Consider the following 193,699-nt stretch of genomic DNA (forward strand, 5'->3'; position numbering starts at 1 on the left):
GAAAATTGACAAAATATAGTTGTTTAGGTATATACTGAAAATTTTTAACTTTGTCAACCGATGTACTTTATATAGAATTATCAACTTTTTTGCCGCACACGCTCTGCGGGCTTCGCCAAAGTTGCTGCCTACGGCAAACGCAATTGCTAGAACTTTATATTTTAAAAATACTTATTAAATATAGGATATATCCTAAATTTATACTAAAATGCAGTTCTTTTGGTTCTTTTATACCAATAAAAGAACTAGGGTGCGGGGCAAAGCCCTGCAAATATTTAAAATTAAAAAAATTATTTCTGACAAAGTATATTTGTTTAGGTATATACTGAAAATTTTTAAGTTTGTCAATGTTTTTATTGTTCTTTTTCCCGCCGCAAAAAGAACCAAAAAGTGCAAGGATAGGAATTAGTATTAAATCAAACTAATTTTGTTTTACATGTAATATAAACTATTAATTTAAGCTAAAATATAGCCATTCGCGAAGTGTATCTGAGCCTGTCGAGGATATAGGTTCTTTTATATCAATACCGAAAGGTACCTACTCGGTAAAAGAACTGGGGTATTGCGAAGCACACAGCGTTGTTGGCAAATCCCCAGATATAAAAACAAAAATATAAATTTATTTTTGACAAAATATAATTGTTTAGGTATATATCGATTACTTTTCTATATAGTAAAAATCATCTGAAGGTATTTTATTTCCTATTAGTTTTTTATCAAAATTAAATAAGAAGTTATAATAATTATTTAAAGCGAATTTCATTTTACCGCCATCATAAAAAGTTAATCCCATTCTGTTTAATCCATAATTTACTGATTGAGCATTAATTATCATAGATGAATTTGCTAATAGATTTTCTATTTCATTTTTATTGTTTAAGATATATTCAGTAGAGTTTTTATATTCATTTAAAATATCTTGTAATAATGCTTTATTATGATTTATAAAAGTTCCTTTAGCTATAAGTATGGCAACAGGATAATTATCAACATATTTAGACATTTCCACAACTATATTAACATCTTTATTTTCAAGCATTGCTGATGACAAGAAAGGTTCAGGCAATATAGCTATATCAGCATTTCTTGATGCAACTGCTTTTGCTAAATCTGGATTACTGAAAGAATAATTAATATTAACATTTGGTATTTGTTCTTTTGATATTAAATATTGAAGCATTAAATCAGGAGCAGCTAATTTTGTACCGCAATATATAGTTTTATTTTTTATATCATTTATAGTTTGTATTTTATTGTTTGCAGATACTATAAAAAGTTTAGTTTCAGATATAACAGCTATTGCCTTATAATCTAATTGTTTATTAAAAATTATAGCAGCCATATTTGCAGGAATAGCAGCAATATCAGCTTGTCCTTTTACTATTAATGAAAGCATATTATTTGGGGCATTTACTGTTTTTATATCTATACCTTTATAATCTTTCATCATTTTTAATCCGCCTATACCAGTAGGGCCGCTTAATAAATACATTTCGTACGAATATAGACTATTTATTAACACAAAGAATATTGTTAATATTATTTTTGTGCATCTCATTTTATTTTCCTTTTTTATTAAATATGATTATATTTGATTAAGAATGATAAATTAATTTAAATATAATTTTTTTTCTTTTATGTATTCATATACCTTATTTGTTACAAAGTATCTGAATCCTTTATTTTCTTTTATTCTGTTTCTTATAAGACTTGATGATATATCTATACGAGGAGCCATTATTACTTTAATATTATATTTATCAATATGTTTTTTGTATAGGTTTTTGTCATCTTCTCTGTTAACAACAGTTATATCAGATATTTCAGCTATTTTGTCAGGTTCTCTCCATTTATCAAAATCTCTTACTAAATCAGCACCTATTATAAGACCAATTTTTCCTTCAATATTGTAATTGTTATATAGATAGTTTAATGTATTGATAGTATATGAAACTCCATCGTTATTAAGTTCATATTCATCTAATAAAAATCTTTCATCATCTTCTATTGAAAGTTTAAGCATATTTAGTCTGTCTTCATTTGAAACTTTTCCGCTTATATTTTTATGAGGAGGAATTTTAGCAGGTATAAAAATTACTTTATCATAATTACAATTAGTTATAACAGTATCTGCTAATATTAAATGTCCTAAATGAGGAGGATCAAAAGTACCGCCTAGAATCGCTATTTTCATAATATATCAACCTATATATAGTTTTTGATTTATTTTAATATTTTAATTATAATTTGCAATATTTTTAAATTTATTAAATTAAATAATATTAATAAATTGACATAAAATTAAAAATGATATATTATAGGGATTGCTTGGAGGTAGATGAGTCCCGGTGGGCTCCGCGCTCTTCAAAAGCGTTGGACGCTATAGCAGCGTTGGCAGGTTCAACTCCTGCCTCTTCCGATAAATAAGCGATTATAAAAGTTATAGTATGATTGAATTACTAATAATTAATAGTCTCTTATCTTGAATTGTATTTTATATATTTTTAATTTTAGAAAAAGGGGCTTAAATGGATAACAAATTTAATTTAGTACAAACCAATACTGTATTAGAACATGATTCTATCAAACCATATCATAAAATTCTTTCCCGTCCTATAGTTGCTGATATTATACGTGATACTTTAGACAAATTAAGATTAGAATTAAAAAATAAACCTAATGCTTCATACACTAAAGAAGATATTATTAAATTATGTGAAAAGAAAATAAAACAGAAATCTAATCTGCCAATAAAAAAGGTAATAAATGCAACTGGCACTATTATGCATACCAATTTGGGACGTTCTCCTATAGATGCAGAAATTTGGGACGAAGTTAAACAATTAAATATATCAAGCAATAATCTTGAATATAATATCAATAATGAAGGCAGAGGAGTAAGAGGAGAATTTTTATATTCTCTTTTAGCTAAATTAACAGGTGCAGAAGATGCATTAGTTGTTAATAATAATGCTGCTGCTGTATTTTTAATATTAAAAACTTTAGCTAAAGATAAAGAAGTAATAGTTTCAAGAGGCGAGCAGGTACAAATAGGCGGAGGTTTTAGAATTCCGGATATACTTAGGGAAGCTGGAGCTAAACTTGTAGAGATAGGTACTACTAATATAGTAACTTTAAAAGATTATGAAGAAGCTGTAACAGAAAATACTGCATTGATACTTAAAGTGCATGCATCAAATTTCAAAATTAGAGGATTTGTAAAGCATCCATCATTTAAAAAGATAAGAGACGCTATACCAAATAATATACCATTAGTTTATGATGAAGGTGCTGGAATATTTGATGAAAGTATGTCGGAAGAAGAACATATAAAAGCAGCATTGAAAAGCGGTGTTGATTTAGTATGTTTTTCAGGTGATAAAATGTTTTCAAGTGTACAGGCTGGCATCATAGTTGGTAAAAAAGAATATATAGACAGAATATATAAACATCCTTTGATGAGGGCTTTCAGATGCGGTAAAACAGTTCTTTCTATATTAGAAAAAAGTGTTATAAAAAGATTAAATGCAGAAGGTCAATTTAAAGGATATTGTGAAACTTTATTAGCAATTAAACCAGAAATTATAAAACAAAAAGCTTTAAAAATTATAGATAATATTGAAGGTTTTGAAGTTGCTGAGGAAATGGTAGAAACTGGAGGCGGTGCTATGGCAGATACTTTTTATCCTTCTTATGCAATTAGCTTTAAGCCTAAGGATATAAAAGCCGTTATTAAGTTTATGCATAATTTAGATGTGCCTATTATACCAAAAGTAAAGAAAGATTCAGTGCTAATATATGTTATAACAATAAATGATGCTGATATAGATTATGTAAGAGAAGTTTTAATAAAAATAAAAGATAATGATTTTTTAATATAAAATTTTGATTGTCTGACAAGTTTGATTATTGGGGTTTTTGTCGGGATACAGAGAGCAATCAATTATTATTAGTAATAATATAAAGAGTATATGTTTTTAAAGTGATAAAGTAGCAGCTTATAACTAATGAGGAAAGTTTTCAGTTATTTATAGGCTATTTTATCACTAGCAATAATAAATAATTTTTTATATTAGAATGCTAAATATAAAAATTGTGAGCGTCTAGTAAATTTATTTACTAGACAATAATTAGCGAACAATTTTTATTAGCAACAATAAAAGGCGAACATAGCAACAATAGGAGTTTCATAGTATGAACAGAATCATAGGAACAGCAGGTCATGTTGATCATGGTAAATCAGAATTAATTAAAGCACTTACAGGTATAGCCATGATGCGTTTACCAGAGGAAAAGAAAAGAGAGATGACTATAGATTTAGGTTTCGGATTTTTTAAGCCTAATGATGATATTACTATAGGTGTAATAGATGTTCCTGGACACGAGAGATTCATCAGAAATATGGTTGCTGGTATGTGGAGCTTGGATTTAGTTATGCTTGTTGTTTGTGCTAGTGAAGGCTGGATGAACATGACAGAGGAGCATGCTAAGGTTGCTTTATCTCTTGGCATAAGAAATATTATATGCGTAATGAATAAAATTGACTTGGTTGATGAAAATATATTGAAAGAGAGCGAAGAAGATATTAAAAAGAATTTATATAGAATATTTAACAGAGATATAGAAATAGTAAAAGTATCAGCAATGAATGGTACTAATATAGATTTATTGAAAGAAAGAGTAACAGATATATTATTAAAAGAAAAATATGAAGATGATATAAAAACTCATATTTATGTTGATAGGGTTTTTTCTATAAAAGGTGCAGGTTTAACAATAACAGGAAGTATTAAAGGCGGAAGTATTAAAAGAGATGATACTTTGATACATTATCCTACAAAAAGAGAAGTTTCTATAAGAAATATTCAATCATATCATGAAGATAGAGAAATAGTATATGCCACTTCTCGTATAGCTATAAATTTAAAAAATATAAAGAAAGAAGAAATAAGAAGAGGGCATTTATTATGCGATAAGGAAGAAACAGTATTTTTAACTGATGAAATAATATTGGAACTTGTTAATAATAGCGATGTTGAATATTTGAAAAAAATTAAGAATGCAGAATTTGCTATTGGTACTGAATGTGTTGTAGCTCAGATTATACCTATGTACAAAAGAGCTGCTTATAATGAATCAGACAAGAAAATAAAAACAGATGTTGATATAAGAGAAATAGATAATAGATTTATAAGATTAAAATTTGATGAGCCTATTGCAGTATTTTGGAAGGAAAGAGGAATATTAATAAGCCATGGCGGAAGCACTATAATAGGTACAGGCGATGTATTTTGGGGAAGCAAAACAACTCCTCAAATAAGAAAAAATATAATGGATAATGCTCAAGAATTTTTGGGTAAGGTAAAAAGAGACAGATATACAGATTTAGTTATGTCTGTTAATGGTTATTCTGTTGGAAATGGCAAATTACCGGATTATGCTGTTAGTTTGGCAAATTATTTTGTAAAAAAAGATTATTTGAATAAATTATTAGAAGAATCAAAAAAATTAATAGAAACTAAAAAAGATGGATTTTCTTTTGAAGATATAAGAAATCATCTTAATATAGATAATGCATTTACAAAACCTTTTATAGATCATTTAGTTCAAAATAAAATTATAATGCCTTTTAATAATATATATAAGAAATTTACTCAAAGTGTAGATTTAACAAATTCTCAAAAGGCTTTACTTGATAAATTGAAAAAAGCAGATTTAAACGGTTTAGATGAAAAAGCCATAAAAGTATTTCCAAATGGAATGAAAGATATAAAAGCATTATCAGCTTTGAAACAGGCGATGTATCTTGAAGAAGGTATATATTATCATATAGAAGTTTATAACAGAGTTAAAAATTTAATTATGAAAAATACTAAACCTAAAGATATAATAACAATAGCATTTGTTAAAGAGAAAACAGGTCTTTCAAGAAAGTATGTTATACCTCTTTTAAATGCATTAGAAAGAGAAAAATTATTAAAACGTCAAGGCAATGATAGAATAGTTATTTAAAATTTAATGAGCTTTGATATTTTTTTGTTTTATTTGTATAAAATGCAATAGGATAAGATGCTTGATATTATATTTTTTTATAGTAAAATATCTTAAGTTTTTTTAGAGATGTCGATATTTTATAGGATAGTATAAAAATATTTGGAGATAACAATGAAAAAAATTATTTCTGTTGCATTTATATTGCTATTATCTTTACCTTTATTTTCTCAAAATGGTGTAACATTTCCAGAATATATAGAAGATTTGCAAAATAAATCTCCTAAAAAATCTATAGAATGGTTTAAGAAAAATTCTTATTCTGATGAATATGGAGTTAATAGATATGTTTTTGATTTTTATAGAGGAGTAAGCAGATATTTATCTTTTGTAAAATTTAAATCTGCTAGAACAGATGTTAATAGAGCAGCTAGTGATTTCAGACAGGCTTTAGAATTACCTAATGATCCTGTTTATTCTTATAATGACAGAGCATTTTTATATATAGGCGGTATACTTACTATTTTACCTGGTGATAAAGAACTTCCAGCAAGAATATTTAAGTATTATGCTGATAATTGTAAAACATCAAATCCTAATTATCCTACTGCCATATATTGGACTATGTACTTGAGTTATATAACTCCTATGGTTTATGAAAGTTATTATGAAACATTAAAAATATTGGCAAGAAGTCCTGAAAATACAATATATGATTATTTTTCCGGCGAAAATAAAAGCATTAGTGAAATGATGAAAAATTTGAAAACTCCTGAAAATATGACTCAAAAAGTTTATGAATGGACTACTTCAAATATGGACGTATATACACTTATAAAGAATTCTATTCCTATACTTCCTGAAGAAGAAGGGCTTTCTACATTTACAGGTGAGAAATTTGCTACTTTTGAAAGATATTCTCCAGCAAAAGAAATAGAAGATATAGAAAAAGAGATAGAAGAAAAAAAAGAAGTTGAAGAAGATTTAGTATCTGCTGATATAGAACCGGAAGAAAAAGAAGAATTAGATCAGCTTCAGGATATAGCTAAAAAAGAAAAAACTCCAGAAAATGCTTCAAACAGAAGAATACCAGCCCTTGAAAAAGAAGTGCTTGATGAGGTAGTTATAGAAGATCCAGAAGTAGTTGAATATAAAACTAATGATATTAATATAGAAACAAATGCAGTTTTATATCCATTAACTATTTTGATAGATAAAAATCCAAATAATGGCCCTATAGGAATAGATATAGAAGATTATTCATTTGATACAGAAGTTTCTACTAATTTTATTATAGAAGTTTCTGAAGGTATGTATGATGCTTATATATCTTTTGGTGATAAATTATATACTAATCATGTAAAAGTAGAAAAAGATAAATACAACTTATTTTCTATAATAATACAGGATCAGACAATTCCTTCAAATGAAACAAATAATATTAATAACCCTAATGATACAATTGAAGATATTAGAGAAGACATAAAAGAAGAGTTATTAAACAATGAAGAAATTGAAGAGAATGAAGAAAAAAAAGAAGATGTATCTTTAACAGTTGGTAAGGAAACTACACCAGTTAATAAATATGACGGTAATGCAGAAAATACTAGAGAAATAATAAGGAAAGTATTATCAAGACCAGCAAAAGTAGCAACAGAATGGTTTGTTACTAATCCTTATAATGAATATATGGGAATATCTATAGAAGAATATAGTTATTATAGAGGTGTTGCTTATTATTCAAGATTTTTGAATGAAGGAAGAAGATCTGCAGAATTTGCAGCTCAGGCAAAATCAGATTTGACATTTGCTTATAATAAAAAAGATAATTCTAATCTTTTAATGAGAACTAGACTTTATTTAGGAGCAGTTAATTTATTTGCTTATAATGATTTATATGAAGCAGATAAAATGTTTGCTGAAGTAGGTTCTACTCTTTCAGAGGATCATAGATATTATCCTACAGTGATTTATTGGAGAAGCAAAATGGGTATTGTTGATGAATCACAGAGAAATGAGTTTATAAAGGTGTTATCATCAAAACCAGCAGATACTCAAATATTGGATTATTCTTCTACTATGTTTAAAAATTTATCAGATATGCCTTCTTATGAAGAAAGGATAAGAGGCATAAGAGCTGTTGATAAAGTGAAACCAATTTATGAGCCTCCAAAAAATACTTCAAAAGCTGGAAGTACTAAAACAGAAGAAGTTTTAAATTAAAATAAAAAAATTAAATTAGGATATAGTGAAATGTTAGAAATAAAAAAACCACGCGGTACAAATGATTTTTTCTATGATTCTTCAGCAAGATTGGAATTTATAGAAAGTAAAATAAAAAATATAGTTAAACTTTATGGATATGGAAGAATAAGAACTCCTTTATTTGAATATACAGACCTTTTCACAAGAGGAATAGGAGAGGGAACTGATATTGTAGGAAAAGAAATGTTTACCTTTGAAGATAGAGGAGGACGTTCTCTAACTTTAAGACCAGAAGGTACTGCTTCAGTTGCTCGTGCTTATGTAGAAAATTCTATGCAAAATGAATATGCTATAAATAAATTATTCTATTTAGGTACAATGTATAGAGCAGAGCGTCCGCAAAAAGGAAGATACAGAGAGTTTAATCAATTTGGTATAGAATGTATCGGAGGTTCTTCTCCTTTAATAGATGCTGAAATAATTCTCCTTAATATAAATGTATTAAAAGAATTTGGTATTGATAATGTTAATTTATTAATTAATACTGTAGGCTGTTCAAAATGTAAAGGTGCATATAATGAAGCTTTGAAAGAGGCTATAGGAAGCAGGAAAGAAGAACTTTGCGAAACTTGTCAAAAAAGATATGAAGGCAATATTTTAAGAATATTAGACTGTAAAAATGAAAAATGCAAAGAAACAATAAAAGATATACCAAAATTTTATGATTATGTATGCGATGAATGTAAAGAGCATTTTGATAAATTATGCGAAGAACTTACAAGAATAGGACAGAATTTTACAGTTGATCCAATGCTTGTTAGAGGATTAGATTATTATACAAAAACTGCTTTTGAGGTTCAGACAAATGCTTTAGGTTCTCAAAGTGCTATACTTGGAGGTGGAAGATATGATAATTTAATTGGTATTTTCAATAATGGAAAAGATGTACCTGCAGTTGGAAGTGCTATGGGTATTGAAAGACTTTTACTCGTATTAGAAAGTCAGAATAATATATCTACAGAAAGACTTGATGCTTTTGTTGTGGCATTTAAAGAAACTGAGAATGAAGTATTAAAAATAATGCAGACATTAAGAACTAATAATATAAGCTGCGATTATGATTTTGCATGTAAATCTGTTAAAAGCCAATTCAAATCAGCAAATAAAAGAAATGCTAAATATGCTGTTGTAATTGGTGAAGATGAACTTAAAAGAGGAATGTGCAAATTAAAAAATATGGACAGCGGAGAAGAAAAAGAAGTATCTATTAATGATATACATTCAAATATAGAAAAATAATAAAAATTATTGATATACAAAATTATTACATATATATTAATTATCTGTTATATTTACAATGTTTTATTAATTTTGAATTATATATTTTTATAAAAGAGAGAATAGAATGAAAAAGTTATTTATCATATTACTTATACTTGTTGCTATAGTGTCGGTTTCAACTGTGCTATTTGTGCAGTATATGATTAGTCCGGTAGGAGGAGATTCAGAAAAAGTATATTTTGAAATCAAACAGGGAGAAGGTGCTTCTACAATAGCAAAAAAATTAGAATTACAAGGTCTTATTAGAAATTCTAAATTATTTGTTGCAGCTGCTAAATACCTAAAATATGATAGAAAACTTTTAAGCGGATATTATGAAATTAATAGAGAGATGAGCATGATTGATATCATGAAGCATCTTAATAGCGGTAAACAAGCTATGGTAAGATTAACTATTCCGGAAGGTAAGAATATATATGAAATAGGACATGCTTTAGAACAGCAGGGTTTTACTACAAAAGAAGAATTTTTGGAAGTTTGTCATAGTAAGGAAATATTAGAAAAATACAATATACCTTCTGATAGTGTAGAGGGTTATATATTTCCATCTACTTATTATATAGTTAAAGGTAATCCTACAAAAGTATTAGTAACTTATATGATAGATTCTTTATTCAAACAGTTCCCAGATTTAGAAGAAAGAGCTAAAAAGATGGGATACACTGTTCATGAAGTATTGACTATGGCTTCTATAGTTGAAAAAGAAATGGGACCATTAGATGATCCTAAACTTATATCTTCAGTATATTATAACAGATTAAAAATAGATAAAAGACTTGAGGCGGATCCTACTACAATATATGCTATGACTTTGGTAAAAGGCGATTATATAGAAAAGCCTAATCTTAAATATGCAGACTTACGTATGGAACACCCTTATAATACTTATAAAAATACAGGACTTCCTCCAGGCCCTATATGTTCATCAGGGGCAAAAGCTATAGAGGCAGCTTTAAATCCTGCTGATACAGATTATATTTTCTTTGTTGCTGACGGTACAGGAAAACATGCTTTCTCAGTTACTTATGAAGAACATGAGGAAAATATTAGAAGATATATTTTTAAGAGATAATTTATATTAATGATATTATAGAAAAATTAGGTATAATAACTAAATTATACCTAATTTTTCTATAATAACAAATTTTATTTTCAATAATAATGACTAATAAAAATAAATAATAATTATTTGCCTTTACAAACTCTGTTAGAAACTTCATCAAAACCATCTTCAATAGTAAGTCCCCAATCAGTTTTTATTTTAAACCATTCTCTTACATATTCGCATTGATATTCTTCATTTGGTGGAAGCCATTCAACTGGTGATTTATCTCCTTTGGAACGATTGGCACCTTTTGATACAGCTACTAAATGATTTTCATTTTTTAGATAATTATAATATTTATTTTTCTTTTCTTCGCTCCAATTGCTTGCTCCGCTGATATAAGCATTTTTTAATGGTACTAAATGGTCTATATCTAAATCTTTTGCATTAGTAAAATATTTTCCAGTGAATTTATCATACCATTTTCCAGATATTACTCTGTTATTTGATATTACAGGTTTTACTAAAGATTCTCTCGCTAATACCTCATGTCTTGTATTGAGTCCGTCATTGTCTTCATCAATCCAATTTCCCCAATCATCTCTATTGTATCTTGTAACAGTTTCTTTTGAAGTTTTTTTTATCTCTTTTTTATCGTATATATTATTATAATAATAGTATCCTGCAGCTATTATTAAGATTAATAATATAAATAAAGGTGATGATTTTTTCTTTCTTCTAGCCATAGTATTTTCCGCTATTAAATAAATATTTTTATTTTTACACAACAATATTTATTTAATTTTAATTAAAATGTATTATATAAATAATAATACTATATGGAAAAGAATATGTCAATATTATTATAATACAATTAAATCTGTAGGTGTATTATTAATAGATATTCCAGCCTCTCTAGTTACTATAACCATATTTTCTATTCTAACACCGCCTAAATTTGGAACATATATTCCAGGTTCAACAGTAACAATACAGCCGCCGTCAAGTATATGATCAACAAGAGGGGAAAGTCTAGGAGATTCATGTATTTCAAGTCCTACACTATGACCTAATCCATGTCCGAAATACTGTCCGTATCCATTATTTTTGATGATTTCTCTTGCAACATTATCAACTTCTTTTCCAAAAACTCCTGAATGTATTGCTTCTATGCCTTTGTTATGAGCTTCTCTTACTATATTATATATTTTACTCATTTCATCAAAGTGTTCGCCTTTTCCAAAGAAGAATGTTCTAGTTATGTCGCTTTTATATCCATCTCTTGATAAGCCGAAATCCATAAGTATATTATCACCAAATTTTAACTTTCTATCTGAAGGAACACCATGAGGAAGTGAAGTTCTATCTCCAAAAAGTAAAATTGTATCGAATGCAGTTTTATCTCCGCCTTCTTTACGCATTTGATATTCCAATTCTGCAGCTAATTCACATTCTGTTATGCCTTCTTTTACAAAAGCTAACATTTTAGTCATAGCTTTTTCTGCTCTATTTAAATTTTCTTTTATTATTTTTATTTCTTCTTTTTCTTTTATATTACGTATAATATCCACATCAGCTTTGCTTATTCCTACTTTAATAGAATTATTAACCATAGAAGAAACTATATTCTCATAATCAGCAAGATAGAGTCCGCTTTTAGCTACTTGTATTTCTTTTATGTTATTTTCTTTACAGAATTCAGCCAAAGCATCTGAATAAGTTGTTGCTACAAGTATAACAGTAGTTTTATGTGTAACTTTAGTAGCATGCTCACAGTATCTTGAATCTACAAATAAATATTTTTTGCCTTCGCTTATTAATAACCAGCCAGCACTTCCTTTGAAGCCTGTAAGATAAAATATATTTTCATTTTTAGTTATGAGTAAATTTTCTTTAGTTAATTTTAATAATCTTTCTAATCTAGCATCATAATCAAATTTTTTGTTCTCACCGCTTTTATTTAATGTTAATTTACACATTATCAAACTCCGTAATATATTTTTAATTATTTCTTTTTTGTATTGATAGTAGATGAGCTAAAGCCAATATATAACTATTGTCTCCAAAACCTGTAATTACTCCTAACGCTATATCGGATAAATAACTTTTATTTCTATATTCCTCTCTAGCATGAATATTGCTTATATGAACTTCAATGAAAGGTATATTAGTTGCTAGGAATGCATCTCTTATTGCTATTGATGTATGAGCATAGGCTCCAGCATTTATTATAATATAGTCAATACTTTCGTCATAAGCTCTATGTATTCTGTCTATTATAGCACCTTCATGATTTGATTGAAAAAAAGATACTTTAGCAGCATTTCCAGCAGCTTCTTTTATCTTATTTTCAATATCTCCAAGAGTTGTATTTCCTAAAATTTTTGTTTGTGATACTCCAAACATATTTGTATTTGGACCATTAATAACTAATATATTCATATAAGCCTTTATTTTATTAGAAGAATTTTTTATTTGTAATTTGCTAATATAATATACCTATTATAAAAAAAATCAAATGTCAAAATTGTATTATGTTAATTTGATAAATATTTTATTTAAATAAATTTTATTTAAAATGATTATGTTGACATTAATATGATAATATTTTATAAAATTATATTATTATAACTTTAATAAATAAGGGGTATAAAATTATGGATAATGATTTTTACAAATTAGCAGAAGAAGCATTCGATGCAGGAAATTATGAAAAGGCAATAGAATATTATGATAAACTAATATTTTATAATGGAGATAATGCGGAAGTTTATAATTGCAGAGGACTTGCAAAAAACAAGTTAGGTAAATATAAAGCTGCATTAAAAGATTTTAATACTGCTTTGAAATTAGATAATAATAATGCAGATATATATTATAATAAGGGTTTAACTGAATATGATATGGGTGATTATGAGAAAGCCATTAAAGATTACACTAAAAGTATAAAACTTGATAATACCATTGGCGATGTTTATAATAATAGAGGTTTATGTTATTCTGTATTAGGAGAATTTGAAAAGGCTATTGAAGATTTTACTTATGCTATAAGATTAAATAAAAATGATGCAGAACTTTACTATAATAGAGGGCTTGCAAAAGATAATTTAGAAGATTATAAAAGTGCATTAGATGATTATGATAAAGCTATTGAAATAAATCCTAAGTATAGCAATGCCTATAACAATAGAGGAAATGTAAAGGCTGAACTAAATTATGATGAAGAAGATATTATAAAAGATTATGATAAAGCTATAGAAGTTGATAATAATAATATAAGTGCTTATTTTAATAAGGCATTATATTATGATATTAATGAAAATTATGAGAAGGCTTTGAATCTTTATAATCAATTATTAGAAATAGATGAGTATTATGTAGAGGCTTATGGAAATAGGGCTTTAATTTTATATAAGTTAAATAAAGACGAGGAAGCTATTAAAGATTGTGATAAAGCTATTGAGTTAGATAGTGAGTATTGGCTTTTATATTTTAATAGGGCAGAGATTAAACTTGAAGTTGCTCAAAAAAATATTGATAATTTTAAAAAGTTAAATGATGAAGCATTTGAAGATATAAATAAATCTTATGAGTTAGCTTTAGAAGATGAAGACAGTTTAAATGAATTTAAAGATTATGTATTAGAATTAGCGAATAAAAATTTTGAAGCAGCAATTAAATTTTGTAAGGAGCATAAATTATTATGAATATGGAATCTCTTCCAAAATGGGATAATTATTATATAAATAATGATGAAAATTCTAAATTTCAATCAGATAAAATAGAACGTCCTCCATTAACTGGAAAAAATAGATATGTTCCTAATGGGCTTTATGATGAGAAATGGGGAAATGTTTATGATGCTTACGGCAAAGCAGATTTGACTCCTTATTATATAGAAGCTTTAACTAGCGATGATGATAATGATGTTAATTTCGGAGTGTATGGACTTTATGCAGCAACTACCCATCAAGGAAGTGTTTATAAATCTTCAAAAATGGCTGTTCCTTATTTGGCAGATTTATTAAAGTTTAATAATAATGCTTCAGAATTGGCATGTATATTTCTAGCAAGAATAGCATTGGGTGAAAAGCATTTTATTAATACACCATTCTTTTATAAAACTAAATATTATGGCACTGTCAAAAAATATAAAAATGAAATACTTGATTATTATAATAAAAGCAATTCTCTTGAAGCTATGAGATTATTATGTTTTATTCCAAACTCTTTAGATGAAATATTGAATTTTTCTTATGATGAATGTTTAAAATTAGAAAATGGAAATAAAAATGATGCATGCATTCGTCAGGCTTCAACTTTATTAGTACAAGGTTTTATAGCAGCACAGCATAATTATAAAATTTCTAATAAAGATTATTATAAAGAATATCCAAATATTAGTGATATTAATGATATAAAAAAATTAAAAGTTAATAAGCATATTGAAGAAGTTTATAATATTATGAACAAAAGTGAATCTCTTTTGGTAAGAGGTTCAGCAGCAATTTGTTTAGCTTATACTGGTATTTTTAATAAAGATATTTCTAATTTGCTTTTATATATAACAGAAAATAATTGTGCAGGTGTAGATTGGGTATGGGACGATAATTTTTCTAATATAGCAAAATATGCATGGCTTTATTCTAGTGATATTGAAACATTATTAAACACTGAAGGCATTAAAACAAAAAGTGATGTATTTATTGCTGGTGTTGTTAATAATGAAAAAAATTATAATGATATATTGATAGAAGCCGTTACAAGAGTTTTTCCACATAAAGAAAAAAAAGAAGAATTAATAAATCCAGAGTTGAATGATATACAAAAAAGAGTATTAAGAAAAATTGTTGATAATGCTCCTAATTTATTTGGAAGTTATGAATTAGAAGCTATTAATATGCCTTTAAATATTGAATCTGCAAAAAGACTTATAGATGATGATTATATAAAAAATAAAATTCTATGCAAAATAATCGATTCAAAACCTTTATGGTATATTATAGAAGAATTATTGATTAAAAAAGATGAAGAAGCTATTACAGATATTGTTATTAATAATAATATAGATTCCATGAAATTATTATTTGAAATATATGCTCCTATAAAAAATATTATTAATAGGGAAATAATAATAAATACTTTGAATATATACAGCAATTTAGACGATAAAAAAATATTGAATGAAAATAATAGTATTCTTTTATCTTCGATAGCGAATTGCCTAGCTAAAAGTATAGAAAACTATAAAGATGAAATATTTAATTATTTAGATGATACTATAATAAAAGTAAATGATTTCAAAGATGATTATGATTATAAAGAAAAATTAGTTGGAGAATATGTAGGAGTATTTTTATTAACATTAGGACGTTCAAAACTATTAGATGAAAAATATTATAAATTGGTTCGTCCTTATCATAAATATATTGAATATTCTATTTTTCCAAGTAAATTATTTTTTGAGCTTCTAAGTTATACATCTTTAGAATATCAGGAATTAATAAAAAAGCAGTTCAATATAAAAAATATTTAAAAATTATCTATTAAAAAAATTGTTTTTAATAGATACCTAAACAAGTATATTTTGTCAAAAATTATTTTTTTAAATTTTAAATATCCGCAGGGCTTTGCCCACCACGCTGTGTGCTTACGCAGCACCCCACTTCTTTTGTTGCCACAAAGAAGCAAAAAGGCTATATTTGACGAAGTCCACCTTTAGGTGTGCTTAAATTAATAGTTTATATTACATGTAAAACAAAATTAGTATTATTTAGTACTAATTCTATCCTTGCACTTTCGCGAAGCGTATCCGAGCTTGTCGAGGATATAGGTTCTTTTTGTGGCGGGAAAAAGAACAACAAGAAAAAATTGACAAACTTAAAAAATTTTAGTATATAATACTACTTAAATTTTTAATTATTATTTATGGAGTCTTATTTCATTATGAAGAAATTTATACCTATTCTTCCTATATTATCTGGTATATTTTGGGGCGGCGGCGGAATATTCATTAGAAGACTTATGGAATTGAATATAAATAGTTTTACTGTTGTTTCTTCAAGAGTTATCGTAGCAAGCATAATATTTTTTATATGTGTATTTTTATATGATAAATCTTTAATCAAAATAAAATTAAAAGATTTATGGATATTTGTTTCAGCTGGAATACTTGGAATATTAGGGCTTAATATTTGTTATAATGAGGCTGTAAAACAATTATCATTATCTTTATCTGCTGTACTTTTGAGTTTATCCCCTATATTTGTTTTGATATTTGCTAATATATTTTTCAAAGAGAAAATCACAGTAAAAAAAATTGTTTGTATGATATTAGCATTGCTTGGATGTTTCTTTGCAAGCGGTGTACTTGAAACTAATGAAACTATGCATTGGACATATTTTGGTATATTTATAGGTTTTATGGGGGCTTTCTTCTACGGTCTTTACAGTATATTTTCTAAGCTTGCCATAAAAAGAAATTATAATACATTGACAGTTACTTTATATGCCTTGATAAGTATAGCAATAATAACATTACCTTTTACAGACTGGAAGACTCTTTCAAATGTTGTAGTAGAAAATGGTTCTGGTATGTTGGTTTTTATGCTTTTTCATTCACTTTGTACATCAGTATTTCCTTATGCATTTTTTACTATAGCTTTAGGTTATATGGATGCTGGAAAGGCTTCTATATTAGCATCAGGTGAACCTATAGCAGCTATGATTTTTGGTGTATTCTTTTATCATGAAATACCTACTGTGCTTTCTGTTATAGGTGTATTATTAACATTAACTGCTTTAACTTTACTCAGTATTCCAGAAAAAATAAATACTAATTAATTTTAAAATTATTATACAAAAAATATATTTTTAATATATAATCTAGTCACATATTGTTATTAATTATATTAAAGGAATGATATTTATGAATATTAACAGATTAAACAGAGTTATTAATGCTATGAAAGAAAAGAATATCTATCAGTTTATAATAACAGATAGAATGTCAATATATTATCTTACTAATATTAATATATATTCAGGAGAAAGGTTTTTAGGACTTTATGTGAATCAAGATAATGAAGTGCATTTGATTAATAATCAATTATTTCCTTTGCATAATAATGATATAGATATTTTATACTATTCAGATACAGAAAGTGCTGTAAAAAAGTTATCTAAATTTGTTCATAAAGATAAAAATATAGGTATAGATAAATTGATGACATCAAATTTCTTATTAGAGATGATGGAATTAGGTGTAGCTAAAGATTATATAAATGCTTCTCCTTGTATTGATTATGTAAGAATGCAAAAGGACGAAGAAGAAATAAAAAAGATGATAAAAGCTTCAGAAATTAATGATAAAAGTATGAAAGAATTAATAGATTTTGTACAAATAGGAATGAAAGAAAATGAAGTTTTAGAAGAGCTTAAAAATATATATAAAAGAAACGGTGCTGATAATGTAGCATTCTCATTCGAGCCTATTATAGCATTTGGAGCTAATGCTGCTAATCCTCATTATGCTACAGCTGATACAGTAATAGGTAATAATGGCTGTTTAGTTATAGATATGGGATGCATGTATCAAGGATATTGTTCTGATATGACTAGAACTATATTTTTTGGCGAACCAGATGAAGAATCTAAAAAAATATATAATATAGTAAAAACTGCAAATGAAAAAGCTATTGAAAAAGTAAAAGAAGGTATAAAATTTTCAGATATAGATAATGAGGCACGTTCATATATAACAGAAAATGGATATGGTGAATATTTTACTCATAGAACAGGACATTGTATAGGAATGGATGTTCATGAATATGGAGATGTAAGTGCTACTCATAATGCTTTACTTAAAGAAGGTATGATATTTTCTATAGAGCCTGGTATTTATTATAATAATAAAGTAGGTGTAAGAATAGAAGATTTAATACTTGTTACTAAAGAAGGGCATAAGAATTTAAATAGCTTTACAAAAGAAATGATAATAAAATAATTATTTATTTTTTTATATGAAATTATCATAATAAACGGTAAATATTTGACTTTAATTAAAATTTACATTATTATTAACAACTATATTATAGGAAATAATATTATTTATAGTTAATTTTCAATTATAAAGGGATACTAAAATGGACAATAAACAATATACTGTAGAAGAATCTATCGAATTAATTACTCGCGGAATAAGCGAAGTTATAGGATTAGAAGAAATAAAAGAAAAATTAAAAAGCGGAAAGCAATTAACAGTAAAAGCTGGATTTGACCCTACTGCACCTGATATACATTTAGGTCATACAGTACTTTTGAGAAAAATGAGACATTTTCAGTTATTAGGACATAAAGTTGTATTTTTAATTGGAGATTTTACTGGAAGAATAGGAGATCCATCTGGTAAAACTAAGACTAGACCTAGATTAACTTTAGAAGATGTATTGAAAAATGCTGAAACTTATAAACAGCAGGTTTTTAAAATTTTGGATCCTGAAAAAACTATTGTAGAGTTTAACTCAAAATGGCTTGAAAAAATGAGTTTTGCTGATGTACTTGGACTTACTTCAAGATATACAGTAGCTCAAATGATAGAAAGAGATGATTTTGCTAAAAGATATAAAAATGGTCAGCCTATAAGTATGATGGAATTCTTATATCCATTAGCACAAGGTTATGATTCTGTAGCTTTAGAATGTGACGTTGAGCTTGGCGGTAATGACCAGAAATTTAATTTGCTTGTTGGAAGAACTTTGATGAAAGAGTATGGTTTATCTCCTCAGGCAGTTGTTACAGTTCCATTATTAGAAGGTTTAGACGGTGTTGAGAAGATGAGTAAATCTTTAGGTAATTATATTGGTATATATGATAGTCCTAAAGATATGTATGGTAAAGCTATGAGCATACCTGATAATTTAATAGCTAAATATATGGAACTTCTCACAGACATATCTATAGAAGATATAAAGAATTATGTTAAAGCTATGGAAAATGGTGAAAATCCTAGAAATATAAAAGGTATATTAGCAAAAGAGATAGTAAAAATATATCATGGTGAAGAAGAAGCTTTGAATGCTGAAGAAGAGTTTAAAAGAATATTCAGTTCTAAAGGACTTCCAGATGAGCTTGAAGAAGTAAAAGTAAATAAAGATGATAATATATTGAATATTTTATCTATTTGTATGTCATCAGAAAGTAAATCAAATTTGAAAAGACTTGTTGCTCAAGGAAGTGTTACTTTAGATAATGAAAAGATTAATGATATAAATACTGTTGTTTCTAAAGAGGGTATATTAAAAGTAGGAAAACGCAATTTCTTTAAAATTAAATTTTCTTGATAAAAAGTTATAATTGAGTTTTAGAGGATATAATGCGAATCTTAATTTTGCTATTATTTACATTCATATTTAATGTTTGTTTATACGCACAAGAAACTAATACCAATAATGTAAATAATACTATTGCAACAAACAATATAGGCGAAAGTGCAATAATGCAAATAAATAGATTCGATGCTAAAAAGAATCCTATTTCTTTTATTAATTTGGTTAATTTTACACCATTTTATGTTCTTAGAGAGTATGCTAGGGTTAATAATATAGAAATTTATCCTTATGATACAGAAGCATCTTTAAGAGCTAGGATTATAGAAAGACAAGTTAATATAAAACCTGAAGTTACAGATAATAAGGATCAAATAAGGGAAGTAGCAAGGGTTACTATAAATAGAGGAAATGCTCAGGTAGAACTTATAGGAGCGGACTTTGTTGAACGTTATGAGATAAAAGAAGCTGAAGAAGAACTCATAGCATTATATGGTAATGTTACTATGAGGATGTATAATAATACCTTGGTAGCTGATAGAGTAGTTTATAGTTTAAAAACAGGTGAAGTGTTTGCTTCTGGAAATTTAACTGTAAAATCTGGAGAAAGTACTCTTAATGGCCAATGGTTCATGCTGAACAGAGAGGATAAAAAAGGTATTTTATATGGCGGCGGTACAAAATTTATGGGATTTACTGTTGAAGGTGAAGTAATAAAATTTAATGACCAAGATTTTTTCGCTGAAAACAGCCGTGTTAGTTTCTCTCGTCTTACACCTGTAGCACATGACTTTTTGACTAGCCGTGTTTATCTTTGGAATGATAAAAATATCATGGTATTCAATAGTATTTATAGGGTGGGAAGACAGCCTGTATTCTATTTCCCTCTGTTTATTCAAAATAATATAGGTACTGGTATAATAACTTCATTTGGTGAATCATTACGTGAAGGTGTTTATATACAAAATTATAAGATATTTAATTTATATGGTGTTCAGCATAAAGTAAGATTCGATGCATATCAAAAATTAGGTTTTTTGCTAGGTGATGAGATAAGATATACAAGTCAATATCAAGATTTAGCATTAGATGCTATGTTTGCTTTGGGAAGACAGTATTATTTACTTAATTCTTATATTACATCAAGTATAGGATTTGGTACGAGGTATGTTAACTATTTTGGTACTGGAGAATCTGGAAAATTTGTACCTAGATATAAATTCCAATATGATCATACAATTCAATTATACAATAGTCAGAATATTAATAGCTATATTACAGGTAAGTTAAATTTAAATAGCGATTTATATTTCAGATCTGATTATTATAATCAAAGAGGTCAGTTTGATATATTAACGTTTTTTACATCTATTACAGGTAACTTACAAGATATCGGTGATTCTTATCCAGAAAGATATATTGAAAATTCAGTTTATCTTAATAATAATATTTATGGTGTAAATTTAAGAGTTGGTGCTGAATGGGATTTGGAGGCCGTTAGAAATATATCTGTAGATAATAATACAAATTTTGATTATTATATGTCAAAACCAAATAAGCTCATTTTACCATCAGTAGAAGCTAGTTACAGTTCTGTATTTGGAGATGAAACTTCTTATTATTTTCCTGGACTTAATATAAATTATGATTTGAGGGCTAGTTATAATCATACTATAAATTATAAAACTTCTGAAGGTATTGCTTTTTATAATAATCCTATGTTAGATGATCAGCTTAATGATAAATTGGCTGAAAGAAATAATTTAAATTTATATGGATCAGTATCCAGAACTTTTACTAATGATTTTATAAGATTTATTCCTAGTTTTAATATAGAATATTCTTATCAAAATAGTATAGATCCTACAGCTGAGGATTTAATTTATGATAAAGATAATACTTATTTGGGTTTAGGTACTGGAATGAATTTTTCTATGTTCTTGCCTTATAGTATTTTACCTTATAATTTCACTCAGTTTTTTGAACCTACTGTTAGATGGGATACTACATATACTTTAGGTTATAGATTTAAAGAAAAATATATTGATACAGATTCCTTAGGTTCTCAAATAGGAGAGTTTAATAATCATAATTTTACTACTAAATTGACAGTTGGCGGAACTGGTTATAGTTTATTCTTTTTACCAGATTTAAATTTAAATTTGGAATCATTCATAAGAACAGGTTATGATTTCATACCTACATACAATTCTGAAACTAGAACTTATCAAGTAGAGTTTTCTACAAATAAAATGCTTACTACAGAGGTTGGGGCTTCAGCAAGACTTTTATATAATCAGTCTTATATATCTTATGATGTATCAAGAAACTTATTGGGTACAAATTTAACGGTTAATCGTATTAATTCATATTTCCATTTCCCTATACCGCTTGGAAAAATCACAGATTGGATTTTAATTAAAAATAATAAAAAACCATTTTTTGATGGTATTATTAATGATTTTAATTTATATTTTGGTTTTTCTTTCACTCATGATTTTATTAACTATAGATATAATACAGCAGCATTTACATTCGGTATAGAACTTCAAGTTTTGAATCAGTGGAAATTTAGAATAGGTACTACAAGTGCCAATAAAAAGGCATATAGATATATAAAATCTTATGCCGAAAGAGAAAATGAAACTTGGGTTAATCCTTTCTGGGATATTATTAATTCCTTTAATTTCTCAAGTCCACAAAAAAGGACTGAAAGTTTATTTAAATTAGATTCTATAGAGGCTAGTGTATGGCATGAATTAGATGGCTGGCAGATTCAAGCTACTTTTGCGGTAAGACCTTCTAGTTTACCTTCTGATATATCATCAGGTTCTGTAAAAGGTGTTTATTGGAATAAAGAGTTTTGGATTGAATTTACTCTTACTGACTTTCCTAGCGTTGGTTTACCTAAGAGAGAATATGATCTTAACAGTACTATTACTGATTTACAAGATAGTGCTGCATCTACTCAGTAATATTTTATATAACGAAATTGAGAGTTATTTTTTATGAGAAATATTTTTATAATAATGTTTGTATTTTGTATTTCTATTTATGCTCAAGATACTATAGAAGAAGTTATAAAAGAAATCGAAAGAATAGAAGAAATTGATTTATTAGAAACAAATAATAATATTAATAAAAATTATAATTCTATATATGAAGCAATAGATAATGATGATGTAGAATATATGAAAGAATTTATAAGTACTAATGATAATTTTAATATAGATTCTAAATTACCAGATGATTATGAAAATAATTTGGGAGGTGCTAGTCTTTTATTATATTCTATATATAAAAATTCAAGATATGTAACAGAGTATTTAATAGAAAATGGTGCTAATCTAAAAATGAAAGATTTTAAAAATTGGAATAGTATCATGTATGCAGCAGCATATTCAGATTTATATATAATATCATTGCTTATAGATAAAGATAGTTCTTTACTTGACAGCAAAACAGAATTTAATGTAACACCTTTACATATAGCTAGCGGAAGTAATAATCTAAATGCTATAATGTACTTATCAACAAATTCTAATATAGATATTAATGGTCAAGATATTGATGGCTGGACACCTCTTTATCATGCAGCACATTCTAAAAGTATTGAGGCATATAATTTGCTTATAGAATTAGGTGCTGATACAAATATCACAGATAATAATAATGTTTTACCTGAAACTGTTTTAACTTCAACAATAGAAGAAGAAACTAATGAATTAAGAGATATTGATATAGAATTATTTAAAGCTATAGAAATAGATGATTATAAAAGTATTAGAGCTCTTGTAAATAGGGGTGCTAACATAAATGCCAAAGATGGTTATGGTTTAAGTGCTTTACATTTAGCTATAAAAAATAAAAGCATTAATTCTCTTAATGTACTTCTTGCTAATAAAAACATTGATTTGGAAGCAAAACTTCCGAAAGGCTATTTTACTCATTTAGGAGACGACTCTACAGATGCAGTATACATAGGGGAGTCAACTCCGCTTCTTTATGCTATATTTAAAAGCAAAGGGGATAGTAAAATATGCAACTTGCTTATAAATAAAGGTGCTAATGTTAATGCTACAGATGAAGAAGGGTGGTCTACATTTTTGTATGCTTCTGCATTTGGAAATAGTGCTATATTAAGAAACATTGTATCAAAAAATAGAAAATTGATTAATACAAAAACTAAGAATAATGTAACGCCTTTACATATGGCTGTGGTTTATGATAATATAGAAAATATTAGATATTTGGTTAGAAATTTAAAAGTAGATATTGATGCACAAGATGATGATGGTTGGACAGCACTTTATTATGCTGCTGCTAATAATAAAAAAGAAGCTTATAAATTATTATTAAGATTAGGTGCTGATAAAAATATCACTAATAATGAAGGGTTAAAGCCTTCTGATGTAATGCGTTAATAATATAATTAAATAACATAAGATTATTTCTAATACTTTAATTTGAAAACATTTATTTTTAATACCATTTTAATAAATAAAAAACCTGCCTAAAATATTTTAGACAGGTTATATTTTTATGTGAAAAATTATTACTTGAATCTTTCTCCAGTGCTGTAGTAATAAACCCATTTTGCTATATTTTCAGCATGATCTCCCATCTTTTCAAAGTATTTGGCTATCATCATCAAATATATTGCTTGATCAGCATTTTCAGCACCGCTTTTTATTAAGTCAACCATAGAGTCTCTCATCTTATAGAATAATTTATCTACATTATCATCGCTTTCTATTACATTGCGGGATAATTCAGCATTCTTTTCTTTAAATGCTTTTAGACAATTAGTTACCATATAATCAATTATGTTTGACATTTCTATTATAGTATCTATATTATTTTTATATATATTTCCTTCTAATAAAAATCTAAGCAGATCACATATATCTTTTGATTGATCTCCTATTCTCTCTAAGTCTGTAGCTATTTTTAATGTTGCAGAAACTATTCTTAAATCTGTTGCTACTGGGTTTTCCAATAATAACATTTTTAAAGATGAACTTTCTATTTTATAAGATATTCTGTTTATGTTTCTGTCATTTTCTATAACTTGATTAGCTAATTCTATATCTCCGTTTGTTAAAGCTTTTGTAGAATTTCTTAAAGCTTTCAATATCATGTCTCCAGCTTCAACAACATAATCTATTAACTTATTTAATTCTTCTTCAAATTTTTTCATTTTTTTCTCCGTTTAATTAATATAAAAAATAAAAATTATAAATCAACCAAATCTTCCAGTAATGTATCTTTCTGTTCTTTCATCTTTAGGTTTTGAGAATATTTCTTCTGTGTTGCTGTATTCTACAATTTCACCAAACAAGAAGAAAGCAGTTTTATCAGATACTCTCATAGCTTGCTGCATATTATGAGTAACTATTACTATAGTGTATTCATTTTTTAATTCATCTATTAATTCTTCTATTTTTCCTGTACTTATTGGATCTAATGCACTTGTAGGTTCGTCCATAAGAAGTATTTTAGGATTAACAGATAATGCTCTTGCTATGCATAATCTTTGCTGCTGACCTCCAGACAAACCTAAAGCATTTTTATTAAGTCTGTCTTTTATATCGTCCCAAAGAGCCGCTTTAGTTAAACTATATTCAACTATCTCATCTAATTTAGATTTCTTTTTTATTCCAAAAGTTCTAGGGCCATAAGCTATATTATCATAAACACTCATAGCAAAAAGGTTAGACTTTTGAAATACCATTCCCACATTCTTTCTTAAATATGATACATTTACATTTTTATTATATATATTAACCCCAGCTATTTCAATGTCGCCTTCTATTCTGCAGTTTGGAACTAAATCATTCATTCTGTTAAATGTTTTTAATAGGGTAGACTTTCCGCATCCTGAAGGCCCTATAAAAGCTGTTACACTATTTTTAGTTATATCAATATTAATTTTTTTTAAAGCTTGAAAACTTTCATAATATAAATCTAAATCTTTTACTTTTATAGCTGTATCAGTATTAAAGTCAAAATTTACATTATTGTTTGTTGTATTATTTATATCATTACCCATTTTTTATCCTTTCAATAATATTATTAATAATCTTTCTTTAACTTCGTATTAACAATAAATAGTGAAGCATTAAGAAGTATAACCATAATAAGCAAAATACTGGCAGTTGCAAAAGTCTGATTAATATATAAGCCTTCACTTGAGAACATCCACATCATAACTGAAAATGAACTTCCCGAACTTAAATAACCTTTAGGCATATATCTTACTGCTCCGGCTGTATATATCAAAGCAGCACTTTCACCTACTATTCTTCCTATGCTTAAAATGACAGAGGTCATAATACCAGAAAAACCACAAGGCAATACAATTTTAAATATTGTTCTTACTTTTGAAGCTCCCAAAGCCAAACTTCCTTCACGCAAACTTGTAGGTATTGATAATAATGTTTCTTCTGTTTGTCTTATTATAGATGGCAGTATTATTAAAACTAAAGTTAATGAACCTGCTAATATACTTCTTCCTATACCAAATAGATTAGCGAATACTAACATACCAAAAAGACCAAATACTATTGATGGAATGCCTGATAAACTGTCAGTAAATATTCTAATTACAGATATTAATTTACTTTTAGCTTTTGAATATTCAGTTAAGTAAATAGCTGCAAACACTCCTAAAGGTATTGCTATTATAAGCGACATAAAAAGCATCATACCTGTTGAAACTATTGCAGGCAATAATGTCATTTGAGAGTTATTACTTTTTCCAAATAATAAATTGAAATTGATATGAGGTATTCCCCTTATTAAGATAAATAATACTATAAATACTAGAAGCAATGTTGATACTGCAGCAGCAAATACTGAAATATATTTTAATGCATCAGCTTTTATAGTTGATACTTTCATTTTTATATTTTTGAAAGAAAAGTCATTTACATTGGCTTTTAATTCTTTATTCTTGCCGAAAAGACTAGAGAAAGAAAATGAAAAATATAAATTATTTCTTTTTAATAGTGAAAGTACTATATTAATAATGAGTATGAATAATAATAATACAAAAGCTGTAGCTATTAATGCAGATCTATGAATTCCTGTTGCATATCCCATTTCTAAGGCTATATTAATAGTCATAGTTCTAAAATATGAGAATAAATCTTTAGGTACAAAAGGTGCATTTCCAGCAACCATCATAACCGCCATAGTTTCACCAATAGCCCTTCCCATACCAAGTACTATAGCAGAAAATATGCCTGATTTTGCAGCTTTAACAATAACTCCAAAAATAGCCTGTGAATGAGTATTTCCTAAAGCTATTGCCCCATCATAATAATATTTATACACAGCTTCTAAATTATATTTTGTGATTGATGTTATAGTAGGAAGTATCATTATTGCAAGTATAATAGAGCTTGCTAATACTCCTTCACCAACATCATTTGGAGAAATGTTTTTTAAAAAAGGTACTAATACTACCATACCAAAAAAACCGTAAACTATTGAAGGTATTCCAGCAAGTAAGTCTATAACTTGTGATAATACTATCTTTAATTTTTTTGGGCAGAACATTGATATATAAACTGCAGTGAAAAAACCAAATCCTCCGCCTAATAATGTGGCAAGAATTGTTACATATATAGAACCAACTATCATTGGTAATATTCCAAAATCTTTTGATGATGGAGACCAATTCATACCAAAAACGAATTTGAAAAATCCAACTTCTTTAAATACTGGAATACTATAGATAAATATAAAAATACATATTGAAAATACAACTATAACAGAAAATATAGAACATATAAAAAATACATATCTCATAACATTATCTAGTATTTCATTACGTATATGTTTATTAATATTGTTATCCAAAATACATATCCTAAATTAAATTATTTTTATGACATTGAAATAAAAAAGTCGATATACAAAAACTAATTTGTATACCGACCTTCATTATTTTATCAATTAGCTACATACCCGTTTTCATTTATAACCGCTTTCCCAGCTTCACTATTAATAAAATCTAAGAAAGCCTTAGTACCTTCATCTAATTCAGCACCTTTTTTTGTGAATATGTAGAAAGGACGATAAAGTTTATATGTATCGCTCTTTATATTTTCTACTGATGCAGGAACATATTCATTTTGTCCTTTTGCTTTGTAAGCTAAAGGTTTGATAGTATCATCAATAGAACCCAAAGAGATATATCCTATTTTTGAAGCATCACTGCTTACAGAAGTTTTTACTTTTCCAGTACCATCTAATATTTCAACTGTTGCAGGTAATGGAGATTCTTTTCCTATAGCAGTTAAATCTGTAAAAGCACTTCTAGTACCAGAACCATCTTCTCTTGAGATTGATTTACTGATATTTCCTATTGCTTTATTATTGATATAAAGATCATATAATTCTTCTTCGCTAATTTGATTAATTTCAGAATCTTTATTAGCTATAATTACTATACCGTCTTGGCATAATAAATAAGTGTCTAAATTAGGTAATTCATCTTCTTTCAAATTTCTTGAAGCCATGCCTATATTGTTGTTGCCGTTTATAGTGTCTTGAACTCCAATAGTTGAATCAGAAGTTTCTACTGTTACAGTGTAATTAGAATTTACTTCTTCAAATTTTTCAGCTAATTTGAACATTAAAGGTGAAACAGAAGAAGAGCCTGTTATCACAATGTCAGTAGGGCTTGAAGCACCGCCGCCGCAAGAGATAAGTCCGAATAGACTTACAAGAGTTAAGAAAATCAAAATCTTTTTCATAATATTGATTCGCTCCCATATAATTTTTTTGTGTTTGTTAAATCTAACGCGAACCTTATATACTATAAAAATAAATATGTCAATACGAAATTTGAAATTTAATTTTAAATTTTGAACTTTTTAAAGAAACTATACCTAGCTATATATATGAAAGAAATCATAATAATTTAGTAAAAGTTAACATAATATTAAAATATGTTAACTGAATTATGTTAATAACATATTAATTAAATCCTTAATTAGGTCTAAAATTACATATAAAAAAATTTACTTTTATGAGAATTTTTTTCAGCAGAATAAAATATTATATTTATTGCTAATAAAAATTGTTTGCTCTAAAGCTCTGTTAAATAAATTTACTAGAGGCTCACAATTTTTATGAATAGCTTTATAATATTTAAAAAAATTATTTTTTAACAAAAACAACAAGAAAGCAAATCAATATTTTTTATATAAACAAGGATTCTATATTATATTATAAAAAATAGCAATAGGTTATGAAAAATTTTTAAAAAATAAATAGGCACTATAACAAAAGTTATAATGCCTAATAGGGTATATTTATATTGATTTTTATTATGTACAAGATTCACAAACTTCATCTAACTCAAAATTAGACTTAGGAGTTTTCATATAATAAAGAGTTTTTAAACCTAAATCCATAGCATATTGTATATCGTCCCAAAGCTCTTTTGCAGAATCAGGCTTTACATAATATAAATTTAATGATTGTGCTTGGTCTATATATCTTTGTCTTACAGCAGCAAGTTCTATTATAGTTCTTGCAGGTATATTCCAGCATCTTTCATAATATTGTCTATTCTTTTTTATATTAGGTGCTAAGCTAGGTAATGTTTGTATACCTTCTTCTATAAAGAATAAATCTACTATAGGTTCTATACTTTCAGTTGCAGATACACTTTTACCAGATGTAGCAGTAGGGGCAATAGCACCATGGAATGAAAAACGAACACCATTAGCTTTTATTTTTTCAGCAAGTTTATCCCATTTTTCTTTATCTACTGTAACATCAAGATTATTTTTCTTATTGTTATTTAATAATGATATATGGAATGGAGTTAATCCTTCTTTCCATTTAGATTCATTGAATGTTTTATAAGGGCCTCTTTCTTTAGCTAATAAATTTGATGCTTCGTATATATGATAATATAAATCATCAAAAACTTTATTAGTAAATTCTAAAGCTTCTTTGTCTGTATATTTTAATTTATTTGAAGCAAGTAAATTAGCATAGTTAATAACACCTATACCAATAGGTCTATTTTTCTTATTTGCTATTTCACCTTCTTTTACAGGATAGAATTGTGTGTCTATTATGTTGTCGCATCCTCTTAAAAGAGTATAACAGAATGACTGTTTTTTCTCCTCATTGAATGTAACCCAAGACATAAGATTTACAGAAACTAGATTACATATACCTATTTCACCGCTTTTTTTTCTTTGAATGATTTCATATTCTCCATCTTCATTGATAACATATTTTTCATCAATAAGTTTTGACGGATAAGAAGGTATAACTATTTCCTGACATAGATTAGAAGCACCTACAAATTTATTAACCATATTTTGTTCATTGATATTGTCCACAAAAGTAAGATATAAATTTCCTGTTTCCTGTCTTACTTTCAAAATTTGGAATAATAAATCTTTTGCTTTTATTTTCTTTTTTCTTATAGAAGATTTACTTTCATAATACATATAAGCTACATCAAATTTTTCGCCGTATTCTTCATTTAAGAGGGGAGTTTCTTTTGGGTCGAAAAGAGTTACATATTCATCTTTATTGACACGTTCTCTAAATATATTGCTTATCCTAATAGAATAAACTAATTTTCTAGCTCTTGTATCTTCTGTACCGCCTGCATCTTTAAGCATAATTAAATCTAATACATCTAAATGCCACCAAGGGAATGTTACAACACAAGCACCTTTACGTACTCCGCCTTGATTGAAAGATGATATAGTTTGTTCCACTCTTTTTATAAATGGTACAGGTCCGTCAGAACGTCCTCTATTAGTTTGTATACTTGAACCAGCAGCTCTTATATATGAAGCATCATAAGCTATACCGCCTGAAAATTTTGAATATAGAGCCATATTTCCATCAGTTTGATTTAGACTCCAAGTATCATCATCAGGCGTATTTAATATACAGCTAGCTAACTGTGCTTTTATTGTCATACTGTTTGCTATTCTAGGTGTAGCAAATGTAATTTCATGCCTTGAAAGCATATCATAAGTTCTTTTTATATATTTTAATCTTTCTGCCTTACTTATTTCTAATTTATCTTTATTTTCGCCTTTATAATAGTCATTATAAAATGAAAACATAGCAGCTACCATATAAGTTACTTGAGGCAATTCAAGTTTTTTATTTCCTATATTCTTACAGTATTTTTTATAGAAAATAGCTAATCCCTTATATGTAAAAAGTAAATCTCTATTAGGATCTATCATTGCATTGATTTTATCCAATTCTTTATCAGAGAATAAGTTTATTATATCTTTATCATAAATTTTATATTTAATTCCTTTTTTCAAGAAATTTTTTATATGAGGATAAGAACCTATTTTTTTAAGTCCGCAAGTTTCCTTATATATTTTCATTAGATAAAGCTTTTCTGCTATTGTATCATATACAGGATATAATGGGCTTATCATATTAACAGCAGTATTTATGAGTTCATCATATAATACTTCTATTTTCATTTTATCATTTATTTTTATATTCAGACTTTCCAAAAGATTATTAGCAAAAACTTCTTTTCCCTCAGTAGCCCAATTTACAACTTTCCTTAGTTTTTCTTCATTAAATGGTTCTTCCCTTCCATCTCTTTTTATGATTATGTGTTTTTTATCTTTTGTAAGTTCTATCATATTTTTTACCCATCGATTCTATTTTGTTTAATAAATAATAACTATAAATAATTATAAATCGTTTTTTAATGCACCTTTTTGGTATGATGTATTAGTAGTTTCCTGTAAAGCTGCATTTTGTTTATTTATATCTCTATAGCTGTTAAACCAATCTATTATATCGGATTTTTTTTCGGATAGATATTCAGTTTCTACTCCTAAATCTCTTAGTCTTACGCCAGCCCAATATTTAATGAAATGTTCGCTTACTGAAGAATTGATTCCAGAAACTTCATAACCATCAAAAAGATATTTAGCCCATTTAATTTCTTCATTAACAGTAAATTCTGTCATTGCTTTAGCCATATCATTAAACCAGCCGCTTTTAAATAAATGAGTAAATCCCTGATCTGTTTCTTTTCTAAGTATATTCATTACATTTTTACCAGTAGGAACATGAGTATTTAATTCATCATGTGCAATTAATTTAATAGTTTTTGTGAAACCAGCTATTGCATTATCATAACTATTATTGATTGTGAAAGTAACAAGAAAAGAAAATGGGAACTTTACACTTTCAAGTAAATATATACCTACTAATAATCTTAGTACAGCTTGTTTTTTTTCATCTAATGAAGCATTTGAATTTTCAAGATTACATAAATCATCAACATTTCCAAATAATTCAACCTCTTTTTCCATTCTATGCTTTACAAATTCATCATTATAAACTAAATCCAATGTATCAGTTGCTTCATGTCCGAAAACCTCAGAAAGCCCATAGGAATAGCTTTCAGCATGTATATTTTCTTCTATTGCTATTCTTGCATATAGTATAGACCATATTGAACTTGTTACTATTCTGTTTAATATTGAAGAAAAACCGCTAGTAACTCCGCTGTCCATTAATGTTTGATATGCTATATTAAGTTTGAAAGCTCTTTGTGCATCTTCTGGAAGTGTAGAAAATCTAGTTTTATCAGATTTATAATCAACCTCTTTTGAAAACCAAGTGTTTCCCTCACTAGCTTCTTTTAGTTTTCTTGCAACTTCATGAGAAACATTATCTATTCTAAGGTAATGACCAAAATCTCCGAAGAATATTTTCTCATTTTCAGGTTTTTTCTCTATATCTATTACTTTCATTTATCCTCCAAAAAATATCTTTTATTGTTATTCGAATTTAATTAGTTATTCTAATTTTCTTTTTTATATTTGTCAAGGGATTTTTATTGTACATTTATTCGATTGTTTTAAATTTGTTATACATTTTCTACTTTTTGTAAAATAAGTAAAATATATACAAAACTATTATTGACTATAGATATATATTGTGATAGAATAGAACAATTAATATTGTTGGGGAATTATTTATGATGAAATCTATAAAAATATTATTTTGTATATTTGTTTATATTTTTGTTATCTCATGTGGAGGATCAGCAAAATATGAAGAAGGTGTTTTAAGACTTAATGTAGGCCCAGAACCTCAAACCATAGACCCTACATTAAATTCGGCAATAGACGGAAGTATGTATATTATACATGCATTTGAAGGACTTGCCACAAAAGATAAAGAGGGAAAAATAGTTGGCGGTGTTGCTGAAAGTTGGGATATAAGTGAGAATGGAAGCAAATATGTGTTTCATATTAGAAGCAATGCTAAATGGTCAGACGGTAAGCCAGTAACAGCTAATGATTTTGTTTATAGCTGGAGAAGGGCAGTTGATCCAAAAACAGCAGCTAATTATAGTTATCAAATGGAACCTTTAAAAAATGCTAAGAAAATAACAGCTGGTGAGATGCCAGTTGATTCTTTAGGTGTAAAGGCGATAGATGATAATACATTAGAAGTAACTTTAGAGGCACCTATTCCATATTTTGATCAGCTTATGGCATATCCTGTATATTTTCCTTTAAGAGAAGATATTATATCAGCTAATCCTGATACTTGGACTATGAATCCTGAAACTTATATAGGTAATGGCCCTTTCAAAATGACAGAGAGATCTATTGATGATAGAATAGTTATGGAAGTTAATACTAATTATTGGAATGTATCTGCTATAGTTCCTAAAAAATTAATATTTGTATTAATGGATAATCCTACAGCAGTAGTAGCTGGTATTAAAGAAGGTTCTATATATTTTTCAGACAGAGTTCCTACTCAAGATATGGATGCATTAAAAGAAGAAGGATTTTTACAAATAAAGCCTTATTTATCAGTTTATTATTATAGTTTGAACAATACTAATGAAATATTAAAAGATGTAAGAGTTCGTAAAGCATTAGCCTTAGCTATAGATAGAAATTATATAGTAGAGCAGGTTACAAGAGGAGGACAAATTCCAGCTGCAGCTTTAGTTCCTGGTTTAATATCAGATGTTACTGGAAGTTTTAGAACAAATGGCGGTGATTATTATAGTGTAAAACCAGAAGACTATACAAAAAATATAGAAGAAGCTAAAAAATTATTGGCAGAAGCAGGTTATCCAGAAGGACAAGGTTTTCCTGTATTAGATTTTAAAACAAATCCGGGTGAACATACTTCTATATTTGAGGCAGTTCAGCAGATGTGGAAAAATAATTTAGGAATAGACAGTACTATATCTAGTGAAGAATGGGCAGTATTTCAGCAAACACGTTTAGATAAATCTTATGTTGTTGCTAGAAATGCATGGGTAGGCGATTACAATGATCCTATGACATTTTTAGGTATGTTCTTAAGTCATAGTGCTCAAAATGTAGAAGGTTATAATAATCCTAAATATGATGCATTACTTGCAGAGGCTTCTTCTACAGGCGATAATAATATTAGAATGCCTATACTTCATAAGGCAGAAGATTTATTTATGTCAGAAATGCCTATTATACCTATTTACTTTTATACTTTGCCAGTACTTGTTAACCCTAATTTGAAAGATGTACAATTTGATACTTTGGGTAAGCATAAATTTTTCTATGCTTATTTAGAGAATAATGAAAAATAATTTATATATGTATTAAAACTAAAATGATGAATAATGTTCATTGTTTTAGTTTTTTATATAATGTATTATTTTATAAATATTTTTAAGGAGTTTTTGTATGGATTTAAGTAATTTTGATAATCTTGATTCTAAAGAAGTTTTTAGATGGTTTAGTGAAATGAGCAAAATACCTAGAGAATCTGGACATGAAAAAGAAATTAGTGATTTTTTAGTTAAATTTGCTAAAGGCAGAAATTTAGAAGTTTATCAAGACAAAGAAAACAATGTAATTATCAAAAAGAAAGCTACAAGCGGATATGAAAATGTTAAGCCTGTTATAATACAGGGACACATGGATATGGTTTGTGAAAAAACAAAAGAATCAAAACATGATTTCAGAAAAGATCCTATAGAATTAATAGTTGAAGGTGATATTTTAAGAGCCAATGATACTACTTTAGGCGGTGATGATGGAATTGCTGTTGCTATGGGACTTGCATTACTTGATTCTAAAGATATACCTCATCCAGCATTAGAAATATTAGTTACAACTGCTGAAGAAACAGGTATGGACGGTGCTTCTGCTATTACTGGCGAACATTTAGACGGTAAAACTCTTATTAATATAGATGGAGAAGTTGAAGGAGTATTTTTAGTAAGCTGTGCAGGCGGACTTAATACTTTAGTTGATTTTGATATCAAAAAAGAAGCTAACAGTAATGAAGCATTAAAAATTGAAGTTTCAGGACTTAAAGGCGGACACTCTGGTATAGAAATTAATAATCAAAGAGCTAATGCTATTAAAGTATTGGGAAGAGTTTTATATGCAGTAAAAAATGATATCAATATTGCTTGTATAGAAGGCGGTGCTAAACATAATGCTATTGCTAAAAATTCTGATGCTGTAATAGTTGCTAAAGATATTGATAAAGTAAAAACTGCTATAGAAACAATTGCTAACAATATCAAAGCTGAATACAGAGTTGAAGATCCTGATATGAAAATAGCTGTTTCAAAAGCTGATGCTGTTAAAGAATGCTATACTAAAGAAGTAAGTAATAATGTTATAGACTTTATTATGCTTTCTCCTGACGGAGTACTTTATATGAGCAGAGATATAGAAGGATTAGTTCAAACAAGTGCTAATAATGGAATTTTGAAAGAAGAAAATAATAAATTAACTTTCACTATATCTATACGTAGTTCTGTTTCAAGTTCTTCAAATGAAATAGCTTCAAGAGTAGAAATTGCTGCAGCAAGAACAAATGCTAATTGCAAAAGATCAAGCGAATATCCAGCTTGGGAATATGATGCTAATTCAAAAGTAAAAGATATAGCTCTTAATGCTTACAAAAAAATAACTGGAAAAGATGCTAAAATAGAAGCTATACATGCTGGTTTGGAATGCGGAATATTAAAGAAACCTTTACCAGATGTTGATATGATTAGTATGGGACCAGATATTTGGGACGTTCATACTCCAAAAGAACATTTAAGCATAGCTTCAGTAGATAGAATGTGGAAAGTTTTGAAAGAGCTAGTTATCAATATAAAATAATTAATTATGTGAAAAATTAGTGTTTGACAATATATTAAAAACACTTTGGTTATTTATGAAAAATACTATAAAATAATTTTAAGGAAATATTATGTCAGATTTAAACAAAGAGGCTAGAAAGTTATCTAAAGATGCTTATGGCGGGATAAAAGGAGAGGATTATGTTCCTTTTATTCCATCAACTGTTGTTATGCCGGAAATGACAGGTTATTCAATAATATTAGGTATTTTATTTGCTATACTTTTTGCTGCTGCTAATACATATTTAGGATTAAAAGTAGGATTAACAATATCAGCTGGTATACCAGGAGCTATACTTGCTACAGGTTTATTCAAAGCTTTCTTTAAAAGAAATAATATTCTTGAAGCGAATTTCACTGCTGCTTTAGCTGCTGTTGGTGAATCTATTGCCGGCGGTATTATATTTATACTTCCTGCTTTGCTTTTATTTGGAATGGGGCTTTCTATGTTAACCGTTATTATTGTTACAATAGTTGGCGGTTTTATGGGTTGTTATTTTATTACACCTGTTAGAAAATATTTAATAGTAGAAGAACATGGTTCTTTGATTTATCCTGAAGCTATGGCTCAATCAGAAGTATTGGTTATAGGTAGTGAAGGCGGTAAAGGTTTTAAATATATGATAACTGGTATAGCAACAGGAATGTTATACAAATTATTTTCAGGCGGATTCGGTTTCTGGAAAGAAAGTGCTACTTATATAATTAAGCCTTATGAAAAAACTATGCTTGGTATAGATACATTAGCTTCTTTATTGGGTGTAGGTTTTATTATCGGTCTTGAAACTTCATCTCTTATGTTTGCAGGCGGTATAGTTGCTTGGCTTGGACTTATTCCATTAATTAAATACTTTGGTAATTTTATACCAGTAGCAGTTTTCCCTTCATCAGTTCCTATTGCTGAAATGTCTGCTCAAGAGGTTTGGGGAAGCTACATAAGATATATTGGTGCTGGTGCTGTTGCTATGGGTGGATTTATTTCTTTAGCTAAATCTATGCCTACAATTATCAGTTCTTTCCAAAAATCTTTATCAGGTATGGCTGGCGGAGATCATAATGCTGCTAAAAATACAGATAGAATAAATCAAGATGCACCTATTATATGGCTTATTGCTGCTGCTATATTTGGCTTCTTAGCTACTTGGCTTATACCAAGCATTGGCGGCGGAATAATAGGCGGTATATTAGCTGTAATATTCTGTTTCTTCTTTGCTGTTGTATCAGCTAGAATGGTTGGTGTAATTGGTGCAAGTAACAACCCTGTTTCTGGTATGACTATAGCTACACTTTTAATTGTTGCTACAGTATTTAAATTGACTGGAAATGTTGGTGATGAAGGAATAAGAATGTCGCTTTTAGTTTGCGGTATAGTTTGTGTATCTACTGCAGTTGCTGGTGGTGTTGCTCAATCATTAAAAGCTACATACATAATAGGCGGAACTCCTAAGAAAATACAATTAGGTATGTTTATAGCATTAGGCATCGCTTCTGTAGGTGCAGGTGCTACAGTTATACTTATGCAAAAAGCTTATGGTATAGGTTCTGATGCTGTTCCAGCTCCGCAAGCTACTTTAATGAAACTTATAGTTGAAGGTATAATGACTGCTCAGCTTCCTTGGACTTTAGTTATAATAGGTGCTGCTGTTGCTGTATTCTGTGCTATAGCTAAACTTCCTATACTTGCTGTTGCTTTAGGTCTATATTTGCCTATTACTCTAAGTACTGCAATATTTATAGGCGGTATTGTTAGAAAACTTGTTGAAATGAAATTCAAAGACAATGAGGAAGAAAAAAGCGAAGCTACAGAAAAAGGTATATTACTTGCTTCTGGTTTAGTTGCTGGTGATGCTATAGTTGGTATATTTATAGGTATAATGGCTGCTTTAAATATAGCTATTAACTTTGGTTCTAAAATTGTACCTCAAAGCAATTTAATAACTTTCATTATATTTGCTTTATTCTGTGCTTGGGTATACAAATATACAACTACTAAAGACAAAAAATAATTTATAGTATTTATAAATTTTATAAAAGATCATAATGCTTTACTTTCGCTAGTATTGCATTATGATTTTTTTATATATACCTAAACAACTATACTTTGTCAAAAAATTATTTTATTATTTTTATTATTTGTGGGGACTAGCCCCCACACCCCCACTTCTTTTGGTGACCCAAAGAAGCAAAAGGACTATATTTTAGCTTAAATTAATAGCCTATCTTACATGTAAAACAATTTTAGTATGATTTACTACTAATTTTATACTTGCACTTTCGCGAAGCGTATCCGAGCCTGTCGAGGATATAGCAACTTTGACGAAGTCCGCAGAGCGTATGCGGCGGGAAAAAGTTGACTAAAAAATGACAAACTTAAAAAGTTTCAGTATATTCTAAAAAATTAAGTTTTCAAAATTAACTATCTTTTATATAAATCAGTATCAATTTTCATATAATAAATATTTATAGCTTAAAAAAATTAATATATAATATATATTTGTAATATTGTTAATAGTAATTTTTTTATTTTTTGGTATAATATATCTATATTATTTTAGAGAGAAAATTATATGGGTAAAAAAAATGATAACATACTGGATAACTTTTTAAAAGAAAAAGATGAACATAATTTTGTACTTTATGTTCCGGAAATAATTCACACTAATTGGAAAATAAATGAAAAAGGCAGAGTATTGCTTATACTTGAAACTAATAACCCTATAACAAAAATTTCAGCTTGGCTTTTGAAAAAGAAAATTAATAAAGATATAGAATTTGATGAACTTTCAACTTCTGCTTGGCTTAGTATAGATGGAGATAGATGCATATTTGAAATAGCAAGACTTCAAAAGGCAAAAACAGACGATAGTTTTAAAGATGCTCTTATCAGACTTATACAATTTATGCATTATATAGCAAATAGAAGATGGATAAAATATAAAAAGGTAAAAAGCAAAGAAGAAGTTGATATAAGTAAACTTTAACTTTTATATATTGTTTTTATTAAAATATTAATATATATTGATGCAATATTTTTTTAGGAGATTTATATATGTTATGTAATAGTATATTAGATTTGATAGGAAATACTCCAATTGTTAGATTAAAAAATATGGAATCTAAATTTGGTTTAAATAGTAATATAGAATTATATGGAAAACTTGAAAGAAATAATCCTGCAGGTTCTATAAAAGATAGGGCTGTAAAACAGATTATATTAGATTTATTTAAAGACGGAAAATTAAAAGAAGGTTATACTATAATAGAGCCTACATCTGGTAATACAGGTATTGCTATGGCCGCTATTGGAAGATATTTAAAACTTAATGTTATAATAGTTATGCCTTCTTCTATGTCTGAAGAAAGAAGAAAATTAATAAAAGATTATGGAGCAAAATTGGAATTAGTAGACGGCGGAATGGATGTGGCAGTTGAAAGAGCGAATCAATTAAATAAAAAAATACCTAATTCTGTAATACCGGGTCAATTTGTTAATGAATCAAATGTTATGGCACATTATTTAACTACTGCTCCAGAGATATTTAGAGATATTCCAGATCTTGCTTATATATTTGCAGGTATTGGTACTGGCGGAACAATAACAGGTATTGGACAGTATGTTATGGATAATAAGAGGAATACTAAAGTTATTGGTGTAGAACCAGAAGCTTCACCTCTTTTGACTAAAGGAAGATCAGGACCTCATAAAATACAAGGTTTAGGTGCTAATTTTGTACCAGAAATTTTAGATTTAAAAGTTGTAGAAAAAATTGTAGATGTATCCAATGATAATGCTATAAATACCGCTAGAGAATTATGTTTCAATGAAGGTTTATATGTAGGTATATCTTCAGGAGCTAGTGTTTATGCTGCAATAGATTATTCAAAACAATTGGATAATGATTCAAAAAATAAGATAAAAATGCTTTGTGTTTTACCAGATACAGGTGAGAGATACTCTTGGAGTTAAGGACTTAATTTATGAAATTGAAAACTTTTAGTGAATTACCAAATCAAAAAGATATTAGGGAAATTGTAAAACTTATTAGAGATTATGCATTTCCAAATTTTTTTAGAGAGACTCAAAATAGGGATATTGTAAAAAAAAGCATAGCTAAACTTTATATGAAAATAGTTAGCGATGATTCTGCTTTATTGGATTTTGTTGAACAGCTTGATGATATTACATTAAGTCTTGAAAAGGATTTAGAGTTCTTTTATCAATCAGATCCTGCTTCTAAGTCTTATGATGAAATAGTGTTAACATATCCGGGATTTAGAGCTATTTTTCATTATAGAATAGCACATATATTTTATAATCAAAAAGAATATTTAATAGCAAGAACTATATCAGAGTTTGCACATTCAAAAACAGGTATAGATATTCACCCAGGGGCAACTATAGGAGATTATTTCTTTATAGATCATGGTACAGGAATAGTTATAGGTGAAACTACTATTATTGGTCATCATGTAAAAATATATCAAGGTGTTACTTTAGGGGCTTTATCTTTAACTAATGGAAGAAGCCTAGAGGGGCAGAAAAGACATCCTACAGTTTGCGATTATGTTACAATATATGCTAATGCTTCAATATTTGGAGGCAATACCACAATAGGTGAAAATGCTATTATTGGGGCAAATTGTATAGTTTTAGAATCAGTTGAAGAAAATAAGAAAATATCATTATCATAAATTTTTATTATTAATTTTTTTAGAGGAAGTATATAGCTTCCTCTTTTTTTGTTCTTATTCTTATACTAAAAAATACTTTATAAATACTGTTTTTTATTTTTAATTTTTATTTAATTGTGCTAAATATAATTGCAATAATTATTAACATAATATATTATTATGTTAATAAAGTTATGTTAATAATATTCTTTTAAAGAAAGATAAAGGATTTTTTATGGCTTCAGTTATTACATTCGGTGAAATAATGTTAAGGCTTTCACCTCCTTCAAATTTAAGATTTGTACAAACAGATTCTTTTGATGCAAGATTCGGCGGCGGAGAAGCTAATGTTTCTTTTGCATTATCAAATTTTGGTGTTGATACTTCTTTTGTTACTAAACTTCCTAAAAATGATATAGGTCAAGCCTGCATTAATGAATTAAGACGTTATGGTGTAGATGTATCTAATATAGTTTTAGGCGGGGATAGAATAGGTATATATTTCCTTGAAAAAGGTGCAAGTCAAAGAGGTTCTAAAGTAATATACGACAGAGCCAATTCTTCAATATCTCAATGCAGTAAAGAAGATTTTGATTGGGATAAAATTTTTGATGGTGCTAAATGGTTTCATCTTACAGGAATAACTCCGGCACTTGGAAAAAATGTTGCTGAAGTTTGTATAGAAGCTTGTAAGAAGGCTAAAGAAAAAAATTTAACTATTAGTTTTGATTTAAATTTTAGAAAGAAATTATGGACTTCAAAAGAGGCTAATGAAACTATGAGTAAGTTAATGCCTTATGTTGATATATGTGTTGCTAATGAAGAAGATGCTGAAAAAGTATTTGGTATTAAAGCAAAAGACACTAATATTATAGAAGGAAAATTATCTCATGAAGGTTATAAAGATGTTGCTAAAGAAATAGTTGATAGATTTAAAGTAAAAAAAGTAGGCATTACTTTAAGAGGTTCAATTTCTGCAAGCGAAAATTTATGGTCTTGTATGCTTTATAATGGAAGTGAATATTATTTCTCAAAAGAATATTTGATAAAAATAGTTGATAGAGTAGGCGGAGGAGATAGTTTTGCTGCTGGACTAATTTATTCTTTTTTGAATGGCAAAGATGACAGAGAAGCACTAGAATTTGCAACTGCTTCAAGCTGTTTAAAACATTCTATAGAAGGTGATTTTAATGTTGTAACTGTTGATGAAGTTATGACTGTGTATAATGGTGATGCTTCAGGACGTATTCAAAGATAATTATTATTATTAATTAATTTATTCTTGACAATTTGTATTATTGTACTAAAATAGTATAATAAATATAATTAGGAGTATAAAAATGAAAGATGTAGTTATAGCTATAGATATAGGCGGCACTTCTATGAAAGGTGCTGTTATAGAAGAAAATGGTAATATTTTATATAAGGATAATTTTGATGTTGATCCTAAACATACTACAGATGAACATAAAAAAGTTATTGCTGATTTTGTGGAAAAATTAAAAAGTAATATTCCTAATGATTATAAAGCTATAGGTTTAGGTATAGATTGTCCTGGAGTTATGAATAGAGAAACTCTTCATATGGGAGGAGCTGAAAATATACCAGGTCTTAAGGGATTAAAATTTTCTGATATAGGCGATCAATTTAATTTGCCAACAAAAACTGCTAATGATGCTAGTATGGCTGCTTTAGGCGAAGCAAAATATGGAAGCGGTAAAGAAAAAGCATATCAATCTGTAATGTTTGTTACACTTGGAACAGGTGTTGGAGGCGGATTTGTACTTAACGGACAATTATTTACTGGTTCTTTAGGCGGTGCCGGAGAAATCGGACATGTATTTGTAGTTCCTGATGGTGATAAATGTAACTGCGGTTCTAGCGGTTGTATAGAACGTTATGCTTCTGCTACTGGTTTTATTGCTATGGCTAAGCAGAAAATTCATAAAGGTGTAATTCCTACTACTTTAACTTATGAAGAATTAGATAAAGGTAAGGCTAAAGCTTTATTCGATGCAGCTAAAAAAGGCGATGCTCTTGCAAAAGAAACTATTGCAGAATGTTCTTATTATTTAGGTATGTCTATAGCACAGGCTTTAAATATGCTTGATTTGGATTTGGTTCTTATAGGCGGAGGTCTTTGTAAGGACTTTGATATGATGATAGAGCATATTAATAGAGGTGTAAGAAATTACGGACTTAGAATGATGGTTAATAATGTTGAAATAAAACCTGCTTCTTTAGGTAATGATGCCGGTGTTTTAGGTTGTGCTGCTTTATTCTTTAGAAATAATTAATAATTATTTAAAATAATTAAGGCTTACTAATATATATTTATTAGTAAGCCTTTTATTATATAAAATACATTTAAATAATTTTATTTCATCAATATCTATATTTTTATTAATGTATTGTCAATACTTTTTGCAGTGTAAAAAGTTATAATTTAGATATGTTGTTAAAAATGTCAACACTACAATCTTATATATTTACACAGCGTATTAAAATGTAAGGTAATATTTTAGTTAGTCATAAATGTACTTTTGGTTCACTTTGACTTAACCAATATATAAAACTATTTTATCTGTGATTGTATATATTTTGGTAAAATAATTTTTGGTTTAATTTATTGTAAATATTTTATAAACTAAAATCATTTATCATATTTTGATTTGATTTATTATTAGTTCAAATATAAAATATATTCTGTATTTAATAATATAAATTGTTTTATGCTTTTAAAGGTTGTGTATGTATAAAGATAGAAAAATTTATTTATGTTCATTTGGAAATTTGGATTTATATCCATCAGCTTTACGATTTAAAAAACAAGCAGAAAGTTTTAATATATTTGATGAAATTTTTATTTATAATGAATATAATTTACCTTATGATGAAAAATTTGAGAGATTATTACGTTCTAAATTAGTTCCTAGTAGAGGATTTGGATATTGGTGTTGGAAGCCTTTTATTGTACTTAAAACTTTAGAGTCAATGAATGATGATGATATTTTATTTTATATAGATATGGGATGTCATTTAAATAAAGAAGGTATTGATAGATTTTATGAGTATTTGGATATTGTTATAGAAAATTTAAATTTATGTTTTGAGTTAGGTAATGTTGAAAAAGTATGGACTAAATCAGATTTATTTAATTATTTTAATGTATTAAATAATTCTGATATTACAGATAGTCATCAAATAGCAGCAACATCATTTTTTTTACTAAGAAATGATGTTAATATTGAATTTGTGAAAAAATGGCTTCAAGTTTATTATGACGATTTTTCTTTAGTTGATAATACTCCATCTAAAATTCAAAATTTTGAAATGTTTTCTGAACATAGGCATGATCAAAGTATTTTTTCTATACTTTCAAAACTATACCATTTTTATACAATACCTGAATATGAATTAGAAATTAAAGATAAAAAGTATCCAATTAATGCTATTAGAGATAAAAAAACGATCTATAGTTTTATTTCTTCAAAGGCATGTGATAAATTTTTTGATAAATTAGTTTGGTATATTCCAATAAGAAAAAATAGAGATAGTATTAGATCTAATTTGAGATCATATTCTACTTATTCAGTAAAAAAATATTTGGGTATTAAAGAACTTAATGATATTGCTATAACTAATATTAATATAGTAGATATTTTTTTGAAACATATAATTGATAAGAAAGTAATAAAATATATAAAAAGTAATAAAGATGAAATAAATTCTATGATAGATTATATAAATCAATATAGGAAATGTATTGATAGATTATAATTATATTTAAGGCTTACTAATAAATGTATATTAGTAAGCCTTTTATTTTATGAAATTAAATTAAAATATTATTTTTCAAAAACCAAACCATTTTCTGATTTAACAACTCTTATAGTATCTCCTTCTAAATATTTGCCTGATAGCATTTCTTTAGCTAAAGGATTTTCTATATAAGTTTGTATAGCTCTTTTTAATGGTCTTGCTCCGAACTGAGGATCATAACCAATATCAGCAATATAGTCTATTACTTCATTGCTTACATCTAAAGTTATTCTTCTGTCTTTAAGTCTGTTAGCAACTCTTGCTATTTGATTTCTTACTATCTCAGCAATGTATTTTTTGTCAAGTCTAGTAAATGTTATTATCTCATCTATTCTGTTTAAGAACTCTGGTCTAAATGACATCTTTAATAGTTCTTGAATCTTTTCTTTGATATCATTAGTATCATTAGCTTCAAGAATAAGATCAGAACCTAAATTACTTGTCATTATGATAATAGCATTTTTGAAATCTACTATTCTTCCTTGTCCGTCAGTAAGTCTTCCGTCATCTAATACCTGAAGTAAAACATTAAATACATCAGGGTGAGCTTTTTCTATCTCATCAAATAATATAACAGAATAAGGTCTTCTTCTAACTGCTTCTGTTAATTGTCCTCCTTCATCATAACCTACATATCCTGGAGGAGCTCCTATAAGTCTAGTAACAGAGAATTTCTCCATATACTCACTCATATCAATTCTTGTTAAAGCATGCTCATCACTAAATAAGAAATCAGCAAGTGTTTTAGCAAGTTCTGTTTTACCAACTCCAGTAGGCCCTATAAATAAGAAACTTCCAAGAGGTTTATTTTCATCAGAAAGTCCTGCTCTGTTTCTTCTAATAGCATCAGCAACTGAAGTTATAGCTTCATCTTGTCCTACAACTCTCTTGTGTAATACTTCTTCAAGCTGTAAGTATTTTTGTTTTTCACTAGCAAGCATTTTACTTACAGGTATTCCAGTCCATACAGATATTACTCTAGCTATGTCATCTTCAGAAATTTCTTCTCTTAAAAGTCTTTTCTTATCAGAGTTTTTAGCCTCTTCCATAGATTTAGTAGCTTCTTCTAATTTTTTCTGTAATTCTGGTATCTTACCATATTTTATTTCAGCAGCTTTTGCTAAATTACCTTCTCTTGTATATTGAGTTTCTTTTATATTTAAAGCTTCAAGTTCTTCTTTTAATTTTCTAGTTTCTTCAATTCTTCCTTTTTCATTATCCCATTGAAGTTTCATAGCATTGCGTTCTTCAGAAAGTTCAGATAATTCTTTTTCAAGTTTTTCTAATCTTTCTTTAGAAGCAGCATCATTTTCTTTTGAAAGAGCTTGTTTTTCTATATTAAGCTGTAAAATTTTTCTTTCAATTTTATCAAGTTCAGTAGGCTGGCTGTCTATCTCTATTTTTAATTGGCTTGCAGCTTCATCTACTAAGTCAATAGCTTTATCAGGTAAAAATCTATTAGTTATATACCTATTAGATAAAACAGCAGCAGCAACTAATGCATCGTCTTTTATTCTAACACCATGATGAACTTCGTATTTATCTTTCAAACCTCTTAATATTGAAATAGTATCTTCAACAGTAGGTTCTTTACAATACACTTGTTGGAATCTTCTTTCAAGTGCTTTATCTTTTTCAATATATTTTCTGTATTCATCTAAAGTAGTTGCCCCTATTGCTCTCAATTCACCTCTAGCTAATGCAGGTTTTAATAGGTTAGAAGCGTCCATTGCACCTTCAGTAGCACCAGCACCTACAAGAGTATGAAGCTCATCTATAAATAATATTATGTTACCTTCAGATTTTTCTATCTCTGTAATAACAGCTTTTAATCTTTCTTCAAACTCTCCTCTAAATTTAGCACCGGCAACCAAAGCACCTAAATCTAAAGCTAATAATCTTTTGTTTTTAAGTCCGTCCGGTACGTCTTGAGAAACTATTCTTCTAGCAAGTCCTTCAACAATTGCAGTCTTACCAACACCAGGCTCACCTATAAGTACAGGGTTGTTTTTTGTTCTTCTTGATAATACCTGCATAACACGTCTTATCTCTTCATCACGTCCTATAACAGGATCAATTTTTTCTGCCTCTGCTAATGAAGTCAAATCACGGCAATATTTATCAAGTGCCTGCATTTTAGCTTCTGGGTCTTGGCTGTTAACACTTTGTCCTTTTCTTAAATCTTTTAATGCACTTAAAACTTCTTTTTTACTTATTCCGCTTTTTCTAAGCATGTCGCCTGCTTTGTTATCAGCTTCAACAAGTGCTAAGAATATATGCTCTGTAGATACATATTGGTCTTTCAAAGCATTAGCTTCTTTTTCTGCTTTTGCTAAAACTTTACCGGCATTAGTAGATAGATGTAACTGTACATTTTCACCTGTAACCTTTACGTTTTCATCAACTAATCTTTGAGTTTTATCTATTAATGTATTTATAGGAACACCTATTCTTTCTACTAAAGGCTGAATAAGTCCGTCCTCTTGTTTTAATAATGCTAAAAGTAAATGTTCGCTTTTTATTTCGTTATGGTCTTCACCATTAGCTATATTAGCAGCTTCATTTACTGCCTCTTGGGCTTTTATTGTATATTTATTATAATCCATATTCTAATTAATTAACGGTTTAAAACCGCCTAACTCCTTTATAAATTAATTATTTAATTTTTAATTAAATAATTTTTGTTTCAGCATTTAATTGCTGTATACTATTATATATGCAAGAAATGTGCCAAATAATTAGTTTGAAATGTTTTGTTTTTATACATTTATTTTATGTATAGTTATTTTTGGTAATATTGTAAATATAATTATTGTATAAATTTTATATATGAAAAATTATATTATGTATAAAAATAATACTATAAATTTGTATTGTGTATTAATATGTATATTAAAGGGCTATATTTCAAGCCCCTTAATTTATTTTTTAATACAATTCAAAAGTGTAATGAGTAACAGCCTCATCAGGTCGGAAATAATCGCTGCCCTTGTCTTTAATGATCTTTAACATATCCGCCATAGCTTTATAATATAAGAAATAATAATCATACTTTTTGAACTCTGACATAGGAGAGTTTAAAAGCAAATTATAATATTTCTCGGAAAGATTCAATGCTGTTTCATATTGAGTGTTTAATTTAAATTGTCTGTCATAATCAACTAAACGCACTATTTTATTATTAAAAGTAAATAAATCAGCCCCGCCGCTTTCCCAACCTATAGAGGAAGTCGTTTGATTATTAGGCACAACATTAACCCAGTCGGATTCCTGTGCTTTGTCTGGAGAAACTGAAGATACTTGTAATTGATAATAACCAGACTTTTTAATGTGCTCCTCTGTAACGGTGAAATTTGTTTCAAATCTGTCAACAGTTTCCATAATCTCTTTTATAGGAGGAATAGGATAAGTGCTGTTAAAGGTTCTGTAATACTTGCCGTTTAACTCAGTGTAGGAAGGCTCGAAAGGCGTACCGTCCTGCATTTCAAAACCGAGCATTTCATTAGTTTGAAGAAATGATCCTGCCTCTGATATACCAACTGATATTCCCATTAATATTGGATTATATTTATCAATAATATCATCAAAATCATAAAAAGGTTCTTTTTTCCAATTTATACCGTCTTCTGTTATGTATACGTATTGCACAGTTCTATAAGAAGAACCTGAAGTATTAGTCCATAATTGCAATTCTTCACTATATATATATTTTCTATATTCACGAGGGAATACATACAATTTATTTTCATCATAGTACATTGTAGAAAAATCATAATATAATTCATTGTTTATACGATTTGTAACCCAATTTTTAGCATCAGACATATCCTTTCCAAATTCTATTGTATAATATTCTCTTTTACCCAAAATAAAATCTTCCTCACTAGGATCTATATAATATCCAAGATGTTCATCATAAATACTAAAATTATTTCTAAATACAAATATTTTACCCTTAAAATAAATTATATGATTTCTAATAGCATTTCCAAATCTTCCTTGAAAGTTAGGATTATTAAAATTAGGTTTTGGAAAATCAAATACATTTGATGAAGAAGTTTTATTCCAATTTAATAAATCTGATGAACTTCTGTTACTGTAATGAATTATAAGTTTTTCTACATAACCAAATCTATCATAACTCATTCTTTCCCAATTTCCCATATAACTATAATCACAAATATTATTAGGTACATCATTAGGAATTATATATATCCAATTTGTTGCCCAGCCTTGAGACTCTGCTTTTATAGGTATGTTTACTTCTGTATCAGTAATAACGAGTTTCTTTGAATTTAAATTCTTCCAATACTCTGCTTTTTCTAAATCTCCTGAATTAATACTATATATTTTTGTTATTGTTCTTCCGTCGTTTTCTATTTTTAATATAGCTCCTTTTCCTCTTGGGTTAAGAGTTTTTGTTTCATAATTATATTCATATTCATTTGTAGCTAAAACATACCAGTCATTTTTGAATTTAAATCTTCTTCCGTATCCGCCGAATACTGTACCGTTTGCCACTGCTTCGGGTTTCACTTCTATAGGCTTTTCTTCGGTTTTTTCAGGAGGTGTTGGAACTGGGGTTGGGTTTGGGTAGTCTGGTATTTCTGGTTTATTATCGTCTATTATTGGAAATTTTGTTGGAGGAGGTATATTGTTCGGCCCTAAGAGATTTACTTTTTTACAGGACATTATCAATATTATTATCAAAATTAATAGAAGAAGTATAAAGTAAACTTTCTTTTTCATAATATAACCTCTAAATATTTAGTATATATTATAATAAATAGAATTTACAACATTATATTATAATATAAAATAATAAATCAAACATACTATTATTCTATAGTATAATATGATTTTGTCAACTTCGATTTTCTATAAATTTTATTTAATAGTTTTAAATAATATAATCGTCTGCTATCTTTCTTAGTCTTTTGTTGCCTAATACATGGAAATGTCTTAACTTCCTTAGAGTTTCGCTTGAAAATGTTGTGAGAGGTACATAAACTATTTCAACAGAATGCTGTTTAGCAAATTCTTTTAATATGCTTGATGGCGGAGTAGGAGCAACATAACCTAAATATTTATCAACTGAATATATTATTGCTGTATAAAGAAGTAAATCAGCATAATTTCTTACTATGCCTTCTTTTTTTAGTTTAGGATATATTCTCCATACATCATGTGGAGCTTGAGGAGGCATTAAAGAAGCATAACCTCCAAAATAACATTTAGATATTCCGGGACCTACAAGAATATTTCCCGGTTCTGTAGAGTATAATATTAAATCGCTGTCATCATGAGCTTCACTATACCATACTATATTCCAATCATAATCTTCATCATGCTCATCATCGAATATTACAACCATATGTCCTATATTTCCTTTTATTTTTGGAATCTCTTTGACATATATTTCATTTTTATAGTAATTTCTTATAGTTTCACGCATGTCAATTCCGTCTTTTATACTAACGGTAAAAGGTTCTATTTTCGCTTTGTCTTCTGTAAGCATATTTCTTATTTTATCTCTTAATATATTCATATGCTTTTCCATTAGTATATCTTCAGGTATATGGGATAGTAAATTAGTTCTTTTATTCCAAACATCTTCCCATTCTCCCTCATACTTTTCACTAGGACGTGTTGTAACATGAACTTTTTTGAAAGATGTTCTCCATACATTATCATATTTATGGAGTTTGATTTTTTTATCTTTTAATAATCCTTCCATACCATTTGTGCTAGGATCTCTGTTTAATTTTATAGTAGGGTAGTTTTCATCTTCTTCAGTATAATGAGGATAGTATTCTAAACCTTCCATTACTTCTAATGCATAATCATTATTTATCATGCATTTTGCTGCTGTGAGCATATCTATATAATCAGGTATTATATAATTATCTATTAAACATAAATTCCTTAAATACTTCATCATGTTTTTCTGCTGAAGTAATGATATTGGAAGTTTATATCTCATCTTTGCTTCTTTGAAAATTGTTTCTATTATATGTATCTTGTCAAAATTTTCTAATTCTCCATTTCTGTATAATTCATACATATAAGTAGTAAATGGAAATTCTCCAAGCATTTTATTTAAAGATTCTTTATGTACATTATATATTTTAGGTTCTCCGTATTCATCTTCTTCATCGGAGTTGAAATCTTTTATTTCTTTTTTTAATTTTTCATCATCTAATTTTTTTAGAATAGAAACCATATTTTCCCAATGCGACATTCCTATAACTAAAAGTATTTTATTATATTTTTTAGATAATTCATGAAGATACTTAGACATAAATATTTCTCTTTCTTCATCAGTATCATCTTTATAAAAAACATAATTTTCTTTTATTTCATTATAGAATTTTTCAAGTCCGATACTTTTCATTACATGATCATCAGGCATAAGATAATGAGAATTTGAATTGATTGAAGTAATATCTTTATCAATAGGGAAAAAAGGTATTTCTTCATCAATAGCAAGTCTTACAGCCTCTATTATAGAATCGCATGGATCTATAGGAATATAAACAGCTTCATCATTTATTTCTCTTATTATTAAACTTACAAAAGGAAGTCTGCTTACAGCTTCACGCAATGAATCAGCAAAATTTGCGGGGTGTTCTATTGCTACAATATCTGGTTTAAACTTTTCAAAAGCTTCTCTAACGGCAAGAGAAAAATATACTCTTGAATGTATAGACGGAATGGCTAATATATTTTTATATCTTAGCACATTAGAGTTTATATCAACAATACCTTTTTTATCCATCTATAATTTCCTAATTAATAATTAAGGAATGAGTCTATTATACTATCAAGCTCATTTGAATCTTCCAAATAATGAGAACATACATTACAAGTTTCTGTAGGTATCTTATCTTTAATAAATAAATCAGTTTGGAATGAATAACAAGATGGGCCCGGAAGTTTACCGCTTATAGCACAAACCTGCATACTTACTACATTTTCTGGTCTGTCATACCAAGTAGGTTTAACATCTTTCAAAGCAGCAACCATATATTTACCCCAAATAGGAGCAGCAACTCTACCTCCAACCTGGTTGTTTCCAAGAGAATATTTAAATGAGTCGAATCCTATCCATATACCAGTTGCAAGTTCAGGAGTATATCCAACAAACCAAGCATCTTTCCAGTCATTTGAAGTACCAGTTTTTCCGGCACCTTTTCTAGTAAATCCTGCTTCGTACATAGCACTTGTAGCAGTACCGCCTCTTAATACTCCTAATAATATATCACTTATTAAATAAGCAGCTTCTTTACTTATAACTTGTTTAGGACCGCCTCTTAATGTTACTTTTTTCTTTAAGTTTTGTTCAAAGTTATCCATTACTATTCCGTATCTGTCTGTAACATATCTTATAAGTATAGGATTAACTTCTTTTCCTTCATTAGCAAATTCTGCAAAACCAGTTGTAAGTTCTAATGGAGTGAATAATCCTGTTCCAAGACCTAATGTTAAATCAGGGTTGAACATTCTTTTTGATTTGTCAGAATCCGGTTCAGCTTTGAATATAGGTTCTACATATCTTATGGCATTTGTAATACCAACATAATTAAGAACATTTACAGTAGCTATATTTAATGAAGCAGCTAATGCATATCTTAAACTTACATCGCCTTTGAAATTTCCAGAATAGTTTTTAGGTATCCAAACTTCACCGTCTTCACCTTCTTCCGGTACAAAACCAATAGGAGCATCGCTTACAATAGTTGATGGGCTATAATTACTTACATCCATAGAAGCAGCATATACAAATGGTTTGAATGCACTTCCTGCTTGTCTTCTTGCCTGAGTTGCTCTGTTAAATTGGTTTCTTGCAGTAAATCCAGAACCGCCAACCATAGAAACAATATATCCATTTCTAGGATCTATTGATACTAATGCACCTTCTATTTGTCTTGAAAGTTCTGCCTCATCAGCTTTCATTACTTCCATTGTTATATCATTTACTTCTTCCATTCCGAATATATCTGACATTAATGCTAATGGTAAAGTTGTGTATTTATTTAAAGTATCTCTTACAGCAATATTGAATTTATTGTAAGCACTGTTTTCTGGTAAATTAAATAAAATAGAAAGCATTTTTACTTTATCTATAGTTTCTCTATTGTATATATTGACTATATCCATAGAGCCGCCTTCGTATTTATTATTGTATTCTGTAAGTGCTTCTGTTAATAATTTTTGAGCGGCTTCTTGTTTTTCTATATCTATTGTAGTATATATTTTTAATCCGTCTTCTTTTAATGCTTTTTCACCATATCTATTAACTAATTGTCTTCTTACGTATTCTGTAACATAAGGTGCTCTGTCTATAGAAGCACTATAAGCAGTAGAACCTCTTCTTCCTATTTTTCCAGTATATGTTTCCCAGAATTCTTTATGTGCTTTATCAGCTTCATCTCTTGTGATGAATTTTAAATCAGCCATTCTGCTTAATACAACTTTATGTCTTGCTATTGATATATTAGGATTATTGATAGGGGAGTAAGCATTTGGTGCAGGAGGTAATGTAGCTAGCATTGCACATTCTGCTAAATCCAAATTTTGAACATCTTTATTAAAATAAAATCTGCTTGCCGCTTGTACGCCATAAACTGAGTGTCCGAAATATATTTGGTTGAAATATAAAGTTACTATTTCTTCTTTTGTAAGTCTTTTTTCTATTTGGAAAGTAACCCATATCTCTTTTAATTTTCTCATTATAGTTCTTTCAGTTGATTTCAATACTATATTTCTGGCTACCTGCTGAGTTAGTGTACTAGCTCCTCTTGCTCTCCTTCCTGTTAATATATTACCTATAGTACCTCTGAATATACCAAAAATATCTATTCCAAAGTGTTTCATAAAATTATTATCTTCCATAGATATTATGGCTTGTATTAATTGAGGAGGCAAATCTTTATATTCAACTAATGCTCTTTGTTCAGTGAAAAATTCTGATATTACTTCACCTTTGATATCATAAATTTTTGTAGGTATAGTAGGTTTGTATAATTCAACAGCCTGAACATCCGGCTGAATTACTATATCCGAAACTAAAATTGAAAGTACTACCGTTGTTGCTAAAAACATTATTGATATTAGTACTATATAAAATTTTTGAAATTGCTCTATATTTATTTTATTATAATTAGCCCAGATTTTTTTTAAAAGTTTCAATTTACTAATCCTAAATATATATTTTTTATCTTCTATTATACAAATAATTATTCAATTAATCAACATGTTTTTTCTATAATATATATAAAAACACTCTATGAAATCGAGACTTCATAGAGTGAAAAAGTAATGGGTTTGTATATATATCTTAAGAGTGCAACAAATGACGTTTGTAGCTATACTATATATAACATAATTAAATAAAAACTGTAAAATTAATTTATCATATTAAATAATAATATTTTATCATCAGATGTTTTTATGCATAAAGTATTATCGTTATATGATATATAAGCTGCTTTATTGAGAAGATCTAAATATTCATCTTCAGCCTGCATATCTGCTTCAGGACCAGCCATTAATGTAGATATTCCAGTTTTACTCATTGTTATTTTACCATCTTTTATTTCAAATGGTATGTTATAGTTATTAACTCCGGATTTTCCCACAAATGAATTATTATTTATAGATAAAGTTATTTCTGTACCTTCAAACATATTTGATAATTTGAATTGTTTTCCAGCCAAAGTTTTTGCATCAAAATAATCTTCTATGAATTTTAATATTGTAGAATCTTTAGTTATTATATATAATTCTTTACCTTTTAAGTACATATATTGAGCATTTTCTATATATGATGAGAATGCTGCTTCAGCTTTCATATTTTCTTCAGGGCCAGCCATTTTTGTAGTAGCAAGCATATTAAACTTAATTTCATTTCCATTGATATTGCTGTAAGAAGTTCTGTAATTATTAACACCAGCAAAACCATTTACTTGATTATTTTCACCATAGAAAGACATAGTGATTTTTATATTAGGATATTGATATAAATTATGTAATATGAATGTTTTTCCTAATAATTTATTTTCAGAGATAGAATTATCTTTGAATATTAATTTTTCTCCGGATTTTGTTGTTATTTCTAAATTAGTAGCAGATAAAGATACATTAGAAGCTTCAGAAATTAATTTTGAGAATTCTTGTTCAGCTTTCATATTTTCTTCAGGTCCAGCCATCATAGTAGAACCTAAAGCACCTATTACTATATTATTTTCATTTGTTAAAGTATATCCAGCAAAATATCTATTAACTCCGGAATATCCGTATATTTTATTTGTATCGAAAGCAATAGTAATATTCATTTCAGGGTATTTATTTTCAAGTACAAATTCTCTTTGATATAGATCTTCAATTGTTAATGCTCTTTGTTTGAATACTAATTCTTTATTTTCTGATGTTTTTAAAGTTAATTGATCATTATTCACTGATACAGAATTAACTTTTCCTAAATCGCTTAAAAAATCCTGTTCATTTTTCATATCTTCTTCATTTCCAGCCATTAAAGTAGCTCCTATATTTGTTCCTATAATTATTTGATTATTGCTTACAGAAAATGATGTAAAGTATCTGTTGACACTAGCACTTCCATAAACATTGCTGTTTTCAAATCCAATTGTTATTTTTGGATTGCTTGTTAAATAATATTCTTTGCCATTTATGCTTTCAAAAATATTGCTTTGCTTTGATTCTTTTTGAGAGCATGACAGTAAAAATATTGTAGTTGATAATAATAGTAATAATAATAGTGTTTTTTTCATGTTTTTTTCCTTTTAATAAAAAATTAAAATATATATTTTTCTTTTTGTAGAAATCTTACATAATATAACAATGGGCTTATGATTAAGGAAAATCACAAGCCCATCAATAATAGTGTTAGGAGTCTGATAATAATGAATAATTGCTATATCAAATAAAAATAAACATTAAAACTTCATCTTATAAATTAATTTTTCTTTATCTTTTGTTATTAAAATAAGTTTGTCATTTTCTAATGAAATTTTATGTATATTAGAAAATAATTCTATATACTTCTCATTAGTTTCTTTCTCAGTACTCTCCACATATTTAATATCTTTTATAAATATTTTATCATCTGTTATTGTATAAGATGAAAAATATTTGTCTATATCATTATAACCATATATATAATTTTTGGTAAAACCAATAGTTATATTTAAATCATTAAATGCATTTTTTAATATAAACTCCTTACCTTTTAAATAATTTGGTGATAATTCAGCTTGTTCTTTAAATATTAATTCTTTATTATCTTTAGTTTTTATTGTTAATATATCACCTTTTATATTTATATCTTCGGCATTAGCAAGAAGCTCAAAATATTCATTTTCATCTTTCATTAAATTATTTGGACCTTTCATCTTTGTAGCTTCTATATCTGAAATTTTTATTTTAGTATCTTCTATATCGAAAATAGCTTCATAAGTATTAATAGTAGATTTTCCGGTTATTTTATTCCTATTAAACATTATGTTGATTGTATTTTTGCCAAAATTATTTAATGTATATATTTTTCCGTCCAAAATTCTTTCAGTAATATCTATCTTATTAATTAAATTCTGCTTAGAAAATAGGGTAGCAGAACATACTATAAATATAATAAATATTACTTTTTTCATTATTATATTAATATCCTTTTCAGCATTTATTAACTATATATAACTAATATAACAATTATAGTGTAAAATGTATAATAAAAAAATATAAAAACTATGAAAAATAAATTGCAAAAAAGGAAAAATAAGTTATCATATTACAGTTTACATAATAAAATCCGATAATATATTTTGTAGGTGTTATCTATGAGTAATAATATAAGAGAAGCACATATAGAAGATGCTAAAAACGTTATAGATTACATTAAAAAAATGTCAGATGAAACAGATTTTTTAATGTCTGGTTCTGATGAAAGGCTTTTAGATGTAAAGAAAGAGGAGGAATTTTTACAAAATATACAGCATTTAAGGCTAGAAAAGATGTTTTTGTATGAAATTGACAAAAAAATCGTCGGTATATGCAGTATAAAAGGCTTAAATAAGAAGAGAGTAAAACATAGGGTTGATTTAGGTATAACAGTTTTAAAAGATTATTGGTCTAATGGCATAGGTACAAAATTACTTGAACATGCTATTAACTATTGCAGAGCAAATTCTATAGAAAAAATAGAATTAACTGTAAGGACTGATAATGAAAGAGCTTTAAAATTGTATAAAAAAGAAGGTTTTGAAGTAGAAGGAGAAATAAAGAAGTTCTTCTATATAAATGGAGTTTATTATAATTGTTATATTATGGGGCTTTTTGTTTGAAAAATATACTATAAATAAAATTTTTATATAGTGTATTGTTGCTGTAAATGTGATTTGGGTTTTATTATAAAATTTAAATTTTATTAATTGAGTGTAAATTAGTTAACATAATACTTGACTATTTTAGAATAATATGTTAACTTTAAGCAAGTTGTAAAACATTATCGTTTTTTGGAAGAAAAAAGATTAGGAAAAAAATTTATAAAGTTGGAGTTCTCAAATGCGAAAGTTTCTTATGGTGTTTTTGGTATTATGTTTACTTATGCCAGTTGTAGCTTACGCTCAAGATAATACCCAAATACCAATACCTACAATAGGGTTAAATGTTACTCAAGCTCAAACTCCTCAGCAAGTAAGTTTAGGACTTCAGATATTATTTCTTTTAACAATATTGTCGTTGTCTCCTTCTATTATAATAATGACAACAAGTTTTATAAGAGTTTCTATAGTATTAAGTTTTGTTCAAAGGGCATTATCTTTACAGGAAACCCCTCCAAGGGCATTAATAATGGGGTTGTCTTTGTTCTTGACCTTCTTCATAATGATGCCGACTCTCTCGCAAGTTAATAATGAGGCACTTCAGCCATATTTGAATGGCAGCATAGGTGTCAATGAATTATATAGTAGAGGTATACAGCCTATAAGAATGTTTATGTTCAACTCTTTAAGAGGTGAAAATGGTATGAAAAGTTTGGATTTGTTTTTAAGTATAAGTAATACTGATATAAGACTTAGAGAAATTCAAACAGTAGAGGATTTGAATAGAATTCCTACTATAGTGGTTATACCGGCATTCATTATAAATGAACTTACTATAGCATTTAAAATGGGAATATATCTGTTTATACCATTTATTGTTATAGACTTGGTGGTTGCTTCAATACTTATGGCAATGGGTATGATAATGCTGCCGCCTATTATGATATCATTGCCGCTTAAAATAATTTTATTTGTTGCGGTTGATGGTTGGAAACTTTTGATACTTCAAATAGTACAAAGTTTTCAATAATGTAATGATAATATAATAATGGATTTTTAGAGCTGCTTTATATAGTTAATATAGTTTAAGGGAAATGTTATGAGCGATACTTCGATTATTGTTTTGGTGCAGGAAACTTTATGGGTTTTTATGTTGCTTTCGGCACCAGTTTTAGGGGTTTCTATAGTTGTTGGTTTGATTATTTCTATACTTCAAGCTACTACAAGTATTCAGGAACAAACATTAACTTTTGTACCTAAAATGATAGCAATGTTGGCAGTTATATATATGTTAGCTTCTTGGATGTTAAATTATACAAGTGCTTTTACAGTTAGATTGTTTAGTATACTTCCAAGCATAGCAAGATAAGGGTGTATTGATTTAGGAATAATAAATGGATAATTTTGTAAATTTTTTCCAGATTTACCTACTCATTATGGTAAGATTTATAGCTATACTTATGGTAGCACCATTGTTTTCATCTAATGTTATTCCTAATAGTATAAAAATGGGACTTGCTTTTGTAGCTACAGCAACTATATTTCCATTAGTTGCTAATATAAATGTTCAGGCAGCACCTACTTTTGTAGAGTACTTTTTAACGCTTGTTAATGAGGCTCTTATTGGTATTTTGATAGGATTTTTAATGTCTATTATATTTGCTGCTTATCAAGTTATGGCTAACTTTTTTGAAATACAAATGGGATTTGGTATATCTGAAACTGTAGACCCTATATCTCAAGTTACAGTTCCAGTATTGGGACAGCTTCAGTCTTTAATAGTTATACTCATATTTATAGCTATTGATGGGCCTAGCTGGGTAGTTAGAACTTTGTTTTATAGTTTTAAAGCTATGCCAGTATTGAGTGATGCTTCAAAAGCAGTATTCACTTCATCGTTTAATGGAGTTATAGACAGAATGATATATTATATGAGTTCTTTATTTTCTATATCTCTTTCATTAGCTTTGCCTATAATACTTACTTTATTCTTATTATCATTAAGTTTAGGTTTGTTGTCAAAAGCAGCGCCTCAAATGAATATTTTGATGTTAGGTTTCCCAATGCAAATTGGAGTTGGTATAGTAGCTTATTATATATTGATACCAGCACTTGTTTCTAATTTTATGAAGATATTAGAATACACTATATCAGATGTAAATAATATAATAACTTTCTTATCAGGAGGCACTGTATGAAAAATATTATAGCTTCCTTATTAGAAATGTTAATTATATTTAAAGCTAGACTTTATAGAAAATATTTACGCCTTACAGGAAAAGGCTTTGTATTAACATTGTTTGCTTCTCCAGAAGATGAAGGAAGAACAGAACTTCCAACTGAGAGAAAGAAAAGAAAGGCAAGAGAAGAAGAAGGACGTGTTGTAAACTCTACAGAGATAAACCAAACTCTTGTTTTGGCTGTTACAATAGCTGTAATAGCTTTACTTACAACATATTTGATTAATACAGTATCTCAATTTTTTGTTGGAATATTGAATAAAATTTCCAATGCTGATGCTAGTATGAATATTTTATCTTTGCCTGATATGTTTTTAGAAATAGTTGTTTTAATAGCTAAAACTGCCGGAATAGTTTTGTTGGTTGCTTTAGTTGTTGGCGTAGGTATCAATTTAGCACAGACTAAATTCTTATTTACAACTAAAAAGTTAAAACCAAATTTTAAAAGAATAGCTCCTACTTGGTCTAACTTCAAAGAAAGGGTGTTTATTTCTTCCCAAAACTTGATGAACTTAGCCAAAATCTTATTCAAGATGGTAGTTATATCTTTTCTTACTTTTTCAGCTATATACGGCAAACATGATCAATTATTTAATATGGTTAATATGGAATTACCTCAAGCTATGCATTTATTTTTCTTTATCGTTTTAGAGATGTTGGCTAAGGTAATAGTATTTATGATAATAGTATCTGCTTTTGACTATTTCTTTCAAAAAAAGCAGTACATTAATAGTTTGAAAATGACAAAACATGAAATGAAAGAAGAATTCAAAGAGATGGAAGGAGATCCATTGGTAAAAAGCCAGTTACAAGATATGGCTAGAAAAATTGTCAATAGAACAATGCTTAAGGCGGTTCCAGAGGCAGATGTGGTAATTACAAACCCTACTCACTTTGCAGTTGCTTTGAAATATGAAAATGGAGATTATGCTCCAATAGTAACAGCAAAAGGGGCAGACCATATTGCTTTAAGAATAAAAGAGATAGCTAAAGAGAATGATGTTCAAATAGTAGAAAATAAACCTTTAGCCCGTGAATTATATTTTAATGTTGAAATAGGACAATATATACCAGAAAAACTATTTCATGTTGTTTCAAGAATACTTGGCGAAGTATATAGAATACGTAATGAAAAAATGGCAAGGGCTATATAGGAGGAATAAAAAGTGGCAACAATGAATGGTGCTAAATCAATTTTAGATTCAATAAAATTACCTAGCAATCTTAGCAGGCATACTGATATAATGTTTGCTGTTGGTGCAGTTATGGTAATAATGATGCTTATTATACCATTACCATCAATAATTTTAGACTTTTTGCTTATAGTAAATATAATTGTATCATTATTGATATTACTTATGGTACTTAGTATAAAGAGTGCCAATGATTTTAGTGTATTCCCTTCTGTATTGCTTGTAATGACTGCATTCAGATTAGCTTTGAACGTATCTACAACTAGAGCAATTCTTACTGAAGGAGCTAACTTTAATGGTAAGGTTATTACTTCATTTGCTGATTTTGTAGTAGGCAGTAATATAGTTGTAGGTGTTGTAATATTTATCATTCTTATAATAGTACAATTTGTTGTAATCACTAAAGGTGCTACAAGAGTATCAGAAGTAGCAGCAAGATTCGCATTAGATAGTATGCCTTCAAAAATGATGGCAGTTGAAAGCGAACTTCAAGCTGGTGCTATCACAGATAAAGAAGCAGAAGAAAAAAGAAAGAAAATAAGAGGCGAAAGTGATTTTTACGGTACTATGGACGGTGCTTCAAAATTCGTACAAGGTGATGTTATAGCAGGTATTATTATTACTGTTATAAACATAGTAGGCGGACTCATTATTGGTATGACAATGAGAGGCGAACCATTTGCTCAGGCTGTTAATGCTTATACTCGTTTTACTGTAGGTGATGGTTTGGTAAGCCAGATTCCTTCATTCTTTATGAGTTTTGCTACTGGTTTATTAGTAACTAGAAGCAGCAGCGAAGATAATTTGTCTACTCAAATTGCTGTACAGATTTTTGCTAAACCTAAAAACTTATTTATTGGTGCTGGTTTCGCATTCTTCTTAATGCTTTTACCAGGTTTCCCAAAATTGGCTTTATTTGTTATATCATTAGCATTATTTTTAGCTGGATATACTTTGAGAAAAGAGCAGCAGGAACTTGGACTTAATGAAGATGGTACAAAGGCAGATGCTGGAGAACAGGTTCATCAAGGCCCTTTAGATGTTACTCCTTTCTTGAAAGTTGAAAAGATAGAACTTTCTGTTGGTGCCTCTCTTATACCTTTGGCATTAGAATCCGAAGGAGGGGACTTAATCAATAGAATAAGTCAGATACGTAGAGAACTTGCTTTGGAGGTTGGTTTAGTTGTTCCTCCAGTACGTATTGTGGATAATAGTGTAATAGAACCAGATGAATATACTGTTAGTATAAATGGTACTGAAATGGCTAAAGGATTCGTTCGTCCTAATATGCTTTTAGCTTTGAATGCTAATTCTCCAGATGGTCCTACTCCAGATTGTGAGAGAGTAAGAGAACCAGCATTCGGACTTCCTGCTTATTGGATTAAAGTTGATGAAAAGGATATGGCTGAGAAAAAAGGCTTTATGTTATTCCAGCCTACATCGGTTATAGCTACTCACTTTAGTGAAACTATTAAAAGAAATGCTAATCTTCTTATCGGACGTGAAGAAGTACAGAATATGCTTGATCTTATTAAAGATGATCATAAAGCACTTGTATCAGAAGTACTTGCGGCTAAGCCTCATAATGAAAGTCCTCTTGGATACATACAAAAAGTATTGCAGAATCTTCTTCAAGAGGAAGTACCTATTAGAAACAGTGTGGCAATATTAGAAGGTGTTGCTGATGCTATATCTATTATGGGAAGTGAGCAGGCTACAGAATTGGTAAGAAGCAGATTAGCTTCACAAATATCTCAAATGGTTGCAGATCAGGATAGAAATATTAGAGTTATTACTTTAAGTCAGCAATTACAAAATAATATAGCACAGAATCTTGCTAATACAGGCAATTTACAAGGTTCTCAAATGATAGCTATGAGTTTTGAAAGTATGCAGAACTTAATTAAGAATATAAAAGATGCTGTTAAACTTGTTAGTGATTCAGGAGTTGATGATATAGTATTTTTAACTTCTCCTATTATAAGAAGACCTCTATATCAGTTTATAGCTAAGAATGTTGGTAAGTATAAAGTTATTGCTACAACAGAGATAGCACAAGGATATAATGTACAAGGAATTGCTAGTATTAAATAATTAAATTGGAAATTATAATGCCCGTAAATGGAGCAATTTTTTAAGATGTAAATAAATTATGGAGTTAAACTATGAAGACAATTAAAATCTTTGGAAAAAACAGAGAAGAAATTGAGAAACAAGCTAGAGACAAATATGGTGAAAGCTATTTTATCATTAGCGTTAGAGAAAGCAAAAGGAAGAATATTTTTGGTATGACAAAAAAAGAGTTCGAAGTTTCTATCGGTATTTTAGAGCAATATTAATTAGGTGATTATTTAGGGAGTTTTAAGATGATTAGAGGAGAAATAAAATGGTAGATATACGTACTATTAGAGGGAAGGATAAGACTGATGCTTTTGCTAAAGCTAGGGTCGAGTATGGCGGAAATTTTGTTATCTTGACCAGTAAAGATGTTAAAGTAGGCGGTTTTTTAGGTTTAGGTATGAAAACAGAACATGAACTTAGAATAATGCTTAATAACTCTATATACGATAGAAAAAATAATGCATCAGAAGAAAAAACTTCATATTCTAGTGAAGAAGAAGATGATGATGAAATGCATAGAAATAAACTTCTAAGCGATAGAATAGAGATGAAAAAACATGCTACTGAAACAATTGATGCTAGTGAAATGGCTGATAGAATAGTTGCGGTTACTAAAGCTTTAAAAGAAGCTTCAAGAGAAAGAAATGCTAATAAAGTAACTAATAATTCTTCTAGTGCAGCGACAGTGGTTCCTACATCAGATAAATTTGAAGATGATAACAGAGATAACTTCAGAGATAGTTTAAGAGATAGCTTCAGAGAGAATAATAATATTAGAGATAATAATATCAGAGAAAACATTAGTGAAGATATTATGAATGAAACATTAGAACCTACAGTTAATAATTCTAATTCTTATACTGAAGAAAAAAGAGAAATTGTTAGAGAAAGAAATACTAATACAGATGGTTTTAGTCCTTTACCTCATTTTAATAATTATCCATATTCTAATTCAAATTTTGCCGGCTCCTCATTTAATAATATGAGAGGCTCGATGTTGTCTGACTATTCATCAAATAATGGTTTTTCTCCAATAAATAATTATAGCAATTTTTCTGCTAATAATAACAGTTTTATGAACACTATGAACAACAATAATAATATGAATGGTTTTAATAGTAATGTTATACCTAATCATATAAATAGTTCTAGTAATAAAAACAATAATGCAATTAATAATGCTATTGATGACAATGTTAAGAAAATGGTTCAAGAGCAGATAAGAGATATGGTTAAAGAATATTTGGAAGGAAGTTTACCAAATATTAATAAAAATCATAATACTGCTTCAAATTCAACTCAAAATAATAATAGCAGAAATACAAATACATTAGTAAATCATGAATATGAAGATGAGGAAATAAATAATGCTCTTGAAGAAATAAAAGAGTATAGAGAAGAAAATAATCTTACAAGAGAAAAGAAAACTAATATTAGAGATTATTTTGAAAATCCTGATAATGAAGAACGTGATGAAGAAAATAATGAAGAAAGCTCTGATATGAACATTTCTGATGGTATGGAGGAGAGCTTCAATTATTTAAGAGATAGAGAATTCCCAGAAGAAGTTTTATTGGATTTAAGAGAATATTTACTTACATCTAGTAATGCAAGATTCTTCCAATCTAAAGATGTAATTAGAGAAGAAGTTGAGAAATATTTCTCAGATAAATTAATGCTTGCTAATGGTATAGAAATAGGTGCTAAGAAAAAAATAATAGTATTTGTTGGGCCTACTGGTGTTGGTAAAACTACAACTATACCAAAAATAGCAGCTCAATATATGAAGTCTGGTAAAAAAGTTTCATTTGTTACAATAGATAATTATAGAATAGCAGCGGTTGATCAGCTTCAAAGATATGCTAGTATAATGAAAGTACCATTTACAAGTGCTAGTACTCCAGAAGCTTTAAGAGCTGAAATAAGAAAACTTGATAATTCTTCGCTTTTATTTATTGATACTATGGGACGTTCTCCAAAAAGTGCAGAAGAAATAGTAGCTATGTCAAAATATTTCACAACAGTTGGAAGATTTGATATGGATATTCAGCTTGTTATGAGTGCTACAGCTAAATATAAAGATGCAGTAAAAATATTGAATGGTTTCAAACCAACAAATTATAAAGGTGTAATACTTACAAAAGTTGATGAAACAGATTATTTGGCTTCTTCAATTTGTGCTATAACTAGAAAGAAATTGCCTATTACTTATATAACTTATGGTCAAGGTGTACCTAAAGATATATCTACAGCCAAGAAATATGGTTATAAAATAATGGAAGGCTTATTTGGTTCTTCAAAATAAATAATTAATTATAGGAAATGAAAGATATATTATGAAAGATCAAGCAGATGAATTAAGAAAGATGATGGGACTTAAAGACAGACGTCCCCAACGTATAATTAGTATTGCCAGCGGTAAAGGTGGAGTAGGTAAAACTAACATAGCTATTAACTTGTCTATAGCATTGCAGCAATTAGGTCAGAATGTACTTTTGATAGATGCAGATCTTGGACTTGGTAATGTTAATGTAATACTTGGAAATATGCCTGAGTATAACCTTTATCATGTTATAAAAGGTGTTAAGAAATTACATGAAGTTGTACTTGAAACAGATTATGGTATTAGATATATTGCAGGGGCTTCTGGTTTTTCTTCTTTAGCAAATCTTTCTGGTAGGGCTTTGACTAAATTAGTAAACAGTATGGATTCTTTGAATGATGCTGATATTATTATAGTAGATACTGGTGCAGGAATTTCAGATACAGTTTTGTATTTTCTTCTTTCTTCAGATGAAAGTATAGTTGTTACAACTCCTGAACTTACTGCCATACTTGATGCCTATGGTGTAATTAAATCTATTGCTCCTGAAGATGCTAATGCTGATATAAAAATATTAGTTAATAGAGTTACAAAGGCTTCTGAAGGAAAAGAAGTTGGCGATAAAATTATTATGACAAGTAAAAAATATTTAGATATGGATGTTAAATATCTAGGACATGTTTTTGAAGATAAAACAATTCCTTACGCTGTTTCTCAGCAGCTTCCTTTTTATCAATATGATAATAAGTGTCATGCATCTATGTCTATATATAATATAGCTAAAAAAATTATTGATATGGAATATGATGATGACAGAGAAGTGAAAGGATTAGGCGGATTTATGGAATCACTTCTATCTTTTGTTAGTAAAAAGTAATTTAATACTTTGATATTTATTAGAGGTAATTTATGAATAATATACTCGAAAAAGTGAAACAACATTTTTCTTCTAACTTTGGAAAATTAGCAGTTATTATAACTGGCTTATCATTTATTATAACTCTTTTGTTATCAATATCTTTCAAAAATAGGGTTGATGTTTCCATTTTGAAAGCAATAATTTCAGCTATTTTAACACTTGTAATATTGTTTGTGATTGGAATTATATTGAAAAAATATTTAGGTGATGTAATAGATGAATCAACAATGAGTTCAAATTCGGATATAGATTATAATGCTATAGATGATAATAGCGGTTTTAGTGTAGATAGTAATAATAACACTAATGCTGCTGCAACAAGTGATGATACTCCTATATTTACTCCAGATTTGAGTAATATCGAAAATATAGGAAAAGGAGCACCAAAGCCTGTTAATGTTGATAAAAATAATAAAGTAGATTATCATAGTTCAGGAGATGATATAGGTGATATAGTATTTGGAAGTTCTAATACATCATCAGCATCAAATTACACTACAAAAAGTACTATGTTCCCAGATAAGAAGATTGATAATGAAGAAATGGTAAAAGAAGCACAGGAAGATCCTGAAAAAGTTGCTAAGGCTGTTAGAACAATGATAGCTAAAGATGAAAAAAGTGATAATAAATAAATGATGCAATTAAGATGCAATAAATAAAATATATAGCAAAAATTAATAACTAGAGTGAATTATTATGAAGATGAATAAAAAAGATAAAATACCAAATATTACTAATGATAATGAACAGGAATATTGGCAAGAGTTTAAAAATACTCAATCTCCTTATATAAGAGAGGCTTTAATTATTAAATATTCTCCATTGGTAAAGTATGTGGCAAGTAAAATATCTGTTAATATGGGTTCTCATAAGCATATTGAATTTCAGGATTTAGTAGGTTTTGGTTCTTTTGGTCTTATGGACGCTATTGATAAATATAACCCTAATAGAGATATTAAATTTAAAACTTATGCTGTTACTAGGATAAGAGGTGCTATATATGATGAACTTAGGAAATTAGACTATCTTCCCAGATCTATACGTAAAGATGTAAAAGAGATAGAAAAAGCTAGAGAAATATTAGAGGCTAGATTGAGCAGAAATATTAAACCGCAGGAAATAGCTGATATGCTTGGAATACCTATTAGTAAATATAATGAAACTATGAAAAGATATATAGAGGCTTCTCCTACATCTTTAAGTGATGTTTGGTATGTAGGTGATGATTCTGATGAAATATCTGTAATAGATACATTGAAATCTAATGATAAAACTAATCCTGAATATTTAGCAGAGAGAGAAGATGTAAAAAATAAAATAGTAGCTGCTTTAAAAGAACTTCCAGAAAAGGAAAAGCAAGTACTTATATTATATTATTACGATGATCTTACATTAAAAGAAATCGGAAAGGTTTTAGAGGTTTCTGAAAGCAGAATATCCCAGCTTCATACAAAAGCAATACAGCAGTTAAGATATAGTCTTTCTGAGATAAAAAAACAATTATTATAAGAATAGGTGATTTTTATGAATGAATTAAAGAGAAAAATATTGCAAAGCGATTTTTATAAAGAAGTTTATAATAATAAGAACACTCGTTCAGTTGAATTATCAGTAGAATCTTTGGAACGCGGTATGCAGGAAGCTTCTGCTATATTCCAATGTCCAATTTATGAATTAACTTATAAAGTTTTAGAAGAAGGAAGTAAAGGATTTTTTAATATAGGTGCTAAACCTTTTTTAATTAGATATACACATATCACTTATGATAAATCTAATATAGGTATGGGACAAGGTGCAGATTATACTATTGGAACATCTGGGGATAGTTCACAGAATAAAATTGTATTTAATAAAGATACAGATGTTGTTGTTAGAGTAAAACGCGATGGTGTATTCTTGAAAGTTGTTCCTCCTACTGCTGATGGTAAGAGGATTGAAGATATGACTCTTGTAGAGAGTAAACTTATAGATGCAGGTATTAAAGAATATGATTCTCATTTAGCTAAAAAGGTGCTTCATGAACAGACAGGAAAATATGAAAAAATTGCTGAATGGGATATAAGCAGAGCTGGAAATAATGCTAAGATAAGTTACAGCATTAGTGATGATAAAATGCGTGCTTATGTTACTGTGACAAAGCCTAATAAAGGCGGAAGAGAAATGGATTTGCAGGATGTAAAAGAAATAATGGAAAACTGCGGTATCACATTTGGATTCCAAGAAGAAAATGTTACTAAATGTTTAGAAGAAGGTACTTTTAATATTCCTATATTAGCTGCTGAAGGACGTCCTCCTGTAAATGGACAAAATGCTAAAATAGAATATTTAGTTAATGTAAATAAAAAAGTTATACCTAAATATATTGGCGAAGATCAAAGTATTGACTATAAAGATTTAAGTATAGTTGAGAATGTTGTAGAAGGTCAAAAATTAGCTAGAAAGGTTCCTGCTACAGATGGTGAAATAGGAAGAACTGTACTTGGTGTCAAAATAGAAACTAAGGCTGGTAAAGATATTGATATTAAAGAAGTATTGGGTGACAATGTTGAAATGTCTGATGATGGTGAATATATATTATCTACTATAAACGGACAAGTAGTTCTTAGAGGAAAATCACTTAATGTTGAACCAGTATTTGAAGTTTCTGGTGATGTTGGCCCTGAAACAGGAAATATTAACTTTATTGGAAGTGTATTAGTTAAAGGAAGTGTTAATGATAACTATTCAATAAAAGCTGAAGGTAATATTGATGTTCATGGAACAGTTGGTAAATGTGATCTTGAAGCTAAGGGTGATATTATGGTTAAACTTGGTATTCAAGGAAATGAAAACAGTGTTGTAAAAGCTGGCGGAGATGTTATAGCTAAATTTATACAGTTCTCCAATGTTCAAGCTGGAAATAACGTTGTTGTTACTGAAGCAATACTTAACTCTAATATTGATTCTGATAATAGAATTATACTTATAGGTAAGAGAGCTTCTGCAAGCGGAGGAAGACTTAGAGCTTTAAGAGAAGTTAATGGTAAAGTTTTAGGTTCTCAAGCTGGTACTAGAACATTAATAGAAACAGGAATTAGCCCAGCTAAAAGACGCACTATTGATGATTTAGATAAAGAAAAAGAAGAATTAGATAATTCAATAGAAGAAACAGAAAGAAATATTAAATCTTTGGAACAAGCTGCTAAACTTAAAAAGCTTGATGATGAGAAAAAAGAACAATTACAAAGTTATAAAGAACAATTGGAACAAGCAAGCAGTAGGAGAGAAGAAGTTGTTTTAGAAAGAGAAGCTTTAACTCAAACTATTGAAGTAGAAAAAGTAGAATCTACAATAAGTGCTGGTAAAGAAATGCTTCCAGGTGTTCAATTAACTATTGGAAGTGCTGAATTTACTATAAGACAAAGTTATAAATCTATCACATTTTTTGAAGAAAATGGTATGATACAGACTGAGAAATATAGAGGAGAACCTAAAAACGATAAGAAACAAGGTGATGAAGAATAAGAGGTTTTTATATGGCTTTGAAAATAATTGATTTTTATAAAGCAGCTATAGAATGCGGTATTAATGCAGATCCAAGAGGAGCAATAGTTGTAGAAAAAGAATTAGAAAATATAAAAAAATCTTATGATAAATTAGATGAAAAAAAGAAAGAGTATTTTGATAAAGATACTCTATTTAATCCTTATGCAGATACGAGAATTTTGAATATTGCAGAAGATAAAAATATAAATAAAATTTTCTGCGGTATAGATATGCAAACTCCAGAACTTTTATTAGCTGACAGACTTAATGAAAAAAATGAAAATATAGATTTAGTTATAAGTCATCACCCAAATGGTTATGGTTTTGTTAATTTTTATGATGTTATAAATATGCAGGCTGATAAGAATGCATTGCATAATGTACCTATAAATGTAACTGAAGCTTTAACTAATAAAAGACTTAACGAAGTAAGCAGATCTGTTTATGGTGCAAATCATTTTAGAGATGTAAATGCTGCTAAACTTCTTAAATTAAATTATATGTGTATGCATACTGTAGCTGATAATTTTGTTGAAACTTTTTTAACAAGAGAGATGGATGAAAAAAAACCTTCAATATTATCCGATATAATTGATATTTTATTCACAATAGAAGAATATAAAATATCAGCTATGCGTTATAATCCTCCAAAAATATTTAATGGTTCTAATAATTCTAAAGTTGGAAGAATTGTTGTTGATATGACAGGAGGAGCTTATTTTGATACTGCTATGGTTGATGCTTTATCAAAGGCTGGTATTGGAACATTAATTGTAATGAATATATCTGATAAACTTTTAGATGAGTGTAAAAAGAATTATATTAATGTTGTATGTGCCGGTCATATGGCTAGTGATAGTTTAGGGCTTAATTTATTATTCAAAGCTATAAAAGAAAAAACTAAGGAAGATTTTGAAATACTTGCTGCTTCAGGATATATTTTTGTAAATAAATAAAGTGAGTGATAAAATGCCTAAATATTATAATATATTATTTGATCTTGATGGAACTATTACTGATTCTGCCCCAGGTATTATAAATGGAGTTATATATGGAATTAAAAAAATTAATGAAGTATATAATTTAAATATTGATATGCCAAATGATAAAATATTGAGAAAATTTATTGGGCCTCCATTAGATGTAAGTTTTAGAAAGTATTGCCATGACGATGAAAAATTATCTCTTGAATTTGTGAAATTTTATAGAGAAGATTATAATGGTAATGAAGGTTTATTTAATTGTACTCTTTATGATGGCATATATGATTTGATTAAGAATCTTTCCGAAAACGATTACAGAGTTTTTTTAGTTACTGCTAAACCTAAAGAATCTGCAGTAAGAATAATAGAACATTTTAATTTAACCGAATTTTTCAACGGGTTCTATGCTCCTATACTCGGCGGAAAAATAAAAAGTAAATTAGATGTTTTAAATGAAGCTATAGAAAAAGAAAACTTTGAAAAGTCTAAAACTATAATGATAGGTGATAGAATTGATGATATAGATGCTGCTAAAAATTTAGGAATTGATTCTATTGCTGTTAGATATGGTTTTGGTAATGATGAAGAGTTTAAAAATGCAGTATATATAGCTAATAACACTAAAGAAATATTTGATATATTAAGTGAATAAAATTTCTTCTAATACTTGCAGACTTTTTATATTTCTGTTTATATGATTAAATAAAGATTTATTTAAAATATTTTTTACATTGTTTATTGAGTTATTATATAATAATTTTAATTCTTTGTTGTTTGCTATACTAATCAATGAAGTATGTTTTATAATTCTCATTAAATTTTTATCATCTTCTGTTATTTCAAATGCATCTTTAATAAGAGGTTTGCATTTAGAGCATATTAAACCTCCTTCAAGAATTGAATAAAAATTGGTATCATTATTTTCACACATAATGCATTTATCTAAATGAGGAGATATTCCTGCTATATGAAGTGTTTTTATTTCAAATGCTCTCATTAAAATATTTATATATATTTTTTTATTTTTATCATCATTATCTTGTTCTTCTAAATTTTCCAAAGCATCTAAAATTTTTTCCATTAATATAAAGTATCTGTCATCAAAATCTTTAGCACAATATAATAATACTTCCCTTATATAGAATACAGCCAAAGAAGAATATATTGATTTTTCTAGTATAGAATAATTTTTTATTATGTTTGATTCTTTTAATATTGATAGCTGAGATGTGCTTTTTTCGTATAGATTTATATTTAATTTAGATATGCTTTCTAAATCAGATCCGAATGCTTTAGAATCTTTTTTAGCTTTATAACATATTGCCTGCAGTATAGAATTGCTTGTTAGAAAAGATGCTATTATTGAAGAACTTTTATACTGACTATATGATAATATAAAAGCTTGAGTATTTTTTATCAATATTATTCCTTAAATATTTTATAAAAAAATAGGGTAGGCATCTTATAAAGAAAACCTACCCATAACTACGCCATCAAAAGCAATTAAGCTTGATGTATAGCACTGCTTGGGCAAACTGCTTCACAAGCACCGCAATCAGTACATTTGTCAGGATCTATTACGTAAATATCTCCTTCGCTAATAGCATCAAATGCACATTCTGGTTTACAAGAACCGCAAGCTACACAATCGTTATTTATAACACGTGGCATAATTTACCTCCATATAATTAAACTATATATAATTATAACATAAATTAATAACGAAATCAATATCTATTTATATAATGTTAATATATTCTTACTAAATTTAAATATATATTGAAATTGTTTGTTTATATTAACTTTTCTAAATAAAGCATTTATTAAAAATCATTAAAATACCTTGTAAAATTATTTAAAAATGTTAAAATATAACTTAATACAGTAATATCTTTTTTAGAAATATTGAAATTATATTACTAATTTTTTGTAATAATTTTAAGGTTAATTTTATTTAATACAAATTTATATTTTAAGGAGTTAAAAATGGACAAGAAAAAAGAATTTAAAGTTGCAGTGGCAGGATACGGACATGTTGGTAAGGACACAGTAAAAACTATTATTGAGAATAATTCTATAATGGAAAGTAGAACTGGGATAAAATTAACCGTAAAAACCATTTTTAGCAGAAATATAGATAAAGTTCAAAATGATAAATTTTTAGATAAAGTAGAAATCAAAACTAAAGATTTAAATGATATATTGAATGATGATGATATTGACATTGTAATAGAAGTTTTAGGAGGAATGGATACAGCAAAAGAACTTCTTATGAAAACAAAAAAGCCAGTTGTTACAGCTAATAAAGCATTGTTGGCTAATTGTTTTGGAGAACTTATAAAAGATAGAAAATCTGATATTGCATTCGAGGCTTCTGTTGCTGGTGCTATACCTATAATAAAAGCTATGAAAGAGAGTTTAGTTTCTGATAGAATTGAAGGAGTTTACGGTATAGTAAATGGTACTTGTAATTATATATTAACTAATATGACAAAAAATAATTTGGACTTTAATGTTGTTCTTAAAGATGCTCAAGAAAAAGGTTATGCCGAAGCTGATCCGACATTTGATATTGATGGTATAGATACTGCTCATAAATTATGCATACTTTCTTCTATTGCTTTTTGTAATGTTATAAGTTTTGATAAAATATTTATTAGAGGTATAAGAAATATTATATTAGATGATATTGTATTTGCTTCTGAACTTGGACTTACTATTAAGTTAATAGCTGAGGCTTCAATAGATGAAAATGATAATGCCTATATATATGTTATACCTACAATGCTTAAGGCTGATAATATGCTTTCTAAAGTTGATTATGCTTTCAATGCTATTACAGTTGTAGGCGACCGTTCAGGGGATACAGTATTTTACGGTTCTGGAGCAGGCGGAAGACCTACTAGCAGTGCTATAGTTTCTGATGCTGTTACTTTGGCTAGAAATACTTTAATAACTGATGAATTAAGAGTTCCTATACTTGGATTTGTTAATGAAAATAAGAATCTTAAAGTAAATGATTTTAAAGATAAAAATGAAACTTTCTATGTAAGATTTAAATCAAATAATAATAATTTACTTGCATTTAATGAAGCTTTCTATGATATAAATATTGATAAAAGTTTTGAAAGAAACGGATATTTTATGTTTGTATTAAAAGATGTAAGTATCAATGAAATTATTGAAGCGGTAGAAAAAGTTGAAAAGATTGAAGATATATTTATTGCCAAAATAAAATAATTTATTTTTAATTTTTTATAAATAAAACATATACAGATTAGTTGTTTTTTATACTGATTCTGTATATGTTTTTTATTGTTTGTTATATTTACTTAATTAATTATTTTACTAAAAATGTTAAATTAAATAATATTGTTTACTTATATTATTTTGTATGATATAATATTAAGCATATTTTATTTAGGAGTTTATTATGGCAATAGATCCAGATCAAGTCTTATCTTTGATTAAGACAACTTCAAATTTACCATTAGTAAAAGTTAGCAGAGAAGATTATTTAATAAAAGAATTTTCTTCTGATTATTCAGACTTAATGAATGATATTTTAAATAAAGGTCCTTACGAAGCAGGGGTACCTGTAGAAGTTATAGAAAAGAAAGCAAAAGCTGCAATTAATTTTGAAACTAATAAAGCAACTGCTGTATCATTTGCCGCAGGTTTGCCAGGAGGATTAGCTATGATTGGTACTATACCTGCTGATTTAACTCAATTTATGGGACATAGTTTAAGAATAGCTCAAAAGTTAGCATATTTGTCTGGTATGCCGGGATTTTCAAATTCTGAAGATATGACAGATGATGAAGCTAATATGGTTTTAGTTTATCTTGGCGTTATGTTTGGAGAGGCTCAAGCCGTATTAGCATTAAAAACAGTTAGTCAGCATTTAGCTGGAGTAGCTTTAAAGCAGCTTCCTAAAATGGCATTAACAAAAATGATTGGATGGCCAACTATTAAAGCATTATTAAAAATGGTTGGAATAAAATTGACTAAAGATGTTGCTGCTAAAAGCGTAGCTAAAGTTATACCTATATTAGGCGGAGTTGCTTCCGGAGGTTTAACATTTGCTAGTTTACAAGTAATGTCTAAAAGACTTTATGATAAATTATCAGAATCAAGATTTACTAATAAATAGTTGTTAATATTTTTAATTTAAAATTAAAAAAGACAATAGAATCATCAAAAATCTATTGTCTTTTTTTGATGCATTATATTTTTATTATTTTAATTTTATAAGTCTTAAATCTATAGCTATCATAAACACGCATGGTAAAAATACTAATGTTATCATAGTAGAGAATATTAAACCATAAGCCAAACTCATTACTATAGGTACTATTAAATCAGCTCGTCCTCCTATACCATATACAGTAGGAAGTAATCCTCCAACAGTTGTTACAGTTGTTAAGAATATTGGTAAAAGTCTTTGAGTTGCACCTTCAACTATTGAATCAAATGCAAATCTCTTAGGACTTTCCATAGCATCGGGATTTGTTTTTCCAGATTCTATTATTTTATTTATTAAGTCTATCATTATAATACCGTCATTAACAAGTACTCCGCATAATCCTACAATACCTATGAAACCTATAAATGACATTGGCATTCCATGTAAATAGAATGCTATGAATACTCCTGTTAATGTAAATGGTATTAGGAACATTATCATAAGAGGCTGTATAAATTTTTTGAACTGTAAAAGAAGTATCAAATATATTAATACTATTGCTATGAATAATGTAACAGTAAGTCCGTCTAAGGCACCAACTGTTTGATCTGCCTCACCTCCAAAACCTATTATTACTCCAGGGTATCTTTGGCTAATATCTTTGAATTTATCTTTTATTGCAAACATTACTTGTATAGATGTATTTTGTCCTTGAACTAAATCGGCAGTTATAGTTATACATCTTTGTCCATTATAGTGCCTTATAGATGATACTCCATTTGTTTCAATTATCTTAGCAACATTTTTCAAATATAAAAGTCTGTTGTAGGTATTAGGTATTACAAGATTATTTAATACATTTGTGTCATATATATAATCTCTGTCTAATTGTACTCTGAAGTCTAATTTATAATCAAGTTCTTGTATTGATGTTGCAACAGTTCCGCTATATGCAGTTCTTAATTCATTAGCAACATTGGCGACATTCATACCTAATTGAGCTATTTCATCATAATCAAATAATACTCTTAATTCATCTTTACCAATTTTATCATCATCATAATAGTTTATTACACCGTTTAAACTTAATAAATACGCTTTTACTTCATCTCTTGCCTTTCTTGTTTGATTTATGTCGTTACCAACAATTTTTATATCAACTGCTTTACCTGGATCCATTGGAAGTTTAACGGATACCATTAAAGCATCTAATTCTTTTCTTAAAGTAGTTTTTTCTAATTCAGCATTGATATCGTCCATTATATCATAAGCTGTTTTTTTTCTTTCTGTTGATGGTATAAGATAAACTGTTATACCTGCTAAGTTTGCAGATTCTTCTGAAATATCTACTATGTTTTGATTTACTTGCTTTCCTATTACACTATTAACAGCTACTAAATTTTTAGGATCAACTGATTTATATATTACTTCTTCTATTTGTTCTACATACTTCATAGTGTTTTTAATAGAGTTACCTATTCCAGAGTCAATATTTATCATTATACTATCTGAACTTGTATCATAAATAAGTATGAATTTTTTTAAACTATCTTTAGCTAAGAAGAATGAGAATATTAAAAGTATTATGAAAAATAAAACAACAAGATATCTAAATTTTAACAATATTTTTAATGCTCTGTTAAAAGGATTTTTCATAGCATTAAATAATTTTTCTTTATTAAAATCTAATGGGTTTTTTATGTTTTTTAAGAATTTAAATTTAGAATTTTTCTTTGTTTTATCCTGTAAATTATTAGGAAGAATAAATATAGCTTGGAATAAACTTGCAAGCAAAGCAACAACAACAACTTTAGGGAAAGGTGCTATTAATTTTCCTACAACATCTTTTGTTAAAAGCATAGGCATAAAAGCAACAACAGTAGTCATTGTAGCAACCATTATAGGACTTACAACATCACGAACAGCTTCAACAGTTCCATCTAAACCAGTTCTTCCAACCTTTTGGAAATCGTATATATTTTCACATACTACAATACTATTATCAACAACCATACCAATTACAGTTATTATACCAGCAAGAGATATTATATTGAATGTTAAATCTGAAAAATGAATATATGAGAAAGTTATAAATATTACAACTATCATTCCTATGCTTGTAAATAATGCACTTTTGAAATCCAAAAATATTATTAATACTATTAATATGATTATAAAACCAAATATTAAATTACTATTTGCTACATTTGTAAGAGCTAATACCATTCTTGAAGTTTCACCCATAGTAGTAACTTCAACATTTTCTGGGACTAATTTTTGATTGTTTTTTAGAAATTCATTTATATTTTCAGTAGTTTTTACTATATCAGCATTTTCTTTTTTTAGTATACTTAATGAATATCCTGGCTGACTATTGATTCTTATATAAACAGATTTTTCAACGAAATCTCTGTCTACTTTAGCCAAATCCTGTATTCTTACTCTTTGTCCATTAAAGGTAGAACGTACTACTACATTGCTTGCTTCTGTAGGTGTTTCAAATTGCCCCATTGTAACAATGGTTTTTTCTTCTTCATTTTCTTCTAAATCCATATAAAGAGGCTTTTTAAAATCACCGCTTGTTGCTCTTATATTTCTTGCTGAAAGTGAATTAATTATATCTGTTAATGAAATATAATATTCCTGTAATTTTTTTGGATCAGCTAATATTTTTACTTCAGGGTCTGTTCTTCCCTGCACTCTTATATCAGCAACACCATCGACGTATTTTAATTGTCTTTCTAATTCTTTACTGAAATCATATAGTACTTTTTCATCTCCTTCTACACCTTTTTTGAAATGCACTCCTATATTATATATTGGAGTTAGTTTTGGGTTGATATCTGTTATTTCTATAGTTTCAACTTCTTCTGCCATATCTGGAACACTTTGCATTTTTCTAAAAATATCATCTTTAGCTTTGCTTGTATCTATTTCCATATCTAACTGTACAAATATAATTGCTGCATTTTCTGTGATTATAGAAGTAAATTCATCTATTCCGGATATTGTTCTCAATTGGTCTTCTATTTGTATAACGGCATTTTGCTCAACATCTAATGGTGAAGCTCCAGGATATACAACTTGTAAAATCATTAATTCCAAATCTGTAGATGGGAATGATTCTTTATCAATATTATAGTACGAATATAGACCTATCATAATAGATACAAATATGATAATATTGACAAGCATTTGATTGTTTGCAAAGAAATATATTAAATTCTTCATTATTTTTTATCTCCAATATGTTAATCATTTACTAATTTTATATAATTAAGTATAATACATTTTAGTATGAATTTGTACATTTTGTATAAAAATATAAATTATTAAATTTGACATAATTAAGAAAGTGTCTATTAATTGCGGTATATTTTGATTATTTTATAGACATAAATATTGTTATGTTCATTTAACCTTTTATTTATTATATTTTTTTTTCTATTATCATTTATTATTGTTATATTAATAGTTTACATTTTATGATATTATAATATAATAATGTTTGTTTGTTGATTAGATATATTATTTATATTTTGCTTAGGAACATTTATATGAAAAATAGTTCAAATAAAAATAATGCTAGAGTAAAAAAGACTAAAAAAATACTTGAAGATTCATTAGGACTTTTATTAGAAGAAAAGCCTTTTGAAGATATAAGAGTAATTGATATTTGTGCGAAAGCGAATATGCATAGAAGTACTTTTTATACTTATTATAATGATAAATATGAACTATTAAAATCTAAGCTAGATGAATATGAGGCTAAATTTTTAGAAGATTTAAATAGATATAAGATAGAAAATAAATTAAAAGATTCACATATAGATATAATGGAAAAAATATTACAATATTTCTATCTTAACAGAAAATATTTAAAAATAATATTTAAAAATAATAAAGATGGAAGTATTACGAAGATTCTAAGAGAATATCTTGCTTCTTATGTAATAGAAGGTATTAAAGATTTCAAAACTATAAGACCAGAAAAAGAAACTGTTGTTAGAGTTATGGGAAGTTTTTATTCAGGGGCTTTTATATCTGTTCTTACTGATTGGATTTTAAATGACTGCTTTATATCTGTAGAAGATTTAGCCACTTATATATCAGATATCATAATGCAAAGAGTTTTTTCAGAGTAATTGTTTTCTTTTTAACTTAATCTTTTAATTGTTAAAATATTCTATTGATAATAAAAGTCTATTTGTCGATAATAAAAAGCAAATAAAAATTTTACTTTTATATATATGTTTTGATTATAATATATATATTAAAATCTGGAGAAAATATGAAGAAAATAACTTTATTTGCATTTATTTTTGTACTGTCAGTTAATTTATTAAATGCACAAAATATTACAAAAGACAGTGATTATTCAAAAAATTGGGCTAATTTTATATTTAGAAAAACTATAGATATGAGAGGGGCTTTATACGAAGGAAGACCTGGTGGAGATTTGGAATTAGTTTCAGGAAATAATCCTCTTCATTTAGTTAAAGTTTATAAGTTTATGGGAGCAAGATCTGATACTCATTCTTATTATTCTCATCAAGTGCCTATATCTATGTTCTATGACAATGCTCCTGCTTTAGGTCTTAATTTAGTAGAAGGCTATTCTATAGAAGGCGGAAAAATTATGAGATATTCTAAATATATAAAGAGTTATCAAGGTAAGTTGGATTCTTGGAAAAAAGCAAATTCAACATTTACTAATGATAGATGGGTAGCTAATGCTGATGCTGATTGGGGTTCTTATCCTGTTCCTCAGCCTGAAGATGTTAACTGGGCAGAAGGTGAATACGCTGGTGAATTATATTAATAAATGCCGTATATTTTTATTGTATTAGTTATATTATTAGTTCTTACTGTTTTATTTTTTATAAACAATAAAAAGGTTGTATCTTATGATAATGCTTGGATAAAATTAGTAAGAAATAGAACAGTTAAAGAATCTGATAGAAATTATTTATTTAAAGAAAATGCTGAACTTATTATAGACAGTAAGAAGAAATTGAATTTTGTTAAAGCAAAATATGATAATATGGCTGTATATAGTAATACAGATTATTTAAATAAGTTTATGTTAGTTTTTTCTGGATATCCTTCTGTAAAAGTAACTTTTATGGAAGGATATATTGTTGAAAACAACAAGTTATACTATACTTATGCTTACAAACCTTCCTATTATGATAAACTCAATAAATGGATGAAACTTAATGGAGTTTTTGAATCCAAAGAAGTTTGGGTTGCCAAAAAAAATATAAAATGGTCTACATTTCCTTATCCTAATTCCATAGATATAAATTGGGAAAAAAAAGCTATGATAGGGATATTATCTTAAAATATTTTCTATTAAATGATTAAAATTATCAAATGAATATTACTAATATAAATGATTTTTGGTTATATTAGTTGACTAAAGTATGATATTTGTTATACTTTTTAAAAATATTTTACAAAATAAGGAGCAAAATATGAGTCTAAATATAGAAGATAAAGGTACAGTTAAAGTTGTTAGTTTGGTAGGTAAATTAGATGTTAATTTATCAGTATCAATAGAAGCTGAATTAGAACAATTAGTAGAATCAGGTTCTCATTATCTTATATTAGAATTATCTGGAATTGAATATTTAAGTTCTAGCGGAATAAGAGTATTTATTTCTATTATGAGAAAAATTAAAGATAAAAATGGAAGATTAGTATTAGCTTGTGTACCAGATATTATTAAAAAAATATTAAAAACAGTTGAATTAGAAGATTTATTTGAAGTTTATGATTCTGTAGATGATGCAGTAGCTTCATTCTAATTTTTTTTACATTGCTTTTTATTTGTATTTTTTGTATAATACTTATAATATGTATGTGATTCATTTTTTATTATAAAATTATTTAAAGAGTAAGCGTATATTTTATGAGATTGAAGTATTATATAAAATTAAAACTATTAATATTATTTTCTTTTATTCTATTTGCTTGTGCATCAAGTCAAAAGAATGCTGATTCTGTGTTCAGCAGCAGACCTTTTTTAAGGGAATATAAAAGATATTCTCTTACATCAGGTGAGGTAAATCCTGCTTTGGATGCAGTAATAGATAGAGAAGGTAATTGGGTATATTATACTAGAGAAAATGCAGGAAATACAGATATTTTTGCAATAGATTCATATACTTTAGAGACATTTAGATTAACAAGAAGTCCTGGTATAGATACATCAGTTTCTATTGATGATAAATCTAAATATGTAGTTTTTTCTTCAACTAGAGATGATGCTTTTGGTGATATATATTTATATAAATTAGTTAATCTTGTAGGTTTAAGGACTTCAAAAAAGAATTTAGAAAATTTAGAACAAAGTATTATAAGACTTACTGATTATAAAGGCTATGATGTTGATCCTGTAATATCTCATAGGGGCAATGTTGTAGCTTTTGTTTCAGATAGAGAAGATGGTATTAAAAAACTCTTTGGTATGAGAGTTAATGGAAAAAATGTTACAAAATTAGCTGATATAGAAGCTAGTTCTCCAGCATTTTCATTTGATGATACAAAAATAGCATTTATTACTTCAAAAATAGGTGAACCTTATTCTCAATTAGCAATATTAAATTTAATACCTGATACAAATGAACAGACAAATTTAACTATACTTACAGATACAGAAACATTCAAATTCAACCCTACTTTTTATAATGATGATACAATTATATATTTTGAAATAGAAAAAGATTCGGATAGAGATGGAAATTTAACTTATTATGATAAAAGACGTTTGATGTCATATTCTTTAGCAACACATCAATATTATGTTTTGTCAGAAGATACTCAATTAACAACTTTCAATGTTGCTTATCCTTCAGCTTTGGTTGGTGCTTATGTTGTTAGTGAAAGCGGAACAAGTATAGTAACTATGGGTTCTACAAAAGAGTATTTTATCAAAGATGATAATTCTCAAAGTATGTATAATAGTTTTGTTGAACTTCCATATAATAGAAAAGTTGATGTAATAGATAGATTTGCTGAGTATTTTCCTTTTTCTGAAGATCAAAATAATGTGGCAAAAGCATATTTTAATATAATGGTTTCCTCTTATACTAATAAGGATTTAGATGAATATAATAATGCTAAAAATACATTAATTAGAGAATACCCAGAAACTTTTGCTGGATTTATAACTTCAAAAATAGATGATGAATTCGATACTAATAATAATTGGTTTGATACAAAGATTTATACTAATGAATATTTTGTAACAAATGCTAATTTGGATATAACTAACATATTAGCTTGGTCTGGTTACATATCAGCAAATAATAAATATAAAGCCAATAAAAATAATGAAGATACGCTTACTATTCTTGATAATATTATAAATTTGAATATAGATAAAGGTTTATATATATTGATAGCTAAATTGTATGCACATTCTGTTGAAGATAATGGCTATAAATATCCTCAAGACGATGACCTTTACAATAATCCTTATAGAAGAAAAGATTTACTATTTTCTGATAGATTAGAAATAGCTAAAGATTTTATGAAGGATTCTAAACTTTCTTATGATTCTATATTAACTAATTCGCATCCTTATGCCCCATTAGCTGTGGCTACAAGACTTATATATTTAGATGGTTTAATTCTTTCAAGGAATTATGAAGATGCTACTAATTTGTTCCAGCCATACATGGAGTCTAAGAATGATATAATGCTTGCTTTAGGTTATTATGCAAATGCAAAAGTTCTTTTGGCTGAAAAAGATGATGGTGCTTATGCATTATTTAAAAATGCTTTAACTTCAGGCGGAAAGAATTTTGAATCTACTTATGAGGCAGTAGACTCTAAAGATAAATTAGCAAAATACTATAAATCATTAGCTGATGAGGCATATAATGGAGGAAGATATGCAGTTGCTTATGATAATTATAACGAGGTATTGAAATATAATCCTAATGATTCTACTTCTTCTTCAAGAGTTATAGAAAGCGGACTTAGAGCATATAGTACAATAGATTCTCTTGAAAAAACTCTATTAGATAGAGAGAAAAATATTTTAAGTACAAGATATTCAGACCATGAGGCACATGCCGAACTTGCAAATGCTTATTATTATTTGGCAAATAGATATTATGGTATGGCTATATCAAAACAGTATAGTAAAGAGCGTTATGTTATAAGTGATAAAAAAAGAGAAGATGGTTTCTATTTGTATTTAAATAAATCTTTTAATGCCATAGTTGAAAAGGCTGTATCTTATATTGATTTTGCAATATTCTTGTATCCAGATAATGAGGATTATTATATAAAAAAAGCTGAGATGTTAACATTTGCTCAAGCTTTAAAAATGCAGGTTCTTCAAAATGAAAAAACTTATAAAAGTGTAATAGAATTAGTACCTGCTTATAAAGATAATACGATTACAAATGACAGATATCTTGGTTATAATATGTTAGCTTTCCAAAATGCTAATTTAGATTCAGATATTATAGATTCTTTAATAATGGCAAAAAGTAAAGTAAAAACTAAGCCTAATGTAGTTTCTATAATGCTTGCTAATTCTTATTTGATTAATGGAAGATATTCAGATGCAGTTATGGAATATAAAGAAGCTGAAAGTTTATTAAATCAAGTAGGAAGTGATAAAAGTAAAGCCTGGTATCATTTCTTTTATGGATATTCTCTTTGGATGAATAATGATGTTAATGGTGCTTATAAAGAATATGAAACAGCAAGAAAATTATTTGAGAAATTAGGTGATAAAGAATCTATATATAAAATAGTTGGTTATACTTCAGTTGCCGCTATAGAACAGGAAGATTATGAGAAGGCTATAGAATCACTTCTTGAAAGAGATAAGCTTACAAAAGATGATGTTAATAAAAATGAACTTAATCAGCTTTTACTTGCAGCATGTTATTTAAAATTAGAAGATTATAATAATGCTTTGGCTTATTGTGACAGTGTAAAAGCTAAAATTGATAGTTTGGATTCTTCTGTTTATACTCCTAATTATGTTAGTATAACTTTATATGGTGCTAATATTAATATAGTAAATTTGGGTCTTGCATCTTTTGGAGGATATATACCTGGTGAGCCTTTGAATGTTGATAAACAGCAAATGTTATATTCAATATATCAGGAATTATATGAAAAAATGGGAAGATATTCTGAAGCTAGAGAAGCATTATCTTCTTATAGAAATTATATTGTTCAAGATAAACCTAAAAAATCAATTCAGCCTTTGATGTTGGCTACTTATTATAACAATGAGGGATATTTGTATTATAGACAAGGTGATCAATCTAATTCTATTATGTCATTTAAAACTTCTATAAATGAATATAAGAAAACTTTAGATGAAAAAACACTTGCTAATAATCCTAGTCTTCAGTACCAAAATGCTGAAAATGATGCTAAAAACTATTTAAGTTTATCATCTCTTTATTTAAGATATTTATCAGAAAATGATTTAACTTCATTAAAAAGAGAATTTTTTATAGAGTTATTTAATACAACAAAAACATTAGAAATATTATCTACAAATAATTCTGTAAGTACTAAAGATAGATTATTATTATATTCACATATAGCAGCATTCCAATATATAATGGCATTTAAACTTACAGCAGATAATAGTATAAGCTATAGAAAGAAAAATAATGATGATCCTACTGATATGACAGAGTATGATATAAATGTTCAAAGACTTTCAATGCTTAAAGATGCCATTGATAGATATAAATATATTCTTTCATCAAATTCTAATTTCCCAGTTGATTTAAAAACTGAAATTATTATAAGATACAATTTAGCTAAGGCTTATGAACTTGCAGGTTATATAGAGGAAGCAGCAAGAGAATATATGTCAGCATTCTCAAAGGCACAGGTATCTGCTTTTGCTGTTGAAGAAATAGCTATACTTACTACTTTGATTGATTTTAGTACTAAATATAGAGAAAGATATCCAGATAGTTTGGATTATCCTATTCAATATGTATTTAGGATACTTCAAAGAATCAGAGAAAGTGTATTTATGATAACTTTTGTTGAAGATAATAATTTTATTTTAAGACAAGCCAAATATAAAGTTATAGAATTCCTACAAGATAAATATCCAGATGCCAGTCTTAATATACTTGCTATGTTTGATGCTATTGATATGAGAAGAAAGTTTTTGGATAGAAGACTTTATACATTAGGCGAAAATAATTATTATCTTAGAGAATATTATAAGCTTTATGAAAATGCTATGTATGCTTATCAAAGATATTTAACAGCGGTTGCTACTCCTTATGACAGTAAAACAGAAGCAGCTATGCTTAAAGAAATTGCTAATTATGAAAAAGAAGCTATAAAAAAATTCTCTAATACTCCAATAGAGCCTATAGTTATATGTGATGTTAAACCTCAAGATATTGATAAATCTATGCGTTCCGATGAAACTTTGATTTGGGATACATATTTAGGATATAGATTTGTAAGACAAAATGGTAAGACTTCATTCCATATTCAAAGTAATGCTATGCCTAAAACTAAAAACTATGTTACACATATAGGATTTAGACCTCTTGTTTTAAGTAATAAAAATGTATTTGTAAGAGAACTATACGATTCTACTGAATATATGCTACCAGCAAAAACTGCATATATAGATACAAAATTGATTTCTTTCTTTAGAACAAGCAGAAATGCTGAAAAAGAAATTAATAGTATGAGCATGGCTAGCAATACTAATTCTACTAATACAGTTTATAGTTATAATATAAATAATAATGATAATAATTTTGAAGATTATTCAATTTATAATAGAAATAATTTATATATGAATGTAGCTTATAATCCTGAGGAAACTAATTCTATGTCTACAAATACATCTTCAACCAACAGAAGAAGGAGAGGTAATTTTAGATTTATAGAATTAAAAGATATTTCTACAAATTCTTATGTACCTTTAGTAGTGGATATAACAGGTGCTGAGGCTTCTGATATATCTAATATGATGAAAAAGAATCTTTATATAGTTTATGCTGATAAAGAAACATTTGATAAAAATAGAAGAGTATTAAGAAATATTAATAATATAGCATTAGTTGTAGGAAACAGTAACAGAGAATCAAGAATTATGTTCTACACTAATTATTTCAGAAAGTTATCTACTAATTCATTGGAAGAAACAATGGAGGGATATGATAATAATTTATTTACTATATATGGAAAACCAGATTATAGTATGTCTTCATTATCTAATGCTGCGTATCAATTTAAAACTAGACTTTATAATTCTTATTCAAGCAGTGAAAATCCTACTATAACAATGATGTCTAATGTTATAGCTTATTCTCAAAGTGATAATGAAAAGATGTTAAATTATGCAAGGATTGTAGAAGATAGATATGCGGTAAGAGATACAAATACTGCCTATTTATTCTCTGAAGAAGGTTATAAATTCTTTGCAAACTCTTATAGCAATATAAGCGATTCTAATGCGTATAAATTTATAAAATCAATGCTTCCAGTTTATAGAAGAATGGGAGAAGAAGGTGCTGTAAAAGGTGCTAATAGAGCATTGCATTTTATGTATTTGTATACTAATAATAATTATGATTTGATAGATGAATATTTTACTCCTAGAACTTTATCAAGATTCTTAAAAGCTAAAAATGACCCTAAAGAGTCTGTAAGATATTTAAATTATATAGCTAATAGGGTTGATGGCGAAAATAAAGATAAAATTTTGGAAGTAGCTGTTATTTATGATTTGGTATATGCTAAAACTCCTATTGATACAGTTACTAATTTCTTGAATAGAATGCCAAATACAAATGAAGTATTAACAGTTGCTAATACTATATTGGATAAATCTGTAACTAATGAAAATGATATATTCTTGACAATGAATTATATTTATGGAAATCAATATATCTTTGAGGCAGATACAGTATCTTCATTTGCTGATAGATTCTATTTACTATATAAAACAAATTCAGCATATATATATGGATTATTAAATAAAATCAGAGTTCCAGAAAGTAATTTTGATAATAATATAAAAGATGCTTATGAGATATTCTCTAATGAAAACACAAATACAATGTTTATATTCTATGCTTATGAGAATGAAAAATATGTTGCTTATAGTTATGTTGTAGGGGATTCTGAAGTAAAAAAATCAAGTTTGATTGATATGCAGAAATTAAGCGGATATTTAGAAAGCTTTACAAATGTTTCTAAAGCAAGAGATAGAAGAAATGCTTTAAAATCTATTGAGAGCGGAATGCTTTCTTCTGATATTATTAAAGATGCACAAAGAGTGGAAAGAATATATATAACAGGTTCTTATGCTAACTTATTTACAGTTCCTTTTGCTTATTTACCAGCATTCCAAAATAATGATGTTGTAAAAATTAGAGAACTTGAATATTCACCTAGTAAAATATTGAATGTTGGTAAGCCTAGCATAAAAGTAATAGGAGATACTAATTTCTATACTTCATTAGAAAGTTTGGCTATTAAGTCTTTAGATAGTTATAAAACTGATATACCTTTAACACATTATATTGGAATTGATACAAACAGAAATAAACCTTTTGAAGATGTAGATATTTTCTTATCTCCTGCAAGAAATGCTGATATATTTAGATACTTGAGAGCTAGATCAGATACTAAACTAATGTTTACATATACAACTAATAGTTCAGGCGACTATTATACAGTTATGAAATATTTATATGAGAATTTTGATGATGGTATTATAAATGCTTATAGATATATAAAGAGTAATAGGGTTCCTATAAACACTATTAACCCTAATGATAGAAATACCCTTTATATGGCTAACTATGCTTTATTTGACTATATATTGCCTGGTATACCTAAATATAATGATGAGATTAATAAATAATATTTACTTTAACTTACAAATTTTAGTTTTTTAGTAAAAAATATTTACTTTTTCTTGACATTTATTTACAATATACTATAATATAAGTATAGCTAATTAATAAGGGGGCATTTATGAAAAAAATATTCGTTGCTATTATTACTATTTTTATATTGCAGATACAAACAGTGTTTGCAGACTTTAATGCTGGAATAGGTTTATACATACCTTTAGGAGCATCTATTTCCCAAAGCTATCAGGATTATAAATTAGGTGTAAATAATAATGATGGTAAATTAACTACAGGTGCAGCTTTTGAATGGGGTATAGGTATTACACCTGGTATATATAATGGTTTTGATAATTATATGGGATTTTCTTTATCATTAGACATAGCCTATCATAGAGATGTTTATGCATATAATGAAAGCAAACTTGCTGGAAGTACTGGTCAATATCAAAATGTTAAAACAACATACTATTTTGATACTTTAAATATAGGTATATTACCAAAATTTAATATAAGAAGCTTTTTTATAGGAATTGGTGCTGGAGTAAAAATACCATTAGCTGGCGGAGAATCAACAAAGAATTATAATGAAACTTATGCTCAGTTTGAAAATGCAAATTATTACTATACTTTACAAGATATTAAAAATAAATATAAAATGTTGGCAATTCCTTATCTTAAACTTACATTAGATTATTTATTCTATTTCAGTGATGAAACAGCTTTAGGTATAGGTGCTTATGTAGGTTATGATTTCGGACCTGGTGTTGTTAATGATGCTAGATTCATAAAAAATGATTTTGGTGCTGTTGATGTAGGCGGACAAATCAGTTTATACTTTGTAGATAATTAATTCGTATAATTTTTTATATATCACTCATAAAATAGGCTTTCTTTAATAAAGGAGCCTATTTTTTTATATTTACATAATATTTAATCATTTCTCCTACTTATCATAATTCAGTTTACATAATTTTTTACTATTGTTTTTTTTTGGCTATCCGAAAATAATTTTAGTATTATGTAAACAAACGGGGTAGTTTAATGATTAAAGCTGTAATATTAGGTTTTGTACAGGCAATAACCGAATTCCTTCCAGTATCTAGTTCTGGGCATTTAAGAATAGTTGAATATTTTCTTAATTTTCATGCTGAAAATATATTATCATTTGAAGTAGCTTTGCATTTCGGTACTTTCCTAGCTACTTGTTTGATATTTCATAAAGATATTATTAAAGCAATAACAGGCTTTTTTACAGGTTTAAAAGATTTCAAAAATTCAAGTCAGAATAATGAAGGTTTCAGAATTTCATTAATGGTGATAATTGCTTCTATACCAGTAGCAATAGTAGGACTTTTTTTAGAAAAATATTTAAGTAATTTAGAAATACAAAGAATAGGACTTAATTTAGTTATAACAGGTTCTATACTTTTATTGACTAGGAAGTTTGATAAAAATACTTATAGCAATGATTCTAAAAATATTTTTACAATGACATATTATAATGCTTTTGTTATAGGATTAGCTCAAGCAGTAGCAGTTTTTCCTGGAATTTCAAGATCTGGTATGACTATAAGTATAGCTTTATTTTTGGGATTGAATAGAGATTTAGCAGGAAGATTTTCATTCTTAATATCATTGCCTGCTATATTTGGAGCATTACTTTTATCAATAAAAGATCTTGCTGATTTTAATTTAACCTATGCTTTAGTTGGATTTATAACAGCATTTGTATTTGGTATTATAGCACTTAAGTTTTTAATGGCATTTTTGAAGAAAGGTAAACTATTTTACTTTGGTTTCTATTGTATGATAGTAGGAATTGCAGTAGTAGTATATTTTATGACATTATGAGTATTGGAGTTTTGTTATGTTTGGATTATTTAAAAGAAAATTAGCAATACAAAAAAGAGCTCAAGAGAGAAAAGTTCAAAAGAAAGAAGATAAACAAAATAAACAAGATAATGAATATTTTGATGACTACTATGAAGAAACTTATGAGAATAGAAATATATTCTTTGATGTAGTTGGATTTTTATGTATTTTGTTTTCTGGAATTTTGCTTCTTTCATATTTAAGTATGAATATGGAAGATTTAAACTCCGGCAGAGAAATAACAAATCTTCTTGGGATATTTGGGGCATACATTTCTACTTACTCATTTTTAGCATTTGGTTTTGCTTCTTATATTATACCAGCATTTTTTATGTATGCAGGTGTTAATATTATATTAAAAAATTCTGCTGATAAAATATTAATATCTTCTGTATCATCATCTATTTTAATGATATTGTTTAGTATATTATTAAATATATTTTTAGGCAGTTTAGAATTTTATAATAAAGGCGGAATGGTAGGAGAGTTTATAGGAGGCTCTTTAGTATCATTATTTGGTAAAACAGGTGCTATTATGATAGTAATATCAGCACTTTTAATTACAACTATCATATTTACAAAAGTTTCTATAATGGATTTAGTTCATTATTTTAGAGATATGGTAAAAAGTGTTGATTTAGAAAAAATAAAAAATATAGAGAAAAAAGTTGTTAATGGAATAAAAGATTTAGAAATGAAAAATATGAAAAATACTTCACATACTTCTGAAAGTACTGCAAGTGAAAAAACATATACAAAAGATTGTTTACCTTTATTTACTACAAAAGAAGTTTCAGAATTAGAATTGAAAACTATACCTTTTATAGAAAAAGTTGGTGATAATAAATATGGTTTTGATGAAAAAAGTTACAGAGAAAGTTTAAATAAAAAGAATAATGCTATGGATAGTTTCTTCAAGAAAAATGAATCAGAAAATAAAAATTTAGATACTATTATAGAAAATTTAAAAAGTAGCAGTTTTAACGGAATAAATATAAATACAATGGAAAATAAAGAAGAAGATTTAGGATTGACTTTAGCTGAAGTTGTATTTGGAAAGGATAAAGCTAATAGAACTTCTCATATTTACCAAAGCAGTATGGAAATGGAAGATCAATATTACAGAGATTATTATAATGATTTTATAAATAATAAAAAAAAAAATGAAGATGTAGAGTCAAATGTTTTTGAGGCTCTTGATTATGGTATTAATTATTTAAGAAAATCAGATTTTAAAAGAGCTGCTTATGATGATTCTGTAAATAATTATGCTAAGTATAATGTTGGAGAACAGTACGTTAAAGCAAAAAATAGTGAAAATGATAATGAAGATTTAATGTTGAATTATGATAATTATAGACATTATAATGGTTATGAAAATCATGAAGAAGATGAATATATAGAAAATGAAAATAATTTAATGCCAGATGAATATATTCAAAAAGAAGAAGATAGTTTTGAGAAGCTTCAAAGATTAGTAGAAGAAAACAAAGAGATTAAAAGAAATCAAGAAATTGAGCAGGAAGAATATAACAACAATATAGATAATATAATAGAAACTATTAACAAAGCTAGTAATGATGATTCTATAAATAATAATTATCATATAGAAGAAAAAGAATATGTTTCTACTGCATCTATAAATAAACCTGCTTATTCTTCTAATAATAAAAATAAAAAAGAAGTTTTTGAATTTGGTATGGGATATGCATCAAAAAGAGCATATAACAGAGAAGATCATATACCAACTTATAATCATAACAATGATAATGAAATTGACAGAAGAATAGATGAATTTGATTTAGACGAAGAAGAACTTTATAACACTAATAATAATGATATAGAAGATGTTAGATTAAAGACAAGAACATCAATAAAAGAAATTGACTATATAGACGATTACAATAATAATGATGATAATATGTATGATGAATATTTATCAACTTCTAATAATAATTTAATAGAACATAACAGATTGGCAAATAATGTTAATAATAATATTCAAGAAGAACAGCATCATAATGATAATAAAGAAGCTGAAAAAATAGAAAAAGAAGATAATATTACATCAGAACCTATTCATAATGAGGAAACATCAGGTTTTATAAATATGGAATCACAAAAAAGTGTTGATACATTAGATAAACCTAAAAAAGTTATAATAGGAACTAAAAGCATTAAGAATACAGATAGCGAACGCATACAATCAAATTTTGATACAAAGTATGTTGATAAACATTATAAGCATCCGCCTTTTGATTTATTAAATAGATCTATACCAGTAAATGATAGTGCTATGATGGAATCAATAAAGCAAACAGCTATGCAGCTTGAAAATACTTTATTAGATTTTAATATTGAAGCAAAAGTTACAGGAGTATCAAGAGGCCCAGTTATTACAAGATATGAACTTGAAATAGCATCTGGAATAAGAGTTTCTAAAATATCAAACCTTACAGATAATATTGCTTTGGCTTTAGCTTCTGAAAGTGTAAGGATAATTGCTCCTATACCGGGACGTTCTGTTATAGGAATAGAGATACCTAATAAAGTGAGAAATGCGGTTTATTTAAGAGATGTCTTAGAAAGTACAGATTTCAGACAATCAAAACTTGATATACCATTTGTACTTGGAAAAGGTATTTACGGAAATAATGTTGTATCTGATATGTCAGAAGCTCCTCACTTATTGGTTGCTGGTACTACTGGTTCCGGTAAAAGTGTTTGTTTATCTACAATAATACTTTCACTTTTATATAAGTTTAGACCAGATGAACTTAAATTTATATTCGTTGATAAAAAGAGAGTAGAGCTTTCTATTTATAATGGAATACCTCATTTGATGTCTCCTGTAGTTTCAGATGAAAAGAAAGCCACAATAGTATTGAGATATATTGTAGATATAATGGAAAAAAGATATGAGAGAATGGAAAGATTCTTCGTTAGAAATGTAAAAACTTATAATGAGAAAGTAAGACAATTACTTAAAGAGGGTGAAACAGAATTCAATGGAGAACCTTTAGAATTATTCCCTTATATAGTGCTTGTAATAGACGAGCTTCATAACTTAATGGTTGTTGCTTCAAAAGAAGTAGAAGATTTAATATCACGTTTGGCTGGTATGAGTAGGGCAGTTGGCATACATTTAATAATAGCTACTCAAAGACCTTCTGCTGATGTTGTTACAGGAGTTATAAAAGCTAATCTTCCAACAAGAATAGCATTCCAAGTACCTAACAAAACTAACTCAAGAATTATAATTGATATGTCAGGTGCTGAACAATTATTAGGTAAAGGAGATGCTTTATTCTGTGCTTCCGGTAGTCAAATGCCGGATAGAGTTCAGGGAGCTTTTGTTTCTGATAATGAAGTTAAAAAGGTTGTTGATTATTTATCTGGTCAAATGTCTCCTATGTTTGATGAGAGCTTGATTGCTGCTTTAGAAGGAAGCGATGCAGATGATAAAAATACTGATGAAGAAGATATACTTGATGAAGAACTTTGGGAGGATGCAGTTCAATTGGTTGCTAGAACAGGTAAAGCAAGTGCATCATTCTTACAAAGACGTTTAAAAATAGGATATAACAGAGCTGCTAGAATAGTAGAGATAATGGAGCGTCAAGGAATAGTTGGCCCAGAAAACGGCAGTAAGCCTAGAGAGGTTTTAATAACTTTAGATGAATAAATAAATTAGAAGCTATCAAATATTTATATACATGTTTATACCTATCTACAAAAAAGACAGGAGAGTTAATCAAATTAATTCTTCTGTCTTTTGTTTTATACTGTTTTATATAGAAAATAATTTATATTAATGATATAAATAAACTATATAGATTTGATTATAAAATTAATTTTCTGATTATAATAAATTATTGAGTATATTATTTATAGTGCTGGAGAATGATATCCTTTATAATTACCATCAGGGTGACGCATACATTTTGAAGAAGTTAATTGTTTTAGAGTTTTGTATTTGTTACCGCAGTATTTGCATGTATATTCATCTTTTTCGCTTCCTTCATAAAGTTTATGCTTTCCTTTGTAATTACCATCAGGGTGACGCATGCAGTTTTGAGATGTTAATGTTTTTACAGAATTGAATTTATTTCCGCAATATTCACAGTAAAAATTCTCATTTGTTTTTGGTGTTAAACTTACAGTGAAGCATAAAAATATTAAAGTTATTATATATAATTTTCTCATTTTTTATCATCCGAAATTAAATCTTTATATTTAGAATCTTTAAACTCTATATATGGTTTGGAGCTTAACATATGAATTGCAGTTATAAGAGAGTAGCTTATCCATGCCTTTTTTTCTGTAGGTTTTGATGATGAAGATTCATTTTTTTTAAGAAGTTCATTTAAAGATTCTGATATATCATCAATATGTTCTTCAAAAAAATCTTCGCATTCATCACAAGTGTCCATAGTTGCTTGACCTTGTACTTCTTCTATTTCCTTACCGCACCAAACACATTTTACAGACATTTATTTACCTCTATTGTTATTTTATTTATTGTTATTAAACAGTAATATTATACAAAAATATTTAACTTTGTAAAGATATAAAATGATAATATTTTTGATATTATGTTTACTATAATATTAATTATTGATGAATAATGTATTTATATAGTTAAGAAAAATTGTATTTATTATTAAATGAATTCCAATCTATAATATCATAATTTTTATATACTCTCTTTATTTCATCTCTTACTTCCATTAAAGCAAAACCTAATAAGTTTTCACCCTGCCAGAAGAAAGGATTTTCTATATTTTCATTATCATATTTCATTTTTATTCCCCATACTTTATCGTAAGGACTTGCTTCAACCAGTACTTTATTTTTTGTATTTAATAAGAAATTTCTTAAATCATTATTTTGAGAAAATTTATGATAGTTGCCTTTAAGTATTATAGTGTATTTTACTTTACCCCATGTTTCATCTTTAAAATTGCTTACTTTTCTTCCTAATTCTTTTATAGTTTTAGGCTGATTATTATTTAGAATTTCTTCAGCTATTTTTTTATCATCAAATAACAAAGCCTTGTTGTACATCATATACTTTTCCATACAATTAAATGTTAAATTATTTGCTTTAAAATCTTTAATATACCATTGGCTTAATGAAGATTTTGTTATTTCATTTTTATCATTAGTATGTCCGTAGAAAAATAAAAAATCTATTTTCTTTCCTTTGTTGAAATCTGTTTTTAATTTGTTTAAAGAATATTTTTGTTTTCCTTCTTCATTCCAATATTCAATTTTATAATCATTGTTTGAAAATACATTCTCATTAATAAAATTATTATTATAAAATCCTTTGTATATAATTGGTTCTTCAAAAAGATTTTTATATTCTTCTTTATCATCATTTGATAATTGATTAAAGTAGTTATTGAAAATTTTATTATAAGAATTTTTGTTAATAAACCAAATAGGTGGGATAATATTTTGCATAATGAAATCCATATTAAGATTTTTATTCATTATACTAAAATAAATATCTTTTGTCAAAATAATTGAATATTTATTGTACTTGTAATATAATGAGTTTATGTTTTTTATTATTTTTATAATTATATTATTTCTATTGTCTGGAATATTGCATGTTGTACAAAACAGTATTAAGGATAATAGTACAAATAAAAAAATAATTTGTTATATTAAACGTATATTGTTTATATTAGCTTTAGTAAACACATTTATACTACTAATTAGTTTTGTATTGTTAATTGTATTAGCAGGTGAATGATATACAATTTTTTATAGTAAGTTATCATAATAAATTTTTAATATAATTACATATAATAAAAATAATTGACTTTTTTTCATAGTATGTTATTATACTAAAGACCGATTATATTGGTAAACTTTTCCATAATAGCAAAATGATCTTAGTTATTCTTTTTAGAATACATAAAAGACATTGTTACTTAAATTAAGTAATCAAAGCATTATGATTTTTATAATACTAATGTTTTTAATATATGAAATTTATGGATAGGGTGCCGTAGTCGGTACTCTATTTTTATTTTAAAGGATATGATTATGTCATTACCAGTTATGAAAGACCTTTTAGAGGCAGGCGTACATTTTGGACACCCAACTAGAAAATGGGACCCAAGAATGAAACCTTTTATTTTCCAAGAGAGAAATGATATCTATATCATTGACCTTATGAAAACTTTAACTTATGTTAAAAAAGCTTATGATGCTGTTAAAGAAATGGCTAGAAACGGCGGAAATGTTCTTTTCGTTGGAACTAAAAAACAAGCTTCACAAAGCATCAAAGAAGCAGCTGAAAAATGTGATATGTACTACGTTAATAACCGTTGGTTAGGTGGTATGCTTACAAATTTCGCTACTATCAAAAAAAGTATTGCTAGACTTAAAAGAATAGAAAAAGAAGAAGTTGATGGTACTTTTGATAAATTACCTAAAAAAGAAGTTATTCTTCTTTTGAAAGAAAAAGAAAGATTAGAAAAAAACTTTGCTGGTATTAAAGATATGGAAAATTTACCAGATATGTTATTTGTAATAGACCCAATGCAAGAAGCTATAGCAGTAAGCGAAGCTAGAAAATTAGGAATACCAGTTGTAGCAGTTGTAGATACAAACTGTAACCCAGAAGTTATTGATCACCCAATACCTGGTAACGATGATGCTATAAGAGCTATAAGCTTATTTGCTGGTGTTGTTGCTTCTGCTGTTATAGAAGGACAAAATGAAGCAGGTAAAGAAACATTATCTAAACATGATTCTTCTAGTGATGTTCCAGAAGAAGAAGTTTATGACAACAGTGCTACAGAAGCTGCTGAAGCTGTTGCTGAAAAATATGGTGTTTCTCAAGAAGATGACGAATAATTTGATTAGCTAATAAATAAAATAATATATAAGGATAATTTTAATGGCAAATATTAATATGGATGTAATTAAAGAGCTTAGAGAACGTACAGGCGTAGGTATTATGGACTGTAAAAAAGCTCTTCAAGAAACAGATGGTGATATGGATAAGGCTATCCGCCTTCTTAAAGAAAAAGGTGCAGCTGTTGCAGCTAAAAAGAATGAACGTACAGTTAAAGAAGGTTCTATAGGTTTTTGTGTTAATGATGAAAAAAATAAACTTGCTTGTGTAGAACTTCAATGTGAAACTGACTTTGTTGCTAAAAATGAATTATTTGTAAATTTAGCAAAAGTTATTTCTTCTGTAGCTATGAGCTTTGATGAAGTTTCAGTTGATGAGCTTTTAAATGCTAAAGGCCCTAATGGTGATACTATTCAAGGTATGATAAATGAAGGTATACAAAAATGGGGTGAAAAAACAGTTCTTGCTGAAGCTAAAATCATGAAAACAGATGGTTTCTTCGGTACTTATGCTCACTTCAATAACAAACTTGTTGCTATTGTTGAATTTGATGTTAAACCACAAGGTAAATGTCAAGAAATAGCAGATCAAATAGCTATGCATGTTGCTAGTGAAAAACCTTTAGCTTTAAACAGAGAAGGTATTGATCCTGAAGCTGTTAAAGAACAAAGAGAAATATTTGAAAAACAAGTTAGAGAAGCTGGCAAACCAGAAAATATGATAGAAAAAATTGTTGAAGGTAAAATGGGTGCTTGGTACTCTGAGTCTGTTCTTATAGACCAAAAATTATTTACTGATAACAAAATCTCTATTAAAAGTTTAGTAGATGAGATTTCTAAAGAAGCTGGTTCTACTGCAACTATCAAAAACTTGGTAATTGTTTCTTTAGGTTTATAATTAAATAATTACTAAAAATAAAAATTAAGCGGGTTGTCATTTTGGCAGTCCGCTTTTTTATTGTTAAAAAATTATTTTTCTATAAAAAATCTAATTGCTAGAACTTTATATTAAATATAGGATATATACCTAAACAACTATATTTTGTCAATTTTGATATTTTTGCATAGTATTATCAACTTTTTTGCCGCGACTTCGTCATAAGGCACGCAGAGCTAAAAACGCAAGTACTACAACCTTATATTATTACAATATGCATTAAATGCATGGCAATACCTAAAAATTAGGTTACATCTAAAGGGGACTTCATCAAATGCAGTCTTTCGCGAAAGCGTGTCCGAGCCTGACGAGGATATAGGTTATTTTATAGCAATACTTACAGTACTTCCTCCTGTCGTAAAAGAACTGGGGGGCTGCACTCTGTGTACTTCGTAAGGGTAAAGCCCCAGATATAAAAACAAAAATATAAATTGATTTTTGACAAAATATACTTACTTAGGTATATACTAAAAGTAGGGTAGTTAAAATAAAAAGGCTATGATAAATAAATATCATAACCTTTTTTATATAATAGAGTATAAATATAAATGAGTAAAACCTCAAAACATTAGTCGCTAAATGAAATAACACCTTCAATGATAGCTTCAAATCTTTCTGGTTCAATTATCATTACTGTATCATCAACTTTCAAGTTTGGAGCAAAGTCACCTATACTTATTAAGAATGAGTGAGCACTCCTATATTGTCTAGCATATTCCATAAATTGATCTACAGTTTCTTGTCTCATAGGATATCCAGAAGTATCTAATGCAAATGTACTCTTATATGATTGACCTTCTGAACCGAATTTCTTAATAGTAACAAAGAATACTAATGTATCAGATTTCTTAGTATGCTCAGTAACTACATATCCATTCAAAGTTAATATTCTATAGAAATATTTTTCCAAATATTCTATAATATCCATTTCTAATGCAGTTCTAAATGCATTATTAGCGATAATAGAACTATAAGTTTTCAATTTTTGGTCAACATCTAAGTATATATTTCTGATAGATTTTATTATCTCCCATTGTTTAACTGCTGCCTCAAACTGTTTATTCTTAACTAAAGTTTCAGCATATCTGTATCTCTCATCAACAACTTTTTCATTTGGTATATTTTCTTTAGTTAATACCTGTCCATAATATTCTCTTGCTTTACTATAATTTCCGAGTTCATAATATGAGTTAGCAAGATTCAATGAAATAGCATCTTTATCTGATATTTCATTACTTTCATAAGCTATTTCTAATTCTTTAATAGCATTTTGGAAATCTCTGCTTGAAGATAATATTTCACCAAGTAATAAGTGGTATTCAGCATTTGTGCTGTCCAATGTAAGAGCTTTTTCTATTTGCTGCTGAGCTGCATGATAAGAACGAAGCTTATAAAAACAGTAAGCTAACATGTATAATAATTCAGGATTACTATCATTTTGTGCAGCTGCTAGTGAAAGATATTTTTGTGCCAATACCCATTCACCATATTTATAACAAATTGAACCTGCTTTGTATAAAGAATCATAATCTTGATCCCTTATTTTTGTTATCATATCATATTCATCTATAGCTTTTTTAGTGTTTCCAGTTTGTTCATATATTTTAGCTAAAAATTCTCTAACATTTAATTCGCTTAATTCTTTAGTAAAATATGCACCATCTATCATATTTTGAAGTGAAGCCATAGCAAGTATATACTGCTGTTGTTTATAGTACATATTTGCACACATCCACAATATATTAGCATCTTTTTTATATTTAGGGTCTAAGGTATTAATCTCTCTCATAGCTACATCATAATTTTGTTCATTGTAGGCCTGAACGATTTTTTTTAGTTTAATAGGGTATGATCCGCTCTTTATAACATACTGAGTGGCAAAACCTAATAAAACAATTAAAACTAATATTACAATTAATGACGCTTCCACAGTTCTTATCCCTTTTATTATTATTCATAATATATAACTGGACTTCCAGTTTCTTCTGATTCAACTAAAGCATCTTTTATTTTTCTCATCATGCTGTCTTTTACAGCAAAGACAGACATTTTATTTGATCTATTATTAGAAAAATCAAAGCCGCTTATTGCCATAGATACATTAATATCTACGCTTTCATTATTATATTCAAAATTATAGTTTTTTAATGCTTTAAAATATCTCTTAGTAGCTTTCCAAGCCTCTTCTTCATTTGCAAAAATTACAGAATATATAATGTTTTCATAAAGTAAACATTGATTTTCTCCTATTCTAGCATTTTTCTTTATTGCTTTTATAAGTTCTTCTTGTAATTTTTTATAAGCATTATTTCCATATTCATTTATAATAGACTCTTTATTAGATATTTTAAAAGCTATTATACCTATAGCATGTTTATATCTTTGTGAAAATGCTATTATATTTTTTATAGTGCTTGAAAATATTTCATACTCTGATTTATCTATTCTTATAACTTCATAATCATCTGTTTTATTTGCTTCTTCATTATCATCATATTCATCTATTACTTCAGCTTCTACATTATAACCTAAATTGAATAATATAGTTTTATACATAAAAATTGTAAGTTTTTTTACATTGTATGATAATTGTATTGATATTAAAAATAATCCAACAGCTAATATTGTACTATAAAATGTGTTATAATCTTTTCTGTATAATAATTTTTGTATTTCTGGAACATAACTAAGAGATAATATTATGATCACAGAAGTAACTACAAAGAAAAGCAAATTTTCTATAGTTTTAGATAGGGTAGTATAGTTTCTAGTAGGCTGCATTATTACTATAATGAAAGCATACAATATAGATATACCAATCCATATCCATACCCAAACATCAAGAGTATATAATAAATAAACAAAGAAATTCTGCGGATTTGATGATATTAATAGTATATAAATAGGAATTATAACAGCACTGTATATTAAAGTGCATATCATAGCGGCAAAAAATCCGTATATATATGATTTAGATAAGTTTATTTGTTTATCTTCCATAATAGTTACCTAATTTTTTACTAATTAATATTTAATATAATTAACATCACCTGTTTGTCCAAAGAGCTTTATCATCTTTTCTAGTTTATCTCTGTTTGAATATAATAAATATTCAAGACCTTTTCTGCCTTTTCCTATAATAGAGATAAAACTTTCTTCTGTAACACAAACAGCATTTGCTCCCAATACTAAATATTTAAATACATCAACTCCATATTTAGGAGATTCTGCAAGTATATTAAAGTAGTGATTTGAATTAAAATCTACTTTATTTACAGTATCGGCAACTTTTTCCATACCTTTTAATGCATACTTATTATTATTTGAAAAATAAACATTATTTATATGAGATAATTTTATATTGTCTAAATCTTTATTGCTTGATATGCCTTTTATAATTAAAGGTATATCTAATTGTTTTGCTATTTTAGCTAAATCCTTTTCAGATTTGAAATGTATTTTATTTAATTCATTTATATTATAGCAGTAAGAAAAATCTATACCAACAGCACAAGCCCCATTTTTTTCTGCAGATTGTAATTTCTGTGTTACTATTTCTTGGGTATTATTACCATCTATCATAATAACACCTCTTTTTCTTCCTTTTATAGTTTTTAATGATAATTCAAATATTTCATCATCATTAAAATCATTAAGTATGGCAAGAACTTCACAATTAGAAGCTACATCTATAATTGTCTCATAATATTCCTTTATATCCATAATTCCGTCTATTGCTTCTCTTAAATTATGAATTGTATCTATTATAGTAGGCTGAGACAGATGCATATTAAATAGATTAGTTCCTATATTTGCTTCTGGTTCTTTGTGAATTATACTAGGACTGAAATTATATTCAGAGAGTCCTGTTTTATCTTCATTATCTTCAATAAACAGATATGAAGTATTTGAATTAGATGATAATTTTTCTTTAGCAATTTTTTTAATTTCGTCTATAGTTATACTTTTTTCATCTGTTAATTTGAAATGTACATAGCTCATAGCTTTATTTGCTATAGCTATAGCTTCATCTCTTGTATCCCCTACAGCTATTATATTACCGGCTTTTTCCAAGTTGTTTGTAGGTGTAACTAATATATCTCCAGGTTTTGTTTTGATAAATATTTCTTTAACACCTTCTACTTTCTTGGCATTTTCAACACCATCAATGGATTCTATTATACCAGTACCTGGGATAAATGCTTTTTCAACTGATACTTTATCCCATTTTGGTTCTAAATCACTAGGAGGATTTCCTAAAGCTATTTCTATTGCATTTTTTATTAAATTTACACCTGTAGCAAGAGGGTAGGTATAAGCACTCATAAATCCGCCTGAAAGTCTAGCCGCAATTTCTCCAACCATAGCACCATTTTTTGTTACTTTTATATCACCTTTGGCAGCACCAATTTTTAGATTTAATGCTTTTATGCCTGCTTTCATTACATTAATAGCATCATCTAGCTTTTCTTTTTCTAAAGCAGATGGCATAATGTGACCTGTTTCTATAAAAAATGGAGGAGATTCTATTATTCTGTCAGCAACTCCAGTTACATAAATTTCATCATTATATATAAGCATATCAATAGAAAGTTCCGGACCATCCATAAATTCTTCTACTATAACTTCACCGGAAGGAGAGGCACTTTTTGCTCTATTAAATGCTGCTAAGATATCATTTTCTTTTGATACCTTCATTACACCTCTAGCCCCCATATTATCTGCTGGTTTTACTACAACAGGCTTATTTAAATTTTTAAATGCCTCCATTGCTTCCTCATAATTCCATACAGGGAAAAAATTTGGCTGAGGAACATTGTTCTTTTTGAATCTTTCACGCATTCTTATTTTATTAGAAGCAGCATAAGCATCTTCAAATCTATTACCAGGTAATCCTAAAGCATTTGCTACTGCAGCAACTGTTGTAGAAGCATCAGTACCTACTGTAATAACACCATGTATTTCCATTTTTTGACTTAAATCTCTAGCAGCTCTTACGCTTCCATCAACGTCTCTAGTTGATACTATCATAGGATAATCTGCTACCTGCATACCCGGAGCATCTTTATTATAATCAAAAACTATTGTATAAAGTCCCATTTCTTTAGCTATTTGTATAGCAGGTACTTGTAACAGACCAGCACCTATTATTATTATGCGTTTACCTTTCATATTAATATTGCCTTTTTTTAAAATATTCCCTTATAGTGTTGTTAATATCGAAATTTTAATACTAAACTAAAGAATTTTATTTATATATGTAATTATTATAAAACTATTTATAGTTATGCCTATAAAAATTTAATTGACAATTATCACATTATAAATAGAATATAATAAAAAAATACGGAGATTTGTAATAATGGGTACTAATATAAAAACAGAAGCTAGTTTTGATGATTTTTTAGCATTGGATATTAGAACAGGCACTATAATAGAAGCTGAAGATTTTCCTAAAGCTAAAAGACCAGCATACAAATTAAAAATAGATTTTGGGCATTTGGGAACAAAAGTTTCATCAGCACAGATAACAAAATTATATAAAAAAGAAGATTTGATAGGAAAACGTATTATTGCTGTGGTAAATTTTCCTAAAAAACAAATAGCAAACTTCTTTTCAGAATGCCTTGTTTTGGGTGCTGTTAAGGATAATGGAGAGGTAGTTTTATTGACAACGAATGAAGAATGTGAGAATGGTGTTGCAATAGGGTAGTGTGTATAAATTTTTTTAATACTTAAATTTATAGATGTATATGTTTTTTATTATACATCTATAAAAGAATAACCGTTGCCTTTTTCAATAATAGCAAGTAAATTTTCATCATTATCTATTAAAGCTAAATATTTATTTTTTATTTCTATATTATCTATCATTTTTGTATTGCCGCATAGTATTTGTTTTATCATTTCTTTATCTTCTATGACTTTCTTATCAAAATTATTAAACATATCAAAGAATGATAATATACTATTTGAATTTAAATCTTCTATATTAGAAGCCATATTTATATTATAATTTCCAATGGATATTCTGCTTAATTCTTTAGTATATGCCAGATTCTCTGTAATTTCTCCAATATCTCTAATTATAGACCTTATATAAGTGCCTTTGCTTACAGAAGTTTTTATTTTGAAATATGGATAATTATATTCTAATAATTCTATATTATTTATGCATACATTTACACTTTTTAATTCAAAACTTTTATTTTCTCTTGCTAAATCATAAGCTCTTTTGCCGTTAATTTTTTTAGCACTATATATAGGAGGTTTTTGTACTATATTTCCTTTAAAATTTGTTTCTATTATATTTTTTAATTCATCAAATGTTAATTCATTATTTTTATTTGATTTCTTTATTATATTTCCTTCTATATCGTCAGTATCTCTGCTTTCTCCAAAAACACCAACTGCAATATATTCTTTTGGTAAATCATCGAATAAAAAGAATAATTTTGTATATCTTCCAAAAGCAAGTATTAAAACACCATTAGCAAATGGATCAAGTGTTCCAACATGTCCTATTCTTTTTTCTATAATATTTTCTTTTTCTCTTAATACTTGTTTTGTTTTTTTTATAGCATCAAAAGAAGTTATTCCTATAGGTTTATTTAAAATACAAAAACCTTTCATTTTTATCCCCTTATTATTTGTAAAGAGTTAAAATATATATTTAATATGTTTTCTGATATATTTGAAAGATTATTATACTTCTTTGAAAATAAATCATTTCCTATAGATTTTACTAAATCATCTATTGTTTCTATATTATGCTTCAAAGTTCCTAATTGCTGCTGAGAAAGATGAAGTAAATGTATATTACTTTTATCAAATTCTGCTATTGTTGTTTTTGTAGCTTCATCTAATAAATAATAAACAGCTACTAATTTTTCTTCTTCTTCAGGTGTTAGTACTGTATTAGAACCAGTATATATTTTTGAAAGTTCTCCAACTCTGTATGCTATTTTATATATTGAGTTTAAATTATCAAAAAACCAATTTACATTATTTCTTTTTCTTAAATCAGATAATACATATTTTATATCATGCAGTATTGAATATCCGGCACTTTCATCTTCTCCGCTTGATATATAATAATGCGAACGTATTAATATATCCTGTAAAGTATCAAAATCAGTTTTCCATTGAGGGTCTTCTGTGTTAATACTATAATATTTTTTCTTAAAATCATTCCATACAACAATAAATTTTTCTATAGCTTCTTTTCTGTTTGGATTATTATTATCTCTTATTATTAATAGGGTATCCATATATGATTTATCTAATGAAGCCATATCTTCAAGAAAATTATCAGGCTTTTTCTGACATGATGCTAATATAATTAATGTTATAAATAAAGTAAATATTTTAATATTCAATGTAAAATCTCCAAATCTTTATTTTACAATTATATATATAATAAAGTTAAAATAGTTAATATTATTAGGGGATAATTTATTATAAATTATGGAAAAAAACAAGCTATATATTTTTATTATTTTCTTATTATTAGTTATCATTTCATGTTCAAATAATAACATACAAAAAGGTAGATTGTATTCTAAAGTATACACTGATGTTAGCTTTGAAGCAAGTAAAATGAAGGCAATAGATGATATTTACTATAATATAGCAAAAGAAACTGCCGGATTAATTAATAGAAATGATTTTAATATAGTTGCTGTTTCCTTAAAAGATAATAACTTAATAGATTTTGATAATAAAGATATAGTAACATTAAAAGAATATAAAAAAGATGATAATTTTTACACAGAAATAAAAGTTAAAGATGATACAATATATGATAGAACAATAGAGGTGTTAAATACAATAAAGAAAGAGGGTAGTGTAGGGGAGAAATTTTTCAGAGCTAATGCCTCAATAGAAATATCAGAAAATGCTAAATTAAATGCATATACAAGACAGATGCTTACAAGAAATGCATTAAAAAGAGCTTATGAATCATTATTTAGAGTATTAAGAAATAATAATATAGAAGTTAATGAAGCTGTTCGTTTAACTAATGAAGCTTATATATTAGAAGAAAGTTATAGTTCAAATGAATATAATGTTGTTGTAGAAACTGTTTTGGAATAATATTTTTTAATAGTTGTAAAAATATATGTAAATGTTTTTATTGTATATTTTTATAGTGAAATATTATTTTGTTTGTCAATTTCTTATATTTTTATATATGTATTATCAGTTTTTTAAATTGCAAAGAAGTTGATAAAAGATATTTTGTAGTTTTTATATTAAAATATGCTCAATATAGATAATTTAATATACTGAATAATAAACTTAAAAATATTATATATGAATATTTTTAAGCTTACAATTAAGTATATTATTATTGGAAACGTCTTGGTCTTTCTATTGTTATTAAATAGTTCCAAACATAGTAGAATATTGTTTCTTCTGTTGTGAAGTTCTCTACAGCCTCATCTTTTTTTAATTTAACCATAGAATTAGAAAAAGCTTCATCTTTCTGTAATTCTTCAATTTTTAATGATAATGTATCTGTATGAGCTTTTACCTTAGTCATAAGTTCTACAGGTAGATTTCTCTCATAGTCTTTGCTTGTTAAAGTTTCAAGAGCATACTCAATTTTATCAGGTGTTATTCTAGCTGATATTTCTTGTTCTCTTTGTGCTTCAGTTTTAAGTATTTCATCAGTCCAAGTATTGAACTCGTTAATCCATTCTTTATACATATTACCATACTTATCAGAATTTAATGTATAATCGTTCTTAACATCATTTGGTAATATATTTAGGAAGTTTTTATATCTTTGTTCCATAGCGTATATAGAACCGCCGTCATTTTTGCATGATATGATTATTATAGTTAAACTTAATATTAAAAGTATTATTTTTTTCATTAGTTATTTCCGTACAAATTGAATTTTTATTTATAGTGAGCCATTATACTATATAATACAAAAAACTTCAATTTATTGTTAATAAAAATTGTTCGCATAATGAGTCTGTCAAGTAAACTTGCCAGACGCTCACAATTTTTATAATTTAACTTTATAGTATTTCAAAGCTGTATTTTTTATTATTGTTAATAAAAATTGTTCGTATAATATTTTTTTCCGAACACTCACAATATTAGCTTTATAATATTTTAGAACCATATTTTATATCTTTAGTAATATCTATATTAGCTAAACTTACCATTATACTAGTGATATCCATATTATATAAAAAAATAACATGCATAAGTTAACATAATATACATTATCGGAATATAAATTTATTGTTTTTCTGGGTCTTTGTTATATTGCCTATTTATTAATAACTATTAAATATATGATTTTTAGCCCTTTAAGTATTCTGTTTATAATAACATATTTATTAATTTTTTATAGTATATTTTTAAGCTTTAGAATTTCTATTAATGAATCTAAGTTCTTAGATAAAAAATCTTCTATTCCGCAGAAATTATCATTATCTACATATATGTTACTGTACATTCTCTTGCAGCCCCCATGACATATATTATAAAATTGGCATTGTTGACATTTGTCCTTTGTTTCTTTTAAATCGTTTGTGAAATTTATTTTATTTTGATCTTTGATTATGTCAACTATGCTGTCATTATTAATATTTCCGCACAGGTATTTATCTATACAGTAAAAGTCGCAAGGATATACATTTCCATTGCTTTCTATAACTATATGATTATGGCATATACCATTTATCCCGCATGTCGTTGGAATGTATCCTGCTAGTAACTCTGATATATTATCAAAAAAAGATATGCTAATATAATCTCCTTTTATGATATCATCTTTCCATCTAGGAAATATATTATTATAAAAATAAGCAAATCCTTTAGGACTTATACTAAGCTCTTTATTTTCATTATTTTCTAATCCAGCCAAACATGGTATAAACTGTATATATTTTATATTGTTTCTTTTTATCTCATTATATATTTCATTTGGGTAATTTGATAATTCATTTGTTAATACAGTAAGTATATTATATTGAACATTATATTTATCAAATAAGTTTTTTGTATTAAGTACTATATTATAAGTTCCATTATCTTTTTGTACCCTGTACTTATTGTGTATAGACTCTAATATGTCAAATGAAAGCCCTACTAAAAAATTGTTATTAAGGAATAATTGTACCCATTCTTCATTTATAAAAAATCCATTAGTCTGTATTGAATAAGATATATTTATATACTGATTTTTATTTTTATTTACGTATTCTATAAAGGAATAAAAGTACTCTATCCCTATCAATGTTGGTTCACCGCCTTGAAATGCAAAATGTATGCTTCCTTGTTTTATTATACTGAAGGCATTGTCTATTATATTTTTCATAGTGCTTTCAGACATAAAACCATAATTTTTAGTTTCTCTTATATTGGCTATGTCCTCATAAAAACAATATTTACAATGTATATTACATAATGAAGATGCTGGCTTTATTAATATAAATAATTGATTCATATATTTTTTTACTGTATATTTTTATTTAGTTTATTTTATCATATTTGGCATACATTTCAAATGATATTTTAATTTAATATTTGTATGTTTATTTATACTATGATATTAATATATTATTTGTATAAATATATAATGTAATTATATTTAATATGCTTTCTAATGATTGATACATTATAGTTGTTTATGTGTTGTTTGTATTATTATGTGAAAATAAATATATGTTAATTTGTATAGTATTTAATAATGAGTAAATGTTATGATGATCTTTATTTTTGCTGTTAAAATTCTAAGTTTATAGAATTATTTATTTTTAAATTGCCTTTTAATTATAGTAAAAAAATTTGTATTTGTATATATTTAGCTATGAAAATAGTGAAATAATTTATAAAAAAGCTTTATTTTTGACTGAATTTTACTATGCATAGAAATTAAAACATGCAAATACTATTGACATATACATTAACATAATATAGAATTATGTTAATATACTATATTTGCGGAGTTTTTTCTATGAACCCTGTTCTTCAATTAATACTAACTTTTGTTGTACCTCTATTATTTATCGGTATTTATAGTGTAATCAATAGGAAAAAAAACTATAATGATAATAATTTTAATCAAATGTTTGCTGAAGAAAAAGCAGCTTTGGAAGGTATTGTAGAGGAAAAGATATCTGAAGTTAGAGACAATGCCATAGATTTGGAAATAGCTGTTAAAAAGGCTGGATTTATAAGTAAGTCTATGGAGGAGGATTTAGCCAAACTTAATAAAAGGATAGAGTCATACAAAGACTATAAGGCTGCTGTATCTCAATATCAAGAACAGGTCGATTCTCTTGAAGAAGCTTATTTGGAAATATTGAATAAGGTTGATACTGTATTAAAAGAGCGTAATACTATAGAAAAGACCTATAAAAGAATATCTGATGTTAAATCCAAAATGACAGAATTAGAAAAGAATGTTGGTTCTATACAGGATAAATTGATAGAATCCTATAATTCTAAGTTAAATGAGTTTGAAAGTGAACTTTATAAGAGATTTGATGCTCTTACCACTAACCTACTCGCCCGCGATGCTCATTATAGTACTATGGCAGAACAAGAAAAAGAGAAAATATCTGCTCTTACTGAAGAATTTAAACTTCATGTTGCTAAAAAAGAAGAATTATTTACAAATCAGCTTACTCAGCTTGCTGAAAGAACAGCCCGTCACAATATAGAACAATTGGCTGAATTATTTGAGAAAGGAAGAGATGAACTTATCAGTAAATATTCATCATTTGCCGATGAAATTGATGTTAAATCTAAAGATATAGAAAACCGCTATGAAACTTTAAGTCAGTCTAAAGAAGGCTTAGAAACTGAGTTGAACAGTTTAAGAGATACTATACATGATAGATTAAATTCTATAACAGAATCTAGTGTATTAGAGTTTAAAGACGAAATGGAAAAAACTAAAGAGATGCTCTACTCTACCCTAAAAGAAGGACTTGAAAAAATAAGTCAGGACAGAGAGGAATTCTTAGATTCTATAGAACAAAAAGCTCATTCTTTAGAGAAATCTATAGATGATATAAAAGATAAAGCTGATTATATAACTAAAGATTATGCTGATAAAGCTCATCAGTTAGAAACAGAATTCTCATCATTAAAAGAAGATATCAATAATAGATTTATAGCTGAAGTAGAGAATTTCTCTAATCATATCAAGAATGTACTTGAAAATGAAGATGACGGCGTAATAACTCTTTATAGAAATAAAACTAAAGAACTTAATGATTTAATCATATCTATAGATGGTATGAGTGAAGAAACTATGCTTAAAGCTGAAAGCAGATTTGAGGATATAGTTAACGATATAGATAAATTGAAAAATGATATATTAACTAGAGCTCAAGATGATATGGAATACTCTATAGATAATGCTAGAAGTTCTTTAATAGCTGAAATCAATGAGCTTAGAAACGATGTTGAAACTGAAACTAATCTTTTGAAAGATAAAATAGATGAAACTCATTATCAGACTTCTGAAATAATATCTATACTTAACAATAAACAGGAAGAAATACTTGATTCTTTAAGTTTACAGAAAGAATATTTGTATAAAGATTTAGAAGCTCAGGCTAATGAAAGAATAAATGAAATAGAAACATTACTTGCTAGTGTTAAGAATGAATTAGAAGCAAATATTAATGAATATATCAAAAATACTTCATCTGATTTAAGTGCTATTGATGAAAAATTATCTGGATTAAAAGAACAGTATGACAGAGCTGCAACAGATATAGATACTTTAAGCAAAGAAACTGAAGCTAATATAAGAGAAAATATAGAAAAACGTATAGAATTATTAGAGAAGTCTTCTGTTGAAGTTAATGGCTTAATAAGCAGAGCTAATGAAAAATTAGATACTGGTATAAAAGATGCTGAAGATAAAATGGAAGGCATTAAAAAGGAAATATCTGATTACAGTGATGCTTATATAGAAAGTTTGAAATCTCATTTGAAAAACGTTTTAGATGATTATGAACAAACTAAAATGAAAGCTATTACAGACAGTATCGATTCTGTTATGAACCAAGTTGATGAAAGTGAAAAAAGACATGATGCTTTAATCAGTGATATAGAAAATTCTTTAGGCGAGTTTAAAAATAAAATAGATGAAGCTATAGATGAAAACGTAAGATTCAATGAAGAAAACAAAAAAGAAGTTGTTGATATGCTTCATGATGAGCTTCGTCAGGCTACAGACTCATTTGATATACTTCTAAATGAAAAAAGAGATAGCATGAATAAGATAAAAGATGAAATAGAAGATATCATGCATAGAGTTGAAAATGGAAGAGATGCATTTGAACGTACTATAAATAAAGTTTATGAAAATGCAGAAGATAAAGAAAAAGAATTAATGTCTGATATAGAGGATAAATATAATTCTTTGGACAAAAAAATAGACGGTGTATTAGATGAAAGAAGAGCTGATTTGAATGCTATAAGTGCTGAATATCATGCAATGCTTGAGAAATATTCTAATAACTTAAAGGAAGATTATGAAGAATTAAAACATCATGCTTCTTTAATGACAGATGAATATAAAATGCGTATAGAGAATTTAGGCGAAAGAATCAACGAAATAATTGATAACGCTAATAATATGCAGTCTATTGTTGATTCTAAAGCAAATGAAATTGATTCTTATATAGCAGATAAAAAAGATGAAATTGCTAAGAAAACAGAAGGTATATTCTCTAATGTAGAAGAAAGTGCTTTAGGAAAATTAGAAGAATTAAAAGCATTAATTGATGGTGCTATAGAGAAATATAAAGGCGAAATAGAAGAAATAGAAACTTATAGATTAGAAGAACATGATAATATAATAAAAGATGTTGAAAATATAGGTGCTGGAATAAGAAAAGATTATGAACAGTACACTAATATGCTTGAAGAACTTTATCAAAATGAAAAGAATTCTTTAAGCGAGCATGTTAATGCATTAAAAGATGAAATAGAAAAAGCTAGAGAAGAATCAGAAGCTAAACACCTTACTAATGAGGCAAACTATATAGATGATTATTTGAATAAAACATCTTCAAAAATAGATGAAGAAGTTACTCGTTTGAATGAAAATTTAAATGATTCATTTAATACTTTATATAACGGATTCTCTAAAATATTAGCTAAAATAAGAAAAGCTAATACTAAAAAGGCTTTGCGTTCTATTGCTAAAATCAAAAAATATGCTGAAAAAGTTATATCTAATACAGCAGCAGAAGTTAGAGATAGTCTTGGCTTAACATTAGAAGATTTGAGAAATGAATTTGTTTCTTTAAAAGATAATGTTGATGAAAGATTACAAGATCAGGCAGATAAATTAATATCTAATAATGAAAACATTCTTGCTATATTAGATGATCATGATAGTAGATTAGATAAAGTTAATGAGCTTGCTAATATGATAGAGGAAGTTAAATCAGCTTTATCTGAAAAAATAGATGAATTAAGTTCTAATATATCAGATAGTAATGAAGACTTTAATAATAGAATAGAACAAATAAAATCTTCTATAATAGACAGAGAAGAATTAATTAATCTTCAAAATAGTGAAAAAGAATTACTTAAAAATCAAATAGATGATATAAAAGAAGAATTTGAATTATTTAAAGATCAAATTACAAGAACTAATGAATTAGAAATACCTGCATTATTTGATGAAGAAAAAGCAAGAGTAGAAAATATGTTTGATGAGTTTAGTAAGAATTTACTTATGAGACTCACAGACAATGAAAGCGATATACATTATATCAAAGACGTTTTATCAGAAGAAAGAAGTCATTTAATATATCAAATAGAGCTTTTAAGAAAAGATGTTGATGATATGAAAGATGATAATACAGTTGAAGTTTTATCAGAAGAAAAAGCTGTATTAGAAAATTCATTAACTGCTTTAAGAGATGATTTTGACAAAATAATGAATTTAGAAAAAGATTTTGTTGAACTCAGAGATAGAATGGAAGGAATCGACAGCGGATTAAAAGATGATGTTAGCGATTTAACTAAAAAATTAAAAGATTTTAAAGATAATTTAGAAGATAGAATAGAAAAAGATTCAGATGGTCTATATAGAGATATGGAAAATCTTAATAGAAATTTTGAATCTGTAAAAAATAATATATCTAGCCTAGTAGATAAAAATTATTTTGAATCATTAATAAATGGTGAAAAAGAAAGATTAAATTCTATATTTGAAAATTTAGCTTCAAACAATGAAGACTTCAAAGACAGACTTGAAAAACGTATTTCTTATTTTGAAGATATGTGGTCTGATAATACTAAAATCAAAAGTATGTATGCTGCTGATATAAGAGAAGAAGTTGAAAATATAAGAAAAGAAGCTGATATCAAATATGATAATCATTTGAATGAATTAAAAGAAAAAATGAAATTAATAGAGCAAGATATATATGATTGGAAGAACGGTAATTTAAATGTTTTACTTGCTCAGTTAGAAGAAGCTAGAAAAGGAATAGAAAACTTTATAGATACTTCAGAAGGTAAGAAAAATCAGCTTCTTATCGATATGCTTAACCGTATAGAAACTAAAGAAAATGAAGTTTATTCACGTATAGATGAAAGAATTGCAGATGCCGAAAATAAACTTTCTACTATAAATGAAAAATTGAATAATGCTATAGGAAACAGTTTAGAAGAAATACATAACAGAATTAATGAATCTGTAGCTAAATACGATGAAGAAATAAAGAGAATAGAGCATCATAGAGCTAATGAAACAGAAGATTTAATAGCAGATATGGAAGAATTAGGTAATAGCATACGTGAAGACTATGAAGAATATTCTATAATGATAGACAAAATCTATGAAGATGCTGTTACAGAATTAGAAACTCATCTTGAAACTATAAAGAAAGAGATAGAAAGAACAAGAGAAGAATCAGAAGCTAAACATTTATCTAATGAGAAAAATTATATAGATGACTATTTGTTGGATTATTCAGCAAAATTGGAATCTCAAGTTAATGATAAATTAAACATATTAACTGACAGTAAAGTTGAGTTGGATAATATGATAAAGGACTCATTCGATACTCTTAATGCTAATTTACAAGATGTAATGAATAAGTTTAATGAAGAAGCTAATACTCAAATACATTCTGTTGTTGAAAGATTGGAAAATGAGGCAGCTGTTAGATTATTCAATGAACAGAAATATATGTCTGATTTAGAGGAGCAGTTAAGAGCTATTAGCGTAAAAGTAGATAATGAGCTTTATAAAATTTCTTCAAAATTAGATGCTGAAATTTCAGATGTTAAATCTAAATATAAAGATTTAAGTAATGATTTCGATGAAGCAATAGACATGATAAAAGGTTCTCTTCTTGATAGAGATGAATTAATGGAATTACAAAATTCTGAAAAAGAAATGTTAGCTGAAGAAATGGAAACTTTGAAAACTGATTTCAACTCTTTCAAAGAAGAATTAATCAATGCTAACAGAGAAGATATTCCTACCCTATTTGAAGAAGAAAAACAAAGAATAGAAAGTGCATTTGAAGAATTTAGTGCTAATTTATTGGATAGAATCAGTATTTCTGAAACTGATATTAATAAAGTAAAAGAAGTTGTAGCAGAAAATAAATCTTCACTTTTAGAAAAAATTGATGATATTAAAAAAGATGTGGAATCAATAAAAGAAGATAATACTATAGCTCAATTAGCTTTAGACAAACAAACTTTAGAAGATTCATTTAATACTATCAAAGCTGATTTTGAAAAATTAGGCGATTTAGAAAGCGGTTTATATGAATTAAATGAAAGATTTGAGGACTTTGAAGGAAAAGTTGTTGCTGACAATGATAATAGATATGACAACTTATATGATAATTTAGAAATAATAAAAAATCATATAAAAGATTCTTTAACTAAATCTTCAGAATTAGAAGATAAATTTTCATCAATAAAAGAAAATTTATTTACTGTATTAGGTAAAAATGAGAATATAGAAAATCTATTTGCTGAAGAAGCTAAAAAATTAGATGAATTATTTAATAGCTTCAAAACAGATAACTTTGAGTTTAGAAATAGACTTGAAAAACGTATAGATTACTTTGAAGATACTTGGTCAGACAGCAGCAGATTAAGAAGTTTATATGCAGCTGATTTAAGAGAAGAATTAGAAAGCATAAAAGCTGAAACTGATATAAAATTAGAGAATTATATTGATGAATTAAAATCAAAAATAGATTCTATTAATAATGACGCTTCTTCTTGGAGAGATGAATATATTAATGAGTTTAAAGAAAAAATAGATTCTCTTGATAAAGATATAGCTAGCTGGAAAGATGGACGCATTAATGAATTACTTCAGCAATTAGAAGATGCTAAAAACAGTATAAACGATTATTTAGAATCATCTGAAGGTAAAAAAGAAGAATTGCTTTCAGATATACTTTCTAAAATAGAAGAAAAAGAAAATGATATCTATACTAAAATAGATTCAAAAATTGAAGAAATAGAAAATAGATTATCTAATGTAGATAGTAAAGTATCAGATGATATGGCTAGAGGATTGGAAGAAGTACAATCTATAGTTAATAAAGCTATAAATAAATATGATGAAGAGATAAAAAATATTGAACATCATAGAGCTGAAGAAAATAGCAAGTTATTAGAAGAAATACAATCTGGTTATAATTATTATTCTAAATTGATAAATAATACATACAAAGATTCATTATCTTCTTTGTCTGATTACACTAATAGAATAAAAGCTGAAATAGAAAAAACTAGAAAAGAAACAGAAGACAAACATTTAAATAATGAGAAAAACTATATTGATAATTATTTAAAAGAATATGAATCAAGATTAGATGAAAGAGTTAATGAAAAAATCAATATATTAAATGAAAGTAAAGATCAGTTAGATGATATGATAAGAGAATCATTTAATACTTTGAATGATAATTTAAACGAAGCTATAATGAGATTCAATGAAGATGCTGATATCAGAATCAACGATACTATTGAAAGATTGGAAAGAGATGCATCTGAAAGATTATCTAATTATCAAAATTATATAGGTGAATTGGAAGACAGCTTAAGAGATATCAATGCTAAAATAGATAATGAAATTTATAATGTTTCTTCAAGATTAGATAGTGAAATATCTGATATGAAAAACAAATATAAAGAGTTAAGTATTGATTTTGAAGAATCTTTAGATATGGTAAAAAGCTCTATACTTGATAGAGATGAGTTATTAGAACTTCAAACTTCAGAAAAAGATTTATTAATCAATAGATTAGATGAACTTAAAAATGAATTTGACAGTTTCAAAAACGATGCCTTCAATGCAAGCGGAGAAGATATGTCTGCTCTATTTGAAGAAGAAAAACAAAGAATAGAAGCTGCTTTTGAAGACTTTACTAATCATTTATTAGACAGAGTAAATACTTCAGAAAGCGATATCAATTATATAAAAGATATCATATCAGAAGATAAATTAACATTATTAGAAAAAATTGATAATTTAAGAGCTGAAGTTAATTCTGTAAGACAAGATGATATAGTTGCTCAATTAGCTTTAGAAAAACAAACATTGGAAGAATCATTTAATTCAATTAAAAATGATTTTGCTAAATTAGGAGATTTAGAGAATCGTTTATATGAATTAAAAGATAATATGCAAAATGTTGATGTTAATTTGAAAGATAAAGTTGCTAATTTGTCAGAAAAATTTGAAGAATTTGAAAATAACATCAATAATCAGCAGGACAATATAAGTGCTATATTATCTAATATGAATAATCTAAATGAAGATATTGATTTAGTTAGAAATGCTATCAATGAATCTTTAGATAAATCTTCAGAATTAGAAGATAATTTATTGAAAGATAAAGAAGAATTAGAAAATAAAATATCTTCAATGAAAGATAATATTATCAATATATTAGGCGAAAATGGAACTCTTGAAGGTTTATTTGCTGAAGAAGTTAAAAAGTTAGATGAATTATTCAATAACTTCAAAAATGACAGTATAGACTTTAGAGAAAGATTAGAAAAACGCATAACATACTTTGAAGACACTTGGTCTGATAATACTAAGATAAGAAGTTTGTATATTTCTGAGATGAGAAATGAGTTAGAAGAAGTTCAGAAAGAAACAGAACTTAAATTTGAAAATTATCTTAATGATTTAGCTAACAAAATAGATTCTATAGATAAAGATATATCTAGTTGGAAAGATGGACGCATTAATGGATTGTTAGAGCAATTAGAAAATGCTAAAGAAAGCATTAATGAATACTTAGAATTCACTGATGATAAAAAAGAAGAATTGCTTTCAGATATACTTTCTAAAATAGAAGAAAAAGAAAATGATATCTATACTAGAATAGATTCAAAAATAGAAGATATAGAAAATAGATTGTCTTCTTTAGATGATAAAGTATCAGATGACATAGCTAGAAACTTGGAAGAAGTTCAAGGTATGGTAAGTGCTGCTGTATCTAAATATGATGAAGATATTAGAAATATAGAACATTACCGTGATGAAGAAAGTGCTAAATTATTAGAAGATATTAAAGCAGGATATGATTATTATTCTAAATTAATCAATACTACTTATAAAGATTCTTTATTCTCATTATCAGAGTATACAAATAAAGTAAAAGCTGAAATAGAGAATGCTAGAAAAGAAGCAGAAGATAAACACCTTAAAGGTGAGAAAAACTATATAGATGATTATTTGAAAGAATATGCTGATAATTTAGATAATCAGATATCAGAAAAAATTAATGTATTAAATGACAGTAAAAATCAATTAGATGATATGATTAAACAATCATTTGAAACATTAAATACTAATTTGAATGAAGCTATATCTAAGTTTAATGAAGAAGCAGACAGCAAAATCAATAATGTTGTTTCTAAATTAGAACAAGAAGTATCTGATAAATTATTCAATTATAATGAATATATGACAGAATTAGAAACACATTTAGCTTCTATCAATTCTAAAGTAGATAGTGAAATATATAATGTTGTTTCAAGATTAGATAAAGATGTATCAGAACTTAAAAATCAATATAAATCATTGAATATAGATTTTGAAGAATCTTTAGATATGGTAAAAAGCTCTATACTTGATAGAGATGAATTATTAGATTTACAAGCTTCAGAAAGAGAATCTTTAGTTGGTAAAATAGATGAACTTAAAGAAGAATTCAACAACTTTAAATCTGAAGTATTAAATGCTAATAGAGCAGATATACCTACTCTATTTGAACAAGAAAAACAAAGAATAGAAAATGCATTTGAAGAGTTTGCTAATAATGTATTAGAAAGAGTAAGCATATCTGAAAATGATATTAATTATATCAAAGATGCATTATCAGAAGATAAGGCTGCTTTATTAGAGAATATTGACAGCTTGAAAGAAGAATTAAGCAGCTTAAAAGAAGATGATGCTATAACTCAATTAACATTAGAAAAACAGGCTTTAGAAGAATCACTTAATTCAATCAAAGAAGATTTTGCTAAATTGGAAGATTTAGAGAATCGCTTATATGAATTAAAAGATAATATGGAAGATGCTGATGTTAACCTTAAAGATAAAGTTTCTGGTTTAGCTGATAAATTTGAAGAATTAGAAACTTCTATAAAAGAAGATAGAGATAATATAAGAAATGATATCAGAGCTTCAATAGACAGATCTGTTGAATTAGAAAGCAATATACTAAAAGACAGAGAAGAATTAGACAGAAAAATATCTTCAATGAGAGATAATCTAGTTAATATCTTAGGCGATAATGAAAATATCGAAGGCTTATTTGCTAGTGAAGTTAAAAAGTTAGATGAATTATTTAATAACTTTAAGAATGACAGCATAGAGTTCAGAGATAGACTTGAAAAACGCATAACATATTTTGAGGACACTTGGTCAGACAGCACTAAGATAAGAAGTTTGTATGCTTCAGAAATGAGAAATGAATTAGAAGAAGTACAAAGAGAAACAGAACTCAAATATGAAAATTATCTTAATGAGTTAAATAACAAAATAGATCTTATAGATAAAGATATTACTAGCTGGAAAGATACTCGTATCAATGAGTTATTACAGCAATTAGAAAATGCTAAACAAGATATAGCTAATTATTTAGACACTACAGAAGGCAGAAAAGATGAGCTTGTATCAGATGTATTGGCAAAAATAGAAGATAAAGAAGCATCTATTTACAGCAGAATAGATTCAAAAATAGAAGATATAGAAACTAGATTATCAGTTTTAGATGATAAAGTATCAGACGATATAGCTAGAAACTTAGAAGAAGTTCAAGCTATGGTAAATGAAGCTGTAAATAAATACGATGAAGATATTAGAAATATAGAAACTTACCGTACAGAAGAAGGCAATAAGTTGTTAGAAGATATAAAAACAGGATATGAATATTATTCTAAATTAATCAATAACACTTATAAAGATTCATTATCTTCATTATCAGACTATACAAATAGAATCAAAACTGAAATAGAAAATGCTAGAAAAGAAGCAGAAGATAAACATCTTAAAGGTGAAAAAAATTATATAGATGATTATTTGAAAGAATATGCTTATAAATTAGATAGTCAGATATCAGAAAAAATTGATATATTGAATGACAGCAAAAATCAATTAGATGATATGATAAAAGAATCATTCAATACATTAAATAGCAATTTAAATGATGCTATATTGAAGTTTAATGAAGAAGCAGAAAGCAAAATTGATGATGTTGTTTCTAAATTAGAACAGGAAGTATCAGACAGACTATTTAATTATAATGGCTATATATCAGAATTAGAAAATCATTTAGCTTCTATTAATTCTAAAATAGATAATGAAATATTTAATATGTCTTCAAAATTAGATAAAGAAGTATCACAGCTTAATGAAAAATGTGATTCTTTAAGTATAGATTTTGAAGAAACATTAGATATGGTAAAAAGCTCTATACTTGATAGAGATGAGTTATTAGAACTTCAATCTTCAGAGAAAGAATTATTAGCAAGCAGAATAGATGAACTTAGAAATGAATTTGATAATTTCAAAGAAGAAGTATTAAATGCTAATAAAGAGGATATACCTACTCTATTTGAAGAAGAAAAACAAAGAATAGAAGCAGCATTCGAAGATTTTACTAATAATTTAATAGACAGAGTAAATACTTCAGAAAGCGATATCAATTATATCAAAGATGTTTTATCAGAAGATAAATTAACATTATTAGAACAAATTGATAATTTAAGAGAAGAAGTAAATACTTTAAGAGAAGACGATGTAGTTGCTCAGTTAGCTTCAGAAAAACAGGCTTTAGAAGAATCATTTAATTCAATTAAAAATGATTTTGCTAAATTAGAAGATTTAGAGAATCGTTTATATGAGTTAAAAGATAATATGGAAGATGTTGATATAGTATTAAAAGATAAAGTTTCTGGTTTAGCTGATAAGTTCAATGAATTTGAAAATAAAGCAAAAGAAGCTAAAGAATATTTTGATAATACTATAAATGAACAAAATAACAACATTAACAATATATATTCTAATATAGACAATTTGAATAATAATATTGCTAATGCCAATACTAATATAGATTATGTTAGAAATCTTATTAATGATTCTTTAGTTAAATCTTCAGAATTAGAAAATAACATATTAAAAGATAAGGAAGAATTGGAGAAAAAAATAGCTTCAATGAAAGATAATCTAATTAATATGTTAGGCGATAATGAAAATATTGAAGGTTTATTTACTAATGAAGTTAAAAAGCTAGATGAATTATTCAATAACTTCAAGAATGATAATTTAGAGTTTAGAGATAGACTTGAAAAACGTATAACATATTTTGAGGACACTTGGTCAGATAGTACTAGAATAAGAAGTTTATACGCTTCTGAAATAAGAAACGAATTAGAAGAAGTACAAAAAGAAACAGAACTCAAATATGAAAATTATCTCAATGAGTTAAATAACAAAATAGATCTTATCGACAAAGATATATCTAGCTGGAAAGATACTCGTATCAATGAGTTATTAAAACAATTAGAAGATGCTAAGATAGAAATTACTTCTTATTTAGATGGTACAGAAGGTAAAAAAGATGAGCTTGTATCAGATGTATTGGCAAAAATAGAGGAGAAAGAAAACAGCATCTATAATAGAATAGATACTAAAATAGCAGATATAGAAAGCAGATTATCAGTTTTAGATGATAAAGTATCAGATGACATAGCTAGAAACTTGGAAGAAGTTCAAGGTATGGTAAACTCTGCTGTATCTAAATATGATGAAGATATTAAGAATATAGAACATTACCGCACAGAAGAAGGTAATAAATTATTAGAGGATATAAAAACAGGATATGATTATTACTCTAAATTAATCAATACTACTTATAAAGATTCATTATCTTCATTATCAGAGTATACAAATAAAGTAAAAGCTGAAATAGAGAATGCTAGAAAAGAAGCAGAAGATAAACACTTAAAAGGTGAGAAAAACTATATAGATGATTATTTGAAAGAATACGCTGATAAATTAGACAGCCAAATATCAGAAAAAATTGATATATTGAATGACAGCAAAAATCAATTAGATGATATGATAAGAGAATCATTCAATACATTAAATACTAATTTGAATGACGCTATATTAAAATTGAATGAGGAAGCAGACAGCAAAATCAATAGTGTTGTTTCTAAATTAGAACAAGAAGTATCAGATAGACTATTCAATCATAATGAATATATATCAGAATTAGAAAATCATTTAGCTTCTATTAGTTCTAAAGTTGACAGCGAAATATATAATGTTGTTTCAAGATTAGATAAGGAAGTATCAGAACTTCAAGATAAATATAAATCATTGAATATAGATTTTGAAGAAACATTAGACATGGTAAAAAGCTCTATACTTGATAGAGATGAGTTATTAGAACTTCAAGCTTCAGAGAAAGAGTTATTAGTAAGCAAAATAGATGAGCTTAAAGAAGAATTCAATAACTTTAAATCTGAGGTATTAAATACTAATAAGGAAAATATCCCTACTCTATTTGAAGAAGAAAAACAGAAAATAGAGAATGCATTTGAAGAGTTTACAAGCAATTTATTAGACAGAGTAAATACTTCAGAAAGTGACATCAATTATATCAAAGATGTTTTATCAGAAGATAAATTAACATTATTAGAACAAATTGATGGTTTAAGAGAGGAAGTAAATACTTTAAGAGAAGATGATGCTATAACTCAATTAACATTAGAAAAACAGGCTTTAGAAGAATCATTTAATTCAATCAAAGATGATTTTGCTAAATTGGAAGATTTAGAAAATCGTTTATATGAATTAAAAGATAATATGGAAGATGTTGATATCAATTTAAAAGATGAGGTTGCTACTTTATCTAATAAATTTGAAGAATTAGAAAATACAATAAATGATGATAGAGATAGTATAAAAGATGATATCAGAGCTTCTATAGAAAGAGCTGCAGAGTTAGAAAATAATATATTGAAAGATAAAGAAGAATTAGAAAATAAAATATCTTCAATGAAAGATAATCTAGTTAATATATTAGGTGATAGCGGTACAGTTGAAGGCTTATTTGCTAATGAAGTTAAAAAGTTAGATGAATTATTCAATAACTTTAAAAATGACAGCATAGAATTCAGAGACAGACTTGAAAAACGTATAACATATTTTGAGGACACTTGGTCAGATAGTACTAGAATAAGAAGTTTATATGCTTCAGAAATGAGAAATGAGTTAGAAGAAGTTAAGAAAGAAACCGCTCTTAAATTTGAAAACTATCTTAACGATTTGAATAACAAAATAGACTCTATAAATGAAGATATATCTGTTTGGAAAGAAAGCAATATCAATGAATTATTAGGTCAGTTGGAAAATGCTAAACAGGATATAGCTGCTTATTTAGATACTACAGAAGATAATAAGAATAAACTTGTAGCTGAAGTATTATCTAAAATAGAAGAAAAAGAAAATAGCATCTATACTAAATTAGATGAAAAAATAGCAGATATAGAAAATAGATTATCAGAAACAGATTCTAAACTTAACAATGATATAGGTTCTAATTTAGATAATCTTTATACTATGTTGAATAATGCTATAGCTAAATATGATGAAGATATTAAGAATATAGAAAATTATAGAACTGCAGAATCAGATAAGTTGGCAGAAGACTCTAAAAAACTTATTGATGAGTTAAAAGCAAGTTATGAAAATTATTCTAACTTAATAAATGAAACATATAATAATTCTCTCAATTCTTTGACAGATTATTCTAAATTGGTAAGAGAAGAAATAGAAAAATCAAGAGAAGAATCAGAAGCCAAACATGTATCTAATGAGAAAAATTATATAGATGATTATTTGAAAGAGTATTCTGATAAAGTTGATAGTCAAATATCAGAAAAAATAAATACTCTAAATAATACTAAAGAAGAATTAGATAAAATGATAAAAGATGCATTTGGTAATTTAGAAGCTAATATGCAGAATGTTATATCTAATTTTGAGAGAGAATCTAACAGTAAGATTTTAGAAGTGATTGCTAGATTAGAAGAAGATGCTAAAACAGTTATATTCGATAAAAATGAATATAGCATTTATCTAACAGAACAGCTTGGTATCATATATAAGAAAATAGAAGATGAAATATCAAAAGTTAATGAAAAAATAGATAGTAATGTATCAAAAGTTGACTCTGATATAGATACATTCAATACTAAAGTATCAGATGATATTACTTCTATTGTAGAAAAATATGAAGCATTAAGCAAAGATTTAGATGAATCATTAGAGGTTCTTAAAAATTCTATACTTGATAGAAATGAATTGTTAGAAATGCAGGCTTCAGAAAAAGAAGTTTTAGTTTCAAAAGTTGATGAACTTAAAAAAGAATTTGACAGTTTCAAAGATGAAGTTTTAAACTCTACTAAAGAAGCTATACCTACTATATTTGAAGAAGAAAAACAAAAAATAGAAAATGCATTTGAGGAATTCAGTTCTACATTATTAGATAGAGTAAATACTTCAGAGAGTGATATTAATTACATTAAAGACTTACTTTATGAAGATAAAACATTCATATTAGAACAGATTGAGAACTTAAGAGATGAACTTTCTTCTGTAAGAGATGATGATGCTATTGCTCAATTAACTTTGGAGAAAGATGCATTAGAAGAATCATTCAATGCTATTAAAGATGATTTTGCTAAATTAGAAGAGCTTGAAAGCAGTTTATATCAATTAAAAGATAATATGTCTGATGTCGATGTAAATTTACAAGATGAGGTTAAAGAATTATCTTCAAAAATAGAAGAACTTGATTCAAGAATCAGAGAAGATGTTTCAAGAGATTTAGAAGATTATTCTAATGATTTAAGTGCTCTTAATTCTAATGTAAATACTTTAAATGAATATATAGAATCAATAAAAGCTAATATACAGGATTCTTTAGATAAATCTTCACAATTGGAAGAAGCTATATCAAAAGACAGAGAAGAATTAGAAAATAGATTGTCTGCTATAAAAGATAATTTACTTTCTGTTTCCGGTCAAAATGATGGTATAGAATCATTATTTAATGAAGAAGTAAAAAAATTAGATATTCTATTTGAAAAAGTTCGTAATGATAATATTGACTTCAGAGATAGACTTGAAAAACGTATAGAATATTTTGAAGATTCTTGGGCTGACAGTTCTAGAATAAGAAATTTATTCTCATCTGATATAAGAGATGAAATAGAAAATGTTAAATCAGATACCGAATTGAAATTTGAAAATTCTATCAATGAATTAAAAGAAAAAATGGATTCTATGAATGACGATATTGCTCTTTGGAAAGAAGAACATATTAATAGCATGAATGCTAAAATGGAATCTATGAATTCAGATTTGAATACTTTCAAAGAAGAATATCTAAATGAATTGAAATCAAAAATAGATTCTATGGATAGTGATATCTTAACTTGGAAAGATGGAAGAATTAATGAATTATTATCTCAATTAGAAGAAGCTAAAAACAATATTTCTGATTATATAGATAATTCAGATGTTAAAGCTGAAAAATTATTAACAGATATCTTATCTAAGATAGAAGAAAAAGAAAATAGTATCTATACTAAATTAGATGAAAAGATTTCAGATATAGAAAATAGATTATCAGAAACAGATTCTAAAATAAATGAAGATATAGGTTCTAATTTAGATAATTTACATACTATGTTGAATAATGCCATAGCTAAGTATGATGAAGATATTAAGAATATTGAGCATTATAGATTAGATGAAAACAATAAGTTAATGGAAGATTCTCAAAAACTTATTGAGGATATCAAATCAAGTTATGAAAATTATTCTAACTTAATAAATGAAGCTTATAATAATTCTGTTAATTCTTTGACAGATTATTCTAATTCTATAAAAGAAGAAATAGAAAAATCAAGAGAAGAATCAGAATCTAAGCATTTATCTAATGAGAAAAACTATATTGATGAGTATTTGAGAGAGTATTCAGAAAAAATTGATAATCAGATAGCTGAAAAAATGTCTGTACTCAATGAAGCTAAAGAAGAATTAGATAATATGGTTAAAGAATCATTTGATAATTTGGAAAATAGCTTTAATGAGGCTATAGCTAAATTCAGTGATGAAACTAATGATAAAGTATTAGAAGTTATTGAACAATTAGAGAGAGATACTGAATCTGTATTATTCAATAAATATATGGCTACTTTGAGTAAAGATATTGAAGCTATAACTGAAAAATTAAATAGTGAAACTGTTGATTTAAGAAATAAATATGATTCTTTAAGCAGTGATTTCGATGAAGCTGTTGAGATTATAAAGAATTCTATAATAGACAGAGATGAGCTTATATCATTACATAATGATGAAAAGAATGCTTTAGTAGAAAAATTGGAAGGTATTAAAAATGATTTTGAATCTTTCAAAGAATCTACATTAAAATTCAATGACAATGTACCTACTCTATTTGAAGATAAGAAAAATGAAATAGAGCATGTATTTGAAGAATTTACAAGAGCTGTTGTAGAAAGAGTTGATGCTTCTGATGATGAAGTTAATAGATTAAAAGATATTATTTCTTCTGATAAGTTAGATTTATTAGAAAAATTGGATAATTTAGAGCTTGAATTAGAGAGCGTTAAGAAAGATAACACTATAGAACAATTAGCTTTAGAGAAAAAAGCATTGGAAGATTCATTTAATGCTATAAAATCTGATTTCTCTAAATTAGAAAGATTAGAAAGCAACTTATATCAATTAAAAGAAAATATGTCTGATGTTGATGTATTCTTAAAAGATGAAGTTAAGGCATTATCTGATAAATTGTCTGATTTTGAAGGAAGAATGAAAGATGATATAGTAAGAGATTTAGATGAATATTCTATTGAGTTAGGAAATCTTACTTCACATGTTAATAAATTGACTTCAAGAATAGATGATGTAAAAAATCAAATAGAAGACAATATTAATAAATCTTCTGAACTAGAAAGTATAATATATACTGAAAAAGAAGAATTAGATAATAAATTATCTTCTATAAAAGAAGAATTAATGACAAATTCTAATAATAATGAAGCTATAGAAGAATTATTAACTCAGGAAAGAGAAAAATTAAATGATTTATTTAATCAGATAAAAGATGATAATAAAGAATTTAGATACAGACTTGAAAAACGTGTAAGTTTCTTTGAGGACACTTGGGCTGACAGCAGAAAATTGAAAAACATATTTGCTTCAGATATAAGAGAACAATTAGATGATATCAGAAATGACAATGAGATTAAATTTGAAAATTCTATCAACTATTTGAAAAGTAAAATAGAATCATTGGATAATGATATTTCTACTTGGAAAGAAGGTCATGTTGATGAATTAGTTCAGCAATTAGATGAAGCTAGAGAAAGTATATCTAATTATTTGAATGAATCAGAAGTAAAAGGCAAAGATATAGTAGATAACTTATTATCAACAATTGATGAGAAAGAAAAGTATATCAATGAAACTTTAGAAATTAGAGTACAAGATATAGAAAATAGATTAGCTGCTATGGATTCTAAATTGAATAATGATATAAGCGGTAATTTAGAAAATCTTTACAATATGGTAAATGAAGCTGTATCTAAGTATGATGATGAGATAAAGAATATAGAGCATTACAGATTAGATGAGAATAATCAATTATTAGATGATATTGATAATGTAGGTAAAGAAATAAGATCTACTTATGAAAATTATTCTAAACTTATAAATGAAGTTTATGATGATTCACTCAATTCATTGAAAGATTATTCTGACTCTATTAAAGATGAAATAGATAATGCTATAAAAGGAATAGAATATAAGCATCTAGCTAATGAGAGAGAGCGTATTGATGAATATTTAAAAGATTATTCTTCAAGATTAGACTCTTTAATATTAGATAAGATGAATATATTAGATTCTACTAAAGAAGACTTAGATAAAATATTAAAATCATCTTTTGAAGATTTAGAAAATAGATTTAATGAATCTATGAATAAGTTTGAGGAATCATCTAATGAGAAAATATCTCAAACTATAGAAGGTATAGAGAAATTAGAATCTCAAGTTTCAGATAAGATGAATGTATTAGATTCTGCTAAAGAAGAATTAGATAATATTGTAAAAATATCTGTTGAAGATTTAGAATCTAAATTCAATGAATCTATGAGTAAGTTTGAAGAATCATCTAATGAAAAAGTTTCTCAAACTATAGAAAACATAGAGAAGAAAGTTGATGAAGTTGTTTATGGTGAAAACTATATTCAGAAAATAGAAGACAGAGTTAAAGATTTCTACGGCAGAATAGACAGTAAACTTCTTACAGTTGAAGATAAATATGAAATCTTAGAGAAAAAAGTATATGATTTAGAGAAAAATCAAAGCTATATCAATATATTTGAAGATAGAATCAGAGATTTACATGAGAAAATAGACACAAGAATAGCTGCTGTTAATGAAAGATATGATAATTTAAGAAACTTCTTTAATGAAAAGATAGTTAGCTTAGAAAGTGCAGTATTGAATAATGAACAAATGCAGAAATTAAGAGAAGACTTTACTGCCTTTAAAGAAGAAGTATTAAATGCTAATAAAGAAGATATTAACTCTATATTTGAAAGAGAGAAAGAAAAAATTGAAGCTGAATTTAATTCATTCACAAATGAGATATTAGAAAAAATAGATACTTCTAATATTAATATAGAAGAATTTAAAAATGCTATATCTGATGAAAAGGATACTATATTAGAAAATATTGAAACATTTAGATATGAATTAGATGAACTTAAAAATAATGACTCTATAGAGATATTAGAAGCAGAAAAAGCTAGATTAGAAGATGCATTTAATTCTTTAAGAGAAGACTTTGAAAGATTATATGATTTAGAAAGTGAAGTTTATACATTAAAGAGCAATTTAGATGGTGTTGATTCTAACTTAAGAAGTGATGTTGATAAATTGTTTGATGAATTAGCAGACTTCAAATTTAGCTTAGAAGAAAAATTAGATTCACTTGAAGATAATACAGTTTCAAGAGATTTATTTGATGATGACAGAGAAAAATTATATTCTTTATATGATGAATTAGAATCAGGTACTAAAGAATTTAAAGATTTGATGGATAAGAGAATTTCTTATTTTGAAGATACTTGGTCAGATCCTAATAAAACTTTAAAACTTTATGAAAGTGCTATAAGACCTGAAGTTGACAGCTTTAAGTCAGAGATTATGTCTAATATACAAGGTCAAGTAAATGAAATAGAAAGCAATCTTTCTATTTGGAAAGATGGTAATTTATCACTTCTTTTAGAGCAATTAAAAGAGGCTAAAGAAAATATTGACAGCTTTATAGAAAGTTCTAAAGATAAGAAGAATGGAATTATTGCTAAAATGATAGCTTCTATCAAAGAAGAAATACTTGGCAAAGAAAGTGAAATCAATACTCGCTTGGAAGAAAAATTATCTACTGTTAATGATAGAATTGCCAACTTAGAAGAAAGATTAACTTCTGATGTTAATAGATTCAATAATATGATATCAGATGCAGTTAGTAAATATGAAGAAGAGTTGAAGAACATAGAGTCTTATAGATTAGATGAGACAGAATCTATAATGTCTAAATTAGAAGATGTTGGAAGAAACATTATATCTAATTATGAAGAATATTCAGAAATGTTAGAATCTGTTTATGAAGGAAACAAAAAAGCATTAGATGAATATTCAGACAGCTTAAAAATAGAAATAGAAAAAGCTAGAGTTGATACTAATAAGGCTTATATAGATGATTATTTGAATGAGTATTCTTCTAAAGTAGATGCTGATATACAAGAAAAATTAGAAGAACTTGAAAAGAATAAGTATAATTTAGATATTATGCTTAATGATTCATTCAATAACTTGAATCAGAGTATAAATAATGCAGTATCTAAAATGCTAGAAGATTCTGATGCTAAATTAAGAGATGTTGTTGAGAATTTAGAAGTACAAATTAATGATTTACTTGCTAATAAAGAAGAAGAAATCGTTAATAGAATAAGTTCTTATGAATCAGAATTGAGAGATAAGCAGACAACTTCATTTGAAAATATTAAAAATGAATTAATGGGCTTATATAATGAATTTAAAGATAAAATTGATTATAACGGCTTAATGGATATTGCTGGTAAATTAGAAACTATAGAGAATTCTGTAACTGAAGTAAATAATCAATTAGAAACTCAGGCTAGATTTGTTTCTGACAGAATGGATTTAGAGAAAGAAGAATTATATAATTCTATATCTAAATTATCAGCTGAATTTGACTATTTCAAATCTAATATAGATGATAGATTTAAAGCTCAAGTTAATGACTTTATATCTAATAATGAACATATATTGTCATTGTTTGGTGAATACAGTGAAAAAATTTCTTCTGTAACTGATATATTAGAAGATATAGAAAGTGTAAAAACTTCTCTTATCGAAGAAATAAATAATGTAAAAGAAGAAATAGATAACAAGTATTCAAGCTTGAGTAAAGATTTTGATAAATCTATTGATGAGATAAAAGATGCAGTATTAGATAAGAACAATATGCTTCAGTATTATATAAATGAGAAAGAGCTATTGATAAAAGAAGTTGAAGGTTTAAGAGCTTCATTTGCTTCATTAAAAGATGATATCTTAAGTGCTGCTGATGAGAGAATACCTGCTATATTTGATTCTGAAAAAGCACATATACAGGCTGCTATAGATGATGTAATGGAAACATTAACAGCTAGAATGAATAGCAGTGATGATAATGTTTCTAATTTAGAATCTACTTTGATAGAATATAAAAATATGATATCAAATGCTATAGATGAATTCAAAAAAGAAGTTACATCTATAAAAGATAATCATGACTATAGCGACTTGATTGCTGAAAGAAACAGATTAGAAGAATCATTCAATACACTTAAAGAGGATTTCTCAAAAATAGAAGATTTGGAAAAAGACTTATCAACAATAAAAGATAAAGTTAAAGGTGTTGACACAAGTTTGAATGATGAAGTTATAAGACTTTCTAATGAATTAGAAGAATTGAAAAATAGTTTAGCTGCTGTTGAAGATGAAGAAGAATACGAAACAGAAGATGAGTACTATGAGGAAGATGAAGAAGAAGTTGCTGATGAAGCTGAAGATTCTGAAGAAGTTGATGAGTATGAGGAAGAAGAAAGCAATGAAACTAGTGTAACTCAAGAGGAAATCGCTGCTATTTATGAAAACTTCAAACAGCTTAGTGATAGCTTAGAACAATTTAAGGAAAGTATAATTCCTCAAATATCAAGCTTCAGCAAATTAGAAGATAAGATATTAGACAGTAAAGAAGAAATTTACAAAGACTTAAATAATGTTATGAATTCTTTACCTAAATCTTATATAAGCAGAGATGAGCTTGCTAGATTAGAAGGAAAATTAGATAGCATATTCAATAACTTCAATGATAGTGTTGTAGCTATTAAGAATGATTTAGTAGAAAGTATAGAAAAAGATTCTAGGGAATTTAAAGACAGATTAGAAAGACGTGTAGATTATTTTGAAGACGTTTGGTCTAATGAAAATAGAGTTGTAGAATTATACGGTGATACTATAGCATCTAGTTTTGCAGTATTAAAACAAGAATTAGAAAATCAATTCAATGGTTCATTCACTGAATTTAAAGATAAGATAGAAGGAATGGAAAGAGATTTGAATTCTTGGAAAGATACTAACCTTAATACTATTAATGATACTTTAGAAAATGCTAAGGATAAATTATTAGATAATGAAAATTATTCTGAAATTATGTCTATGATAGAAGCATTGAAAGAAGATATAGCTAATAAACAATTAGAATTACAAGATAGCTTAGATTCAAGATTGGAAGAAGGTATATCTAATATTGAAGGACATATCAATGCATTCGATGATAGAATAAGAGACTTAGAATATAATCAAGGTTCTTTAAGTGCTGAAGTAGCTAAGTATAAAGAAAAATTAGATTCTATGTTAAATGAATATGAAGATAAAGTAAAATCTAAAGTTATAAATCTTCAGGATGCATTAAAAACAGAAGGTAAACAAACTATAGATTACCTAGAAAATAATATAATGTCTATTAAAGAAGATATTAGCAGTTCTAATAAAGGTGTTGATGTAAAAATTAAGGCATTAGAATCTTATATAAGCAGAATAAATAATGAACTTAATACAAATACATTAAAACTTTCTAATGAATTAGCTAAGGATAAAAAAGATTTACTTACTACTATAGATGACTTGAAAAGAGAAGTTTATGATAGAATAGCTAAAGAAATATCTCAAAAAGATGTTAGCATCTTAGATGAGCTTGAGGAGTTTAAAAATAAAATAATAGACTCTGTACCTAATATGGACGAACTTGCTGACTTATTTGTATCTGAAAGAGAAGACAGAGCAAATGAACTTGAAGAGTTTAGAAATGAGATAATAAATACTCAAATAGATAATAGAAATTTTGCTAAGATGTTTGAAGAAGAAAAAGCAAAATTAATTGAGGAATTAGATCATTTCAAATCAGCAGTAAGAGTTGAATATATATCTGCAGAGGAAAGATTTGAAAATCTTAAGAAAGATTATTTAGATAATTTGAATAATCTTTTAGATGTGGAAAGAGCTAATTTAGAAACATCATTTGATGAGATAAGAAAAGAGATAAGCAACTTAAATGATAAATCTATATCAAGAGAAGAAGTTGAAAAACTTATAGATACTTATAAGGAAAATGTAACAGCTGACATTGAAAATACAAAAGCAGAAGTTGCTAAAAATATAGAGGCTGGTAAATTAGATACTTCTTATGTAGAAAAAGTTATAGAAGCTGAAAGAGTAAGAATAAATGATACATTAGAATCATTTAAGAAAAATATAGAGGACAACTACTCTACTGTTGAAGCAGTTGCTGAAGTATTATCTAAGGAACAAGAAGCAGTTGAGGCTAAATTGTTAGAAATGAAAGAGGAAATGCTAAAAGATGTTCCTACTTTAGATAGTATCAGTCAAATATTTGTAGATGAGAAAGAAACATTAAAAGATGAACTTAGAGATGAGTTTGTATCTTTAAGAGATGAGATATTAGGTTCTGTTCCAACTAATAATGATTTGGCTAATATGGCACAAGAATATAATGCTCGTATTAAAGATGATTTCCAAATATTAGAACAGGACTTCTCAGAAAGTATTAAGAGATATAAAGATACTTTAGCTAAGGAAATGGGTGAATTTAGAAATGAATTCAATGACAGAATAGCTAATATTAAAGATTTAGCTGAAGCCTTACAAGAAGAAAGAAATAGATTAATGGCTGAAATAGATAATCTTAGAATTAAATATGAAAGCGGTGCTATTTATTCAGGTGAAGCTTTGACTTCTATTGAAGGCGACAGAGATAGACTTGTTAATGAGTTTATAAACTTTAGAAAATCTATAGTTGAACTTATAAAAGAACAAGATGAAACTATGAGTATGTTCAATCAAGAAAAACTCAATATCATTGACAGCATAGAGGCTTTGAAAAACAAAATATCATTCGATGTATTGAACAGAGAAGATGTTGCTGCTATGATTGAAGATGAAAGAAAACAAATAGTTGAAATGTTCGAAAGCATACAGAGTGATTCTATAGGTACAGATTTAAGATATCTAACAGACTCATTTAGAGATGATATCATCAAAGTATTTGAGGAATCAAATGAGGAGTTCAGAAAACGTATAGAAGCTAGAATAGTTCATTTTGAAGATGCTTATGCTTCTCCAGAAAGAATAAAAGAATTCTATAAAGATGCTATAGTTTCTGAAGTAGATAACTTAAGAGATGCTGCAGTTGAAATGCTTGCAGATATCAATGATAAAGTTGAAACAGCTAAAGAGCAGATAGATGCATTAGAAAATGATAAAGTAAAAGGCATCATAAATAGAATAGATGAAGCTCAAAGTGATATTACTTCTTTAGTTGGTACTATAAAAGCTAATATTAAAGAGCAAGAAAATGAACTTAGAATGTTAAGTCAGTCTCAAAAACATATATCTCAGGAAGTTGAAACTGTACGCAGAGAAAGAGAAGCTCTAATGGATATGGTTAAGAATTCTGATATTAATATACGTAATAAGATTGACAGCTTAACAAGTGCAGTAGTTGAGGCTGCTGATGTAGCTTCATTGAAGATATCTGAAAAAGAAGCTGCATTCAGTACTAAGATAAAAGAAGCTGAGGAATATATTAAATCCTTAGAAAATAAACTTGCTTCTGAAAATGTATCTAAAGCTAAAGAGGCTATCAATAGCTTAGTTGCTTCATTTAATGAGGCTGTACTTAAAGAAACAGATGAGCTTAGCCCTCATATACTTGATACTGTACAAACATTCATCGAAAATGAGATGAAGAAATTTGATAAATTCTCTGATGTTAAGAGTGCTATAGAAGGCATAGAAAATGATATTAATAATAAAATTACAGCTGCCTTCAATAATATGAATAAACAGCTTGAAGATAATATTACTAGCTTCAAGAAAAAGATAGACACATATCAAGAAGAATTTATGAGCGAATTAAAGATGTCTATAGGTACTGAAGGTGAAAAAGCAGTTGACGAAATAAAAACTATGCATGATGAAGAAATTGCTAAGTTAAAAGAAATGTATTTGTCTTCTGAAAAATTCTATACTGACAGACATCAGAAGAACCAAGAGGAATTCTCAAAATTGTTTGAGGAGGCTTACAAAGAATACAATGAAAAAATAGAAGCATTACATGCTGAATTAGATGATACTAAACTTAATATAACTTCTTCTGTGGAAGATGTTGTTACTGATTTGAAACAGGCTTTAAGTATAAAAGATGAATTTATTACTTCAGCAGAAGCTAATAAAGAAAAACTTAAAGAAGTTGAAGAACAGATGAATAGCTTACAGAATGAGTTTGCTCCTTCTATAGATAAATTAAAGGCTCTTATAGAAGAAAAGGCTTTAGAGTTACAAGAAAAAATAAATGTATACTCTAAAGATATAGAATCTCAAGGTGAGAAATTCAATATTAGACTTGAGGAATTATCTAGTGATGCTAAGATAACCATAGAAGCTAAAATTTCAGAATTTGATTCTGTAATAGAAGAAGTTTCTAATAAAATGGATAGCTTATTAGAAGAAAAGAATTCTGAGTTTGATGCATTGAAAGCTCATTATGAAGGTCTTTCTGAATCTTTGACAGCTTTACAAGAATCTATAGCAGAGGCTGTTAATATTAGAATAGCAGAGGCTAATAATATTATAGAAGAAAATGTTAATGCTATAGAAGAAAATGCTAATGAAAAATATGAGAAATATATAGCTAGACTTAATTCTAATTTAGAGCAGACATTATCACTTCTTATGAATGATGCTAAAGCTCATATTCAAACTGCTAAGGAAGAGATAATAAAATCACATACTGATAACTTAGATGAGTATGATAAAAGAATTACTAATATGAAAGATATTGTATCTGCTTTAGAAGAAGATATTACTAAATATTCTTCTGAAATAGAAGCTAGACTTGAAAGTATTAATTTGAGCTATGATGAAAAAACAAATGTAATACTTAAAGATTTGGATAATCAAACAGAAGATTTAAAAGTAAAATTAGCTGATGCTGTTGCTTCTATAGATAATATGCTTGAAGCAAAAACTAATGATATTTCATTAGAATATGATGCTATGAAAGTAAAAATAGATGGTATAGGTCAGGATATAGCAAAATATATGAATACTGTAAAAGTGTTTGATAATGCTAAAGAAATGGCAGAGTCTATCAAAGGTGATGTTGCTAGATTAAATGATTTAGTAAAAGATACTAAAGTTACAACAACTGAGATGAATAAAACTATGTCTGAGTTTGAAAACTTGAAGAAAATGCATCATGAAATATTAGATTATGCTAGCAGTATCAAGAAAGAAAAAGACAGCTTGAAAGATACTCAAGAAAAAGTTAATATGCTTATGGATATGTCTGGAGAAATACAGGAAAGATTTGTTCATATAGCAGAAAACAATGCTATGATAGAGCATACTGAAGAAGGTATACAGCTTGTTATTGATATAGCATCACAAATAGAAAATAAACTTTCATTTATTAAAGATAAAGAAGAATATGCTGATGATATATTACAACAGGTAAGAAAGGCTGAAATCGAAACAGAAGTTATACTTGAAAGAGTTGATAGTATAAAAGCTGCTATGGTTGATGTTGAAGATACCAGAAAGAACTTTATGGATAAGATTTACTCTTTAGAGAGAGATTTTGCTAAGATAGAAAAGAATGATAAAAAAGTTCAATTGTTTATTTCTAAATTAGAAGAAATAGATGATATAATACAGGCTATACAAGATCAAAGAGAAAATCTTGTACGCTTGAAAGGTCAGTATGAAGATTATGATAAGACAATAGTTAAGAATCTTGAAAGAGCTGAATACTTTGTAAGATACTTAGAAACTTTACTTGATAATGCTGATAAATATATGCCAGATAAACCAGGAAAAGGAAGCAAGAGAGAGAAGGCTGACAAAGTAGACAGCAAAAGAGAAGAGCTTATAATTAAAATGTACAAACAAGGTTGGAAACCTGATGATATAGTTAAGAATACTTCATATTCAAGAGATGAGGTTGAAAAGACTATCAAATCTTGGAAAGACAAACAATCAAGAGGATAATTAATTAATAGGATTTATTGTTCTCCTTTGGAATAGAGCTTATAGTTTTATGCTATAGGCTCTATTTTTATATTATTTAAGTTTGTTTTATTCTATTAATGACTATCCTATTTTTTATATTAATATTACTTTATAATGATATCTATGTAAATCTAAACAAATAATTAAATAATATATTACTAACTTTTTAGAGATATAATTTATACTTATTAAAAAAATCCAGTGGTTTCATAGTTATATGTATTGAATTATAAGAACAATTTTAGTGAATTATTTTATATAATAAAGCAAATAAATTTAGTATTAATTTGTATGTAAATTATAATTTATATTTTACTAATAGTTTTTTGAATTATAATATTTAATAGATATAATTCAAAAAATTAATAAAATATATTTTTGGATAGTATTATAAAGTTTATAAACTTTATATAAATTAAATGCCCCACCATTTAGAAGCATCTTGCTGATATGCCCATTGATATGAACTAGCACTTTTTATCCAAATTTTAGCTAATTGATTTCCACTTTTAAATATATAGAGTCCATTTACAGAATATACTGTTTCAGTATCAAATGAAGCATCTGTGTTATTAGTTACTATAACTACAGCATTGAAATTTGTTTGATAGCCAAAATATTGAACTCCCCAACCATTAGCTGCTGTAACTTTTCCTGTATTTGGATCCATTGTTCCAACAGTTCCTGAACCAACTGTGAATGTTGTACCACTTCCTGTTCCTTCTGGTCTAGGTATTACTGGGCATACAGTACTTATCTGAGTTTCTATATATTTTTTATCTACTAAATCATTTGTACCATAAGCAGTAACAGATACGTAATATAATGTATTATTGTTAAATGTATAAGTAGGAATTTGTATTACAAAATTTGTTCTTGTATGATTTGAGCTAGTTACTGTTGGATATGCTTGTCTAGAATTTTTAATTGCATCATCTGGCTGCACAAAAGGTTCAGAATCTTTTGCATATATATTAAATCCAGCAAAGTCTGAAGCTATAACCCCAGACCAAAAACTTATGCTGACTTTACCATCTCCTGGTATAGCCTGAATATCATAAGGCGGATTATATTCATCTACTACTGTGATTAATTCTTCATTGCATGAAGTAAATATGAATAGGCTTAATATAATTAACAATATATAATTTTTTTTCATAGATTAATAGCTAAGTATATTAGCAGCAGTTTGACGGCAATAATCAACTGTAGCACTTGTACCGCTTACACTCCTTACATATATTTTTCCATAATAGGCATTGTTGTTTTCTGTTATTTTAATGAGGTATAATCTATTAGCTTTTACTTCTAAATCTATTGTACCGTATCCATTTTCTGGAGGTATTACAATATCATCTAAAGAATTTCCAGACATAACCATCATACTTCCGCCAGAAGCATTTTGAAAATATAATTTACCACCATTATCAATTAATATAGCCAAATCTCTTCCTTCTATATTTAATCTAGCTCCAGATGATATTGTCTGATTTAATGCCTCTGGTCTTGGTGTTCCCATTTTTACAAAATTATCATAATAATAATAACTTTCTAATTGAGGCGTTATTTGATATGCAGATACCCAAATATACACTGGTATACCATTATTTAAATCAGTATCTTTTAATGTATCTATGTCAGTACTATTAGTAGAATAATAACTTCCTGTTTCAATAGTAAATGAAAATTTACGAGGAACTTGTGATTTCGTTTCAGACATAGTTGGACGAGATTTTTGCTGATTGTATAATCTATATAGTCTTGGATTAGTATTGTTTCCAAAATATATGTTATAACCGCTAAATGACGGTTCATTATTTTGTGCTTCAAATTCAACTGTTATTTTATTGTTACCAGGTATAACTTTTGTTATATATGGTTGGTTCAATTCTAAAGTTACTCCTGTAACATCTGGTAAACCACAAGATAACATTAATATTGAAAATATAAAACATAAAAATATTTTAAATTTATTATTCATAGACTATATTATACATATAAAATATAAATTATCAATAGTTATTTATTTGTGCTTCCAAATCCGCCCTCACCTCTTTGCGTATTAGAAATTGAATCTACTTCTTCAAAATCTATTTTTTCTACTTTAGCAAATACCATTTGAGCTATTCTATCACCATTATTTATAGTAAAAGGTTTATCTGTTAAAGAAGCTAGTATAATTTTTAATTCTCCTCTATAATCGCTGTCTATGGTGGCAGGAGAGTTTAAACAAAATATACCATTTTTTAAAGCTAATGAACTTCTGCTTCTAATCTGTGCTTCATAACCTTCAGGAATTTCAATAAAAAGCCCAGTAGGTACTAATACTATATCATTTTTATTTAATGTAATTGGTGCATCTAAATTAGCATGCAAATCTAGTCCAGAAGAACCTGGAGTTTGATATTTTGGCAGTGGATTATTTGATTTATTTATAATTTTTATTTTAAGCATTATTTTCTCCAATTATTTGTATAGCTTTTTAGATTTAAAAATGATTATATTATTATCTTAGCAAGAAAGCAAGTATCATTATTATAATTAATGCAGTAATTCCTTGTACAAATGTTGCTAAAGTTCTTGCTTTATATGCATCATTGATTTTTAATCCGGATAATTCAACAACAATCCAGAAATAACTATCATTAGCATGTGAAGCTATCATAGAGCCGGCACCTATTGACATTAATACTAATATTTGAGATATAGGAGTAACAAAACCTAAAGTATCAAGCAAAGGAGCAAATAAAGTAGCAACTGTAACAACTGCTATTGTAGAAGAACCTAACATTATTTTTAAAGCTGAAGCTATTATAAAAGGCAATATTAATCCTAAATTTACTGAAGCAAATATATGTCCTAATTCAGGTATAATTTTTGCAAGTTCAGTAGATTTCAAAACTTCAGCAAAAGCACCGCTGGCTCCAACTATAGCTAATATGCTTCCTGAAGATCTTATACCATCACCTATCCACATAGCTATTTCTTCTCTGTTAAATCTATGAGTTAATAGAAGTGAGAATAAAAAGCCTATAAATAATGCCATAGTAGGTTCGCCTAAGAATATTAATACATTAACTATAAAACCTTCACCTAAATGTAATGAATCAAATCGTACTATACTTCCTATAGCCATTAATAGTATAGGTACAATTATAGGAGCTAATGCCTTCCAAGCAGAAGGAAGTTCTCCTATATCGCTGATTAAAGTTTCATAAGTAGGCGATTTATCTGGATATTTTGGCTTTTTTATATATTTTGATATAAATATACCATATATTGCCCCAACTAATGATGTTGGTATAGCTACTATTAAACCAACTATAATTATAGTTAATAAATGAGCTTCAAGTCCGAATAGATTTACAACTGCAGCTGGTCCAGGAGTTGGAGGAATTAAAGCATGAGAGGCATAAAGTCCTGTAGACAATGCAACTGATAATGCTACAGGAGATGCTCCGCTTTTTTTAGCTACAGCTTTTCTTAGAGGTGTTAATATTAAATAACCAGAATCACAAAAGACAGGTATTGAAACTATGAAACCTAATATGTTCATAGCTAAAGCAGGGTGAGATTTTCCAACTATTTTCAGCACTATCTCACCTAATTTTAAGGCCGCACCAGACATTTCTAATATATTACCAATAATACTTCCCAGCACTATTAATATACCGACATTTGCCAATGCATTGCCAAAACCTTTACCTATTAATGCTGATATTTCTGTTATATAATTGCTTTCCTTACTCGAGGGAACATGCAGGGTAAATGCTAAAAATATGGCAACCAACAACATTGCTATAAATGGATGTACTTTAAATTTAATAGTCAAAACCATTACAACAATAATTGATATCGCCAACATAGCTATTACAAAATAACTAATCATTAGATATCCTTTTTAGTATTTATCTTTATATATAATATTTGAAATATTTATGAATTTTTAATCTTCTTCTGGAACTTCAGCATGGATATAGCCTTCTTCAAAGAATTCTACTAATTCTTTTTCAGCTTCTTTTGCTATTTCTTCCATACCATCTTCATATTCAATTTCTAGTATAAGATTTGCACCTTGAAATGCTCCAAGTCCCATAATATTGAATACACTTTTAGCATCTGCTCTAACGCCGTTATATAATAGGAATATTCCTATATTGGCATAATCAGTTTTACTTGAAATTTGTGATAAAACGCCTGCAGGTCTAAGATGCATACCGTTTTTGCTTTTGATTGTAACTACATTTGTTAAAGTCATTAGATATCCTGAGAATTTATTTTCTATATTAAGTATAGTATATTTTTATTTGTTTTTCAATATATTTATTATATAATAAATATATTGAAAAAATAACTAACTTTATATGTTCTTATATGATAAATAATAACTTATTATATGAACTATATATTTTTTCTAGTTTTTCATTAAACTTTTTAATAAATAAATATTTAGAACAATATTTATTTACTGCATAATTCTAAACATTTCTCAAGCCATTTACAAGTATTTTCTTCACGCATAATAGCTCCCATTAATACTAAATAATCGCTGAAACTATTTGTGTTCTTTTCAGGTATAATAGATGAAAATTTTTTTTGATTATTTTTTAAATGTTCTAGTCTTTCTTTATGCTGATTTAGATGATTAGTTATAAGATTTATTCTCATTTCTTCTGATAAACAATCTGAGAAAAATAATTGCAATCTAAATTCATCTTTAAATGTAGGAGGAATATTTATTTCTGATTCAAGCCATTTCATAAAATCTTTTTTTCCAAGTTCAGTAATAGAATATAATTTTTTTTCTAAAACAGTTCCTGATATTTCTATTTTATATTCTACCATACCTTGTTCATTGAGTGATTTTAATTCCGGATATATTTGACTGTGTTTCGCACTCCAAAATTCGCATAATGTTTCTTCAAATTCTTTTGTTATGTCATATCCTGTCATACTTTTTTGATTTAAAAGTCCTAATATGGCATATTTTAACACTCCCATAAAAATCGCTCCAATTATTTGTTCTATATGTTTATATTTTAGCATTATATCATTATTAATATATAAAATCTATAGTGTAAAACATATAAAAACTAATATGTATATATTGACACGTTTATATCTATATGTTATTATTTGTATACATGAAAAATGTTTAGCATTTAAATAAAGGATCAAAATATAACATTTTATAGATATTTACATATAATAATAAATCGTGGGAGTATATTATGAATTATACAAAAAAGAGATGGTTCATACTTTTTGTAGTATGTTTAGCCAATTTATGTTTAGGTTCAATTTATACTTGGAGTGTATTTGCTGCACCTATGGCTGAATATTTATCAGGAATATTGGGAAAGACATTAACCTCAGCAGATTTAGCTATAGTATATACGATAGCTAATAGTGTTGGCCCTATAACAATGATAAGCGGAGGCTGGGTTAATGATAAATTCGGACCTAAAAAAGTTTTATTTGTAGGCGGTATGATGTGGGGACTTGGAATGCTTCTTTCTGGTTTTGCCACAAGTGTAGGATTTTTAATTGTGTCTTATGCTTTAATAGGAGGGCTTGGATTAGGCATGGCTTATGGTACTGCAAAAGCAGCTGCATAAAATTTTTCCCAGATAAAAGCGGATTAGTAGGAGGTATTATAACTGCTGTATATGGTTTTGGTTCTGTAGCACTTCCTCCTATAGTTACAATGATTGTTAATAAATTTGATGCCCCTACAGCATTTAAAATTGTTGGTATAGTCTTTTGTATTATACTTGCATTTTGTTCTTTTACTATAGAAAAATGTCCTCCAAATTTTGTGCCAGATGGTTGGACTCCTCCAGAAAAGAAGAATTCAACTTCTGTAACTATTAATAAAGATTGGAAAGGAATGCTTAAAACTCCAGCATTTTATGTAATGATACTTCTTTTTACTTGCGGAGCTTTTACCGGAATGATGATTACTTCTCAAGCTTCAGCAGTTGCAAGAAATTTAGTTGGTATGAGTGCTATTGCTGCTAGTACTGCAGTATCTGTATTGGCATTATTTAATGTATTTGGAAGAATTGTAGCAGGTTATTCCTCTGATAAAATAGGAAGAATATTAACTTTAGCTTTTTCATGTGTACTTGGTGCAATAGGATTATTATGTCTTTATAAATCAGGAGAAGGAACTAATGTTATATTTTATATCGGCATATCTATAGTAGGACTTTGTTTTGGTTCTTTTATGGGAGTTTTTCCGGGATTTACAGCTTCAAAATTTGGAACATTAAATAACAGTGTTAATTATGGAATAATGTTTATTGGTGTTGCTATAGCTGGATATTTCGGCCCTACTGTTATGGGAAGTATGTATCGTCAATATGGAAGTTATCAAAATGCATTTTTAGTGGCATGTGCTTTGAATATTTTTGGAATAGTATTAACAATAATATATTCAATTTTAGACAAAAGAGAAAAGAGAGCTAATTCTTAACAAGAAATATAGCTATTTTTAAACTAAATCAATGAGTATTTGCAGTATTGTTATTTTAGTATTTTTGAAATTATAATTGGGGCTTTGCCCCAACCCCCACTTCTTTTGGTGGCCCAAAGAAGCAAAAAGACTGTAATTCTATAGATTAAAGTTAGAACTTATACAACATGTACATATAATTATTAAAAATTTAAAATAGTAGATATAATCTTGTTAAATAGTTTTGAAAAATATTAAATAAAAATAAATATAAGGAGTATAAAATATTAAACATAAATATCCTAATCTATGTAAGCCTATAACAATAGCAGGCGTTACATTTCAAAATAGAATGTTTTCAGCTCCAATGGGCGGAACTAATATAACTAATGATGGCTGTATAGGTCCAAAATCTACTGCATTCTATGAATTAAGGGCAAGAGGCGGTGCAGGTGCTGTTACAGTAAGTGAATGTATGGTACATCCTGAAACAGACGGTTCTCATGCTTATCATTTGGATACAAAAATATTAAACTCTCTTGCTGCTGCTACTTATACGGCAGATGCTATAAGAAGACATGGTTCAATAGCTAGTTTGGAATTATCACATTCTGGTATGTATGCAGGCACATATATGACAGATAAAACTAAAAAGCAAAGTATGGCTCAATGGGGACCTTCTGATACAGTACGCCCTGATGGTGTAGAAGTAAAATCATTAACGAAAGAAATGATAAAAGATATTGTTGATGCTTATGGTAATGTTGCTGCACTTGCTAAAAGAGCTGGTTTTGAAATGCTTTTAATACATGGAGGTCATGGCTGGCTTATTAATCAATTTTTCTCTCCTTATTTTAATAAAAGAAAAGATGAATACGGCGGAAGTTTAGAGAATAGATGCCGTTTAGCAATAGAAGTATTAACATCAGTTCGTAAAAGCTGTTGGAGAAAGATTTCCAATAGAATTTAGATTCAGCGGTTCTGAATTATTTGACGGCGGTTATGATTTAGATGAAGGAATAGAAATAGCTAAACAGATATCTCCTTATGTTGATTTGCTTCATGTTTCTGCTGGTACTTATCAAAGAGGTTTCGGAGACACTCACCCTTCTATGTTTAAAGAGCATGGATGTAATGTATATTTAGCAGAGGCTATAAAAAAACATGTTTCTGTACCAGTATCAACAATAGGCGGTTTAAATAGTCCTGAGCAAATGGAAGAGATTATTGCCTCAGGAAAGGCAGATATTGTTTATATGGCACGTGCTTTGCTTGCTGATCATCAATTGCCTAGAAAGGTAATGGAAAATAGAGATGAAGAAATAGTGCATTGTTTAAGATGCTTTACTTGTATGGCTGAACGTGCTGCTACTGCTACAAGAAGATGTACAGTTAATCCTTTAATAGGAAGAGAACTTGACGGAATTGAAGTTATGCCTGCAAGAGAAAGCAAAAAAGTGTTAGTTGCAGGTGCAGGTCCTGGAGGCTTATATGCTGCTTATACTGCTGCTAGAAGAGGACATAAAGTTATATTATGTGAGAAAGAATCAGAAGTTGGAGGTATATTAAAAAGTGAGCAGGCAATACCTTTCAAAAAAGAAATGTATGATTTATCTAATACTTATGCATTGCTTGCTAAAAAAGCTGGCGTTGAAATACGTACAAATACAGAAGTAACAAAAGAATTAGTAGAAAAAGAAAATCCTTATGCATTAATAATTGCAGTAGGTTCAACTCCTTTAGTTCCTCCTATAAAAGGTTTAGATGGTGATAATGTTGTAATAGTAAATAACTACTATAAAGAAAAAGATAAAGTAACTGATAATGTAGTGGTATTTGGAGGCGGTTTAGCAGGTTGTGAATGTGCTATACATTTAGGAATGGAAGGAAAAAAAGTACATCTTGTAGAAATGAGAGATGAGCTTGCTCCTGATGCTAATGTAAGACATAGACCTTTACTTTTAAAAGAAGTTGATAAATATGTTACAGTTCATACTGGATATAAAGGAATAGAAGTAAGAAAAGACGGAATATTATGTGTTGATAAAGACAATAAAGAAGTATTAGTTGAAGGAACTACAGTTATATGTGCATTAGGACAAAGATCTTGTACTGATACGGTTGAAAAATTAAGAGATACTGCTCCGTTTGTAAGAGTAATTGGAGATGCGGCAAAAGTTGCTACAATAACAAATGCTGTATATTGGGGATATCATGCTGCTTTAGATATATAATAGTTAAACATATAGATTCATAATTTTCCATAGGTTTTATAGTATAGCAATATATTATAAAGCCTTTTTTATTTATATTTAGAATTTTATTTACATGCCCGCCCTTTTATATTTACTGTTTTATTCTGTAATTTTAATTTAATTCTTTTTATTGCTTAATTAGAAAAAGCAATCCCACCCTAGTTTTTATTAAATTTATAGTCTATTTAACGCACGGTTAACTTATTATAATATTTTGTGAAATTTGAATTATAATAAGCTTTGTTTTTTAGTTTCATTCTGCGTGCGGTGAATAAATTTTTAAATTTTATTTTCTAGTAAAAATTCTAAATTAAAAGTCGCTTGGGCGGGCATGCTTTTATTTTGTAGATTTTAAGGAATAAGAAATTTTATGTTCAAATTTAAGCAGTAAATATTAAAGGGCGGGGAATGTAATAAAATTTATTTATTAATATTTAATATCGATAAACTCTTTTTTTATATAGAATTTATGTTATAATATTTTAACTTTTTTAGAAGGATTTTTTATGGCTAATAATTCTATAGAAATAAGAGGTGCTAAAGAGCATAACCTTAAAAACGTATCACTTTCAATACCTCATAAAACACTAACTACTTTAACAGGAGTATCAGGAAGCGGAAAAAGCTCTCTTGCATTCGATACTATTTTTAAAGAGGGACAGAGAAGATATTTGGAATCATTGTCAGCTTATGCAAGACAGTTTTTAGGCGTTATGGCTAAGGCTGATGTTGAACATATAGAAGGACTATCCCCTACTATTTCTATAGACCAAAAAAGCGTAAATAAAAATCCTCGTTCTACTGTAGGTACCGTTACAGAAATATACGACTTTTTTAGATTATTATTTGCAAGACTTGGAGTTCCTTACTGCTCTAAATGCGGACATAAAATTTCTAAACAAAGTGAAGACCAAATTGCACAAAGTGTTTTAAGAGAGTTCGCAGAAAAAAGAATTTTAGTTCTTGCTCCTATTGTAAGAGATAGAAAGGGAGAGTATAGAAAAGAAATTGAAGAAGTTAAACTTGCAGGATATCCTAGAATAAGAATTGATAATATAGTTTATAAATTCGATGAAGATGAAATTCCAGAATTAAAGAGATATGAGAAACATACTTTAGAAATAGTTATAGATAGAATTAAGGTTGAAGATAAATACTTGTCAAGAATCACCGATGATATTGAAAGAGCCATAAGAATAACAAAAGGCTTAGTAGCATTCTATGAAGAACATGAAAAAAGTGAAGAAGTATTAGAAACACAAACTCCAGAAAATGCTGAAGAAGACACAAAAACAAAAAAGAAAAAAATAAAAATGAGTAAGCAGTTTGAAATAGATAAATATTATAAATTGTACACAACTGAAAGATCTTGTGCAAATTGCGGACACTCTATTGCTGATATTGAGCCTAATTTATTTTCATTTAATAACCCAATGGGAGCATGTACTGTTTGCGGAGGACTTGGAGTTGAACATGTATTCACTGAAAAACATATTGTCAAAGATGAGAATTTAAATATTTATGAAGGGGCTTTATCATGTTTTGTAGATGATCATATCGGTTTTGATATGGAATATGGTACTGATGAACTTGAAGTTATTGCAAAGACTTATAAAATAGATTTAAAAAAGCCTTGGAAAGATTTAACTAAAACAGAAAAGAAATATTTACTTTATGGTACTGATAAAGAAGTAAAATGGAGAAAAAGATTCTGGTATCATAGCAAACTTGTTGAAGAAAGAGTTCCCGGAATTTTAGACAGATTAAAATACGATTATGAAACTTATAAAAATAGTTATTACGCTAATTTTATGGACGAAGTTGAATGCCCTAAATGTAAGGGTAAAAGAATTAATGATGATGCTTTGTCAGTAAAATTTAATGGAAAAACTATAGCTGATTTTTCTTCAATGACTATAGAAGATTTATATGATTATTTCACTAAATTAAAATTGAAGCCAGATGAAGAAGTGATCGGTGCTCCTATAGTAAAAGAAATTATTTATAGATTAACATTTTTGGTGAAAGTGGGATTAACTTATCTTACAATAGAAAGATCCTCTCCTACTCTTTCAGGCGGAGAATCACAAAGGATAAGATTAGCATCTCAAATAGGAAGCGGACTTGAAGGGGTATTATATGTACTTGATGAGCCTTCAATAGGTTTGCATCAATCAGATAATAAAAAATTAATTGAATCATTAAAAACCTTAAGAGATAAAAATAATACTGTCATAGTTGTAGAGCATGATAAAGAAACTATGGAGGAATCAGATTATTTAATCGATATAGGCCCTAATGCCGGTATTAATGGCGGTGAAGTTGTAGGCATTGGTGATTATGAAGAGTTTATAAAATCTGATAGATCTTACACTGCTAAATATTTACGCGGCGATGATGATATAGAAATTCCTAAACAAAGACGTGAAGGAAACGGAAAGTTTTTAAAAGTAATAGGGGCTAATCAATTTAATCTTAAGAATATAGATGTTGAATTTCCATTAGGTTTATTTATTGTAGTTACAGGACTTTCTGGAAGCGGTAAATCTACTCTAGTTGAAAATATTTTAATGCGTGCTTTGCATAATCATTTTTATGGTAAAACTTTAACTCCGGGAAGCCATAAAAGAATAGAAGGTCTTGAAAATATTGACAAAGTTATAGAAGTTGATCAATCTCCTATAGGAAGAACACCAAGAAGCAATCCAGCAACTTATACAAAAGTTTTATCGCCTATAAGAGATTTATTTGCAGCTACTAAACTTGCTAAAATGAGAGGATATGATAAAGGAAGATTTTCATTCAATGTGAAAACCGGAAGATGTCCTACTTGTGAAGGTGCAGGAGTTATAGAACTTGAGATGCAGTTTCTTTCTAATGTATTAGTGCCTTGCGAGGAATGCGGCGGAAAGAGATTTAATGCAGAAACTTTAGATGTTAAATATAAAGACAAAACTATTTACGATGTTCTTGAAATGAGTGTATCTGAAGCAATAGAATTTTTTGATGGTATAACTTCTATTACAAGGATATTAAAAATAATGGAAGATATAGGACTTGGATATATAAAATTAGGTCAGCCTTCAACTACTCTTTCAGGAGGAGAAGCTCAAAGAATAAAACTTGCAAGCGAACTTCATAAAATATCTACTGGAAACACTTTGTATATATTAGATGAGCCTACTACAGGACTTCATTTTGAGGATATAAAGAAATTATTAAAAGCATTGGACGGACTTGTTGAGAAAGGCAATACTGTTTTGGTTGTAGAGCATAATTTGGACGTCATTAAATGTGCTGATCATATTATAGATATGGGGCCTTTAAGCGGAGATAAAGGAGGCAGAGTCGTTGCTGAGGGTAAACCTGAAGATATAATTAATGTAAAAGAATCTCTAACAGCAAAAGAACTTAAAGAAATATTAAAGCCTTCAAAAAAGAAAAAAGAAAATATCAAGACAGAAGAAACAAAAAAGGAAGAAAATACTTCATTAATAATAAAAGGTGCTAATAAGCATAATCTTAAAAATATAAGCTTGACACTTCCTAAAAATAAAATCAATGTTATTACAGGAGTATCAGGAAGCGGAAAAACTTCTCTTGCATTCGATACTATATTTAAAGAAGGTCAAAGGAGATTTGTTGAATCGCTTTCTACTTATGCAAGAAGATTTTTAGGAAGATTTGAAGATGCTAATATTGAAAAAATAGAAGGATTAGCTCCTGCAATTGCAATAGATCAGAAAAATGTAAGTAGAAATCCTCGTTCTACTGTGGCAACGGTTACAGAAATTTATGACTATTTTAGATTAATTTTTGCTAGACTATCTAAGCCGCATTGTCCGCATTGTAATGATAAAAATACTTTAAAAGCTGAAACTCCTTCTATACTTGCAACTGAAATTGTTGATACTATGGATTTGCATAAACTTGTTATAATATCACCTTTGTATCATAGCTCATTCAATCATAGATTTACTTTCGATGATAATGATGCAAAAGATATTAAAAAGATTATAGAAAAAACCAGAGAAGCTGGATATGTAAGAATGCAAATCAACAATAATGATTATGTTATAGACGATATTACAGAAGATGATATTAAAGAATTGTCTAAGGAAGAAATATATTCTGTAGGTATTGTAATTGATAGGATTGTTGTTGGAAAGGATAAAAGAGCTAGAATTTCAGATGCTATTGACAGAGCAATGGATTTATCAAACGGAGTAGCACATATAAAAGCTTCTCATGGAATAATGGTAAAAGAAAGTTTCCATACAAAATTCCCTGCCTGCTTGCTTCATGGAATTTTATTTGATTTTGAAGTTACGCCAAGACATTTTTCATTTAATTCGCATTGGGGATATTGTGAAGAATGTAAAGGACTTGGAAGCAAACCTACATTTAGTATAGATTTAGCAATAAAGGACAGCACAAAAGCTTTATTTGATGGGGCATTAGATACAGCTATTCATAATATGTTTTCTACCCCAGGAAAGCATTATACTGATTCTTTAATGAGATTTTTAAGAAGAAGCGGAATAACAAAGAAAGATTTATATGAAACTCCTTTTAATGAATTAGATAAAAAAGTTATAGACACAGTATTTTTTGGAGGCGATTATTGTATAGGTAATGTAATAACTGCATGGCACTCTAATAATGATGTTACAAGCGAAGATTATTCAGAATGGAAGGATCAATCCCTTGGTAAATTCTTTATTGATGAGGAATGCAGTTCTTGTCATGGAGAAAGATTAAATGAAATAATAAGATCTTATACTATACAAAATAAAAACATAAGCCAAGTATGTGCTATGACAGTTGAAGAAAATATTCATTTCTTTGATGAACTTCCAAATCTTTTAAGCGAGAGAGAAAATACTATATCAAAGGAAGCTATAAAAGAAATTAGAACAAGATTAAGTTTCTTAGATAAAGTAGGACTTGGATATTTATTTTTAAGCAGAAAATATGCAACACTTTCAGGCGGTGAGGCACAAAGAATAAGACTTGCTAGTCAATTAGGTTCTAAACTTACAGGTGTACTTTATGTATTAGATGAACCTACCGTAGGACTTCACCCAAGAGATACAAATCATTTGCTTGATACATTAAAAGAATTAAGAGATTTAAAAAATACTCTTGTAATAGTAGAGCATGACAGAGATACTATGAAGGCTGCTGATAATATTGTAGATATGGGGCCTTATGCCGGTGCTTTCGGAGGTGAAGTAGTTTTTCAAGGCAAATACGATGATATATTAAAAGATGATAATTCACTTACAGGAAATTATTTAAGCGAGAGAAAAAAAGTATTTGAAAAAACTGCTGTAAGAAATGAAGAAACTGAATGCATAAAATTAAAAAATGTTTCAACAAACAATTTAAAAAATATTGATGTTGATATACCACTCAAAAAAATAGTAGTTGTTACAGGCGTATCTGGAAGCGGTAAGTCATCATTAATAATAGATACTCTCTACCCTGCCCTAAAAAAACGCAGATTAAATCAATATTCAAAATTTGAAAGTGTTGAAATACCTAGCATTGTTTCAGACACTATATTAGTTGATCAAATTTCAATAGTTGGTTCTATTAGAAGTACATTAGTAAGCTATAGTAAAGTATTCGATAAAATAAGAAACATATTTGCTAAAACTCCTACAGCAAAAGCAAAAGCATTTGCACCGGGAAGATTCTCATATAATGGTAAAGAAGGAAGATGCAATATATGTGAAGGTAAAGGTATAAGAAAAATTGCGATGCACTTCTTATCCGATATGGAGATTGTTTGCGAGGCTTGCGGAGGTAAAAGATACAATGATGAAACTTTATCCGTAAGATTTAAATCTTTAAACATAGCTGAAGTATTAGAACTTACAGTTGATGAGGCGATAGAGTTTTTTGACTTCGACAAATCAATAACAAAAACACTTTCTATAATGAGTGAGGTTGGACTTGGTTATATAAAACTTTCTCAAAGGCTTGATACTTTCTCAGGCGGTGAATTACAACGTTTGAAACTTGCTACAGAATTAGCTAAAAAACAAGGCGATGAGCATATAGTATATATATTAGATGAACCTACTACAGGTCTTCATTTTGATGATGTTAATAAACTTCTTATAGCTTTAAATAAATTAGTAGAGAAAGGACATAGCGTTATAATAATAGAACATAATCCTGATGTTATAAAAGCTGCCGATTACATAATCGATTTAGGATTGGAAGGCGGCACTAACGGCGGAGAAATTATTGCGAAAGGTACTGTTGATCAAATTCTAGAAATGAAGAAAGGCTACACTTGGAAATATATTTAATTAAATAATATAAAGGTATTAACTAAATAATAATTAATACCTTTATAAAAAATTTAATTAAAACTCATCTCTTCTGAATTGTTCATCGGTAAGCAAATTATTTTCTATTATTACACTGAATAAACATTTGATTATATATTCAAAATTAGCATTTATAAACTCTCTTGATTTTTTAGCATTAATAATTTCTTCATTAACATCGCTCGTTTTTTCATTAACCCTATGAGCTAATGAATCCCTTATCTGATTAATTGCTATCCAATTTTTATTAGGCAGTCTTCTTAAAGGTTTTCCTCTATTATCCTTTATAGTTTCTCCATTTTCATCTTTTTCAATCTTATTTGATGAATGAAAATGATAGCATAATACATATTCTTCATTCTTATATTTCATACTGATATTCTCTCCTTTCCATTTGGCAACTTTATTTGTAATTTCTTCTTTCATGTCTTCATCAAAGGTTTTATTAGAATATGCATCAGCATTTCGTACATAATCAAATAAACGCATAACTACAAGTTCTTTTCTTGTATTGCTCATAATCTCATAAATATCTATTAATACATTTTTGTTTTTTATATCAGTATCTTTTTTTAGAACTTCAGATTTTGCACATTCATTTATTAAATCTATAACAGGGTCTTTAAAGATTGATAATTTTTCTGAATTATTAAAGATATCCAATAATTCTTCTGTATTATCAATCTTTGAATAGTGTGTGGCTTTTATATAATATTCATTTATAATATTATTAATATTATAATAATAATATTCTTTTGGTATTAATAATATTATATTTCGGCATAGGTCATAAGCTTTTATATTATATGCTGTAATATATGCTGATGTATAGAATTTAGGTTTATTTAAATGATAAAAATATAAATCTTGAAGTAAATTTTTTGCACTATTTTCATGTATAAAGCCGCTTTCTTCCATTTCATATATTAGAGGTATTGTACTATGAAGAATTTTTTCCATTGTTAATTCAAAGGAATGTGTATCAATATATTTTAATCTTTCTATTGCCTGTCTAAAATCTTCAATAGTTTTGTTTGCCGATTTTTCATTTTTGTCTTTTTTATAATACATTTCTCCTTCTAATAATAATAAATTACAATCATATAATAAATTAATATTTAAAAATCGATTTTCTTTAATTAAATCATAAGCTTTTTTATATTCTTTTTCTGTATCATAAATATCAACTAACTTTATAATAGGGTCTTTAATAAATAGACTTGTCATTTCTTCATCAAGATAATTTTTTATGCTTTCTTCAAATAATTTTTTAGCATTATTCCTATATTCTATATCATCATTTATCATATATATATTAAGATACGCACATCCAAGATTATATTGAAGCAGAGAGATATTGCAATGTTCAATACAGCGTAATTCATAATGCCATTTATATATTTTTTGAATATGTTTCAAAGATTCTTTATATGGTTTAAAATTATATTTTTCCATAAAATAATATACATACTTACCATTATATGGCTTTAATTCTTCTATTAATTTTTTATATACATTTATTGTTTCATTAAATTTTTTTATAATATTTTTTTCATCCAATAGATTTTTGATCCCATGTTCTTCATATTCTTCTAGAAGTAATTTTGATTTCTCTTCATTTTCTTTCTTCATTTCTATATAATTAATTATTATATCTTTTTCTTTAGTGTAATCATTGTAAAATCCTATAAATATTGGTATTGAATCTATTATTTTGAACGCACCTTGAAGAAGCTGAGAAGCATAATCTAATTCTTTCCCATTATTCACTAAATGAAGTATTGCTATTTTATTTTTATTATTTATTTTTAATAATTCTTCAGATGTTTTTATCATTTGTTCAAAATCATAATTTGTACTATAAATATATATAAGCAGTTCATATATATTTTCATCTATATTATTATTTTTTATCATATAGTCTTTTATTTTTAAGACGCCTTTTAAAAGTTTTTCATATGTTCCCATGCCATTTTTATGCGGTGCAATACAATGATTCATAAATAAATTTATTAATTGTAAATATGTTTCTAATTTAATATTTCCATTAATATATTCATCTGATAAAAATATAGAAGTTTCTTCAAAATCTTCCTCATGTTCTTTAAAAAAACACATTAATTTTTTGTACATATTTTTTACTTCTTTTTCATCAAAGTCATAATATAATTTTTCCATTTTATTTCTCCTTTATAAATTATACCCCATTTAAATTAATTGGCTTTTTTGTACCTTTCATAATATTTATCAATATTATAATTCATTTTGAGAAATTCTCCCTCTAAATTAACATTATCATCTAATAAACTCTTTGAGTAAATATATTTATTATTAATGTTGTTAAAAAATCTGCCTTTAGCATCAAGCATTATATAGGAAGATGTCATATTATCATTATTTTCACTATATATTATTTTATCATTTTCTGCATGAGTGTTTAGAAAATAATTAAATTCTTCATCACTTATTAGAAGTTCTTTACAGGAATTAAGGTTTTCTATAGGAAGCACTTGAAATATTTTCCATTTGTTAGGTATAATTTTTTCTATAAATGAGTTTAGATTTTCTTTGTAATTATACCTATTGACAACAGTATTTATCTTTAACTCTTTTCCGCTTTCTTTGATTTTTGAAATTAAGTACAGATATTCTTTTTCCGTTATAGTTTTGCTGTTTCCTATACTTCTTCCAATTTTTAGGCATGTTTCTTTGTCTAATGAGTCTATGCTTAAACCAATAACATCACAGCATTCCAAAGTGGCATTTAGTATAGACTTGTCTTTTAAAAAGATTGAACCATTGCTTACTATGCTCAGCACATGATTTTGTGATTTTAGATAATATAATAAAGGAATATAGCTTTTATATATAGTTGGTTCGCCCCCTACCAAGTTTATATACTTAAAAGGTTTAAGTTTAGATGCTATTTTAAAGACATCTATACTGCAGGAAACTTTTGAGGCATAACAAAACTTACAATGCATATTGCAGTTATTGATGAAATGCCAATTAAGTTTTAAGCTATTAAAAATACTCATACATAAATACCTCCGAAATTAAACTCGAAATATATTCAAAGATATTTGTTCTTAAGTATTTTTAGTTTATGTTTTCAGTATAGTTTATTATTTATTTTAAGTCAAGTATTAATATAAATAGGATAGTTAAATTAATAACTACCCTCTTATACACTTTATAAATAGATATTTTTATTATTCAAATATAGTTTTGTATTCGTCTTTTAAATAGGGCTTGATTTCTTCTGCCGATATTAGTACTTCAGGTTCTCCAATACTGCGAGGTCCTAATACATATATTCCCCATTTAAATACTAAACCTTTTGATGTAAAATAAAAATCTGCAATTTCTAATGAAAGATTATCCAAAAAATCAGTCCATATATCCTCTATTTTTAGTAATTTGACTTTTACTAAATTAAGTAAGTCTGGATTTTTTAAATCAGTTATTAAATCTTCTATTTCTAATTTATTTCCTGTTTCTAATGAATATATTGAATGTATTGAAGCGTACATTCCATTTATTATACCTCCAGAATAATCGTAAACACGGTGTATTATATGAATTATTTTTTCACTTAAATAGTATATTGAGAATCCCTCAGAAATACTATCTCTGCCATATTCACAGCCATTTTCCACCTTCCATTCATTATACATAGACTGCATTTTATTTTTTATTATACTATAATCCGTTAATAATTTCTTTAAATCATTGAAAAATGATGGAGCAGCTATTTCAAATCCTTTATTTATATCTAAATTTATTTTATTTATACTTTCTAAATTGCTTTCATTATTCAGAGCAAATATTGTAGTTTTATATAGAAAGTTACGAAAAAGATGGAAATAATAATTGGGAGAATCTTTAATAGGAGAATCTTCTGAGTAAGTATATTCTATTATTTTAGCACCGGTTACAGGAGTTTTAACAGCTTTGAAAGTCATTTCTTTGCCGTCTATTTTGGCAGTAAAAGGATATTCACTACTTGGTAAATTTGTTTCCGTAGTTTCCATATTTATATCAAAAACTAATTCTCCATCTGATTTTCTCACATTAAAGTTTTTTGAGTTTTTATTGCTATCTATATATGTGTAATAAACATCTTTTAAATTTGAATTTTCATTCACAATATTTTTTAAGTTTATGCATTCTCCTGTATCAGCTTGCAAATATATCATTTCGTAATAATTAATTGTTTCATTATACATATTACCGTCCTAAATATTTATTTTTAATTAATACAATACATTTATTATTCAAATATAGTTTTGTATTTGTCTTTTAAATAAGGTGTTATTTCTTTTATAGGTATTAATACTCTAGTTTCACCTATTGCATAAGGTCCTATTTCATAAATGCCCCAAGTAAATACTAAACCTTTTGATGTCAAATAGAAATTATTATTTTCTAATGTAAGTTCATCTAAACCTATATAAGAATTAGCATCTCTGCCTTCAAGATTTACTAATTTATCTTTTACTAATTTTAATAATTCTGGATTTTTTAAGTCTGTTATTAAATCTTCTATTTTTAATTTACTTCCATCTTCTAATGAGTATACACTGTTTACTGTAGCATAATTTCCATGTGCTCCGCCAGTATATTCATAAACTAATTTATTTATAGATACAACTTTTTTACTTAAATAATCTATACCAAATTGAGAAGAATAATTTTCTATATGTGATATATAATCTGATTTTACCCATTCATCATAGATAGGAGTCATTTTATTGCTTACTATAGTTTGAGCTGTTAATAATTTTGTCAAATCATTGAAAACAGTTGCATTTGTTATATTGAACTCTTTATTTATATCTAAATTTATTTTGTCTATTACTTCAATTTGATTTTCATTATTCAAAGCAAATATTGCACTTTTGAATTGGAAATATCTAGGATCATCTGCTTTTGGTGATACATTAGAATAAGTGTATTCAATTATTCTAGCACCAGTTATAGATGTTTTTCCAGTTTTGAAAGTCATTTCTTTACCATCTATTGTAGCTACGAATGGATATGCTATGCTAGGGAAATTTCCTTCTAATGTTTTATTGTCATAAGAAGTTGCTGATATATTTCCTTCATCAAGCTCCCCTGCTTTTGTAATATTGAATGTAGTTAAATTTTGATTGGCATCTCTGTAATATATATAACCGAAATTGCCGTTTTCATTTTGTGCTACTTCTGAGTTGATATATTCTCCGGTATCAGCTATCAAATATACAACTTCATAATTGTTTGCTTTTTCATTCTCGCTAAGTTCCATTTTTGTAGTTTTGGAATCATTAGTAGCTTCTTTTTGATTATCACTTGTATTAGTAGTACATGAAACTAATATTGATAAACATAATAACAAAGTTAAAAGACTAGATTTCATTTTTACCCTCTTATAAATTAAATATACTTCCCAAAATATATTTATTATAAAACAAATTGTACTATCATTTGTAAAAAAGATTCATAATTATTAATTAAATATTTTCTTAAATTTATTGCTTATTACATCAGTAATTTCTTTTGATTCTAGAAATACACTTACATAATCAATTTCTTTATTAATGATATTATCTTTATAATGTAATAGCCAATTGAAAACTATACCATTAGGGGTTATGTAAAAGTAGTTTTTTTCTAAACTTATATTGTTAATGTTGATTTTTTTATTTTCTACAATTTTTTTATTATCCAGCATTTTAGCTCTTATTATTTCTATGCATTTATTAGTATCAGAAATAATGTAGTTGATTTTTAATTGTTCCCCGCTATTCAAATAATATACGGCATTATTTGATACATTATCACTTGATATTGAAATTAAATCATCATTTATAAATGTTATATTTGGTATGGTATTTTTTACATAATAAATTGATTCTTCATTTCCAATCTTTTCACCTAATTCATGAAAATGTTTTTGCATTTTATTATTCAATGTAGTTTCTATTATATCATATATTTCTTTTTGGTCTTTTATATTAACTGTTTCTGTTATGCCATACTCTTTATTAATATTTGAATTAATAATATCTATTGCTTTTATACTATTAGGATTGTTTAAAAGAAATAGAGAAATTTCATTTTTTATAGTTGCTTTTCCAATATGGTTGGTATAGTTATACTGTAATATATTAGTTTCTGATATATATGAGCCAGGATAATCGAAATGTACTTTTTGATTATTTAAAGAACCTTCAAAACCGCTGCTTTTATTTGGTAAATAACCATTTAATTTCTTTCCGTCAATTGTTTCAGATTTAAATGAACCATCCAATTTGTTTAATTTTTTTATTTTGTATTCTACTAAATTATTGTCTTTATCTGAATAGTATATAGTTCCATATTCATGATTACTGTTTAATATTAAGATATTTAAATATTCCTTTTCCTGATTGATTAAATAGAAATGCTGAAAATTATCTATATTTGATAATGATGAACAAGATACCATCATTATTAGAAAAGATAATATAGAATAAAAGAATATAAATGATATGAAATTATTAATAGATATTATAGTTAATATAAAAATTATAAATATTAATAGTTTATTTTTCATAATTTACCTATTATATTTTTATGTTTTTGAGAATTAATATAACTTTAATTAACAATAATAACCATATATTTTACTGTTTGTAAAAATATTTTAAATTATTATATTGTAATATAAATTAAATAAATCACAAAAATAAGAATATATAAAAAAAGTTGACAATTTTATTAATATGTATTATTTTTATGATTGTAAATATAAATATTAGCTATATAATTATGATTATCTAAATAAGTTTATATTTTATATTGTTGTTTTCAATTTCAAATATTATTAGATAATTATTTTTTATATGAAAGGAGACACTTATAATGAGAATATGTGTTATAGGGACAGGTTATGTTGGATTAGTTGTTGGTACTTGTTTTGCAGATATGGGAAATTTTGTAATATGTGTTGATAATGATGAGGAAAAATTAAATAAATTAAAGAAAGGTAGTATACCTATATATGAACCTGGTTTGGAAGATTTGATTAAATATAATGTTGGTGAAAAAAGATTAATGTTCACATCAGATTTAGAATATGCTATAAAAGAATCTTTAATATGTTTTATAGCAGTTGGTACTCCTCAAGGTGATGATGGTAAAGCTGATATGAAATATGTATATAATGTGGCAGAACAAATAGGAAGAGCTTTGAATGGCTATAAGGTTATAGTAGATAAGTCCACAGTTCCAGTTGGTACAGCAGAGAAAGTAACAGAAATAATAAGAGAAAATGCTCCAGAAGAATTTAAAAATGAGTTTGATGTAGTATCTAATCCAGAGTTTTTGAAACAAGGTGCAGCAGTAGAAGATTCCTTAAAACCTGATAGAATAGTTATAGGTTCTAATTCAGAAAGGGCTACAAAAATTATGCATGAACTATATTCGGCATTTTTGAGAACAGGAAATCCGGTTATAACTATGGATGTAAAGTCGGCAGAAATGACAAAATATGCTGCTAATTCATTTTTGGCTGTTAAAATATCTTATATAAATGAGATAGCGAATATTTGTGAAAAAGTAGGTGCTAATGTAGACATGGTTAGATTAGGAATGGCAGCTGATAGACGTATAGGAAGTCAATTTTTATTTCCAGGACTAGGTTATGGCGGAAGTTGTTTTCCTAAAGATGTTAAGGCATTATTAAATACTGCAAAAGAAAATGATTGTGAATATAGTATGCTGAAATCTGCAGATTATGTTAATTTTAATCAAAGAGAAGTTTTTATAAAAAAGATAGAAAAGTATTATAATAATAATATAAAAGGTAAAACTTTTGGAGTATGGGGACTTGCGTTTAAGCCTAATACTAATGATATGAGAGAAGCACCTGCTATTACAATAATAAATGCTTTGCTAGAAAAAGGAGCTATTATTAAGGCTTATGATCCTAAAGCAATAGAAAATGCTAAACTGATATTTGGAGATAAAATTACTTACTCTAATTCTTCTTATAGTGCATTAGAAGGTGTTGATGCATTATTGCTTATAACAGAATGGAATGAATTTAGGCGTCCAGATTTTAATAGAGTTGCTGCTATGCTAAAAGATAAAGTAGTATTTGACGGCAGAAATATTTATGATAGAAATATTTTAGAAGAAAGAGGTTTAAAATATATTAGGATAGGATAAATGATTATATTGTAGAATATAATTATAAATGTGTATTCTTATTTAATTTTATTCTAAAATATTTAATTGCTATATATTTTTACAAGAAATATATAGCAATTATTTTTTGGTTATTTTATTCAATTAGGCAATCTTATATACCTTAGTGAATTTTTATCTATTTGCAATGTTGTTTATTTTTTGCAAAATAATTATTCATGTTTCATAATATTATCTATATCTTTAATCATACTTTTCCTTAATTTATATCTAGTTTTTCTAAAAGGTATAAACCAGACTATTTTATCAATTATTTTATATAAAGCAATTCTTGTTCTATTTGCTGATAATATATTTATATATTTAAAAGGATTTTCTTTAAAAAAAGGAGTTAAATAAAAATATTCCCAAAATTTATAATAATAATCATTTATTGGTTTATTAAAACCATACTTTAATGGTTTTCCACTAGCAGCAAAATATTCAGATATGATAATTTTATCAGAATTATTGCCATAATCAACTTTCAGATATAAAAAATCAATATTACATTTTTCAAATGGTATAATATATATTTTTTTTCAGTACATATATTTTTTATATTAAATAATAATATATGTAATTATATTTTCTGATTTATTATACCCTATTTGTACAATATCAATATATAAATTATTGTGTAATTTTAGAATATGATTAGTTATAGAATCTTGAACGATAAGTCTATAATGATATATATATTAAAAAAATAAAATTATACATAGCATAATAGATTAAAATATTTAATATATTTTAAAGATATTAATGTGTTTTTATTTTTATCTTTAATATGTATAAAATGAAAACAATAAATATTGTTTTTATAGAATTTTGTGTTGTAACTGTTATATATAGTAACATAATTATTATATAAAATTAAACTATTTTTGGGTTTATATAGTTTTATATTTCTATGTTTTAAATTTTAAAGTATTATATACAGGAAAAATGTATGTACTGTATAATTGTTAAATTAAAAATATGTTGCTTTTTTGTATTTTTATATTAGAATAATTTATGTATTTTGTGAAGTTGAAAAATAGTAATTATATTGAAGATCTATTTAAAAATTAACAATATTGTGTATTAATTTATCATTTATTGTTTTACAAAGCAACCATGAATTTCTTGATATATTATAAAAAATTGTAATTATTTTTATAACATGATTTTTTTATTTTATTAATAATATAATTTTTAATAAAAATATATTATGATGGTTTTATGTATGAGTAGTTTATATTTTTTATTAATATAAAATGTATTGTTTAAATGTTGACATTTTATATTAATATTTTATAATATTATAAATATGTAAATAATTAATTTTTATAATCATAATTTTATTTATATAAATTATGTGTGGGTATACAAATGAAAGCTGTTATATTATCAGGTGGTCTTGGAACAAGACTTGGTGAAGAAACTAGTATAAGACCTAAACCTTTGGTTGAAATAGGTGGAAGACCAATTATATGGCATATCATGAAATATTATTCTTGTTATGGTATTAATGATTTTGTTATCCTGTTAGGTTACAAAGGTTATATGATTAAAGAATTTTTTGATAATTACAGAAGACATTTGTATGATATGAAAATAGATTTTAAAAATGACATATCTACTGTATTAAAAAAAGATAAAAGTTCTGTAGAAGAAGAAAATTGGATAATAGAGTTGATAGATACAGGTGAAAGTAGTATGACCGGTGGCCGATTAAAAAGAGCTTACGAATATTTAAAAAATGAAGATAGCTTTTGTCTTACATATGGTGATGGTGTATCAAATATTAATATAACTGAAGAATTGAAATTTCATAAAAATCATGGTAAGATAGCTACAATTGGTGCTGTTTATCCACCAGCAAGGTTTGGAGCTTTAAATATAGAAAGTGATGATAGAGTATCAAGTTTTATAGAAAAACCTAGAGGTGATAATGCTTATATAAGCGGTGGTTTTTTTCTTTTGAATAAAGAGATTTTTGATTATTTGGGTGATGATTATACTGTATTTGAGCAAGAACCATTACGTAAGTTGGCTAAGGATAATGAATTAATGGCATTTAGACATGATGGTTTTTGGCAATGTATGGACACTCAGAGAGATAAATTTATATTGGAAGATATGTGGAATAAAGGAAATGCTCCATGGAAAATTTGGAAATAACCCCTGTGTTTAAGACATTTAAAGGTAAAAATGTTTTAATTACTGGGCATACAGGATTTAAAGGCAGTTGGTTATCTAAATTGCTTTTAGAACTTGGTGCTAATGTTAGTGGAATATCTTTAGAAGCAAATAAATGTTCTTTATATAAATTAATAAATTTAGATAATCAATTAAACTCTTATATTGAAGATATTAGAAATTTAGATAATATAAAAAAAATAGTACAAAGTATTAATCCAGATATTGTTTTTCATTTAGCGGCACAGCCATTAGTTATAGATAGTTATAATGATCCAGTATATACATTTGAAACTAATGTTATTGGTACAGTTAATATATTAGAAGCTATGCGATATGTTTCTAATTTAGAATGTGCTGTTATGATTACTACAGATAAAGTTTATGATAATAAAGAATGGGTTTGGGGATATAGGGAAACAGATTCTCTTGGAGGTCATGATCCTTATTCTGCTTCTAAAGCTTGCTGTGAAATTGCTATAGCTAGTTATAAAAAATCATTTTTTAAAGACATTAACATTGTTAGTACTAGAGCTGGTAATGTTATAGGTGGCGGAGATTTTGCTGATAATAGAATAATACCAGATATAGTTAGAGCTATAGAAAAAGGTGTTGATGTTGAACTTAGAAATCCAAATAGTGTTAGACCATGGCAACATGTGTTGGATGTCGTTTATGGTTATCTGTTGATAGCTTCTAATTTAATCAATAAAAATAAATGTTCTGATAGTTATAATTTTGCTCCTATAGATGAAGGAGGAAAATATACTGTTAAATATATAACAGAAGTTTTTATAAATAACATCGGTAAAGGAAGTTATAAAATTAATAGTCAATATACAGATAAAAAAGAAATGAATATGCTTAGATTGGATTCTTCATTGGTGAGAAAAGAATTAAATTGGAAAGAAAAATTTAGTACCGAAGAAGCTATTAAACAAACAGCTATTTGGTATAAAGAATATTTAAATAAAAATGATGTTAATATTATAACAGAAAAACAGATAAAAGAATATATTGAAGGTTAATAATGTATAGAGATAAAATATTAGAATTAGTTAAAGAGTATGCTAGAAATGAATATGCTCAGAAAGAATTTGTAAAAGGAGTAAGTCCAGTACCCGTTTCTGGTAGAGTTTTTGATGAAGATGATGTTGCTACATTGATTGATAGTGCTTTAGATTTTCATCTTACAACTTATAGATATAATGATGAATTTGAAAAAGAATTAAAACAATTTTTTGGATTAAAATATTGTTTAACTTGTAACTCCGGTTCTTCTGCTAATTTGATAGCGGTTAGTAGTTTGACTAGCCATTTGCTTAAAGAAAGAGCATTGAAATCTGGTGATGAAGTTATAACAGTAGCTGCTGGTTTTCCAACTACTGTTAATCCAATATTGCAGAATAATTTAGTTCCTGTATTTGTTGATGTTGAATTAGAAACATATAATGTAAATGTAGAAGAATTAGAAAAAGCAAGAAGTGAAAAAACTAAAGCTGTTATTCTAGCACATACTTTAGGTAATCCTTTTAATATAAAAAAAGTAAAAGAATTTTGTGAAAAGTATAATTTATGGTTTATAGAAGATTGTTGCGATGCTTTAGGTACTACTTATGATAATCAAAAAGTAGGAACATTTGGTGATATTGCTACATTAAGTTTTTATCCTGCTCATCATATAACTATGGGAGAAGGCGGAGCAGTGCTTACAAATAATCCTATATTAAAAAAAGCTATGGAAAGTATTAGAGATTGGGGACGTGATTGTTGGTGTGCTCCTGGATGTGATGATACTTGTAAGCAAAGATTTTCACAAAAATTGGGTGAATTACCTGAAGGTTATGACCATAAATATACATATTCACATTTAGGTTACAACTTAAAAATTACAGATATGCAGGCTGCATGTGGTGTTGCTCAAATTAGAAAGTTAAATAGCTTTATAGAAAAAAGAAAAGATAATTTTAGAAAGATAAGAAATAAATTAGAAAAATTTAATGAATATTTAATTTTACCAAAAGCACAAGAAAATAGTGATCCTTCTTGGTTTGGTTTTCTTATAAGTGTAAAAGATAATGCACCATTTAATAGAAATGATTTAGTAAAATTTCTTAATGATAAGAAAATAGGAACTAGATTATTATTTGCTGGTAATATTGTTAAACAGCCTTATATGCTGGAAAGAAATTATAGAATAGTTGGAGATTTGTTTAATTCTGATTTTATTATGAACAATACTTTTTGGATTGGGGTTTATCCAGGAATTAATGATTTGATGATAGATTATGTAGATGAAACTTTTGAAAAATTTATTTTTAGAGGTGAACGATGATTGGTAATATAACTATATTTGATTGTACATTTAGAGAAGCTGGTTATCAAACTGGTTGGTTCTTTGATAAAGATTTTTGTAGAGATTATTATAAGTTTGCACAATCTGCTGGAATTGATTATTTAGAATTAGGATTTTTCCATAATAAAGAAGCGGACCCTAATAGAGGATATTTTCGTTATTGTAGTTTAGATAATGAAGAAATTAAAGATATTTTTTCTGTTACTAAAAATACTGTAAAACTTTCAGCTATGCGTGATATACAAAGACCTTTAAGTGATTTACTTCCAAAAAAAGAAACAGTTATAGATACTGTTCGAATCCTTACAAGATCTAGTGAAACAGATTTTTCAATTCTTGAAAAACATATAAAAGAAATTAAAGATTTAGGATATGAGGTATTTATTAATTTTACAAGTTCTGGTCATAATACTATAGATAAAAATAGAGAATTTGCTAAATTTGCTAAACAGCATGAAATACCTGTAATTTATTTTGCTGATACAGAAAGTATTTTTACTCCAGAATATGTTAGAAATACTTTAGAAGTATGTAGAGAAGAAGGAGTTGAAGCAGGTATGCATTTGCATGATAAAAATGGTACTGCTGAAATGCTTTTGGAAATAGCTTTACATTATGGCTGTAAATATACAGATATTACAATGATGGGACTTGGTGGAAAATGGCATGATGGAAATTTATCTACTGAGCATTTTTTAAGAAAATATAATTATAATCCAGGTTATGAACAGACTAGATTAAAAACTATGCTTATACAAAATTTGATTAAATATAATAAAAGTACAGCAGCTGTTTTATAGGATTTTTTATGAAGCTTTCTGATTTTATATTTAAATTTCTTAATGAAGAATATAATGTAAAAGATGTATTCATGGTTTCCGGTGGTGGAGCTATGCATCTAAATGATTCTATAGGAAATAATAAAAATATTAATGTTATATGTTGTCATCATGAACAAGCTTGTGCTATAGCTGCTGATGGATATAGCAGAATTAATGGAAATTTAGCAGTTGTTAATGTTACTACTGGACCTGGAGGAACAAATACATTAACAGGTGTTATAGGTGAATATTTAGATTCTGTTCCTGTACTATATATTTCAGGACAGGTCAAATTTGAAACTACAATAGAATCTTGTAAAGAACTTAATTTGAGACAGCTTGGAGATCAAGAAATAAATATTGTAGATATAGTAAGTCCTGTTACTAAATATGCAGTAATGGTTAAAGATCCATTAAAAATTAAGTATGAAATACAGAAGGCTATACATATAGCAAAATCTGGAAGAAAAGGTCCAGTTTGGTTGGATATACCTTTGGATGTTCAAGCTTCAGAGATTGATGAAAACAATTTAGAAGAATATAGTATAGAAATTAGAAATAAACCTATTATAAAAGAACAAATTGAAGAAGTTATAGATATATTAAAAAATGCAAAATCTCCTGTTATTATAGCTGGGCATGGAATAAGACTTTCTAATTCTATAGATAATTTTTATAAATTAATAGATAAATTAGATATTCCAGTGCTATCTACTTTTAATGGTTTTGATATAATTTCTACAGATAATAAAAATTATGTTGGTCGTATAGGTACTATAGGTAATAGATATGGAAATATAATTTTACAAAATGCTGATGTTGTATTATCTTTAGCTTCAAGAAATAATATAAGACAAATTAGCTATAATTATGAAAATTTTGCTAAAAATGCTAAACATATTATAGGTGTAGATATAGATAATGCTGAACTTAATAAACCAACTATAAATTATACATTAAAAATTAATAATGATGTTAATTTATTTATTAGGACTTTAAATGATTCATTAGAAAATATTGATATAAATCAGCATACAAAATGGAGAGAATGGGCATTAAATATAAAAAATAAATACTCAAAACTTTTAAATGAATACACTACTTCTAATGATGTAAATCCATATTATTTCACTTATGAATTAACAAATAAATTATCCAATGATGCTATAGTAACTTGTACAAATGCTACCCCTAGCCTAGCACTATTTCAAGTTGGTTCTGTAAAAACAAATAATAGAATGTTTTGTAATTCAGGATGTGCTGCTATGGGATTTGGTTTACCTGCTTCTATTGGGGCAGCAGTTGCCTCTAAAGATAAAGAAGTTATTTGTTTAGAAGGTGATGGAAGTTTAATGATGAATATTCAGGAGCTTCAGACTATTGCACATTATAATTTAAATATTAAATTATTTCTATTTAATAATAATGAATATGCTTCTATTAGACAAACACAGGATAATTTCTTTAAAAGAAGAACAGGTTGTGATTTTAATTCCGGTGTAACTTTTCCTAATTGGGAGTTTATTGCTAAAGCATTTAATTTAAAATATTATTGCATAGATAAAAAAGAAAATATTAATAATGTACTAGATGAAATTTTAAATATTAATGGTCCTGTATTTTGTAATGTAATTTTAGAAAAAGATTATTTATTTTTACCAAAAATTTCATCTGAAAAACTTTCTAATGGTAAAATGGTAAGTCGCTCATTGGAAGATATGACTCCCCTACTTTCTAAAGAAGAATTAGAGGAAAATATTTACAAAGGATAATTTATGGTATTACAAAGAATATGTCCAATATGTGGATGTAAAGAAGCTGAAAGATTATATGAAATAAATTTCGCTAAAGATAAAGAAGAATTTATACCAGAACATTATGATATAGTGGCTTGCGATAATTGTGGGTTTATTTTTAATAATACAACTTGGGTTCAAAAAGATTATGATAAATACTATTCAGATACTACAAAATATTCATCTAGTTTTACTTCAGGTGCTGGCGGATTGTCAGATTTAGATAAGATAAGATATAATGATATAATAGATAGAATAGAAAAATTTATTAATAAAGATACTAGTATAGTTGATATCGGTTGTGCTAAGGGTGGTCTATTAAGAACTTTTCAGGATAGAGGATACACTAATCTATATGGAATAGAAGCTTCGCATAACGCTATAGAAAATTTAAGGCAATATAATATAGATGGTAAAGATTCTAGTATTTTTGATCTAACAAATATTAACAAAAAATTTGATGTTGTTATATTAAGCCAGGTTTTGGAACATATATATGATTTAAAAAAAGTAAAATATATATTAGAAAATGTATTAAATGATAATGGTATATTATATATTGATATTCCTGATGGTACATCATATATAAAAAATAAGTTAGCAGCATATTATTATTTTGATTTAGAACATATAAACCATTTTTCATTGATTACATTAGAATATCTATTTGATAATTTGAAATTAGTAGAAAAAAATTCATTTTGTTTTAATAATGTTTCAAGTATAAAATCATATATAATATATGGTATTTTTAAAAAAGGAACTAAATCAGTTATAAATAAAACAAAAGATTATGAAGCCATAAATAAAATGAAAGAATATATAAATTATAGTTATGAAATAGATAAATATAATATAGATAATATAGATAATACAAAATCAACTTATTGTTGGGGATTTGGAGCATTTTTAAGAAGGATATTATTAGATAAAAAATATTTTTCTAATTGTAATATTAATGGAATAATAGATAAGAATGAATCATTTGCTGGAAAGGAAATTATTAATTATAAAGGTAATAAAATAGAACTATTCACCCCTAATATACTTAAAAATAGTGATAATGTTATAATAACTTCTGTGTTATATTCTAGAATTATTAAACAAGATTTATTAAGTGATCTAAATTTTAATGGAAAAATATATGAATTGCAGAGCAGAGCAGAGCAGAGCAGAGCAGAGCAGAGCAGAGCAGAGCACTAATATTTAGATATTATTACTATTATAAGAGTATAGCATAGATTTATTATCGTTATATTTTATTAAAAAATAAATTTAAAAGGGATAAAAAATGGAATTAAAAGGAAATTTAGCAATATATGGAGCTGGAAATATTGGTAAAGATGTGTTGTTATCATTACAAAAAATGCAAAAGAAAGTAGTTTGTTTTATAGATCAAAATAAAAGTGGAAATAAAATTGATAATATAAAAATAATATCTTTAGAAGAAATTAAGAGTTATGAGATAGACATAGTAATTATAGGTATATTTTCTTCTCCAGAACAATGCGAAACAAATTATATTATAAATAACTTAGTAAAATATAATTTAAAAAAAATTATAACATTTGAAGAATTTTTTCAAAGCTTTTATACTTTTTTTAATAAGTCTAATTATTATTGGTTAACTTCTACAGAATATTTTAAAAAAGATATTGAAAAAATCAATAAAGTAAAATATTTATTTATTGATGAAAAAAGTAGAGAACTTTATGATGCCCAAATAAGGCATAGATTAGGAGAAAGTTATAAGATCTTACCTAAACCTGAATTTGATAGTATACAATATTTGAGTGATGATGTGCCAATTAATAGAAATAATATTAACTTTATTGATTTAGGAGCTTATACAGGTGATACAATACTTACATTATTAGAAAATGGTGTAACTTTTAATAAAATTCTTGCTTTTGAACCAGATATTGGTAATTTTCTAAAATTATCAGAGAATATTAATAAAATAAAAAATGAAATTTCTGAATTTTTTTTGTTTCCAACAGGAGTAGCTGATATAAATAATGTAATGTTTTTTGATTCTGCTGAATCTTCCAATTCATCTTTTATTGAAAATGGTAATAGTTCTGTGCCTGTTATATCTATAGATGATTGTATTTTTGGTTTTAATCCAGATTATATAAAAATAGATATAGAAGGGTTTGAACTTAATGCCTTAAAAGGTTTAAAAAATACTATATCTAAATTTAGACCTAATATAGCAGTTTGTTTATACCATCTTCCAAATGATATATATGATATACCTATATGGTTTAATGAAAATTTTGAAAATTATTCTCTTTATTTACGCGTTCATTTCAGTCACTGTTTTGAAACAGTTTTATATGCCATATCAGCAGAGCAGAGCAGAGCAGAGCAGAGCAGAGCAGAGCAGAGCAGAGCAGAGCAGAGCATAATATTTGATCATTACTGTAAAGAAGCAGCATAGAATTGTTTTAATTATCGTCAACTTGTATGTAAAAAATAAAAGGATAATGATGTTTAATAATATAATATTAGAAGATGTACAATTTGTTTTTAATCAATTAAAAATTTTAGTTGATTTAAGTAAGTTAGATAATTCTAATATCTTAATTACAGGTGGAACAGGTTTATTTGGTAAGTCCATTTTAAATTTCTTAATATATATAAGACAATACTATACTTTTGATATTACAATATTAACTAGAGATAGATATAGATTTTTATTTGATAATCCTCAGTATAATATAGGTTTTATTCACTTTATAAATGGAGATATTAGAAGTTTTTATTGTAATAAAGAATATGATTATATAATACATGCTGCAACTCCTGCTTCAGAAAAGTTAGAAAGAGAAAATCCATTAGAAATGCATTCTGTAATTTTAGATGGTACTAAAAATATCATTAATATTGCTAGCCAAATGAATGTTAAAAAATTATTGTTTACCAGTTCTGGGGCTGTTTATGGTGAACAGTATGAATCAATAAAGTCATTCAAAGAAAGTTATTATGGAAATCCTATTACATATTATGGAAAAGCCAAAAAAATATCGGAAGAATTGTTTTTGACTTCAAATATAAATGTAAGTGTGGCTAGATGCTTTGCATTTGTTGGTCCATATTTGAATTTAAATATACATTTTGCTATTGGTAATTTTATTAGAGATATTATTCAAAATAAAAATATAATAATAAAAGGCGATGGTAGACCTTTAAGAAGTTATTTATATACTGCAGATTTAGTAATATGGCTTTTTACAATTTTATTAAATTCAGAAAATAAAAGTATATATAATGTTGGTTCTTCTTATGAAATATCTATATATGATTTAGCAAAAAAGGTTTCTAATTTAGCTATTAATTATACAGGTAATATTGAAATATTTACAAAACCTAATTATAACTACCCTACTCCTAAATATATACCAGATAATTCTAAAATTATCGAAGAACTAAAAGTAAAAGAAAATTATACTTTAGATGAATCAATAAAGAGAACTATAGAATGGAATTTAACTATTGGAGCAACAAAATGAATACATCTCCATTAGTTTCCGTATTAATACCTACCTATAATAGAAAACAATTATTAAAAAGGGCTTTAGATAGTGTTTTAAAACAAACATATAAAAATATAGAAATATATATTAGTGATAATGCATCAACAGATGGTACTTCAGAATTCATAAAAGAATACTTAGAAAATGATAAAAGAATTATTTATAGTAGAAGAGATAAAAATATGGGATCTTTATATAATGGTTCTGAGGCATATAATCATTTAAAAGGAAAATATGTGGTTATCTTGTGTGATGATGATTATTTTTTAAGTAATACATTCTTTGAAAATGCAGTAAAAGTAATGGAAGAAAATGAAAATGTTGTTATTGTTAGAGGAATTGTAAAATGTTTTAATGAAAATAGTAATAATATTTTTATAGATGTATATAATTCTACAGAATATATAAAAGGTATAGATTATTTATTAAATTATGCAAATCATGAAGGCTATGATAATATAACATCATTTTTTGCTATGTTTAGAAAATCTACTGCTGATGAAACAGAAATATTTAAAAAATTTTTACCTTCAACAGATACTTGGTTGTGGTTGTATTTGTTTCTATATGGAGATGTGTATTTTTTATCTGATGAGATTATAGGGTGTTATGTTGAACATGATTTAGGTCAGGATAAATACAATACAGATATTATATCAAATGTAGATTATATGTATAAATTAATATTAGATTTAAAAAATAAAGCTAAAAAATTATATCCTAATTATATAGATGAAATAGACATTAAAATTGAAAAAATATTTTCTAATATACTTATTTGGCATACAGCACAGCTTTGTAAAGTAATCGGTAAGAAAAAAGCTTTTTCAATTATGAAGAAAAAAGATATAATTAAGAAATATCCCCGAATAAAATCTAAAATATTTGGTTCATTAAGTTTTACAATTCCATTTAAGTTGGTTTTATTAGGTATAGAAATATATGAAAAAAATATTAATATATTTTTTTTAGGGATAAAAATAACGATTAAAAGGTAAGAGTATGAAACCATTAGTATCAATTATAATAGCTACTTATAATAGAAAAGATTTATTAAAAAGAGCTTTAGAAAGTGCTTTAAAACAAGATTATGAAAATACTGAAATTATAGTTACAGATAATGCTTCCAGTGATGGTACAGATATTTTTATGCAATCTTATTTAAATGAATATAGAAATATTATTTATATAAAAAGAGAAACAAATATTGGTCCATATTATAATGGATATAAAGCTTATTCAGAAGTATCTAAAGGTAAATATATATTTTTTCTATGTGATGATGATTATATGATGAGTGATACATTTATAAAAAATTCTGTAGCTATTATGGAGAAATATCCAAACGTTGTATTAGTTACAGGACATGTTCAAATGTATTTTGAAGAATGGAAAAAGTATGTATCCATTCCATATCATAAAGAACAATTAGTTACAGGTATGGATTATTTTATGAGACAATCTACTGTAATTTTTCAAAGTTATTATCCTGAAATAATTTCTCAATTTTATATACTACGAAGAGAGGTATTAGATAAAAATCCATTTTATAAATCATTTAAAGAAAGTGGAGATGTTGCCACAAGATTTTTTTTCCCAACTTTAGGTGATGTTTATTTTCTAAATGAATATGTAGGTTGTTATGTTTTACATAATAATATAAGAGAGTCTTCAAATGTAGAAACTCTAAATAGTGATTGTGATAGTGCTTTGGAATTAATTGATGGTTTAGTTGATTTATATTCAAAATTATATCCACAGTATAGTAATTTTTTTAAAAGATTTATACCGTTAAAGATTGCTGATGCTTTTATAAGGGATAGAATATTTAAAACATTTCACCTTTATGATATAGATAAAGCTAAAAAGAAAAAATTAAAAAAATTTCTAAAAACATCAAAATTAAAAAATAATAAAATAATATATGATTTTTTAAATAAGGTATTTTTTAATAAATTTGAAAATTTTGATTTCTCGTTATTACATTTTAATCTTAAAAATTATAGTTTTAATTTATTTAGAGTAATTCTTAATTATTATTATTTAATAATTATTTTTTTTAATATAAAATTAACTATCAAATTAGAATTAGGAAATAAGATTTTCTTTGATATCCCAAAATTATATGCATATGCAAGTTGTGATATAAAACAAGGTGATGATTTATATGCATATTATGTTCTTGATAAAGTAAGTGATGATCAAATAGATATTTATGACAATATTTTAGAATTTATTGCTACTGCAGATATAAAGAAAGGGGAAGCTATAACTAAATTAAATTCTAAAAATAAACATAAAGATAAAAAATAAGTTTGTAAAATTATGGAATTAAAATGTTTGAAAATATAAATTTGAAATATTATAATGGAAAAGATTCGGAATTCAATTATACATCATTTTATTATCAATATCATGATTACAAAAATCCAAGAGTTATATTTTTATATTCTAGACCTCCATTAGTTGATGATATATTGGATTATAATAGACCTAATTATGATTATGATAAATTAAGTTTTTTTAATGAAAAATTGGATATTGATGGTATTGTGAAAAATAAACAATATGATTTTTTTAATAATTCTTTTTTTATATTTGCTTCATGTGAGGAGTTTTATAATGAATTTGATTTTGTTATTTGTAAATATTCAAAAACAGAATTAAAACTGATTAATTTTTTAGGAACTAGTATTACTTCTACTAGAGAAAATCAATTAAAAAATATAACAGATTATAGACAGAATATATCAAATTTAAAATCAGAAATAGAAAGCATAAATAATAGATATACATTAGAAATTGAGCCTTTAAACAACCAAGATAGATTAGCAATTGAATCCTTAAATAACAAATATATATCAGAAATTAAAGCAATAAAAAATAATATTAATAAATTGACTTGTTGGCTACCTATAAGGAAATGGAGTGATAATTTTAGAAATAAAATGATGAATACAGACCAGACCAGACCAGACCAGACCAGACCAGACCAGACCATGAATTAATATGCCAAGATTACATATACTTTTATAATAATTCAAAATATAAAAAAATACAACCTATGCTGCAAGATAAAATTGCAGCATAGGTTTTTTATTTTAAAAAATTACTATAAGGAATAAAAATGGATGATAATATAAAGAAAGATATTAACAATATAGTTTGGTGGATTCCTTTTAAAAAATTAAGAAATTCTTTAAGAAATTATTTGTTGCAAATAAGTGTTATAGATAAAAAAATACTAAATATTAGAAATAAAATTGAATGTTTGGAAGCACGAACTATTAATATAGAGAACCAAATTAATAATATACCTAATTTTTTTAAAGATATAAAATCAAAATTAAATCATATTACATTAGAAGACTATAATTATGACAAAAGTATATTTAATAAAATTAATCCACCATATATTTCTATAATAGTGCCAATATATAATATTGGAAAAGAATATTTGATAGATTGTTTAAATAGTTTGATTAATCAGACTTTGAAAGAAATAGAGATAATATTAGTTAATGATTGTTCACCAAATGAAGAAGATGATATAATATGCAAAGAGTATGCTTCAAAAGATAAAAGAATAAAATATATAAAACACAAAGAAAATAAAGGTTCTGGTGGTGCTAGAATGACAGGTTTAAAGGAAGCTACCGGATATGCTATTGGCTTTGTTGATCCAGATGATATTGTTGCTTTAAATGCTTATGAAATAACAGTTTCAAGAATGGTTTTAAATAATGTAGATATTGTTTGTTTTAATTGGTTTAGAATAGATAATAATTATAATATGTTTGATGTGGACATTAATATTCCTCAGTTTGTATATGGAAAAGATATAATACATTTATTGTCTATAGAAAAAATGCATGCTTGTGTTTTAGATAAGATTTATAAAAGAGAATTACTTGATAAGTTAGGATATGATTTTATGCCAGAAAAAATATCAAGCCAAGATATGGTAGCAAATTTTAAAATTTTTTCAATATCTAACTCTTTAGAATATATAAATAAGCAATTATATTATTATAGGAAAAGAGATGATTCTGTTACAGGAAAATTTGATGATAAAGTCATAATAGATAAACATATAGCAATTGAAAATATATATAAGTTTGTAAAAAACAACAATTTAATTTCTCTGACTGAAGATATGTATAATTTTTTTGTAACTTTTTATTGCGTGTGTTGTTATTTTATTAATGTAAAATTAGGTGAAACTAAAAATTATGAACAATATGATATACAAGTTAAATTAGTAAAGCAATTAATTGTAGATAATATAAGAGATGGATATATAACCGAAAAAATTTTGTTAGATATATGTAATAAACGTAATTTGTGGTTTTTAATAAATTTATATAATTCTTAATTTTTATACTAATTAATAATGAGTAATATAAAGATTAATAAATATTATATTCTAATAATTTAATTGTATTAAGAGGTAAAAATGAACAAATATATTTTATTAGTAATATTTATCATTCAATTATTGTCTTGTAATCATACAAAAACTACTACAAGCATTAATAAACTTGGTTCAATAATTTTAAATCCATATGGTTATACGCCATTGTCAGCAATATATAAAATATCATCTATAAATTCTAGTCCTATAACTGTAACAGTAAAAGGACAACATGGTGAAAATGATTTAATACATACTTATGAAGCAGGCTATGGTACGGAATTTGAAATACATGGTTTATATCCTGAATGTAATAATACTATTATAGTTAATGATGCTGGAAGAATTATAATTAAAAATCAGTATGTAGATTCTATTACTTTTAATGGGATTAAAATACCTTCTAAATTTAAAATAGAATATAATAATTTGGAAAAAGAAAATTATTCAAATAATCCAGATTTATATTTTGTAGGATTAAAATCAGATGTAACTTTAGGAATTTCTAAAAATGGTTTTTTGCGATACTTTAATAATAAATCATATTTTAGTAAAATAGATATAAATAAAAAAAATATTATGTTATTCTCATTTAAAATCAATGATATAGGATGTATTTACTCATTATCAGGTAAAAAAATTTTAGAATTTCCAACTTCACATCATCATGATATAATTAAACATAATGACCATTATATTTATTTATCAGATTCTCAATATGGGAGCGAAGATAGATTAATAGAAATTGATCAATCTGGTAATATCATAAAAGATTTGAATTTTGGTAATTTAATAGAAAATATAGTATATAAAAAAAATGATAAAGATGAAATAGAAAAATATAAAAAAGTAGTATTTGGAGAAGCAGTTAATAATATATACAAATATAACTCAGTTAATAAAAATGTAGATTGGTTTCATGCTAATTCTCTAGTTTATGATAATAATACAGATATTCTTTATGTGTCTTCAAGACATAGAGGAGTATTGGCTATTAATTATTCAAAATGGGAGCTAATATGGTGGATGGCTGATGATAGTATTAATACAACTGTAGATATTAATGCTATTTCAACTACTATACCATATGATATGCATTTTAAGGATTTAAAATCATTGGAACCATATAGAGTAAATGGCGATGCTTTAAAAGATGGTCCCAAAAATCAGCATGCTCTATTTTTACTAAAAAATGGCCATATAGGTATGTTTGATAATCAAGGAGATGAAAATATAAATTTGAATGGTTCAAGATATGTTGAATATAAAGTTACTGGTACACATGGAAATTATAGAGCAGAAAAAATATATGAATATAGAAAAACTTCACTATATTCTAGGATTACTTCAGATATAGATTATACTGGTATTAATTATCAAAATATATTAATAGCATATGGTACAGCTAAAAAAATTATAGAATTAGAAAAAAATACAAAAAAAGAATTATTTAATTTAGATATTGATTTAAGTTTTAGTGATTTTTTATATAGAGTAGATAAAATGCCATTTTATTATGATGAAAATAGAATATATTCTGAAGATGATAATATGAAAAATAAAAATTAGTATATGATGGAGATTAATATGATTGAAAAAGATATAGACAATATAGTTTGGTGGATTCCATTTAAAAAATTAAGAAATTCTATCCGAAATTATTTATTAGAAATTAAGAATATTAATATTAAATTAGAGAATGTGGAAAACAATATTAATAATAAATATTTAGTTTTATATAATAAAATAAAAAAAACAACACCTAAAACAAATATAGATTTTATAGAAATTCATTTAGCTGAACATTGCAACCTTAATTGTTATAGTTGTAGTCATTTTTCACAATTGGCAAAAGAGAAATATTATGATATAGATATATTCAAAAATGATATTGAAAGATTATACGAATTAACCAATGGTATTATAAATAGATTTCACCTTATGGGGGGCGAACCTTTATTAAATAAAAATTGTAAAGATTATTTCTATATTGTTAGAAAATATTTTAAAAATAGTTCAATATGGCTAGTAACTAACGGTATTTTGTTGCCAAAACAGGATGAAAGTTTTTGGCTATCTTGTCAAAAAAATAATATAGAAATACATCCAACTAAATATCCGATTAATATAGATTGGGAGAAAATAAAACAATTATGCTATCATTATAATATCCCACTAATATTTTATAATAATGAAAATGTAGAAAAAGAAAGCAGAAAAAATGTTATTGATTTATATGGTAAGATGGATAGTTTTGATAATTTTTTAAATTGCGGCTTGGCTACTAATTGTATAGCTTTAAATAATGGTAAAATTTTCCCTTGTGGAATAAGCTCTAATATATGGCATTTTAATGAATATTTTAATAAACATTTAGAAATAACAGAATACGACTATATAGATATATATAAAACAAATAATTATAAAGAAATATTAGAGTTTTTATCTAAACCTATACCTTTTTGTAGATATTGTAATATAACTAAATGGCATGGTATAGGAAAATGGGAAACATCCAAAAGAAATATTGAAGAATATACAGACCAGACCAGACCAGACCAGACCAGACCAGACCAGACCAGACCATGAATTAATATGCCAAGATTACATATGCTTTTATAATAATTTAAAATATAAAAAATTACAACCTATGTATGAATTTAAAGAAATAGCATAGGTTGTATTATTTTATTAAGTAATTTTTAAATATATAGAATTAATATATACCTAAACAACTATATTTTGTCAATTTTTACTTTTTTGTAAATGTAATTTTTGTTTATTAATAGTATAAAATATTATTAAGTTTTGTTTAAAATGCGAAGTAAAACCAAGATTTGTGTCAAAAATGCGGGCTTTTTGGTTCTTTGTGCCAACAAAAGAACTGGGGGTGTGGGGGCTAGTCCCCACAAATAACCTAAATTTAAAATTGTATTTTTTGACAAACTTAAAAATTTTTGGTATATACTGAAATTTAATAATTAAAACAATATATAGTTCGATTTTATATGAAAGTGATTATAAAATATATTTCTTATCAAATAATAAAACAATACTATTAAAATTTAAAGTAAGATACTTCATTAACAATATTTTCTGTTTTTTCAAGTATGTTATTACTTTCATTTGCCCCTTGTTCAGCTATGTTTGAATTTGTATAATTAATATTATTAAGTTCAGTAACAGCAGTATTGATTTTAGACATACTTTCTTCTTCATCTTTTATAGATTGTAATATTGATACTAATATATCAGACATTTCATTTGCAAAATTTTCTATTTCTTCCAATGCTTTAGAAGATTCTCTTACTGTAATTTCCCCTACCTCTATTTTTTTTGTAGTTTCGCTTACTATACTGCTTATATCTTTTGCTGCACTGCTAACATTTGTAGATAGATTTCTTACTTCTGAAGCAACAACAGCAAATCCTTTACCTTGATCACCAGCACGAGCTGCCTCAACTGATGCATTAAGAGCCAATATATTTGTTTGAAAAGCTATTGATTCTATTATAGAAGTAATATTAGCTATTTTTTTACTATATTCAGATACTTCTATAACATTTTTAGCGGTATCTCTTATAGCATTTACACCTCTTATTGTTGATTCCAACATATTATCGCTTGTCTTTTTTGCATTATCTGTATTAACTACAGTATCTTTTATAGATGAAAATACAATTTCTATTGAGTTTGTTAATTCTTCTAATGAAGAAGATTGCACAGAAACTCTTTGTGATAAATTTTTATTTCCATTGTTTATTATTTCCATAGAATTATTGATACCATTAATTTCATTTTTCAAATTATGAATAATACTGCCTAATTTATTTTGCATCATTTTCATTGCCCTAACTAGAGTTCCAGTTTCATTCTTTTTTTCTAATTCTTTTTTATTAAAGGAAGCATTAAAATTTCCTTCAGACATAGACTCTACAATTTTTATTGTATTGTTTAAAGTGTTGGATATAGGTTTTGCTATTATTGTAACCAGTATTGACTCCATTAATATTAACATTATAAATCCTACTATCATAACGATAATAAGTCTAATAACATTCCATTCTAAAACATCTATATTAGTTTCTACTATCAAATACCATGGAGTATTTTTTATATTTGTACTCATATATAATTTCTTATCTTTAATGAATGCAAATGAATCAGTTCCTAATATATCATTTTTATGGCTTGAAAAGATTTCATTATTAAATATATTTTCTTTTAAAATAGCATTTTTATTTTGATGATAAAAATAAATTCCTTCTCCATTTATTAAACTTATATTATAATTGTATATCATTGCATTGGATAAAGTATCATTTGCAAGTTCATTAAATATTATATCTACACCTAATATTCCTCGTACTGTGTTATCAGAATTATAAATCGCTTTACTGAATGCTATGGCTAATGATTCTGTAACAACATCAATATATGGATTTGATATAAATATATTTGTAGTTTCTAGTGCTTTTATAAACCATTCTCTTGTAGTTTGATCATAATCTGATGGCAAAGGTGCACTATTAAACATTACTCCTCCATCTTTATATGGAACAGTTGTTGCGAAATATATATTTGCTATATCATTATCTCTTCTAACTATATTTGACATTATAGTAGGGAAATTATTTGTATAATATTCTGCTTCCAAATATGAAGAAAATATTTCCATTTGTTTCTTTATTGCATACATATTGTTGTCTAATGTATTGGATAATAATTTTGCATTATCTTTAGACATAGCAATAAAATCATTTTTATATTTTGGTATATATAAAGACAAAACTGCTATAAATATAACCATTATACAAATTGTATAAGGTATTATAAAGCTTAAAATAAGTTTATTTTTTTTGTATAAATTAATCATAAGAAATCCTTTGAGTGGTTATATTATCAATGAAAAATAAAGAAACTAAGGACAATAACTGTGAATAATGATGATAATATGTATTAATACCCATATTTTGAGTATACTACAATAACTTTATTTGTCAATGATAATAATAAAATTTTTTTTATTATTATTAATAATATTTTTGATATTTAATAGCTGTAAAAAAACTTGTTATATTTATATTTTTATATTAGAATAATAAAAATGCAGTTTTATAAAATAATTGGAGCTTGAATAATGAATAATATCAAAGAAAAATTAAAAGAACTTATAAGAGAACAGTATTTAATAATAGACGGTGCAACAGGTACAGAACTTCAAAAGAAAGAAATTAAAAAAGAATCATGGATTATAAATGGAAACAATATAGAAGGTTGTAATGAAATACTGAATATAACTGCTCCAAATATAATGAAAGAAATACATATAGATTATTTGAATGCCAATGCCAATATAACGAAGACTAATAGTTTCGGAGCTATACCTTGGGTTTTAAGTGAATATGATATTGCAGATAAAGCTTATGAACTAGCAAAAAGTGCCGCATTAATAGCTAATGAAGCAAGAGAAGAATATTTAAAAAATCCTAATTCTAAAGGAGATTTAAATAGAGATATATTTATTGCCGGCAGTTTAGGCCCCGGTGTAAAACTTCCTAGCTTGGGACAAATTAGTTTTGATGAAATGTATAATGGATATACAGAAGCTGCAAAAGGATTAATAGATGGAGGAGTTGATATAATACTTCTTGAAACTGCACAAGATGTTTTGCAATTAAAAGCTGCAATACTAGCAGTTAACGATACAGCTAAAAAATTAGATAAAGAAATTCCAATAATGGTATCTGTAACTATAGAAAAAGAAGGTACTATGCTTTTAGGTACAGATATAGAAACAGCATATACTATACTTTCTAATTTGGATATATTTTCTATTGGTATGAATTGCGGTACTGGTCCAGATATGGCAATGCGTCATATAAAAAGGCTTTCAGAAATATCATGCCTTCCAATATCAATACATAGTAATGCAGGACTTCCAGAAAATAGAGGCGGAAAAGCATATTATAGTATGACTCCGGAAGAATTTGCAAATATTAATAGTAAGTTTTTTGAATTAGACGGACTTGCATTTATAGGAGGATGCTGCGGTACTACCCCACTCCATATAAAAGCATTAGCTGATAAAGTAAAAGGTACTAAACCTAAAAAGCCTATATTAGATAAACAAAGACCTTATATAGCAAGTTTATTTAATGTAGTAAGTATAAAACAAAATCCAGCTCCTTTGATGATTGGTGAAAGAAGCAATGCTACAGGAAGTAAAATATTTAGAGAGCTTATGATTGCAGGCGATATAGATGGAATGCTTGATGTTGGTATAAAACAGGTAAAAGCAGGAAGCCATGCGATAGATGTTAATGCGGCTTGGGCTGGACGCGATGAAGTAGAAGATATTACAAAAATTATTTCTGCTTATGTTAAACAAATTTCTCTGCCTTTGGTTATTGATGCAATAAAACCTAATGTTATAGAATCTGCTTTAAAAGTGTATGGCGGAAAGCCAATAATAAACTCTGCCAATATGGAACAAGGCGAAGAAAAATTTGATACTATATGTTCATTGGCTAAAAGATATGGAGCTTCTATTATGCTTCTTACAATAGATGAAAAATCAATGGCATTTACTTGTGAAGATAAATTGAGAATGGCTGAAAGAATGTATGAGCGTGCTGTTAATGTTCATAAGATACTTCCTCATGATATAATATTTGACCCCCTTACATTTACACTTGCAAGCGGTGATGAAAAAAGCTTTTTAGCGGGAGTTGAAACTTTAAATGCTATTAAAGAATTATCAAAAAAATATCCTGAATGTTCTATAAGTTTAGGAGTATCGAATATATCTTTCGGACTTAAAGAAGAAGCAAGAAAGATAATGAATTCTGTATTTTTGTATGAAGCTATTAATCATGGCCTTACTACTGCAATTGTTAATGTAGCTCAAATACTTCCTCTTTCAAAGATAGATGAAAAAGAAATAGAATTAGCAAGAGAATTGATTTACAATAAAAGTAATACCAAAGAACCTTTAATAAATTATATAAATCATTTATCTGATAAAAAAGAAAAAAAAGAACTTAATAAGGAAGAAAATATCAAAAAGCCTATAAGGGAAGCTATAAGAGATGCTATGCTTGACGGTGAATGGAAAGATATGCAAAACTTACTTAATGAAGTAAAAGAAAATAGCGAAGAGTTTGGAGGAGAAAAGAAATTTGCACAGGCTATAATTAATGAAATACTTCTTCCAACTATGGCTGATATTGGTGTAAAATTTGGTGAAGGTACTATACAACTTCCTTTTGTTTTAGGTTCTGCCGAAGTAATGAAGAAAAGTGTTGACTTCTTATCTGAATTTTTAGAGAAGAAGAAACAAGAAAAAACAGCCAAAATAATACTTGGTACTGTGGCAGGAGATGTGCATGATGTTGGTAAAAATTTAGTTGAAATCATCATAAAAAATAATGGATTTGAAACTGTTAATATTGGTACTAAAGTTCCTATAGAAAAATTTTTAGAGGCATATCATGAACATAATGCAGACTGCATAGGAATGTCTGGTCTTTTAGTAAAATCTACTGAAGTGATGAAAGATAATCTTGCCTATATAAGAGAGAAAGGCTTGAAAATACCTATTATACTTGGAGGAGCTGCACTTACAAAAGAGTTTGTAGAAAATAATTGTAAAAAAGTTTATGGAGATACTGCTAAAATATTTTACTGTAAAGACGGATTTGATGATATTTTAGCAATAAAAGAGATAATAGCTGACAGAGATAAAGAAAATAATAATTAAAGGACACTAACAGCAATGCCTGAAATAAATCATAAAAATCATGAACATTATATAAATAAGCCTCCATTTTATGGAAGAAAAGTTTTTGAGTTCAACAAACAAATAGAAAAAGAAGCTTTTGATATGATTAACAAAGTACGTCTTTTTAGAGCAGGTTTCGGATATTCTACAAAGAATCAAGATATGGAAAAGTATAATGAGATGATTAAAACAAAAGTAGAACCTAAATACGAAGAAATGAAAAGTAATATCATAGAAAATAATTTAATTGAACCTGTAATGATTTATGGTTTTTATAAGACTATTACAGAAAATGATAAATTATACATATATAATGTAGATTTTGAAACTAATGAATTAAAGAATGAAAAAATAGAAATTCCTTTGGAGCGTATGGAAAAAGAACCTTACAATTCAATAGTAGATTTTTTTGATAAAGAAGAAGATACTATAGGTTTTACTCTTGTAAGTCTTGGAATAAAATTTCATCAATTTTTGAAAGGTTTATATGATAATGATGAATATAAAGAATATTATTTCTATAATGCATTAGGAACGCATATTATAGAAAATTATGTTGATATACTTCAAACTCATATGGAAAACTTACTTCATCTAAAAAATAATGGTAAAAGGAAACATGTGGGCTGCAGATATTCTTTCGGATATAAAGCACTTTCAAATATGTACGGCAACAGAATTATTTTTGACAAATTAAAGCCAGAAGAATTCAATGTTATACTTACAGAAAGTTATATGATGGATCCAGAGCTTAGTACATGTGCTATAATCTCATTCTGTGAAGATTCATATTATTTTGCTAATTAATTTATTTTATATTTTTTAATAAGTTAACAACAAAATCATAATTGTTCATACTCATGATATGCATTTTCTTATGAATCTTTATCATATCATTAAATAAGTTAGTTGATAATTCTACTGCAACTTTTTTTTCTTCCTCAGGGGATTTATCGCTAGCCTCTTTTAATTTATTTAGCCAAGTTTCTGGAATATAAGCACCAGGAAGTTTATAATATATAAAGTAAGCTGTTTTATAAGTTAGTATTGGAAAGAATCCTGGTACTAATACAGGTTTTTCTTTTAAAGGAAGTTCATCTATCCACTTTAATAATAATTCTAGTCTTTCAGCTTCATATATAGGCTGAGTAAATATCGCTTTAACACCAGAATTAGCTTTTTTAGCAAGTCTTACTTTTAATGTATCGTTATTTTTTGCATAACTATTAATAACGCAGAATGGGTATATAGGTTTTAATGGTTCTTTGAAAATAAAATCACCTAAACTTTTTCCTCTATTTAAATCTTTTATTATACTTATAAGTAATTCTGAATTTCCTTCAAATACAGCTTTTGCTTGTTTTTGATTACCATTAGCTATGGCATCTCCAGTAACAGCAAGCACCATTCTTATATCAAAATAATTAGCTCCTATTAAATCATTTTGTAAAGCTATTGAGTTTTTATCTCTCATAGTTTGAGTAGCAATGAAAGGTTTGTTATTATTTAATCTTTGCTGTAACTGTAATGCAGCAAGTATTGAAGATATTTTTAAATTGGCAAATGGAGAATCAGTAACTACAAATGCATTTATATAATCTGATATATTTGAAGCATTTATTTTTTCTTCTATATATCCTAAGTCATATTTTGCTTGAGGTGATATTTCTAATGTAAATGTATATTCATCTTTATTTTCTAAAGTACTTATAAATTGTTCTACGTTATTATTCATATTAATATTCCTAACATTATGTTTACTCATACTATAGTACTAAATAAATAAAAAAAGTCAAATAAAAAAACATATTGCGGTTATAAATAAAAAGCTATATACTCTTTTTAAAATTGCTATATAAAGAAGGTATTATGGATTGTGATGTTAAGTCTAAGGAAACAGAAAAGCAGAATAAAAAATTTAAACAATTAACAGAATCTAATGTGGAAACTTTAGTTATAAAATTGGGAATACCAACTATAATTAGTATGCTTACAACGTCGTTTTATAATATGGCAGATACTTTTTTTGTAAGTAAAATTAATACTCAATCAACTGCGGCAGTAGGAATAGTATTTTCTATGATGGCAATAATACAGGCTATAGGATTTTTCTTTGGACATGGTTCAGGTAATTATATTTCATTAAAACTTGGAGCTAAAGAAACAGAAGAAGCTTCAAAAATGGCAGCTACTGGATTTTTATCAGCAATGATAGTTGGTTTTATTATTCTTGTCTGCGGAATTGTTTTTATTAAACCTTTAGCATATATGCTAGGTTCAACAGAAACTATATTACCCTATTCTATTAGCTATATGAAATATATTTTAATAGGTGCACCATATATGACCGCTTCGCTTGTACTTAATAATCAATTAAGACTTCAAGGAAATGCTGTATTTGCAATGATAGGATTAATAACAGGAGCAATTCTAAATATTATATTAGACCCTATATTAATATTTTATTTTGATATGGGAGTAAAAGGTGCAGCTATAGGAACTATAATAAGTCAATTTGTTGGTTTTTGTATACTTTTAGTAGGCACTAATGTATGGGGAACTTTGCCAATAAATATAAGAGATTTTTCGCCAAGTTTGCAAAAATATAAAGCTATTGTTATAGGAGGACTTCCAAGTCTTTGCAGACAGAGTATATCAAGTTTTTCTACAGCATTTTTAAATACCGCTTCTGCTCCATTCGGTGATGCTGCAATAGCTGCTATGTCTATCGTTAATAGAGTTGCTATGTTTGCTAATTCAGCTATTATAGGTTTCGGACAAGGTTTTCAGCCAGTATGCGGATTCAATTATGGAGCTAAAAAGTATTCAAGAGTTATAGATGCATTTTATTTTTGTGTAAAAATATCTACATTTGTTTTATTAATATTAGCTATTATAATATATATTTATTCATCACAGATAGTTCATTTATTTAATGATAAAGATATAACTTTACTTGATGTTGCTAATAGAGCATTAAAATATCAGGCATTAAGTTTGCCATTATGGGGGCTTATAACTTTATCAAGTATGATGCTTCAAACTACTAGAAAAACTATAAGAGCTTCTATTTTAGCTATAGCTAAACAGGGTATATTTCTTGTGCCTATAATTTATATATTCCCTAAATTTTTAGGAATAACAGGTATAGAAATTGCTCAGCCTTTTGCAGATTTATTAACATTTATATTAGCTGTACCTCTTGGTTATAGTATGATAAAAGAAATGAAATTAGAAATGAAATAAAGTTTTATATAATCTACTTATATATAAAATTAATACTTGCAGTTTTCCATTATAGGTATATAATATATATCATGGAAATAAAAGATTCTACAAGAAGTGCTTTGGTTAGAAAGGGAAATGAACTTTTTAATCAAAAAGATATAGAAGGTGCTTATAGATGTTATCTTACCGCTTCCTATTTTGGCGGTATAGAAAAAGTAGCTGATTATTATAATTTTGAAAAGAAAAATGTAATAAAGGCTATGCAGTTGTATAGACTCATAATTAAAGAAGATTCAAATCTTGGCGGAAATGTAAGAGTTAAACAGAAATTAGATAAATTGTCAGAATCTATTGTTAAAGTTTTGAGAAAATGGTTAAAAGAAGATGAAACATTTAATCAAAATAAAAATAATGATAAATTAGAGTTAGATAGTAAAAATACTTTTCTTCCAAATAATTATAAAAAAAATAGCTTAGAAGATATTTTGAAAGCTAAAGAAGAATTAGATAAAAATACTAATACTGAAAATACTCAAAAAAGTCTTAATGAACTTCCAAATATAAAAAAACCTGTGTTTGAACAAATATATACAAACAAACAAAGTAAAAAATAAATGATAAGTAAATAGGAGTTACTATTATGGAAAAAAATGTAGTTGAAATTGAAAATGCTCTTGCTTCATTATCATCAAAATTTTCTAAAAATGATACTTTAGTGATAATATTGGCAGCTGGTCATGGCAAAAGAATAAGAAGCTCTACATCTAAAATGCTTCATACTATATGGGGAGTGCCAAGTATAGAAAGAGTTAGACTTGCTGTAAAAAATGGTATGCCTAAGACTAATATTACTATAGTAGTTGGTATAAAAGCGTTAGATGTTGCTAATGCAGTTGGCAAGCAATCTAATACTAATTTTGCTTATCAGGAAGAACAGAGGGGGACTGGTCATGCTGTTAAAGTTGGACTTGAAAAGAGTGATCTAAAAAATATTAAGTATTGTTATGTAATATATGCTGATATGGGACTTATAGATTCTGAAACTATGAAGGAATTCCATGAAGAATTTTTGAAGTCTAAAACAGACATGATAGTTATGACTGCTATGTATGATGGTCCTAAAGGCAGTAACTATTATGGAAGAATACTTAGAAGCAGAGGATTAACTTCTGATGGAAATAAAAGTAAATACAGACAAGGTTCTCAAGGTAATGTTGTTGGTGTTATTGAATATAAAGATATTCTAGCAATGAAAGATGAAGAAAAACTTTATAAAAATTATAAAGATGAGAAATTTTCTTATGAAAAAGATGAATTGTTAGACAATTTTAATGAATATGTAGCTGGAATATATGGTTTCAAAATGAAGCCTTTAGAAGAATTGATACAAAAATTAGAAGCTAATAATGCACAAAATGAACTTTATTTAACTGACTTAATAGAAATTTTTATCAATAATAATTTAACTATTTCTACTTATATGCCTAAAGACAATAGAGTTGTTTTAGGATTTAATGATAAAACAGTTCTTAAAGAGATGGAATCTATAGCAAGATCAAATGTTTATAATAAATTAAAAAATATAATCACTATATATGATGCTGAAGATTTCTTTATTGATGATTCTGTTGTAGAACAAATATTGGAAAGAGATAAAGATGAAAAACCTCTTGATATATATGTTGGAAAAGGTGCTTATATTGGAAAAGGTGTTACACTTAATTATGGTGTGACAATATCTCATGGTGCTAAAATAGAGGGAAATGTACATCTTGGTGAAAATGCTTATATAGGAGATAATGTCCTTCTTTCTTGTTTAGAAAATCAGAAACTTATATTAGAAAATAATGTTCATATATATTCTGGAGATCAAATTAAAGGAAATGTTTATATAGGTGAAAATACAACATTAGAAAGAGGAGTTAATATTACAGGAAGTGATAATCACCCTGTAAAGATAGGTACTAATGTATTAATAAAAGGTGTAAGTTATTTATATGGTTCTATTGTTGATGATAATGCTTATATAGAACATTGTATATTTTACTATTCTCATATCAAAGCATTGCTTGATGAAAAAGGTAATGTAATAAAATGCAGATTTATAAGACCAAAAGAAGAAGGTATTGAATCCGTAGAAAAAATAGAAAATGGTAAAAAATCTAAGAAAAAGTAGTATATTAATTGTCACTGCTCTAGTTTTTTTATATGCTAATTTAACAGGACAATATCAAAAAGAAGTAAAAAAAGATGCTCCACCACTTACAGAGCATTATGTAAGAATGAGCGGATTTGAATCGCTTTCTACTTGGAGTATTGCATCTTTAAGAAAAGAGCCGTATATTAGTGAATTATTTGTAGATGGTTATAATAATGTACATTTTGCATATTATGATGATTTACTTAATACTGCGGTATATGTTACTGGGAAAGAAGGTAAATTCACAAGAACCATATTAGATAATGATAGGGCTTTGGGGAATTTAATAAGTATTACTACAAATAACAGCAATATTCATATAGCATATAATAAAGAAAATAAAATACTATATGTTAATAATAATGCTGGCTATTTTAATAATTATGCTATGGATTTAAGGCAAAATAGAAAAATAGTAGATTTACAATTAGTAATGTCAGCTTTTTATTATCCAACATTGTTTTTTGTAGATAATAGAGGTACTTTATCTGTAACAAGATTCTATAGAGATAATTTTTTCTCTGATTTTGTTTATACTAATAATCCTGTTGATAGCTTTTTCGCTGTAGGTGAAAAGGACGGATATGCTCTTTATATGCATGAATATAAAACAGGAAACATTTTTTATGGTTCAAGAAAAACTAATACAGCATTCAAATTTTTTGATGATAGAGCTATTGTAACAAATGCAGGTATGTATTCCATAACTCATGAGGCTCATAATAGATTTAATATAGTATATTTGACCAAAGATAATCAACAAACTATCAATTATACAAGATTTTATGATGGTGTATTTACAAATGGAGTTATAACAACAGAAAATACAAATATAATTTCATTAGATTCAGCATTGAATTATGCAGCACAAATGATGGTTTTATATACTAAAGAAGATGGAAATAAGTATTTATTTATGGATGATAGAATAATAGATTTATCTGTTTTAGGGCCTAGCAGCGGTAATATGAGATTAATAGCCGCACAGTATCCGTATTTGTATATAATATATTATAATACAGTTTTTAGCGAATTAAGAATGACTAAATTCAATATAAGTGATATTGAAAAATTGAAATAAGTCGATAATAAATTTGACGTTTTTTAATTAAAAATGTTTATTAGAATAACTATAAAGTAGGATTTTTTATGAGTGATGATCAACCAAAAATATCGTTTATAGAGAAAAACCCAAGAACTTGCCCTATATGTAATTCTGAGTTCTATCATGAAATGCTTCTTACAGGCGGCGGAAGGTTAATAGCTGGTAAATTGAGAGATGATTTAAGAAGAACCTATGAAAAAAGTAAAAAATATGGTGTGGTTTATCCATTGATATATGTAGTTGTAGTTTGCCCTAATTGTTTATATGCAGCTTTTCAAGAGGATTTTCAACTAATAGATCATAAGAAAAAAGAGGAAGCAGCAGATGGAGCAAAATTAAGAGCTAAATATATGCATGAATTTTTTGGCAATGATATAGATTTTAAAAGACATAGAACATTGATGGAAGGTGCAGCAAGTTATTTTCTAGCTTTAGATGGTTATCGTTATCATGGTAAAGATACTGCTCCTACATTAAAAAAGGCATTATGTGCTTTAAGACTTAGTTGGACACTTGAAGATTTAGCTAATGTTTATCCTAATGAAAATTATGATAGATTAATACCATTCTTCCAATATAAAGCTAGTGAATTATATTCAGCTTCTATAGAATGTATGCAAAATGGTAAAGAAAATTTTGAAAAGATTAAATCATTTGGGCCTGATATAGATAATAATTTTGGTTATGAAGGTATGTTATATATGGCAGCTTTACTTGGTATGGACGCTTCAAAATTTATTCCAGACCCTAAAGTAAAAGCTGAAACATTAGTACAAGCTAAAAGAAAAATAAGTAAAATTTTTGGTTCTGGTAAAAGCAGTAAATCTAAGCCTTCTGCTTTATTGGAAAAAATTAAAGAATTGCATAATGCTATAACTGATGAATTAAATGAACTTAATCAAGAATATGGTATAGATGTAAGTTAATGAAAAAATTAAATGTTTATTTATTAAAAGAGTTCCTATCTTTTTTCTTTGGGGCATTGATATTATTTGTAATATTAATTACAGTGGCTGAGATAAGTTCAAGATTATCTACTTATACTCAGAATATGCATAATATAAAATATTTTCTGTCATATCATTTATGTAAAATACCTTTTTATACTTATTATATTTTCCCAATCGCATTGATGTTTTCTTCCACCTATGTTTTGGGAACTTTTGTAAAAAACAAAGAAATGATAGCTATAGAAAATTCAGGTATTAGTTTATTTAAATTTTCTACTCCTATCTTTATTATAGTTATTTTTTTATGTACCTCTCTTGTATTTTTTTGGGAGTTTGTTGCAGCTCCATTAAATAAAAAAGCCTTTGATATAAACGATTTTATTAAGGGGAAAGGGGAAAGAGAGTTTAGCGGTGATTGGACTTTATTTGGTGCAGATAATTATGTATATTTTTTAGAAGATTATTCTTACAAAGATAAGTATATGATCAATGCAATAATATTAAAATTAAGAGATGATGGAGGAATAGAAATGAGAATATCATCTCCTAAAGTTCAATGGATGCAAGAAGAAGATAAATGGTATGTAACGAAAGGAACATTAACAAAATTTACTGAAAATAAAGAAATTAGTGTAGAAAAAATAACTAATTATCCGTTAGATGTAAAAGAAAAGGAAAGGCATTTTATACCTACTCCGCCATTAGATTCTATGAGTTTATCATACGAATATAAATTTATTAAATTACGTAAAGAAATAAATATGGCTACATTAAAATATGAAACAGATTTTCATTATAGAATATCATATTGTTTTTCAGGTTTTATCATAGTTATGCTTGCATCATTATTTTCTAAATTTTCTACACAAAGTGTTTTAGTGGTTAGTTTAGTGTTAGTAATTCTTGTCGCTTTATTTTATTACTCTGTTGTAATGATATTTAGATCTATGGGAGAAGCTGGAAATATTAATGCTTTTATAGCAGCTTGGGTACCTAATATTATATTTAGTATATTTTGTATATTAGCATTTAAGAAATTCCATTAATTATATTTTATGAATAAAAAATTAATTTAATTCTTTTTCCATTATGACAGCATTAAATTGATTATCATAGTATTTTTTTCTGATGGCTATTTTTTTAAATCCATTATTAAGATAAAAATATTTAGCTTTTGTATTATTTTCATGTAAATCTAATTTAATGCTGCTTACATTATTATTCTTTGCATCTTTAAATAAGTATGATAATAACTTTTTTCCGTATCCTTTATCATTTGGATAAGTAGCTATGAATATTATATCTGCATCTGGAGATAATAAAAAATATATTAAAAATCCAACTATTATATTTTCATTTTTGATTATTATAACTTTATGATATTCATCTTCTATATACTGTTTTATATAGTCTTTAGATAAATATATATATTCGCTTTTTGAAGCTATTAAAAAAATAGAATCTATTATATTCTCATCGATATTGTTTACTATTTCTATATTTTCCATAATTCAATTTAAAAAATAAAATGAATAAGAAAGCATATAATACTTATCTTATTCATTTTATAAATTTATAGAGTTGTATTTATTATAATCTGCTATTTATTTCATTGAATAATTCTTGTTTTTTGTTTTTCACATATTCAACTATTTCTTCAACTTTAATTTCAATACTTTCAGATGAACTTCTAAGTTTGAACTCAACTACTCCGCGTTGAAGTGATTTTTTACCAACCATTATTCTCATAGGTATTCCTATTAAATCACAGTCATTAAGTTTAACACCTAATCTTTCTTTTCTATCATCAAACATAGTTTCAACACCTAAAGCATTTAGAGCATTATATATTTCTTCTGCTTTTTGGAATGATTCTTCTCCCTCTTTATCAATAGCTACAACTATAGCCTCATAAGGAGCAACACTTATAGGGAATATTATACCTTTATCATCATAGTTCTGTTCTATAACAGAAGCTAAAGCTCTATTAACTCCAATACCATAACAGCCCATTATAGGAGTTATTTCTTTGTTGTTTTCATCTAATACTTTGAAATTAAATGCTTCAGTATATTTATCACCAAGTTTGAAAATATGTCCTAACTCTAAACCTTTTTTCTGATACAATTTTTCTCCGCATTGAGGACATTTATCTCCTTCTTTAGCTACTCTGAAATCACCCCATACATCAATATTAAAATCTCTTGTTATATTAACATTTTTGATATGAGTATCATCTTTATTTCCGCCTACTATTGCATCAGCTACTGATTTGATAGAGTTATCAGCAAATATTCTTATTTTCTTCTTTAATCCTATAGGAGAAGCAAAACCTACTCTAGCTCCTGTAACTTCTTTTACAGTTTCTTCATCAGCAAGTTCTAAATCAAGTCCGCCTAATGCATTAGATAATTTAGTTTCATTAATTTCTAAATCACCTCTTATAGCAACCAATATAACTTCACCTTCTTCAGTTTTGTATATTATACTTTTTATAAAATTGTCTGAAGTTGTATTAAAGAATTTTTCTAAATCATTAATTGTTTTTATATCAGGAGTATGAACTTCTTCTAATGCTTTATCTGTGTAAGATTTAGCAACTTCATCTTCTTTTACATTAGCTTTTTCAACATTAGCTCTGTAATTACATTTAGAACAGAAAATAATAGTTTCCTCACCTACTTCGCTTAAAACCATAAATTCTTCGCTGCCTTCACCGCCCATTGCCCCGCTGTCAGCTTTTACACTAACTGTATCAAGTCCCATTCTTTTGAATATTCTTGTATATGCTCCGCTCATATCATTATAAGTTTTATCAAGACATTCTTTAGTTATATGAAATGAATAAGCATCTTTCATTGTGAATTCTTTAGAACGTATAACTCCGAATCTAGGACGTATTTCATCTCTGAATTTAGTATGTATTTGATATAAAGTTAATGGAAAATCTTTATATGATTGTATTTCATTTTGTGCTGTTATAGTGAATGCTTCCTCATGAGTAGGCCCCATTGCCATATCAACATCATTTCTGTCTTTTAATCTGAATAATTCTTTTTTGAATCTTTCCCATCTTCCTGAAGGAGTCAATAATTCCTTTGAAACAAGTATGGGCATTATGCATTCATTAGAACCTATAGCATCCATTTCTTCACGTATAATATTAGATATTTTGTTTAATACTCTAACTCCAAGAGGTAAATAAGAATAAAGTCCATTTGATATTTTTCTTGCAAGTGCAGCTCTCAACATCAATTTATTTGAAGCTATTATAGCATCGCTAGGAGCTTCTTTTAAAGTTGGCATAAATAGTTTCGATAAACGCATAATATTTCCTTAAAATATTTTTTGATAATGATATATTATAAAGTAAAAATTATCAATTACAACAAATTTTTATTTTATTTATTAATCATAGAGTCTATTATCCATCTTGTTTCTTTTCTGATTTCACTATCCATATTAATAATATTATCAACGGAAAGAGGTATATTTATTTTTCTGTCGCATACTTTTGTTACAATATCAAATATATCAGTAAAACCTATTTTCTTTTCTAAGAATGAATACACACATATTTCATTAGCAGCATTCAAAACACAAGGATAAAGTCCTCCTTTTTTTCCGCATTCATAAGCTAATTTTAACATTACAAATTTATCAAAATCCATCTTATAAAAATTGATTTCAGGATGTTCATATAATTTTAATTTTTCAAAAGGAGTGTTTCTTATTTCTGGATAAGTTAATGCATGCTGTATAGGAAGACGCATATCATTCTTACCAATTTGTGCATATATTTCACCATCAACAAATTCTACCATAGAATGTATTAAACTTTGAGGGTGAATAATAGTTTCTATTTTATCATAATCTAAATTAAATAAATGATGTGCTTCTATAACTTCAAAGCCTTTATTCATCATAGTAGCACTGTCAATAGTTATTTTACTGCCCATAGCCCAAGTTGGGTGTTTTAAAGCCATTTCAACGGTAACATTTTTTAATTCTTCTTTAGGTGTTCTAAAGAAAGGCCCGCCTGATGCTGTTATTATAACTTTAGATAATGATTCCTTTTTAAAATGGTTGAGTATTTGGAATATTGCAGAATGTTCGCTGTCTATAGGTATTAATTTGGCATTATGTTTTATTAATAATTCATTGATTATATCACCGCCTACAACTAATGTTTCTTTATTTGCTAATGCTACAGTCTTACCTTTTTTTATAGCTTCTATTGTAGGTAAAAATCCTGCATATCCTGTAAGGGCATTTACTAATATATCAAAATCAGTATTTTTAACAAAATCAGCAATGCTTCCATCATGAATATTTATATTATCTGTACAATCATAATCTTTAAAAATATTAGCAGCACTTTTATCGGATATATTAACTGTTTTAGGTTTAAACTCTATGCATAAAGTTCTTAATACATCTATTTTACTATTTGTAGACATTCCTACTATTTCAAAATCATTGCAAAACTCTCTAACAACAGAACAAGTATTAGTACCAATAGAGCCTGTAGCTCCTAATAAAAGAATTCTTTTTTTCATATATAAACCAACTTTATTATAATTTTTTGTCCTTATAATAAAGTGATTTTTTAATAATTTCAATTAAAAAATATATTAAATTAAAAATAGCTTTGATTTATATTAAATTAATAAATATTAAATATAAATCAAAGCTATTTGTATATACTGAAAATTTTTAAGTTTGTCA

Annotated in this window: 124 protein-coding genes and 1 tRNA gene; 79 read left to right on the forward strand and 46 right to left on the reverse strand. The window is 26.9% G+C overall.

Translation table 11 applies throughout. The features are described 5' to 3' along the window. Positions 1 to 658: 658 nt before the first annotated feature. Together R4K56_RS00005 and nadD are read right to left on the reverse strand one after the other, a co-directional pair. A complete protein-coding gene (locus R4K56_RS00005; protein ID WP_335771635.1) occupies positions 659 to 1,558 on the reverse strand; it encodes an ABC transporter substrate-binding protein in 900 nt (299 codons plus the stop codon). Between the two features lie 51 nt (positions 1,559 to 1,609). Then, complete coding sequence (nadD, locus tag R4K56_RS00010) at positions 1,610 to 2,194, reverse strand: nicotinate (nicotinamide) nucleotide adenylyltransferase (RefSeq protein WP_335758120.1); 585 nt, start codon at positions 2,192 to 2,194, stop codon at positions 1,610 to 1,612. A gap of 136 nt (positions 2,195 to 2,330) precedes the next feature. On the opposite strand from nadD, the gene R4K56_RS00015 reads away from it, so the two are divergent. The 6 genes from R4K56_RS00015 (at position 2,331) to mltG (ending at position 10,609) form a co-directional block, all read left to right on the forward strand. Continuing rightward, positions 2,331 to 2,420 (forward strand) — tRNA-Sec (locus tag R4K56_RS00015). Between the two features lie 108 nt (positions 2,421 to 2,528). Continuing rightward, positions 2,529 to 3,881 (forward strand): L-seryl-tRNA(Sec) selenium transferase, encoded by a 1,353-nt coding sequence (gene selA, locus R4K56_RS00020; RefSeq protein ID WP_335771636.1) that lies wholly within the window; start codon positions 2,529 to 2,531, stop codon positions 3,879 to 3,881. 313 nt (positions 3,882 to 4,194) lie between these two features. Continuing rightward, the gene (selB, locus tag R4K56_RS00025; RefSeq protein ID WP_335771637.1) at positions 4,195 to 6,012 is read left to right on the forward strand and encodes a selenocysteine-specific translation elongation factor; all 1,818 of its coding nucleotides are present in this window, start codon (positions 4,195 to 4,197) and stop codon (positions 6,010 to 6,012) included. A gap of 153 nt (positions 6,013 to 6,165) precedes the next feature. After that, a complete protein-coding gene (locus R4K56_RS00030; protein ID WP_335771638.1) occupies positions 6,166 to 8,214 on the forward strand; it encodes a hypothetical protein in 2,049 nt (682 codons plus the stop codon). A gap of 30 nt (positions 8,215 to 8,244) precedes the next feature. Further along, positions 8,245 to 9,495, forward strand: a complete 1,251-nt coding sequence (hisS, locus tag R4K56_RS00035; RefSeq protein WP_335771639.1) for a histidine--tRNA ligase — start codon at positions 8,245 to 8,247, stop codon at positions 9,493 to 9,495. A gap of 106 nt (positions 9,496 to 9,601) precedes the next feature. Then, positions 9,602 to 10,609, forward strand: a complete 1,008-nt coding sequence (gene mltG / locus R4K56_RS00040) for an endolytic transglycosylase MltG (RefSeq protein ID WP_335758125.1) — start codon at positions 9,602 to 9,604, stop codon at positions 10,607 to 10,609. Between the two features lie 113 nt (positions 10,610 to 10,722). On the opposite strand, the gene R4K56_RS00045 is transcribed toward mltG, so the two are convergent. The 3 genes from R4K56_RS00045 to aroQ all read right to left on the reverse strand — a co-directional run bounded on the left by R4K56_RS00045 (position 10,723) and on the right by aroQ (position 13,024). Then, positions 10,723 to 11,328, reverse strand: a complete 606-nt coding sequence (locus tag R4K56_RS00045; RefSeq protein WP_335758126.1) for an HNH endonuclease family protein — start codon at positions 11,326 to 11,328, stop codon at positions 10,723 to 10,725. Positions 11,329 to 11,445: 117 nt separating this feature from the next. Next, positions 11,446 to 12,561: a M24 family metallopeptidase gene (locus tag R4K56_RS00050; protein WP_335771640.1), complete on the reverse strand. Its 1,116-nt coding sequence runs from the start codon at positions 12,559 to 12,561 to the stop codon at positions 11,446 to 11,448. A 22-nt stretch (positions 12,562 to 12,583) separates the two neighbouring features. Next, complete coding sequence (gene aroQ / locus R4K56_RS00055; protein ID WP_335759675.1) at positions 12,584 to 13,024, reverse strand: type II 3-dehydroquinate dehydratase; 441 nt, start codon at positions 13,022 to 13,024, stop codon at positions 12,584 to 12,586. 215 nt (positions 13,025 to 13,239) lie between these two features. On the opposite strand from aroQ, the gene R4K56_RS00060 reads away from it, so the two are divergent. From R4K56_RS00060 to R4K56_RS00090, 7 genes are all read left to right on the forward strand, one after another. Beyond that, positions 13,240 to 14,289, forward strand: a complete 1,050-nt coding sequence (locus tag R4K56_RS00060; RefSeq protein ID WP_335771641.1) for a tetratricopeptide repeat protein — start codon at positions 13,240 to 13,242, stop codon at positions 14,287 to 14,289. Continuing rightward, positions 14,286 to 16,118, forward strand: coding sequence for a hypothetical protein (locus R4K56_RS00065; protein ID WP_335771642.1), 1,833 nt, complete (start codon positions 14,286 to 14,288; stop codon positions 16,116 to 16,118). Before R4K56_RS00060 ends, R4K56_RS00065 begins: the two co-directional genes overlap by 4 nt. Positions 16,119 to 16,528: 410 nt before the next feature. Beyond that, positions 16,529 to 17,425 (forward strand): DMT family transporter, encoded by an 897-nt coding sequence (locus R4K56_RS00070; protein ID WP_335771643.1) that lies wholly within the window; start codon positions 16,529 to 16,531, stop codon positions 17,423 to 17,425. Positions 17,426 to 17,510: 85 nt separating this feature from the next. Further along, positions 17,511 to 18,587, forward strand: coding sequence for a M24 family metallopeptidase (locus R4K56_RS00075; RefSeq protein ID WP_335771644.1), 1,077 nt, complete (start codon positions 17,511 to 17,513; stop codon positions 18,585 to 18,587). Positions 18,588 to 18,726: 139 nt separating this feature from the next. Next, positions 18,727 to 19,923 carry a tyrosine--tRNA ligase gene (tyrS, locus tag R4K56_RS00080; protein WP_335771645.1) on the forward strand — a complete coding sequence of 399 codons (1,197 nt, stop codon included), beginning with the start codon at positions 18,727 to 18,729 and terminating at the stop codon, positions 19,921 to 19,923. A 32-nt stretch (positions 19,924 to 19,955) separates the two neighbouring features. Beyond that, positions 19,956 to 22,883, forward strand: a complete 2,928-nt coding sequence (locus R4K56_RS00085) for an LPS-assembly protein LptD (protein ID WP_335771646.1) — start codon at positions 19,956 to 19,958, stop codon at positions 22,881 to 22,883. A gap of 33 nt (positions 22,884 to 22,916) precedes the next feature. After that, a complete protein-coding gene (locus R4K56_RS00090) occupies positions 22,917 to 24,332 on the forward strand; it encodes an ankyrin repeat domain-containing protein (protein WP_335771647.1) in 1,416 nt (471 codons plus the stop codon). A gap of 131 nt (positions 24,333 to 24,463) precedes the next feature. Here R4K56_RS00090 and phoU read toward each other — a convergent pair whose 3' ends face one another. From phoU to R4K56_RS00120, 6 genes are all read right to left on the reverse strand, one after another. Beyond that, positions 24,464 to 25,108 (reverse strand): phosphate signaling complex protein PhoU, encoded by a 645-nt coding sequence (gene phoU, locus R4K56_RS00095; RefSeq protein WP_335757837.1) that lies wholly within the window; start codon positions 25,106 to 25,108, stop codon positions 24,464 to 24,466. Between the two features lie 42 nt (positions 25,109 to 25,150). Then, entirely contained in the window at positions 25,151 to 25,948 is a 798-nt protein-coding gene (pstB, locus tag R4K56_RS00100) for a phosphate ABC transporter ATP-binding protein PstB (protein ID WP_418232830.1), read from the reverse strand. A gap of 35 nt (positions 25,949 to 25,983) precedes the next feature. Then, positions 25,984 to 27,774 carry a phosphate ABC transporter permease subunit PstC gene (gene pstC / locus R4K56_RS00105; protein ID WP_335759667.1) on the reverse strand — a complete coding sequence of 597 codons (1,791 nt, stop codon included), beginning with the start codon at positions 27,772 to 27,774 and terminating at the stop codon, positions 25,984 to 25,986. Positions 27,775 to 27,866: 92 nt separating this feature from the next. Beyond that, positions 27,867 to 28,673 carry a substrate-binding domain-containing protein gene (locus R4K56_RS00110; RefSeq protein ID WP_297298530.1) on the reverse strand — a complete coding sequence of 269 codons (807 nt, stop codon included), beginning with the start codon at positions 28,671 to 28,673 and terminating at the stop codon, positions 27,867 to 27,869. Between the two features lie 576 nt (positions 28,674 to 29,249). Then, entirely contained in the window at positions 29,250 to 31,571 is a 2,322-nt protein-coding gene (locus tag R4K56_RS00115; RefSeq protein ID WP_335769242.1) for a ribonucleoside-diphosphate reductase subunit alpha, read from the reverse strand. Between the two features lie 51 nt (positions 31,572 to 31,622). Then, positions 31,623 to 32,696 (reverse strand): ribonucleotide-diphosphate reductase subunit beta, encoded by a 1,074-nt coding sequence (locus R4K56_RS00120; RefSeq protein WP_335771648.1) that lies wholly within the window; start codon positions 32,694 to 32,696, stop codon positions 31,623 to 31,625. Positions 32,697 to 32,923: 227 nt separating this feature from the next. Between R4K56_RS00120 and R4K56_RS00125 the strand changes: the two genes are divergently transcribed. The 9 genes from R4K56_RS00125 (at position 32,924) to R4K56_RS00165 (ending at position 44,548) form a co-directional block, all read left to right on the forward strand. After that, the gene (locus R4K56_RS00125; protein ID WP_335771649.1) at positions 32,924 to 34,540 is read left to right on the forward strand and encodes a peptide ABC transporter substrate-binding protein; all 1,617 of its coding nucleotides are present in this window, start codon (positions 32,924 to 32,926) and stop codon (positions 34,538 to 34,540) included. A gap of 97 nt (positions 34,541 to 34,637) precedes the next feature. After that, the gene (locus R4K56_RS00130; RefSeq protein ID WP_335771650.1) at positions 34,638 to 36,077 is read left to right on the forward strand and encodes an aminoacyl-histidine dipeptidase; all 1,440 of its coding nucleotides are present in this window, start codon (positions 34,638 to 34,640) and stop codon (positions 36,075 to 36,077) included. Between the two features lie 91 nt (positions 36,078 to 36,168). After that, entirely contained in the window at positions 36,169 to 38,103 is a 1,935-nt protein-coding gene (locus tag R4K56_RS00135) for an OPT family oligopeptide transporter (protein ID WP_297298112.1), read from the forward strand. 561 nt (positions 38,104 to 38,664) lie between these two features. Beyond that, complete coding sequence (locus R4K56_RS00140) at positions 38,665 to 39,078, forward strand: PqqD family peptide modification chaperone (protein ID WP_335759663.1); 414 nt, start codon at positions 38,665 to 38,667, stop codon at positions 39,076 to 39,078. A gap of 68 nt (positions 39,079 to 39,146) precedes the next feature. Then, a complete protein-coding gene (locus R4K56_RS00145) occupies positions 39,147 to 40,064 on the forward strand; it encodes a PLP-dependent cysteine synthase family protein (protein WP_335756946.1) in 918 nt (305 codons plus the stop codon). Positions 40,065 to 40,075: 11 nt separating this feature from the next. Beyond that, complete coding sequence (epsC, locus tag R4K56_RS00150; protein ID WP_335771651.1) at positions 40,076 to 40,789, forward strand: serine O-acetyltransferase EpsC; 714 nt, start codon at positions 40,076 to 40,078, stop codon at positions 40,787 to 40,789. 214 nt (positions 40,790 to 41,003) lie between these two features. Further along, positions 41,004 to 42,026 carry a sugar kinase gene (locus tag R4K56_RS00155; RefSeq protein WP_335756944.1) on the forward strand — a complete coding sequence of 341 codons (1,023 nt, stop codon included), beginning with the start codon at positions 41,004 to 41,006 and terminating at the stop codon, positions 42,024 to 42,026. Positions 42,027 to 42,108: 82 nt separating this feature from the next. Beyond that, positions 42,109 to 43,065, forward strand: coding sequence for an ROK family protein (locus R4K56_RS00160; RefSeq protein ID WP_335756943.1), 957 nt, complete (start codon positions 42,109 to 42,111; stop codon positions 43,063 to 43,065). A 454-nt stretch (positions 43,066 to 43,519) separates the two neighbouring features. Next, entirely contained in the window at positions 43,520 to 44,548 is a 1,029-nt protein-coding gene (locus tag R4K56_RS00165; protein WP_335771652.1) for a hypothetical protein, read from the forward strand. Positions 44,549 to 44,616: 68 nt separating this feature from the next. On the opposite strand, the gene clpB is transcribed toward R4K56_RS00165, so the two are convergent. The 6 genes from clpB to R4K56_RS00195 all read right to left on the reverse strand — a co-directional run bounded on the left by clpB (position 44,617) and on the right by R4K56_RS00195 (position 56,262). Continuing rightward, on the reverse strand, positions 44,617 to 47,196 hold the full coding sequence (gene clpB, locus R4K56_RS00170; protein WP_335757472.1) for an ATP-dependent chaperone ClpB: 2,580 nt from the start codon (positions 47,194 to 47,196) through the stop codon (positions 44,617 to 44,619). Between the two features lie 322 nt (positions 47,197 to 47,518). Continuing rightward, positions 47,519 to 49,339, reverse strand: coding sequence for a hypothetical protein (locus tag R4K56_RS00175; protein WP_335771653.1), 1,821 nt, complete (start codon positions 49,337 to 49,339; stop codon positions 47,519 to 47,521). A 151-nt stretch (positions 49,340 to 49,490) separates the two neighbouring features. After that, positions 49,491 to 51,368 (reverse strand): conjugal transfer protein TraB, encoded by a 1,878-nt coding sequence (locus R4K56_RS00180; RefSeq protein WP_335771654.1) that lies wholly within the window; start codon positions 51,366 to 51,368, stop codon positions 49,491 to 49,493. A 14-nt stretch (positions 51,369 to 51,382) separates the two neighbouring features. Further along, the gene (locus R4K56_RS00185) at positions 51,383 to 53,782 is read right to left on the reverse strand and encodes a penicillin-binding protein 1A (RefSeq protein ID WP_335759784.1); all 2,400 of its coding nucleotides are present in this window, start codon (positions 53,780 to 53,782) and stop codon (positions 51,383 to 51,385) included. Positions 53,783 to 53,997: 215 nt separating this feature from the next. Then, positions 53,998 to 55,383 (reverse strand): META domain-containing protein, encoded by a 1,386-nt coding sequence (locus R4K56_RS00190; RefSeq protein WP_335757475.1) that lies wholly within the window; start codon positions 55,381 to 55,383, stop codon positions 53,998 to 54,000. A gap of 165 nt (positions 55,384 to 55,548) precedes the next feature. Further along, entirely contained in the window at positions 55,549 to 56,262 is a 714-nt protein-coding gene (locus R4K56_RS00195; protein ID WP_335757476.1) for an META domain-containing protein, read from the reverse strand. A 183-nt stretch (positions 56,263 to 56,445) separates the two neighbouring features. Between R4K56_RS00195 and R4K56_RS00200 the strand changes: the two genes are divergently transcribed. From R4K56_RS00200 to R4K56_RS00265, 14 genes are all read left to right on the forward strand, one after another. Beyond that, positions 56,446 to 56,949 carry a GNAT family N-acetyltransferase gene (locus R4K56_RS00200; protein WP_335757477.1) on the forward strand — a complete coding sequence of 168 codons (504 nt, stop codon included), beginning with the start codon at positions 56,446 to 56,448 and terminating at the stop codon, positions 56,947 to 56,949. Between the two features lie 220 nt (positions 56,950 to 57,169). After that, positions 57,170 to 57,958, forward strand: coding sequence for a flagellar type III secretion system pore protein FliP (fliP, locus tag R4K56_RS00205; protein WP_297298138.1), 789 nt, complete (start codon positions 57,170 to 57,172; stop codon positions 57,956 to 57,958). Positions 57,959 to 58,027: 69 nt separating this feature from the next. Then, on the forward strand, positions 58,028 to 58,297 hold the full coding sequence (fliQ, locus tag R4K56_RS00210; RefSeq protein WP_096736234.1) for a flagellar biosynthesis protein FliQ: 270 nt from the start codon (positions 58,028 to 58,030) through the stop codon (positions 58,295 to 58,297). Positions 58,298 to 58,322: 25 nt separating this feature from the next. Then, entirely contained in the window at positions 58,323 to 59,126 is an 804-nt protein-coding gene (gene fliR, locus R4K56_RS00215; protein WP_335771655.1) for a flagellar biosynthetic protein FliR, read from the forward strand. Beyond that, positions 59,123 to 60,322, forward strand: a complete 1,200-nt coding sequence (gene flhB, locus R4K56_RS00220; RefSeq protein WP_335759780.1) for a flagellar biosynthesis protein FlhB — start codon at positions 59,123 to 59,125, stop codon at positions 60,320 to 60,322. Before fliR ends, flhB begins: the two co-directional genes overlap by 4 nt. A gap of 21 nt (positions 60,323 to 60,343) precedes the next feature. After that, positions 60,344 to 62,455 carry a flagellar biosynthesis protein FlhA gene (locus R4K56_RS00225; protein WP_335771668.1) on the forward strand — a complete coding sequence of 704 codons (2,112 nt, stop codon included), beginning with the start codon at positions 60,344 to 60,346 and terminating at the stop codon, positions 62,453 to 62,455. Positions 62,456 to 62,526: 71 nt separating this feature from the next. Then, on the forward strand, positions 62,527 to 62,700 hold the full coding sequence (locus R4K56_RS00230) for a hypothetical protein (RefSeq protein ID WP_297298143.1): 174 nt from the start codon (positions 62,527 to 62,529) through the stop codon (positions 62,698 to 62,700). 47 nt (positions 62,701 to 62,747) lie between these two features. Next, positions 62,748 to 64,787: a flagellar biosynthesis regulator FlhF gene (locus tag R4K56_RS00235; protein WP_335771656.1), complete on the forward strand. Its 2,040-nt coding sequence runs from the start codon at positions 62,748 to 62,750 to the stop codon at positions 64,785 to 64,787. Positions 64,788 to 64,818: 31 nt separating this feature from the next. Continuing rightward, complete coding sequence (locus R4K56_RS00240) at positions 64,819 to 65,682, forward strand: MinD/ParA family protein (RefSeq protein ID WP_297298147.1); 864 nt, start codon at positions 64,819 to 64,821, stop codon at positions 65,680 to 65,682. Between the two features lie 32 nt (positions 65,683 to 65,714). Then, complete coding sequence (locus tag R4K56_RS00245; RefSeq protein WP_335757481.1) at positions 65,715 to 66,356, forward strand: hypothetical protein; 642 nt, start codon at positions 65,715 to 65,717, stop codon at positions 66,354 to 66,356. Between the two features lie 64 nt (positions 66,357 to 66,420). Further along, entirely contained in the window at positions 66,421 to 67,233 is an 813-nt protein-coding gene (whiG, locus tag R4K56_RS00250; RefSeq protein ID WP_297298151.1) for an RNA polymerase sigma factor WhiG, read from the forward strand. A 15-nt stretch (positions 67,234 to 67,248) separates the two neighbouring features. Then, entirely contained in the window at positions 67,249 to 69,228 is a 1,980-nt protein-coding gene (locus R4K56_RS00255) for a FapA family protein (RefSeq protein ID WP_335771657.1), read from the forward strand. Between the two features lie 11 nt (positions 69,229 to 69,239). Continuing rightward, a complete protein-coding gene (locus tag R4K56_RS00260) occupies positions 69,240 to 70,205 on the forward strand; it encodes a hypothetical protein (protein ID WP_335771658.1) in 966 nt (321 codons plus the stop codon). A gap of 13 nt (positions 70,206 to 70,218) precedes the next feature. Beyond that, positions 70,219 to 70,884: an HAD-IA family hydrolase gene (locus R4K56_RS00265; RefSeq protein ID WP_335769021.1), complete on the forward strand. Its 666-nt coding sequence runs from the start codon at positions 70,219 to 70,221 to the stop codon at positions 70,882 to 70,884. On the opposite strand, the gene recO is transcribed toward R4K56_RS00265, so the two are convergent. Together recO and R4K56_RS00275 are read right to left on the reverse strand one after the other, a co-directional pair. Continuing rightward, entirely contained in the window at positions 70,873 to 71,652 is a 780-nt protein-coding gene (gene recO / locus R4K56_RS00270; RefSeq protein ID WP_335771659.1) for a DNA repair protein RecO, read from the reverse strand. The genes R4K56_RS00265 and recO overlap by 12 nt on opposite strands. An 83-nt stretch (positions 71,653 to 71,735) precedes the next feature. Next, on the reverse strand, positions 71,736 to 71,903 hold the full coding sequence (locus tag R4K56_RS00275) for a DUF362 domain-containing protein (RefSeq protein ID WP_297298161.1): 168 nt from the start codon (positions 71,901 to 71,903) through the stop codon (positions 71,736 to 71,738). A gap of 315 nt (positions 71,904 to 72,218) precedes the next feature. Here R4K56_RS00275 and R4K56_RS00280 point away from each other — a divergent pair, with 315 nt between their 5' ends. Further along, positions 72,219 to 73,472, forward strand: a complete 1,254-nt coding sequence (locus R4K56_RS00280; protein ID WP_335771660.1) for a homoserine dehydrogenase — start codon at positions 72,219 to 72,221, stop codon at positions 73,470 to 73,472. A gap of 193 nt (positions 73,473 to 73,665) precedes the next feature. After that, the gene (locus tag R4K56_RS00285) at positions 73,666 to 74,385 is read left to right on the forward strand and encodes a hypothetical protein (protein WP_335771661.1); all 720 of its coding nucleotides are present in this window, start codon (positions 73,666 to 73,668) and stop codon (positions 74,383 to 74,385) included. An 84-nt stretch (positions 74,386 to 74,469) separates the two neighbouring features. Here the strand turns inward: R4K56_RS00285 and R4K56_RS00290 are convergent, their stop codons facing one another. Next, positions 74,470 to 77,649, reverse strand: a complete 3,180-nt coding sequence (locus R4K56_RS00290) for an efflux RND transporter permease subunit (RefSeq protein WP_335771662.1) — start codon at positions 77,647 to 77,649, stop codon at positions 74,470 to 74,472. A gap of 326 nt (positions 77,650 to 77,975) precedes the next feature. Between R4K56_RS00290 and R4K56_RS00295 the strand changes: the two genes are divergently transcribed. The 8 genes from R4K56_RS00295 to R4K56_RS00330 all read left to right on the forward strand — a co-directional run bounded on the left by R4K56_RS00295 (position 77,976) and on the right by R4K56_RS00330 (position 92,865). Then, on the forward strand, positions 77,976 to 78,563 hold the full coding sequence (locus R4K56_RS00295; RefSeq protein WP_335756287.1) for a TetR/AcrR family transcriptional regulator C-terminal domain-containing protein: 588 nt from the start codon (positions 77,976 to 77,978) through the stop codon (positions 78,561 to 78,563). A 146-nt stretch (positions 78,564 to 78,709) separates the two neighbouring features. Beyond that, positions 78,710 to 79,240 carry a hypothetical protein gene (locus tag R4K56_RS00300; RefSeq protein ID WP_297295345.1) on the forward strand — a complete coding sequence of 177 codons (531 nt, stop codon included), beginning with the start codon at positions 78,710 to 78,712 and terminating at the stop codon, positions 79,238 to 79,240. A gap of 3 nt (positions 79,241 to 79,243) precedes the next feature. Further along, positions 79,244 to 79,762 carry a hypothetical protein gene (locus R4K56_RS00305; RefSeq protein ID WP_335756288.1) on the forward strand — a complete coding sequence of 173 codons (519 nt, stop codon included), beginning with the start codon at positions 79,244 to 79,246 and terminating at the stop codon, positions 79,760 to 79,762. 133 nt (positions 79,763 to 79,895) lie between these two features. After that, entirely contained in the window at positions 79,896 to 80,228 is a 333-nt protein-coding gene (locus R4K56_RS00310) for an STAS domain-containing protein (protein WP_335756289.1), read from the forward strand. Positions 80,229 to 80,332: 104 nt separating this feature from the next. Then, the gene (locus R4K56_RS00315) at positions 80,333 to 87,316 is read left to right on the forward strand and encodes an ABC transporter (RefSeq protein WP_335771663.1); all 6,984 of its coding nucleotides are present in this window, start codon (positions 80,333 to 80,335) and stop codon (positions 87,314 to 87,316) included. A gap of 113 nt (positions 87,317 to 87,429) precedes the next feature. Next, positions 87,430 to 88,158, forward strand: coding sequence for a hypothetical protein (locus tag R4K56_RS00320; protein ID WP_335771664.1), 729 nt, complete (start codon positions 87,430 to 87,432; stop codon positions 88,156 to 88,158). A 191-nt stretch (positions 88,159 to 88,349) separates the two neighbouring features. Next, entirely contained in the window at positions 88,350 to 89,159 is an 810-nt protein-coding gene (locus R4K56_RS00325; protein ID WP_335771665.1) for an undecaprenyl-diphosphate phosphatase, read from the forward strand. A gap of 16 nt (positions 89,160 to 89,175) precedes the next feature. After that, entirely contained in the window at positions 89,176 to 92,865 is a 3,690-nt protein-coding gene (locus R4K56_RS00330; RefSeq protein ID WP_335771666.1) for a DNA translocase FtsK, read from the forward strand. Positions 92,866 to 93,068: 203 nt separating this feature from the next. On the opposite strand, the gene R4K56_RS00335 is transcribed toward R4K56_RS00330, so the two are convergent. From R4K56_RS00335 to R4K56_RS00345, 3 genes are all read right to left on the reverse strand, one after another. Beyond that, on the reverse strand, positions 93,069 to 93,386 hold the full coding sequence (locus R4K56_RS00335; RefSeq protein ID WP_335756294.1) for a hypothetical protein: 318 nt from the start codon (positions 93,384 to 93,386) through the stop codon (positions 93,069 to 93,071). Continuing rightward, positions 93,383 to 93,673, reverse strand: a complete 291-nt coding sequence (locus tag R4K56_RS00340; protein WP_335769030.1) for a hypothetical protein — start codon at positions 93,671 to 93,673, stop codon at positions 93,383 to 93,385. The genes R4K56_RS00335 and R4K56_RS00340 overlap by 4 nt, the downstream gene beginning before the upstream one ends. Before the next feature lie 148 nt (positions 93,674 to 93,821). Further along, a complete protein-coding gene (locus R4K56_RS00345) occupies positions 93,822 to 94,649 on the reverse strand; it encodes an NADAR family protein (RefSeq protein ID WP_335786875.1) in 828 nt (275 codons plus the stop codon). A gap of 591 nt (positions 94,650 to 95,240) precedes the next feature. On the opposite strand from R4K56_RS00345, the gene rpsB reads away from it, so the two are divergent. Both rpsB and tsf read left to right on the forward strand, forming a co-directional pair. Further along, on the forward strand, positions 95,241 to 96,056 hold the full coding sequence (gene rpsB / locus R4K56_RS00350) for a 30S ribosomal protein S2 (protein ID WP_297295325.1): 816 nt from the start codon (positions 95,241 to 95,243) through the stop codon (positions 96,054 to 96,056). Between the two features lie 43 nt (positions 96,057 to 96,099). After that, on the forward strand, positions 96,100 to 96,954 hold the full coding sequence (gene tsf / locus R4K56_RS00355) for a translation elongation factor Ts (protein ID WP_335771797.1): 855 nt from the start codon (positions 96,100 to 96,102) through the stop codon (positions 96,952 to 96,954). 607 nt (positions 96,955 to 97,561) lie between these two features. Here tsf and R4K56_RS00360 read toward each other — a convergent pair. Genes R4K56_RS00360 through R4K56_RS00370 form a run of 3 tightly spaced genes read right to left on the reverse strand, consistent with a single transcriptional unit; the run spans position 97,562 to position 102,165 of the window. Then, on the reverse strand, positions 97,562 to 98,923 hold the full coding sequence (locus R4K56_RS00360; RefSeq protein WP_335756298.1) for a tetratricopeptide repeat protein: 1,362 nt from the start codon (positions 98,921 to 98,923) through the stop codon (positions 97,562 to 97,564). 20 nt (positions 98,924 to 98,943) lie between these two features. Then, positions 98,944 to 99,993, reverse strand: coding sequence for a hypothetical protein (locus R4K56_RS00365; protein ID WP_335756299.1), 1,050 nt, complete (start codon positions 99,991 to 99,993; stop codon positions 98,944 to 98,946). A gap of 24 nt (positions 99,994 to 100,017) precedes the next feature. Further along, positions 100,018 to 102,165, reverse strand: coding sequence for an ATP-grasp domain-containing protein (locus R4K56_RS00370; protein ID WP_335771796.1), 2,148 nt, complete (start codon positions 102,163 to 102,165; stop codon positions 100,018 to 100,020). A 190-nt stretch (positions 102,166 to 102,355) separates the two neighbouring features. Between R4K56_RS00370 and R4K56_RS00375 the strand changes: the two genes are divergently transcribed. Next, complete coding sequence (locus R4K56_RS00375; RefSeq protein ID WP_335756301.1) at positions 102,356 to 102,706, forward strand: tRNA-binding protein; 351 nt, start codon at positions 102,356 to 102,358, stop codon at positions 102,704 to 102,706. A gap of 50 nt (positions 102,707 to 102,756) precedes the next feature. On the opposite strand, the gene truB is transcribed toward R4K56_RS00375, so the two are convergent. Together truB and R4K56_RS00385 are read right to left on the reverse strand one after the other, a co-directional pair. Next, positions 102,757 to 103,626, reverse strand: a complete 870-nt coding sequence (gene truB / locus R4K56_RS00380) for a tRNA pseudouridine(55) synthase TruB (RefSeq protein WP_335771795.1) — start codon at positions 103,624 to 103,626, stop codon at positions 102,757 to 102,759. 2 nt (positions 103,627 to 103,628) lie between these two features. After that, positions 103,629 to 104,372: a hypothetical protein gene (locus R4K56_RS00385; RefSeq protein ID WP_335759374.1), complete on the reverse strand. Its 744-nt coding sequence runs from the start codon at positions 104,370 to 104,372 to the stop codon at positions 103,629 to 103,631. A gap of 88 nt (positions 104,373 to 104,460) precedes the next feature. On the opposite strand from R4K56_RS00385, the gene R4K56_RS00390 reads away from it, so the two are divergent. Beyond that, entirely contained in the window at positions 104,461 to 105,090 is a 630-nt protein-coding gene (locus tag R4K56_RS00390; RefSeq protein ID WP_335771794.1) for a hypothetical protein, read from the forward strand. Between the two features lie 253 nt (positions 105,091 to 105,343). Here R4K56_RS00390 and R4K56_RS00395 read toward each other — a convergent pair whose 3' ends face one another. Both R4K56_RS00395 and R4K56_RS00400 read right to left on the reverse strand, forming a co-directional pair. Next, positions 105,344 to 105,874: a hypothetical protein gene (locus R4K56_RS00395; RefSeq protein WP_297295302.1), complete on the reverse strand. Its 531-nt coding sequence runs from the start codon at positions 105,872 to 105,874 to the stop codon at positions 105,344 to 105,346. 486 nt (positions 105,875 to 106,360) lie between these two features. After that, positions 106,361 to 107,464: a radical SAM/SPASM domain-containing protein gene (locus R4K56_RS00400; protein WP_335771793.1), complete on the reverse strand. Its 1,104-nt coding sequence runs from the start codon at positions 107,462 to 107,464 to the stop codon at positions 106,361 to 106,363. Positions 107,465 to 107,974: 510 nt separating this feature from the next. Between R4K56_RS00400 and R4K56_RS00405 the strand changes: the two genes are divergently transcribed. Next, on the forward strand, positions 107,975 to 135,304 hold the full coding sequence (locus tag R4K56_RS00405; protein ID WP_335771792.1) for a SpiroCoCo family coiled-coil protein: 27,330 nt from the start codon (positions 107,975 to 107,977) through the stop codon (positions 135,302 to 135,304). A gap of 436 nt (positions 135,305 to 135,740) precedes the next feature. Here R4K56_RS00405 and R4K56_RS00410 read toward each other — a convergent pair whose 3' ends face one another. The 6 genes from R4K56_RS00410 to R4K56_RS00435 all read right to left on the reverse strand — a co-directional run bounded on the left by R4K56_RS00410 (position 135,741) and on the right by R4K56_RS00435 (position 140,326). Beyond that, complete coding sequence (locus R4K56_RS00410) at positions 135,741 to 136,484, reverse strand: hypothetical protein (RefSeq protein WP_335771791.1); 744 nt, start codon at positions 136,482 to 136,484, stop codon at positions 135,741 to 135,743. Between the two features lie 3 nt (positions 136,485 to 136,487). Then, a complete protein-coding gene (locus R4K56_RS00415; RefSeq protein WP_335756308.1) occupies positions 136,488 to 137,306 on the reverse strand; it encodes a hypothetical protein in 819 nt (272 codons plus the stop codon). A gap of 38 nt (positions 137,307 to 137,344) precedes the next feature. Continuing rightward, positions 137,345 to 137,779 (reverse strand): dUTP diphosphatase, encoded by a 435-nt coding sequence (gene dut / locus R4K56_RS00420; RefSeq protein ID WP_297295291.1) that lies wholly within the window; start codon positions 137,777 to 137,779, stop codon positions 137,345 to 137,347. 52 nt (positions 137,780 to 137,831) lie between these two features. Next, on the reverse strand, positions 137,832 to 139,214 hold the full coding sequence (locus R4K56_RS00425; RefSeq protein WP_335756309.1) for a GntP family permease: 1,383 nt from the start codon (positions 139,212 to 139,214) through the stop codon (positions 137,832 to 137,834). A 57-nt stretch (positions 139,215 to 139,271) separates the two neighbouring features. After that, positions 139,272 to 139,583: an HPr family phosphocarrier protein gene (locus R4K56_RS00430; RefSeq protein WP_297295287.1), complete on the reverse strand. Its 312-nt coding sequence runs from the start codon at positions 139,581 to 139,583 to the stop codon at positions 139,272 to 139,274. A 203-nt stretch (positions 139,584 to 139,786) separates the two neighbouring features. Next, complete coding sequence (locus tag R4K56_RS00435) at positions 139,787 to 140,326, reverse strand: PadR family transcriptional regulator (protein WP_335756310.1); 540 nt, start codon at positions 140,324 to 140,326, stop codon at positions 139,787 to 139,789. Between the two features lie 230 nt (positions 140,327 to 140,556). Here R4K56_RS00435 and R4K56_RS00440 point away from each other — a divergent pair, with 230 nt between their 5' ends. The 5 genes from R4K56_RS00440 (at position 140,557) to uvrA (ending at position 150,360) form a co-directional block, all read left to right on the forward strand. Continuing rightward, complete coding sequence (locus tag R4K56_RS00440) at positions 140,557 to 140,943, forward strand: MFS transporter (protein ID WP_335756311.1); 387 nt, start codon at positions 140,557 to 140,559, stop codon at positions 140,941 to 140,943. 38 nt (positions 140,944 to 140,981) lie between these two features. Continuing rightward, a complete protein-coding gene (locus R4K56_RS00445; RefSeq protein WP_335756320.1) occupies positions 140,982 to 141,803 on the forward strand; it encodes an MFS transporter in 822 nt (273 codons plus the stop codon). A gap of 331 nt (positions 141,804 to 142,134) precedes the next feature. After that, positions 142,135 to 142,752: an oxidoreductase gene (locus R4K56_RS00450; RefSeq protein WP_335771790.1), complete on the forward strand. Its 618-nt coding sequence runs from the start codon at positions 142,135 to 142,137 to the stop codon at positions 142,750 to 142,752. Beyond that, positions 142,742 to 144,016, forward strand: coding sequence for an FAD-dependent oxidoreductase (locus R4K56_RS00455; protein ID WP_335771798.1), 1,275 nt, complete (start codon positions 142,742 to 142,744; stop codon positions 144,014 to 144,016). Before R4K56_RS00450 ends, R4K56_RS00455 begins: the two co-directional genes overlap by 11 nt. A gap of 527 nt (positions 144,017 to 144,543) precedes the next feature. Further along, positions 144,544 to 150,360 (forward strand): excinuclease ABC subunit UvrA, encoded by a 5,817-nt coding sequence (gene uvrA, locus R4K56_RS00460; RefSeq protein ID WP_335771789.1) that lies wholly within the window; start codon positions 144,544 to 144,546, stop codon positions 150,358 to 150,360. Between the two features lie 57 nt (positions 150,361 to 150,417). Here the strand turns inward: uvrA and R4K56_RS00465 are convergent, their stop codons facing one another. The 5 genes from R4K56_RS00465 to R4K56_RS00485 form a co-directional block, all read right to left on the reverse strand. After that, positions 150,418 to 152,559, reverse strand: coding sequence for a hypothetical protein (locus R4K56_RS00465; RefSeq protein WP_335771788.1), 2,142 nt, complete (start codon positions 152,557 to 152,559; stop codon positions 150,418 to 150,420). Between the two features lie 35 nt (positions 152,560 to 152,594). Beyond that, positions 152,595 to 153,419 (reverse strand): viperin family antiviral radical SAM protein, encoded by an 825-nt coding sequence (locus tag R4K56_RS00470; protein ID WP_335771787.1) that lies wholly within the window; start codon positions 153,417 to 153,419, stop codon positions 152,595 to 152,597. A 174-nt stretch (positions 153,420 to 153,593) separates the two neighbouring features. Next, positions 153,594 to 154,610: a sulfurtransferase gene (locus tag R4K56_RS00475; RefSeq protein ID WP_335771786.1), complete on the reverse strand. Its 1,017-nt coding sequence runs from the start codon at positions 154,608 to 154,610 to the stop codon at positions 153,594 to 153,596. 44 nt (positions 154,611 to 154,654) lie between these two features. Then, a complete protein-coding gene (locus R4K56_RS00480; protein ID WP_335771785.1) occupies positions 154,655 to 155,782 on the reverse strand; it encodes an RsiV family protein in 1,128 nt (375 codons plus the stop codon). 90 nt (positions 155,783 to 155,872) lie between these two features. Continuing rightward, a complete protein-coding gene (locus R4K56_RS00485; RefSeq protein ID WP_335771784.1) occupies positions 155,873 to 156,961 on the reverse strand; it encodes a hypothetical protein in 1,089 nt (362 codons plus the stop codon). A 308-nt stretch (positions 156,962 to 157,269) separates the two neighbouring features. Here R4K56_RS00485 and R4K56_RS00490 point away from each other — a divergent pair, with 308 nt between their 5' ends. From R4K56_RS00490 to R4K56_RS00560, 15 genes are all read left to right on the forward strand, one after another. Beyond that, on the forward strand, positions 157,270 to 158,577 hold the full coding sequence (locus R4K56_RS00490) for a UDP-glucose dehydrogenase family protein (protein ID WP_335771783.1): 1,308 nt from the start codon (positions 157,270 to 157,272) through the stop codon (positions 158,575 to 158,577). 1,392 nt (positions 158,578 to 159,969) lie between these two features. Beyond that, positions 159,970 to 160,761: a glucose-1-phosphate cytidylyltransferase gene (gene rfbF / locus R4K56_RS00495; RefSeq protein ID WP_335771782.1), complete on the forward strand. Its 792-nt coding sequence runs from the start codon at positions 159,970 to 159,972 to the stop codon at positions 160,759 to 160,761. Continuing rightward, positions 160,743 to 161,807, forward strand: a complete 1,065-nt coding sequence (gene rfbG / locus R4K56_RS00500; RefSeq protein ID WP_335771781.1) for a CDP-glucose 4,6-dehydratase — start codon at positions 160,743 to 160,745, stop codon at positions 161,805 to 161,807. Before rfbF ends, rfbG begins: the two co-directional genes overlap by 19 nt. A gap of 2 nt (positions 161,808 to 161,809) precedes the next feature. Continuing rightward, entirely contained in the window at positions 161,810 to 163,114 is a 1,305-nt protein-coding gene (gene rfbH, locus R4K56_RS00505) for a lipopolysaccharide biosynthesis protein RfbH (RefSeq protein WP_335771780.1), read from the forward strand. Next, entirely contained in the window at positions 163,111 to 163,935 is an 825-nt protein-coding gene (locus R4K56_RS00510; RefSeq protein ID WP_335758085.1) for a beta/alpha barrel domain-containing protein, read from the forward strand. The genes rfbH and R4K56_RS00510 overlap by 4 nt, the downstream gene beginning before the upstream one ends. Positions 163,936 to 163,943: 8 nt before the next feature. After that, on the forward strand, positions 163,944 to 165,728 hold the full coding sequence (locus R4K56_RS00515) for a thiamine pyrophosphate-binding protein (RefSeq protein WP_335771779.1): 1,785 nt from the start codon (positions 163,944 to 163,946) through the stop codon (positions 165,726 to 165,728). 3 nt (positions 165,729 to 165,731) lie between these two features. After that, entirely contained in the window at positions 165,732 to 166,955 is a 1,224-nt protein-coding gene (locus R4K56_RS00520) for a class I SAM-dependent methyltransferase (RefSeq protein WP_335771778.1), read from the forward strand. An 88-nt stretch (positions 166,956 to 167,043) separates the two neighbouring features. Further along, complete coding sequence (locus R4K56_RS00525) at positions 167,044 to 168,195, forward strand: FkbM family methyltransferase (protein WP_335786876.1); 1,152 nt, start codon at positions 167,044 to 167,046, stop codon at positions 168,193 to 168,195. Positions 168,196 to 168,244: 49 nt separating this feature from the next. Beyond that, the gene (locus tag R4K56_RS00530; protein ID WP_335772548.1) at positions 168,245 to 169,267 is read left to right on the forward strand and encodes an NAD-dependent epimerase/dehydratase family protein; all 1,023 of its coding nucleotides are present in this window, start codon (positions 168,245 to 168,247) and stop codon (positions 169,265 to 169,267) included. Beyond that, positions 169,264 to 170,289, forward strand: a complete 1,026-nt coding sequence (locus R4K56_RS00535) for a glycosyltransferase family 2 protein (RefSeq protein WP_335772547.1) — start codon at positions 169,264 to 169,266, stop codon at positions 170,287 to 170,289. The genes R4K56_RS00530 and R4K56_RS00535 overlap by 4 nt, the downstream gene beginning before the upstream one ends. A 4-nt stretch (positions 170,290 to 170,293) precedes the next feature. Then, on the forward strand, positions 170,294 to 171,604 hold the full coding sequence (locus R4K56_RS00540; RefSeq protein ID WP_335772546.1) for a glycosyltransferase family 2 protein: 1,311 nt from the start codon (positions 170,294 to 170,296) through the stop codon (positions 171,602 to 171,604). 23 nt (positions 171,605 to 171,627) lie between these two features. After that, entirely contained in the window at positions 171,628 to 172,299 is a 672-nt protein-coding gene (locus R4K56_RS00545) for a hypothetical protein (protein ID WP_335772545.1), read from the forward strand. A 119-nt stretch (positions 172,300 to 172,418) separates the two neighbouring features. Beyond that, complete coding sequence (locus R4K56_RS00550; protein WP_335772544.1) at positions 172,419 to 173,666, forward strand: glycosyltransferase family 2 protein; 1,248 nt, start codon at positions 172,419 to 172,421, stop codon at positions 173,664 to 173,666. Between the two features lie 81 nt (positions 173,667 to 173,747). Next, the gene (locus tag R4K56_RS00555; RefSeq protein WP_335772543.1) at positions 173,748 to 175,274 is read left to right on the forward strand and encodes an aryl-sulfate sulfotransferase; all 1,527 of its coding nucleotides are present in this window, start codon (positions 173,748 to 173,750) and stop codon (positions 175,272 to 175,274) included. A gap of 18 nt (positions 175,275 to 175,292) precedes the next feature. After that, on the forward strand, positions 175,293 to 176,294 hold the full coding sequence (locus tag R4K56_RS00560; RefSeq protein ID WP_335775104.1) for a radical SAM protein: 1,002 nt from the start codon (positions 175,293 to 175,295) through the stop codon (positions 176,292 to 176,294). 469 nt (positions 176,295 to 176,763) lie between these two features. Here R4K56_RS00560 and R4K56_RS00565 read toward each other — a convergent pair whose 3' ends face one another. Continuing rightward, positions 176,764 to 178,581 carry a methyl-accepting chemotaxis protein gene (locus tag R4K56_RS00565; protein WP_335772541.1) on the reverse strand — a complete coding sequence of 606 codons (1,818 nt, stop codon included), beginning with the start codon at positions 178,579 to 178,581 and terminating at the stop codon, positions 176,764 to 176,766. A 264-nt stretch (positions 178,582 to 178,845) separates the two neighbouring features. Between R4K56_RS00565 and R4K56_RS00570 the strand changes: the two genes are divergently transcribed. Together R4K56_RS00570 and R4K56_RS00575 are read left to right on the forward strand one after the other, a co-directional pair. Next, positions 178,846 to 181,467: a homocysteine S-methyltransferase family protein gene (locus R4K56_RS00570; RefSeq protein ID WP_335772540.1), complete on the forward strand. Its 2,622-nt coding sequence runs from the start codon at positions 178,846 to 178,848 to the stop codon at positions 181,465 to 181,467. Positions 181,468 to 181,482: 15 nt separating this feature from the next. Further along, positions 181,483 to 182,295, forward strand: coding sequence for a vitamin B12 dependent-methionine synthase activation domain-containing protein (locus tag R4K56_RS00575; RefSeq protein ID WP_335770073.1), 813 nt, complete (start codon positions 181,483 to 181,485; stop codon positions 182,293 to 182,295). 1 nt (position 182,296) lies between these two features. Here the strand turns inward: R4K56_RS00575 and R4K56_RS00580 are convergent, their stop codons facing one another. Beyond that, on the reverse strand, positions 182,297 to 183,223 hold the full coding sequence (locus tag R4K56_RS00580) for a methylenetetrahydrofolate reductase (protein WP_335772539.1): 927 nt from the start codon (positions 183,221 to 183,223) through the stop codon (positions 182,297 to 182,299). Between the two features lie 134 nt (positions 183,224 to 183,357). Here R4K56_RS00580 and R4K56_RS00585 point away from each other — a divergent pair, with 134 nt between their 5' ends. From R4K56_RS00585 to R4K56_RS00610, 6 genes are all read left to right on the forward strand, one after another. Further along, positions 183,358 to 184,734: an MATE family efflux transporter gene (locus R4K56_RS00585; RefSeq protein ID WP_335772538.1), complete on the forward strand. Its 1,377-nt coding sequence runs from the start codon at positions 183,358 to 183,360 to the stop codon at positions 184,732 to 184,734. 71 nt (positions 184,735 to 184,805) lie between these two features. Then, positions 184,806 to 185,330, forward strand: a complete 525-nt coding sequence (locus R4K56_RS00590; protein ID WP_335772537.1) for a hypothetical protein — start codon at positions 184,806 to 184,808, stop codon at positions 185,328 to 185,330. A 26-nt stretch (positions 185,331 to 185,356) separates the two neighbouring features. Beyond that, positions 185,357 to 186,892 (forward strand): NTP transferase domain-containing protein, encoded by a 1,536-nt coding sequence (locus tag R4K56_RS00595; RefSeq protein WP_335757528.1) that lies wholly within the window; start codon positions 185,357 to 185,359, stop codon positions 186,890 to 186,892. Beyond that, positions 186,867 to 187,997, forward strand: a complete 1,131-nt coding sequence (locus R4K56_RS00600; protein ID WP_335772536.1) for a hypothetical protein — start codon at positions 186,867 to 186,869, stop codon at positions 187,995 to 187,997. The genes R4K56_RS00595 and R4K56_RS00600 overlap by 26 nt, the downstream gene beginning before the upstream one ends. A 68-nt stretch (positions 187,998 to 188,065) precedes the next feature. After that, positions 188,066 to 188,947 carry a DUF2225 domain-containing protein gene (locus tag R4K56_RS00605; RefSeq protein ID WP_335772535.1) on the forward strand — a complete coding sequence of 294 codons (882 nt, stop codon included), beginning with the start codon at positions 188,066 to 188,068 and terminating at the stop codon, positions 188,945 to 188,947. Further along, positions 188,947 to 190,017, forward strand: a complete 1,071-nt coding sequence (locus R4K56_RS00610; RefSeq protein WP_335772534.1) for an LptF/LptG family permease — start codon at positions 188,947 to 188,949, stop codon at positions 190,015 to 190,017. Before R4K56_RS00605 ends, R4K56_RS00610 begins: the two co-directional genes overlap by 1 nt. A gap of 21 nt (positions 190,018 to 190,038) precedes the next feature. Here R4K56_RS00610 and R4K56_RS00615 read toward each other — a convergent pair whose 3' ends face one another. The 3 genes from R4K56_RS00615 to dxr all read right to left on the reverse strand — a co-directional run bounded on the left by R4K56_RS00615 (position 190,039) and on the right by dxr (position 193,530). Beyond that, positions 190,039 to 190,479, reverse strand: coding sequence for a GNAT family N-acetyltransferase (locus R4K56_RS00615; protein WP_335772533.1), 441 nt, complete (start codon positions 190,477 to 190,479; stop codon positions 190,039 to 190,041). Positions 190,480 to 190,561: 82 nt separating this feature from the next. Continuing rightward, positions 190,562 to 192,298, reverse strand: a complete 1,737-nt coding sequence (locus R4K56_RS00620; RefSeq protein ID WP_335757533.1) for a proline--tRNA ligase — start codon at positions 192,296 to 192,298, stop codon at positions 190,562 to 190,564. Positions 192,299 to 192,372: 74 nt separating this feature from the next. After that, positions 192,373 to 193,530 (reverse strand): 1-deoxy-D-xylulose-5-phosphate reductoisomerase, encoded by a 1,158-nt coding sequence (gene dxr, locus R4K56_RS00625; protein ID WP_335772532.1) that lies wholly within the window; start codon positions 193,528 to 193,530, stop codon positions 192,373 to 192,375. Positions 193,531 to 193,699 lie beyond the last annotated feature (169 nt).

Source organism: Brachyspira pulli, assembly GCF_036997785.1.
In the GTDB taxonomy this organism is placed as follows: Bacteria; Spirochaetota; Brachyspiria; order Brachyspirales; family Brachyspiraceae; genus Brachyspira; species Brachyspira pulli.

Coding starts and splice junctions, on each gene's coding strand:
- rfbG (WP_335771781.1), top strand. CDS start 160,743: ATGGAAAATTTGGAAATAACCCCTGTGTTTAAGACATTTAAAGGTAAA.
- R4K56_RS00230 (WP_297298143.1), top strand. CDS start 62,527: ATGAAGACAATTAAAATCTTTGGAAAAAACAGAGAAGAAATTGAGAAA.
- phoU (WP_335757837.1), bottom strand. CDS start 25,108: ATGAAAAAATTTGAAGAAGAATTAAATAAGTTAATAGATTATGTTGTT.
- R4K56_RS00400 (WP_335771793.1), bottom strand. CDS start 107,464: ATGAATCAATTATTTATATTAATAAAGCCAGCATCTTCATTATGTAAT.
- R4K56_RS00115 (WP_335769242.1), bottom strand. CDS start 31,571: ATGATAGAACTTACAAAAGATAAAAAACACATAATCATAAAAAGAGAT.
- R4K56_RS00335 (WP_335756294.1), bottom strand. CDS start 93,386: ATGAGAAAATTATATATAATAACTTTAATATTTTTATGCTTCACTGTA.
- R4K56_RS00580 (WP_335772539.1), bottom strand. CDS start 183,223: ATGAATAATAACGTAGAACAATTTATAAGTACTTTAGAAAATAAAGAT.
- rfbF (WP_335771782.1), top strand. CDS start 159,970: ATGAAAGCTGTTATATTATCAGGTGGTCTTGGAACAAGACTTGGTGAA.
- R4K56_RS00450 (WP_335771790.1), top strand. CDS start 142,135: ATGTTTTCAGCTCCAATGGGCGGAACTAATATAACTAATGATGGCTGT.
- R4K56_RS00415 (WP_335756308.1), bottom strand. CDS start 137,306: ATGAATAATAAATTTAAAATATTTTTATGTTTTATATTTTCAATATTA.
- truB (WP_335771795.1), bottom strand. CDS start 103,626: ATGAAAGGTTTTTGTATTTTAAATAAACCTATAGGAATAACTTCTTTT.
- R4K56_RS00235 (WP_335771656.1), top strand. CDS start 62,748: ATGGTAGATATACGTACTATTAGAGGGAAGGATAAGACTGATGCTTTT.
- R4K56_RS00425 (WP_335756309.1), bottom strand. CDS start 139,214: ATGATTAGTTATTTTGTAATAGCTATGTTGGCGATATCAATTATTGTT.
- R4K56_RS00590 (WP_335772537.1), top strand. CDS start 184,806: ATGGAAATAAAAGATTCTACAAGAAGTGCTTTGGTTAGAAAGGGAAAT.
- R4K56_RS00140 (WP_335759663.1), top strand. CDS start 38,665: ATGGGTAAAAAAAATGATAACATACTGGATAACTTTTTAAAAGAAAAA.
- R4K56_RS00045 (WP_335758126.1), bottom strand. CDS start 11,328: ATGGCTAGAAGAAAGAAAAAATCATCACCTTTATTTATATTATTAATC.
- R4K56_RS00260 (WP_335771658.1), top strand. CDS start 69,240: ATGGCTTTGAAAATAATTGATTTTTATAAAGCAGCTATAGAATGCGGT.
- R4K56_RS00070 (WP_335771643.1), top strand. CDS start 16,529: ATGAAGAAATTTATACCTATTCTTCCTATATTATCTGGTATATTTTGG.
- R4K56_RS00285 (WP_335771661.1), top strand. CDS start 73,666: ATGGCAATAGATCCAGATCAAGTCTTATCTTTGATTAAGACAACTTCA.
- R4K56_RS00125 (WP_335771649.1), top strand. CDS start 32,924: ATGATGAAATCTATAAAAATATTATTTTGTATATTTGTTTATATTTTT.
- R4K56_RS00405 (WP_335771792.1), top strand. CDS start 107,975: ATGAACCCTGTTCTTCAATTAATACTAACTTTTGTTGTACCTCTATTA.
- R4K56_RS00340 (WP_335769030.1), bottom strand. CDS start 93,673: ATGTCTGTAAAATGTGTTTGGTGCGGTAAGGAAATAGAAGAAGTACAA.
- R4K56_RS00190 (WP_335757475.1), bottom strand. CDS start 55,383: ATGAAAAAAACACTATTATTATTACTATTATTATCAACTACAATATTT.
- R4K56_RS00315 (WP_335771663.1), top strand. CDS start 80,333: ATGAGATTGAAGTATTATATAAAATTAAAACTATTAATATTATTTTCT.
- R4K56_RS00200 (WP_335757477.1), top strand. CDS start 56,446: ATGAGTAATAATATAAGAGAAGCACATATAGAAGATGCTAAAAACGTT.
- tyrS (WP_335771645.1), top strand. CDS start 18,727: ATGGACAATAAACAATATACTGTAGAAGAATCTATCGAATTAATTACT.
- R4K56_RS00085 (WP_335771646.1), top strand. CDS start 19,956: ATGCGAATCTTAATTTTGCTATTATTTACATTCATATTTAATGTTTGT.
- R4K56_RS00265 (WP_335769021.1), top strand. CDS start 70,219: ATGCCTAAATATTATAATATATTATTTGATCTTGATGGAACTATTACT.
- R4K56_RS00490 (WP_335771783.1), top strand. CDS start 157,270: ATGAGAATATGTGTTATAGGGACAGGTTATGTTGGATTAGTTGTTGGT.
- R4K56_RS00395 (WP_297295302.1), bottom strand. CDS start 105,874: ATGAAAAAAATAATACTTTTAATATTAAGTTTAACTATAATAATCATA.
- tsf (WP_335771797.1), top strand. CDS start 96,100: ATGGCAAATATTAATATGGATGTAATTAAAGAGCTTAGAGAACGTACA.
- mltG (WP_335758125.1), top strand. CDS start 9,602: ATGAAAAAGTTATTTATCATATTACTTATACTTGTTGCTATAGTGTCG.
- selB (WP_335771637.1), top strand. CDS start 4,195: ATGAACAGAATCATAGGAACAGCAGGTCATGTTGATCATGGTAAATCA.
- dxr (WP_335772532.1), bottom strand. CDS start 193,530: ATGAAAAAAAGAATTCTTTTATTAGGAGCTACAGGCTCTATTGGTACT.
- uvrA (WP_335771789.1), top strand. CDS start 144,544: ATGGCTAATAATTCTATAGAAATAAGAGGTGCTAAAGAGCATAACCTT.
- R4K56_RS00240 (WP_297298147.1), top strand. CDS start 64,819: ATGAAAGATCAAGCAGATGAATTAAGAAAGATGATGGGACTTAAAGAC.
- R4K56_RS00615 (WP_335772533.1), bottom strand. CDS start 190,479: ATGGAAAATATAGAAATAGTAAACAATATCGATGAGAATATAATAGAT.
- R4K56_RS00540 (WP_335772546.1), top strand. CDS start 170,294: ATGAAACCATTAGTATCAATTATAATAGCTACTTATAATAGAAAAGAT.
- R4K56_RS00560 (WP_335775104.1), top strand. CDS start 175,293: ATGATTGAAAAAGATATAGACAATATAGTTTGGTGGATTCCATTTAAA.
- R4K56_RS00370 (WP_335771796.1), bottom strand. CDS start 102,165: ATGAAAGGTAAACGCATAATAATAATAGGTGCTGGTCTGTTACAAGTA.
- selA (WP_335771636.1), top strand. CDS start 2,529: ATGGATAACAAATTTAATTTAGTACAAACCAATACTGTATTAGAACAT.
- R4K56_RS00175 (WP_335771653.1), bottom strand. CDS start 49,339: ATGAAAAAGAAAGTTTACTTTATACTTCTTCTATTAATTTTGATAATA.
- flhB (WP_335759780.1), top strand. CDS start 59,123: ATGAAAAATATTATAGCTTCCTTATTAGAAATGTTAATTATATTTAAA.
- epsC (WP_335771651.1), top strand. CDS start 40,076: ATGAAATTGAAAACTTTTAGTGAATTACCAAATCAAAAAGATATTAGG.
- R4K56_RS00245 (WP_335757481.1), top strand. CDS start 65,715: ATGAATAATATACTCGAAAAAGTGAAACAACATTTTTCTTCTAACTTT.
- R4K56_RS00515 (WP_335771779.1), top strand. CDS start 163,944: ATGAAGCTTTCTGATTTTATATTTAAATTTCTTAATGAAGAATATAAT.
- R4K56_RS00065 (WP_335771642.1), top strand. CDS start 14,286: ATGAATATGGAATCTCTTCCAAAATGGGATAATTATTATATAAATAAT.
- R4K56_RS00145 (WP_335756946.1), top strand. CDS start 39,147: ATGTTATGTAATAGTATATTAGATTTGATAGGAAATACTCCAATTGTT.
- R4K56_RS00295 (WP_335756287.1), top strand. CDS start 77,976: ATGAAAAATAGTTCAAATAAAAATAATGCTAGAGTAAAAAAGACTAAA.
- clpB (WP_335757472.1), bottom strand. CDS start 47,196: ATGGATTATAATAAATATACAATAAAAGCCCAAGAGGCAGTAAATGAA.
- R4K56_RS00155 (WP_335756944.1), top strand. CDS start 41,004: ATGGCTTCAGTTATTACATTCGGTGAAATAATGTTAAGGCTTTCACCT.
- R4K56_RS00090 (WP_335771647.1), top strand. CDS start 22,917: ATGAGAAATATTTTTATAATAATGTTTGTATTTTGTATTTCTATTTAT.
- R4K56_RS00595 (WP_335757528.1), top strand. CDS start 185,357: ATGGAAAAAAATGTAGTTGAAATTGAAAATGCTCTTGCTTCATTATCA.
- fliP (WP_297298138.1), top strand. CDS start 57,170: ATGCGAAAGTTTCTTATGGTGTTTTTGGTATTATGTTTACTTATGCCA.
- R4K56_RS00005 (WP_335771635.1), bottom strand. CDS start 1,558: ATGAGATGCACAAAAATAATATTAACAATATTCTTTGTGTTAATAAAT.
- R4K56_RS00430 (WP_297295287.1), bottom strand. CDS start 139,583: ATGACTTTAACAAATGTAGTTACAATCAAAAGCAAAAACGGTATGCAT.
- R4K56_RS00605 (WP_335772535.1), top strand. CDS start 188,066: ATGAGTGATGATCAACCAAAAATATCGTTTATAGAGAAAAACCCAAGA.
- R4K56_RS00545 (WP_335772545.1), top strand. CDS start 171,628: ATGTTTGAAAATATAAATTTGAAATATTATAATGGAAAAGATTCGGAA.
- rfbH (WP_335771780.1), top strand. CDS start 161,810: ATGTATAGAGATAAAATATTAGAATTAGTTAAAGAGTATGCTAGAAAT.
- R4K56_RS00620 (WP_335757533.1), bottom strand. CDS start 192,298: ATGCGTTTATCGAAACTATTTATGCCAACTTTAAAAGAAGCTCCTAGC.
- R4K56_RS00435 (WP_335756310.1), bottom strand. CDS start 140,326: ATGGGAGTGTTAAAATATGCCATATTAGGACTTTTAAATCAAAAAAGT.
- R4K56_RS00610 (WP_335772534.1), top strand. CDS start 188,947: ATGAAAAAATTAAATGTTTATTTATTAAAAGAGTTCCTATCTTTTTTC.
- R4K56_RS00325 (WP_335771665.1), top strand. CDS start 88,350: ATGATTAAAGCTGTAATATTAGGTTTTGTACAGGCAATAACCGAATTC.
- R4K56_RS00300 (WP_297295345.1), top strand. CDS start 78,710: ATGAAGAAAATAACTTTATTTGCATTTATTTTTGTACTGTCAGTTAAT.
- R4K56_RS00130 (WP_335771650.1), top strand. CDS start 34,638: ATGGATTTAAGTAATTTTGATAATCTTGATTCTAAAGAAGTTTTTAGA.
- R4K56_RS00390 (WP_335771794.1), top strand. CDS start 104,461: ATGGAAAAAAACAAGCTATATATTTTTATTATTTTCTTATTATTAGTT.
- R4K56_RS00600 (WP_335772536.1), top strand. CDS start 186,867: ATGGTAAAAAATCTAAGAAAAAGTAGTATATTAATTGTCACTGCTCTA.
- rpsB (WP_297295325.1), top strand. CDS start 95,241: ATGTCATTACCAGTTATGAAAGACCTTTTAGAGGCAGGCGTACATTTT.
- aroQ (WP_335759675.1), bottom strand. CDS start 13,024: ATGAATATATTAGTTATTAATGGTCCAAATACAAATATGTTTGGAGTA.
- R4K56_RS00375 (WP_335756301.1), top strand. CDS start 102,356: ATGGGTACTAATATAAAAACAGAAGCTAGTTTTGATGATTTTTTAGCA.
- hisS (WP_335771639.1), top strand. CDS start 8,245: ATGTTAGAAATAAAAAAACCACGCGGTACAAATGATTTTTTCTATGAT.
- R4K56_RS00465 (WP_335771788.1), bottom strand. CDS start 152,559: ATGGAAAAATTATATTATGACTTTGATGAAAAAGAAGTAAAAAATATG.
- R4K56_RS00305 (WP_335756288.1), top strand. CDS start 79,244: ATGCCGTATATTTTTATTGTATTAGTTATATTATTAGTTCTTACTGTT.
- R4K56_RS00330 (WP_335771666.1), top strand. CDS start 89,176: ATGTTTGGATTATTTAAAAGAAAATTAGCAATACAAAAAAGAGCTCAA.
- R4K56_RS00555 (WP_335772543.1), top strand. CDS start 173,748: ATGAACAAATATATTTTATTAGTAATATTTATCATTCAATTATTGTCT.
- R4K56_RS00440 (WP_335756311.1), top strand. CDS start 140,557: ATGAATTATACAAAAAAGAGATGGTTCATACTTTTTGTAGTATGTTTA.
- R4K56_RS00570 (WP_335772540.1), top strand. CDS start 178,846: ATGAATAATATCAAAGAAAAATTAAAAGAACTTATAAGAGAACAGTAT.
- nadD (WP_335758120.1), bottom strand. CDS start 2,194: ATGAAAATAGCGATTCTAGGCGGTACTTTTGATCCTCCTCATTTAGGA.
- R4K56_RS00365 (WP_335756299.1), bottom strand. CDS start 99,993: ATGGAAGATAAACAAATAAACTTATCTAAATCATATATATACGGATTT.
- R4K56_RS00290 (WP_335771662.1), bottom strand. CDS start 77,649: ATGAAGAATTTAATATATTTCTTTGCAAACAATCAAATGCTTGTCAAT.
- R4K56_RS00520 (WP_335771778.1), top strand. CDS start 165,732: ATGGTATTACAAAGAATATGTCCAATATGTGGATGTAAAGAAGCTGAA.
- R4K56_RS00550 (WP_335772544.1), top strand. CDS start 172,419: ATGGATGATAATATAAAGAAAGATATTAACAATATAGTTTGGTGGATT.
- R4K56_RS00525 (WP_335786876.1), top strand. CDS start 167,044: ATGGAATTAAAAGGAAATTTAGCAATATATGGAGCTGGAAATATTGGT.
- R4K56_RS00410 (WP_335771791.1), bottom strand. CDS start 136,484: ATGAAAAAAAATTATATATTGTTAATTATATTAAGCCTATTCATATTT.
- R4K56_RS00050 (WP_335771640.1), bottom strand. CDS start 12,561: ATGTGTAAATTAACATTAAATAAAAGCGGTGAGAACAAAAAATTTGAT.
- R4K56_RS00135 (WP_297298112.1), top strand. CDS start 36,169: ATGTCAGATTTAAACAAAGAGGCTAGAAAGTTATCTAAAGATGCTTAT.
- R4K56_RS00225 (WP_335771668.1), top strand. CDS start 60,344: ATGAATGGTGCTAAATCAATTTTAGATTCAATAAAATTACCTAGCAAT.
- R4K56_RS00310 (WP_335756289.1), top strand. CDS start 79,896: ATGAGTCTAAATATAGAAGATAAAGGTACAGTTAAAGTTGTTAGTTTG.
- R4K56_RS00565 (WP_335772541.1), bottom strand. CDS start 178,581: ATGATTAATTTATACAAAAAAAATAAACTTATTTTAAGCTTTATAATA.
- R4K56_RS00160 (WP_335756943.1), top strand. CDS start 42,109: ATGAAAGATGTAGTTATAGCTATAGATATAGGCGGCACTTCTATGAAA.
- dut (WP_297295291.1), bottom strand. CDS start 137,779: ATGCTTAAAATAAAAATTATAAATAAATCAAATAATCCACTGCCAAAA.
- R4K56_RS00475 (WP_335771786.1), bottom strand. CDS start 154,610: ATGTATAATGAAACAATTAATTATTACGAAATGATATATTTGCAAGCT.
- fliQ (WP_096736234.1), top strand. CDS start 58,028: ATGAGCGATACTTCGATTATTGTTTTGGTGCAGGAAACTTTATGGGTT.
- R4K56_RS00485 (WP_335771784.1), bottom strand. CDS start 156,961: ATGAAAAATAAACTATTAATATTTATAATTTTTATATTAACTATAATA.
- R4K56_RS00320 (WP_335771664.1), top strand. CDS start 87,430: ATGAAAAAAATATTCGTTGCTATTATTACTATTTTTATATTGCAGATA.
- R4K56_RS00530 (WP_335772548.1), top strand. CDS start 168,245: ATGTTTAATAATATAATATTAGAAGATGTACAATTTGTTTTTAATCAA.
- R4K56_RS00060 (WP_335771641.1), top strand. CDS start 13,240: ATGGATAATGATTTTTACAAATTAGCAGAAGAAGCATTCGATGCAGGA.
- R4K56_RS00110 (WP_297298530.1), bottom strand. CDS start 28,673: ATGAAAAAGATTTTGATTTTCTTAACTCTTGTAAGTCTATTCGGACTT.
- R4K56_RS00575 (WP_335770073.1), top strand. CDS start 181,483: ATGCCTGAAATAAATCATAAAAATCATGAACATTATATAAATAAGCCT.
- R4K56_RS00180 (WP_335771654.1), bottom strand. CDS start 51,368: ATGGATAAAAAAGGTATTGTTGATATAAACTCTAATGTGCTAAGATAT.
- R4K56_RS00345 (WP_335786875.1), bottom strand. CDS start 94,649: ATGCAAAATATTATCCCACCTATTTGGTTTATTAACAAAAATTCTTAT.
- R4K56_RS00510 (WP_335758085.1), top strand. CDS start 163,111: ATGATTGGTAATATAACTATATTTGATTGTACATTTAGAGAAGCTGGT.
- R4K56_RS00585 (WP_335772538.1), top strand. CDS start 183,358: ATGGATTGTGATGTTAAGTCTAAGGAAACAGAAAAGCAGAATAAAAAA.
- fliR (WP_335771655.1), top strand. CDS start 58,323: ATGGATAATTTTGTAAATTTTTTCCAGATTTACCTACTCATTATGGTA.
- R4K56_RS00280 (WP_335771660.1), top strand. CDS start 72,219: ATGGACAAGAAAAAAGAATTTAAAGTTGCAGTGGCAGGATACGGACAT.
- R4K56_RS00275 (WP_297298161.1), bottom strand. CDS start 71,903: ATGCCACGTGTTATAAATAACGATTGTGTAGCTTGCGGTTCTTGTAAA.
- R4K56_RS00120 (WP_335771648.1), bottom strand. CDS start 32,696: ATGAAAGTAATAGATATAGAGAAAAAACCTGAAAATGAGAAAATATTC.
- R4K56_RS00480 (WP_335771785.1), bottom strand. CDS start 155,782: ATGAAATCTAGTCTTTTAACTTTGTTATTATGTTTATCAATATTAGTT.
- R4K56_RS00255 (WP_335771657.1), top strand. CDS start 67,249: ATGAATGAATTAAAGAGAAAAATATTGCAAAGCGATTTTTATAAAGAA.
- R4K56_RS00030 (WP_335771638.1), top strand. CDS start 6,166: ATGAAAAAAATTATTTCTGTTGCATTTATATTGCTATTATCTTTACCT.
- R4K56_RS00535 (WP_335772547.1), top strand. CDS start 169,264: ATGAATACATCTCCATTAGTTTCCGTATTAATACCTACCTATAATAGA.
- R4K56_RS00165 (WP_335771652.1), top strand. CDS start 43,520: ATGTATAAAGATAGAAAAATTTATTTATGTTCATTTGGAAATTTGGAT.
- R4K56_RS00470 (WP_335771787.1), bottom strand. CDS start 153,419: ATGAGTATTTTTAATAGCTTAAAACTTAATTGGCATTTCATCAATAAC.
- whiG (WP_297298151.1), top strand. CDS start 66,421: ATGAAGATGAATAAAAAAGATAAAATACCAAATATTACTAATGATAAT.
- R4K56_RS00195 (WP_335757476.1), bottom strand. CDS start 56,262: ATGAAAAAAGTAATATTTATTATATTTATAGTATGTTCTGCTACCCTA.
- R4K56_RS00075 (WP_335771644.1), top strand. CDS start 17,511: ATGAATATTAACAGATTAAACAGAGTTATTAATGCTATGAAAGAAAAG.